This is a genomic window from Nocardia sp. 149-1B (genome assembly GCF_057747975.1).
The window spans coordinates 1,354,197-1,578,671 of sequence record NZ_CM173233.1 but is presented as its reverse complement, the minus strand read 5'-3'; the positions used below and the strand labels follow the sequence as shown (position 1 = coordinate 1,578,671).

Genomic DNA, 224,475 nt, shown 5'->3' with positions numbered 1-224,475 from the left:
CTCCAGCATCTCCGCCACGATCACCTGGATCCGGTCGGCGATCTTGCGGACGCGTGCGTTGCTCATGTTCCTACTCTCTCAAACGGCCCTCCGACGCCGAGTCGGCGCCAGTTTCTCTCCAGAACGCACCGAGTCGGCGCCAGTTTCCGCCGCAGCGGGAAACTGGCGCCGACTCGGCAGTTATCAGCTGCGCGCGATCTCGCGCATCTCGAACGCCTCGACGATGTCGCCTTCCTTGATGTCCTGGAAGTTGCGCAGGACCAAACCGCACTCGAAGCCCTCGCGGACCTCGGACGCGTCGTCCTTCTCGCGCTTGAGCGACGCGAGGTCGAGGTTGTCGGCGACGACGGAGCCGTCGCGGATGACCCGGACCTTGGCGTTGCGGCGGATCAGGCCACCGGTGACCATGCAGCCGGCGATGTTGCCGATCTTGGACGAGCGGAAGATCGCACGGATCTCCGCCTGACCGAGCACCGACTCCTCGTAGACCGGCTTGAGCATGCCCTTGAGCGCGGCCTCGATCTCCTCGATGGCCTGGTAGATCACCGTGTAGTACCGGATCTCGACGCCCTCGCGGTCGGCCAGCTCCGTCGCCTTGCCCTGCGGGCGGACGTTGAAGCCGATGATGATCGCGTCGGACGCGGCCGCCAGGTCGACGTTGGTCTCGGTGATCGCACCGACACCGCGGTCGATGACCCGCAGGCTGACCTCGTCGCCGACGTCGATCTTGGCCAGCGCGTCCTCGAGAGCCTCGACCGAACCGGACACGTCGCCCTTGAGGATGAGGTTGAGCTCCTGGCTCTCGCCCTTCTCCATGGACGCCATGAAGTCCTCGAGCGTACGACGCACGCGGCGCTTGGCCTGCATGGCCGCCCGCTCGCGGGCCTCACGCTTCTCGGCGATCTGGCGCGCCATCCGGTCGTCCTCGACCACGATGAAGTTCTGCCCGGCGCCGGGGACGGCGGACAGACCCAGCACCATCGCGGGACGCGACGGCGTGGCCTCGGACAGTTCGTTGCCGAACTCGTCGAGCATCGCGCGGACGCGGCCGTGGGCCGGTCCGGCGACGATCGAGTCGCCGACGTGGAGCGTGCCGCGCTGGACCAGGATCGTGGCCACAGGGCCGCGACCGCGGTCGAGGTGGGCCTCGATGACCAGACCCTGTGCGTCCCGGTCGGGGTTGGCACGCAGGTCCAGCGAGGCGTCGGCGGTCAGGATGACCGCCTCCAGCAGCTTGTCGAGGTTGAGCTCGGACTTGGCCGACACGTCGACGAACATCGTGTCGCCGCCGTACTCCTCGGGGATCAGGCCGTACTCGGTCAGCTGGCCACGGACCTTGGTCGGGTCGGAGTCCGGCTTGTCGATCTTGTTGACCGCGACCACGATCGGGACGCCGGCCGCCTTGGCGTGGTTGAGCGCCTCGACGGTCTGCGGCATCACGCCGTCATCGGCGGCGACCACGAGGATCGCGATGTCCGAGGACTGCGAACCACGAGCACGCATGGCGGTGAACGCCTCGTGACCCGGGGTGTCGATGAACGTGATGCGGCGGTCCTCACCGTCGACATCGGTGTGCACCTGGTAGGCGCCGATGTGCTGGGTGATGCCGCCGGCCTCGCCCGCCACCACGTTGGCGTGGCGGAGCGCGTCCAGGAGCTTGGTCTTTCCGTGGTCGACGTGACCCATGACGGTGACGACCGGCGGGCGGATCTGGAAGTGCTCCGCGTCGCCCTCGTCGTCGGCGAACTCCAGGTCGAACGACTCCAGCAGCTCGCGGTCCTCGTCCTCGGGGGAGACGACCTCGACGACGTAGTTGAGCTCCTCACCGAGCAGCTCGAGCGTCGCGTCGTTGACGGACTCGGTCGCGGTGACCATCTCACCGAGGCTGAACAGCATCTGCACGAGCTGAGCCGCGTCGACGTTGATGCGCTCGGCGAAGTCGGTCAGCGACGCGCCGCGGGGCAGCCGGACGGTCTCGCCGTTGCCCTTGCGGACGCGGATGCCGCCGATCGTCGGGGCCTCCATGGCCTCGAACTCCTGGCGACGCGCCCGCTTGGACTTGCGCCCACGCCGCGACGGACCGCCGGGACGACCGAACGCACCCTGGGTCTGACCGCGCTGACCGGGGCGACCGCCGCCGGGGCGGCCGCCGCCGCTGGGGCCGAAGCCACCGGGAGCGCCACCAGGGCGTCCGGGAGCACCGGCGCCGGCGCCACCGCGCCCGGGGGCGCCACCAGGGCGTCCGGGAGCACCGCCACGGCCGGGAGCACCGGGGCGACCCGGACCACCGGGGCCACGGCCCGCACCGAAGGCGGAGGGAGACTTGGGCATCATCGCCGGGTTGGGGCGCGGCATGCCCGGGCGTCCGGGAGCGCCACCCTCACGGGCAGCCGGCGGACGCGGCGGGCGGTTGTCGCCGGCACCGGCACCCGTGCCGGCACCAGGTGCGGCGGGGGCACCCGGCGCGGGCGCGGGCCGACGGCCCATGCCCTGGCTGGAGGCGAACGGGTTGTTGCCCGGGCGCGGCGTACCGCCGGGGCGTCCGACGGGACGGGGCGCCGGCGCCTTGGGGGCCGGAGCGGACGGGGTCGCCGAAGCGGCCGGGGCCTCTGGTGCCTCCGGCGCCTGCGGGGCCTCGGGCTCCGCTGCCGGAGCGGCAGGCTCCTCGGCCACCGGGGCCGGCTTGGGGCCGGGCTTCGGGGCGGCGGCGCGGACGGCCGGGGCCTCGACGGGGGCCTCGACCGGGGTCTCGGCGGCAGCCGGAGCCTCGGCAGCCGGAGCCTCGGCAGCGGGTGCCTCGGGCTCGGCCGCGGCGGCCTTCTTGGCCGGGGCCTTCTTGGCCGGGGACGGCTTCGCCGCGGGCGCCTCGGCGGCAGGTGCCGCGGGCGCCTCGTTCTTCAGCTTGTCGCCGTACTCCTTGCGGAAACGCATCTCCGCAGGCAGCTCGACAGTGGAGCTCGCGGACTTGACGAACTCCCCCATCTCCTTGAACTTCTCGAGAACGAACTTGCTCTCGACTCCGAACTCCTTGGCGAGTTCGTGAACTCGGGTCTTAGCCACGCTTCTCCTTCTGGCCGCAGACCCGGGTCCAGTTCTGTGCTGGGGGGTGATTGCGACCGTTAGTGGTTGTGCAAACTCATCGGAAAGTACTCATCGAGTGCTCATGAGCTGCTGCTCCAGTTTCTGTCGGTCGATCAGGTCGGTGGTGCTGTGCTGCGAGTCGCCGCGAGGTAGTCGCCCACCGGTGCGCTGGAGATCCCGGTCGAGACCCGGAGGGCCCGGCCGAACGCCTTCCGGCGTACCGCGAGGTCGTAACACTCGGCAGTGGGGTGCAGGTGCGCTCCCCGTCCGGGTGCGGTGCCCTGAGGATCGGGGGCGACGACCGTGGGGCCGTGCGTCTCCGAGCCGACGGTCACCCGTAACAACTCACTCTTCGCGGCCCGCTTGCGGCATCCCACGCAGGTCCGGACCGGACCGCTGACGGTCGAAGGCTCGGGGCATGCAGAAGGAATGTGTTCACGCGCCACTGGCGACAACCCTACCGCTACCACGCCTGGGATTCGAACCGGGGACGATCAACCCCGGATCAGGCGCCGCAGGTGCGGCCACACCCGTCGGCCCAGCTCGGCGTCGGCCTCCGGCGAGCCGCCGTGCACGAGGCGGGGCGGCGGCGGCAGCTCCTCCCCCGGCAGCAGCAGCCGGTGACCGGCCTCGGGGTGGCTGACCAGGGTGGTGGCGAGGCCGGCGGCCTCGCGGCGCCGGACGACGTCCTCGGCGAGATCGAGGCTCGGCCACAGCCGGTCGTCGCCGCCGGCGGTCAGCACCACCTCACCGGCGATCCGGTCGACCGGGATGCGCGCGGCGGGCGCCCGGTCGGCGTACACCTCGAGGCTCTGCTCGTACATCCCGACCAGCTCCAGCGGGTCGTCGCCGGGCTCGGGCCGCCAGGAGTCGTCGTAGGGCACGAACGGGAGCGGCTCACCGCCGCTCGTCCATGCCGAGCGCTGAGGTCGGTCCGAGCTGAGGCCCGCCCACACGAGCCCGCTGCCCGACACCGAGACCACCGCGTCGATCTCGGGGTGCCTGGCCCCGAGGAGCAGCGCTGCCTCGGCGCCTCGGGAGGTCCCCATGACGACCAGCCGCTCGCAGCGCTCGTGCAGCGTCGTCAGCGCCTCGTCGAACGACTCCAGCGCGACCAGGTCGATCTCGTCGCCGAACCAGCGGTACGACGCTGCCGTCGCGCCCGCCTCCGCCAGCACCCGGCAGCGGTCCTGCTCCACCCGCCCGCTGGAGCCCGAGAGCACCAGCACGCCGGTCGGGCCCGCACCGACCAGGAACATCACTCGGCGTCGGGAGCCTGCTCGTCGCTCCTGATGTCGATGCGCCAGCCGGTGAGGCGGGCGGCGAGGCGGGCGTTCTGGCCCTCCTTGCCGATCGCCAGCGAGAGCTGGAAGTCCGGCACCACGACGCGCGCGGACTTCGCCGCGGCGTCGACGATCTCGACCGAGGTGACGCGTGCCGGGGAGAGCGCGTGAGCGACCATCTCGGCGGGGTCCTCGGACCAGTCGACGATGTCGATCTTCTCGCCGTGCAGCTCCGACATCACGTTGCGCACCCGCTGGCCCATCGGCCCGATGCAGGCGCCCTTGGGGTTGACGCCGGGCACGGTGGAGCGGACCGCGATCTTGGTGCGGTGACCGGCCTCGCGGGCGATCGCCGTGATCTCGACGGTGCCGTCGGCGATCTCGGGCACCTCGAGCGCGAAGAGCTTCTTCACCAGGTTCGGGTGCGATCGCGACAGCGTGATCTGGGGCCCGCGCATGCCCTTGCGGACCGACACGACCAGGCACTTGATGCGGGTGCCGTGGCTGTAGCGCTCCCCGGGCACCCGCTCGCCGACCGGCAGCAGCGCCTCGAGCTTGCCGAGGTCGACCATCACGTCGTCGGGGTTGCGGCCCTGCTGGATGATGCCCGAGATGATGTCGCCCTCCTTGCCGGAGAACTCCCCGAACCGGACGTCGTCCTCCGCGTCGCGCAGACGCTGCAGCATGATCTGCTTGGCGGTCGTCGCGGCGATGCGGCCGAAGTCGGCCGGGGTGTCGTCGAACTCCCCGAGCGCGTTGCCCTCCTCGTCGACCTCGGAGGCGAGCACGGTGACGTGACCGGACTTGCGGTCCAGCACGACCCGCGCGCGCTCCTGGGCGCCCGGCGACTTGTGGTACGCCGTCAGCAGCGCCTGCTCGATCGCCTCGACGAGCACGTCGAAGGAGATCTCCTTCTCCCGCTCCAGCATCCGCAGGATGCTCATGTCGATGTCCATCAGGCCTCCCCCGCCTCGTCGTCTGCGCCCTCTGTACTGCCGGGATCGCCGAGATCTTCGAGATCGCCGCCGCCGTCCTTGGGACGGTTGAACTCCACCTGCACCAGCGCCTTCTTCACCTCGGCGTAGGCGACGTCCTGCCGGTTCCCGCTCACGTCGAGCGTGACGCGCTCCTCGTCGCTCCCGAGCACCCGGCCGGTGGCGGTGCGTCCGTCGGCGAAGGTGACCTTCACCAGACGTCCCGCGTTGCGGCGCCAGTGGCGCGGCAGGGTCAGCGGACGGTCGACACCGCGTGAGGTGACCTCGAGCGTGTAGGGCTGCTCGCCCATCACCTCGGACCCGTCGAGCACGCGGTTGACCTCGCGGGTCGCCTCGGCGACCTCGTCCAGGGTCACGCCGCCGTCCTTGTCGACGGCGACGCGCAGGATCCGGCGCTTGCCGGCCGGGGTGATCTCGACGGCCTCGATGTCGAGGCCCAGAGCGCGCAGGGGGTCGTCGAGCTCTGCCTCGATCTGGTCCCGGGTGGCGTCCTGGTTGGCACTGCTCACGAGTGGGCGACCTCCTTGTGCTGTTGTTGATCGTCAACGATAGCGGCTGGCCGGGGTCGGTAGGGTCGTCGCCGTGCCCGCCGGTCCCCGTCTCGCCCGTCGTACGGCGCTCGCCGTCGCCGCGGGTGTGGCAGTCCTCACCAGCTGCGACGACCGCGACGCCAGTCCCACGACCGGCCGCAGCGCCGAGCCGGACGCCGACATCGAGCTGGTCGCCGGCGTGATCGCCCAGCTGGGCCGCGCGCGCGAGCTCGCCTCGTCCACCGGAGCCACCGACCTGGTCACCCTGCACGAGGCGCACCTGAAGGCGCTGAGCCGGCCCGGCTCCACCCCGACCCCGAGCACCTCATCCACCCTCGCTCCCGGCAACCTCCGGCAGCTCGAGAGCCGCCTGCGGTCCGACCTGGTCGAGGCAGCGGTGGCGGCGCAGAGCGGTGCGCTCGCGGCGCTGCTGGCCTCGATGAGCGCGGCACAGGCGCAGCTGCTCGCGCGGTGGGGCGCTACCGCATGAGCGAGGCCGAGGCCCTGCAGACCGCGCTCGCCGCCGAGCACGCGGCGGTCTACGTCTACGGCGCGCTCGGTGGCCGGACCTCGCTCTCAGCCACTCCCGACCTGGCCGCGGCCGTGTCCACGGCCTACGACGCCCACCGCGCGCGGCGCGACCGGCTCACCGCCGCGATCCTCGACCTCGACGCGGACCCGGTCGCGGCGGAGCCGGCGTACGAGCTGCCGCCGCTGGGCAACCCCGACCAGGTGGCCCGAGCGGCGCTCGATGTCGAGCGCGCCTGCGCGCGGACCTACGACTACGTGGTGGCGAACACCGCGGGCGAGCAGCGGCGGAGCGCGATCGGGGCGCTGAACGAAGCAGCGGTCCGCGAACTCGTCTTCCGGGGAACTCCCGAGATATTCCCCGGAAGAGACGAGTACGCGGACCGCTGAGGCCTGGACATGGCCGGTGAGCGGGCCCCGCAAGGATGTGGGGGGACTGGCGGGGGAACCGCTCGTGCAAAATCATGCAATACGACCGCCCCAGGCGCGACACGACTCGAACCTCACGTTTTCGCATTGCACAAACGTGCAGAACTGCAGGTCAGAGCGCTGTTGTGGCCGCGGTCACAGCCACTTCGCGACCAGGTCGCCGACCTCGGCCAGCCGGTGCGCGACCGCGTCGGGCTCGCCCTCCGTGTGACCCACCTGCTCCGGGGGTATCGCGCTGAGCGGGATGTGGATGGCCCGCATGCCGGAGTTGTGGGCACCCCAGACGTCGTCGAACAGACGGTCACCGACGTACACGCAGCGCGCCGGGTCGGCGACACCCACGGCGTCCATGGCGGCCCGGAACGCGTGCGGGGAGGGCTTGGTCCACGCGATCTCGCTCGTGTAGACGGCGCCGTCGATGAGGTGGTCGACGCCGTCGCGCCGGAAGAACCCCTCGTGCCACTCGCGCGGCCAGATCGTGTTGGAGAGGACTCCCACCAACAGGCCGAGGTCGTGCAGCCGCTCGAACAGCGGCCCCGCCTCGGGGTCGGTGAGCGTGTGCGGCTCCCAGAACTCGTAGTAGGCGGTGAGCAGCGCGGGGTCGTGGTCGAGGCCGGCCTCGGAGAAGAGGTCCGCGACGGTCGCGCTCTGCTGGTGGTCGCGGGAGCGACCCCAGATCGTCTGGTTGGCCTCGTGGAGGCGGGCCTGGGAGATGTCGACCGGGTGGTCGACGCCGATCACGGCCTGGGCGAGCGCCAGCGACTCCGCGTGGAAGTCGACGTCGTGCCACGCGGTGAGCGTGCCGCCCCAGTCGAAGACGACCGCGTCGAGCCCGCTCACGCCCGGACGACCCCCACGACGCGGTCGACGAGGTGCTCGGCGGGCACGTCCTGGCGTTCGCCGGTACGCCGGTCCTTGACCTCGATCGTCCCGTCCGCGAGGCCCTTGCCGACCACGACGATCGTGGGCACGCCGATCAGCTCGGCGTCCTTGAACTTCACGCCGGGGCTGACCTTGGGGCGGTCGTCGTAGAGGACCTCGATGCCCTGGGCGTCGAGCTCGTGGGCGATCCGCTCGGCGGCGGCGAAGATGTGCTCGTCCTTGCCGGTCGCGACGATGTGGACGTCGGCGGGCGCCACCTCGCGCGGCCAGGCCAGCCCGAGCTCGTCGTGCGTGCCCTCGGCGATGGCCGCCACCGCCCGCGAGGGGCCGATGCCGTAGGAGCCCATGGTCACCGTGACCAGCTTGCCGTTCTCGTCGAGGACCTTGAGGTCGAGCGCCTCGGCGTACTTGCGCCCGAGCTGGAAGATGTGGCCCATCTCGATGCCGCGGGCGGTCTCGAGGACGCCGCCGTCGCCGCGGGGGCACGGGTCTCCGTCGCGCACCTCGGCGACCTCGATGACGCCGTCGGCGGAGAAGTCCCGCCCGGCGACGAGGTCGATCACGTGGCTGCCGGCCACGTCGGCGCCGGTGACCCAGCGGGTGCCCTCGACGACTCGCGGGTCGAGGAGGTAGCGCACGCCGGCAGGCTTCTTCTCCCCCAGCGCCCCGGGGCCGATGTACCCCTTGACGAGGGTCGGCCGCGACGTGAAGTCGTCGTCGCCGAAGGGCTCGAACTCGACGCCCTCACCGAGGTGCGCCTCCAGGCGCTTGGCGTCGACCTCGCGGTCGCCGGGCAGCCCGACGGCCAGAGCCTCGGTGGTGCCGTCGGGGTGGCGCAGCGAGAACACCACGTTCTTCAGCGTGTCGGCCGCCGACCAGGGACGATCCGAGCGAGGGAACCGCTCGTTGAGGTGGTCGACGAGGGTCTCGATCGTCGGGGTGTCGGGCGTCTGCTCCGCGTGTGCGGCCGGCGCATCGTCGTAGGGCACCGCAGCGATCGGCGGCGAGTGCACGGCCTCGACGTTGGCGGCGTAGTCGCACAGCGTGCAGCGGACGTAGGTGTCCTCACCGACGCTGGCCTTGGCGAGGAACTCCTCGGACTTCGAGCCACCCATCGCTCCGGACATGGCCTCGACGATCGCGTAGTCGAACCCGAGCCGGTCGAAGATCCGGATGTAGGCGTCGCGGTGCTTCTGGTAGCTCACGTCCAGGCCGGCGTCGTCGACGTCGAAGGAGTAGGAGTCCTTCATCACGAACTCGCGACCGCGCAGCACCCCGGCGCGGGGGCGCGCCTCGTCGCGGTACTTGTTCTGGATCTGGTAGATCGAGAGCGGCAGGTCCTTGTAGGAGGAGTAGAGGTCCTTCACGACGAGCGTGAACATCTCCTCGTGGGTGGGGCCGAGGAGGTAGTCGGCGCCCTTGCGGTCCTTCACGCGGAAGAGGCTGTCGCCGTACTCCGTCCACCGGTTGGTCGCCTCGTAGGGCTCGCGAGGCAGCAGCGCGGGGAACAGCATCTCCTGGGCCCCGATCGCGTTCATCTCCTCGCGGATGATGTCCTCGATCTTGCGCAGGACCTTGAGGCCGAGCGGCAGCCAGGTGTACATGCCGGGCGCGGCACGGCGGATGTAGCCGGCGCGGACGAGCAGCCGGTGCGACGGCACCTCGGCGTCCGCCGGGTCCTCTCGCAGGGTCCGCACGAACAGGCTCGACATCCGCATGATCATGGGGAGCAGGCTACTTGTTGCGTGCCACGGTCCTCGCCCGGGTTTCCGGTGTCACCAGGCCCTTGCACCGATGAGGTCTCGACACACCCGTCGCGACCTCCTTCGTCGGTCGCGGGGCTACTCGACCTGGCTGCTGGGTCCCGGCCTTCGCAAGCTCAGGCCGGGGGAGCTCAGAACATCACGGTGGCGAAGCGCGCTGTCTCGCGGAAGCCGACCTTCTCGTAGACGGCGCGGGCGGAGGTGTTCCAGTCGTTGACGTAGAGCGAGACCGTGGGCGCGATCTCGCGCCGCACCAGGTCGACGACCGCGGCCATGCCGGCGGTCGCGATGCCCTCGCCGCGGCGCTCGGCCGGGACGAAGACGCCCTGGATCTGCGCGGCGTACGGCGTCACGCAGGCGACCTCGGCCTTGAACACCAGCCGCCCCTGGTCGAACCGGGCGAAGGACCAACCGCGACTGACCAGCTGGATGACCCGCGCCCGGTAGAGCTCGGCTCCGCCGCCGTACTCGGGCGAGACCCCGACCTCCTCGGTGTACATCGCCACGCACGCGGGGTAGAGCTCGTCGAGGTCGGCGCGGACGGTCCGGCGCACGGACGGGTCCGGGGCGACCGCCGGCGAGCTCGCGATCTCCAGGTGCGGCTGCTCCCAACGGGTCTCGCGCGGGCGACCCCAGCTCGCGGCGACGCCGTTCCAGAACCCGCGGACGGCGTCTTGTGGCCCGACGATCGTGGACACGGTGCGGCTGCGGGCCAGGGCGCGCTCGGCGAAGGCCGCCGCGTCGTCGACGGTTGCCTCGACCGGGACGAGGTTGGCGCCCACGTGGCACGCGGCGACGAGGTCGCCGTCCTCGAAGCGGCCCCACATCTCGCCGCCGAGCCACCGCGGCTCGAGGTTGGTGGTCGTCGCGCGGTAGTCCACGAACGCGTTGATCACCGGCCGTCGGCGCGCCAGCGCCAAGAAGGCGTCGAGGTCCGCCGGTCCGAGCGGGCGGACGCCGTGGCGGGTCGAGAGCACGGGCGAAGCCTACGTCTTCGCCGCCGCCACGAGCGGTCAGATCCCGTCGATCACGGCGCGGCGTCGATCGTCGCGCTCGGCCTGGGTGATCAGCCCCTCCGCGAGCAGCCGGTCGAGCTCCCGGAGGCGTTCGGCCGTCGAGGTCGACGGCGGGGTGATCGGTGCCGACGGGGCCGGTGCCTGCGGCTGCCGCAGGTTGGCGGCGAGGTACGTCGCCTCGAAGCCGTCGTCGCTCATCATCGTCATCATCGCGGCGTCGCCCGGATCCATGCCCGACCGGGTGGCCATGCGCCTGGCCGCCGACACCCGCCAGACCGTGCCGGCGACGCCGAGGACGAGCACGAGCAGGAAGAGCGCGACGAACGCTCCGGGGATGCCGTCGCCAGCGCCCGAGCCGAAGCCCGGCCCCAGGTCCGAGACATGGCGACACCCTAGGACGATCGAGCGATCGACGTGCCTAGGCTGGCGACATGCGCCGACTCGCCGCGACCGTGCTGCTGCTGCCGCTGCTCGCCACCAGTGCCCCCGCCGTGGCCGGCGGGACGCCCGATCCGGACGCCCAGTGCCGCCAGGAGTGGGGCGACCTGGTGCAGCTGCACAGCGAGAACGGCAACCCCGGCGGCCCCGTCCCGGCGCTCAACGGCCGGTGGGCGGCGACGTACCACCGCGCTCACGGGAAGCTCGACACCGCGACGGCTGCTGACTGCGGCCCGGTGATCGAGGACTTCGCCGCGGGATGGGGCGCGCTCGAGCACTTCCAGTACTCCCTCCACGCCTTCGACCCGCGGTCGGACCTGCGCCGAGCCGAGCAGGACCGGAGGCACTACCTCGGCCTGGGCAACAGGCTCTCCCCCGCGCTCCAGCACGCGTTCCGGGTGGTCCGAGCCGAGACGCCGGCCGCGATCGAGGACCTCGCCCCCGCCCTGGCGGACAGCACCGATGTCGATGTCCGCGACCGGCAGGAGGTGCGCGACTTCGTGCGGCAGGCCCGTGAGGTCAAGCGCGCCAGCGAGCACGTCCAGCGGATGCGGCACCCCTACCGGTTGATCGGCGACGCCGAGCTCGACGAGGAGTGAGGCGCTACCGCTCCCAGCCGGAGTTGTAGACGTCGAGCCCGAAGGTGTCCACGCCCGGGTCGCGGGCGTAGCCGAGCTTCGCGAGCCCGAAGATCTCCTCGATCGAGCCGAGCAACGAGTAGTGGTTGTACGGCGTGGTGCTCCAGGTGCCGGGCCCGACGTACCGCGAGATGAGTAGCGCTCCGATCTTCCCGCCGCCAGGCCCGACGATGCCGGGGAGCGGGCTGTTCGCCGACGTCGTGGGGCCGCAGCACGCGGTGGCGTCCGACGTCGGACCGTCGGACTCGTCGGCGGTGATGACGAGCAGGCCGTCCTTGCGGAACGCCGGCGACCGCAGGATCCGCGGCACCCACTTCTTCATCCACGCGTCCACGCTGCGCAGCCCACCGGGGCGGCCGTCGGCGCACGGGGCGTCGTGGCCGTCGTTGCACAGGTCGGGCGTGATGTAGGCGAGGTTCGGGGTGGTGCGGGTGTGTTCGAGGTCGCGGGTGAGCCGGGGCAGCCCGACCACGTGCGACTTGCAGTACGCCGCGTGGTCGGTGATCGAGCGGAAGTACACGAACGGGTTGTGCCGGGCCGCGTAGTTGTGGTCCGCGGTCGCGTGCTGGGTCGGGTCGGGCCGGTCGCGCGTCGGGTGCTGGCAGGGCTGCTCCATGTCGTCCATGTAGCCCTTCCAGCTCAGCCCCTTGTCGGTGAGCTGGCGCGGCAGCGTCGGCACGTCAGCCGGGAAGACGCACCCGGACCCGACGGCCTGGCCGGGATCGACCGTGGTCACCCGGAGGAACGTCGAGTAGGTCTGGCAGTCGGCCTGCATGTCCGGGTTGGGTCCCTGGCCGGAGATCTGCGCGACGTAGTTGGGCTGGGAGTTGTGCGCGGCGCCGTAGTAGCTGTTGAGCAGCACCCCCTTGCCGCGCAGCGTCGTGGCGAGGTACGGCGCCTCCGAGCCGGTGCCCCAGGTCTCGTCGTAGCCCTTGTTCTCGATGTTGATCACGAACACGTGGCGGATTGGCGGCACGTACGCCGGGCGGGCCCGGACCTCGGCGCCCTCCGGGAGGGTGGCGGCAGCCGACGGGAGTGCGAGCCCGAGCAGGACGAGAGCGACCAGGGCCAGGAGGTGCTTGCGGGTCATCGGGGCATCCTCCACCCCAGGTCGCGGGCCAGGTGCTTCAGGGCCGCCCAGTCCGCGGACTTCGACTCGCTGGGTGCGCAGCCCGCCGGCGTGACGTCGGGGACGTCGTACGTCGGCGCGGTCAGGTCCGGACCGCCGGCGAAGTCGAGCACCTCGGCCATGTTGCGCGCGGCGCGGTCGCGTGGGGTCAGCGGCTGGAGACCCCAGCGCCACTCGATCATCTTGAGCACCGAGGTGTGGTCGTAGACGTTGTGGGAGACGTGCCCGCGCCGGGCCAGCGGCGAGATCATCAGCGCCGGCACCCGGAAGCCACGCAACGCCGTGGCCTTGGCGACGTCCGGGGCGCGGCGCGGCCGGACGTGGTCGTAGAACCCGCCCCACTCGTCGTAGTTGATGACCAGCACGGTCTTCTCCCAGCCCGGACCGTTGCGCACCGCGTCGTAGACCTGGTTGAGGAACGACTGCCCGGCACGGATGTCGGCGAGCGGGTGGTCGTCGTTGGAGGTGCCGCCCTCCTCGTCGAGGAACCGGGGGTCGACGAAGGACACGGCCGGGAGCGTCCCGAGCGAGGCGTCGAGCAGGAACTTCGCGAAGTGCTGGGAGATGCCGAGGTGCTTCTCGTACCAGAGCGCCGTGAACGGGATGTCGCTGTAGTAGTAGGTGCCGCTGACCCCCTTGGCGGCCAGGCGGTCCCAGATCGTCGTCAGCGTGCACTTGTCGGTGTTGTTGTGCAGGCGGTCGGTCTGCGCGGCGTGCTGGTAGAAGCGGTTCGGGTACGTCTCGGCCATCACCGCCGAGAAGTAGCGGTCGAACACCGTCCAGTCCCGGGCCGCCCGGCCGTAGAACGACAGGTCCTCGTCGGTGTAGTAGCCGATCGCGAGCAGGTCGTTGTTGCCGGACTTCAAGAAGCCGTCGAGACGCCCGCCGTTGAGCTGGATCCGCCCTCCCTCCCAGGAGTGGTCGGGATCCTCGAAGCCGCAGCCGTCGTACGCCGTGAGCCGGTGCGTCGCGTGCCGCACGCCCTTGCGGTCCACGTAGCTGAGCCCGGCCTGCTTGCCGTCGGCGCCGGGCAGCCAGCCGAGGTAGTGGTCGAAGGAGCGGTTCTCCATCATCACGACCACGATGTGCTCGATGCCGGACTCGGCCGGGACCGGCAGCGGCGTCGCCGCCGAGGCGGGCAGGAGGCGCGAGACACCGGTGGCCGCGGCGAGGCCGGAGAGGGACGCAGCACCGAGCAGCTGCCTGCGGGAGACGGTCACAGCCGAAGTGTGCGGTGCGACCGGCCCCCGCGTCATCACCCCGGCAGCGGTGTTCGCCTGACGTTCAGGAGACGCTGACCTGCGCGGAGGCGCCGTCGACGGACTCCATGCCCTCCGCGATGCGCATGGCCTCCTCTATCAGGGTCTCGACGATCTGCGACTCGGGCACGGTCTTGATGACCTCGCCCTTGACGAAGATCTGGCCCTTGCCGTTGCCGGAGGCGACCCCGAGGTCGGCCTCGCGGGCCTCGCCGGGGCCGTTGACGACGCAACCCATGACCGCGACCCGCAGCGGCACCTCCATGCCCTCCAGGCCGGCGGTCACCTGCTCGGCCAGCGTGTAGACGTCGACCTGGGCGCGGCCGCAGGAGGGGCAGGAGACGATCTCGAGCTTGCGGGGCCGCAGGTTGAGCGACTGCAGGATCGAGATGCCGACCTTGACCTCCTCGACCGGAGGCGCGGACAGCGAGACGCGGATGGTGTCGCCGATGCCCTGCGAGAGCAGCGCACCGAACGCGGTCGCGGACTTGATCGTGCCCTGGAACGCCGGGCCCGCCTCGGTGACCCCGAGGTGCAGCGGCCAGTCACCGCGCTCGGCGAGCATCTCGTAGGCGCGCACCATCACGACCGGGTCGTTGTGCTTGACCGAGATCTTGAAGTCGTGGAAGTCGTGCTCCTCGAAGAGGCTGGCCTCCCACACGGCGGACTCGACGAGCGCCTCCGGCGTGGCCTTGCCGTACTTCTCCAGCAGCCGCGGGTCGAGCGAGCCGGCGTTGACGCCGATGCGGATCGAGGTGCCGTGGTCCTTGGCGGCGCGGGCGATCTCCTTGACCTGGTCGTCGAACTTGCGGATGTTGCCGGGGTTGACGCGTACGGCGGCGCAGCCGGCGTCGATCGCGGCGAACACGTACTTGGGCTGGAAGTGGATGTCGGCGATGACCGGGATCTGCGACTTCTGCGCGATCGCCGGCAACGCCTCGGCGTCGTCCTGGCTGGGGCACGCCACCCGGACGATGTCGCAGCCGGTCGCGGTCAGCTCCGCGATCTGCTGCAGCGTGGCGTTGACGTCCGAGGTGAGCGTCGTGGTCATCGACTGCACCGAGACCGGGTGGTCGCTGCCGACGCCGACCTTGCCGACCTGGATCTGGCGGGTCTTGCGGCGCGGGGACAGCACCGGCGGGGGCGCTTCGGGCATGCCGAGGCTGATGGCAGTCATGGTGTCGATCCTAGGACTCGAGGTGCACGGGGACGACGAGGTCCCCGACGATCAGCACGACGCCCATCACCAGCAGGAAGCTGGCGACGCCGTACGCGATCGGCAGCAGCTTGGCGACGTCGACGTAGCCGGGGTCGGGGCGACCGCGGAGCCGGGCGAACCCGCGACGGACGGCCTCCCACAGGGCACCGGCGATGTGGCCGCCGTCGAGCGGCAGCAGCGGGACGAAGTTGAACATGCCGATGAAGAAGTTGAAGCTGGCGATCAGCCCGAGGAGGAAGACGGCCTTCTCCGTGACCGGGAAGCCCTGGTGGGACACGGTCTCCCCCGCGATCCGGCCGCCACCGACGATCGAGACGGGGCTGTCCTGGGAGCGGTCCTCGACGCCGACGATCGCCTTCGCCACACCCCAGACCTTCACCGGGAGCGTGCCGAGGGCCTTGACCGTCGTGACGGTCATCGTGCCCATCTGGTCGAGGGTGTAGATCGGGCCGCCCTTGGTGACGACCTCGTGGGTCGTGGGCGTGACACCCAGGAACCCGACCTGGCGCAGCGTCTGGTCGGTCTCGGACGTGGGCCGCGCCTCGACGGTGGTGCTGGTGGAGCCGGTCAGCTGCTTGCCGTCGCGCTCGTAGCCGATCACGGCCTGGCCGTCGTCGTTGCCGCGGATCAGCGTGCGCAGCTGGTCCCAGCCGGTGATGGGGGTGCCGTTGAACGAGGTGACGACATCACCGGGGCGCAGGCCGGCCTCGGCGGCCGGGCTCAGCGGGTCCGACGCGGTGCAGTCGCGCCCCTCCTCGGCGTACGGCAGCACGCACTGGGACACCCCGTCGATGACCGGGGCTCCGGCGTCGGGCTCGTTGGTGCGCACGCCGTAGAGGGCGAAGATGCCCCAGAAGATCGAGAACGCGATCAGCAGGTTGACCGTGGGGCCGCCGGCCATCACGACGACCTTCTTCCACCAGGTCATCTTGTAGAAGAGCCGGTCGCTGTCCTCGGGCTTGATCGTCTCCCACTCCGCTGCGCGAGCATCGGAGATGAGCTGGGTGAACATGCCGGTGTTGGACTTGCGGACCTTGACGACCTGGTTGCCCTCGGCGTCGACGGTGACCTCGTCGGCCAGCTGCGTCGCGCCCGGGGGCAGCATGCCGACGATCTTGACGTAGCCGCCGAGCGGGATCCCCTTGACGCCGTACTCGGTCTCGCCGACCCGCTTGCTCCACACCGTGGGGCCGAAGCCGATGAAGTACTGGGTGACCTTCCCGCCGAAGGCCTTCGCGGGGATCATGTGGCCGAGCTCGTGCAGCCCGATCGAGGTCAGGATGGCGATCACGAAGATCACCACGCCCAACACGTAGAACAGGCCGGTCATCGGGTCCCTTCGATCAGCTGGCGGGCGCAGGTTCGGGCCCAGTCGTCGGCGGCGAGGATGTCCTCGATCGTCACCTCCGAGGGTACGTCGTGACGGCTGAGAACGCCCTGAACAGTCGGCACGATGCTCGTGAACGCGAGCCCGCCGGCCCGGAAGGCCTCGACCGCGACCTCGTTGGCGGCGTTGTATACCGCCGGCGCGGTGCCCCCGCGCTCCCCCGCGGCGCGGGCCAGCGCCACTGCGGGGAACGCCTCGTCGTCGAGGGGGAAGAACTGCCACGTCTCCGGGCGGGTCCAGTCGACAGGCGGCGCGGCGTCGGGCACCCGGTCGGGCCAGGAGAGGCCGAGCGCGATCGGGATCAGCATGGTCGGCGGGCTCGCCTGCACCAGCGTCGAGCCGTCGACGAACTCCACCATCGAGTGCACGACGCTCGTGGGGTGCACCACGACCTCGATCCGGTCGAACGGGATGCCGAAGAGCAGGTGGGCCTCGATGACCTCGAGGCCCTTGTTGACCAGGGTCGCGGAGTTGATCGTGACGACCGGGCCCATGTCCCAGGTGGGGTGCGCGAGCGCCTGCTCGACCGTCACATCAGCCAGCTCCTCGCGGCTGCGGCCGCGGAATGGTCCGCCGCTCGCGGTGAGCACCAGCCGGCGTACCTCCTCGGCGGTCCCGCCCCGCAGGCACTGGGCGATCGCGCTGTGCTCGGAGTCGACCGGGACGATCTGGCCGGGCAACGCGTGCTCGAGCACGAGCGGGCCGCCCATGATCAGCGACTCCTTGTTGGCCAGCGCGAGGGTGTTGCCGGCGTCGAGCGCCGCGAGCGTCGGGCGCAGGCCGACCGCGCCCGTGATGCCGTTGAGCACCACGTCGCACGACCGCGAGGCGGCCTCGACACTCGCGTCCTCACCCAGACCGGAGTACGTCGGGGCGAACTCGGCCACCTGCCGCGCGAACAGCTCGGGGTGGGAGCCGCCCGCGGTCAGCGCCACGACCCGGAACCGGTCCGGGTTGGCGCGGACGATCTCCAGGGCCTGGGTGCCGATGGAGCCGGTGCTGCCGAGGATGGCGACGTCTCTCACCCGGTCAGTCTCCCGCAGCGCCGGGCCGGTGACGGAATCCGGAGGACACGCCTCCGAGCCGACCCACGAAATCGATGCCCAGACCCCCTCCCGGGAACGGATCCCGTCGGACTAGCCTCTTCCTCATGACCGAATCTGCTGTCGGCGGCCCCTCGCTCCCCCAGGAGCGCCGGCTCGTCACCGAGATCCCCGGCCCGCGCTCGCTCGAGCGGCTGGAGCGCAAGCGCGCGCACGTCGCCGACGGCGTCGGGACGATGCTGCCGGTGTTCGTGACGGCGGCCGGCGGCGGCGTGCTCGTGGACGTCGACGGCAACTCGTTGATCGACCTCGGGTCCGGCATCGCGGTGACGACCGTCGGCAACGCGGCACCGGCCGTGGCCCGCAACGTGCACGCCCAGGTCGACGCGTTCACGCACACCTGCTTCATGATCACGCCGTACGACGGCTACGTGGACGTGTGTGCCGAGCTGGCCGAGCTCACGCCGGGGACGCACGCCAAGAAGAGCGCGCTGTTCAACTCCGGGGCCGAGGCGGTCGAGAACGCGGTCAAGATCGCCCGCGTGGCGACCGGCAAGGACGCGGTCGTCGTGTTCGACCACGCCTACCACGGGCGCACGAACCTCACGATGGCGATGACGGCCAAGAACATGCCGTACAAGCACGGGTTCGGCCCGTTCGCCGGCGAGGTCTACCGCGCGCCGATGTCCTACCCGCTGCGCGACGGGCTGAGTGGCGAGCAGGCCGCGGCCCGGGCCATCGACGTCATCGACAAGCAGGTCGGCGCGGCGAACCTGGCGTGCATCGTGATCGAGCCGATCCAGGGCGAGGGCGGCTTCGTGGTGCCCGCACCGGGCTTCCTCCCGGCGCTCGCGGCCTGGGCGCAGGCCAACGACGTGGTGTTCGTCGCCGATGAGATCCAGTCGGGCTTCTGCCGCACCGGCGACTGGTTCGCCTGCGACGACGAGGGCGTCGTGCCCGACCTCGTGACCACCGCCAAGGGCATCGCGGGCGGCCTCCCGCTCGCCGCGGTCACCGGCCGCGCCGAGCTGATGGACGCCGTGCACGCGGGTGGCCTCGGCGGCACGTACGGCGGCAACCCGATCGCCTGCGCGGCCGCGCTCGGGTCGATCGAGGAGATGCGCGAGGGCAAGCTCGACGCCCGCGCCCGCGAGATCGGTGCCCGGATGCGCTCCCGGCTCGAGGCGCTGGCCGCCGAGCACGAGGTGATCGCCGAGGTCCGTGGCCGCGGCGCGATGATGGCGATCGAGCTGTGCCACCCCGGCACCACCGACCCCGACCCGGCGCGCACCGCCGCGGTGTCGGCGTACTGCCACCAGCACGGCGTCGTCACGCTGACCTGCGGCACCTGGGGCAACGTGTTCCGCTTCCTGCCGCCCCTCTCGATCGGCGACGCGCTGCTCGACGAGGGCTTCGACGTGGTCGCGGAGGCGTTCGCCGCGACGAGTTGACTGCGTTGAGGAGACGTCGAAGCGGGAAGCTGAAGTCCCCTAACCTCGAGACTTCATCTCGAGGCTAGGTCGCGACGAAATGGTTGGCCCATTTGTAACTATGGCCTGCGTCGACGTACACGGGACAGATCACCGGGCTACTTGCGTTGTCGCGCGTATTGCTTGGGGAGTATCCGCTGTTCCAGGTGGCCAGCGTTGGGCGGCCCGACTCATGGTTCACCAGATTGATGTTGCGCTGGTGCTCAATCTGCTGCGCCTGGTAGCCGGCAAGGAGGACTGACTCGTACTCGGCGTACGTCCAATCACAGCCATTCGGGTGCGTTCCGTTCGCAACGAACCCCTCCAGCGACCAGAATGTGTGGCCAGGCGACGAGGCGACATAACCCTGCACCGCCGCGTTGAGGCTGGCGAGTTGCGAGACAGAGAATCCGTAGCCGTCTTCTTCATCGAGCATGATGCCGGCAAACCACTTGCCCTCGTCAGTATCAGAGGTGTGGCTCTCGATGTGAGTAAGCATCGCGCTGATCTCGCTCTCGTACGTGGCGATTGAGGCGCAGTAGCTCTGAGGTGTGATCTCGAGCCAGACCGGCTCGCCGTTGTTGACGTAGTACTCGACGTCATCTCGGGCCGATGTCCTTCGAGAATCGCAGCCGTCCATTCCAAGCGCCTCGACGGTGACGCCCCCGTGGGCGAGGGTCCGCGCTCCTGGCGCGACGGCCGTGTAGTCGTGACCCGGCGGTGGCGACTGGGCGTGAGCGCAGCCGGGCACGAGAATGGCCGAGGCGAGTAGAACTGCACCGGCGAGGCAGCGTCTCATCACCCGTGCTCGCCCTCAGGGGTGAACTTGCCGGTCGAAGGGTTGTAGGCGAGTTCGCCGGCCCCTCCAACGAAGATGAGCGTGCCGTCCTTGTTGATGCCAGCGAACCTGCTGTAGGTGCCCTTCGTGTCCGATGGCTGATAGAAAGTCCAGTCGTCGATCGCCTGAGGGAGGTCAGAGGCGCAGTCACCGGCACAGCGATGGATTCCGATGTGGCCGACGCCGTCCGAGCCTTGGTCGGTGGTCATGAGCCAGACACCGCCGACGCTCGTACAGTCGTCGATCTCACCGTATTTCGAGGAGACTGCGGCTTCGAGGGAGGAATCCGACGCCGCCCAAGCTCCGCATGGCTTGGTGGGATCGGGATCGCCGGAGGGGTCATCCGTGGCCGACGCACTCACAGATGCTGGCGGAATCGCAGTGCCGGATGGGCTGGCGGTGTCCGAGGAACTGGGAGAGGTAGATGCCGACGTATCAGCACTCGTATCAATCGCAGTGTTGCTTCCACACGCGCTGGCGGCCGCGACGACCACCGCCGCTGCAAAGAGAGTTCGCGAAGACCGAAGGACCATAGCTAGCCGCCTGTCACGACGTCCGCCCCCGGCCGAGGTGCGCGGGCGGTCGAAACGACAATGTTCGTTGCTGGATGGTTCGTCAATGATCGAACGACGCCATCGCCGACTCGACGCATCTCGACCGCCGAGGCGCTGCTCGACGAGGGCTTCGACGGGTGGCGGAGGCGTTCGCCGCGACCGCCTGACCGGTCGGCTCCGGCCAGCCAACGGGTCAGTCGGCGGCGGCGGCGCGCAGTTGCGCGAACGAGTCGGCGAGGATCGCACCGAAGTCCTGGTGCAGGGCGTCGGCGATCCAGGTCTCGAAGGCCACGCGGAACACCGCCACGCCGGTCTGGGCGACCAGCTCGGCGACCCGCGGCTCGACGCCGCGCGCACGCAGGGCGCCGGCGAGCGCGGAGCCCCAGGCCGCCAGCTTGCCCAGCTCGCGCTCGCGCAGCTCGGGATGCGACTCGATGACCGCCTGACGTCGCGGGGCGATTTCGGCACGCTCGCGCAGGACCCCGGCGATCTGGTCGAGCGCCGCCTCGACGAGGGCGTACGCCGAGGTGCCTTCGGGCGCCTCCTCGATCGCGTGGACGAGCAGCTCCTCGAGGGCCGTTCCGCCGGCGAACAGCACCTCGCGCTTGTCGGCGAAGTGGCGGTAGAAGGTGCGCTCGGTGAGCCCGGCCCGCTGCGCGATCTCGGCGACCGTCGTCTGGTCGTAGCCGCGCTCGGCGTACAGCTCGAGGGCCGCCTCCTCGAGGCGGCCGCGCGCGTTCGGCTCCCAACGTCCCACGGGGCGATCCTAGTTGATGACAGTCGCTGACATGCCCGTGCTACGTTGATGACAGTCTCTGACATCAATCCAGGAGGTCCTTCCATGCGTGTCTTCGTCACCGGCGCGTCCGGCTTCATCGGCTCCGCGCTCGTCGCCGAGCTCTACTCCGCCGGCCACCAGGTCGTCGGCCTGGCCCGCTCCGATGAGGCGGCGGCGACCGTCGCCGGCCTCGGTGCCGAGGTGCTCTGCGGCACCGTCGACGACCTCGACGTCCTGCGCCGGGGCGCCGAGGAATCCGACGGCGTCGCCCACCTCGCGTTCCGCCACGACATCGCGTTCACCGGCGACTTCCCCGGCGCCGCGGCAAGTGACCGCGCGGCGATCGAGACCATGGGCGGCGCGCTCGCCGGCTCGGGACGCCCGCTCGCGATCGCGTCGGGCACCGGGCTGCTCGCACCGGGCCGGGTCGCAACCGAGGAGGACGTCCCCACGGGCGAGGGCCACACGGGCGCCCGCGGTGCCAACGGCACGTTCACGCTGTCCCTCGCCGAGCAGGGGGTCCGCTCCTCGGTGGTCCGCCTGACCCCGACGGTCCACGGTCCCGGGGACCACGGCTTCATCCCCATGGTCGTCGACATCGCCCGAACCAAGGGCATGGCGGCGTACGTCGGCGACGGCTCCCAGCGCTGGCCGGCCGTCAGCCGGCTCGACGCGGCGCGGGTCTTCCGCCTCGCGCTCGAGCAGGCCCCCGCCGGAAGCGTGCTCCACGCCGTCGCCGAGGAGGGGGTCACGCAGCGCGCCATCGCCGAGCTCATCGGCGAGCGCCTCGGCCTCCCCGCCACCTCGATCCCCCTCGAGCAGGCCGACGAGCACTTCGGGTTCCTGGGCATGTTCCTGGCCCAGGACATGCCCGCGTCGAGCGCTCGCACGCAGGAGCTGCTCGGCTGGACGCCCAGTGGGCCCGGCCTGCTCGAGGAGATGAGCGCGTCGTACCTGGATTAACGGACGGCATGTGACCATTGACACACGTCAACTGGAACCTGTTCCATGCCGGCATGACCTTCGACGCGATCATCCGGAACGGGCGCTGGTTCGACGGGACCGGCGCCCGCTCCGCCATCCGTGACCTCGGCATCCGCGAGGGCCGCGTGGTCGCGGTCAGCGAGGAGCCGCTCGACGCCACCGGCTGCCCCGAGGTCGTCGACGCGACCGGGAAGTGGGTGGTCCCGGGCCTCGTCGACATCCACACCCACTACGACGTCGAGGTGCTGGACGGCCCCGGGCTCCCGGAGTCGGTGCGTCACGGGGTGACGACCATCCTGCTGGGCTCGTGCTCGCTCTCGACCATCCACGTCGGCGGTGTCGACGCCGGGGACCTGTTCGGCCGGGTCGAGGCGATCCCGCGCCAGCACGTGATCCGCGCCGTCGAGGAGCACAAGACCTGGTCGTCGGCGCAGGAGTACGTCGCCGCGCTCGAGTCGCTGCCGCTGGGGCCTAACCTGGCCGCGTTCATCGGCCACTCCGACATGCGCACCGCCACGATGGGGCTGGACCGAGCGACCCGCAAGGAGGTCCGCCCGAGCCGGCGCGAGCAGGCCCGGATGGAGCGGATGCTCGACGAGGCGCTCGACGCGGGGTTCGTCGGGATGTCGGCCCAGCAGCTGCTCTTCGACAAGCTCGACGGCGATCTCTGTCGCTCCCGCACCCTGCCCTCGACGTACGCGAAGGGGCGCGAGATGCGTGCCCTGCGCTCGATCCTGCGCCGTCGGCGCCGCGCGTTGCAGGCCGGCCCGGACGCGAGCCACCCGCACACGATCCTGGTGCAGGCGCTGCACTCCCTCGGCCTGTTCGGCAAGGCGCCGCTGCGCACCAGCCTGCTCTCGGCCGCGGACCTCAAGGCGCTGCCGTTCATCATCCACCTGATGCGCCCACTGGCCTGGGTGGTCAACAAGCTCGGGGCCGACTTCCGCTGGCAGCACCTGCCCGTCCCGTTCGAGGTCTACGCCGACGGCATCGACCTGGTGATCTTCGAGGAGTTCGGCTCGGGCGCCGCGGCACTGCACCTGCAGGAGAAGATCGCCCGCGACGAGCTGATGCGCGACCCGGCGTACCGCGAGCAGTTCCGCAAGGACTACGCGCGCAAGTACGACCCTCGCGTGTGGCAGCGGGACTTCTTCGACGCCGAGATCGTGGCCTGCCCCGACCCGAGCGTCGTCGGCAAGTCGTTCGGGCAGGTCGGCGTCGAGCGGGGCGGGAAGCACCCGGTCGATGCGTTCCTCGACCTGGTGCTCGAGCACGGCACCGACATCCGGTGGCGCACGACGATCTCCAACCACCGGCCCGAGGTGCTGCGCAAGCTCGCGGCCGACCCGGGCATCCAGATGGGGTTCTCCGACGCCGGCGCCCACCTGCGCAACATGGCGTTCTACAACTTCGGCCTGCGCCTGCTCAAGCACGTGCGCGACGCCGAGCGCGCGGGTCATGCGTTCATGACCGTCGAGCACGTCGTGCACCGGCTGACCGGCGAGCTCGCCGACTGGTACCGCATCGACGCCGGCCACCTGCGCGTCGGCGACCGGGCCGATGTCGTCGTGATCGATCCCGAGCGGCTCGATGCTTCGCTGGAGGAGTACTGCGAGTCCCCGGTCGAGCAGTACGGCGGACTCTCGCGGATGGTCAACCGCAACGACGCCGCCGTACCCGCGGTGTTCATCGCCGGCCGACGGGTCGTCACCGACGGCGAGCCCACTCCCCTGCTCGGACGTGAGCGGACGGGCAGCTTCCTGCGTGCGGAGCAGGCGGCTACCGTCCCGGCGGTCACCGCGGCCCCGGTCGCTTCGGAGGCCGAGGCCGCGTCGTGACCCGGACCCTCGAGGAGGCCGTGCGCGGCCTGTGGCGCACGCTGTCCGACCGCGACTACGACGGCATCGCCGACTGGGTGACCGACGACTGCATCTACCTCGACGTGCCCGTCGGCCCGACGCTCGCCGCCCGTGGCCCAGCGGACATCGCCAAGCGGTTGCGCGTCGGCTGGGGTGAGCTCGCGGCGTACGAGAACCACGACGGCCTCCTCGTCGCCGACGGCGAGCACGTGATGTACGAGCACTCCGAGACCTGGACGTTCTCGTCCGGCGAGGTGGTAGTGCTCCCGTTCGCCACCGTGCACCGGGTGCGCGAGGGCAAGGTCTGTCTCTGGAAGGACTACTGGGACTACGGCGCGATCATGAACGCCGCACCCGCGTCGTGGGTCGAGTCGCTCGCCACCGCCGACACCAGTTGGGTGTACGACGCGAGTGGGGACCTGTAGCCGGACGCAGGCACCGGCCGGTGAGGTAACTACGATCTCCGGGTGAGCGCGAACCTCGTCACCAAGAACCTTGCCGGTGGCCACGCTCACCGCATCCTCTTCGAGTCCCTTGACCTGACCGTCGCGCCCCGGGACGTGGTGGGCGTGGTCGGAGCCAATGGGGCTGGCAAGACGACCTTGCTGCGCATCCTCGCCGGAGACCTGGAGCCGCTCGACGGGGTCGTCTCCACTGCTCCCGTCGACGCGTTCGTCGGCTGGCTTCCTCAGGAACACGAGCGTGTCGCCGGCGAGACCGTCGGTCAGTACGTCGCCCGGCGTACGGGAGTTGCGGCCGCGACCGACGCGATGGAGCGGACCGCTTCCGCGCTCGGCGCCGGCGACACCTCCCGAGGAGCTGAGGACGCTTACGCGCACGCTCTCGACCACTGGCTGGCCAGTGGCGCGCCGGACCTCGACGAACGGCTCGCGCCGATGCTCGCCGACCTCGGTCTCGAGGTCGGCGCCGACGCCCTGATGACGTCGCTGTCCGGCGGGCAGGCCGCCCGAGCGGCCCTCGCCGCGTTGATGCTGAGCCGCTTCGACGTCGTGCTGCTCGACGAGCCGACCAACGACCTCGACCACGCCGGCCTGGAACGGCTGGAGACGTTCGTCCGTGGGCTCCGCGCCGGAGTCGTGCTGGTCTCCCACGACCGCGAGTTCCTCTCCCGGGTGGTGACCCGGATCGTCGAGCTCGACCTCGCCCAGCAACAGGTGGCGGTCTACGACGGCGGATACGACGCGTTCCTCGAGGAGCGCGCCGTTGCCCGCAGGCACGCGCGCGAGGCTTACGAGGAGTTCGCCGACAAGAAGGCCGACCTGGTCAAGCGAGCTCGCACTCAGCGCGAGTGGAGCTCCCAGGGCGTCCGCAACGCCATCAAGAAGGCCCCCGACAACGACAAGATCCGCCGCAAGGCGAGCGTGGAGTCCTCCGAGAAGCAGGCCCAGAAGGTCCGACAGATGGAGTCCCGGATCGCACGCCTCGAGGAGGTCGAGGAACCTCGTAAGGAGTGGTCGCTGCGCTTCACGATCGGCAGCGCTCCGCGCTCCAGCTCCGTCGTGGCGACGCTCGACGAAGCCGCCGTGAGCCGAGGCAGCTTCACCTTCGGCCCGGCCTCGGTCCAGGTCAGCGCGGGCGATCGGATCGGCGTCACCGGCCCCAACGGCGCCGGCAAGACGACGCTGCTGCGTCTCCTTCTCGGCCGGCTCGCTCCTGCGACCGGCAGAGCAAGCATGGGCGCCTCGGTCGCGGTCGGTGAGATCGACCAGTCCCGCACCGGGCTGGTCGAGGACCTGCCGCTGGGGGATGCGTTCGAGATGGCCGTGCCACAGATGGCTCCGGCCGACGTACGGACGCTGCTGGCGAAGTTCGGCGTCAAGGCTGACCAGGTCACCAGCCTGGTCAGCCGGCTCTCGCCCGGCGAGCGCACGCGCGCCGCGATGGCCCTGCTGCAGGCCCGCGGGGTCAACCTCCTCGTCCTCGACGAGCCCACCAACCACCTGGACCTGCCGGCGATCGAGCAGCTCGAGGAAGCCCTCGAGTCCTACGACGGGGCTCTGCTGCTGGTCTCGCACGACCGCCGACTCTTGGACAACGTCCGGCTGGACCAGCGCTGGCAGGTCCACGACGGCCGGGTCACCGTCACCCACACGGACTGACCTCGGGTCGGCAGCGGTCAGGCCACGTCGGGGTAGTCGTGGTCGATGTCGATGCCGGTGGGTGGGTGCCAGAGCTCGAGGATCATCGGCTGTGCCGGGTTCTCAAGGTGTTGGGCGGCCTGGGGGGTGCGGGTGGTCCGGCGGGTGCCGGTGTGGTCGACGAGGTAGTGGGTGCCGTGGGGGTCGCGCCAGACGAAGATCCCGGGGAAGGGCTGTTGGACCTGCCATCGTCCGTGGGTCTTGATCCGGTGATGTCGTTTGGTCATGGGGCCGTAGTTGCCGATGCCGCTGATGCCGCCTTGGGCGTGCGGGGTGGTGTGGTCGATCTCCATGGACCGGTTGGTGCAGGAGGCGAACGGGAAGACATCGGCGGGCGTGATCAGGTGCACGGCGCTGCGATGTCGGTCGGGGATCTCCCAGGCATCCACCGGTGCCTGACCGGCCAGGTCGAGCACCGGTCGGATCGTGAACCGAGCCCGTGGGCCCAGCACGTCACGGACCCAGTCCTCGGTGACCGGGCCGTGGCCCTCCACGCGCACGATCTCCTCGGCGTCGGGGCCGGCGTAGGTGTGGACATAGAGCTGCACCCGCGGCAGCAGGTCGGCGAGGTCGGTGTCGTCCGCGGCGCCGGTGGCCATCAGCAGGAACGCGTGCACACGGCGCTGGTCCTCGCTCGGCTGCTCGCTCCCCGGGACCTCGGTGACCCGCGCGGCACGCGCCGTCACGGCCGCGTCGATCGCCTCGATCGTGGCCAGGTCGGCGCGGACCAGGAACGACGCCATCCCGTTGGCCTGGGTGCGCAGCTTCTTCGCGAACGTGGCCCGCGCGGCTCGCTCCTCGGCCTCGCGTGCCAACGCAGGGGCGGCTTGGGCGACCTTGGCCTCGACCAGCGCCTCGAACCGGCTCCAGGGGATCCGCCCGTCGGCCGACTCCGCGACGCCCGCGTCGACGTAGGCGGCCTCGTCGGGCTGCAGGTCGCGGGTCTTCGAGGTCACGTGCAGGGCGTAGGAGGCGCGGACCTCGCCGGCCTGCACCCGGCCCCACAGCTGCGGGTGGCGGTGGTAGAGGTCTTGGGCGTCGCCGATCAGGCGGGCCGCGGCGTACGGCGATCGCCCGATCCGCGCGCCGAGCTCTGCGGCCGCGAACTCCGTCACCTCCGCGACACCCGGCCCACCCAGCAACCGCGCCCGCTCGCGCCCCGGCAACCCGGCCTCGGCCGGGTCGAGCCGGTCAGCTGCGTGCAGCACCGACCACTGGTAGGCCGCGCGCAGCAGGTCGACCTCGGCCCGCCACGCGGTGTCGGCGCAGGCGCCGGCGAAGTCAAGGACCTCGTCCTGCGACATCTCCACCAACGCCTTGGGCTGCTGCATGAGATGACTCAAACAGGGCCCACCGACACTCGAAGGGCTCAGAACCCTGTATCCACAGGGTTCTGGAGAATCCGGAAAGTAAAATCTCTGATGCCGTGTGGGGATTGAGACGGGCAGGAGGTATCCCGGGTCTGCAACGACGACCACAGCACAGCAAGCCACCACGCACCTGATGCCCGAGCACGGACGGTGACCGCGCTCGGGTGACCACAGCGAACAACGACCACGCTCCCCGTCTTTCAGCAACGACGACCCGGGCGTACCCACAGGCCGACATACGTCTCGATGGGCCTGCGCAGCCTGCGACGCAGCGCGCTGCGCAGGCTGTGGGGGTCTCGACAAGCTCGACCAACGGCACGCCCTCGACGACCGCGATCGGGCCCCAGCAACCGGTCGCATGGAGGGTTCGGCGTCGCTACGTTGTCCCCGTGACCACGACCCATCGCGAGTCCCTGCCCACCTCCTCGGGCACCTCCCGCGCCGGTCTCGGCCAGGTCGTCGCCGTACACGCCGCCCTCCTCCTCGGCGGCGCGGTCGCACTCTCACTCGATCGGCCGGCCCAGGGCTGGGGCGTCTTCGCGTGCGTCGTGGCGTACGTCGCAGCGCTGCTGTGGGTCTGCCGCTCGACGGGCCAGACCGACCTCCTCACCCTGGCCGGCTTCGTCGCGTTGGTCTCTGTCTTCCAGGTGCTGCCGGACTGGGTCCTGGCCGACCTCGTGGGGACGCTGCGGTTCCCCGACCGAGGCGGCCCGCGCGTGGACGACGTGATCCCGCTCGCCATGGCCGCGATGTGGGTCGCCCCGTTGTTCGTCTCGGTCGCTCTGAGTGGTGGCCGGCCCGGCCGCGCGGCCCTGCTCGCGGCCCTGGTCTTCCTCGGCGCCGAGCTCCTCGCTCCCACGCTGGGTCTCTGGGAGCCCACCGGCGACACGCACCGCCTGCTGGGCGTGGCGGTCTACGTCGTCCCCGCCGAGGCCGCCCTCGGCTGGGCCACGGCCACGGCGTTCACCCGCGTCCGGCACAGCTCGCTGCCAGCCCGCGTCGGTGCGGCGCTCGCGGTGTCGACGTTCTACCTCGGCGCGCTCGTCCTCGCGTACTTCCTGATCGACGTCGCAGGCTGGCGGATCACGGCCTGAGCCGTCCCCCCTTCTACCAGCCAGCAGATCGCCATGATTCCTCAAGTTGCCGCGTGACGAACGCCCTACGGAGGGGCTTTGAGCGCTGCCATGATTCGTCCTCGCGAACAGGTCCACTGAGCGAGGATCGGCTCCATGACCCACCAGGACGGCTCCCACGATGGCGAGACCGCACCCATAGCGGCCAACTACCCAATGACAGCGTCTCCGAATGACGCTGTTGCACCGACTCCCCGAGCCGTGCCGCCAGCCGTGCCCATGGTCACAGCTCCTGCTGGGTGGTATCCGCTCCACGGCGAGCAGCGCTACTGGGACGGCCTCCAATGGACCGAGCACCGGGCGCCTGCCGCTGTCTCCGCCTACCGGCCGGAGTTCCAAGCACCCATGGTCATGACTGACGCTCGGACCAACGGCGCCGAAGTGGCAATCGCCTGGATTCTGACGGTGCTCTCGGTCGGATACATGCTGCCTTGGGCTATCGCGGCAACGCGAGGCAAGTCGAACAGCTGGGCGGTGGGACTGGTGAACTTCTTGCTTGGCTGGACATTCATCGGATGGATCGTCGCGCTCGTGATGGCTTGCACGGCGCACCAAGTCGTCTACCTCCAACAACGCACCTGAGTTCCTCATCGTCTCGTCGTTTCGCCGCCTGTCGACATCTGGATCTGGCCGGCTGGGACGCCGAGGCATCGGCTTGCCTGCCAACACCTGGGCGAGCCAGCGCGGGCAGGGCGCGAGCCCCCGATAGCGTCGCGGGATGTCCGTTCGACGCCCACGCCGCCGGAACACCCGGAAGGGAACGGCGCAGCGGCCGTTGCCCATCGCCGGGCCCGGCGAGCGGCTGTGGGTGCTCGACGTGCCCTACGGGACCCAGGTCGACGGCGCCGCCTGGCACCCGGCGGTCAAGACCCACCTGTACGTCGGGCGCGCCGTGCCCGCCCACCTGGCGCCGTACGTTCCCGGACCGCACACCCTCGGCCGGTTCATCGAGAACACGCTCAACCCCGACAGTCCGGCGCCCTCCCCCGAGCCGACCGACGAGCTCGAGCCGCGGCGGATCCAGTTCGAAGCCGCCGACGCGATCGCGGCGCGCGCCGCGGCGGGCGGACGGCAGTTCCTGCTGGCCGACGAGCCCGGCGTGGGCAAGACGATCTCAGCCGTGCTCGGCGCGAGCGCGGTGGGTGACCTGCGCGGCGCGCAGCGGGTGCTCGTCGTGGCCGACCGGCCCGCCGCGATCACGATCGGCCACTGGTGCCGCACGATCACAGCGCTCGGCGACGGCGGCCTGGAGTGGGTCGTGATCACGTGGGACCGGCTGGAGAAGGTCAAGGACCACACCTGGGACGTGATCATCGCCGACGAGGCGCACGCACTACGACGTACGACGACGAAGCGGTGGAAGCACTGGGCGCGGATCTCGGGACACGGCAAGCCGCACGACCAGGCCCCCTTCGTCATCGCGACGACCGCGACACCCGGGCACACGCCGCTGGAGCTGCCGTACCTCGCGCCCGCCTACGCGCAGGTGCTCGGCGAGTCGATGCGGGAGTGGACGTCGGCGACACAGCCCGGGGCGACGTTCGCCGCGGCCCTCGAGCGCCACGGCGTCGCGGTGGAGCAAGGTCGGTACGGCGCGACCTGGACCACCGACCCGGCGCGGCGCGCCGCCGACCTGAAGCTGGTGCGTGGCTGGCTCGCCGACGAGCGTCCCCCGGCGATGCTGCACCGCGCGGCGCCCTGGGGGCCGGTGCCGATCTCCGGCATGCCGGTCGCCCTCACACCGGCCGAGCGGACGGCGTACGAGGCCGAGTGGGGCGAGTTCTGCCGCGAGATGGACATCGCGCGACGCGGCCGCAACGTCGCCAAGGGCCGGGCCGCGCTGCTGCGGTTCCGGCAGAAGGCTGGGCTGATCCGGGTCGACTCGACGGTCGCCTGGATCACCCAGCAGGTCGAGTCCGAGCGACAGGTGGCGTGCTCGGTCGAGTTCGTCGCGACCGCGGCCGACCCCATCACCGACCGACTGCGGGACGCGGGGCTCGACGTCGCCACGATCTATGGTCGCGACCGGTTCGACGCCGAGGCCGAACGGCTCCGGTTCCAGACCGGACAGGCGAAGGTCTGCGTCTTCACCACGGTCGCCTCGATCAGCCTCCACGCCGGCGAGACCCTCGCCGACGGCCGTCAGGCGAGCACCGAGCCGCGGGTCGGCGTCTTCCACCAGGCGCGCTTCTCGGGCATCGCCGGGCGGCAGGTCACCGGGCGCACCCACCGCGACCACCAGGTCTCGCCGTGGCACATCGCGTACGCCGAAGGCACGGTCGAGGAACAGGTCGGCAGGGTCATGGTCGAACGGATCGCCGCAGCCTCCGACACGGTCGGCAGTGACACCACCGGACTCGCGGACCTCGCCCAGCTCCTCGGCGCCGACTGGCTGCCCCCGACCACCCTGACCGACGACGGCAGCTGAGCGCGGCGACCGACACTCACCCCAAGTGGTAGACGTCGAGCGCGGTCTCCCGGACCGTGTTGCCGTGGCGGTCGCGGCCGCTCACCCGCAGGCTCATCGTGCCATCGGCGCCGGCCGCGGGGTTGAGGTAGCGGACGTCGAAGGCGGCCGGCCCGGTGCGCACCACCCGCGCAGGCCGCCAGGTCCGGCCACCGTCGGTCGACAGCTCCACGCCGGCGCGAGCGATCCGGGGGTCTCGGGGCGGGGTCCGGAAGGACAGCTCGAAGTGGGTCGGCCCGGGCCGCAACCGACCCGACAGCGAGATCGGCGGGACGTACGACGGCACCAGGATCGCCGGGGTCGCCGCGCCGCGCGCGGAGTGGAACCGCCACAGGTCCTCGACCCGCGTCGAGAGCTGCCAGTTGGCCGCCGCGGGCTGCGACACGGCGTCCAGCTCATAGGTACGCCGTCCTCGCGGGACCGCGGCGTCGAAGGAGACCTCGTGACGCCCGCCGGCGATCCTGTGCCCGTCGCGGCGCAGCTCCCACGAGCCGTCGGCGCGATCGACGTAGGAGAACGTCTTCGACCCGGCGCCCGAGAACAGCGGCATCGAGCCGCGCAGGTGGTCGCCGTCCCTGCTCACGCCACGGGACGGTCCGTTGCCCTCCCAGCCGGGGCCGACCGGCCCGTGGGCGAAGGCCACGCCGTAGGTGCGCCCCGCCGCCGGGTAGCGGCCCACCACGATCAGCTGGGTGAGGTCGTTGCTGCCCGGCGCCGCCTGAGGGAACAGCGTCTGCTGGTAGGACGTGTCGGGCGAGGCCTGGAGGAGCAGGGTCCGGCGGCCAGGGACGCTGACGTCGTACTCGCTCCCGGTCCAGAAGTCGACGTCGTCGGCCGCAGCGTCGACGTAGGTCTGTCGCTGCCCAGCTGGCCCGTTGGCATAGAACCGGTCGACGACCCGGGCGAAGTCGGCCCGGTGGTGGGTGAAGGTCAGGTCGGCCGGAACGCCCTCGGACACGTCCGCGGTCACCGCCAGCTCGTGGTCCGACGCCCGGCCGGTGGGTGCGAGCTTGGTGGAGACGCCCGTGTGCAGCGCCCCGTGCGCGACGTCGCCGTCGGCCGGTCGCACCCGCATGAAGAACCGCGGCCCGGAGAACTGCACCGGGAAGCTGAACCCGGCGTCGGCGCTCCGGCCCACGCTGAGCACGGCCTCGCGGACGCGGTGCCCCGGCATGCTGACGTGGGGTCGGACGGTCGCCTCGGAGAGGTCCAGGTCGACGGTGCTGTCCTGCGTCACCGCGATCTCCGGCACCACCACCAGCCGGGAGAACGTCCACGCCATCACCGCGTAGTTGCCCTCGGGCACGTCGGCGGTGATGTTGCCGTCGACGTGCGGTGTCTCGAGGTAGCGGTCGGCGTCGTCGACGTTCTCGATGAACACGACCGCACTCGCGGGATGGCCGTTGCCGTGATGCACGTTGACGGTCAGCGCGTGCTGCGGACCAGGAAGGTTGGGCTCCGACGGCGCCGGACCGGCGAGACGGATCGAGCGGATCGCCGCGAGGTCCCGGTCGCGCAGACCGCCGAACCCGGCGCCGTAGCTGCCCCGGACGGTGCTCGACGACGTCGCGTCGGCCGCCAGACGGTGCGCCACCGTCCTCCACGCCGCCGTCCCGGCGTCGGGCCGCATCGTGATGACGACCGGTACCCGGCTGCCCGACAGCTGCGCGAGCCGGGACACGTCGAAGAGGGAGGAGTCCACCTTGGCACTCACCCCGGCGGGCGTCGCCGGCATCAGATAGCTCGCTCCGTCCGCGGTCCGCCATCTCGCCACCGGTCCGCGGCTGTGCGGGCCGGCAACGATCCGCGCCGCGCTGGTGCCGTCGGCGCGGGTCAGGATGCGTACGACGTCGCCGGTGATCAGGCGCACCGTGCGAACACTCGTGACCGCGAGCGGCGCGGCCGGCGGCCCGCTGGCGTGCCCGACCGAGTCGGCCGGATGGCCCGACGCGACCGGCGACGCCGGTGCCGAGGTGATGGCGATGACGATGGCGATGACGACGCTGACTGCAACGAGGCCGATGCGGCGCACGGGCACTCCCTCCGAGAGAAGTTGGGGCGAAGCTAGCCCGCTGATCCGGTCGCGGGCTCGAGCGTGACCTTGCGGGCCCAGCGGACGTCACCGTCGCCGTCGGTGTGCACCATCGCGAGGACCAGGTCGTCCTCGGGGTGGGAGGTCGCGACGTCGGCCTTCGGCAGGTAGAAGGAGAGGACGCCACCGCCCGTCTCGGCCGGAGCCAGCGAGAGCGCGTCGTAGTCCATGGAGTAGGACCCGTCGGCGTTCCGCACGGACGCCGTTCCGGCCAGCCAGGGATAGTGCTCGGAGAGCGCCTCGTACGAGCCGCTCCAGTGGGGGCCGCCCCCGCTCCCGGACTCCCCCCACGACCCGCTGGCGCCCAGCGGCTGGGGCGGCGAGAGGCGGCCGTCGAGCAGCACGAAGGCGTCCTCGCCGCCGGTCGGCGCGCCACTCCACGACACCTTCACGACGTACATCTGGCTGACGCGCGGGTACGCCGGCTCCGGCCGCACACCGACGGCCTCCAGGGCGTCCGGGTAGTCGTGGGGCGTCGTCGCCTGGACCTGCGCCGTGATGTCGATGCCGTCACCGCCGTGCGCCCACTCGTCGTCACGCTGTCGGTCACGCAGCCAGACGACGACGGCCACCACCGCGACCACCACGACCAGACCGGCCAGGCCCACCAGCAGCAGGCGTCGACGACCGTCCCGAGAAACCCCCGTTGTCTCGCTCACGTCGCCACCCTAGGCGCGAGACCGGACAACCCGCACGCCACCCGCGGCGTCCCACGGGCAGGAGGTGCTCAGGATGCGAGGACGCGGACGCGCGACGCCGGCGGTGCTGGCGGTGCTGGCGGTGCTGGCGACGCTGGCGGTGCTGCTCGTCGGGGCTCCCCGGGCCGACGCCGCGCCCGGCGGTGGCCCGCCGGCCCGGCCGTGCTCGCGGGGGCTGGTCGCCCTCACCTTCGACGACGGACCGTCGACGGCGGTGACGGCGCGGATGGTGCACCTGCTGAGGCATCTCCAGGTGCCCGCCACGTTCTTCATGGTGGGCACCAACGTGGCAGCCCACCCCGAGCTGGCGCGGCTGGTCTCCCGGGCCGGCTTCGCGATCGGCAACCACACCTGGGCGCACACCGACCTCACCACGCAGTCCGACAAGGAGATCCGGACCGCGCTACACCGCACGCGGCACGCACTGGTCGCGGCCGGGGTGCCGGCCCCGACGTTCGTGCGCCCGCCGTACGGCGCCGTCGACGACCGGGTCCGCGGCGTGCTCGCGGCCGAGGGCTACACCTCCGTGCTGTGGACCATCGACCCGCGCGACTGGGAGGACGGCACGCCCCGGCAGATCGCGGACCGGGTCGTCGCGGCCGTGCACCCGCACCGGACCAACGTGGTGATCCAGCATGACGGCGTGACCCGCTCCCCGCTGACGCTGCGGGCACTGCCGCGCGAGATCGCGACGCTGCGCGCGCGGGGCTACTGCTTCGCCGACCTCGGACCCGACGGGCAGCCGACCCCGCCGGTGCCGGTGGCGACGGTCGCCGCCGCCCGGCACCGGGTGGTCGAGGGCGGTCGGGTGCGCCTCACCGTGCACCTGGATCGGCCGACCACGCGCGCCACGGTGGTCCGCACCACCGCCGGGACCGTGCACGTTCCCGCGGGCCGGACGACCGCCACCCTCTGGCTCCGGGCGCCGCAGGACCGCACGGACGAGGTCGTCGAGGAGGTCACCACCAAGGTGTACGGCGGGCACGGCGTCCAGCCGGCGCTGGTCGCGCAGGCGCTGGTGCGCGTCGTCGACGACGATCCGCCCCCGGTGGCCACGCTGACCTCGACCCGGGTGACCGCCTCGCCGCTGCTGACGACGGTGGCGCGGATCGGCGTCCGGCTCGACCGGTCCTCCGACCGCCCGGTGCGGGCACAGGTGCGCTCCCCGCTGGGCCGGGCGCTCATCGTGGTCCCGGCCGGGTCTCGCACCGGGACGGTGACCCTCACCATCCCGACCGGCGCCCCGCGCGACGGTGACCGCGCGGTGCCGGTCCGGTTGGCACAGGTCGTCCACGCGACCCCCGGCCCGGACGCGACGTTGAGCGTGGACGCGCCCGACCAGACCGCCGCCCAGGCCCGTCACGACGCGCTGGTGGCGGTTCGCTGGCCGGTGGCCGGCGTACCCGACCTGTTCTAGTCGGCGCTCAGCTGCTGGGCAGCGGGAGCGGTTCGGGCTCCGAGAGGTCCATGGCGTGCAGCACCGGCAGGCGTACGCCGAGGACCAGCACGGTGGCCGCGAGGGCGATGCTGCCGGCCATCGCGGTCGCCATCGCGTGGCTGTCGTTGCCGAGGACGCCGACCAGGGGCGCGGTGAGGGCACCGAGCCCGAAGTTGAGCGAGCCGAACAGCGCGGCGGCCGTGCCGGCGGACTCGCCGTGCAGCGAGAGCCCGAGCGCCGAGGCGTTCGGGCCGCTCTGCCCGATCGCTCCGAGCAGGATGAAGAGCGGCACCATGAGCCCGAGCACCCCGCCGAACCCGGTCAGCGCGACGACCAGGAGCGCGGTCGAGGCGACCACCGCGGTCGAGAGCGAGGCGACCAGGATCCGGGCCGGCGGGAACCACGAGAGCAGCACGACGTTGACCTGGCTGGCCCCGATGTTGGCCACCGAGTTGACCGCGAAGATCAGGCTGAACGTGTGCTCGCTGAGCCCGAACTGGTCCTGGAACACGAACGAGGAGCCCGCGACGTACGCGAAGAGGGCCGACGCGTTGAGGCCCGAGACGAGGACCAGCGCGACGAAGGTGCGGTCGGTGAGCAGGCCGCGGTAGGTGCGGAGGGTCGCAGGCACCCCGCCCGTGCGCCGGCGGGCCGGCGGCAACGTCTCCGGCAGGGCGATCGCGGCCATCACCGTGACCCCCAGGCCGAGCACCGCCAGCGCGGCGAACACGCCGCGCCAGTCGGTCCAGCGCAGCATCTCGCCGCCGATGGTCGGCGCCAGCACCGGGGAGGCGCCGATCACGAGGACGAGCCGGGAGATCATCCGCGCGGCCCGGACCCCGGCGAACAGGTCGCGGACGACGGCGATCGCGACCACCGACGCCGCGGCGGCGCCGAGACCCTCCAGCACCCGCAGCACGCCCAGCACCGCGACGTTCGGCGCCACGACGCACAGCAGGGAGGCGAGGACGTGCACCGTGACGCCGGCCAGCAGCGGCCGCCGACGGCCGAACGTGTCCGACAGGGGGCCCAGCACCAGCTGCCCGAAGCCGAGGCCCGCCAGCGTGCCGGTGAGCGTGAGCTGGACGGCCGTCGAGGTGGTGTTCAGCTCGTGGGAGATGGTCGGCAGGGCCGGCAGGTACATGTCGATCGTGAACGGGCCCAGCGCGACCAGCGCGCCGAGCATCAGCACGAGGCGCAGCGACTCGCGCGGGGGCGCGGGTACGACGAGAGCGGGCATCGCGCCGGTGCCGGCACCGCAACCGTCCGCGGTCGTTCTCATCGCCTGGTCCCTCGCCTGGTTCCGCTTCTGTCGCGGTAAAGAATGCCAGCCGCAGGTCGTCCCGGACGAATCGGGTCCGCGGTCAGGCGGTCTCGAGCTCCTTGATCCCCCAGGGACTGCCGTACTCGGTCAGCAGGTCGAGGAAGGGCGCCGCGTCGAACGCCTCGGGGCCCAGGACACCGGCGCCCGACCAGGTGCCGCGGGCGAGCAGCTCGAGGGCGACGACCGGGTTGATCGCGGTCTGCCAGACCACGCACTGGTGGCCGTACTCCCGCATCGTCCACTCGTTGTCGACGACGTGGTAGAGGTACGTCGACCGAGCCCCCGTCGGATTCCCTTGGCCGTCCTTGCCCGTGCCGGTGACCCACAGCCCCGCGCACGTCTTGCCGCGCATCCGCGGACCGACGGTGGCCGGGTCGGGCAGCACGGCCGCAACGACGTCCCGCGGACTCACCTCGACACCCTTGACCCGGACCTTCTCGGTGCTGTCGAGGCCGAGCGTGTGCAGCACCTTGAGGATGTTGATGAACTCATCGCCCAGGCCGTACTTGAACGTCGCGCGCTTGCAGTCGACCCAGCGCGGCATGAGGAGGACCTCCTCGTGCTCGACGTTCACGCACTCGACTGGCCCGATGCCCTCCGGGAAGTCGAAGACCTCCGGCTCGGAGAACGGCGGGGTCGTGTGCCACTCGCCGTCCTGCCACACCACCGGTGGGTTGAGGCACTCCTCGATCGTGGTCCACATCGAGAACGACGGCGCGAAGATCTCGTTGCCCTCGTCGTCGGTGACCACGAGGTTGGCGCCGTCGCGGGTGCCGAGCTCGTCGATCTCGCTGAACAGGTGGTCGGCGGCGTACCTCGCGAACACGTCGGAGAGCCCGGGCTCGACGCCGATGCCGACCAGCGCCAGGCGCCCGGCGGCCTCCCAGTCCGAGGCCACCGCGAACTGCTCGTCGCCGAGCTTGACGCCGCATCGTTCGTACGGCGCCTCCGGATGCGGCTTGGACAGCGACATCGCCATGTCGAGGTAGTCCGCGCCCGCGGCGAACGCACCCTCGAACACCGGCATGTCGAACACCGGGTCGACCGCGTTCATCACGTGGGTGATCCCGTGCTCGCGGCACAGGGCCGCCACGTCCTCGGCCGAGGAGGCATCGATCCGCGCGGCGACGTACCGCCCGTCCGTGGCCGCGGCCCGCTCGGCCTTGGCCAGGTCGTAGTCGGCCACCACGATCGTCTCGAAGAAGTCACGCCGCGCCGCGATCGCGGCGAATGCTGCCCCGACTCCCCCAGCCCCAACAAGCAGAATCCTCATTGCTTCTCTATTCGTCGATGGTGGTTTCGAGGCTCGGGCCTAGCGGCCCTCGCACCTCAACCACCGGATGTCGATGGTCGGTGGTTGAGGCGCGAGCGAAGCGAGCCTCGAAACCACCCGAGGGCTGGTCAGTCCCCGATGTAGCTCATCACGTGCTTGATGCGGGTGTAGTCCTCGAGCCCGTACATGGAGAGGTCCTTGCCGTAGCCGGAGTGCTTGAACCCGCCGTGCGGCATCTCGGAGATGAACGGGATGTGGGTGTTGATCCACACCACGCCGAAGTCGAGGCCGCGCGACATCCGCATCGCCCGGGCGTGGTCCTTGGTCCAGACGCTCGAGGACAGGCCGTACTCGACGCCGTTGGCCCAGCGCAGCGCCTCGGCCTCGTCGGTGAATCGCTGCACGGTCATGACGGGGCCGAAGATCTCCGACTGGATCTGCTCGTCGTCCTGGCGCAGTCCCGAGACGACGGTGGGCTCGTAGAAGTAGCCACGGTCGCCCTTGCGAGCGCCGCCGGTCTGGAGGTTCGCGTGGTCGGGCAGCCGGTCGACCATGCCCGAGACGCGCTCGAGCTGGGACTGGTTGTTGAGCGGGCCGTAGTACGTCGCCTCGTCGTCGGGCATGCCGGTCGGCATCCCCTTCGCCGCCTCGGTCAGGGCGGCGACGAACTCGTCGTGGATGCCCGGCCCGGCGAGCACGCGGGTCGCGGCCGTGCAGTCCTGGCCGCCGTTGAACAGGCCGGCGCCGGCGATGCCCTCGGCGGCCTTCTCGATGTCGGCGTCGTCGAACACGATCACCGGCGCCTTGCCGCCGAGCTCGAGGTGGACGCGCTTGAGGTCGTGCGATGCCGACTCCGCGACCTCCATGCCGGCACGGACCGAACCGGTGATCGCGACCATCTGCGGGGTCTTGTGGGCGACGAGCGCGCGGCCGGTGTCACGGTCGCCGGTGACGACGTTGAGCACGCCCGGCGGCAGGAACTCCTGGGCGATCTCGGCGAGCAGCGTCGAGCTCGCGGGGGTGGTGTCGCTGGGCTTGAGCACGATCGTGTTGCCGCCCGCCAGGGCCGGGGCGATCTTCCAGATCATCATCAGCAGCGGGTAGTTCCACGGCGTCACCTGGCCGACGACGCCGACCGGCTCGCGGCGGATCCACGAGGTGTGGTCGGCCATGTACTCCCCGGCCGAGCGGCCCTCGAGCACCCGGGCGGCGCCGGCGAAGAACCGGAAGTGGTCCGCGGCGTACGGCATCTCCTCGTCCATGGTGATCTGGAGGGGCTTGCCGGTGTCCTTGCACTCGACGGCGTTGATCTCCTCGACCCGCGCCTCGATGGCGTCGGCGATCTTGAGCAGCGCCTCGGAGCGCTCCTTGGGCGTGGTGCTCCCCCACGACTCGAAGGCGGTGGCGGCCGCGGCGTACGCACGGTCGACGTCCTCGGCGCCCGATCGGGGCGCCTGGGCGTAGACCTCGCCGGTCGTCGGGTCGACGATGTCGTAGGTCTCGCCCGACGCGCTGTCGACGAGCTCTGCGTTGATGACGTTCTTGAACTGGTCGGCCATGCGGGGAGCCTAGTGACCCGACAACGGAATCGGTAGGGCGAGACCGGGACGTAACACGGAATTAGTCGTCACCGGGGGGTCAGGCGGTGTGGACGGGCTCTCCGTCGATCCAGGTGGACACGACCTGGGCGTCCCCGATCTGCTCGGCCGGTCCGGCGAACGGGTTCCGGTCGAGCACCACCAGGTCAGCGATCGCGCCGGGCCGCAGCACCCCCGCGTCGTCGCGCTGGTTGGCCCACGCCGAGCCCGAGGTGTACGCCGCGAAGGCGGCCTCGAGCGGCAGTGCCTGCTCCAGGAGGAACGGTGCCCGGTCGCTGCCGGGCTCGACCCGGGTGACCGCGACCTGGATCGCTTGCAGCGGATCGGGCGTGCTGACCGGCCAGTCGCTGCCCGCGACCAGGCGAGCACCGGATCGCAACAGCTCGCCGAACGGGTACTGCCAGCCGGCCCGCTCCGGGCCCAGGAACGGCACGGTCAGGTCGACCATCTGGTCGTCGAGACAGGCCCACAGCATCTGCAGGTTGGCGGCCACGCCGAGGCCGGCGAAGCGGCGTACGTCGTCGGGGTGCACGACCTGCAGGTGCGCGACGTGGTGGCGCCGCGCGGGGTCGGTGCCCTCGAACGCGTCGAGCGCCTCGCGGACGCCACGGTCGCCGATCGCGTGCACATGGACCTGGAAGCCGGCGGCGTCCAGCGCGACCACCGCCGCGCGCAGCGCGGCCGCGTCGAGGAAGGAGTGCCCGCGGTTGGTGGTCGCGTGGCCGCACCGGTCCAGGTAGGGCTCGAGCATCGCCGCCGTGCTGTTCTCCGCGACGCCGTCCTGCATGATCTTGACCGTGGTCGCACGGAACCGGCCGCCGGTCATCGCCTCACGCCTGCCGACCAGGTCGGCGACCTGCTCGGTCCCGAGCCGCCGCTCCCACCAGAGCGCGCCGACGACGTGGGAGCGGAGGTCGCCGCTCGCCGCGGCGGCGGTGTACGTCGAGGCCGGGTCGTCGATGCCGGAGTAGGCGCCCACGATCGCGTCCTGCCAGGACGTCACGCCGACCGAGTGCAGGTAGGCCTGACCGGCCATCAGCGCGGCGTGGAGGTCGGCCGCGGTCGGTCGCGGCACGTGACGGGACACCAGCGAGGTGGCGCCCTCGTGGAGGGTGCCGGTCGGCCGGCCGTCGGCGTCGCGCTCGATGCGGCCGTCAGGCGGGTCCGGGGTGCGATCGTCGACGCCGGCCAGCTCGAGCGCGCGGGTGTTGACCCAGGCCCCGTGGTGGTCGCGGTTGGGCAGGAACACGGGCCGGTCGGGCACGACCCGGTCGAGGTCGACGGCGGTCGGGGTACCGCCGGGGAACGCCGGCATCGCCCAGCCGCCCCCGAGGATCCACTCCGCGTCCGGGTGCGCGGCGGCGTACGTCGCGATCGCGTCGAGGTAGTCCTCTCGCGTGTCGAGCCCGGACAGGTCGCAGCGCAGCCGCTCCAGGCCGCCCTGGATGGGGTGCACGTGCGCGTCGGTGAAGCCGGGCGCCAACAGCCCGCCCGCCAGATCCACGACGTCCGCGCCGTCGCGGTCGACGCCGCGTCCAATGGCAGCGATCCGGCCGTCGCGGACCAGCACCTCCCCCGCACCGGCGTGCCGGAACCCGTCGAACAGTGTGCCGCCGGTGAAGAGCGTCGTCGTCATGCCGGAGTTCTACCACGGCGCGTGACAACGAAATCCGACGAATTCACCCCTTCGTGCGACGGATTCGCTTGCAATCGCCGGGCCTGGCCACGCATCATGGGCCGCATGCACCCGGACTACGACCACCTGCAGCAGGCCGCCAAGGACCACCTGTGGATGCACTTCACCCGGCACTCGACGTACGACACCTCCGACGTGCCGATCATCGTGCGCGGCGAGGGTGCCTACATCTACGACGCCCAGGGCAAGCGCTACCTCGACGGCCTGGCGGGGCTCTTCGTGAGCCAGCTCGGGCACGGTCGCACCGAGCTCGCCGAGGCGGCCGCGGCGCAGGCGAAGGAGCTCGCGTTCCACCCGCTGTGGTCCTACGCGCACCCCAACGCGATCCTGCTCGCGGAGCGGGTCGCCGGCTACGCACCCGGTGACCTCAACCGGGTGTTCTTCACCACCGGCGGCGGCGAGGCCGTCGAGTCCGCCTGGAAGCTCGCCAAGAACTTCTTCAAGCTCACCGGCAAGCCGATGAAGCACAAGGTGATCAGCCGGTCGATCGCCTACCACGGCACGACCCAGGGCGCGCTGTCGATCACCGGGCTGCCGCCGCTCAAGCAGCAGTTCGAACCGCTGGTGCCCTCGACGTTCCGGGTGCCGAACACCAACGTCTACCGCGCCTCCGAGGCGACCGGCGGGCTCCTCGACGGCAGCGACCCCGAGGCGTTCGGTCGCTGGGCCGCCGACCAGATCGCCGTCGCCATCGAGAACGAGGGTCCCGACACCGTGGCGGCCGTCTTCCTCGAGCCGGTGCAGAACGCCGGCGGCTGCTTCCCGCCGCCTCCGGGCTACTTCCAGCGGGTGCGCGAGATCTGCGACGAGTACGACGTCCTGCTGGTCTCCGACGAGGTCATCTGCGCGTTCGGCCGGCTCGGCCACATGTTCGGCGCGGATCGCTACGGCTACCAGCCCGACATCATCACCTGCGCCAAGGGCATCACCTCCGGCTACTCCCCTCTCGGCGCGATGATCGCCTCGGACCGACTGATGGAGCCGTTCCTGGCCGGGCCGGAGATGTTCGCCCACGGCTTCACCTTCGGTGGCCACCCGGTCTCGACCGCGGTCGCGATGGCCAACCTCGACATCTTCGAGAACGAGCACGTCCTCGAGCACGTGCGTGACAACGAGGGCGCCTTCCGCTCGACCTTGGAGCGTCTGCTCGACCTGCCGATCGTCGGCGACGTGCGCGGCGACGGCTACTTCTACGGGATCGAGCTGGTCAAGGACAAGGACACCAAGACCACCTTCGACGAGGCCGAGTCGGAGAAGCTGCTGCGCGGCTTCCTGTCCAAGGCGCTCTACGACGAAGGCCTCTACTGCCGCGCCGACGACCGCGGCGACCCGGTCATCCAGCTCTCTCCCCCGCTGATCTGCGACCAGTCGCACTTCGACGAGATGGAGCAGATCCTGCGCACCGTCCTCGACAAGGCCGCCACCCTGATCTGACCGCGTCTCGCGCGTCGCCTCCGGCGCCGCGCGCGGCCGCGGATGCGACTTGGGGACATCCTCCGACGGTGTGGTTGCGGTCGGCGCGTTGCCTTCGGCGCCGCGGGGCGTCAGGCGAGCTTGGCGTTGCGGCGCCGGCTGGCCACCTCGCCACCGATCACGATGACCATCGAGATCAGCAGCATCACGGTGCCGACGACGTTGACCTGCATCGGGACGCCACGCTGGGCGGCACCCCAGACGTACATCGGGAACGTCGTGGTGGTGCCGGCGTTCAGGCTGGTGATGATGAAGTCGTCGAAGGACAGCGAGAAGCTGAGCAGCGCGGCCCCGAGGATGCCCGGGAACACCAGGGGGAACGTCACCCGCCAGAACGTCTGCGCCGGCGTGGCGTAGAGGTCCATCGCCGCCTGTTCGAGGTTGTCGTCGAACCCGGCCAGCCGGGATCTGACCGTGACCACCACGAACGAGAGACAGAACATGATGTGGGCGATCAGGATCGTCCAGAAGCCGAGCTGGCCCGCGAACCCCGACGCGACGAACAGCGCCAGCAGCGAGGAGCCCATCACGATCTCGGGTGAGGCCATCGGCAGGAAGATCAGCAGGTTCGTCGAGGAGCGGCCCGCGAAGTCGTAGCGCACCAGCGCGAACGCCGCGAGCGTGCCGAGGATCGTCGCGCCGAGCGTGGCCAGCAGCCCGATCTCGACGCTCTTCCCGAGTGCCGCGCACATGCCCTCGGCCGCGCACGGGTCCTTCCAGTTGTCGAGCGTGAACGCGTCGAAGCGGTAGACGTTCCGGCTCGCCGGGTGGTTGAAGCTCATCAGCACCACGACGGCGATCGGCACGAACGTGTAGGCGAGCACGAGGAGGCCCAGGAAGAGGACCAGGTGCTCGCGGATCCAGCGTCCGATCACAGCAGCTCCTCCGTCCCCGCCCGGCGGACGTAGACCAACACCATCGCCACGATCCCGAGCATCAGGATCATCGAGAGCGCCGCGGCCGCCGGGTAGTTGCCGGCGTCGGTGAACAGGCTCTGGATCACGCCACCGACCATCCGCTGGTTGGGGCTGCCGAGCAGCTGGGCGTTGATGAAGTCACCAGCGGCCGGGATGAAGGTCAACAGCGTCCCGGACACCACGCCGGGCAGCGAGAGCGGCCAGGTCACCTTGAAGAAGCCGACGACCGGGTTGGCGTAGAGGTCGTTCGCGGCCTCGATCAACCGGTGGTCGATCTTGTCGATGCTCGCGAACAGCGGCAGCACCATGAACGGCAGGAAGTTGTAGGTCAGGCCCGCGATCACGGCGACCGGCGTCGCCAGCAGCCGGCCGTCCTGGCCCAGGAGGTGGACGGCCTGGAGGGAGTTCACCACCAGGCCGTCGTCGGCGAGGATCAGCTTCCACGACAGCGTGCGGATCAGGAAGCTGGTGAAGAACGGCGCGATCACCAGCACCAGCATGAGGTTCTTCCACCGGCCCGCCTTGAACGCGATCGCGTAGGCGAGCACGTAGCCCAGCACCAGGCAGAACACCGTCGCGAGCCCGCCGTACCAGAGCGCTCGCAGCATCGGCTGCCAGTAGTCCTTGACCACGTCGGCGTAGTTGCCCCAGGCGTAGGTCATCTCGTAGCCGCGGAAGTCCGAGCCGGACGAGTCGAACAGGCTCGTCGCCAGCAGGGAGTAGAACGGCACGGCGAAGAACACGATCAGCCACAGCGCCGCCGGGAGGAGCAAGAGGTAGCCGACGGCACCCTTGCGCCGGGTCATTCGTCGTCGCCCTTCTGGGCTCCGGCCAGTGCGTCCTGGGAGAAGTCGAGGAGGAACGCGTACTCCGGTCTCCAGGAGAGCTCGACGGGCTCGCCGACGTGGAAGATGCGGTGGCGGCCGGTGTTCTGCTGGAACACCTGCAGCTCCTGCCCCCACGGCATCCGGACGAGGTACTGCGTGCTCACCCCGACGAAGCTGACGTCGGTGACGACGCCACCGGGGATGGTGTTGCCCGGGGCGTCGAGCTCCTCGCCGGGCGCGCCGATCAGCACCTTCTCGGGGCGGATGCCCACCCAACCCCGGTCACCGTCGGTGTGGGTGCGCGAGGGCTGGACCGAGACCCCGATGCCCTGCATGTCGACGCTGACGACGTCGGCCGTGCGCTGCGTGATCGTGCCCGCGATCAGGTTCGACTGGCCGAGGAAGTTCGCGACGAACGTGCTGTGCGGGTTCTCGTAGAGGTCCGCGGGCGCGCCCATCTGCTCGATCACGCCGGCGTTCATCACCGCGACGGTGTCGGCCATCGTCATGGCCTCCTCCTGGTCGTGGGTGACGTGGATGAAGGTCCGACCCACCTCGGTCTGGATCCGCTTGAGCTCGATCTGCATCGACCGGCGCAGCTTGAGGTCGAGGGCGCCCAGCGGCTCGTCGAGCAGCAGGACCTCCGGGTGGTTGATCAGCGCACGTGCCAGCGCGACGCGCTGCTGCTGACCGCCGGAGAGCTGGGCCGGCTTCTTGCGCACCTGGGTGGTGAGCTCGACCAGCTCGAGCATGTCGCGCACCTGGGCGTCGATGTCGGAGGCCTTGCGCCGCTTGAGCCCGAACGCGACGTTCTCGTAGATGTCGAGGTGCGGGAACAGCGCGTAGCTCTGGAACACCGTGTTGACCGGGCGCTTGTACGGCTTGGCATAGGTGATGTCCTGGCCCGCCAGCGTGATCGTGCCCGACGTCGGGGTCTCGAGGCCGGCGACCATGCGCAGCGTCGTCGTCTTGCCGCACCCCGACGGGCCGAGCAGCGCGAAGAACGACCCCTTCGGCACGTCGAGGTCGAGCTCGCGGACCGCGGTGAAGCCGCCGAAGGACTTCGTGACGGTGCGCAGCCGCAGACCGTCGTACGCCGCGCCGTCCTGCGCGGCCGTCACCGACTCAGCCACCTGTGACATCGGACCAGTCTCCTTCGTACTCGGATTGCTGCTGATCGGTGAGCGGCATGAAGTCGAACGTGTCCGCCAGCATCGTGTCGTCGGGGAAGATCAGCGGGTTGTCGACCAGCGAAGGATCGATCTTCCCCATCTCCTCCTTCGCCCCCTGCACGGGACAGATGTAGTTGACGTAGGAGGCGAGCTTCGCGGCGACCGCGGGCTCGTAGTAGTAGTCGATCCACTTCTCGGCGTTGGCCTCGTGGGTCGCGAGGTTGGGGACGATCATGTTGTCGCTCCAGAGCGACAGGCCCTCCTCGGGTGCCACGAACTTGATGTCCGGGTTGTCGAGCTGCAGCTGGATCACGTCGCCCGACCACGCCTCGCAGGCGAGGATGTTCCCGGCCGCGAGGTCCTGGGTGTAGTCGTTGCCGGTGAACGCGCGGACCTGGCCGTCGGCGACGACCTTGCGGAGCCGGTCGATCGCGTTCTTCCACTCGTTGTCGGTGAACTTGTCCGGGTTGGCGCCCACGATCTTGAGCATGAAGGCCATCGTGTCGCGCATCTCGGAGAGCAGGGTGACGCGGCCCTTGAGGTCGGATCGGGTGAGCAGCTCCTCGAAGCTCTTCACCTCGCCGGTCTTGGAGGCGTTGTAGGCGATGCCGGTCAGACCGGTCTGCCAGGGCGCGTGGTAGGTCAGGTCCGGGTCCCACTGCCGGCCGCGGAGCGGCTCGATCAGGTTGGCGTGCAGGTTGGGGACCTTGGCGGCGTCCAGCGGCTGGATCCAGCCCAGCCCGATCATCCGGGCGGCCATCCAGTCGGTCAGCATCATCAGGTCGCGGCCGATGGGCTTGCAGGAGCCGAGCTGGTTGCGGACCTTGGCGTAGAACTCGGCGTTGTCGTTGACGTCGTCGTTGTAGGTGACGCTGATGCCGGTGCGCTCCTGGAACTTCTGGAACGTGCCGAGCTTGTAGCCCTTGGGGTCGATGTACTGCGGCCAGTTCGACACGACCAGCTTCATGTCCTGCTCGGACACGTCCCGGGCCCGGCACAGGGCCGGGTCCTGCGCGGCACCGTCGACGCCGAAGAACGGCAGCTTGAGGCCGGCCAGGCTCAGCCCGGTGAACGCGAGCGCGCCCCCGCCCTTGAGCACGGTCCGGCGCGACACTCCCCTCCGCGGGACAGGTGACTCCGGCGTCATGCGACTCCCTTCGGGCTGGATGGCTCGGATCGTGCCACGCAACCGGGGGTACGACAAGCGATCCCGTCGACAAGAAACATCCTCGCAACGAAATCGCTTGTTTCAACACTCCCCGAAACCTTTGACCCTGCTCCCGAGCTGCGCAAGCATGCGGCCATGACCAGGAAGTCCGGGCGTCCCGCGTTCCACCTCGACGAGGTGTCCAAGGCGATCATCGAGCAGCTGCAGCAGGACGGCAGGCGCTCGTACGCCGCGATCGGCAAGGTGGTCGGCCTGTCCGAGGCCGCCGTGCGCCAGCGCGTGCAGCGGCTGATCGAGGGCGGCGTGATGCAGGTCGTCGCGGTCACCGATCCGCTCGAGCTCGGGTTCGCCCGCCAGGCCATGGTCGGCGTGCAGGTGTCGGGGCCGCTCGAGCCGGTGGCCGACGCGATCGCCGCGCTGGAGGAGGTCGACTACGTCGTGGTCACCGCCGGCTCCTACGACCTGCTGGTGGAGGTCGTCTGCGAGAGCGACGAGCACCTCTACGAGCTGCTCTCCGGGCGCATCCGGACCATCCCGGGCGTCGCCCGGACCGAGACGTTCATGTACCTCCAGCTGCGCAAGCAGACCTACTCGTGGGGTGTGCGCTGAACAACCACACCGACCCCCACTGGGAGCGCCTCTCGCTCTGGCACGACACCGTCGACACCGACTGGACGCCCCGCCCCGGCCTGGCCGGAGACCTCGACGCCGACGTGGCGATCGTCGGCGCCGGCTTCACCGGCCTCTGGACGGCGTACTACCTCGCCGAGGCCGACCCGACGCTGCGGATCGTGGTGCTCGAGGCGGAGACCGTCGGGTTCGGCGCGTCCGGACGCAACGGCGGGTGGTGCTCGGCCCTGTTCCCGGCGTCGCTCGGCACGCTCGCCGGCCTCGCGGACCGCGAGGGCGCCCTGGCTCAGCACCGCGCGATGCGGGCCACCGTCGACGAGGTCGTCCGGGTCGCGGCGGCGGAGGGCATCGACGCTCACATCGCCAAGGGCGGCACGATCTCCCTCGCGCGCAGCCGCGCCCAATGGCGGCGCGCCCGGGCGGAGGTCGCCGAGGCGCGGCGCTGGGACCGCGGCGAGGACGACGTACGCCTCCTCGACCGGGACGAGGCGACCGCGGTGCTGCGGGGCAGCCGGACCGTGGGCGCGACGTACACCCCCGACTGCGCGGCCATCCACCCCGCACGACTGGTCCGCGGTCTGGCCGAGGCCGTCGAACGGCGGGGGGTGACCATCCACGAGCAGACCCGGGTGCGCTCCATCGGCTCCGGGCGGGCCCACACCGCCGACGGCGACGTGCGAGCCCCCACCGTGGTGCGCGCGACCGAGGGCTACACGCCGAGCCTGCGGGGCGAGGAGCGCACGCTCGTGCCGGTCTACTCCCTGATCATCGCCACCGAGCCGCTGCCCGCGGCGACCTGGGAGGAGATCGGGCTCGCCCGGCGCGAGACGTTCACCGACCACCGGCACCTGATCGTCTACGGGCAGCGCACCGCGGACGACCGGCTGGTCTTCGGCGGCCGCGGCGCGCCGTACCACCTGGGATCACGGATCCGGCCGGAGTACGACCGCGACGACGCGGTCTTCGCCCGCCTCTACGCGACACTGGTCGACCTGTTCCCGGTGGTCGCGGGCACCCGCGTGACCCACGCGTGGGGCGGAGCGCTCGGCATCCCTCGCGACTGGTGCGCGTCCGTCGGACTGGATCGCGAGACCGGGCTCGCCTGGGCCGGTGGGTACGTCGGCGACGGGGTGAGCACCACCAACCTCGCCGGCCGTACCCTGCGCGACCTGGTGCTCGGCCACGACACCGACCTCACCCGACTGCCCTGGGTGGGTCACCGCTCCCCCACCTGGGAGCGGGAGCCGCTGCGCTGGCTCGGCATCAACGCCGGCCTGCGCGCGATGACGATCGCCGACGCCGAGGAATCGGTGACCAGACTGCCCAGCGTGGTGGCCAAGGCGGTCTCCCCGCTGCTGGGCTGAGAGCTACCCCAGGCCGTTGTCGGCGGTGTCGGCGGGCTTGGTCGTCGAGTGGAGCCAGGCGTCGAAGAACGAGCCGAGGTCCGCGCCGCTGACCTGCTCGGCCAGTGCCTCGAACTGCGCGGTGTCGCCGTTGCCGTCGGCGCGGCTGGTCACCCAGCGGCGCATGAGCTCGGCGAAGTCGGTGTCGCCGATCCGGTTGCGCAGCGCGGCCAGGGCCATGCCACCGCGTTCGTAGACGAACGGCGCGAAGATCGAGTCCACGCAGCTCTCGTGGCTCGGGCACGGGTCGGCGACCTCGTGCTCCCAGAAGGCGTCGTCGGCGGGCACGTCGGCGTACTCCGCGCGCATCAAGGCGTCGGTCGAGCGCCCGCCGTGGGTCTCCTGGTAGTAGTTCTCGAAGTACGTCGCCCACCCCTCGTTGAGCCAGATGTCCGTCCAGCCCTCGACGGCCACGGAGTCGCCGAACCACTGGTGGGCCAGCTCGTGGACCACCGTCCGCACGGCGCCCGGGGACTCGCCCATGTAGGGGTACGTCGGCCGCGTCTGGTTCTCCAGCGCGAACCCGACGGGCAGGCTGGTCGTGAGTCCTCCGGTGTCGCGGAACGGGTACGTGCCGATCACGCCCTCCAGCCAGTGCAGGAGCGTCGGCGTCTGCTTCATCAGCCGCATCGCGACCTGCTGGGAGGCGGTGCCGAGCCCCTTCGAGACCGCGACGTACCAGGGGTGCCCGCCGGAGGTCCCCTGTGCGATGTCGTAGGAGCCGGCGGCGAAGAACGCGAGGTACGGCACCATCGGCTCGGCGGCCGCCCAGGTGGTGGTCGCGAGCCTGCCGTGGACGGTGCGCTCGACCCGGTGGCCGTTCCCGACGACCTGCTTGTCCCGGGGCACGGTGATCGAGATCCGCACGGTGGACTTGTCGAGCGGGTGGTCGTTGGCAGGGAACCACCACGGCGCCATGTGCGGCTGGTTCATCGCGACGACCTCGTGCTCGTCGGCCAGCCAGTTGCTCTCTCCTGCGTAGGAGTAGTGCGCCGGCAGGCCGGAGTACCAGACCTCCACCCGCGCCGACTCGTGCTCGGCCAGGGGCGCGTCGATCGAGAGCTCGTGCCGGTCGTGGTCGAAGTGGACCGGCCGGTGGTCGACCTCGACGCGTGAGACCGGCAGCAGAAGGTCGAGGTTGAACCCCGACAGACGCTCGGTGGCGGTCAACCGCAGCACGGTCCGGCCCGACAGGCGGCCGGTGTGGAACTGGTACCGGTCGTGGATGTCGTAGGACTGCACGTCGATGCCGCCGTTGCCGTCGAGCGGGAAGTACGGGTCGCCGATGCCGTCCGCGCCGTGCGGCGCCTCGGCGCTGCCGAGCGCCGGCTGCGAGGAGGCGACCGGGAGGACGAGGGCGGCCGCGGCGGCCAGCGCGGCGAGACGACGGAGCACGCCTGCAACCTACCGACCGCCGGGACCCGCCGCGCCCGGTGGTCGCCCGGCGATCACCGCAGTGCTATAACTCTAGTAATTCAATGCACTTTAGATAGGACGGAAGCCATGCAGGTCGTCACGCTGGACATCCCCGAGCTCGGCAACCGGTGCCACCTCGTCCACGACGGCTCCCAGGCGCTGGTCGTGGACCCACCGCGCGACGTCGCGCTGGTCGAGCGGGCGGCGGAGGCGGCCGGGGTCGAGATCAGCCACGTGGCCGACACCCACGTCCACAACGACTACGTCTCCGGTGCGCTCGGCCTCGCCCGTCGACACGGCGCCGACTACCTCCTCGCGGCTGGAGAGCCGGTCGAGTTCGAGCGCGTCGGCGTCCGCGACGGGGACGTCGTCTCCGTGGGCCGGCTCGAGGTCACCGTGCTCGCCACCCCCGGGCACACCCGTCACCACCAGTCGTTCCTCGCCCGTGAGCCCGGCCGGCCCGGCGTGCCCGACGCCCTCTTCAGCGGCGGCAGCCTGCTGCACGGCACGGTCGGGCGCACCGACCTCGTCGACGAGCGGCTCGCCCACGACCTGGCCCGCCACCAGTGGGCCAGCGCGCGCCGCCTCGGCGCCCTGGACCCCACCACGCTCCTGCACCCGACCCACGGGTTCGGCAGCTTCTGTGCCGGCACCTCGACGGCAGGGCCGACGGGCGCGAGCACGATCGGCGACCAGCTGCACAGCAACCCGGCCCTGATCACGAACCGGGAGCGGTTCGTCGCCGACCTGGTCGCCGGGTTCGGCCCGATCCCCCGCTACTACGGCCACATGGCGCCCCTGAACCGAGCCGGGGCCGGCCGTGCGGTGCCCCGTCCCGGCCGGCCGGTCACCGCCGAGGAGGTCACCGACGCCGTGCTCGCCGGCGCCTGGGTCGTCGACCTGCGCCGTCGCGACGCGTTCGCCGAGGGCCATCTGCCGGGCACGATCAGCGTCGAGTACGGCACCCAGTTCGCGACGTACGTCGGGTGGCTCGTGCCGTGGGACGACGACCTCGTGCTGCTCTGCGACGCACCGCAGCCGATCGCCTCCGCGCTGCGCGACCTCGCCGCGATCGGCATCGACGGGCCGGCCACCCACGTCCTCGCCGACGCCGACCGGCTGACCGCGACGTTCCGGCGGGCGGACTGGACCGAGTTCCGCGAGCACCGCGAGCCGCGGGTGATCGTCGACGTGCGCCAGCGCGACGAGTACGACGCCGGCCACCTGCCCGGGGCCGTGCACCTCCCCGTCCAGGACGTCGACCTCGCCGCCGCGACCCTGCCCCCGGGCGAGCTCTGGGTGCACTGCCGCTCCGGCTACCGCGCCGGCATCGCCGCCAGCGTGCTGCAGCGCCACGGCCGCGACGTCGTGCACGTCGACGACAGCTGGGACCGGGTCGCCGAGCTGGGGATCTCGACCACCGCGGACGGCGGGGTCGCCGCCTGAGCAGGTGACGCGGCCTCGATCCGGAAAACCGGTTGCCGTCTCCACCCGGGTGCCCCGAGACTCGACCCAGCCGTCCGGCGCGTGTGCCCGGGTGCTCGAGCGAGAGGAGCGTGACATGTCCACGACTGTCCTTGGCCTGTCCGCAGACCATGTCCTCTCGATCATCTGGAGCACCCACCGCGATGTCTCACGACTTCACGCACCTCTCGCACCACCTGCCTGACCCCGATCTCGACCCCGCCTTCGTCTTCGACTTCACCGCGTACGACGATCTCGACGACGACACCCAGCGCTGGTCCACCTGGCTCAGCGTCGAGCCGCTCTGCCGCGGCCCGGAGCCCCGGCCCGCCTGGGTGGTGACGTCCCAGGCCGCGGTCGACACCGAGCTCGGCATCCTCAAGACCGGCAAGGAGGCCGACGCGTTCCTGCTGGAGCGCGCGGTCCCCGGCAGCGACGAGCTCGACGACCCGGTCGGGCAGTCCGTCGTGATGGTGGCCAAGCGCTACCGCGGCGAGGACCACCGCACGTTCCACCGGTCGACGTCGTACACGGAGGGCCGCAAGACCCGCAACACCCGCGACGCCCGCGCGATGGCCAAGAAGTCCGCGCACGGCCGGGCCGTCGCCGCCGGTCAGTGGGCCTGGGCCGAGTGGGAGGCCCTGGTGCGCTGCCACGGCCTCGGGTTGCCGGTCCCCTACCCCGTCCAGCTCGACGGCACCGAGCTGCTGATGGAGTGGATCACCGTGGAGGGCGAGGACGGGGTCGAGACCGCACCCCGGCTCGCCCAGACGCGGCCGGACCGCCCGCTGCTCGAGTCCTACTACGAGCAGCTGCGCGCGGCGATGGCCGAGCTCGCCCGGCACGGCGTGGTGCATGGCGACCTCTCGCCGTACAACATCCTCGCCGCCGGCGAGCGCCTGGTGATCATCGACCTTCCGCAGGTGGTCGACCTGGTCGGCAACCCTGCCGGCATGGACTTCCTGATGCGCGACTGCACGAACGTCGTCGGGTGGTTCAAGGCGAGGGGGCTCGAGGTCGACGAGCACGACCTGTTCGGCGAGCTGCTGGCCCACGCCTTCTAGCGCTCTTCTACAGTCGCCGTGTGAAGCGCTCCCGCGGCCGCGTCGTCCACGTCGAGACCCTCGCGGAGCTCGACCGACGGCTGGCCGCGGGGGCGACCACGCTGCGCGGCTGGCGGGTCCGTGGCGTCGACCTGACCGCTCGGCACGACGTCCTGGCGGGTGCCCGGCTGGCGGGGGCGACGTTCCTGGGCTGCACGTTCGCGCCCGGCGACGAGGCGATGGCGCGCGCCGCGGGGGCACTGGTCCTGCCGGCGACCCCGCACGCGCCGGTGGACACGGCCCGGACCATGCTCTACACGCCCGAGGAGCTGTACGACGAGCCCGGCTACGCCGACACGCTCGACGCCCGCGCCTACGCGTGGTCGCAGCGACCCTCGACCCGCGACAAGGCCCTGGCCCGGGCGTTGCACGACCACGCGATCGACGAGGCGCTCGAGTCATGGCTCGTGGGACGCCGGCTCGTGGGCGTGATGGGCCGCCACACCGCGGACCGCCGCGATCCCGGGTACGCCGACGCTGCCCGCCTCGGCGCCGCACTCGGCCGCTCGCTCGTCGTCGCCACCGGCGGCGGCCCCGGAGCGATGGAGGCCGCGAACCTCGGGGCGTGGCTGGCGGGCCGCCCCGATGCCGCCACCGCGCTCGACGAGGCCCTGGCGCTCCTGGCCGCGGTGCCGTCGTACCGTCCCTCGGTGGGGGCGTGGGTCGACCGGGCCTTCGAGGTCCTGACCCGGTTCCCCGGTGGCGCCGAGTCGCTCGGCATCCCCACCTGGCACTACGGGCACGAACCGCCCAACGTGTTCGCGTCCGCGATCGCGAAGTACTTCCGCAACTCCACCCGCGAGGCCACGTTGCTGGAGATCTGCGATGCCGGGATCGTGTTCCTGCCCGGGTTCGGCGGGACGGTCCAGGAGATCTTCCAGGACGCGTGCGAGAACTTCTACGCGGACGAGTCCTCGGTCGCCCCGATGGTCCTGGTGGGCGTGCGCTACTGGACCGAGGAGCTGCCCGCCTGGCCGTTGCTGCGAGCCCTCGCGCGCGGCCGACCCATGGAGGACCACGTGCACCTGGTCGACTCGTGGCCGGACGCCGCGAACCTGCTTGTTTCGGGGACGTGAACGCGACCCGGAGCCTAGATTGACGCGATGCAGATCTCCCGTCGCGACCTCTTCCGTTCCGCCGCCGCTGTGGGTGGCGCCGCCGCACTCGGAGGCCTGGGTGGGCTCTCCGCCGAGGCAGTCGCCGGCACCGGTCCCGCCGCGCGCGCAGCCCGGGCGACGACCACCCGCGCCAACGTCCTGGTCCGCGGCACGGCCGGGGCCGGTGGCTACCGCCCCGTCGTCACCGCCGCCGGAGAGTCTTGGCTCGTGCGCACCGACCTCGGCACCAAGCCGAAGAGCGGCCGGGCCGGCCGCCGCCGTCCGCTGGTCGCGTTCGCCCAGGTGAGCGACGTCCACATCGTCGACACCGAGTCGCCGATGCGGGTGGAGAACGCCGAGTCGTTCAGCAGCTCGGCGTACCGGCCCCAGGAGTTCCTCACGCTGCACGTCGCGGAGGCGATGGTGCAGGGCATCAACGCCGTGAAGACCGGACCAGCGACCGGGCGACCCATCGCCTTCACGTTGCAGACCGGCGACAACGCCGACAACGCGCAGTACAACGAGGTGCGCTGGAACATCGACGTCCTCGACGGCGGGACGATCCAGCCCGACTCGGGAGACCACACCAAGACCGAGAGCGTCACCGACTCCGACCCGTCGCTGTACGACGTGATGTTCTGGCACCCCGAAGGCACGCCCGCCGGCAAGACCGACGACGACGCCCGCGCGAAGTACGGCTTCCCCGCGATCGCCGGGCTGCTCGCCAAGGCGCGAGCGCCGTTCGACGCGACGGGTCTCGACATCCCGTGGTTCAGCGTGATGGGCAACCACGACAAGCTCGTGCAGGGCAACAACCACCCCGATGCCTCCAGCCAGGCCCGGGCGACCTCATCCACCAAGACGGTCGGCGTGAAGTCACGAGCCGTCACGCCCGACCCGAACCGGCGCGAGCTCAGCACCGCCGAGATCGTGACCGAGCACTTCACCACGACCGGTCTGCCGGTCGGCCACGGCTACACCCAGCAGAACCTCGACGAGGGCACGGCGTACTACACCTTCGACCGGGGTCGGGTCCGGTTCGTGGTGATGGACACCGTCAACGCCAACGGCGGCGACGAGGGCTCGCTCAGCCAGACCCAGTTCGCCTGGATCAAGGACCTCCTCGCGACCTCGAAGCGCAAGCTGCTGGTGTTCTCCAGCCACCACCCGTCGTGGAGCATGGTCAACGACCTGACCGGCACGGTCGACCCCGGCAAGCGCGTCCTGGGCACGGCGCTGGTCAAGGAGCTGCTCAAGCACGACAACGTGATCGCCTGGGTCAACGGCCACACCCACACCAACAACATCAAGGCGCACGTCCGCAAGCAGGGCGGCGAGATCCTCAACGGCTTCTGGGAGGTCAACACCGCCTCCCACATCGACTGGCCGCAGCAGGGCCGGATCGTCGAGATCGCCAACAACCAGGACGGCACCCTCTCGATCTTCACCACGATGCTCGACCACGCGGCACCCGCCACGTGGGAGGAGAGCCAGCTCGACCAGCCGCTGCAGCTGGCCGCCCTCTCCCGCGAGCTGGCCGCCAACGACTGGCAGGAGCGCGACCACGACCGTCGCGGCGCGCGCAACGCCCGCAACGTCGAGCTGGTTGTCCGGGCGCCGCGCTTCCTGCGGTAGGTCTCAGCCCGGGTCCGGGCTCAGGCCGCCTGACGGTGGCCCGCCCGGGCCGCGATCACGTCCCGGTAGTGCGCCACGAGCGCCTCGTTGACCCCGTTCCACGAGCGGGTCGCGACGCTGCGGCGCGCCGCCAGGCCCGTACGCCGACGGAACAGCCGGTCGGAGGCGAGCGCGTCGACGTACGCCATCAGCTCGGCCCGGCTGCCCGGCTCGTAGAGGAACCCGGCCACGCCGTCTGCCACCACGTCGACCGGGCCGCCGGCCCGCGGTGCGACCACCGGCACGCCGGAGGCCAGCGCCTCCTGGGCGGACTGGCAGTAGGTCTCGTGGCGGCCGGTGTGCACGAACACGTCGAGCGACGCGTACAACCGGCCCAGCTCCTCGCCATGGAGCACGCCGAGGAACGAGGCCCCGGGCAGGAGGGTCCGCAGCCGCCGCTCCTCGGGGCCGCCGCCGACGAGCACCAGCGCGTAGCGCGGATCGTCGGCGAGACAGGTGAGGAGGTCCAGCTCCTTCTCGGGAGCCAGGCGCCCGACGTACCCGATCAGCAGTCGACCGTCGGGAGCGATCCGCTGCCGCAGCTCCGGGGACCGGTGCACCGGGTGGAACTGCTGGAGGTCGACGCCGCGCGGCCACAGCGCCGTCCCCCGGATGCCGAGGTCGGCGAGCTGGGCCATGCTCGTCGAGGACGGCGCGAGCGTCCGGTCCACCCCGTGGTGGATGCGACGGGTGAGGTAGGCCATCGCCCGCGGCCCGCCGGCGATGTCGTAGCGCTCGGCGAAGCCGACGAGGTCGGTCTGGTAGATCGCCACGGTCGGGATGCCCAGCTCCTCGGCGGCGCGGACCGCCTGGTGGCCGAGTGTCGCCGGTGAGGCGACGTGCACGACGTCGGGACGGAACCGCTGCATCACCGCCCGCAGCCGCGCCTTCGACTCCAGGCCGATCCGGAAGTCGCGGTAGAACGGCAGGCTGGCCCCGCGAGCACGGACGACGGGAAAGCCCGCGTACGCCGGCGGCCCGGTGGGCGCCACGAGCTCGGCGTGATGACCCTCGGCGGCCAGGTGCTCGAGCACCCGGCGCACGGAGTTGGTGACGCCGTTGACCTGCGGGAGGAACGACTCCGAGACGACCAGGACACGGAGCCGGTCGGTCGGGGGCTGGGGAAGCCGGGCGAGCTCGGAGTGGTGCTGACGGAGTCGCATGGCGCAACCTTTCCGAGGCGATGTCTGCCACCTCAGACGTTGCCGATCACCCCGGAACAGGTGTCGATACCGACACGAACGTCACGTGAATGCCTCGTGGCGGTCGTCACGCGCTCCGTCAGCCGGAGCGCCCCGCCAGCGGCACGCGGTAGGAGTGCTCCGCGCCGTACGACCAGAACCCCGCCCGGCGCAGGATCGGGGCCGAGGTGTCGGCCCGGCCCTTCACCAGGGCCAGCTGCGCGCCGTGCTCCCGGCTCCAGGCCAGGCGAGCGTCCAGCATCGAGCGGTAGACGCCGCGCCGGCGGTACGGCTCGCGCACGCCGCCACCCCACAGCCGGGCCACGCTCTCGGCCACCGACACTCCCGCCGCCCCGACCGGGACGTCGCCCAGGTAGGCCACGACCCGGGCCACGGCACCCGTGGCGAAGGACAGGGCCGCCCTCGCCGCCTCGTGCTCGCGGAGCTCCTCCGGGGGCGGCGATCCCCCGAAGACCTCGGCGCCGATCGCCTCGAAGTCGCGCAGGGTCGCGACGTCGGTCACCCAGCGGAGCCGGGCGGCCGGGGCGGGCAGATCGGGTACGTCGGCGGCCGGCACGCCACGGGCGAGCACGTCCACGGTCTCCGCGAGCCTGCCGCGCCCCGCCAGCGCGTGCTCGAGCCCGGGGTGGGCGTCGGGACGCACCCAGCACAGGACCTCCGGCAGCCCGAACCCGGCCGCGCGGTCGAGCGCCTCGTCGAGGACGACCTCGGACGGGCGGCGGGGCCGCAGCCGGTTGAGCACCAGCGGCTCCTCGAACCAGTCGGGGTAGCGCACGAGGAGGTACTCGTGGGTCTCGATCACTGTCGAGCTCTCCGGGATCCAGACCCAGTCGTCGCTCGCGGCGGCCACCTCCGCGGGCGACGGCCTCATGCCTCGGTGGCCGCCAGCTGACCGCAGGCGCCGTCGATCTCGCGGCCGCGGGTGTCACGCACCGTGGTCGGGATGCCCTTGGCCTCGAGGCGGCGGACGAACTCGCGCTCGTCGGCCGGGTCGGAGGCCGTCCACTTCGATCCCGGGGTGGGGTTGAGCGGGATCAGGTTGACGTGCACCCAGCCCCAGTCGCCGTAGCCCCGGAGGACGTCGCCGAGCAGGTCGGCGCGCCAGGCCTGGTCGTTGATGCCGCGCATCATGGCGTACTCGATCGAGACCCGGCGCTTGGTCGTGTGGGCGTAGTTCCAAGCGGCCTCGACGGTCTCGGCGACCGAGAACCGGGTGTTGATCGGCACCAGCTCGTTGCGCAGCTCGTCGTCGGGAGCGTGGAGCGACAACGCCAGCGTGACCGGGATGCCCTCCTCGGCGAGCTGGCGCATCCGCGGCACCAGACCGACGGTGGACACGGTGATGCCGCGGGCACTCATCCCGAGCCCGTCGGGCGTCGGCTCGGTGAGCCGGCGTACGGCGCCGATCACGGCCTTGTAGTTGGCCAGCGGCTCCCCCATGCCCATGAACACGACGTTGGACACGCGTCCGGGACCACCGGGCACCTCGTCGCGGGCCAGGGCCCGCGCACCTGCGACGACCTGCTCCACGATCTCGGCGGTCGACATGTTGCGCTGCAACCCGCCCTGGCCGGTCGCGCAGAAGGGGCACGCCATGCCGCAGCCGGCCTGGCTCGAGACGCACATCGTGGCGCGGTCGGGGTAGCGCATCAGCACCGACTCGACCAGGGCCCCGTCGAAGAGCCGCCACAGCGTCTTGCGGGTGGTGCCGCGGTCGGCCTCCATCGTCCGCAGCGGGGTCATCAGCTCGGGCAGGAGAGCCTCGACGAGCTCGGCGCGCTGGCCGGCCGGCAGGTCCGTCATCTCGGCGGGGTCGTCGACCAGCCGGGCGAAGTAGTGGGTCGAGAGCTGCTTGGCGCGGAAGCCGGGCAGCCCGAGCTCCTTCGCGTACGCCGTCCGCTCGTCCGGTGCGAGGTCGGCGAGGTGGCGCGGCGGCTTCTTGCGGCCGCGCGGCTCGTCGAAGACCAGGGGCAGGGAGGTGCGCTCGGAGTCGGACATCAGACCTCGATCATCCCATTCGGGTGGGTGGGCGGACGATTCGCCGGCTGCGCGATCAGGTCCGGAGGTCAGCTCTGGTAGGTGACGAGGTACCAGAGCACGACCGCGCTGACACCGCCGACCACCAGCGCGGTGACCGCCATGCCGACCAGCATGTACCGGCCGAAGCGCCGGGTGCGGGGGGCGATCACCAGCCCGATCGGGACCACCAGCGTCACCAGGACCAGCGGGAAGAGGTCCTCGGCCCGGTGGTACTCGAAGATCCAGCCCAGGATGGCCGCGAACAGGCCGGGCACCACGATCACGAACGCCAGCCCCGTGAAGAACCCGACGAGCGAGGTGAACGTGGGGTGGTCACGGTGCCACCAGTCGGGCTGGCGCGCGGGGGCGGGCGCCGGCTGTGGGCTGGTGTTCTCGGTGGTGTCCGGATCGGTCGACATCAAGGCGACTCTACGGCCGGATCGACCACGATCCCGTCCGGCATGCCGAGGGCGGCCCAGGGTCGAGATCGGGCCCGGTCAGTACACGAGGTAGTGCAGCAGCAGCCAGATCGGTGCGATCGTGGCGAGCAGCGAGTCGAGCCGGTCCATCAGGCCACCGTGGCCCGGGATGACCTGGCTCATGTCCTTGATGCCGAGGTCGCGCTTGATGACGGACTCGCACAGGTCACCGAGGGTTGCCATCACCACGGCGATCAGGCCCAGGAGGACGCCGACCCACCAGTCGCCGTCGAGCATGTAGACCACGAGCGCCCACCCGGCGGCCAGGCAGAACACCAACGAGCCCGCGAACCCCTCCCACGACTTCTTCGGGGAGATCACCGGCGCCATCGGGTGCCGCCCGAAGAGCACTCCGGCGACGTACCCACCGATGTCGGAGGCGATGGTGACGCCGACGAACGTGACGATCCCCTGCACGCCCGCGTCGTGGAACCCCGACGCGTTGGCGCCGCCGCCCTCGGAGAGCAGCAGCGTCACGAACGACCCGAGGAACGGGACGTAGACCAGGATGAACACCGCCGCGGTGGCGTTCTGGACGTAGCCCTCCACGCCGCGCCGCAACAGCCACAGCATGATGACCAGCGCGGTCACTGCGGTCGCGGTCACCAGCGCGGGCGCACCCCAGAAGTAGGCGACCACGACCATGACGACGCCGCCGGCCATCAACGGCTGCTCGGGCAGGTCGATGCCCTTCGCGCGGAAGCCTCGGTGCAGCTCCCAGATGGCGACGACGACCGCCGTCGCGACGATGACCATGAACGCGGTCTTCCAGAACAGCAACGAGAGTGCGATCGCGGCCAGGAGCACGACGGCAGACGCCACGGCAGCGCGGAGGTCGCGGCCGGCGCGACCGTGGTCCTTGGCAGCCGGCGGGACGGGCGAGGGGCTGGCGTGCGGCATCGCGGACGGAGCGTCGGGCATGGGGGTTCCGACTGCTCAGACCTCGAGCAGCTCGGCCTCCTTGTGCTTGAGCAGCTCGTCGATCACGTCGGTGTGCTTCTTGGTCATGCCGTCGAGCCGCTTCTCGGCTCCGGTGAGGTCGTCCTTGCCGACCTCCCCGTCCTTCTCGAGCTTCTCGAGGTGCTGCTTGGCGGTGCGGCGCACGTTGCGGACCGCGACGCGCCCGTCCTCGGCCTTGGTACGGGCGATCTTGATGTACTCCTTGCGCCGCTCCTCGGTGAGCTCAGGGAACACGCAGCGGATCACCTTGCCGTCGTCGGCCGGGTTGACACCCAGGTCGGAGTCACGGATGGCCTTGAGGACGTTCTGCATCGCGCTCTGGTCGTAGGGCGCGATCAGGATGATCCGGGCCTCGGGTGCGGTGAACGTCGCGAGCTGCTGCAGCGGGGTCGGCGAGCCGTAGTAGTCGACGACGATCTTGTTGAACATGCTCGGGCTGACCCGGCCGGCGCGGATCGCCGCGAACTCCTCGCGTGTCGCCTCGACCGACTTGTTCATCTTGCCGTCGGCTTCGTGGAGGATGTCGTTGATCACGGGTGCTCCTAGCGTTGCTGGTCGGTGCTCGTCGTCGTGCTGTGAGTGGGAGTCGCCGCGGGCTGTCAGCCTGCGCTCACGAGCGTCCCAATCCTCTCACCATGGACGACCCGCAGGATGTTGCCCTCCGGCTCCATGCCGAAAACGACCATCGGGAGCTTGTTCTCCCCGCACAGCGCGAACGCCGTCTGGTCCATGATCCGCAGCCCCCGGGCGATCGCCTCGTCGTAGGTCAGGTCGTCGAACTTGGTCGCCGTGGGATCGAGGTGGGGATCGGCGGTGTAGACGCCGTCGACGCCGTTCTTGGCGACGAGCACGACGTCGCACTTGCTCTCGAGCGCACGTTGGACCGCGACGGTGTCGGTGGAGAAGAACGGCATGCCCATGCCGGCGCCGAAGATCACCACGCGCCCCTTCTCCATGTGCCGGATGGCGCGCCGCGGGATGTAGGGCTCGGCCACCTGCCCCATCGTGATCGCGGTCTGGACGCGGGTCTCGACGCCCAGCTTCTCCAGGAAGTCCTGGAGCGCCAGGCAGTTCATCACGATGCCGAGCATGCCCATGTAGTCGGCGCGGACGCGGTCCATGCCGCGCTGCTGCAGCTCGGCGCCGCGGAAGAAGTTGCCGCCACCGGTGACGATGGCGATCTGGACCCCGGCGGTGACGACACCGGCGATCTCGCGCGCGACGGTCTGCACGACGTCGGGGTCGACGCCGACCTCACCGCCGCCGAACATCTCGCCCGACAGCTTCAGCAGGACGCGCTTGTATCCGGTCACAGGCTGCTCCTCGAGTGGGCGGGACGCGAGAAGGCCGGTCCGATGATCAGGGTCGCTGTCATCGAACCGGCCTCCTCGCTCGTTACGTCTGGCTAGAACCTATCGGGTCAGGCGCCGACCTCGAAGCGGGCAAATCGCTTGAGGGTGGTGCCGGCCTCGTCGAGCACGGCCTTGACGGTCTTCTTGTTCTCGGTGACCGACGGCTGCTCGAGGAGCACGACGTCCTTGAAGAAGCCGTTGAGCCGACCCTCGGTGATCTTGGCGATGGCCTGCTCGGGCTTGCCCTCCTCGCGAGAGGTCGCCTCGGCGATCTCTCGCTCCTTGGCGACGATGCCGGCGGGCACCTCCTCGCGGGTGAGGTACTGCGGGCGCATGGCCGCGATCTGCATCGCGGCGCCCCGGGCGCCGGCCTCGGCACCGTCGTACTCCACGAGGACGCCGACAGCGGGCGGCAGGTCGGCGGCGCGCTTGTGCATGTACGCGACGACGGCCCCCTCGAAGTAGGCCACCCGGCCGAGCTCGATCTTCTCGCCGATGGTGATCGCGAGGTTCTCGACGACCTCCCCGACGGTCTTGTCACCGAGCTTGACCGCCTTGAGCGTCTCGGCGTCGCCGGCCTTCGCCTCGTTGGCGGCGTCGGCGATCTGCTGCGCGGCGGCCACGAAGTCATCACCCTTGGCGACGAAGTCCGTCTCGCAGTTCAGCTCGACGAGCGCGCCACCGGAGGTGACGACCAGGCCGGCCGACGCCTCACGCTCGGCGCCCCGCTCGGCCATCTTCTTGCCCAGCTTGATGCGGATCAGCTCGGCGGCCTTCTCGAAGTCGCCGTCGGCCTCGTCCAGGGCCTTCTTGCAGTCCATCATGCCGGCGCCGGTGAGCTCGCGGAGCTTCTTGACGTCGGCGGCGGAGATGTTCGCCATGGTCCTTCTTCCTCGAAGTTGTGGGTACGAGCCGGTGGGCTCGGGTCAGGCCTCGACGTCGGCGGCCGGCTCCGCGGGAGCCTCGACGGCCTCAGCGGCCGGCTCGTCGGTCGCGGCCTCGGCTGCCGGCTCGTCGGTCGCGGCCTCGGCTGCCTCGACAGCCTCGCCGGCCTCGCTGGCAGCTCCGGTCGCCTCAGCGGCCGGGGTCGCCTCGGCGGCGTCGCCGCCCGTGGCCTCGACGGCGGCCTGCTCGGCCTCGCCGCCCAGGAGCTCGCGCTCCCACTCGGCCAGCGGCTCCTCGGCACCCACGGCCTCGGTGCCCTCGCCGGCCTTCACACCGGAACGGGCGATGAGGCCCTCGGCGACGGCATCGGCGACCACGCGGGTCAGCAGGCCCACGGCGCGGATTGCGTCGTCGTTGCCGGGGATCGGGAAGTCGACCAGGTCGGGGTCGCAGTTGGAGTCGAGGATCCCGATGATCGGGATGCGCAGCTTGCGCGCCTCCTCGACGGCCAGGTGCTCCTTGTTGGTGTCGACGATCCAGACGGCGGCCGGGGTCCGCGTCATCTCGCGGATACCACCGAGCGACTTGTTGAGCTTGTCGCGCTCGCGGCGCATCTGCAGCAGCTCCTTCTTGGTGCGGCTGCTGCCGGCCACGTCGTCGAAGTCGATCTCGTCGAGCTCCTTGAGACGGTTGATCCGCTGGTGCACGGTCTGGAAGTTCGTGAGCATGCCGCCGAGCCAGCGCTGGTTGACGTAGGGCATCCCGACGCGGGTCGCCTGCTCGGCGATCGCCTCCTGGGCCTGCTTCTTCGTCCCGACGAACATGATCGTGCCGCCCTTGGCGACGGTCTCCTTGACGAAGGCGTACGACCGGTCAATGTAGGCCAGCGACTGCTGCAGGTCGATGATGTAGATGCCGTTGCGCTCGGTCATGATGAAGCGCTTCATCTTCGGGTTCCAGCGACGGGTCTGGTGTCCGAAGTGCACGCCGCTCTCGAGCAGCTGGCGCATGGTGACGACTGCCATGTGGATCTCCTGTTGTGTCGGGCCCCGCCTCGTTGCCGCCCGGCCTTGAGCAGGCCGGACCGGGGCGGACCCAGTCGTTGTTTACAGTTCTGCACCCGACGGGTGTCGGCTGCCCTGACGCTCGCGCGCGACCCCACCGTCCGGTTGCCCGGACAGACTGAGGATCGTCGCCCACGGGTGGTCGGGACCTCGGAGTTCCAGGGCCCGTCGCGGTCTGCAAGCGTGCGAAGTCAATCCGCAAGGATTGCTTCGGTCAGGGTAGTCGACATCGGTGCGGACCGGCCAATCGCCAGCCCGGTCACCATCCACAGAGCAGCGGGCGACGCGGCCGTCCCCAGTCTGCCCCGCACGCGGGGACGACCGCGGAGGCCTCGCGGCAGGGTCGACGCATGGCCCACCGCTTCGCGTCACTCCTAGGTTCGCTGCTGACCCCAGTGCTGGTCCTGGTGCTGGCGGGCGCTCCAGCAGGCGCTGATGGGACCGACCCGGTCGGCGTCTGGCCACTGGCGCCCGTGCCCGAGGTCGTGGCGCGGTTCGATCCCCCCAGCGACCCGTGGGGCGCCGGCCACCGTGGGGTGGACCTGCTGGGTTCGCCGGGCCAGACCGTGCGCGCCGCGCTGCCCGGCCGCGTCTCGTGGGCCGGCATGCTCGCCGGGCGTGGGGTGGTGGTGGTCGACCACGGCTCGACCCGCACCACCTACGAGCCGGTCGACGCCTCGGTCGAGATCGGCACCACCGTCGCGGCGGGCGACCAGATCGGCCGCCTCTCGCCGATCGGGTCCCACTGCCCGCCCCGGACATGCCTGCACTGGGGCTGGATCCAGGGTGAGACGTACCTCGATCCGCTGCGCCTGGTGGGTGCTGGACCGGTGCGGTTGCTGCCGCTCTGGCGTGACTCGCCCGTCGAGGGTCCGTACGTCGCGCCGTCTCGACCCGCACCCGCGCTGCCCTACGCCGGGTGGGTCCCGGCGATCGCTGTCGTGCTGCGGCTGATGCTCGAGTGATCGACCGGGGTCTCGAGACGTCGGCCTCGACCACCGTCAGGCGCGCGGGTGCGCCTGCTGGTAGGCCCGGCGGAGCCGGTCGGTGCTGACGTGGGTGTAGATCTGGGTGGTCGCGAGCGAGGCGTGGCCCAGCAGCTCCTGCACCGAACGAAGGTCAGCACCGCCCTCCAGGAGGTGGGTCGCGGCGGTGTGCCGCAGCCCGTGTGGTCCGATGTCGGGCGCCCCGGGCACGTCGGCGATGCGTCGGTGGACGACGGTGCGGACCGCCCGTTGGTCGATCCGAGCGCCCCGAGCCCCGAGGAACAGCGCGGCTCCGCTGCCGGGGACCGCGAGCAGCGGCCGCGCCTGCTTGAGCCAGAAGTCCAGGGCCCGGGCGGCCGGGCGGCCGAAGGGCACGGACCGCTCCTTGCGGCCCTTGCCGAACACGCGGACGACGTTGCGCTCGCGGTCGAGGTCGTCGATGTCGAGACCGACCAGCTCCCCGACCCGGATGCCAGTGGCGTAGAGCAGCTCGAGCATGGCGACGTCGCGCAGCCCGACCGGGCTGCCGTCGTCGGCGTGCTCCGCGGCGATCCGCACCAGGTCGGCCGCCTCGTCGGCGCGCAGCACCGGAGGCAGTGACCGATGTGCCTTCGGGGACCCGAGGCTCGCGCCCGCGTCGACCGTCGATCGACCCGTGCGCACGAGCCACGCCGTGAACACCCGCGCGGCGGTCGCGCGCCGGGCGAGGGTGGTCCGAGAGCGGCCCATGCTCTGCTGCTTGGCCAGCCAGCTGCGCAGGGTGCGGAGGTCGAGCTCAGCCACCTGGGTCTGACCGAGGCGGGCCGCGTGCTCGAGCAGCCCGGCCACGTCCCCGATGTAGGCCCGGACGGTGTGCTCGGTGAGGTCGCGCTCGGCGGCCAGGTGCCGCTCGTACTCGCCGAGCACGCGGGCCATCGCCTCCGGCAGCCCGGCCGGCACGTCCTCGTCGCTCACGTGCTCGAGTCTAGGAACGGACCGCCCGAGTCCTCGCGAGCCAGCGCGGCGAGCCGCCAACCTCCGGCGACCCGTTCGGCCAGACCGTGGCGAGCCAGCACGGCCAGCACCTGGTGCGTCTCGGCGGCCAGGAGCCCGGCGGTGCGGGCGACCGAGGCCTCGGGTGCGGGCTGGACAGCCGGGACGGCGTCGAGCACCTGGCGCTCCCGGGTCGTCAGCCGGTCGCGCGGGCGGGCCGGGCCGCGCGGCACCTCCACGAGGTGCTCCCCCGCCGCGCTCACCGACTCGAGCACCTCGGCGCCGGACGTGACGAGGGTGGCAGCCTGCGACCGGATCAGCTGGTGCACCCCCTGTGACGACGCACTGGTCACCGGGCCTGGCACGCCCATGGCCGTCCGGTTGAGCCGGGCGGCCCAGTTGGCGGTGTTGAGCGCCCCACTCCGGATGGCCGCCTCGACGACGACCGTGCCCGTGGTGAGCGCGGCGATCAGGCGGTTGCGGGCCAGGAAACGGATCTGGGTCGGCGCCCAGCCGGGCAGCGCCTCCGACACGACGGCCCCGTGGGCGCCGATGTGCTCGATGAGCTGGCGGTGCGCGACGGGGTAGACCCGATCGGCTCCGCACGCCAGCACCGCGACGGTGGTCCCACCGCCGCTGAGTGCGCCGCGATGGGCCGCCTGGTCGATCCCGAAGGCGGCCCCGGAGACGACCGCCCGGCCGGCGCCCGCCAGGTCGGCGGCGAGGTCGGCGGCCACGTCGGCCCCGTAGGTCGTCGCGGACCGGGACCCGACGATCGCGACCGACCCGGCGAGCTCGTCGAGTCGCGCGGGTCCGCGCACCCACAGGCCCACCGGGACGCCACCGCGCCGGAACAACGGCGGCGCGGTGGCGAGGTCGTCGAGCTGGACGGGCCACTCGTCGTCGCCGGGCACGACGAAGCGCAGGCCGAGCCGGGTGGCGTCCGCGAGCGTCTGCTCGGGGTCGAGCGCCGAGCGCCGGGCGTCGGGATCGGTCTGCAGGTCGTCGATGCGGTGCCCGCTGAGCAGGAGATCGAGGACGGCCGGTGCGCCGAGCTGGGTCACCTGGTCGAGCAGCCGCGGGTCCCCGGGCTCACCGATCGCGCACAGCGCGACGCGAGCCAGGCGGTCGGCGGTGGTCATCCCACGCGCTCCAGCATCCTGACCAGCAGCGGGTCGCCGGTGCGCAGCCGCAGCGCGGTGTCCACCTCGTCGGGCCCGGGCTGGTCGACCCTCCGCAGGTCGGCGACCGTCCAGGCGAGCCGATGGACGCGGGTGGCGCCGCGGCGGCTGAGGCGTCCGGCGTAGAGCTGGTCGTCGACGGCCTTCTGCGCGAGCTTGCTCAGCGGCCAGCGATCGCGGAGCACCGGACCCGGCGCGTGGGCGTTGAGCCGCCAGCTCTCGCCGTCGTAGCGCTGCGCCTGGCGCGCGCGAGCCTCCTCGACCCGACGCCGCACGGTGGCCGAGGGCTCGCTCGGGCCGAGGTCGACGACGGCGTCGCGCCGGCGCAGAGCGGGCAGGTGCCGGGTGATGTCGACCCGGTCGGCGACCGGGCCGGTGACCTTGCTGCGGTAGGACCGGCGCTGCGCCTCGCGGCAGATGCAGTGGTTGAGCCGTGCGTCGCCGCTGTAGTCGCCACAGGGACACGGGTTGGCCGCCAGGACGACCATGCCGCGGGCGGGCAGCGTGACGGACTCGTCGCGACGGGCGACGGTGATGTCGCCGTTCTCGAGCGGCTGGCGAAGTGCCTCGATCACGTCGGCGTGGAAGAGCGGGAACTCGTCCAGGAAGAGCACCCCTGTGTGGGCCTTGCTGACCTCACCCGGACGCACGACCCCGAGGCCGCCACCGATCAGGCTGGTCTTGCTGGCGTCGTGGTGCGGCGCGGAGAACGGGGGCCGGGTGGGGAAGCCCGACTCCGGGTCGAGGATCCCGGCGAGGGAGTGGATGGCGCTGAGCTCGACCGACTCCGCCGGGCTGAGGTCGGGCAGGATCCCCGGGATCCGTTCGGCCAGGCTCGTCTTGCCACAGCCCTTGGGACCCGAGAGCAGCAGGTGGTGACCACCGGCGGCGGCGACCTCGACGGCGTAGCGGGCGTCGTCGACGCCCACGAGATCGGCCAGGTCCAGCTCGTCGAGGCGCTCCTGGCCGCGCCAGGCCAGCAGCCGGGTGCCCGACGCGGGCGACACCGGCGGAGCCTCGGGCACCTCGTCGTCGCCGCGCAGGACGGCCACGACCTGGCTCAGCGACCGGACGCCGATCACGCTCATGTCGGGCACCATCGAAGCCTCGGCCGCCTGGGGTTCGGGAACGAAGACCGCGCGGATCCCCCGGTCGGCGGCAGCCATCACCATCGGCAGCACCCCGGCTGCCGAGCGCAGGTTGCCGTCGAGCGTGAGCTCGCCGATGAACGCCGTGCCCTCGAGCCCGGTGGCCGGAACGCTGCCGGCCGCTGCCAGCACCGAGACCGCGATGGCCAGGTCGAGATGGGTGCCGCTCTTGGCGAGGTCGGCCGGTGACAGCAGGATCGTGATCCGACGGGTGGCCGGCCAGTCGAGCTCGCTGTTGATGATCGCCATCCGGCATCGGTCGCGGGACTCGTTGATCATCGTGTCTGCGCGGCCGACCATCGTGACGCCCACCTGTCCGGGCGAGACGTCGGTCTGCACGTCGATGAGGTGCCCCACGGCGCCGTGGAGCGAGACGGTGTGCGCGGTCGCGAAGGGCATCAGCCGATCCCCCTGACGTGGTCGAGGGAAGAGGACCCACGACGCGGCCGCACCACGGCCACCACGTCGATGCGGATGTCGCGCACCGCCACCCCTCGCTCCTCGACCCACCGGGTCGCGAGCCGACGCAGCCGGGCGAGCTTGATGTCGGTCACCGCCTCGTGGGGAGTGCCGTAGCGCAGGCTGCTGCGCGTCTTCACCTCGCAGACGACGAGGACGTCCCCGTCACGCAGGACCAGATCGATCTCGCCCGCCTCGCACCGCCAGTTGCGATCGAGCAGCACCATCCCCTGCTCCACCAGGTGCCGCATCGCCAGGGTCTCGCCGTAGGCGCCCAGGGCCTGCTTGATCGCCGCCGTTGCCGAACTCGTCATCTCTCGACCTCCTGCGGCAGAGCCTGGCCGGAGGGAGGGACGGTGCGAGGCGGTCGTACGCCGACCTGTGGACGGCCCGGTCGAAGGCGCGTGCTGTGGACGGCAGGCGGGCCGGAGACCGGCTCAGCGGGTGCTCGAGCGGGCGACCACCGACCACGGCGCGGTCGACGAGCGCGTCCGCCGGCCGAGCGCCGCCCGGGCGCAGGCGGCCCCCTGCTCACGCATGGACTGGTGCACGGTGGTGAGTCCGGCCGGTTCGGCGGCGGGCAGGTCGTCCCACCCGGTGACGGCGAGGTCGCGCGGAACACGCACGCCCAGAGCCGCGGCGGCGCGCAGGACGCCGAGCGCCATCTGGTCGCTCATGGCGGCGATGGCGTCCGGCGGGTCGTGCGACGTCAGCAACGCGGTGGCCGCGCGCTCGGCCTCGACCGGGTCGTTGCGGGCGCACACCGCGACGACCACATCGGTCCAGGCCGTGCCGGCGGCCTCGGCCGCCTCGCGATAGCCGGCCAGCCGGTCCCGTGTCACCGGGAACGCCACCTCGCCGAGCTCGGCGCCGCGCGAGACCGACGCCACCCGCTCGCGGGAGAGCGGGTGGCTCACGATCGCCGGACGCCGCGCGCCGGAGAACGCAAGGGCCCCGACCGCCTGCGCCGCAGCACGGTTGTCGATGCTGACCTCCACCAGGCCGCGCACCCGGGAGCCGTTGTGGATCACCGCCGGACGCCGCGTCGCCAGCACCGCTGCCAGCGTGGGGTCGTCGTCCGCGGTCGTCCACACCACGAAGCCGTCGACGGCTGCATCAGCGATGCGATCGGCGTCCTGCGCGGTGCCGGTGATCGGCAGGATCGTCATGCCGAAGCCGCGCTCCGCGCAGACCTCGGCGACTCCGGCCATGAACGCCACCGCGGCGGGGTCGTCGAACGCGTAGGTGAGGTGCTCGCCGAGCACGACGCCGAGCGCGAGCGTGCTGCCGCGACGCAGCGACCGGGCGCTGGGGTGCGGCCCGGCGTACCCGAGCTCGGCGGCCGCCGCGGCCACCTTGGCCCGGGCCTGCTCCGACACCCGCTCGGGCTGGTTGTAGGTGTACGAGGCGGTCATCACCGACACGCCCGCCCGCTCGGCGACCTGGGCGAGGGTCGCCCGCTTCGATCGACCGGGTTCCTGCATGGCCCGACCCTAGCCTGTGTATCGTTACACGCATGGCGCAGGGATTCGTTCGCGACCGGCTGACCTGGGTCATGTACCTGGTGCTCGGCTGGTTCGCCTACCTCCAGGCGACGCCCGGGCTGGTGGTGCCGCACCTGAGGGACGAGCTCGACCTGAGCTACTCGGTCGGCGGTCTGCACGTCGCTGCCTTCGCCGCGGGCAGCATGCTCGGCGGGCTGGCCTCGGCGCACCTCGAGAGGCTGCTCGGGCGGGGCGAGCTGCTGTGGACCTCTGCCGCCGTCATGAGCGCGGGCGCCATCGGACTGACCGCAGGCCAGACGGCCGCGATGACGATCGGCTCGGTGTTCGTCATGGGGTCCGGCGGCGGGTTGCTGCTGGTGACCCTGCAGGCGGTCCTCTCCGACCAGCACGGCGATCACCGCAGCATCGCGCTGACCGAGGCCAACCTGTCCGCGAGCGCCGCCTACCTCGTGCTCATCGGGGTGCTGTCGCTGGCGACCGCCCTGCACCTGGGATGGCGTTCGGCGGTGCTCCTCTCGTTGCTCGCGCCGCTCCTCCTGTGGTGGAACAACCGGGCGCTCCCGATGGCCGCTCCCCCGGTGACGTCCGTGGCCAAGGAGCCGCTGCCGCGACCCTTCTGGATCGCGGTCGGCATCCTGGTCTGCACGACGGCGGCTGAGTGGTGCGCCACCGGGTGGGGAGCGAGCTTCGCCGAGGAGGCGGCCGACGTGTCGGCAGGGCGCGCCGTCTCGATGATGGCCGGGTTCTTCATCGGCGTTCTCGCCGCGCGCACCTACGGCAGCCGGCTGGCCCGCCGGATCGAGCCGACCACTCTGCTGGGCTCCGCCCTGGTGCTGAGCGCCCTCGGATTCGCGGTGCTCTGGACATCGTCCGCACCACTCCAGACCGTCCTCGGCCTCACCGCCCTCGGTCTCGGGATCGGCAACCTGTTCCCGATGGGCATGTCCATCGCGGTGGCGCTGGCCCCGGGCCGCGCGGTTCTCGCCACCGGTCGCGCGGTCACCGTGACCTCCCTTGCCGTGCTGGTCGCCCCGCTGACCGTCGGCGCGCTCGCCGATGCGACCTCACTGAAGGCCGCCCTGCTGGTGATCCCACTGATGCTCGGCCTCGCCGGTGTCGGACTGGCCGCGGTCCTGCGCGCGACGGCGCCGGTGGGCAGCCCGGTCTGACGGGCCCGCTCAGCCGCGCAGCACCGGCTGGTTGCACGTGGCGCTCGGCAGCGCCTGCACGTCCGCGCCGCCCAGCTCCAGCCCGCTGATGTCGGCCAGCTGACCGACCACCGTGTTGAGACTGGTGATGGCAGGGTTGACGGTGTCAGCGATGATGCCGGCCACGGTGGTCGTGATGAGACCGGTCGCACCCAACAGGCCGTTGACGGTCGCGTTGACGGTGTCCATCACCGCGGTCTGCAGCACGGCTCCGATCGGCAGGCCCAGGAGAGTGACGTTCGCGAGCGGCACGCCGGCCACCCGCACGTCGGTGACCTGCAGCGCGGTCGTCGTCGAGGCCGACGCCGTTCCCAACGTGTGCGCACCCGAGCCCGTGTGCTTGATCGACGAGTACGCGTCGGGCGGCACCGTCCAGGTCAAGGTCGAGCCCAGCGCGTCCGAGGGCCGGCTCAGCGGTGCCGCGGCGACCGTCTGCACCAGCGAGATGTCGGCCGTCACGAGGCCTGGGAGGCCGGCGACGGACCCGATGCCGATGTCGTTGCCGGTGATCGCGAGCGGGACGTACGCCGAGATCGCCGTGAGTGCGGTCGTCACCTTGACGGGGACCACGTCGGGACCGCAGGTCACCGCGCCGAGGGTCCCCGTCGCCTGTCCGACCTCGGCGTGCAGCGTCAGCGCCCCGCTGATGTTGATCGATCCGCCCAGGGGCAGCGGGACGGCAGGTGGCGCGATTGTGCCGCCACCGTCGACGCTCACCTGGGCGGTCTCGGCCCGGGCGCCCGCCTGACCGCACGCGACGTGCGGCGCCTCGATGATGGAGACCGACTGCGTCGTGGACGTCAGGCCGGGCACGGCCAGGTCCAGCGCGGGAGCCCCGACGAAGTGAGCTCCGTTCGCGATCGTGGCGGCACCTGCCACCAGGTCGAGCACGTTGACCGAGGCGTCCAGCGCCCCCTCCCCCGCGTTGGTGAGGCCCAGGACATCTCCGACCGCGACGTTGACGCCGGCCTTCACCGCCGTGGTGGCCAGATGCTCCAGCAGCGTGGCCTGGGCGATGTTCGCCGCGCCGCCCTCGTCGCGCAGCACGTACGCCGAGGCGAGCATGAGGTCGCCGACGCTGATGTCGTTCGCGGCCAGCAGCTGGCTGATGCTCCCGACGTTGATGGTCGGGGCCTTGATCAGGTCCAGCAGCGTGACGTCCGCGTTCGCGAGTCCCTGGTAGCCGACGGCGGTCAGGGTCGTGTCGCCCAGGATGGGATTGAGCAACGCCGTCAACGCGGACGGGTTGCGGCCCAGACCGACCGCGAAGGACCCGACGGAGAAGCACGCGTTGCTGACCGCGGAGCTCGAGGCGGTCCGAGTCGCCCCGCCACTGCCGGGAGCGAACGCGAAGTCGACCGAGGCGGACGCCGTCACGCGCACCGCCGTAGGCGGGTCGATCGCGGTGGAGAACGTGCCGGTCGCCGTGAACCCGCCCGTCTCGAAGGTCACGACGGGGGTGCTGCCGAGCGTGGACCCGTTCGCCGCCACCGTCGCGTTCTTCTGCGCCGTCAGCTCGGCCGCCAGGGCGGACGCGCTCCGCCCGTCGAGGTGCCGTGCGAGGTCGAGCGCGACCACGTCCGCAAGCGCCTGCATGTCGCGCCGCACCACGCGCTGCATGCCGAGGTCGACGGCGAAGGCGGCGATCGCGATGAGCATCGTCAGTGCCACTGCGACGAGGACGACCACGGCGCCCTGCTCGTCCTTCGAGCGCCGCACCTCAGCTGACCTCGGCCACAGCCGCGTACCTCAGCGAGCTCGGCAGGACGAGGCCGAGCCCTGGAACCGACGGGATCAACGGATGATCCTGATAGGCATGGTCGAGCGTCACCGTGGCGCACTTGTACGACGTGGCCGTGGGGCACTGCGCGATCGCGACGGAGCAGGTGCCGACGGTGGCCGAGCCCTTCACCAGGTTGCCGCTCGCCGAGGTCGCCGCCGAGCTCGCCGGCGCGGCGGAGCACGTGACGCCGTACGAGCTCAGCGCGTCGTTGACCGCATCGACGGCGTCCGTGATCTTGGTGCCGCTCGCCGTGCTCGACAGCGACACGGCAGCATTGCGGGCACCTTCGGCCGCACCCTGGCTCAGCGCCTGCCGGTAGCTGAGCATGTAGCCGTAGCTGATGATCCCGAACACGAGCAGGAGCAGGACCGGCACCACGAGCGCGAACTCCACCGCCGCGGCACCGCGCTCGCGGTCGCGCGAACGCAGCTGACGCGCCACCCCACCGGCCATCGGCCCACCTCGACGTCGTGCGGCCGGTCGCCACGGCCGCCAGGGCGACAGGTTAAGTGGCGTGGACCACGCGTGGAGCCGAATCGACCGAACTGGTCTGGTCCGCCGGGGCCAGGCCGGACCCGGGCGGGTCAGGCCTTGGGCGGGTCGATCTCGGCGGGGCTGAGCTCCTCGACGTTGACGTCCTTGAACGTCAGGACCTTCACGTTCTTGGCGAACCTCGCGGGGCGGTACATGTCCCACACCCAGGCGTCACTCATCGAGACCTCGAAGAACACGTCGCCGGCCTCGGTCCGGGCCTTCACGTCGACCTGGTTGCAGAGGTAGAAGCGGCGGTCGGTCTCGACGACGTACTTGAAGATCCCGACGACGTCGCGGTACTCCCGGTAGAGCGTCAGCTCCATCTCGGTCTCGTACTTCTCGAGGTCCTCCGCGCTCACGAGAGGGACTCTATCCCGGCGGCCCGACGGACGTTGACGAAGCGCATCCGGTGGATCGGCGAGGGACCGTGAGCGGTCAGCGCGGCGGTGTGCACGTCGGTGATGTAGCCCTTGTGGGTCTTGAAGTCGTACGCCGGCCACTGCGCGTCCAGCTCGGTCATGATCCGGTCGCGGGTGACCTTCGCGAGCACCGAGGCCGCGGCGATGCAGGCCGCGACCCGGTCGCCCTTCCACATCGCCAGGCCCGGGACGCCCAGACCGTCGACCGGGAACCCATCGGTCAGCACGTACGACGGCAGCAGCTCCAGCAGCGCCACCGCACGCCGCAGGGCCTCGACGTTCGCCACGTGCATGCCGAGCCGGTCGCACTCCTCGTGCGAGACCACGACCACCGACCAGGCCAGCGCGCGCTTCACGACCTGGTCGTAGCAGCGTTCGCGGGCCTTCTCGGTCAGCAGCTTCGAGTCGGCCAGGCCCGGGATGATCCCGGCCTTGCCCGCCGGCAGGATCGCCGCCCCGGCGACGAGCGGTCCGGCACAGGCTCCGCGGCCCGCCTCATCGACACCCGCGATCGGCTCGATGCCGTGCCGGCGCAGGGCACGCTCGTAGCCGTAGATCCCGGCGTCCTTGCGGATCGTGGCTCCGCGTGGCAGCTCGCTCACGGCGTCCCTAGGAGGGGTCGGGCACGTCCGCGAAGGTGTCGGGACGATGCAGGAACTTGAAGTGGTCGCTGGGCCACAGCAGCACGAACACCTTCCCGACCACGTCTCCGACGTCGACGTAGGGATTGAGGGTGCAGTCCCGGTCGGTCTTGACGCACATGTGGTACGACGAGTCCGCGGAGTTGTTGCGGTTGTCGCCCATCACGAAGATGTGGCCCTTCGGGATCGGGCCGACCTCCCAGTCGCAGTTGCCCTTCATCGGGCCATAGCACGCACCACCACCGAGGCGCGCATAGGACTTCTCGTTCAACGGCTGGCCGTTGACCGAGATCCTGCCCTGCGTGTCGCAGCACTTGATGGTGTCTCCGGCGACCCCGATCACCCGCTTCACCAGGTGCCCGCCCGTGGGGTAGAGGCCGATCTTGGAGAGCACCTTCGCGACCCCGTTGGTCGGGCCGGCGGACTCCTCGGCGGACAGCCAGCCGCCGGGGTCCTTGAAGACCACGACGTCGCCGCGCTGAGGGCTGCCGCCGAACCAGTACGACACCTTCTGCACCAGGATCCGGTCGTTCTTGACGAGTCCGGGCTCCATCGACTGCGAGGGGATGTAGAACGCCTGGACGAACAGCGCCTTGATCACGATCGCGAGCACCACCGCGATGCCGAGCAGCAGGGCGGTCTCCTGCCAGACCGGCAGGTGCTTCTTCTTCGGCTTCGCCGGGTCGGGGTCCACCTGGACGTGCGAAGACCGCGACCCCGTCTCGTCTGGTTCAGCGACGGACGCGGGGTCGCGGTCTTCGGAAGTCACGCGCAGAGGCTAACGGGGATGCCTGAGAAAACCCTCAGGCCTCGCGGCGCTCCTTGATCTTCGCCTTCTTGCCGCGCAGGTTGCGCAGGTAGTAGAGCTTGGCGCGGCGGACGTCACCGCGGGTCACGACCTCGATCTGCTCGAAGATCGGGGAGTGCAGCGGGAAGGTGCGCTCGACACCGACGCCGAAGGAGACCTTGCGGACGGTGAAGCTGCGGCCCACGCCGGAGCCCTGCACGCGGATGACCACGCCCTGGAAGACCTGGACGCGGGACCGGTTGCCCTCGACGACCTTCACGTGCACCTTGACGGTGTCGCCGGCGCGGAAGTCGGGGAGGTCGGTGCGCTTGCTCGCATTGCCGAGCTCGGTGATGACGTTGCTCATGTCTCTCCTCACGAGTGCCACAGGTCAGCCGCGGTATCGGAACCGTTGAGTTGTGGGCCCCGTCTGTGCTGGCCGGCGGCACCATGTCCCCCCTGTGGCAGGAACCGGTGCGGACCCCCGCCGGACGAGTCCTCCGGGCGGTCCTTGTTTGGCCGACTGGGCCGAGGAGCAAGTCTGCCACAGCGGGGCCGCCCGCCGAAAATCACCTGCGGACAGGTTTGGTCATCCGTACGACGCCAGGCTCGATCTCGCCGCGCAGCCGGTAGCCGGCCTTCTTGTACATCCGTTGGTTGCGCGCGCTCCCGGCTCCTGTGAACAGCGCGTACGTCGTGGCCTCCGCCGGGGCGACCGCCTCGATCCGGGCCAGCAGTGCGCGCCCCAGCCCCCGCCCGGCCACGTCGGGGGCGACCATGAGCCGGCCGACCTCCCACGCCTCGCCGTCCAGCGAGGCGCGCACGGCACCCACCAGCCGGCCGGCCGAGCGGGCCACCACCACGGTGTCGCGGACCAACCACGCGCGCAGGTCGTCGAGCGACTCGTGCAGGGCCGGGATGCGGACGCCGGGGTTGTCGTGCATCTCCTGGACCCAGCAGGCGAGCTGGAGGACGTACAGCTCCCCGGCGTCGGCCGGCTGGGCCGGACCCAGCTCGACGTCCGCGAGGGCCACCGAGGGGTGCAGCAGGTCCGGCCGGCGCTGCGTCGTACGACGCTCCGCCTGCTCGCGGCGCCATCCGGCGATCGCGGCGTGGTCCCCCGACAGCAGCACGGGCGGCACGTCGCGCCCGCGCCACGACGGCGGCTTGGTGTAGACGGGGTACTCCAGGAGGCTCGCCCCCGAATCGGACGGAGCGTGGGACTCCTCCACCAGCGACTCGGCGTTGCCCATGAACCCGGGCACCAGCCGGACGACGGCCTCGGTCACCGCGAGGGCGGCCACCTCGCCCCCGTTGAGCACGTAGTCACCGAGCGAGATCTCGCGCAGCTCGGCCCGGTCGGCCACCTCGTCGAGCACCCGCTGGTCGATGCCCTCGTAGCGGCCGCACGCGAACACCAGCCGCTCGCGGCCGGCCAGATCGCGCGCGAGCGCCTGGGTGAACGGCTGCCCCGACGGCGTGGGGACCACGACCGTCACGCCCCCGGGCGGGCCCTCCCCCAGCAGCTCGTCGAGGGCCTCGCCCCAGGGCTCCGGCTTCATCACCATGCCGGCGCCGCCACCGTACGGCGTGTCGTCGACCGTGCGGTGCCGGTCGTGGGTCCACTGCCGCAGGTCGTGGACCCGGACGTCGATCAGGCCCTTCTCGCGGGCCTTCCCGGCCAGCGACAGCTCCAGGGGCGCGAGGTAGTCGGGGAAGATCGTGATGACGTCGATGCGCATCGCGCTAGTCGTCCTCGGGCAGCGGAGTGACCAGGCCCGGGCGGTCCGCGATCACCACGCGGCGCGCGGCGAGGTCGACCTCGGGCACCAGCGCCTTGACGAACGGCACGAGCGCGTCGCGGCCATCGGGCGTGCGGATGGTCAGCAGGTCCTGGGCACCGCCGTGCACGAGCCCGCTGACCTCACCGAGCGCGGCACCGGAGACGTCGTACGCCGCGAGCCCGATCAGCTGGTGGTCGTAGAACTCGTCGGGGTCCTCGGGCGACGCGTCCGCCGGGATCGTCGCGTGCAGCAGGATCCCGCGGGCGGCCTCGGCAGCGGTGCGGTCCGGGATCTCCTCGAATCGCGCGAGCAGCACCGAGGAGTGCCAGCGCGCACTGGCGAGGGTGAGGGTTCGCAGCGGGGTCGCCGAACCGCGGGGCGCCTCCACTCCGAGGACCGTCCCGGGCGCGAATCGCCGATCGGGCTCGTCCGTGCGCACGTCGATGGTCACGTCGCCGCGCAGGCCGTGGGCCTTGCCGATCCGGCCCACGACGACATCGATGGTCTCCACGCGGTCAGGGTAGGGGGTGCGCCGCGTCGAGCCCGACGAGGCGTCGGAACGCGGGCAGTCCCTCGACCTCCAGCGGTACCCCGCGGACGAGGTCCGCGGGGGTGAGGACGAGCTTCTGGTTGACGGCGAGCTCGCCCGGCCGGCGCTCGAGACGCTGCCGGCCGTTGTCCCGGTAACCGACCTTGCGCGAGACCGCAAGCGAGGCCGGGTTGTCCACGAACGCCCCGGAGGTCACCTCAGCGCCGTCGAGGTGGTCGAAGACGAACGCGCAGATGGCGCGCCGCATGAGGGTGCCGATCCCGCGCCCCTGGTGCGCGATCCCCAGCCAGGATCCGGTCTCCCCGGTCCGGGTGACGAGGTAGTCGCGGGTGCGGAAGCCTTGCGAGCCGACCAGCACGCCGTCGTACCAGACGCCGAGCTCGAGCGCCCAAGCCGACACTGCGTAGTCGGCGCGGTTGCGCCAGTGGTACGCCGCCGTGCTGCGCGCGAGCTCGGCGGGCTCGGCGTCGGTCCACGGCACGTAGAACGGCATCTGCTCCGGCGGATGGACCCCTGCCTGCGCCAGCGCACACAGGACGACGAGGTCCTCGTCGGTGATGCCGCGCAGCTCCACAGGGCCCGCTGAGATGCGCAGCCCGAGCACGGGGTGCAGGTCGGCCTGGGTCAGCGTCATCCCCCGACCCAACCGGCCGCGACCACCTCGCGCAACCGCATTGGGGGTGGGTGCCGCAGACGCGACACGGGCGCCGCCCCGAAGGACGGCGCCCGTGTGCGCGTTCGTGCTGACCGATCTGGCGGAATCAGCGCCGCCGGTCCACGTCGACGAAGTCGATGCGCGCACCGCCGCGACCCGCCAGGGCGGAGATCACGGTGCGGAACGCCGTGGCGGTCCGGCCGCTGCGGCCGATCACCTTGCCGAGGTCGTCGGGGTGGACCCGGACCTCGAGGATCGAGCCGCGACGCAGCTGCTTGTCCCGCACGCTCACGTCGTCAGGGTGTTCGACGACGCCGCGCACCAGGTGCTCGAGCGCCTCGGCGAGCATGGCGCTCAGGACTCCGCCTTGTCGCCGGTGCCCTCAGCAGCCTCGGCCGTCTCGGCAGCGACCTCGGGCGTCTCGTCGGCCGGCACCGGGGCCGGAGCCTCGGCGGGCGCCTCGGCGGCGGCCTCGGCCGGAGCCTCGGTCTCGGCCTCAGCGGGCTTGGCGTCGGCCTTCTTCTTCGAGGCGGCCTTCTTGGTCACGGCGTCGCCCTTGGGCTCGCTCGCGGCCTCCTTGAGGGCCTCGTTGAAGATCTCCAGCTTGTCGCGCTTGGGCTCCTTGACCTTGAGGGTGCCCTCCTGGCCCGACGTGCCCTTGAACTTCTGGAGGTCGCCGGTGATCTTGAGGATCTTGGCGACGGCCTCGGTCGGCTGCGCGCCGACGCCGAGCCAGTACTGCGCCCGGTCGGAGACGACGTCGATGTACGACGGGTCCTCCTTGGGGTGGTACTTGCCGATCTCCTCGATCACTCGACCGTCGCGCTTCTTGCGCGAGTCGACGACGACGATGCGGTACTGCGGCACCCGGACCTTGCCCAGGCGCTTCAAACGGATCTTGACGGCCACGTTTGTGGTGTCTCCTCGGAAGTTGTGTGTGGGTGAAGGGCACCGTGACCAGGTGGGGAAAGCACCGGACGGGACCTTCGATGGGCTCTGCGGCGTCCGGGTGAGAGGGTCCGGGCGCGCAGGACTCAGCGGCCTATCCTGCCAGACGGTCTCCGCGCCGGAAAATCGAGCCGAGAGGAAATCGGGCAGAGTCTTCCCATGACCCAGCTGCCACCACCCTACGGGCCGCCGCCGGTCCCACCGCGACCCGCCAAGGCCCGGCCCAGCGCGTGGTGGTTCGGGATCGGCATCGCCCTGGTCCTGAGCGCCGTCGCCGCGGCGGTCGGCCTGTTCCTGTGGACCCTCAACGGCTTCCTGGAGACGGACGCGACGATCAGCTCCGACGGGGACCCCCACCGGGTGCGCATCGACGGTGGCGGCGAGCGCATGCTCTGGCTCGAGGACGGGTTCGGCCAGGTGTGCCGAGTCGTCGACCGGGCGAGCGGCGAGCCCGTCCCGCTCGAGCCGGTCACCGGGAGCTTCCATCGCTCGGACGGCTCCGGCGACTGGAGCGGGTCCGCCCGGTTCGACCCCGGGTCGGGAGACCTCGAGGTCACCTGCGCCGAGGCCGAGGGATCCGTGCTGATCGGGCCGGCCCCGGGGATCCGGAGCTTCGTCGTGGGCATCATCGCCACGATCGCGGTGCCGCTCGTGCTCTTCCTGGCCGGCCTGGCGGTCCTGCTGGTCACCGGGATCCTCTGGTCCGTGCGCCCCGCCCACCCCACGCACCCCTCGCACCCCACCGCGGGTCGCTGACAACCCGAGCGTCCCCCGGGGCGTCTCAGGGGCATGACGCCCTCGCAGCGGCACCCCTGGCTGCGGCCGGCTGCGGTGCTCGTGCACCGCACCCGCCGCCGGGCGCGGTGGCTCGCGAGCCGGGCGGACTGGGCGTCGTACCGCTCCCCCGCCGACCTCCCCGTGCGCCTCCACCGGCACGGCTCGCCGCTGCTGCGCGAGCTCGCGGGTGCCGACATGGTGCTGCAGCACGGCAAGGTCGTGAACCTGCGGCTCGCGACCGCCCGGGTCGACCGGCTGCTGATCCGGCCGGGCGAGACGTTCTCGTTCAACAAGGTGGTCGGCAACTGCACCCGTCGCAAGGGGTACGTCGAGGGCATGCGCCTCTCCGACGGCGCGCCCGCGCCGGGTGTCGGCGGCGGGCTCTGCCAGCTGGCGAACCTGCTGCACTGGATGTTCCTGCACTCGCCGCTCACCGTCCTCGAGCGCAGCGAGCACAGCTTCGACCCGTTCCCCGACAGCGGACGGGTGCTGCCGTGGGGCGTGGGGTGCACGATCGTCTACAACTACGTCGACCTCGTGGTCCGCAACGACACCGCCACGACGTTCCAGCTGCGGACCTGGGTGGGGCCGCGGCACCTGCACGGGGAGCTGCGCGCCGACCGGGAGCCGGCGTACACCTACGCCATCGAGGCCCGTGACGAGCGATTCGAGACGGACGCGTGCGGCGTCGTACGTCGCAGCAACGAGATCTGGCGGACCGTGGTCGACCGGCGCACCGGCGTACCCGTCGCCGAGGAGCTGGTCCGGCGCAACCGCGCCGTGGTGAAGTACGCGCTCCCGACACCTGTTCCCCGGCCCGAGACACCATCGCCTGGGATACTCCGTGTGTGTCCGGAGTCTCGGTAGGGCCCACGCCCGTCGCCCTCGTCATCGATGACGACGCCGACACCGTGGGCCTGCTCGAGACCGTGCTGGCCCGCGCGGGCTTCCAGGTCGTCACCGCCACCAACGGCCCCGACGGGCTCGCCCTGGCGCTCCGGCACCACCCGGTGCTGGCGACGATCGACGTCACCATGCCTCAGATGGACGGCCTCGAGGTGACCCGGCGGGTGCGCGAGGCGACCGACACCTACATCGTCATCATCAGCACCCGGACCGAGGAGTCCGACATCCTGGCGGGGTTCGATGCGGGCGCCGACGACTACATCCCCAAGCCCATCCGCCCCCGCGAGCTGCAGGCGCGCCTGGCGGCGGTGGCCAGGCGGCCGATCGCGTCGGTCACGGGCGAACCCACCGCGGCCTCGTGGGCACCGGCCGCCGCCAACCAGGCGCGGGGGGCGTACCTGCGTCTCGTCGTGGCCGGGGAGCCGATGGGCTACGCCGAGGACGACCAGGTCGACGAGGAGGGACGCGACGGCCGGGACGGGATGCTCGAGCTGGGGATGCGGTTCGTGGGGAGCTGGATCGAGTTCAGGGGCCTGCGCATCAACCCGTCGCGCGACCTGCTGGTCATCGACGACCGCCTGGCGAACACGCTCCCGGAGCAGGTCAAGCTCATCGAGACCATGCTGTACGCCGGCACGCTGCCCCTGACCGCGCGGCAGCTGGCGCTCCGCTTCCGCGGCGAGACCGAGGCCACCGCGACCCGGACGGCCGAGGAGGACCGCGAGTGGTTCGACGCGGAGGTGCCCGAGCTGCTGACCAGCATCGGCGACAACCCGCACTGGCCGCGCTGGTTCCGGGTCGGCGACGGCGTGCTCCAGCTGGTCGGCTCCCGCAGCTGAGCCCTGTCGGGCCCCTCGGTCAGGCGACGACCCGGCCGCGCAGCACGACGGCCGAGGGCCGCAGCAGCACCGAGAGGTCCTCGAGCGGATCACTGTCGTAGACGACGAAGTCGGCCGGCGCGCCCTCGTCGAGACCGGCGTTCCACCCGAGCCACTCCCGCGCCCGCCATGACGCGGCGCCCAGCGCGTAGTCGGCCGGCAGGCCGATCGCGGTCATCGCGATCACCTCGCCCGCGAGGTTGCCGTGCCGGCTGATGCCACCGCCGTCGGAGCCGGCATAGAGCGCGACGCCCGCCTCGTAGGCCGCCATCACGGTGTCGCGGCGGCGGATGTAGAGGTCGGTGATCGTCGAGGTGTAGGCGGGGAACTTCGCGCGGCCGGCGGCGGCGTACTGCGGGAACTTGTCCAGCTGCATGACCGTCGGCACCAGTGCGACCCCGCGGGCCGCCATCGCCTCGACCTGGTCGGGGTGCAGGCCGGTGCCGTGCTCGATGCAGTCGATGCCCGCCTCCAGCAGCCCACCGAGCACCTCGTGACCGAAGCAGTGCGCCGTGACCCGGGCGCCGTGCTCGTGGGCGACGCGGATCGCCTCGGCGAACGCCTCCGCCGGGAACGACGGCGCCAGGTCCCCGGCGTCGCGCGAGATCCAGTCCCCCACGAGCTTGACCCACCCGTCACCCCGCTCGGCCTCGCGGGCGACCACGGCCGCCAGGTCCTCCGGCTCGACCTCGTGGGCGTAGTTGCGGATGTAGCGCTTGGTGCGGGCGATGTGGCGCCCGGCGCGGATCAGCCGGGGCAGGTCCTCACGCTCGTGGACCCAGCGGGTGTCGGCCGCGGAGCCGCAGTCGCGGATCAGCAGGGCCCCCGCGTCGCGGTCCGCCACCGCCTGCTCCTCGGTGGCCTGCTCCGAGATCGCCCCGTCGTCGTCGAGGCCCAGGTGGCAGTGCGCGTCCACCAGCCCGGGCACGATCCAGCCGTCGACCGCGTGCTCGGCACCTGCCACCGGCTCGTAGGTCACCGATCCGTCGAGGACGTAGAGCGTGCGGGCCTCACCGTCGGGCAGGACAGGGCCGGAGAACCGGAGCGCAGGCACAGCCATGCCCCGGACGGTACCGGTCGAGGACGGCACCGCCGGGGCATGACCCCCGCCGATCCGTGGTCAGCGGGTGCGCAGGCCGAAGCCGAAGCGGTAGAGCGGGTCGTAGCCCGGGTCGCCGACGTTGATCGGCTCCTGGTCGAGCGACCGGGGCCAGCTCACGGGCAGCTTGCCGGTGAACGGACGCTTCCCGAACAGCACGTCGCTGACACCCGCGCCCTCGCTGCCGGGCAGCCACGACGCGACCAGCGAGTCGATCTGACGCAGCAGCGACCGCGGGATCACCATCGGGCGACCCGAGACGACGACCACCGTGCACGACTTCGCCCGCGCACACACGGTCTCGATCGCGTGGGTGTCGGCCTCGGACAGCCGCATGGTCTGCTTCTGCCGCGGGACACCGTTGTCCCCGGGGTCGTAGGCCCACTGCGGGCCGCCGACGTCACCGAAGCCCTCGGCGTACGGCGTCTCGCCGACGACCACGATGCCGGCCGCCCGGCGCGGGACCGGCGCCGTCGCGGTCTCGCTGTAGGTGACGTCGCCGCGCGCGGCCTGCTCGATGCCGTCGAGGATCGTGGTGCCCGGGATGACGTTGGTCGAGCCGCCCTGCCAGGTCAGCGTCCACCCACCGGCCTGGTTGCCGATGTTGTCGGCGTTGCTGCCGGCGACGTAGACGTCGTGCTTGCCCCGCAGGGGCAGCGTGTGGTGCTCGTTGCGCAGCAGCACCTGGCTCTCCGCGGCGGCACGCCGGGCGACGGCGTGGTGAGCGGCGCTGCCGACCTCGGCCAGGTGGGTCCGGTCGGTCAACGGGTGCTCGAACAGGCCGAGCTCGAACTTCGCGGTGAGGATCCGCGACACCGCGTCGTCGATGCGCGCCATCGAGACGTCGCCGTGGTCGACCAGCTGGGTCAGGGTCGGGATGAACTCGTCCCAGCCGGTGGGGTTGTTGGGCGCCTGGATCGGCTCCATGAACATGTCGACGCCGGCGTTGACCGAGGCCTTCACCTGCTCGGCGTAGGTCCCCGGCAGCTGGCGGATGGCCCGCCAGTCGGAGATCACGAACCCGTCGAAGCCCTGCTGCTCCTTGAGCCAGCCGGTGAGCAGGTCCCCGTTGGCGTGCATCTTCACGGCGTCGTCGGTGCTGCCGCCGTTGAAGTCGGTGCTGGAGAACGACGGCATCACGGAGCCGACGTGGTGCTGCTTGATCGCCGGGATGTACGGCGCGAGCGCGAGCCGGTCGAACTCCGCGCGGGTGACCCGGTCGATGCCCTGGTCGATCGGGTAGGCGCCGGTGCCGGCGGCCGCGTCGTCGTACGTCGTGAGGCCGTCGCCGGCGAAGTGCTTCGCGGTCGCGAGCACCCGGTCGGCGTCATCGAGGTGGCCAGGTGCGCCCTGGAAGCCGTCGATCGCGGTCTCCATGGACTCCACGAGCGCCGGGGTCTCCCCGAAGCTCTCGTAGGTGCGGCCCCAGCGGTCGTCGCGCGCCACGCACAGGCAGGGCGCGAACGCCCACTGCGGTCCGCTGGCCCGGGTCTCCTCCGCGGTGATGTGGGCGACCTTCTCGACCAGCGCGGGGTCGCGGGTGGCACCGAGGCCGATGTTGTGCGGGAATACGGTCGCGCCGAGCAGGTTGCCGTGCCCGTGGACCGAGTCGACGCCGTACAGCAGCGGGATGCCGAGCGGGGTGGCCAGAGCGGCCTGCTGGTAGCGGTCGACCATGTCGGCCCAGGCCGCAGGCGTGTTGGGGCTCGGCACCGAGCCGCCGCCCGACAGCACGCTGCCGAGGCGGTTGGTGGTGATCAGGGAGGTGTCGGCGTCGATGTCGACGCGCTCGGCCTGGGTCATCTGACCGATCTTCTCCGCCAGGGACATCCGGCCGAGCAGGTCGGCGACCCGCTGAGGCACCGGCAGGCTGGGGTCCTGGTACGGCAGCGTGGCGTCGGCCGCGGTGCCGCCCGCGGTGCCGCCGGGCGTGCCGCCATCGGCCGCGGTCTGGGTCTGGAGGAGCACGGCCGCGAGCGCCGTGGCGGCGAAGGCCGCGAGGAGTACCGGCCGACGGCGTCCGCGTCGACCGGAGGTGCGAGAGGAACGTGGAGCGGGGTCGCTGAACATGGGGGATCTCCTTGCCCGAGCAAGTTGTGGTGTGCGTCACCCAACGTAGGAACGCGAATAATCCGAGTCAATGCGGAAAGATCGCGCCAGACGCCCTTGTTTGTTCTTCTTCCGGACGAATCGTAGGCTCGGCGCTCGTGGCGACCACCAGCTCCCTGGAGCGACTGCGGGACACCAACCGGCGCTCGATCACCACTCTCCTCGCGGCCGAGGGCCCGATGAGCCGGGCCGACCTCGTGCGCGGCACCGGGCTCTCGCGCACCACGGTCTCGAGCCTCGTCGGTGACCTGATCGCGAGCGGGCACGTCGTGGAGACTTCCGACCGCGGGCGTCCCCACAAGGGCGGCAGCGGCCGGCCGCCGCTGCTGGTCGCTCTCAGCACTCCCGGCGGAGGCGTCGCCGGCGTCGACATCGGCCACGGCCACGTGCGGGTGGCCGTCGCCGACCGCATCGGCACGGTCCTCGCCGAGGAGTCTGCGGACATCGACGTCGACGAGGACGGCGCGGTCGCGCTCGACCGTACGGCGCGGATGCTGCGCCAGGCGCTGGACGCGTCCGGCCTCGCGATCGGCGACCTGCACGCCGTCGGCATGTGCGTGCCGGCTCCCCTGGACCGCCGCTCGGCCAGCATCCAGACCGGCATCATGCGGGGCTGGCGTCGGCTCTCCCCCGCCGAGGAGCTGCACCGGCGCCTCGGTGTCCCGGTGTTCGCCGACAACGACGCCAACCTGGGTGCGCTCGCCGAGCTGGGGCAGGGCGCCGCCCGCGGTGCCGGCGACCTGGTCTACGTCAAGGTCGCCAGTGGGCTCGGCGCCGGCATCGTGCTCGGCGGCCGGCTCCACCGGGGCGCCAGCGGCATCGCCGGCGAGCTCGGCCACGTCCAGGTCGACGAGGACGGTCAGGTGTGCCGGTGCGGCAACCGCGGCTGCCTCGAGACGCTCGTGTCGGCGCCCCGGCTGTTGGCGCTGCTGCAACCGGCGTACGACGTGCCCCTCTCGATCGACCGGATCCTGGCGCTCGACGAGGCCGGGGACGCCGGGGTCCGCCGGGTGCTCAGCGACGCCGGCCGGGCGATCGGCCGCGCCCTGGCCGACCTGTGCAACAACCTCAACCCCGAGCTGGTCGTGGTCGGTGGCTCCCTGGGTGCGTCGGCCTCGCTCGGCGAGGGCATCCGCGCGGCCGTCGACCGGTTCGCCCAGCCGGAGACCGCGGCCGCCCTCACGGTCGTCTCCGGCGACCTCGGCGACCGGGCCGAGGTGGTCGGCGCGGTGTCGCTGGCGATCGCCCGCGTGTCGGTCTGAGCCGGAGCCGGGTCAGAGCTGGTCGAGCAGCCAGGACGGGCTGAGCGCGACCGCGCCGACGCCCTGCACCCGGGCCTGCAGCATCCGGTCGGCGGTCACGACCGCGACCCGGCCGCCGCGTTCGACCGCGGCGCGCGCCTGCTCGAGGATCATGTCGTCGCCGTGGCCCTTCGCGTGCACGGTGCGGACATGGCCGTCCTTGCCCGCCTTCACACCGCTCTTGGCGCCGCCCTCGAGCACGAGCACCGCGTCGTCGTACCCCGTGTCGGCGAGCATGAGCTGCTCGTGGAGCCGGCGGGCCGCGCCGGCCCGGTCCTTCCACCAGCCGTCGGGCCTGCTGCCCACCACGTTGGCGGCGTCGATGACGAGCGTGGAGGTCACTTCAGGAACTTGGAGAAGTCCTGGGGCAGGTTGAGGGCGGCGGCGGCCTTCTCGTAGTCGAGCTCCTCCTCGCCGGCGGGCGTGCCGAACGGGTTGGACTGGGCGGCCGCGGCCTTCTGCTTGTCGGCGGCCGCCTGCTGGGCGGCCTTGGCCGGGTTGCCGGAGACCCGCTTGCCCTTGCCCTTCTTGGGCGCCTGCTTGGCCTTGGCGCGCTTGCCACCCATGCCGGGGAGACCGGGCATGCCCGGCATGCCGGGGATCGAGCCGCCCTTGGCCAGCGACATCATCATCTTGCGGGCCTCGAAGAACCGGTCGACGAGCTGGTTGACGTCGGAGACCTGGCGTCCCGAGCCCTTGGCGATCCGGGCGCGGCGCGATCCGTCGATGATCTTGGGGTTGGCCCGCTCGGCCGGCGTCATCGACTGGATGATCGCCTGGATCCGGTCGATCTCGCGCTCGTCGAAGTTCTCGAGCTGCTCGCGGAACTGGCCCATCCCGGGCAGCATGCCCATGATCTTCGACATCGAGCCGAGCTTGCGGACCTGCTGCATCTGCTCGAGGAAGTCGTCGAGGGTGAACTCCCCGCCCTGCCCGCTGAGCTTGGCCGCCGCCTTGGCCGCCTGCTCGGCGTCGAAGGTCTTCTCGGCCTGCTCGATCAGGGTCATCACGTCACCCATGTCGAGGATGCGCGAGGCCATGCGGTCGGGGTGGAAGAGGTCGAAGTCGGTGAGCTTCTCACCGTTGGAGGCGAACATCACCGGCTTGCCGGTGATCGAGGCGATCGACAGCGCGGCACCACCGCGGGCGTCACCGTCGAGCTTGGTGAGCACCACGCCGTCGTACCCGACACCGTCGAGGAAGGCCTGGGCGGTGACGACGGCGTCCTGACCGATCATCGCGTCGACGACGAACAGCACCTCGTCGGGCTGGACCGCGTCGCGGATGTCCGCGGCCTGCTGCATCATCTCGGCGTCGACGCCGAGACGGCCGGCGGTGTCGACGATCACGACGTCGTGGAGCTTGCGGGTGGCCTCTTCCATGGAGGCTCGGGCGACCCCGACCGGGTCACCGACGCCGTTGCCCGGCTCGGGGGCGAAGACGGGTACGCCGGCGCGCTCGCCGTTGACCTGGAGCTGGTTGACCGCGTTGGGGCGCTGCAGGTCGGCCGCGACGAGCAGCGGCGACTTGCCCTGCTCCTTGAGCCACAGTGCGAGCTTGGCCGCGAGGGTCGTCTTGCCGGCACCCTGGAGGCCGGCGAGCATGATCACGGTCGGGCCGGTCTTGGCGTAGCGCAGCCGCCGGGTCTCGCCGCCGAGGATCGCGACGAGCTCCTCGTTGACGATCTTCACGACCTGCTGGGCGGGGTTCAGCGCGCCGCTGACCTCCTCGCCGCGGGCCCGCTCCTTGACCGCGCCGACGAACTCCTTGACGACCGGCAGGGCCACGTCGGCCTCGAGCAGGGCGATGCGGATCTCGCGCGCGGTCGCGTCGATGTCGGCCTCGGAGAGCCGGCCCTTCCCCCGGAGGTTCTTGAAGGTGTCGGCGAGCCGGTCGGAGAGTGTGGCGAACAAGGGTGCGTCCTACGGGCTTGGCGGCGAGTCTGGCGGGGTTCAGCCTAGTCGGCGGGTCCGCGAGCGGGCGCATCGTGCCTGACGGGGCCCGCCTCACGAGTCCCACCGGTGACACCTGGCAGCCGGAAGCCGCACGACACGCCGGTCCCGGTCGGCGTGTCGTGCGGGGTTCGGCCAGCCGAACCCCGCAGCTACGGCCCAGCCACCGTGAGCGCGGCCCGGACCGCGTGGGCGGCCTCGGCGGCCCGTTGGTCGGAGAGGACGCCTGCGGAGGACTCCTGGAGGTAGAACACGTCCACGGCCTGGGGGCCGAGCGTGTCGACGTGGGCGGAGCGTACGGCGACGTCGAGGGCGGCGAGGGCCGCGCAGACGAGGTGGATCACCCCGAGCCGGTCGGCCGCGCGCACCTCGAGCACCGTCGACTGGTCGGACGCCTCGGGGCGCACCACCACCGAGGGGTCCAGCGCGTCGGCGCCGGTCGGCCGCAGCCGCCGGGCGACGTCGACCTGGCCCTCCACCACGGCCGCGAACCGCTGCCGCAGCACCGCGGGGTCGACGTCGGGCTCGGCGACCTCCCAGACGGAGACGGCGTACTGGTCCTGCGACCAGGCGCGGGCGGCACGCACGGGCACCCGTTGGAGCGCCAACGTCGCAGCCACGTCGGCGAGCAGCCCGACCCGGTCGGGAGCCAGCACCATGATCCGCGAGCCGTCCCCGGCGGGCTCGACCGTGATCGACGCGGCGCCCTTGCGGACCGCCCGCGGGATCTCGACGTCGTCGGCGACGATCGCGGGCAGTGAGCTGCCCGGGTCCAGCGAGGCCCGCGACCGGCGGGCCAGGTCGCGGATCAGGCCGGACCGCCAGGACGACCACGCCTTGGGGGCGGTCGCGCGGGCGTCGGCCTCGGTGAGCGCGACCAGCAGGTCCAGCGCCTCGGCGGACCCGATCCGCGACGCCACGAGCTCGACGGTGGCGGGGTCGTCGGGGTCGCGGGTGGTCGCGGTCTCCGCGAGCAGCAGGTGCCACCGGACCAGGCGCGCGATCAGGTCGACGGCGTCGGGCGCGAAGCCCATGCGCTCGGCGGCGGACCGCGCGATCGGCTCGCCGGCCACGCTGTGCTCGGTCAGGCCGCCCTTGCCGATGTCGTGCAGCAGCGCGGCGACCATCAGCACGTCGGGACGGGCGACGGAGCGGATCAGCGCCGAGGCCTCCACACAGGTCTCCACGACGTGCCGGTCGACGGTGAACCGGTGGATCGCCGAGGCGTGCGGCAGCAGCCGGATCCGCTCCCACTCGGGCAGGAAACCGCCCAGGGCGCCGGTCTCCTCGAGGGTCTCCCACACCCCGCGCAGGCCGCGCCCGGACGCGAGCAGCCGGACCAGCAGCTGGCGTGCCTCGACCGGCCACGGCGCCGCGAGCGGCCCGCACTCGCGCACCAGCCGGGCCGCGGTGGCGGGCGCCAGCACGGCGTCGTGCTCGGCAGCCAGCGCGGCGGCCCGCAGCAGCAGCGCCGGGTCGTCGGCCGGCCGCGCCCGGGCATCCAGCACGACCTCACCGGCGGAGAGCGCCACCCCGGACGCGAGCGGCGTGAGCGAGGGCCGGCGAGCGCCGCCGTACGACGCCGGGCGGGCCAGCACGGCCTCGACGCGTCGCCAGGTCAGGTGGGACAGGTGGGTGATGCGCCGGCCGAGCTCCCGCACGTGCACCTGGGCGGCCCGCGCGTCGTCGAGCTGCAGCCGGTGTGCCACGTCGCTCCACATCTCGGGCGCGATCCGGTCGCTGGCCCGGCCGGCGGTCTCGTGCACGGTGTCGCGGACGTCGAGCAGCGCCAGCCGGGTCCGCTCGAGCTCGACGTGCGGGACGTCGACCAGCCAGGTCGCCACGAGCGCCTTGAGCACGGTCGCGTCGCGCAGCCCGCCCTCCGCCTCCTTGATGTCGGGCACCGAGAGGTGCGCGAGCTCGCCGATCAGGTCGTGGCGGGACCGCACCAGGTCGCGCAGCGCCGGCAGGCGGTCGCGGGCACTGCGTCGCCAGTGCGCGAGCATCGTGGTCCGCAGTCTCATCGTGAGGCCGGGGTCGCCGGCGAGGTGGCGGACGTCGAGCAGCCCGAGGGCGACCTTGAGGTCGGCCTCCGCGGCCGCGAGCATCTCCGGCAGCGTGCGCACCGAGTGGTCGAGCTTGGCCCCGGAGTCCCAGATCGGGTACCAGACCTGCTCGGCGACCGCCCGGACGTCGACGCCCTCCTCGGAGACGAGCACGACGTCGAGGTCGGAGTACGGCGCGAGCTCGGACCGGCCGTAGCCGCCGACCGCGACCAGCGCGGCTCCGGCGTCGTGGCCGCCGCACTTCTCGTAGGCCTCCGCGCACAGCACGTCGGCGGCCGCGGTCCGCTCGGCCCGCTCCGCGGCGGTCATGCGGGGTCCCTGCGCGAGGTGTTCAGAGCGCGCCCTCGTCGCGCTCGCCGGTGCGCACCCGCACCACGGTCTCGACCGGGGACACCCAGACCTTGCCGTCGCCGATCTTCCCGGTCGCCCCGGACGCCACGATCACGTCGACGATCGCAGCCGCGTCGTCGTCGGCCACCACGATCTCCACGCGGAGCTTCGGCACCAGCGTCACGTCGTACTCGGCACCGCGGTAGACCTCCTTGTGGCCCTTCTGGCGGCCGTAGCCGCTGACCTCGCTGACGGTCATCCCACTGACGCCTGCGGTCTCGAGGGCGACCCGGACGGCCTCCCACTTGTGCGGCTTGATGACCGCGGTCACGAGCTTCACGACTTCTCCCTCGACGAGGCCGGGCGGGGTGCGGCGGCGGATGGTGCGGTCGATCATGCCGGACCGCGCGGCCCGGCGGACGCAGCGCGGCCCGGCCCCCCAGCCAGGGAGCCGGGCCGCAGCGTCACCGGTCCCTACAGGGCAGCGGCGTCCCGGTCGCCGGTGCGGACCCGCACGACGGTGTCGACCGGGCTCACCCACACCTTGCCGTCGCCGATCCGTCCCGTCTGCGCGGTCTTGACCACGATGCCCACGACATCGTCGGCGTCGTCGTCACCGACCACGATCTCGATGCGGATCTTGGGCACCAGCGCGATGTCGTACTCCGCGCCCCGGTAGACCTCGGTGTGGCCCTTCTGGCGGCCGTAGCCGCTGACCTCGCTGACGGTCATGCCCGTCACACCGAAGGTCTCGAGAGCCTCGCGGACGTCCTCCCACTTGTGCGGCTTGATCACCGCGGTCACGAGCTTCATGCGTTGACTCCTTCGGAGACGGTGCTCTTGGCGAGCACAGAGGTGGAGGAGCCGGCGCCGAGCCCGGTGTGCAGGTCGTACGCCGTCTCACCGTGCTGGGCGAAGTCGATGCCCTCGACCTCGGCTTCGTCGGTGATCCGCCAGCCGATGGTGAACTTGATCGCGTAGGCGATCACGGTGGTCAGGACGCCGGTCCACACGATCGTGAACAGCGCGGCCAGCACCTGGTCGCCCAGGGAGGACCAGCCACCGCCGTAGAACAGGCCGTCGACGCCGCCCGGGGCACCCGAGGTCGACACCAGGCCGATCAGCAGGGTGCCGACCAGGCCACCCACCAGGTGGACGCCCACCACGTCGAGCGAGTCGTCCATGCCGATCTTGAACTTCAGGCCGACCGCAGCGGCGCAAGCGGCACCGGCCACCGCGCCCACGATGATCGCGCCGACCAGGGAGACCGCACCACAGGCCGGGGTGATCGCCACCAGACCCGCGACGATGCCGGAGGCCGCGCCGAGCGAGGTGGCCTTGCCGTGCAGGACCCGCTCCATCACCAGCCAGGCGAGCATGGCCGCGCAGGTGGCGATCGTCGTGTTCATGAACGTCACGCCGGTCTCACCCTGGAACTGCGCGGAGAAGGCCGCCGGGTCGCTGAGCGAGTCCGAGCTGAAGACGATCGAACCGACGTTGAAGCCGTACCAGCCGAACCACAGGAGGCCGGCGCCGATCATCGTCAGGGTCAGGTTGTGCGGGCGCATCGGCTCCTTGCCGAAGCCGACCCGCTTGCCGATCACCAGTGCCAGGACCAGGCCGGCGACACCGGCGTTGATGTGCACGACCGTTCCACCGGCGTAGTCCTGCGGGCCGGTCGCGCCCTTGACGAGCTGCTCGTAGAGCCAGCCGCCGCCCCATACGTTGTGCGCGATCGGGAAGTAGCACAGCGTCAGCCAGAACGGCACGAACACCAACCAGGACGACAGCTTCACGCGGTCCGCGATCGCTCCCGAGATGAGCGCAGCGGTGATCGTCGCGAAGGTCAGCTGGAACAGCACGTAGATGAAGTTGGCGTGGGAGACGCCGTCGAGTCCGAACATGTCGAACGGGTTGGCGATCAGCTTGCCGTTGCCGTTGCCGGCGCCGTCGCCGCCCCAGCCCTCCGACCAGCCCCACAGCACGAAGACGATGGCGGCGACCGCGAAGCCGGCGTACGACATCATCATCATGTTCAGGACCGACTTCGACCGCGTCATGCCGCCGTAGAACAGCGCCAGGGCCGGAACAGTCATCATCAGGACGAGGGCTGTCGCCACCAGCATGAAGGCGTAATAGCCGTCCACGGAACCTCCAGGGATCACATCTCGGGAGGGCGGCTACGGCCACGACCGCACTGTCGCTCCGGGGTCCGCCCCATTGGCAGACACCTTGTTGGCCGGAGGTTTCGAGGTGCACCACCACATGTTGCGGCAGTGCAACGAGTTCCAGGCGGGTGTTACTTCCGTGTTACGGCTCCGCGGGAGGGACCCGCTCAGCCGAGCAGTGCGTCGACGAACGCGCCCGCGTCGAACGGCGCCAGGTCGTCGGCGCCCTCCCCCAGGCCCACGAGCTTTACGGGTACGCCGAGCTCGCGCTGGACCTGCACGACGATGCCGCCCTTGGCGGACCCGTCGAGCTTGGTGAGCACGATGCCGGTCACGTTGACGACCTCGCTGAACACGCGTGCCTGGATCAGCCCGTTCTGGCCCGTGGTGGCGTCCAGGACCAGCAGCACCTCGGTGACCGGCGCCTGCTTCTCGATGACCCGCTTGACCTTGCCGAGCTCGTCCATCAGCCCGGCCTTGTTCTGCAGCCGGCCGGCGGTGTCGACGATCACCGTGTCGGCCTGGGTGTCGACGCCCTCCTTGACCGCCTCGAAGGCGACGCTGGCGGGGTCGGTGCCCTCGGGCCCGCGCACGACGTCGACGCCGACCCGCTCACCCCAGGTGGCCAGCTGCTCGACGGCCGCGGCGCGGAACGTGTCGGCCGCGCCGAGCACGACCTTGCGATCGTCGGCCACCAGGATGCGGGAGATCTTGCCGACGGTCGTGGTCTTGCCGGAGCCGTTGACGCCGACGACCAGCACCACGCCCGGCATGCCGTCGAGGCCGCTCACGTGCAACCGCCGGTCCATGGTCGGGTCGACGAGCGTGAGCAGCTCCTCGCGCAGCACCGCGCGGATGTCGTCGTGGGCGCCCTCGACCCGCAGCCGGGTGCGCAGCCGCTCGACCAGCTCCTGCGTCGGGGCGACCCCGACGTCGGCGGTGAGCAGGGTGTCCTCGATCGACTCCCAGGTGTCCTCGTCGAGCCGGTCACGAGACAGCAGCGCGAGCAAGCCACGGCCGAGGCCACCCTGGGACCCGGCCAGCCGCTGGCGCAGCCGCACCAGCCGCGAGGCGGTGCCTTCCGGCTTCTCGACGGTCGGGGCGGCGGGCGTCTCGGGCTCGAGGGTGGCGGGCGGCGCGCTCACCTCGACCGGGGGCAGCCCGGCCTCGGCCTCCTCGGGCGGCCGGACGATCACCCCGGTGTGGGTGTTGGGCAGCGGCGCCGGCTTGCGCCGCCGGGTGATCAGCAGCCCCGCGACGGTGGCGACGAGGCCGAGCCCGACGACAGCGATGGCGAGGATCAGGAGGAGCACAGCAGACATGACGTCAATCCAACCAGAGCGGGGGTGCTAGGACGCGCGGTGCTGCCGGGCGTCGGCGCTCGGCACGGTCGCCTCCTGCTCGGCGTCGTGCAGGCGGGAGCCCTCGGCGCCGCGCTCGTCCGCGACGATCACGGGCGCCGCCTCGACCGCGCGGGTCATCGCCTCGCCCAGCCAGGGCGCGGCCGGCACCTGCTCGCCGCGGTGCGGGTAGGCGACGTAGAGGACCACCATCCCCGCGAGCACGAGGATCAGGACCATCACGACGACGACGGGCAACACCGGGGCACACCTCCGAGACGGGACACAGGGGCGCGGTACCCCGGGCTCCACGGTGCCACACGCCCGGTTGCGCGGCGCCTCAGGCGCGCACGAGCGGCTCGACCGCGGCGCGGATCACATCGGGCACGGGCGTGACCGGACGGGCCGGGTCGGTGTTGTCGACGTACACGTGCACGAACCGGCCCTCGGCGGCCGCCGCGTCGTCGTCGCCCTGGAACAGGCCGACGCGGTAGACGACCGAGGAGGTCCCGACCCGCTCGACGACCAGTCCGAGGTCGACCGGGTCGGGGTAGCCGACCTCGGCGAAGTAGCGGCAGGAGACCTCGGCGACGACGCCGATCGCGGGGAGCCGGCGGATGTCGGTGCCGGTGGCCGCGGCCAGGTGGTTGTTGACCACGGTGTCGATCAGCTCGAAGTAGCGGGCGTTGTTCATGTGCCCGTAGACGTCGATGTCGGCCCAGCGGGTCGTGGCCTGTTCCCAGTGGACGTACGCCGAGCGGGTCGGCCGCTCCTGCGGCACTACGCGGACTCCGCGTCGCGCAGCCGCTGGCTGATCACCGCCGACACCCCGTCGCCGCGCATCGTGACGCCGTAGAGCGCGTCGCCGACCTCCATCGTGCGCTTCTGGTGGGTGATCACGAGGAGCTGGGAGTTCTCGCGCAGCTCCTCGTAGATCTCCAGCAGGCGGCCCAGGTTGGTGTCGTCGAGCGCGGCCTCGACCTCGTCGAGGATGTAGAACGGCGACGGCCTGGCCTTGAACAGCGCGACGAGGAACGCGACGGCGACCAGGGAGCGCTCGCCACCGGAGAGCAGCGAGAGCCGCTTGACCTTCTTGCCCGGCGGGCGGGCCTCGACCTCGACGCCGGTGCCGAGCATGTCGTCGGGGGTGGTGAGCACCAGGCGGCCCTCGCCGCCGGGGAACAGCCGCGCGAACGTGGCGTCGAAGGCCTTGCTCACGTCGGCGTACGCCTCGGTGAAGACCTGCTCGACGCGCTGGTCGACCTCGCGGACGATGTCGAGCAGGTCCTTGCGGGTGCGCTTGAGGTCCTCGAGCTGCTCGGTGAGGAACTTGTGACGCTCCTCCATCGCGGAGTACTCCTCCAGCGCCAGCGGGTTGACGCGACCGAGCATCGACAGGGACCGCTCCGCGGCGCGCAGCCGCTTCTGCTGCTCCTCGCGCACGAACGGCACGGGTTCGGGCGGCTCCTGGCCCTCCTCCACCTCGCTCGGCCCCAGCTGCTGCGGCACGAGCTGGTCGGGGCCGTAGTCGGCGACCAGGGCGTCGGGGTCGAGGCCGAGCTCCTCGAGCGCGCGCTCCTCGAGCTGCTCGATGCGCATGCGCTGCTGGGTGCGGGCCATCTCGTCGCGGTGGACGGAGTTGACCAGCTCGTCGTGTTCCTTGTCGAGGGAGCGCAGCTGGGCGCGGACGGTCAGCAGCTGCTGCTCGCGGCCGCTGCGCGCCTGCTCGACGGCGGTGCGGGCCTCGGTGGCGCGGTGCACGGAGACCTCGAGCCGGGCCAGCACATAGGCGACGGCCACGCCGACCGCCTCCGCGGCCTGGCCCTCGCGGATCAGGCGTTCGCGCCGCTCGGCGGCCTTGGCGCGGGCCTCGCGCTCGGCCCGGGCGGCACGGATCATGCCGTCGGCGCGGCCGTGGATGGCGCGGGAGCGCTCCTCGGACGTGCGCAGCGCGAGCCGGCTGTCCATCTCGGCCTGGCGGGCGGTGCGGGCCCCCTCGGCCAGCTGCTCGCGCGCCGTGGTGTTGGGCTCCTCGTCGGGAGCGTCCTCGGCCGTGGCGAGTCGCGACTCCAGGTCGGCGAGCCCGGCCATCGCCTGGGTGCGGGCCTCCTCGGCCTTCTCGATCGCCTGGGTGAGCCGGTCGGCCTCGCCGTGCGCGGCTCGCGCCTGGGAGCCGTACTGGCCCAGCTCCTCGGCGACCGCAGCGAGCGTGGCGTCGGACTCGTGCAGCTTGGCGAGCGCGACGTCGACCCGCTTCTGCGCCTCGAGCCGCTCGCTCTCCAGGCGGGACATGTCGAAGCCGAGCCGCTCGGAGGCGGCCACCGCCTCGGCGAGCTGCTCGGTGGCCTCGTCGACGGCTGCCTGGACCTCGATCAGCGTCGGCTGGCTCGAGGAGCCGCCCGAGGCGAAGTGGGCACCGAGGACGTCGCCCTCGCGGGTGACCGCGGTGATGTCGGGGAGGTCCGCGACCAGCCCCCGGGCCGCGTCGAGGTCCTCGACGACCGCGACCTTGAACAGCAGCCGGGTCAGCGCGGACCGCAGCGGGTCGGGGCACTCGACGACGTCGATGGCGTACGACGCGTGCGCCGGCAGGCCGGGCCAGTCGCGGTCGGCGACCGGGCCGCCGCCGAGCAGCATGCCGGCGCGACCGAGGTCGTCGCCCTTGAGGTGGGCGATGGCGCGGACCGCGGCGTCGGCGTCGGCGACGGCCACCGCGTCGGCGGCGGAGCCGAGCGCCTGGGCGACGGCGGTCTCGAACCCGCTGCGCACCGAGAGCAGCGCGGCCACCGAGCCGAGGAGCCCGGACACCGAGTCGGACGCGGCGAGCAGCGCGCCCGCGCCGTCCTTGCGGTTGAGCCCCATCTCGAGGGCGTCCTTGCGGGCCGCGAGCGCGGTGCGGTCACGGTCGGCCTGCCGGGCCTCGTCGCGGGCCTTGGCGAGCCGCTCCTCGATGTCGTCGAGCGCGGCGACGGCGGCCTCGTGCTCCGCGTCGAGCCCCTCCTCTCCGGCGTCGAGACCGGCGACCTTGGTCTCCAGCGACGTGAAGTCGCGTTGCGCGCGCTCGGCGCGGGCCACGGCCTCCTCGCGGGCCAGCCGCAGCCGGCCGACCTCCTCGTCGGCGGCGGCGGCGCGGGACTTCAGCGCGTTGACCTGGCCGTGCAGCCGGGCCAGACCTTCGCGCCGGTCGGCGGCGGCGCGCTGGAGGCCGGCGATGCGCCGGTCCTCCTCAGCCGCGGCATCCTCGGCGGCCCGTCGAGCGGTGACGGCCTGCTCGAGCGCGGCGCGGTGCTCGTCGACCTCCGCGGCGATGCGGCGCTCCTGCTCGCGGACCTGCTCGGCCTCGGCCTCGAGCTGGTCGGGGTCGCGGCCCGACCGCGACGCCTCGACGTCGGCGGTGCCGGCCGCGTTGCGGACCCGCTCGGCGGCCAGCGACTGGGTGCCGCGCAGCCGCTCACGCAGCCCGGACAGCGCGAACCAGGTCTCCTGCGCGCGGGACAGGGCGGGCAGGTCCTCACGCAGCGCCTCCTCGAGCGCCGCCTCGGCCTCACGGGCGCGGGCGATGTCGGCCTCGACCTGCTCGCGACGCTCGACGAGGATCGACTCGTCGGCGAGGTCCTGGTGCAGTGCGGTCCGGGCGGAGACCAGGTCGTCGGCGAGCAGGCGGGCCCGGGCGTCGCGGACGTCGGCCTGCACGCCCGCGGCCCGGCGGGCCACCTCGGCCTGGCGGCCCAGCGGCTTGAGCTGGCGGCGGATCTCGGTCAGCAGGTCGCCGAGCCGGGTGAGGTTGCCCTCGGTGGAGTCGAGCTTGCGGAGCGCCTTCTCCTTGCGCTTGCGGTGCTTGAGGACCCCGGCGGCCTCCTCGATGAAGCCACGCCGGTCCTCGGGGGTCGCGTGCAGGATCGAGTCGAGCTGGCCCTGCCCGACGATCACGTGCATCTCGCGGCCGATGCCGCTGTCGGAGAGCAGCTCCTGGACGTCGAGCAGACGGCAGGAGTTGCCGTTGATGGCGTACTCCGACCCCCCGCTGCGGAACATCGTGCGACTGATCGTCACCTCGGCGTACTCGATGGGGAGCGCACCGTCGGAGTTGTCGATCGTGAGCAGCACCTCGGCGCGGCCCAGCGGCGGGCGGCCGGAGGTGCCGGCGAAGATGACGTCCTCCATCTTGCCGCCGCGCAGCGACTTGGCGCCCTGCTCCCCCATCACCCAGGCGAGGGCGTCGACGACGTTGGACTTGCCGGAGCCGTTGGGGCCCACGATGCAGGTGATGCCCGGCTCGAGCTGCAGCGTCGTCGAGGAGGCGAAGGACTTGAACCCCTTGAGGGTCAGGCTCTTCAGGTACAACGCGGGCTCCCAGCTCGTTCGGTACGTCGTCTCGTCGGTCTGGCTGAGGACGAAGGTGGCCCATGATGGCAGCCGCGGCTTGGGGGAAGCTCAGCGCGGCTCACGATACCGGCCCTCGTTCCCGATCCGCGGCACCGCCGCCTCAGGCGCGATCGAGCGCGTCGCGGAGCGCGGCGAGCACGAGCAGCACCCGGTCGGGGCTCGCGTTGGGCCCCATCAGCCCGATCCGCCACACGGTGGCGGCGAAGGCGCCCGCGCCGGCCCCGATCTCCAGGTCGTGGGTCTGGAGCAGGTAGCGGCGCACGGCGGCGGAGTCGACGCCGTCGGGGACCTTGACGGTGGTCAGCTCCGGCAGCCGGTGGCCCTCGGCCGCGAACAGCTCCAGGCCCATCTCCTCCAGGCCGTCCTGCAGCTGCCGCCCGGCCGTCTCATGGCGTGCCCACACCGCGTCGAGACCCTCGTCGAGGATCCGGGTCAGGCCGGCGTGCAGGCTCGCGACCATCGCGACCGGGGCCGTGTGGTGGTAGGTCCGGCCGCCCGAGCCGCTCGCCTCCCCGACGTACCCGCCGAGGAGGCCGAGGTCGAGGTACCAGGAGCGCGGCTTCTCCACCCGGCGGGCGAACGCGCGGTCGTTGATCGTGAACGGTGCGAGACCGGGTGCGACGCCGAGGCACTTCTGGGTGCCGGCATAGCCGACGTCCACGCCCCAGTCGTCGGCACGCAGCTCGATGCCGCCGATGCTGGTCACCGCGTCGACGAGCAGGAGCGCGTCGCCCTTCCCGGCGCCCAGCGCGGCGATGTCCGAGCGCACGCCCGTCGACGTCTCGGCGTGCACCGCCGCGATGATCGCCGGGTCCGGGTGAGCCGCCAGCACCCGTTCGATGTCGACCGGCTGGCCCCACTCGTGCTCGACCGGCACGACCTCGGCGCCGCAGCGGGCCGCCACGTCGCACATGCGCTGGCCGAAGAGCCCGTTGACCGCGACCACCACGACGTCGCCGGGGTGCACGGTGTTGACGAACGCCGCCTCCATGCCCGCCGAGCCGGTCGCCGAGATCGGCAGCGTGCGGGCGCTGCCGGTCCCCCACACCTGGCGCAGCATCGCGCAGGTCTCGTCCATCAGCTCGAGGAACGCCGGGTCGAGATGCCCGAGGATCGGCGCGCCGAGCGCGAGGGTCGCCTCCGGGTAGGGGTTCGTGGGGCCCGGGCCGAACAGGTGACGGTCGTGGATCATGCGCCCGACGCTAGACGACCTGTCTAGAGGATCGCGCCGGGGTTGAGGATGCCCAGCGGGTCCAGGGCGTCCTTGACCCGGCGGGTCAGCGCCATCACCTCGGGGCCCAGCTGGTCGGGAAGGGCCGCCTTCTTGGCGCGACCGACGCCGTGCTCGCCGGTGATGGTCCCGCCCAGGCCGATCGCGGCCCGCATCACGTCGTGGAACGCCGCGCGGGCCCGGCGCTCGGAGTCGGGGTCGCCGGCGTCGTACACGATGATCGGGTGGGTGTTGCCGTCGCCCGCGTGGGCGACGACCGGGATCTCGACCCGGTGCTCGGCGGCGACCGCCGCGATCGCCGCCAACAGCGCCGGCAGCTGCGGCACCGGGACTCCGACGTCCTCGAGCAGCAGCGCGCCGCGGGCCTCGATCGCCGGGAACGCCGCTCGGCGGGCCGCGACGAACAGCTCGCCCTCGTCCGCGTCGTCGGTGACGAAGACCTCCGTGGCGCCGGCACTCTCGCAGGCCGCCCGCATCGCCTCCACCTCGACGGCCCGTGCCGCGGCCGGAGCGTCGGACTGGGCCACGAGCAGCGCGCCCGCCGCGCGGTCCAGGCCCATCGGCCGGTGGTCCTCGACGGCGTTGACCGCCGCCTGGTCCATCAGCTCCATCATCGACGGCCGGATCCGTCGTCCGGTGGCCACGACCGCGCGCGCTGCCGCACCGGCGTCGGGGAACGTCGCGACGATCGTCGATCTGGCGTCCTGCGCGGGCACCAGCCGCAGCATGGCCCGGGTGACGATGCCCAGCGTCCCCTCGCTGCCGACGAACAGCTTGAGCAGGCTCAGCCCGGCGACGTCCTTGATGCGCTTGCCCCCGAGCGTCACCAGAGTGCCGTCGGCCAGGACGACGTCCAGCCCGAGCACGTAGTCAGTGGTGACGCCGTACTTCACGCAGCACAGGCCGCCGGCGTTGGTCGCGACGTTGCCGCCGATCGAGCAGATCTCGTACGACGAGGGGTCGGGCGGGTACCAGAGCCCGTGCTCCGCGGCCGCGGCCTTGACCTCGACGTTGAGCGCGCCCGGCTCGACGACCGCGACCCGGCAGTCGACGTCGATCTCGATCGCGCGCATCCGCTCCAGGCTGAGCACCAGGCCGCCCTCCACGGCGGTGGAGCCGCCGGAGAGCCCGCTCCCGGCGCCGCGCGGGACCACCGGCACCCGGTGCTCGGCCGCCCAGCGGACAGCCGTCTGCACCTGGGCGGCGTCGTGCGCACGGATCACCGCGAGCGGATGGCCGGCACTCTGGTCGCGCGACCAGTCGAACCGGTACTTCTCGACCGCGTCCGGCTCGGTCAGCACGACGCCGGCGGGCAGGGCGTCGATCAGCTCGATCAGCTCGGCCAGTTCGGCCGGCTCGGTCACCGGGTGCATGGGCCCATGCAACCACTCTCAGAGGGGCTGGCGCGCGGGTCGGCGGTGCGCCATCCACCTCCCACCACGCAATCCACGTGGACCACCCACCGCCCGCCCGGGTCAGCCCCGCGGGTCAGGCCTCGACGACCCGCTCGTCGGCGTGGGCGATGTGGGAGAGCTGGCCCCAGATCAGCACCACGAACACCGCCGACCCGGCGAACGCGAACCAGAACGGCGCGGTGACGCCCCAGTGCTGGGCGAGCCCGCCGCCGATCCCCGAGCCGATGACGAGCCCGCCGAAGACGCCGACCAGGTTGACGGAGCCCACCCGCCCCTGCAGCTCGGACGGCACCGCCCGCTGCCGGACGGTGGTCGACGTCGTGCCCCAGATGAACGCGTGCGCGCCGAAGAAGAAGAAGATCACCATCGCCACGCCCGCCCGGGTCGTCAGCGCCAGCGCCAGGTGGGTGAACGTCTCGAAGACCAGCCCGATCCGCATCAGGTTCGCCAGGCTCACCCGCCGGGTGATCCACCCGTAGCAGAGGGTCGCGACCAGGCCGCCGACCGCCGAGACCGTGGTGAGCAGCCCGAAGCCGACCTCCCCCATCCCGAGCCGCTGGGTGGCGTAGAGCACGAGGATCGACCAGGCCGCCCCGAAGGTGATGTTGAAGACGAAGATCGTCAGCACCAGCGTGCGTACGGCGGGGTGGTGGAGCACCCAGCGGAACGCCTCGCCCACGTCCTCGCGCAGGTGGGTGCGCTCGTCGCGGGCCCGGCCGTGGAGCGGCAGCACGATCCGCGCGGCCAGGAGTGCTCCGAGTGCGACCAGAACGGCCTGGGTCACGAACGGCACGGCGTGCCCGGCCGCGAACAGCGCGGCCCCGATCGGTGGCCCGGCGAGCTGGTTGACGGTGATGAACCCGGTGGTGAGCCGGGCGTTCGCGACCCCCAGGTCGTCGCGGTGCACGAGCATCGGCAGGAGCGTCGAGGAGGTGGTGTCCGCGAACACCTCAGCCGTGCCGAGCAGGAACATCGCCACCAGGACCAGGGCGATCGACACCACGTCGGTGGCGATCGCGAGCGTCAGCAGCACCAGGACGACGGCCCGGAGGAGGTCGACGGTCACCACGATCAGGCGCCGGTCGAGCCTGTCCGCGAGCGCGCCGGCGTACAGCCCGAACACCAGCGGCGGCAGCCACTGCAGCAGCGCCGCCAGGGCCACGAGGAAGGGGTCGCGGGTCAGCGAGGCGACCAGGAGCGGCCCGGCCGCGATCGCGATGCCGTCCCCGAGGTTGCTGATCCACGAGGACGCCAGCAACCAGCGGAACCCGCTGCCGAGCCGACGCGGTGCGACGATGTCGACCAGGGTGCTCACAAGGGAGTGAGGCTAGTCGCGGATGCCCCCGACGGGCATCCGCTTATCGAGCCGGGCGATCAGGCCGGCTGCATCTCCTGCAGGGACTCGTGCTCGAGGTCGAGCAGCGCGACCGCCTCGGCGGCGGCCAGCTTGTCGTTCTCCTCGCTGAGCCGGAGGACGAGTGCCTCCAGCTCGCGCACGCGCGCGCGAAGCCGGTGATTCTCGGCTACGAGGGCGGCGGGTGTCCGCAGGTCGCTGTTCATGTATCCGATCAGCGCCTTGGCCATGGACAAAGCCTTCCGGGTTCGTGGGAAACCCGCGGCAGCGGGCCGTCTTCAAGAGTCCCACCAGCGGCGCCGCGGGTCAATTGGGGACCTGCAGGGTTCGCGGGGTCGTCGGGCGGCGTTTGCGCGGCGGCGGCTGGCAGACCGGGCAGAAGTAGCTGGAGCGGTTCATGAACGCGATCCGACGCACCGGCGTGCCGCACCGCTCGCACGGCTCACCCTCGCGCCCGTAGGCGTGCAGCGAGCGGTCGAAGTAGCCGGACTCGCCGTTGACGTTGACGTAGAGCGCGTCGAACGAGGTGCCGCCCTCCCCCAGTGCCGCGACCATCACCTCGCGCGCATGGCGGAGCAGCTCGCGCACCTGGGCGGCGCTCAGCCGGTCGCCCGGCCGGTCGCCGTGGAGGCGGGCACGCCACAGGGCCTCGTCGGCGTAGATGTTGCCCACACCGGAGATCAGGTTCTGGTCGAGCAGCTGGCGCTTGACCCCGGAGGTACGCCGGCGCACCCGGCGCACGAACTCGTCCTCGTCGAACTCCGGGTCGAGCGGGTCGCGGGCGATGTGCGCGATCTCGGGCGGCAGGTCGGCCCCACCCTCGGAGACCGACAGCCCGCCGAACATCCGCTGGTCGACGAATCGCAGCTCACGCCCCTCGTCGGCCCCCTCGAGCACGAGGCGCACCCTCAGGTGCCGCTCGGGCGGGGAGTCGGGTGGCTGCACCAGCAGCTGACCGCTCATGCCGAGGTGTCCCAGCAGGGCGTCACCGTTGTCGAGGGGCAGCCACAGGTACTTGCCGCGCCGGCGCGCGGCCTCGATCCGGCGCCCGGTCAGCGCCGCGGCGAACCCGGCCGGCCCGCGCAGGTCGCGGCGGACGGGTCGCGGGTGCAGGACGTCGACGCGGCTGATCGTGGCGCCCAGGACGTGCCGCTCGAGGCCGGCCCGGACCACCTCGACCTCGGGGAGCTCGGGCAAGGGCTCAGTCGGCCGAGCGGGACACGGTGTGCGCGGCGGCCTCGATGGTCGTGCCGATCGCGGGGTCCTCGATGCCGAGGTCGGTGGCGATCTCGCCGTACGCCGTCTCCGCGGCGGCCTGCTCGGCCTCCTTCTTGGAGCGGCCGACGCCGTTGCCGTAGAGCCCGTCGCCCACACGGACCTGGGCGGTGAACGTCTTCATGTGGTCGGGGCCGTCGTCCTCGATGACGTACTCGGGGACGCCGAGACCGTGCTCGGCCGACAGCTCCTGCAGGGAGGTCTTCCAGTCGAGGCCGGCGCCCAGCGCGGACGCGGCCTCGATCAGCGGGTCGAAGAGCCGGTGCACGACCTCCGCGGAGGTGACGAACCCCCCGCTGAGGTGCACCGCGCCGATCACGGCCTCCACGGTGTCGGAGAGGATCGAGGCCTTGTGGCGGCCCCCGGTCGACTCCTCACCGCGGCCGAGCTTGACGTGCTCGCCGACACCGATCCGGCGCCCGACCACCGCGAGCGCGCGAGCGTTGACGACCGCCGCGCGCAGCTTGGCCAGCCGGCCCTCGGAGAGGTCCGGATGGGTGCGGTAGAGCGTCTCGGTGACCACCACCCCGAGCACGGAGTCCCCGAGGAACTCCAAGCGCTCGTTGGTGGGCAGGCCACCGTTCTCGTACGCGAACGAGCGGTGGGTGAGGGCGCGCTCGAGGAGCTCGGGATCCAGCGTGGGATCGCCGAGCGCGGCTCGGAGCTCTGCGTAGTTGGTCAGTGGACCGGGTCGGGTCAGAGGACCTGACGACGGTCGGCGCGCGCGCCGTACTGGCCGCACTCGCCACACGCACGGTGCGGCAGGTGCTTGGCACCGCAGGCGGGGTTCGCGCAGGTCACCAGCGTCGGGGCGACGGCCTTCCAGGCCGAACGACGGTGGCGCGTGTTGCTGCGCGACATCTTCCGCTTCGGGACAGCCACTGTTCTCTCCTACTGCTCGGTTCTCGTGCTCGGTCTACTGCTGGGGTCTACTGCTCAGGGTCCTGCTGGAGCTGCTGCAAGGCTCCCCACCGCGGGTCGATCGCCGCCTCGTGCGTGTGGTCGGGGTCCTCGGCCAGGCGTGCCCCACACTCGGTGCACAGGCCAGGACAGTCGTCCTCACACAACGGCTGGAACGGCAGTGCGAGCACCACCGCATCCCGCAGCAGGGGCTCGAGGTCGAGCAGGTCGCCCTCGAGCATGCTGACACCATCGTCCTCCTCGGAGGAGTAGTCCTGGTCGTCGTACACGAACAGCTCCTGGAACCGGACGTCGATCTCGTCGTCGATCGGTTCCAGGCACCGCGCGCACTCACCGGTGAGCTCGGCCGAGGCCGAACCGGTGACCAGCACACCCTCCATGACCGCTTCCAGCCGCAGGTCGAGTTCGACCGGCGAGCCTTCCGGGACATGGAGGACTTCGATGCCCAGATCTGCGGGTGCCGGAACCGTCCGCTTCTCCTCGCGCTGGGACCCCGGGCGGCGGCCGAGCTCGCGGGTATCGAGCACGAGCGGCGCTCTCGGGTCCAGGCTGCTCAGGGGTCTACTTCCAGGTCCGGGCACAAACAGATCGTCGGCAAGCGTACCGGCGGGCCCGGGCAGGGACAAAACGGCTGGTCAGGCGGGGTCCTGCGCGGCGCGCTCGGCGCGCTCGGCGAGCCGGGCGACCAGCCGGCCGTGCACGGCGGGCGGCACCAGCGACGAGACGTCGCCGCCGAGGCCCGCCACCTCCTTGACCAGGCTCGAGGAGACGTAGCCCCAGGACGCGTGGGTCGGCAGGAACACGGTCTCGACACCGGTGAGGTGGCGGTTCATCTGCGCCATCGGCAACTCGTACTCGTAGTCGTTGCCTCCGCGCAGCCCCTTCACGATGGCCGGCGCCCCGAGCTCGCGGCAGAAGTCCACGATCAGGCCGCTGAAGCCCATCACCGTGACGTTCGGGAGGTCGGCGCACACCTCGCGCAGCATCTCCAGCCGCTCGTCGGGATCGAACAGCCGGGACTTCGACGGGTTCGTCCCGGTCGCCACGACGAGCTCATCGAAGATCGCGGCGGCCCTCCGCACGATGTCGAGATGGCCGTTGGTCACCGGGTCGAACGAACCGGGGCACACCGCGCGGGTCATGCCGGGAGGCTATCGCCTCGCTCGTGCTCCGGCTCCCCGGACTCGGCGTACCAGACCGTGGTCTCGCCGTAGCGTTTGCTGCGGATCTCGGTGAACCCGCGCGGCCAGGTCGGCTCGGGGCTCCGCGAGGCACGCTCGACCACGACCAGGGCTCCCGGGACCAGCCAGCCCTCGGTCGCCAGCGCCGCGAGGTCCTCGGCGAGCGCCTGCTCGGAGAGCGGGTACGGCGGGTCGAGGAACGCGGCGTCGTAGGGCGCGGTCGGCGGACGGCGGAGGACGGCGGCGACGGACCCCGCGACCACGTGGGGCCGGGCGAAGCCGATCGTGCGGGCGTTGTCGGCGATCAGTGTGGCGGTGCGCCGGTCGTGCTCGACCAGCGTCACCACGCCGGCGCCCCGCGACCACGCCTCCAGGCCCACCGCACCGGATCCGGCGTAGAGGTCCAGGAAGCGCAGCCCGTGGAGGGAGCCGCACCACGACTCGATCGCGGAGAACAGCGCCTCGCGCACCCGGTCGCTGGTCGGCCGCGTCGCCGCCCCTCGGGGCGTGTTGATCCGGCGGCCGCCCGCGGATCCTCCGATGATGCGGGTCATGCGGGGTCCCCTCGGAACCGTGCGCCGGAGGACCGCAGCGGAGGAGGCACGCGGTTGCGTGGGGTGCTCATCCCTTCTCCAGGAAGTCTGCCTGGACCGACGCCTCGAGCCGGTGGACGGCCTCCGCGAGCTCGGGTGCGTGAGCCAGGGCATCGTCGGCGTCGAGCAGCTGAAGGGCGACTTCGCGCGCCTCGAGGATGGTCTTCTCGTCGCGGAGCACGCGCAGGTTCTGCAGGCCGGAGCTGAACCCCGACTGCGACTTGCCGAGGACGTCGCCCTCACGGCGCTGCTCGAGGTCGACCCGGCTGAGCTCGAAGCCGTCGGTGCTGCCGGCCACCGCGTCCAACCGGTCACGGGCCGGCGAGTCGGGATCGGACCGCGAGACCAGCAGGCAGATCGCCGGATGGCTGCCCCGGCCGACCCGGCCGCGCAGCTGGTGGAGCTGGGAGACACCGAACCGGTCGGCGTCCAGGAGCACCATCGCGGTCGCGTTCGGGACGTCCACGCCGACCTCGATGACCGTGGTGGCGACCAGGACGTCGACGTCGCCGGCGGCGTAGGCACGCATCACCCGGTCCTTGTCCTCGGGCGCCATCTTGCCGTGCAGCGCCTCGACCCGGAGCCCGGAGAGAGGACCGTCGGCGAGCAGTGGCGCCACCTCCTCGACGGCGGCGATCCCCTCGGCCGGTGCCGCCCGGTCCACGGGGTTGCCGTCCTCGTCGAGGTCGAGCTGGTCGGACTCGCCCTGCTCCTGCTCGTCGCCGGTGATCCGCGGACAGACGACGAAGGCCTGATGCCCCTTCTCGACCTCTTCGCGCACCCGCTGCCAGACGCGCTCGATCCAGCCCGGGTGCTCGGCGAGGGGCACGACGTTGGTCTGGATCGGTGCCCGCCCGGCGGGCAGCTCGGTCAGCGTGGAGATCTCGAGGTCGCCGAACACCGTCATGGCGACGGTGCGCGGGATGGGGGTCGCGGTCATCACCAGCACGTGCGGAGGGGTGCCCGCCTTGTCGGTGAGGGCGGCGCGTTGCTCCACCCCGAAGCGGTGCTGCTCGTCGACCACCACGAGGCCCAGGTCGGCGAAGATCACCTTGTCCTCCAGCAGCGCGTGGGTGCCGATCACGATGCCCGCCTCGCCGGTCGCGATGCGCGACATCGGCGCGGTGCGCTGGGCCTTGGTCATCGAACCCGTGAGCAGCTCGACGTTGGTCGCCTCGGCCGCACCGCCGAGCATCCCGCCCGCCGCGAGGTCGCCCAGCATGGCCGTGATCGAACGGTGGTGCTGCTGAGCGAGCACCTCGGTCGGGGCGAGCAGCGCCGCCTGCCCGCCGGAGTCGACGACGCGCAGCATCGCGCGCAGCGCGACCAGGGTCTTGCCGGAGCCGACCTCACCTTGCAGGAGGCGGTTCATGGGGTGGGGCTGGGCGAGGTCGCGCTCGATCTCGGCCCCGACCTCCTGCTGCCCGGCGGTCAGCTCGAAGGGCAGGCGCGCGTCGAACGCCGCGAGGAGGTCGCTCTGCCCCCCGGTGCGTGCGCGGGCGCCGAGCTCGCGCAGGGCCCGGCGGCGCCGGGCGAGCACGAGCTGGGTCACCAGCGCCTCCTCGAACCGGAACCGTCGCTGGGCGCTGGTGACCTGGCCCCAGTCGTCGGGGTTGTGGATCCGCCGCAGCGCCGTACCCACGTCGAGGAGGCCGTGCTGCTCACGGACCTCGGGCGGCACGATGTCGGGCACGTCCTCGATCACGGTGAGCGCGAACGCGACCGCACGCTGGAGGTCCCAGGAGTCGACGCCCTTGGTGAGCGGGTAGATCGGGTAGAGCTCGCCGATCGCGTCGAGGGAGAGCTGGGCCGCGTCCTCGTCGGCCGAGCCGAAGAGCACGACCTGCGGGTGGGTGAGCTGCCACTCGTCGCGGAACCGGCTCACCTGGCCGACGAAGATGCCGCGGCGGCCCGCAGGCACCCGGTGCTGCTGCTGCCACTGCGCCATGTGCTGGTTCTTGGCGAACATCGAGACGCGGAACGACGGACCATCGGTGCGGACGACGACGTCGACGCGGTACGCCGGGCGCCCCGACCTGCGGTCGGTGTAGGTCGCGATCTTGCTGGAGGCGATCTGCCCGACGACCGTGAGCAGGTCGCCGACGTTGGGCTCCTCGACTCGGGTGAGCTCGCCGGTCTTCACGTAACGCCGCGGGAAGTGGAGGACCAGGTCGCCGACCGTGTGCAGCCCGAGCTTCTCCTCGATCGCCGCACGCTTCTTCTTGTGGTCACCGAGCACGGCGACCACGGGCGAGTCGAGGCTGATCACCGCTGTCCTACCTCGTTCCTACTCGACGGACATCAGGAGCGGATAGCGCCCCTGACCACCGTCGTACACCACGACGTCGACAGCGGGATGGTGCTCCTCGACGTACCCGGCGCAGCGCGTCGCGAGCGACCCCTCCGCGTCCTCGGCGCCGGCCACGAGCGTGACCAGCTCGCCGCCACCACCCAGGAGGCGGTCGAGCACCTCGGTAGCCACGGCGTACAGGTCCTCCCCCACGACCGCGAAGTCGCCGGCGATGACGCCGAGCGCGTCACCGGGCTCGCACGGGCCGGCCATCGTCATCGCCTGCTTGGCCGCGATCGTGACCGCACCCTGGCGGGCGTGGCGGGCGGTGGCGGTCATCTCGAGCACGTCCTGGTCGAAGGACCGGCCCGGCTCGTGGACGGCGATCGCCGCCAGGCCGGTGACCTGCGCCTGGGTCGGGATCACCGCGACCCGGAGTGCGCCGTCGGAGTCGGCCTCGGCGGTGCTCGCCGCGATCTGGGCGACCCGCACGGAGTCGTGGTCGTTGGGCAGCACGATCACCTCGGACGCGCCACAGGACGTGATGGCCTCGAGCAGCTGGCCGGTGGAGGGCCGGTGCCCGGGCCCGCCGGGTACGACGACCGCACCCGCCTCCTCGAACAGCGCGGCCAGACCGGGACCGGCCGCCACGGCGACCACGGCGCGGCCGTCACGGGCGGCGGTGCGCCCGCGGGCAGCGGCGATCTGCTCGGCGAAGTGAGTGACCCGCACCCGGTGGGGACGGCCCGCGGCGATGCCCGCCTCGATCGCCGCGCCGACGTCGTCGACGTGCACGTGCACGTTCCACAGCCGCTCCCCGCCCACGACGACCAGGGAGTCGCCGAGGGGCGCCAGCCTGGTCCGCAGGGCCGGTATCGCGGCGTCGTCGGCCTCCAGGAGGTACATCACCTCGTAGGAGGGTCCGCTCGGGTCGAGGCGGTCGACGACTGTGGTTGCGCCGGGAGGGTGGTCACCGTGTGACGCGGGCGCCGCCGGGACCGGGATGTGGTGACTGCCGAACGGCGTGGTCACCGGGGTCGGCCGGCGTCCGGTCAGGACCGTCTCGGCCGCGTCGAGGATCACGCTCACCCCCCGGCCGCCGGCGTCGACCACCCCGGCGGCCCGCAGCGCGGGCAGCTGCTCCGGGGTGTGCGCCAGGGACTCCCGGGCCGCCGCCGCTGCCGCCGTGAAGACGTCTCGTGCCCGGGCCGCGGAGTCCTTGGCCACCTCGGCCGCTGCCTCGCTGGCCGCCCGCGTCACCGTGAGCATGGTGCCCTCGACCGGGGTGCCGACCGCCGCGTAGCTGGCGTCGGTGGCCCGGCGCAGCGCGTCGGCCATCACCTGGGCGTTGCGCTCGGTCGGCTCGGCGTGCGCGATCCGGCGCACGATCGCGCCGAGCATCTCGCTGAGGATCACCCCGGAGTTGCCCCGGGCGCCGAGGAGCGCGCCGCGGCTGAACGCGGCGAGCGCCGTACCGAGGTCGGAGTCCGGGTCGCCGCCGGTGGCCTCGCGAACGGCGTCGCGCGCCGCCGAGACCGTGAGGTACATGTTCGTGCCGGTGTCGCCGTCGGGCACGGGGTAGACGTTGAGCGCGTCGATCTCCTCGCGGGCGTCGGCCAGCGCGTCGGTGGCGATGTCGACGAACCGCAGCACCACCGACAGCGTGATGGCGCCGCTGCGGGGAGTTTCCATCGCCGTCCTCGATCGTGGAGACTGCTCGCCTTCGAGATGTCGAGTCAGACAGGCTAGTGCGTCCGGTCGATTTCCGCGTGTCCGGGCCCATCGGATACTCTTGCTCGGTTGCCCGCTGCGCGCGGGTCCCACATACGTTCCAAGATCCACAACCCTCGATCGTTTAAGGAGCACGCGGTGGCTGCCGTCTGCGACATCTGCGCCAAGAAGCCGGGCTTCGGCAACAACCGTCCGTGGTCGCGCAAGATCACCAAGCGCCGGTTCGACCCCAACATCCAGCGCGTCCGGGCCACCGTCAACGGCACCCCGAAGCGCCTCAACGTCTGCACCGGCTGCCTCAAGGCCGGCAAGGTCACGCGCTAGCGGTTGCGGCGAAGCCGCAAGCGCGTCAGCGCGGGAGATCGAGCAAGGCGTCGCACCGCGGAGCGGGGCGAACCGCCGGGTCGAGATCCAGCAAGACGAGAGCAGACCGTCACCTCGAGGGGTGGCGGTCTTTTCGTTTGCTCAGTAGTGGATCCAGCCGGTGGGGCCGTCGTACTCCGCGCCATCGACGGTGACGCCCTCCCCCTCGGTGACGGCGCCGATGACCGACCAGCCGGCCGGCACAGACGCGACGTCGGGGAACGTGGCGAGCAGCGCGTGGTCGTCGCCGCCGCCGAGGATGAACTGCATCGGGTCGGAGCCCAGTGCCGCACTGACGGCCTGCAGCGGCTCCGGGATCTCGAACGCCGCGGTGTGCACGTCGATCGCGACACCCGAGTCGGCGGCGACGTGGCCGGCCTCGGCGAGCAGGCCGTCGGAGATGTCGATCATCGCGGTGGCACCCGCCTCGGCGGCCTCCCGGCCCGCGTCGTACGGCGGCTCCGGGCGGCGGTAGGCCTCCACGAGGGTGCGCGGGGAGCGGAAGCCCCGGCCGAGCACGGCCAGACCGCCCGCCGCCCAGCCCTGCCGCCCGCGCAGCGCGAGCACGTCACCGGGGCGCGCCCCGGAGCGGAGCACCGGCGCCTGGGTGCACTCGCCGAGGACCGTCACCGCGATCACGATCTCCTCGGCCCGGGTCAGGTCGCCTCCGACGACGCTGGCCCCCACCAGCTCGCACTCCTCCGCGAACCCGCGGGCGAAGTCGAGCGCCCACTGCACCGGCAGGTCGGCCGGCGCGGCCAGTCCGATGGTCAGCGAGGTGGCTCGCCCGCCCATCGCGTTGATGTCGGAGAGGTTCTGCGCGGCCGCGCGGTGACCGACGTCCGCCGCCTCGGCCCACTCGCGGCGGAAGTGGCGCCCTTCGACCATCAGGTCGGAGGACACCAGCACGTGCCCGTGCCGCACGCGCAGCACGGCGGCGTCGTCGCCGGGCCCCACGAGCACCTGTTCCCCCTGGGGGAACAGGTCGACCAGCGCCCGGATCAGGCCGAACTCACCGGCGTCGGACAGTGTCGCGTCTGGGGGGAACGGCATGGACCCATCCCACCAGATGCGGCAGGGGGAACCGCACGGTAGGTTGGCGTGGCACAAGCCCGCAGAACCCAGATCACCCCCAGACCGCCCCAAACAACAGGGAGAGCTCGATGGTCGTCCAGGCGTACATCCTGATCCAGACCGATGTCGGCAAGGCCGCCGAGGTCGCCTCCGCCATTGCGCAGGTCAAGGGCGTGACCCTCGCCGAGGACGTCACCGGCCCCTACGACGTGATCGTGCGCGCCGAGGCCCGCAACGTCGACGAGCTCGGCAAGCTGGTCGTCTCGAAGGTCCAGAACCTCGAGGGCATCACCCGCACGCTGACCTGCCCGGTCGTGCACATCTGAGGGTGACCCCCGCCGTACGTCGCCGGCGCCCCGGGTCCCCGCGGACCCGGGGCGTCGTCGCGTGTGCGGCCACGCTATTGACGGCGCTGGTGGCCGGCTCCTGCTCGGCCGGCCCCGTCGAGATCGACGCGCCCGACCTCTCGGCGCAGGACCGCGCCGCGTGCGAGCGTCTCGTCGCCGACCTGCCGCGCACCCTTGCCGGCCTGGGGCTCCGCGAGACCAGCGGTGACAGCGCGTACGGCGCCGCCTGGGGCGACCCGGCGATCGTGCTGACGTGCGGGGTCGGCGTACCCGACGGCTTCGACCAGTTCTCCGCCTGCACCGACGTCTCGGGGGTCGGCTGGTTCGTGCCCCCGGAGCAGGAGCAGGATCAGAGCTCCGCTGCCGTGCTGACCGCGATGAGCTACCTGCCCCGGGTCGAGCTGCGGGTGCCCGCCAACCGGCGCGGTGCACCGTCGGCGGACGCTCTGGCGACGATCTCCGCCCTGGTCAAGAAGGACCTGACCCTCGAGGACAGGTGCTCCTGAGCGGGGGCCTGCGCCGCTAGCGCAGGCCGGTGTCGCGCCGCAACGCCAGCTGGATCAGCCGGTCGACGAGGGCCGGGTAGTCGATCCCCGAGGCCGCCCACATCCGTGGGTACATCGAGGTCGGGGTGAAGCCGGGCATGGTGTTGATCTCGTTGACGACCAACCGCTCACCGGGCAGCACGAAGAAGTCGACCCGCGCCAGGCCCTCGCACCCGACGGCCTCGAAGGCCCGGACCGACAGCTCCTGGATCTGCCGGACCACCGCGTCGGGCAGGTCCGCCGGGACGTCGAGATCGGTGTGCTCCTCGGGGAGGTACTTGGCGGCGAAGTCGTAGAACTCATGGTCCCCGGAGATCCGGATCTCCGCCGGGACGCTGGTCTCGGGCGTGCCGTCGAACGCCTCCAGCACCCCGCACTCGACCTCGCGAGCGTCGATCGCCGCGGCCTCGACCAGGACCTTGGGGTCGTGGCGCAGCGCCTCCTCGATCGCCTCGTCGAGCTCGGAGCGGTCGTGCACCTTCGAGATGCCCATGCTCGAGCCACCGCGCGCGGGCTTGGTGAACAGGGGGTAGCCGAGCGCGTCGGCGCGGACCCGGCAGCGCTCCGGGTCGCGGCGCCACTCCCGCGCGCTCACCGTGGTCGAGGGCAGCACCGGCAGGCCGGCCGCGGCGAGGACCACCTTCATGTACGCCTTGTCCATGCTCACCGCCGAGGCGAGCACGCCGGCACCGACGTAGCGGACCCCGGCCATCTCGAGCAGGCCCTGGATCGTGCCGTCCTCGCCCCACGGACCGTGAAGCAGCGGGAAGACCACGTCGACGTCGCCGAGGGTGCGCGGGGGTTGCGAGGCCTCGGTCACGACCAGTCCGGTCGACGCGCTCTCGGGCGCCAGCGCCACCGTCGCCCGCTCGCCGTCCACCTGCGGGAGCCGATCGGGGCCCTCGATCCGCAGCCGCTCGGGGTCACCGGACTCCAGCACCCAGCGGCCGTCGGTCGCGATGCCGATCGGCACGACGTCGTACGCCTCGCGGTCGATGGCGGCCAGCACGCTGCCGGCCGTCACGCACGAGATGGCGTGTTCGCTGGACTTGCCGCCGAACACGACGGCGACGCGGGGCCTGCGGCGAGACTCGTTCATCGGGCCCGACCCTATCCGTCTAGCGTGGGCCCATGAGCAGCGCCTCGCGGGAGCACCAGCCAGCCACGATCGCCGTCACCGCCGGACGGCCGGAGCGAGGACCGGACCAGCCGCTGAACGTGCCCATCACGATGGCCTCGGCGTACGGCGCCACCGGCGACCTGGAGTACTCCCGCTACGGCAACCCGAGCTGGGCGGCGTTCGAGGACGCCCTGGGCGCGCTGGAGGGTGGCCGGGCGCTCGCGTTCGCGTCCGGCATGGGCGCCGTGACCACCGTGCTCGACCTGGTCGGCCACGACGGGCTCGTCGTCGCGCCGGCCCACTCCTACACCGGGACGCTGCTGCAGCTCGCCGACCTCGAGAGCCGCGGCCGGATCCGCTCCACGCTGGTCGACATCACCGACACCGAGGCCGTCGTCGCCGCGAGCGCGGACGCCGCGCTGGTGTGGCTGGAGTCCCCCACCAACCCCGCACTCGAGGTCGCCGACATCCCCACCATCGCTGCCGCCGCACGGGAGGCAGGCGCCTATGTCGTGGTCGACAACACGTTCGCGACGCCGATCCTGCAGCAGCCGCTGAGCCTGGGTGCGGACATCGTCGTGCACTCGGTCACCAAGTACCTCGCCGGGCACAGCGACGTGCTCATGGGCGCGCTCGTCACCGGCGACGACGAGCTGTACGCCGTCCTCAAGGGCCGGCGCGAGCTGATGGGCGCCACGCCCGGCACGCTGGAGGCCTGGCTCGCCCTGCGCGGCCTGCGCACCCTGCACCTGCGCGTCGAGCGCGCCCAGGCCAACGCCACCGAGCTCGTGCGGCGACTCCGGGAGCACCCAGCGCTCTCGGAGGTCCGCTACCCCGGCTTCGGCGGGATCGTCTCGATCGTCGTCGCCGCGGGCGCCGACGCCGCGGACCTGCTCACCCGCTCGACGAGCCTGTGGGTGCACGCCACGTCCCTCGGCGGGGTCGAGTCGACGTTCGAGCGGCGCCGTCGCTGGAAGGCCGAGCCCGCCACGATCCCGGCCGGCCTGGTCCGCCTCTCGGTGGGCATCGAGGACGTCGACGACCTCTGGGAGGACCTGCGGACGGCGCTCGACGCGCTCGGGTGACTCGGCACGCGATACCTGGTCCTACGGTCTCGACACGCTCCCCGCGGCTTCGTACCTCAGCCGCGTCGCTTGCTCGACCACGATCAGACGGCCTGACCTCGTCCCTCGGTCAGTCCGTCTCGGCCTTGGTGTCGCGGGCGATGAAGGAGTCCATCATCTCCTGCGCGGTCATCCGGCCGTCGACGACCGCGGTGACGTGGTGCGCGATCGGAGCGTCGATGCCGGTGCGGTCCGCGAGCGCCAGCAAGGACGCGCAGGACTTGGCACCCTCGGCGACCTGACGGGTCGTCGCGTAGATCTCGGCGGCGGTCATGCCCTGGCCGAGCTTCTCCCCGAACGTGCGGTTGCGCGAGAGCGGTGAGGAGCAGGTGGCGACCAGGTCGCCCAGGCCGGCCAGCCCCATCAGCGTCAGCGGGTTGGCGCCCAGCGCCATCGCGAGCCGGGCAGTCTCGGCGAGCCCGCGGGTGATCACGGACGCGGTGGTGTTGTCACCGAAGCCCAGACCGACGGCCATCCCGACCGAGAGCGCGACGACGTTCTTGTAGGCGCCGCCGAGCTCGCACCCGAGCACGTCGACGCTGGTGTAGGGACGGAAGGCCGGCGCGTGGATGCGTGCCTGCAGCTGCCTGGCGACCTCCTCGTCCTCGCACGCCACCACCGAGGCGGCCGGCTCCCGACGCGCGATCTCCTTGGCGAGGTTGGGGCCGCTGATCACCGCGATCCGCTCCGGTCCCGCGCCGGTGACCTCGGCGATCACCTGGCTCATCCGCTCCAGCGTGCCGAGCTCGACGCCCTTCATCAGCGAGACGAGCACCGCGTCCTTCTCGACGTACGGCGCCCACTCGGTGAGGTTGCCGCGCAGCGTCTGGGAGGGGGTGGCGAGCACGACGACGTCGGCGCCGTGCAACGCCTTCTCGACGTCGTGGGTGGCGGAGACACGCGGCGGGAGCTCGACGCCGGGGAGGTACTCGGGGTTCTCGCGCTGCTCGTTGATCGCCGAGGCGACCTCCTCGCGCCGCGCCCACAGCATCACGTCGTTGCCGGCGTCGGCGAGCACGAGGGAGAACGCGGTGCCCCACGACCCGGCGCTGAACACCGCCACCTTGCCCGCGCTCATCCGCGCTCGCGCTTGTTCGGGTTGCCGATCTGGCGCACGCCGGCCTTCTTCATGTCGAACCGCTCGGGCGGCGCGGCCTCGCCGCGCACCTCCTCGACGAGGGCCGTGATCGCCGCCATGATCCGGTCGGTCGCCTGCTGGACGACCGCGCCGGTGCGCGGCTGGTCGAGCAGGTCGGAGAGGTCGACGGGGGTGCCGACGACCATCTTGATCGTCTTGCGCGGGAACAGGTCCGGCCTCTTGGCGTACGGCGCAAGCAGCTGCTGGGCACCCCACTGACCGACGGGGATCACCGGGCAGCCGGTCGCCAGCGCGATCCGCGCGGCCCCCGACTTGCCGGTCATCGGCCAGCCGTCCGGGTCGCGGGTGATCGTGCCCTCGGGGTAGACCACGACGCACTCGCCGCGACGCACGGCCTCGACGGCAGCGTCGTAGGCGCCCACGGCGTTCTTGGTGAGCCGTTCGACCGGGATCTGGCCGGCGGCGGTGAAGAACCACGCGCCGGCGCGGCTCTTGAAGAGGCTCGACTTCGCGAGGTAGCGCGGCAGCCGGCCGTGGTCGTAGACGATGTGCGCGGCCGTCAGCGGGTCGACGTGCGAGACGTGGTTGAGCGCGAGGATGAACCCGCCCGACTCGGGGATGTTCTCGCCACCGACCCAGTCGCGCTTGGTCGTGGCCAGCAGCAGCGGCTTGATGATGGGAACCGCGAGGTTCCACGCCCATCCGCGCCTCTGCTGGAGCTTGCGTACCGTCACGGACGCAGGTTACTCGGTCACCTCACGCCGATCCGTCCCATCGCGAGGACGCCGCGCCGCGTCGGCGAGAGGCACCTGACAGGATCTTCGCGATGTCCGTTCAGAGGTCCGCTCAGAGCTTCCCGCAGCAGTACGCCGTGCTCGTCCCGGTCAAGCCACCCGCGGTCGGCAAGTCCCGGCTCGCCGGTCTCGGCCAGGACGCCCGGCGCGCCCTGGCGCAGGCGTTCGCCCTGGACACGGTCGTGGCGTGCGTGGCAGCCCGGACGGTCGCGCAGGTGCTGGTCGTCACCGACGACGTACACCTGTCCGACGCGGTCACCGCCCTCGGAGCCGCGTCGCTGCCCGACGGGGTCAGCGGGGACCTCAACGGCACCCTGCGCCAGGCGGCCGCCGAGGCGGTCCGACGATGGCCCACGCTCCGCCCCGTCGCGCTCTGCGCCGACCTGCCCGCGCTGCGCCCCGACGACCTCGACGCGACGCTGGCTCGCATCCTCAGCCCGCACCCCTGCTTCGTCCCCGACGCGGCCGGGGTGGGCACCACGATGTACGTCGCCTCCGACGCGGAGTTCGATCCTCGCTTCGGTCCGGGATCGCGCGCGGAGCACCTCCTCGCCGGAGCTCTCGAGCTCACCGACGTGCCGGCGTCGGTGCGCAGCGACGTCGACGACCTCGACGACCTGGCCGCGGCCCTCGCGCTCGGGGTGGGCGCGCACACTGCCGCCGTCGCACCGGCGCCTGAACCCGGCGCCTGAACCCGCTGCCTGAACCCGCTGCCTGAACCCGGTCAGTGCCAAGCACGTCGGCGGGCCGCCACCCCGAGGGGTGACGGCCCGCCGACGGTGTGGTTCAGGCCTTCTTCGCGGTCTTCTTCGCGGGTGCCTTCTTGGCCGGGGCCTTCTTGGCGGCCGGAGCCTTCTTGGCCGGAGCCGCCTTCTTGGCCGGGGCCGCCTTGGCGGTCGTGGTCTTCTTCGCAGGAGCCTTCTTGGCCGGCGCCGCCTTCGTTGCCGGAGCCTTCTTGGCGGGAGCCTTCTTGGCCGGGGCCGCCTTCGTGGCCGGAGCCTTCTTGGCCGGCGTCGACTTCGCCGCCGTCTTCTTGGCCGGAGCAGCCTTCTTGGCCGGAGCGGCCTTCTTGGCGGGCGCCGCAGCCTTGACCGGAGCCGCCTTCTTGGCGACGGCGGTTGCCTTCTTGGCGGCAGCCGGGCCGGCGGCCAACGTCAGCTTCGGCAGCTTCTTCGCACCGGAGACGACGTTCTTGAGGTCCGCGCCCGCAGTGAACTTCGGAACGGCGGTCTTCTTGGCCTTGATGCGAGCGCCGGTCTGCGGGTTGCGCACCCAACGGGCCTCGCGCACCCGCTTCTCGAACGACCCGAAGCCCGTGATCGCGACCTTCTCGCCCTTCGCGACCTCTCGCGTGATCGTGTCCAGCACGGACTCGAGAGCGTGCGCCGCTTGCTTGCGGTTCCCCTCGTAACGCGCAGCCAGCGCGTCGATGAACTGTGACTTGTTCACTGTCTTCCCTTCAATGAACGACAGGTGGTCGAGCCCGTGCTCGACTTTCTCCAACGCACGCTAGGTAAACGCGTGCCCACTCACAATCACCACGGCGTGTTTTCCGGCGTGTTTTTCAGTTCCTCACCGAGGACGAAACCTCTCAGCAGAGCGGGATTCGGCAATGCAAGAGGGCGAATCCCCAAGCCTGCTTGGGAATTCGCCCTCTCATCGGGTCTCTTCGGGCGGTCAGCCCGCGTGGATCGTCGCGGGCTTCCAGCTCGGGCGTGTTGCCTCGTACGACGCGATGTCCTCGACGTGTCCGAGCGTGATGCCGATGTCGTCGAGGCCCTCGAGCAGCCGCCACCGGGTGTAGTCGTCGATGTCGAAGGAGTCCTCGATCGCGTCGACTCCTTCGCCCGCGCGAACGGTGCGCGACTCCAGGTCGACGGTCACCGTGGTGCCGGGGTGCTCCTCGAGGAGGTCCCAGAGCTTCTGCACGACCTTCTCGTCGACCTGGGCCGCGAGCAGGCCGGCCTTGCCGGAGTTGCCGCGGAAGATGTCGGCGAAGCGGGGGGAGATCACGGCCTTGAAGCCGTAGTTCTGCAGGGCCCAGACCGCGTGCTCGCGCGACGATCCGGTGCCGAAGTCGGGGCCGGCGACCAGGACCGAGCCACCGGCGTACGCCTCGTTGTTCAGCACGAACGTCGGGTCGTTTCGCCAGGCCGCGAACAGCCCGTCCTCGAAGCCGGTGCGGGTGACGCGCTTGAGGTAGACCGCGGGGATGATCTGGTCGGTGTCGACGTTGCTGCGACGCAGCGGGACCCCGACGCCGGTGTGGGTCGTGAACTTGTCCATGTCAGTTGCTCCCAACGGGCTGCAGGTCGGCGGGCGAGGAGAGGGTGCCGCGGATCGCCGTGGCTGCCGCCACGGGCACCGACACCAGGTGGGTGCGGCCGCCCTTGCCCTGACGCCCCTCGAAGTTGCGGTTGGAGGTCGACGCGCTGCGCTCACCGGGCGAGAGGGTGTCGGGGTTCATGCCCAGGCACATCGAGCAGCCCGCGCCGCGCCACTCGGCTCCGGCCTCCTTGAAGATCACGTCGAGGCCCTCCTCCTCGGCCTGCAGGCGCACCCGCACCGAACCGGGGACCACCAGGAGGCGCGTGTCCTTGTCGACCTGGCGGCCCTCGATGATCGCGGCGGCGGTCCGCAGGTCCTCGATGCGGCCGTTGGTGCAGGAGCCGATGAAGACCGTGTCGACCTCGATCTCGCGCATCGGCGTGCCGGGCACCAGACCCATGTACTCGCAGGCCTTCTCGGCGGCGATGCGGTCGGACTCGTCGTCGTACTGCTCCGGGAACGGCACGGCCGCACCCAGCGGGACGCCCTGGCCGGGGTTGGTGCCCCAGGTCACGAACGGCGTCATCGTGCTCGCGTCGAGCACGATCTCCTTGTCGAACTCCGCGTCGGGGTCGGTGACCAGGGTCTTCCAGTGCGCGACCGCGGCGTCCCACTCGGCGCCCTTCGGCGCCTCGGAACGGCCCTCGATGTAGTCGAACGTCGTCTGGTCCGGGGCGATCAGGCCGGCTTTGGCGCCCCACTCGATCGACATGTTGCAGACGGTCATCCGGGCCTCCATCGAGAGCTCCTCGATGGCCTGGCCGCGGTACTCCACGATGTAGCCCTGCCCACCCCCGGTGCCGGTGTGGGCGATCAGCGTCAGCACCAGGTCCTTGGCGGTGACACCGTCGGGCAAGCTGCCCTCGATCGTCACGGCCATGGTCTTGGGCTTGGCCTGCATCAGCGTCTGGGTGGCGAGCACGTGCTCGACCTCGGAGGTGCCGATGCCGAACGCGATCGCGCCGAACGCGCCGTGGGTGCTGGTGTGGCTGTCGCCGCACACGATCGTCATGCCGGGCTGGGTCAGGCCGAGCTGGGGACCGACGACGTGCACGATGCCCTGTTCGATGTCACCGAGCGGGTGCAGCCGCACGCCGAACTCCGCGGCGTTGCGCCGCAGCGTGTCGACCTGGGTCTTGGACACCGGGTCGGCGATCGGCTTGTCCCAGTCGAGCGTGGGGACGTTGTGGTCCTCGGTGGCGAGGGTGAGATCGGGGCGGCGTACGCCGCGGCCTGCGAGACGCAGGCCGTCGAACGCCTGCGGCGAGGTGACCTCGTGAATGAGGTGGAGGTCGATGTAGAGGAGGTCCGGCTCCCCCGGTGTCGATCGGACGACGTGCTCGTCCCAGACCTTCTCGGCCAAGGTCTTGCCCATGACTGTCTCCCTCGTGACCTCTCGTGGACCCGACTCATCGGGCCCCCTGCTTCGACTACGTCACAGATCGTAACGCTTGCATCCCATGATCTGAGACGCCAGTATTGCCATATGGACAACTCTAGCGGAGTCGGCGTCCTCGACAAGGCCGCCCTGGTGCTCACCGCCCTCGAGTCGGGCCCGGCCACCCTGGCGGGCCTGGTCGCCGGCACCGGTCTCGCCCGACCGACCGCCCACCGGCTGGCCGTCGCCCTCGAGCACCACCGGCTCGTGGCCCGCGACATGCAGGGTCGCTTCGTGCTCGGCCCGCGCCTGGCCGAGCTCTCGGCCGCCGCCGGCGAGGACCGGCTCCTGGCCACCGCGGGGCCGGTGCTCGCCCGGCTGCGCGACATCACCGGGGAGTCCGCCCAGCTCTGGCGACGACAGGGCGAGCACCGCGTGTGCGTCGCCGCGGCCGAGCGCCCCAGCGGCCTGCGTGACACGATCCCCGTCGGCTCCCAGCTGACCATGCGCGCCGGTTCTGCGGCCCAGATCCTGTTGGCCTGGGAGGACCCCGAGCGCATGCACCGCGGCCTGCAGAACGCCGCGTTCTCCGCCGCCGCCCTCTCCGGCATCCGCCGCCGGGGCTGGGCGCAGTCCGTGGGCGAGCGCGAGCAGGGAGTCGCCTCGGTCTCCGCGCCGGTCCGCTCTCCGGGCGGCAAGGTGATCGCCGCCGTCTCCGTCTCCGGCCCGCTCGAGCGGCTCTCCCGCCAGCCCGGCCGCATGCACGCGCCCGCCGTCCTCGCCGCCGCCGAGCGGCTGTCCGAGTCGCTGCGTCGGGCTGCCGCCGAGTAGGTCGATCAGAAGAGCGCATCCTGCTCGAGCTCGAGGAGCAGCTGCTTGCGGGGCAGGCCGCCGGCGTAGCCGGTGAGGGTGCCGTTCGCGCCGATGATGCGGTGGCACGGGATCACGATCGGGATGGGGTTGCGGCCGTTGGCCAGGCCGACGGCACGCGAGGCGGCGTTGGTCATGCCGAGGCGGTGCGCGATCTCGCCGTACGACGCGGTCTCGCCCCACGCCACGCCGAGCAGCGCCTCCCAGACGCGTTGCTGGAACGCGCTGCCGACCGGCGCCAGCGGCAGGTCGAACTCCTTGAGGTCGCGCGCGAAGTAGGCCCCCAGCTGGCGGGCCGCCTCGACCAGCAGCGGGTGGTCGTCGTCGCGGTCTCCCCGCGGCCGCCCGTCAGCGTCGCGGAACGGCGAGAACTCGATCGCGGTGATCGCGCCGTTGTGCTCGACGAGCCGGAGCTCGCCGACGGGTGAGTCGATCACGGTCCACATCTTCAGTTCTCCTTCACGAGGGTCTGCCAGAGGTACAGCTGGGCATAGGAGCGCCAGGGCGACCAGCCCGTGGCCAGCTCCGCGGCTCGCGACGGGTCCTGGCCGAGACCGGCCAGTGCGTCGCGGATGCCGATGTCGGTCGGCAGGAACACGTCCGGGTGCCCGAGCGCCCGGAGTGCGATGTAGTCGGCGGTCCACGGCCCGATGCCGGGGATCGCGAGCAGCGCCCGGCGTACGTCGTCGCGGTCGGGGCCCCGGTCGAGAGCGAGCTCTCCGCTCGCGAGTGCCTCGCACAGCGCGATCAGCGCGCGTCCACGCGCCCGCGGCATCGGGAGGTCCTCGGGTGAGAGCCCCGCGATCGTGGCGGCATCGGGGAAGAGGTGGGTCAGCTCGCCGTCGGGATGGGCCACCGGGCGACCGTGCCGCTCCACGAGCCGGGCGGCCACGGTGCGAGCCCCCGCGACGCTGACCTGCTGGCCGAGCACCGCACGCACCGCGATCTCGTGACCGTCGACGTGGCCAGGCACCCGCAACCCGGGCCAGGCCCGCACCAGCGGACCGATCACCGGGTCACCGGCGAACGCGTCGGCCACCGCCAGCGGGTCGCAGTCGGCGTCGAGCATCCGGCGCACCCGCTCGGAGGCCGCGGCGGTGTCGCGCAGGTCGTCGAGCGCGAACGTCGCACTCGCGAACGCGGTCTGGCCCGGCTCGACGACGTCGGGCACCTCGAGCCGGACGATGCCCGACCCGTGCGGCAGCGCGAGCGTCCGGGCATACCAACCCTCCCCCGCGGCCTCGACGCCCGGGACGGCGCGGGTCGCGAGGAACCCGAGCAGCGCGGAGCCGGGGTACGGCGTGCGCAGCGCCAGCCGCATCGTGACCGTGCCGGTCGTCGCGCCCCGGCCACCACGACGGCCGCGCAGGTCGGTCGGTGACGCGGCGTAGACCTCGCGGATCGTGTCGTTGAACTGGCGCACGCTGGAGAACCCCGACGCGAACGCCACGTCGGCGTAGGTCAGCTCGGTCGTCTCGATCAGCACCCGCGCGGTCTGCGCCCGCTTGGCCCGGGCCAGCGCCAGGGGGCCGGCGCCCAGCTCGGCGGTGAGGATGCGGGTGAGGTGCCGGGGGGTGTAGCCGACCCGGCGGGCCAGCCCGTCGACGCCCTCACGGTCCACGACGCCGTCGGCGATCAGTCGCATCGCGCGACCGGCGGCAGTCGCCGCGACGTCCCAGTCCGGGCTGCCGGGCGTCGCGTCGGGGAGGCAGCGCTTGCAGGCGCGGAAGCCGGCAGCCTGGGCCGAAGCGGCGCTCGGGTGGAACGTGACGTTGTGGAACGCCGGGGTGCGCGCCGGGCACGACGGCCGGCAGTAGATGCCCGTGGTGCTGACCGCGGTGTAGAAGACGCCGTCGAAGCGCCGGTCGCGCGACTTCACGGCGCGGTAGCAGGACTCGCGGTCGAGCCGCGCGTCGTGCTTCTCGGTGCTGGTCATGCGCCCATCCTGACCCAGAGCACCGACATCCTCTGGCGGGAATCGGACACGGCCGTCACACTAGTCCGGGCCGCCGGTTCCGGGGTCCCCGTACTCTGAAGACCCCACGGCTCTCGGCCGTCCCCGGAAGGATCCCGACGTGCCCGACCACTCTCGTCACCATCGACGCACCGCGCTGCGGGTGATCGTAGTGGCCGAGCTCGTGATCGCCCTGCTTACGGGCGCGACGGTCGTCTTCGCCTACAACCGCATCGACTCCGGGATCACCGCGGGCGCGCCCATCGACCACGAGGTGAAGCGCCCGAAGCCGGTGCTGGACACCTCCGAGCTCAACATCCTGGTGATGGGCAACGACACCCGCGACTGTGCCGGCTGCGGGATCGACAAGGAGTCAGGCGAGGGCGGCTCGGACACCACGATCCTCATCCACATCGCGGATGGCCGGAAGTCGGCCTACGGCATCTCGATCGCGCGCGACATCCTCGTCGACCGTCCCGACTGCACCGAGGGGTCGACGACCGTGCCCGGAGCGCAGGACGCCGAGTGGAACGACGCGTTCGCACTCGGGGGCCCGGAGTGCACCGTGGAGCAGGTCGAGGCCGTGACCGGGATCTACATCGACTCCTACATCACCGTGAACTTCGGCGGCTTCAAGGGCATGGTCGACGCCGTGCACGGGGTGGAGGTCTGCATCCCCGAGCCGATCGACGACTCGGTGGCGCACATCCACTTCGACGCCGGCACGCAGACGCTCGACGGCGACCGCGCGCTGCAGTACGTGCGTGAGCGCCACTCGACCGCCAACTCCGACCTCGGCCGGATGAAGCGCCAGCAGGCGTTCATCGCCTCGATGATCGGCAAGGTGAAGTCGGCCGGCACGCTGACCCGTCCCGAGCGGCTCTACAACTTCGCCCGGGCGCTGACGGGGTCGATCGAGACGAGCCCCGACCTGGCGAGCGCCGGCAAGCTCGTCAAGCTCGCCCTGTCGGTCAACGGCGCCGACCTCCAGCACATCAAGTTCGTCACGGCACCGACGCTCGACTTCCCCGTCGGGGACCCCAACTGGGGACGGTTGCGGTTCGCACCCGAGGCCAAAGAGCTGTGGCAGCGGGTCATCGACGACGAGTCGCTCGGCAAGTTCGCCAAGGGCGCGGTCACCGGCAAGAACCCGAACGGCTCCAAGGACGACGCGGCCGCCAACGGCCTGTGCGCCTGAGCCGAACCCATCGACCAAACGACGCGAGGAGCAGGATGCACGGGCAGGTGGTGAGGACCGAGCGGCTGACCCCGGGCCTGGTGCGGGTGGTGCTCGGCGGCCCAGGACTCAACGGCTTCGAGATGCCGGACGCGACCGACGCCTACGTCAACCTCGCGATCCCGCCCGCGGGAGCGCCGTACGGCGACGTCTTCGACCCCGCGCAGGTCCGCGAGGAGCAGCCCCCTGAGCTCTGGCCGGCGCGCCGTCGCTACACGGTGCGCCACTGGGACGCGACCGCCGGCGAGCTGACCTTGGACTTCGTGGTGCACGGCGACTCAGGGGTCGCTGGCCCGTGGGCGGCCACGGCCCGCCCCGGCGACGTCCTGGTGTTCCAGGGACCTGGTGGCGGCTACCGGCCCGACCCGGGCGCCGACTGGCACCTGCTGGTCGGCGACGAGTCCGCACTCCCGGCGATCGCGGCATCGCTCGAGGTGCTGCCGAGCGGCGCTCGCGCGGTGGTGCGCCTGGTGTGCGACGGCGCCGACCACGAGATCGCGCTCCCCTCGCCGGCCTCGGTCGACCTCGTCTGGTTGCACCGGACCGGCGACACCACCGACACCGCGCTGCTGCTCGAGAGCCTGCGTGACCTCGACTTCCCCGCAGGGCGGGTGCAGGCGTTCGTGCACGGCGAGGCCGACGAGGTCCGCGGGATCCGCCGGCACCTGCTCGCGGAGCGCGGCCTGACGCGTGCGGACATGTCGTGCTCGCCGTACTGGCGGCGCGAGATGGCCGACGAGGAGTGGCGCCGCGTCAAGCGCGAGTACGTCGCGGCCATGGAGGCCGACGTCGCCTGATCCGCACCGCGGCCTAGCGCATCGACTTCCAGGTGATCAGGGCTCGTCCGCCGCCCGGCGCGAACTGGATCGAGTCCACCATCTGTCCCCTCGGGACGGTGATCAGCCACCACCCCGTCACGCAGTCACCGGGCGACAGGACCCGGTGGGAGGGATAGACCGGGGTGCGCAACGGCTGGGGTCCCGTGGCGTCCGCCGGGTAGAGCCGACCGTCGAGGCCACGGGCCCGCCAGTCGTCCCAGCCCACGACGTGGCGGCGGTGGCTGGACGGCTTCACGCAGGTGCGGACCTCCTCGCCCCAGTACTCGGGGCCGGTCCGCCTCGCCGCCCGTCGGGGATGTCCGTCGTCCTCCGGCGCGGAGCGGGTGAGCGCGAGAACCTTGACCACGAAGTCCCCGGCCCGGCGCGGTGGCGGGTTCACGTCGGAGTATGGGCGGTGGTGCTCGAGTGTGCCCGGGGTGGTCGGCGTGCTCGCGGGCGCCGAGGCCGAGCCGGTCACCGAGGGTGACGCCGCTGTGGGGGGCGCGGAGTCGCCCTCCGAGCCACCCTGGGCGCATCCGCCCAGGAACACACCGGCCGCCGCCAGCCCCACCGCGATTCTCAGACGTGCCGAGTCAGTCATCGAGCTTCCTTCCGTCGCTCCTACGACGCCCGCCGACCGGCAGGAGTTGCGACGGGCTCGACGAGGGGCAACCGGTGATCGGCAGGTGCTCAGGCGGCGGCGCGCGCGTCGTCGGGCGCCGGGTGCTCCTCGCGGCGACGGCGTACCGGCCGGGACAGGGCGTAGGCACCCATGCTCAGGCTGCCGAGCAGCATCAGGTGGATGCCCGCGGCGTCCGCGACACCCACGGACGCGAACGCTCCCGGCGCCGCGATGGCCCAGCCGCGGATCTGGCGGCTGGTCGCCGCGCCCGTCGAAGCCCAGGTCGCGAAGTGCTCGCAGTTGTTCCTGACCAGGTGGTAGCCGCCCGATCCCAGACGCGACTCGGCGTTCGCGATGATCTCCTCGACCGGGAGCCGCTCGCGGTAGATCCGGACGAGCACCTCGGACCCCGCGGCGAAGTCGGTCAGCGAGGTCCGCTCGATCTGTCGGCCGGTCCGGCGTACACCGCCGTAGTGGATCACGGTCCCGTCACCACAGTCGATGCCGTGATGGGTGTAGCGCCGTCCGCGACGGACGAAGAGATGGTCACCACGAGCCATGTGCGGGTCCTCCAGACACGGAGGCCAGCGACGGGGACGGGTCGCCGGAGGGAAGCTGGTCGAACACGAACCTGCGGAAGACCCAGAACCGCGCGGCGGCGCTGATCGCCAGCCCGACGACGTTGGCGGCGAGGTTGTCGGCCAGTGGGCTGCTCAGCCCGAGCACGTACCTGCTCACCCCCAGGCACACCACCGGGATCGCCATCGTGAGGGCGCCCAGCGCGAAGAACCTGACCAGCCCCGTGTCACCCACGCCGCGGTCCCGGAAGGCATAGACCCGCAGACCGGCGTACGCCACGAACCCGGCCAGCACGTTGACCAGGACGAAGGCCAGGATCGGCTGGTCGGCGAGCGGCTCGGCGCCGAGGAAGAGCCCGTGCACGAGCGCGTTGAACCCCACGAACGACACCACCGTCGCGAGCCCGCCCACCATCACGAAGCGGACTGCCTCCCCGAGGAGTCGGCGAGCATCGCGCTGCCACGACTCCCGCATCCTCACCAGGACAAGGCTAGCAACCGGTCGGGCCGATCCGACCGGCGGGAAGCCGGACCGTGCACGGACCAGCCTGACGAAAGACAAGAGGCTCAGGGCGGCCACCTCTGACCATCCTGAGCCTCTTGCTGTGGTACCCCGTACGGGATTCGAACCCGTGCTTCCGGCGTGAGAGGCCAGCGTCCTGGGCCGCTAGACGAACGGGGCATGGTGCTCTGCGAGCAACTCGAGAACCTTATCGGACCCGGATGCTCGCACAAAATCGCAGGCCCGCACGCGGCGGGGAACTGCGATCTCGCTGGGATACTAGGACTCGAACCTAGACTAACTGGACCAGAACCAGTCGTGCTGCCAATTACACCATATCCCACTGACCAACTGAACTTAATCGGTCCGTGTTGCGCCCTCGCGCGAGGCGGTGGGCACGGTGGAGAACACTACACGCGACCGCTCGGAGCAACCAATTCGCCCACCCCCACAGGGATGTCGGTGGTGGTCCGCAGGCCGGTACGTCGCGCCACGACGAGCACCAGGCCGAGGTAGACCACCGACTGGGTGAGCGTGACCGGGATCGACCACCAGCTCCCGCCGGAGGGGTTCAACGAGGACGCCATGTCGCCGTACGCGAGCGCCAGCCCGAAGGCGAGCCAGTTGTTGAGCACGTGCATGGCGATGCCGGCCTCGAGGCCGCCGGTGAGCACCACGAGCAGGCCCGCCACGAGGCCGAACGCGAACCGGTCGAAGAACACCGGGGCGCTCTGCGCACCGTGGGCGAGCGCGAACAACAGCGCCGGGAACAGTACGGCGGCCCAGGGCCGCCCGAAGAGCCCGCCGAACGCCTGGGTGAGGTAGCCACGGAACGCGTACTCCTCCCCCGCGGCCTGCAACGGCGTGAGCAGCACCACGACCAGCACGAAGTCGCGGGTGGTCGAGGTGAAGTCGTTGAGATGTCCGCTCAGCTCGGTGCCCTCGCCCTGTGAGGGCACCAGGGCCGACACGACGAGCGTCGCGAGCAGCGCGACCATCGCGAGTCCGAAGCAGACCAGGAACCAGCGCCAGCGCAGCCGCGGTCGCACCGAGGCGACCCAGCCGGGCCGGAGCCCGTGGAGCACCCGGGTGAGCAGCCACACCACCGGGATCGCGCAGGCCAGCACCACATTGAGGTAGGCCAGGCCCAGCGGGGTCGGGTGGTCGAGGTCGAGCAACCTGTCGATGCCGTCGATCACGTCTCGACCGGCCAGCGCGAGGCCGAGCGCGAACGGCAGCTGCACCAGCACCGGGATGACGACGAGGAACGCCACGCCCAGCGTCAGGACTCCGAGGATCGGGCGCCAGGTCCCGGACCGGCCGCCCCGGTGGACGAGTGGGTACGAGCGGCCGTCCGGCTCCACGTCAGGCAAGAGCGCTCTGCAGCCGGTGCAGCGAGCGGTCGCGACCGAGCAGCTCCATGGACTCGAACAGCGGCGGGGAGATCCGGCGGCCCGTCACGGCCACCCGCACCGGCCCGAACGCGTTGCGTGGCTTGAGACCCATCCCCTCCACGAGCGCGGCCTGCAGGGCGTCCTGGATCGCGCCGGCCGACCACTCGGTCAAGCCCTCGAGCGCTTCCAGCGAGCGGCGTACGGCGGCCTGACCGTCCTCGCCCAGGAGCTTCTCCACGTCGGCCTCGTCGCGGGTGAAGGCCTCCTCGTCGACGAACAGGAAGCCGAGCATGTCCACGGACTCGGTGAGCTTGTTGATGCGCTCGGCCACGAGCGGCATCGCCAGCTCGAGCAGCTGGGTGTCGGCCGGGTTGACCGGGTCGGAGAGCACGCCGGCGTCCTTGAGGAACGGCAGCACCCGCTCGGTGATCTCGTCGAGCGAGAGCAGCCGCATGTGCGCGGAGTTGATCGCCTCGGCCTTCTTCAGGTCGAAGCGGGCCGGGTTGGGGTTGACGTCCTTGATGTCGAACGCCCCCACCATCTCCTCGAGGTCGAACACGTCACGGTCGGCGGCGATCGCCCAGCCCAGCAGCGCGAGGTAGTTCAGCAGGCCCTCGGGGAGGAAGCCCTGGTCGCGGTAGAGGAACAGGTGCGACTCCGGGTCGCGCTTGGAGAGCTTCTTGTTGCCCTCCCCCATCACGAACGGCAGGTGGCCGAACTCCGGCATCACCTTGCCGATGCCGAGCTCGATGAGCGCCTGGTGCAAGGGGATCTGGCGCGGGGTGCTCGAGAGCAGGTCCTCGCCGCGCAGCACGTGGGTGATCTCCATGAGCGCGTCGTCGACCGGGTTGACCAGTGTGTAGAGCGGGTCGCCGTTGGCACGGCACAGCGCGAAGTCGGGCACGAACTGGGTCTCGAACGTGATGTCCCCGCGCACCAGGTCGTGCCAGGTGATCGAGCCGTCGGGCATCCGGAACCGGACGACGGGCTCGCGACCGAGTGTGCGGAACGCCGCCACCTGCTCGTCGGTGAGGTCGCGGCAGAAGCCGTCGTACCCCATCACCTTGGAGCCGGAGGCCTTGCGGCGCGCGTCGACCTCCTCGGTGGTGCAGAAGCAGTCGTAGGTGTACGACGACTCCTCGAGCTTCGCGAGCACGTCGCGGTAGATGTCGCCGCGCTCGGACTGGAGGTAGGGCCCGTGCGGGCCGCCGACCTCGGGCCCCTCGTCCCAGTCGAGGCCGAGCCAGCGCATCGCGCCCAGCATTGCGTCGTAGGACTCCTGGGTGCTGCGCTCGCGGTCGGTGTCCTCGATGCGGAACACGAACGTCCCCTGGTGGTGGCGCGCGAACGCCCAGTTGTAGAGCGCCGTGCGCGCGAAGCCGACGTGCGGCGAGCCCGTCGGGGACGGGCAGAAGCGGACGCGGACCGCCCGGGAGGTCAGGGGGGTGCTCATCGCTGTGCCACCTTGTTCGTGAGGGTGCCGAGGCCGGCGATCGAGATCTCGACCTCGTCACCGACGTTCATGGGTCCGACACCCTCGGGGGTGCCGGTGAGGATCACGTCGCCGGGCAGCAACGTCATCACGCTGGAGACGTACGCGACCAGCGCCGGGATGTCGAAGACCAGGTCCGCGGTGGACCCGTCCTGCATGAGCTCGCCGTTGAGGTGGGTCTGCAGACGCCGGCCCTCGGCGAAGTCGTGCGGGTCCAGGTCGGTCTCGATCCACGGTCCGAGCGGGCAGAACGAGTCGAAGCCCTTGGCCCGGGTGAACTGGCCGTCGCGCTTCTGCAGGTCGCGAGCGGTCACGTCGTTGGCGATCGTGTAGCCGTGGATGACGTCTGTCGCCTGCTCGGGAGGTACGTCGCGGCAGATCCGGCCGATCACGACCGCGAGCTCGCCCTCGTAGTGGAGGTTCTGCGTCTGCGGCGGGTAGAAGATCGGGTCACCCGGGCCGACCACGCTGGTGTTCGGCTTGAGGAACATCAACGGCTCGGTCGGGACGTCGTTGCCCATCTCGGCCGCGTGGGCGGCGTAGTTGCGGCCGATCCCGACGACCTTGCTGCGCGGCAACACCGGCGCGAGCAGGCGCACGTCCTCGAGCCGGTGCTCCTGGTCGAGCAGCTTGATCCCGACGTACAGCGGGTCGCCGGCCAGCGCCACGACCACGCTGTCCGGGTCCGGCTGTCCGAACTCGTCCAGCTCGCCCGTGACCACGCCGTAGAGCGGGTCCTCGCCTGTGGTGAACCTTGCGATGCGCATTACCGGGGTCCCCGCGAAATCGTGGACGGAGGAGCGTAGCGGGGGAGGCCGCGATTTCGGGGGGTGGTCACCTGGCGAGCCTACCGAGCGCCCGGGGTCCCTCAGCCGCCGGTGAGGTGCAGCGTCGACACGAGCTGGGCCTTGATCTGTGCCGCGGTCCACGGGAACCGCACCCACCGCTCCTGGGAGAACAGCTTCGTCTGGTCGTCCGACCAGGGCGAGGCCGGGTCCTCGTACTGGCTGTAGGTGAGGATCGTGCGCGCCACCAGGTCCTTCTGGCCGCGGAACGCGATCGCCTGGATGTACGACGAGCCGCGGGTGACCGGGTCCAGGACGGGGTCGCCCAGCGTGCTGCTCACGGCGTTCGCGTCGCCGGACAGGTCGCCGAGGCCACCGCCGAGGGGCCAGCCGGCGGACCCGCGGTCGCCCGAGCGGTGGAGCTCGCCGTACGTCTTGTCCAGGCCGGGGTCCTTGTCGGTCACCCGCGTGATCGCGTCCTTCATGGCGTCGACGACGGGTTGCGCGGTCGACAGGCCGCGCGGCGTCGTGAGCGGCTGGTCGGCGTCGAACGGGACCGTCCAGAGGGCCAGCTTGCGCGCACCGGCGATCGCGACGAACTCCTCGAAGATCGCCGCGCCCGCCGACGACGTCGCGTCCGAGTGGCCGTCCCAGTCGTGCAGGACCTGGCACGCCGCGGTCAGGCCGGTGGCGGCGCAGACCTGGTCGAGCCGGCCGCCCGCGCGCGCCACCTCGGCGGCGTACACCCGGTTGGCGTGCTCGTGGGAGGCCAGCGTCGCCGGCGTCTCCTTGCCCACCTTCAGCCGGTCGCGCACGTAGGACATCACGACCTTGGTGCGCATGGTGCGCTCGCAGTCCTCGCAGCCGATGATGCGCGGGTAGCCGGTCAGGCGGACGTGGTCGTTGGGCGTCCAGTAGGAGTCGTTGGCGTTCATCACCCAGTCGCGGCGCACCACCTCGGGCAGGTGCGAGGGGCCGAGGATGCCCGGACGCTCGGCGTCCTTGTCGGTCCCCCACGCGCACGAGGTGCTCGCGCGGGTGCCGTCGAGCCCGGGCAGGCCGGACGCGGAGAAGATCAGGCCACCGGCGGAGGTCATGCAGCGGGAGGCCATGTCGTTCGTGACGTTCGGGGTGACCGCGTGGTCGGCGTACAGGACGTCGCCACTGCGGTCGGCGGCGATCGTGTTGACCCAGGGCATGCCTCCGCCCCGGTCCTGGCGGCGCAGCAGGTCACGCACCGAGTGCGCCATGTCCATCGAGAGGAACGTGTCGAACGTGCGCAGGTGCTCGGCGTTGGCGTCGCGGAACGCCCAGAAGCTGTCCTTGGTCCAGCCCATGAACAGGCTCGGCGCGTTCAGCACGTAGCCCTCGGGGGTGCGCCACAGGGTGCGGGTCACGGTGTCGACACCGCTGTCGGTGGCGACCTGGACCTCGACGTCGCGGCGTTCGAGCTGGGCGACCTGGCCACCGGCGGTGTGATAGCTGGTCGGGGTGCCGGCGGTCGTGTACTGGTACGGCGTGAACCGGTAGCCGGTCGACACGGTGTGGCTCCAGGCGACGTCCTTGTTGAACCCGATGTTGACGGCCGGGAACCCGGTCAGCGCCCCGCCGGCGACGTCCATCTTGCCGGGCACGGTCAGGTGCATCTGGGTGAAGCGGTAGCGACCCAGCCACGGGAAGTGCGGATTGCCGAGGATCATCCCGCGGCGCGTCGAGGTGTCGTCGCCGCCGACCGCGGTGGCGTTCGACCCGAACTCGTGGTCCGGCGCGAGTGCCTCACGCAGCGCGGCGCGGGTCGGCCTCGGGGCGGGCTTGGCGCCGGCGGCCGGAGGAGCGGCGCTGGTGATCTGGGGCAGCAGCCGGCTCGTGGAGGAGATCAGCTGGGCGAGGTAGAAGGCGTACCAGACGTCGGTGGTGGTGACATCGGGCTTGATCCACGCCGCGTCCGCGCACGCGGGGTCGGTGATCGGGTGGTGCCGCAGCCAGTCGTTGATGCCGGCGGTCTCGGCGACGACCATCGCCTTCGCCCGGGCGCTGGGGCCGGCCACCGGGTCGGTGAGGAGCTTCTCGACGACGCCCCGGTCGTGCAGGTCGGTGACGAGCGTGTCCCACTCGAGGTTGGTGGCGGAGCCACCGACGTTGTCCTGGTAGGTCGCGTCCGGGCCGTAGTACAGCGATCGCTGCCCGCGCGCGGTGAGCAGCGTGTCCATCAGGTTGCACGTCGCCTCGGCGGTGGTGATCCACCCCGCGCCGTACGCCACGCCCGCGAACGTGGTCGAGCGGATGTGCGGGATGCCGTGGTCGGTGATCTGGATCGTGACGTCGTACGCCGAGGTCCGGGCCGGCGGCGGCGCGGCCGCGTCGGCCGTGGTGACGACCGAGCTGACGACAGCCGTCGCCGGGGTCAGCAGGAGCAGGGACGCGAGGGCGACGACCACGCGGGGCGTGTGACGTGGGCCATACCGAAGTTGCACCCACGCAACCTAATGGTCACCTGCGGTTCCTGCGGGGTAATCGCCTCCCGAAACCCCGAAGAACTCCTCGAGCGTGCTGACGCCCGTCCGGTGCAGCTCGGCGGCCAGGGCGCGCCCCACGAACCGCAGGTGCCAGGGCTCGGGCGAGTAGCCGGTGATCGCGGTGGTGCCCGGCTGGTAGCGCACGATGAACCCGTAGTGCCACGACTCGCTCGCCAGCCACCGGCCCCCCGGGGTGTCGGCGAAGCACGCGTCGAAGTCGCACGAGGGGTCCGCCGGTGTCACGAGGTCGACCGCCAGCCCGGTCTGGTGCTCGCTGTAGCCGGCGCGGGCGGAGACCCGATCGGCCTCGGCGTCCCCGCGGCTGGCCGCCAGGTCCGCGTGCACGCCGAGCTGGTAGTCGTAGGAACGGAACGCACTGGCGATCTTGAAGCCCAGCCCCTCGGCGTCGGCGGTGGCGAGCAGCTGCTCCAGCGGTGCCGCAGCAGTGGTCGCCACCTGGTAGCCGCGCACGATCGAGACCTGCGGGCGGAAGTCGGTCGGGTCGATCGGGTGGGTCTTGTTCACGATCACCCAGATGCTGCTGGGGTCCGTGGTCGAGTGGGCATCGCGGACGAACTCCTGCCCCGGACCGGCCCGATGCCGTGGCGCCGCGGCACTCGTGGCGGTCGGTCCGACCGGTGGCACGGCCGCCCCGTCCGACAGGCTCTGCAGCAGCACACCGCCACCGAGGGCGACCACGGTCGAGACGGCGAGGACGGCGATCACGTTTCTTCCCACGCTCCGTTGACCGGTGCCGCCGATCGCCAGGTTGCACGGAGCCTCGTGCAACCGTTGTCGACGCCGCATCCGTCAGGTCAGTGAGAGGAGGTTCGCTTGCAGCCCACAGATCGCAACACCCGACGTGCCGACGAGTTCGTCGCCTTCACCCGCGACCACCGCCGCGACCTCATGCGGACCGCGACGCTGCTGTGTGCCGGTGACGACGCCCACGCCGAGGACCTGGTGCAGACCACGCTGACGCGTCTCTACCTGTCCTGGGGGCGGGTGCGCCGGGCCGACAGCCCGTTGGCCTACGCGCGCCGCAGCCTGACCCACGTGTTCATCGACGAGACCCGGCGCGCCCACCGGCGCCGCGAGACCACGATGGCCGACCCGTCCGGCGAGCTCACCGCCGAGCCCGCCGCACCCGGCGCCGACCCGGACCTCAGGGCTCTCGTCCTGGCCGCCCTGACCACGCTCGGGCCGCGCCAGCGAGCCGTCGTGGTGCTGCGGCACTGGCACGACCTCGACGTCACCGAGACCGCCCGGGTCCTCGGCTGCTCCCCCGGGACCGTGAAGTCCCAGAACGCACGAGCCCTCGCCCACCTGCGCGCCGTCCTGGGCGCCGCAGACCACCTGTTGCTGGAGGTATCCCCATGAGCCCGACCCACGACATCAAGCAGGCACTCGGAATGGTCGCCGAGACCGACCGCCCGGCGCCGACACTCGCCGAGGACCTGGCGCGCGCCCAGGGCGCGGCCCGTTCCCGCAACCGCCGGCGGTTCCGCGCCGGCCTCGCCGGCCTCGCGGTCACCACCGTGCTCGGCGTCGGCGTCGCGACCGTGCTGAACGACACCGACCAGCACACGACCCAGGTGTCGCCCGGTGGCGTGCAGCTCGTCGCGAAGCAGTTCGACGCCACGCCGTACACCTTCGACCTCACCCCGCGCGGCTGGTCGGTGCAGGGCCAGCGGCCGCAGACGGTCACCATCGCCCCCGACGACGGGTCGACCTCGGACAACCCCGACGACTTCGTGGGCAAGCTCGTGATCATGTTCGACGCCAACGAGCCCGACGGGCGCGAGGTCAACCGCGACGGCCGTGACTTCTGGGTCTACGACTCCGGTGAGGGCTACACGACGATGGCGACGCGCAGCCGGGCAGGCGAGCCCGCGGGCGTCGTGCGGATCCAGTACCCCGACGACGCCGGCTGGGACGAGGCATCGATGCTCGCGTTCCTGGGGAGCGTGCACGTCGGCGACTCCGCCGAGCTCGGCGTGGGCTGAACGACCTACCCTGATGCGGTGCAGGTGCAGGTGTTGGAGCGGGCTGAGTGGGCTGCGCGCGCCGCGGCCCACGAGGCCCGGGTCGACGCGTTCGTCGCACCGCACCTCGCCCGGCGCCGCGACCGGGTCAAGCACCCGGTGCACGACTTCCTGTTCACCTACTACGCCCAGCGCCCCGCGCAGCTGCGGCGCTGGCACCCGGGGTACGGCGTCCGGCTCGAGGACGCGCCGGAGTACGCCGGGCTCAAGGGGTACGCCGACGGCTCGGTCACCGCGGACCACGTCACGGCGCAGCGGCCGCTGATCGAGTCGCTGCGCCGGCTGCTCGGCGCGACCGCCGAACGGCCGGCGAACTTCGGCTGCTTCGGCATGCACGAGTGGGCGATGGTCTACCGGCTCTCCGAGGACGAGACCCGGCACTCCGCCTGGCCGCTCCGGCTCGGGGCCGCCGGCACGGACACGGTCGTCGAGACGCACCGCATCGCCTGCTCGCACTTCGACGCCTACCGGTTCTTCACCCCGGCGGCGGCCCCGCTGAACACCCTGAGCCCCACGTCGGCCGACCGTCCGGCGTACGAGCAGCCGGCCTGCCTGCACGCCGGCATGGACCTCTACAAGCACGCGTTCCGGCTGACCCCGATGATCAGCTCCGACCTCGTCGCGGACGCCTTCGAGCTGGCGCGGGACATCCGGGTCCTCGACATGCGGGCGGCGCCGTACGACCTCTCGGGCCTGGAGGACGGCGCGTTCGAGCCGGTCCGGGTCGAGACCCCCGCCGGCAAGGCGGAGTACGTCGAGGCGCAGCGCAGCTTCGCCGAGCGCGGTGCACCGCTGCGGGCCCGGCTGGTCGCGGAGTGCGAGCGCCTCCTCGCCGTCAGTTGAGCCTCAGATCTTCTTGGGCACGTTGCCGGTCAGGCCGAACATCCAGCGCATCGCCTTGTGACCTCCGTCGGCGGTGGCGCCGAACATGCACGGGCAGCCGCCGGGGATCACGGTCACGCCGTGCTCGCGGCCGTACGCCGCGGCCTTCTCCGAGACGCTCCCCTTGCCCGGGCCGCGGTGCATCCAGACCCGGGTGATGCCGAGGTCGACGCACTCGTGCATGGTCGCCTCGGCGGTCTCCGGACGGGTGCCGATCACGACCGCCTCGACGCCGCCTGGCACGGACTTGAGGTCCGGGTAGCACACGTCGCCCTCGGCACGCTCGGCGTTGGGGTTGATCGCCACGACGTCGTACCCGCGCTCGCGCAGGCGCTGGTAGACCGCGTTCGCGCCATGACCCTTCGCGGCGTGGGACACGCCGGTGACGGCGATCCGCTTGTGCGACAGGAACTCCTCTGCCGCCTCCTTCATCGGAATCACGAGACACCTCCGGACCGGGCGAGCGGGGCACTCGCCCACTGGCTTCCGATGCTGGTCGGCAGGAGCAGGCATGGCCAGAGGACAACGTCCCAGGTGACCTTAGGCCCTGCAAAGACCAAAGTGGCGGGCGTAGCGTCGCAGACATGGGAGCTCCCGAACCGCAGTGCCTGCTCCGCCCCGGTGACGCGTGCCGCCTGTGCCAGCCGGGGGCGCACGGACCCGAGGACTGCCAGCTCGTCGGGCTCGTGATGGACGACCCCGAGCTGCGGGCCCAGCTCGCCGAGATCCGCCGCGAGATGCTCGTCGGCTGAGCCGCGCGGTACCCGAGGCATCCTGGTCGGCACCTCAGGAGGATGGCTCACGACGGTGAGCCGACGAGGCTCGATGCATGACCACGCTGCAAGCCCCGGGCCTGTCCACTCCTGCCGCCACCACCGCCGTCGCTGCGGCCTCCCCGTGGCCCCGAGCGGCGGCTGCAGTGCCGATCGCGATCGGCTCCGGCGTCGTGCTCGGCGTCGGGGACCTGTGGTGGAACATCGATGCCCCCGGCCCGTGGGCCACCGTCGCGAACTCCAGCGCGGGGTGGGCGATCGCCGCCTTCGCGCTCGGCGCGTTCCTGACACTCGCGCTGCGCACCGGAGCCGTCGTCGCGGCCGCGGCCGGCGTCGCCATGCTCGCGGTCGCCGTCGAGGCCTACTACATCGCGGGCGTGGCCTGGCTCGGTGACGACCCGAGCATCGTCACCTCGCCCGTCGCGCACTACTGGCTGGTGCTCGCGGTCCTTGTCGGGTCGTCCCTGGGGGCGGCCGGTGCGTGGTCCGCGGGACCGTCCGCCCTCCTGGCCGTCGTGGGCACCGCCGTGGGTGCCGCGCTCCTGCTCGGCGACGCACTCCAGCTCTCCCAGCTGTCGTACGGCGAGGTGCCGCCCGAGGCCCGCATCCTCGGCGTCCTCGGCCTCCTCGTGCTCGTCGCGTCGCTGCGACGGCCGCTGGTCGCGATCGCGGCCGCCGTCCTGTCCGCTCCTCTCGCGGTCGCTGCCGCCGCCTGCTTCGTGGCGTCGGGCGTCTGGATGTGACGGGTCAGCTCGGCCGCCGCACACCGCTGTCCGCGACGAGTCCGAAGAGGGCACCGTCGGGATCGACGAGCGCGTCGAGCACATCCGGCGCGACCGTGGCGCCGAGCTCGATGGCGTGTCGCGTGGCACGAGCGACGTCGGCGACGTGGAAGCTCACGATCCAGGGCGACGGATACCGGCCGGGCACAGCGGCGGACGCTCGCTCGGCCGGTTGCCAGCCGAAGACCCGCGTCAGGAACTCGACGTGGAGGTCGGCGCACGAGGAGTGCAGCTCGGCGGTTGCCAAGGTGCCGTGCTCGCCGGACCGCACGGTCCCCGCGTGACCCAGAGGCTGCCACAGCGACAGCGGGGCGCCTGCCGGATCGCGCAGCACGGCCGCGACGCCCGCGTCGCCTGCCTGCGCTGGTGGCACAAGCACGGTCGCGCCCGCGGCCACTGCCGCCGTGGCGGCCGCGTCGATGTCCGGCGTGTGGAGGTAGACGCTCCAGTACGGCGCGCCGGGATCCTCGGCGGGGCCGAGCGCGGCGACGAGCTCGTCGTCGAGCCCGGCAAGGCGATAGCCGTCGCTGTCGGGCGGTCGCACCGTCCAGCCGAGCAGCGAGGCGTAGAACGCAGCGCTGCGTTCGACGTGGGGCGTGCCGAGGTCGACCCAGCAAGGATCGCCCTCGGCGAACCCAGCGGGAGAGTGGGGCTCGCCCGGTGGCATCGCCTCACTCCGCCGCGTCGTGGTGGCGCGCGGTCTCGTCGGTCGCGGCCTCGATGGTCGCGGCCATCAGCTGGTCACCGGTCCATGCGCGGCCCCCGATCCCCCATGCCCCGTCGAGGGCGTTGAGGATGTTCACCCAGACGTCGTCCGGCGAGTGCCCCGGCTCTGACAGCTCCAGGACGATGTCGGTGGCGGCCGCGATGAAGGAGGCGCGCGCCTCGAGCGTGGGCAGGCCGATGTTCGGCAGCTTGAGCTCGACCATGACGATCGGCCGGTTGACGCCGCCCCCATAGATGTCCGCCGGGTCCAGGACGTGCACGGTCCCACCGACCAATGGCGTGAAGAACGGGTTGCCGGTCGCACCGCTCTCGTCGATCAGGGCTGCAGTCAGACGAGGAAGGACCTCCCGTTGACCCATCGGCGTGAGGACCCCCCTCGGGGCGGTGACAGTGATGGGCATGGGAGGCTCCTTCGCTCGCACTAGGACGGTCGTACTAGTGCCGGGCTCACCATGGAATAGGATGAGCGTCCTAGTCAAGAGGGGAGCCACGAGAGATGAACCCTGCAGCCGACACACGCTCCCGGATGGTCACGGCCGCCATCGAGGCGCTCCAACGTCGTGGGGTGGCGGGCATGTCGTTCAGCGAGGTGCTCGCCTCGAGCTCGGCAGCCCGCGGCGCGATCTACCACCACTTCCCGGGTGGCAAGGCGGAGCTGGTGACCGAGGCCGCCACCGTCAACGGGCAGCAGGCGCGCGACGCCTTCGCGGCGTTGCCCGCGGAGAGCCCAGCCGGCGTCGTGCGCGCGTTCCTCTCAGCGGTGCGTCCCGTGGTCGCCGCGAGTGCCGCCGGCGGCGGTTGCGCCGTAGCCGCGGTCACGGTCGACACCGACCCGCACACCGATGCGCTCCGCGCGGTCGCGGCAACGGCGTTCGACTCCTGGACGGCCGCGATCGCCGGCCGGCTCGTCGAGTCGGGCATGGCCCGCAGGAGAGCCAAGGACCTCGCGACGACGCTCGTCGTCCTCTTGGAGGGGGCCCACATCCTCTGCCGGGCCGCCCAGTCCCTGGAGCCGTTCGAACGCACCGCACGCACGGCCCTCCGGCTGGTCGCCTAGTTTGAGCGGGTGTTTCCTGGTCACTCCGTGCTGCAGGTGCCGGTGCCGCAACTGGAGGGCTTCGTGCGGGCGCGCACGATCCACTACGACCGGAGCTACCTGTCGGCGGACTCGGCGTATGTGCACGCGCACGTGACCGCCCTCGGACCGTTCGCCCCCGAGCTCACCGACGACCTCCAGCGGCGGGTGGCGGCGATCGCGGCGGAGACCCCGGCGTTCGACTTCGTACTCGGACAGATCGCGACGTTCCAGGACGGGATCATCCACCTCGTGCCCGAGCCCGACGAGCCGTTCCGCAAGCTCACGGCCCGGCTCAGCGCGGAGTTCCCCGAGCACCCGCCGTACGAAGGCCGGTACGGCGACGTCGCACCGCACCTCACCCTCGACCTGCGATCCGCTGACGTCACCGAGGCCTCGACAAGCGCGCTGCTCGAGGGCGTCCTGCCCGCTCGCTGCCGAGCGACCCGGCTCGACCTCGCGTGGTACGAGCCGAGAGCGACGGGACTGCGTCTGTCGTGGCCCTTGGGTCCCTGAGCACCAGCACGCCGCCGGGCCGTGCGACGGGAGCCCAACCGGCGTGGCAAGGCTCGATGCTCGACATGGTCGTTTAGGGCGCGGCGTGCGGGCGATCCGCGGTACGTTGCGCGGTGCCGGTTCGCGGCCCATGCCCTCACAGGAGATCCCATGCCCCACGACCCGAGCCAGTCGAGCATCGCCCGGCCCTTCACCCGTCAATCCACCGTGCTCGAGCTGGCGACGACACTGCCCGGGCGCGCGTTCAAGGCGATGATCGTGCGCCAGCTCCCTCCGGTCGCCACCGAGAAGGAGCGTCAGGAGCTGGAGGACCTCACCGTCGGTCTTCCGATGGAGACCTTGGTCGAGCTGTCCGAGGGCAAGCTCACCTGGGGGATCGCCGACTCCGTCATCGATCTGGCGAATCGCAGGCCACACCGTCTGATCCCTCGTGTCGCCGGCGCGGGCGCCGGCGCCGTGAAGAAGGCCACGCGCGCAGTTCGCCGCTGACGGCGCGCACGATCGCAGGTCACCACCTCGAACGGCGGCGCGCCTTCCGCTGCGCTCGTGCCGCGATCAGCAGAGAGGACCATGCCGGGAGCCAGCCTCAGGTCAGCCGACGAGTGCCCAGTGGCCTTCCCAGAGTTGTTGGTAGGCGCCGCGGCGCAGTCCGAGGACGGGTGGGGCGGTGGAGGGGTAGGTGTGTCCGGTCGGGGTGGTGGTCTCGACGGTGTGCCCGGGGCCGGGGCCGGGGCTGGGTCTGGCTCGCCAGCCGACCGCCTGTTTGGCGTGGTTGCAGGCCTCGCAGAGACCTTGGGCGTCCTCGGAGTCGGTGGTCCCGGTCAGGGCGTGGTCGGTGACGTGGTCACCGTGGCGGATCGGGGCCCCGCACCAGGGGGTGCGGCACCACTGGTCGCGGTAGCGGATGTAGCGGGCGAGGTTGTCGCGCAGCAGCCGCTGGCGGGAGTCCATCGCGACCAGTTCACCGGTGGCCGGGCTGGTGAACAACCGGCGCAACCACACCCGGGTCTCCGCATCCCCCGCGGCGAGCACCAGGTCACGCGCCAAGCCGGCCGGGATGGGGCCGTGGTCGAGGATCGCGGCGTCGTCATGCGCGCCGGCCAGCAGCGCCCGATCGGTCATCACCAGGCCGATCGACACCGGCACCACGGGCTGCCCCGACTCATCGACGGAGCCGGTGACCCGGGCGACCAGGGTGTCGGCCATGACCTGGCCCCGTGACCGCGGGTCACCGGTCGCGACCCCGGTGTCGGCCTCGGCCTTCAACGACGCGTAGCAGGCCACGGCCTGGGCGACCGGGAGCAGCACGGTCAGGTAGGCCATCGTGTCCGGCGCCGGCCGCACGGTGACACACCGCTCGGCCTCCGCGCGACGACGCCGCTCGGCCACCGACGCGGGGTCGAGGCGGGCAGCGAGCTTGCGCAGCTCGGCCAGCACGACCCGGTCGGAGTAGCCCTCCAAGGCCTCCGGGTCCCCCGCGATGGCCCGGTCCACGCTCCGGCGGTCCTCCAGCGACAGGCACGCGGTCTCCCGGGCGATGATCATCACTCGCCATTCGGTGATCCGGCCCGCCGCGAACGCCGCACGGGTGCAGGGCAGCTCACGGTCGAGCACCGTGGCCAACGCCAGGTGCTGACGCCCTCGGTGCGGCGACTCCCGCCGCGCCAACGCCACCTGCTCCGCGATCCCCCGCCCCTGCCGCGCCGCCGGCTCACCATGCTCGGCCGCCCGCGCCCGCTGGGAGGCGTCCAGCGCAGCGGCCAACCGGGCCTGCCGCGCCTCGGCCGCGCACTTGAGGACCTCGAGCTCACGGATCTGGTCGATCTTCTCGGCGTCGTCTTCGGTCACCTCGGCGCACACGAGCCCCGCGACCAACCCCGCAACGGCGGCGTCCGGAGCACCCGAGAGATCGAACATGTGTTTGATTCTATGTCCGGAGGTTTCCGGAGTCAATGCTGCAGGTCGGTTGTGGACAGAGGTTTCGAGGCGAGCCTCGCTCGCACCTCAGCACGATGGGGGTGAGCACCGTTAGCGTGAGGCCATGCGCCTCGGACGCCTCGCCGCAACCCTTCTCGCTCTCGCGATGGTCGTCACGCTGGCCGGTTCGGCCGGCGCCCGCGACCCGCGCTGGGTCTTCTACACCAAGGACAAGACCTACTACACGTCCCCGTGGTTCGGCGGCGCCCACCGGATCATGGTGCCGTTCGGCTGCACGAGCGCGCCCTACTACTCCCCCGACCCGCGCTGCCGCGACGGCCACGGCTTCCACCACGGCCTCGACATCGCGATGCCGTGCGGCACCCCGCTGTACGCCGCGGTCCGGCTGCGGGTGATGCCGCACGAGGCCCTCGGCCCGGCGTACGGCGACAACCCGGTGCTGCTGCGCAACCGCAAGCGCGGGTTCGACCTCGTCATCGGCCACACCCGCAAGGTCTACGTCGAGCCCGGCGACATGGTGGCCAAGGGCACGATGTTCGCGCGCGCCAACGACCGGGGCGCCCCCGACGGCTGCCACCTGCACTTCGAGAAGCGCGCCGTCGGCGGCGGTCTCTCCACCGCGGTCAAGCCACGCGAGCTGCTCGCGTTGACTCCACGAGTGGAGCCGCAGTGACCGACGACCGCGTGCTCGGAGCGTTCCTCACCGACGACGGCCGGCTGCACACGATCCCGTCCAGGCGCGCCAAGCTGCTGGTCGTGCTCGACCACCTCGCCCAGACCTTCGAGCCCGGCGAGCGCTACCCCGAGACCGAGGTCAACGAGATCCTGCAGCGCTTCCACCCCGACCACGCCGCCCTGCGTCGCTACCTGGTGGAGAACCTCTTCCTCACCCGCGAGGACGGCGTCTACTGGCGCAGCGGCGGGACGGTGGCGGTGTGAGCGAGCAGCACCTGCGCGACCTCGACTGGTACGGCGAGGACCTCGGCGCGGTGTCGTACACCGACGTCACGTTCACCGAGGTCGACCTGACCGAGGTCGTCACAAAGGGCGCGACGTTCGAGCGCTGCACGTTCCACAACTGCCGCTTCAACTCCTCCACCCACGTGACGACGGCGTTCGTGGCGTGCGACTTCCGGCGCACCAGCTTCTTCGACGCGATGCTCGACGGCTGCAAGCTCACCGGCTCGACGTTCTCCGAGTGCACGATGCGACCGCTGGCTGTGCGCGGCGGCCAGTGGTTCGGGGTCAGCCTGCGCGGCACCAACCTGGCCGGTCTCGACCTCGCCGACCTCGACCTGCGCGAGGCGGACCTGTCCATGTGCGACCTCACCGGCAGCTCCCTGCGCGGCGCCCGGCTGGCAGGGGTGACCCTGCGCGAGACCAACCTCGCGAGTGCCGACCTGCGCGGCGCCGACCTCAGCGGCGTCGACCTGACCGTCGCCCGCCTCAAGGACACCCGGCTCGACCTCGCCGGGGCCGTCCAGCTCGCGGAGCTGCACGGCGCGATCGTGGAGCCCTAGCTAGCCGACGCGCTGGCGCAGCCGGATCCCGTCGAGCACGAGCCCGAGGCCGACGCCGAAGTCCGAGGACTCGCGCGGCTGGTCGTCGATCGCGCCCGCCGACCCCGCCTGCAGGTGGGTCTGCTCGTCGACCACGTGGCCGAACACGAAGTGCAGCAGCGTGCGCGCGGCCGTCGGCACCAGGTCGGGGTCGAGTCCTCCGTCGGTCAGGGACGCGACCAGCTCGTCGTACGGACCGGTGGCGCCGAGCCCGAAGGAGTACGCCGTGGCCACCAGCTCGGCGCCGTCGCGGTAGGCCAGCATCGCGTCGCGCAGCTCACCGCACACGGTGGCGACCCGGTCGTCCCAGGCGGCGAGGCGGGCCCCGTGCGCACCGCGGGCGAGGATCTCGTCGGCCACCGCGGCCAACAGGAGCTGCTTGTTGGCGAAGTGGTGGTAGAGCGCGCTGGGCTGGACCCCGAGCTCGGAGCCGAGCCGCCGCATGGTCAGGTCGGCCAGTCCGTAGGCGTCCAGCACCCCGACCGCCCGGTCGACCACATCCGCGCGGTGGTAGCGCATGTCACACCTCTCCTGGTCCACTGGGGGCCGATGGTCCGTTGACCGGCCCGCAGGCTGCAGCCTAACCTGAACGCCGTTCACCTGACCACCGTTCAGGTACGTGACCGAAGGATCAGAGCATGACCATGGCCGAGACCGCCGACAACCCGACACTCGACGAGGCTCCCGCGCGCCGCCGCTCCTCGACCACCGACATCGCGCTGATCGCGGCCTTCGCCGCGCTCATCTCGGCCTGCGCCTACATCGGCGGCATCCCCGTCGGCGGCGGCCAGGTCGCGATCACCCTGCAGACCTTCGGCGTGATGCTCGCCGGTGCCTTGCTCGGCCCCTGGCGCGGATTCCTCGCCGTGAGCCTCTACCTCGGCCTCGGCGCGGCCGGACTGCCGGTGTTCTCCGACCACAGCTCGGGCCTGGGCAGCTTCAGCAGCATCAGCGCGGGCTACCTCTGGTCGTTCCCGGTCGCCGCACTGCTGACCGGGTTCCTGGTGCAGTACGTCGCCCGGTCCTACCGGACCATCGCACTCTGGGTGTTCCTGTGCGCGGTGCCCGGGATGGTCGTCAACCACCTCGCCGGCGTCTACGGCATGAAGGTCTTCTCCGACATCTCCTGGCAGACGGCCTTCACCTGGGATGCGCCGTTCTGGCTCGGCGACGTGGTGAAGATCCTCGTCGTCGCACTCGTGGCCGCCGAGGTGCACAAGGCGTTCCCACAGCTGCTGAAGCGCAGCTGACGGCGTCGTGCCGATCGTCTTCGATGCCGCCGGCCTGACCGTCGAAGCTCCGGACGGCTCCCGGGTCGTCCTCGAGCCGACGACGGTCGAGCTCGTCGAACGGCGGATCGGCGTGATCGGGGCGAACGGCTCCGGCAAGTCCACGCTCGCCCGGATGATCAACGGCCTGGTCGCCCCGTCGACGGGCCGGGTGCTCGTCGACGGGTACGACGCCACCCGCCAGGGCCGAGAGGTCCGGCGCCGGGTCGGGTTCTGCTTCACCGACCCAGCAGCCCAGCTGGTGATGCCCACCTGCGTCGAGGATGTCGAGCTGTCGCTGCGGCGTACCGTCAAGGACGCCCGGCAGCGTCGAGAGCGCGCCCTCGAGGTGCTCGCCCGCAACGGGCTCGCGGAGCACGCCGACGTCAGCGTGCACGCACTCTCCGGCGGCCAGAAGCAGCTGCTGGCCCTCGCGGGCGTGCTCGCGGTCGAGCCGGCGGTGCTCGTCGCCGACGAACCGACGACGCTGCTCGACCTGGCCAACACGAGGCGGGTGGCCGACCTGCTCTTCGGGCTCGACCAGCAGCTGGTGCTCGTCACCCACGACCTCGACCTGGCCCGGCGCTGCGACCGGGTGCTGGTGGTCGCCGGCGCCGCCGTGACGTACGACGGCCCTGCCGACGCGGCCGTCGACCACTACCTCGCGAGCGTGCCGGCGTGAGCAACCCGCTGCTGGTCGGCGTCTACCAGCCGGGGACCTCCCTGCTGCATCGGCTGCCGGTCGGCGCGAAGCTCGGCGGCCTCGCTGCACTCTCCATGGCGATCGTGATCGTGCGCGACGCCCGAGCGGCCGTCGCGTTCCTGGCCGTCGCGCTGGCACTCGCGATGGTCGGCCGCATCGGCCTCCGCATGCTGGTGCGGACGACACGCAGCGTGCTCCTCATCGCCGTGATCGCCGGGGCCCTGCAGTGGTGGGTCAGCGGGCCGGCGAAGGCCGTCGAGACCCTGCTCGACCTCATCTCCCTCGCGCTCGCCGCGATCGCGGTCTCGGCGACGACGCCGGTCAACGCCATCCTCGACGCTCTCGTGCGCTGGATCTCCCCGCTGCGCCGGCTCGGCGTCGACCCCGACCGGGTGGCGCTGACCATCGGCCTGGCCGTCCAGGCCCTGCCGGGCACGGTCGCCCTCGCGCTCGAGACCCGCGACGCGGCCCGTGCTCGCGGGCTGGGCCGGCACCCGCGCGCCTACCTCACGCCGTTCGTGATCCGCGTGGTCGCCCGGGCCCACGAGACCGGCGACGCGCTGCACGCTCGCGGCGTCGGCGACGACTAGCTCGACCGGTCAGCGGCTGCGCACCTTCACGCAGCACAGCCCCTCCTCGGGCTCGAGCACCGCGCCCAGCGAGTCGCAGCCCAGGCCCTCGAGCACGCCACCGACCAGCCCGAGGTTCATCCCGCACACGAGCTCGACGTGGTCGCGCGCGAGCCGGTCGAACGGGCAGTTGGACAAGCAGAGGGTGTCGTCGCGGCGATGCGGCTCGTAGCCCTGCTCGGCGAGCACCTCCGCGGTCCGGTCGAGCTCGCCCTCGGCGCGCGGCGCGGCCGCCTCGGCCATCACCCGGCCACGCTCTCCCGCGACGGTCACCACCGCGCGTTGCACCGGGACGCCGGCGCGGGTCGACTCCTCGATCGCGGCGGCCAGTACGTCGCCCACGAGGTCGTAGTGGCGCGAGGGCAGCGACACCGAGACCTCACGGTCCGAGCGCCGGTAGAGCTTGGCCGGCCGGCCCGCCCCCGGCCCGCTGCGCCCCGACAGCCGTCGGTACTCCACCTCGAGCAGGCCCTCCTCGACCAGGCGGTCGAGGTGGAACTTCGCGGAGTGCAGCGGCAGCTCGCACGCGGCCGCGGCCTGCTCGCGGCTCACCGGCTCGGGCTGCTGGGCGGCGTACAGGTAGAGGGCACGCCGTGCGGGCTCGACCAGCGCACCGACCCCGCTCACCGCGGCTTCGAAGTCCTCGCTCACGAGCCGACCCTATCTCTAAAGGATTGATTCATTGACAAAAGAAGGGTCGCATCTCTAACGTCAAAACAACAGTCCTTTAGAGATGGAGCCTCCGATGACGACCACCCACACCCCCTCCGCCACCACACCGACCACGACCGACCGCGGGGCGGAGCGCGCGTACCTCCTGCTGCGCACGGTCTTCACGATCGCCCCGATCGCGTTCGGCCTCGACAAGTTCGCCGGGCTGCTGACCGACTGGGACCACTACCTCGCTCCCTGGATCAACGACCTGGTGCCCGGCTCGGCGCACGACGCGATGCTGCTCGTCGGTGTCATCGAGGTCGTCGCCGGCGTCCTGGTGGCCCTCGCACCGCGCATCGGCGGGTACGTCGTGGCCCTGTGGCTCGCCGGGATCATCGTCGACCTCGTGTCGATGCACGACTACTACGACATCGCGCTGCGCGACTTCGGGCTCCTCGTCGGCGCCCTCGCGCTCGCCCAGCTCGCCACCACCCACGCCCGCCGCGGCGGGATCCTGCGATGAGCAGCGCCGCCCACGAGGCGCGCGCCCGGTGGCGGCCGCGGGTCGCCCACGCGGCGGGCGCGGTCGACCTGGTCGCCGCCGAAGCCGCGGCCGCCGACCTGCTGCGCGCGCTCGGCCTCGACATCGAGACCGACGAGATGGTCGAGACCCCGCGCCGGCTGGCCGCGGCGTACCACGAGCTGGTCACCGGCCCCGACGTGGACCTCACGACGTTCCCCAACACCGAGGGGTACGACGAGCTCGTGCTCGTGGCCAACATCCCGGTGCGCTCGATCTGCGAGCACCACATGCTGCCGTTCGTGGGCGTCGCACACGTCGGCTACCTGCCCGACGAGCGCATCCTGGGCCTCTCGAAGTTCGCGCGGTTGGTGGACCTCGTGGCCCGCCGGCCCCAGACCCAGGAGCGCCTGACCACGCAGGTCGCCGAGCAGCTGACCACCCACCTGCAGCCGCGCGGCGTCGGCGTCGTGATCGAGGCCGAGCACACCTGCATGAGCCTGCGCGGCGCCCGCGCCCAGGGCACCCGCACGGTCACGTCAGCGCTGCGCGGGACGCTCCGCGACCCTGCCGCGCGCGCGGAGTTCCTCTCGCTCACCCGCGAGCAGGGCGGCCGGCCGTGAGCGCCCCGGTCGTCATCGTCGGCGGCGGCCTGACGGCGGCCACCGCCGCGGCCACGCTGCGCGATTCGGCGTACGACGGCGAGCTGGTCGTCTATGCCGCCGAGCCACACCTGCCCTACGAGCGGCCGGCCCTGTCGAAGGGCTACCTCGCCGGCGACAACGACGAGGACAGCCTGCTCGTGCACCCACCGTCGTGGTACGCCGAGCACGACGTCGAGGTGCGCACGGGCTGCCGCGTCGACTCGATCGACCCCGGGGAGCACACGGTCACGGCCGACGGCTCGACCCAGCCCTTCAGCAAGCTCCTGCTCGCCACCGGTGCCACCCCTCGGCACCTCCGGGCGGCCGACGAGAGCGGCGCCCCGGTGGCCTACCTGCGCACCCGGGAGGACAGCGACCGGATCCGCTCGGCTCTGGCGCCCGGGCGCCGGATCGCGGTTCTCGGCGGCGGGTTCCTCGGACTCGAGGTCGCTGCCGCCGCACGCACTGCCGGGGCGGAGGTCACCGTGCTCGAGTCGCTGGACCTTCCGCTGCTGCGGGTCCTCGGGCCCGAGGTGGGTGCGGTCTTCGCCGACCTGCACCGCCAGCACGGCGTCGACCTCCGTCTCGGCGCGCACGTCAGCGCGATCGAGCCGGACGGCCGACGGGCCAGGCTGCGCGTCGCCGGCTCGCCCGAGGTGGTCGCCGACCTGCTGGTCGTCGGGATCGGCGCCGCCCCGGACGTGGCGCTCGCCGAGGCGGCCGGGCTCACGGTCGACGACGGCATCGTGGTCGACGAGCGGATGCGCACCTCGCACCCCGACGTCCTCGCCGCCGGCGACGTGGCCCGGGCCCACCACCCGGTGCTTGGCCGGTCGATCCGGGTCGAGCACTGGGACAACGCGATCCGGCAGGGCCGGGTCGCCGGCCACACGATGGCCGGGGTCGACGACGAGGCGCGGGACCTGCCGTACTTCTTCACCGACCAGTACGACCTCGGCATGGAGTACGTCGGCAACGTCGGCTCGGACGGCTACGACGAGGTGGTGCTGCGCGGCGACGTCCCCGGGCGGGTCTTCCGGGCCTTCTGGGTCGCCGGCGGGACCGTCGTGGCCGCCATGCACGTCAACGACTGGTCGGCGAGCGAGTCGTTGCGTGCCGCGGTCGGCGCGCCGGTGCCCGACCTGGTGTGACGACCAGGCGGCCCGCGTCAGCGCGGGAAGAGCGGATGCGCGGGTTGGCAGACCGTGCCCTCGGCGGGCAGCTGACCGTCCACCAGGTAGGCCGCATAGGCGCGGCCGATGCAGGACCCCGAGCCAAGAGCCCCGTGACCGTACTCGTCGAGCTCGAGCAGCCGGGACCCGCCGAGGAGCTGGTGGACCGCCCTGGCGCCGGCGATCGGCGTCGCCGGGTCGTAGGTGTTGCCGACCACGAGCACCGGCGCGGAGGGAGTGACGGCGTAGGAGCCGGTGAAGCGGTCCGCCTTGGCCTGCTCCGGCCACCCGGCGCACACGCTCGACATCCAGGTCCAGACCGAGCCGAACCCGGGGGCCTCCCGGTCGGCCCACCGGGCCGCCGCGGCCCACCGGCTCGGGTCGGACGGGTTGTCGGTGTCGGCGCAGGCCACCCCGGCGAACGAGTTCATCGTCGTCCCGTAGCCGGCGTACGGACCGGGCAAGGACCCCCGTGAGCCGGCGCTGCGCGCCGCGCGACGCCACGATTCGGCCCGCACGGTCGGGCCGCCGTGGCGCATGGCGTCGTGGAGCTTCCCGAGGTGACGCATCAGCGACCGGACACCCTGGCGGGAGTAGAGGTCGCCGGTCGTGGCGCCCATCAGGTCGGGGTAGCGGATGCCCTGGAAGGGGCCGCGTTGGAGGCGATCGACGATCTGGCGCCAGACGCCGAGGGCGTGGCCGGCGATGGCACAGCGGCGCGGTCCCGCCGCGTCGCAGGCCCTGAACGCGGCGCGCAGCTCCGTCCACGAGCCGCGGTGGCTCCCCACCCGTTCCGAGAACGGCAGGCCGGTCTCACCGGGTCGACCCGTCGACCAGGAGACCGGGTCGAGGACGCCGTCGAGGATCATCGCGCGGAGGTGGTCGGGGAACATCGCGGCGTAGGTGCTGCCGAGCTGGGTGCCGTAGGAGATGCCGTAGTAGGTGAGCAGGTCGTCGCCGAGCGCCGCTCGGACCAGGTCCATGTCGCGCGCGGTGTCGGCGGTGGTCATGTGGTCGACGACCGGGTCGGGGTGCTCGCTGCAGGCGGTGCGCTCCCACCGGTCGCTCGCGAGCTGGGCACGCACCTCGCGTGGCGAGGTCGGGAACGCCGAGCGCGGCGCCCGGGGCCGGGGGGCGGGGTTGTGGCAGCGCGCCGGCGCGCTCCGTCCCACACCGCGCGGGTCGATGCCGACGATGTCGAAGCGCTGCGCGACGACCGGGGGCACGAGGTGGCCGAACTCGACGGCGAACGACGTCGACTGGCCGCCGGGGCCGCCGGGGTTGACGAAGAGCGTCCCGATCCGCTGGGCGGGGTCGGTGGCCGGCACCCGCACGAGGTCGAGCTGGAGGGTCGGTCCGGTCGGGTCGTCGTAGTCGAGCGGGACCGCGGCGGTGCCGCACTGAGCGACCACCCCGTCGGGCACGGAGTCGGAGGGGCACGCCTGCCAGCTGATGACGGGCACCGGGACGGCCGGGTCGGCGAGCGCCGGGGCTCCGGCAGGGACGAGGCCCAGCCCGAGGGCGAGGCCGGCGGCGAGGAGAGCGGGGACACCCGAGAGCGACGGCACGACAGCACCCTACGGCGGCCCGGGGACGACCGCAGGAGCTGCGGCGTCAGCCGGCGTAGGGCACTTCCGAGCGCCAGTCGGCCTCGTCCTGGCGGGCGGCGCCGAGGATCGCCTCGGCGACGCGGTCGGGGGTGAACGCCCCCTCTCTCGCGAGCGTGCCGCGCACGGTGACCGAGACGGCGCGGATGCCGGCGGGGGCCAGCGTCGCGTCGAGGCTGTGCACGAGGTTGCGCAGACCGGCCTTCTGCACCCCCAGCGACGCCGCACGGTGGGACGGCTGGTCGGCAGCCATGCTGCCGGTGGCGGTCACCCTCCCGCCGGCGGACATGAACGGTCGGGCCGCTTGAACGGCCACGAGCAGCGCACCGACGCCGAGGGTCACGTCCTCGAGCAGCTCGGGCACGGACAGCTCCAACGGGTCCTTCTCGCGGTAGGCGCTGGGGTTGAAGTGCAGGACGTCGATCCGTCCGGTGTGCTCGCCGAACCTCCGGATCGCCGCGGTCGCGGCCTCGGCGTCGGTGAGGTCGGCCACCGCGTGGCCGACGGTGGCGCCCAGCTGCTCGAGCTGGCCGGCCAGCGCGAGGAGCTGCTCCTCGTCGATGCCGAGCAGCGCGACGTCGTACCCCTCCCGCGCGAATGCGCGTGCCACCGAGCCGCTCACACCCGGGCCCGCACCCACGACGACGATCACCGGCCGGCTCATGGGCTCAGCGTACGGCGGTCACCAGACGTCGCCGTCGCGCCAGTCACAGGCGATCGGCGCGTCGAGGTCCAGCGGCGCGGAGCCGGGCAGCACGTAGATCGAGCCGTCGTCCTCGGGCGTCGCGACCAGCCCGTCGACCGTCACCACGTGCGAGGGCCCGCGCCACAGCTGCCACCCGCGGGCGACATAGACCGGGACCCCGAGCTGCGAGGCACTGAGGGCGAGCAGGTCGTACGCCGGCGCGAGCTCTTCCAACGAGGCCATCACCGCCGAGGCGAGTCCGCGGCGCCGCGCGTCGGGGTGCACGGCGACGGCCTCGACGTAGCCGCAGCGCAGCGACCGATCACCCAGGAGCAGCCGCCGCATGATGAGGGCGGCGTGGGCCAGCACGCGGCCGTCGTCGACCACCAGCGCGTGCATCCCGCCGAGCGCGTGCGACCAGTCGTGGTCGCTGAAGTCGTCGCCGAACGCGACATCCACGAGCGCCCGGACGCCGACGCGCTCGGTCTCGCTCAGCTCGGCGGTGTGGCAGCGGCGCAGCACGACCTGACCCTCCCACAGCGCCGCGCTCCGGACGGGTAGCGGGCCGGCCTCGGACCCCGGCCCGACACCCGGTCCACCCGCCAGCGTCTCGCTGGGCGGAGTGGCCGCGCAGAGGACAAGGGCCCGTCCCTCAGGACTCGCGACCTGGAGGCGATCACCAGCCCGGTGGCCGCCGGTCGGCCCACGGCGCGGCCGCCTCCACCTGCGCGGCCAGCGCGAGCAGCAGCTCCTCCTCCGCCGGCCGGGCGGCGAGCATCACGCCGACCGGCAGCCCCTCGGGCGTCCAGTGCAGCGGGAGGGAGACGGCCGGCATCCCGGTCACGTTCCACGCGGAGGTCCAGGGGGTGAACGCCTTCTGGGCCGAGAAGTCCGTGGCCGGGTCCTCGTCGTCGCGCATCGCGCCGACCGGCACGGGCGGAGTCGCGAGGGTCGGGGTGAGCACGGCGTCGTACGCCGCGAGCGCGGTGAGCGCGTCGGCCGCGTGCCGGCGCATCGCGCCGATCGCGAGGCCGAACTCCGGGCCGTTGACCTCACGGCCGGCGGCGGCGAGCCAGCGGGTCAGCGGCCGCAGCAGGTGCTCGCGCTCCGGGGGCACGACCGACATGGCGGTGAGCACCGCCCAACAGACCTCGAAGACGGGCACCGCCTCGCGTGGGAGCGGCACGGGCACGTCGACGACCTCGTGGCCGAGCGACTCCAGCAGTCGCGAGGCGTCCTCCCAGGCGCGCACGCACTCGGGATCGACGACGGTGTCGGTGATCACTGGTGTGATGAAGCGAGCGATCCGGAGTGGCCCCGGGTCGCGGTCGCAGGAGGCCAGGAAGCTCATCGTCGGAGGTGGTGCCCAGGACGGATCTCCCACCCGACGACCGGCGAGCACGTCGAGCATCGCCGCCGCGTCGCGCACGGTCCGGGCGATCGGCCCGGCCGTCGCGAGACCCACCGCGTCGCCGTACATGGGGCGACCACTGATCCGGCCCCGGGTCGGCTTGAGGCCGACCAGCCCACAGCAGGACGCCGGGATCCGGATCGACCCACCGCCGTCAGAGCCCTGGGCGAGTGGGACCAGACCCGCGGCAACAGCGGCGGCCGCGCCACCCGACGAGCCGCCGGCCGTGCGGGTGCGGTCCCAGGGGGTGACCGCCGGCGGTGCCACGTCGGGCTCGGTGTAGCAGGGCGAGCCGAACTCCGGGGTGTTGGTCTTCCCGAGGCTGACCATGCCGGCCCCCTCGATCGACAGGGTGACCCCGTCGGAGACCTCCGGGACGAAGTCGGCGAACGCCGCCGACCCGAACGTGGTGCGCACCCCCGCCGTCAGGTTCAGGTCCTTGATGGCGGTCGGCACCCCGAACAGCGGCGATGCGTCGTCGGGCAGGTCACCCAGGGCGCTCGCCCGCTCCCGGGCCAGCTCGGGGGTGAGCGTGACGAACGCGCCGACCGTGTCGAGACGGTCGGCGCGTTCGAGGTAGTGGTCGACGAGCTCGAGCGGCGACACCTCGCGGCGCCGGACGAGCTCGCCCTGCTCGAGGGCGGTCAGGTCATGGAGTTCGGCCACACCCCGACGCTAGCGGCCGACCAGGCGCACGTCAGCGGGCGCCGTCGACATCCACCCGCCGCCCACCGGCGGTCTGCCTCCAAGGTCGGTTAAACCTCAGAATCTCGGGTTCGTGCCGATGGGCATCTCGTAACCGCCGCCGGGCGGCGCGCCCGACATCTCGAGGAGAGCCATGCAGGACAAGTCCATCACCTCCAGCCACCGCACCCGCGGGCTCGCTCGATGGTGGTCCGGTCGCCGAATCAGGACCAAGGTGCTGACGCCCGCCGTGTTCGGGGTGACGGCCGCTCTCGTCGTCGGTGTGGTCGGCATGGTGCAGCTCTCCCGGGCCGCCCAGACAAGTCAGGACATCTACAACGACAACCTGAGTGCGGTGAAGGTGCTCGGCGAGCTCGCCGTCACCCGCAAGAGCCTGTCGCTGAGCGCGCGGGACATCCTGCTCGTGGGCGACGGCGCCGACCGTCAGGACGTCCTCGACGAGTACAACGAGCTGCAGAAGACGTTCATGGACCAACTCGACGCCTACGTCGCAACCGGCGTCACCCCGGCCAACAAGACACGCGCGGACAAGGTCCGCACGCTGCTGCCGCAGTACATCGATGCCGTCGACACCCTGCTCGGCCCGCTTGCCGCGCAGCAGAACCTCAGCGAGTGGCTGAAGGTCAACGACGCCAAGGTCTCCCCGATCGCGGTGGAGATCAGCGACGCCCTGGGCGAGATCAGTGACTCCGAGGCCACGCAGGCCGCTGACGCGGCCGCCGATGCGAAGTCCGCCTACAGCCGCGCTCGACTGGTCGCCATCCTCGTGCTCGCACTGGGGTCGGCCGCCGTCCTCGCCGCCGGACTGCTCATCTCTCGTGGCATTGCCGGTGCCGTCGCCCGGGTGCGCGGGGTGGCCGACGCGCTTGCGAAGGGCGACCTCACCCGCGTGAGCGGCGTCGACAGCAGTGACGAGATCGGCCGGATGGGCGCCAGCCTCGACACCGCGACCACCAACCTGCACGGACTGCTCACCACGATGACCGAGTCCTCCGATGCCCTGGCCGCGGCGTCGGAGGAGCTCTCGGCCTCCTCGCAGCAGATCGCCGCTGGAGCCGAGGAGACCTCCGTGCAGGCCGGGGTGGTCTCGGGAGCCGCAGACGAGGTCTCCCGCAACGTCCAGACGGTCGCCGCCGGATCCGAGCAGATGGGCGCGTCCATCCGCGAGATCGCCACCTCGGCGAACGATGCGGCCCGCGTGGCGTCGCAGGCGGTGACGATGGCCAGCACGACCAACGAGGCGGTGACCGAGCTCGGCGTCTCCAGCCAGGAGATCGGCAACGTCGTGAAGACGATCACCTCGATCGCCGAGCAGACCAATCTGCTCGCGCTCAACGCGACCATCGAGGCCGCTCGAGCCGGCGAAGCCGGCAAGGGCTTCGCGGTCGTGGCCAACGAGGTCAAAGAGTTGGCCCAAGAGACCGCCCGCGCCACCGAGGACATCGCTCGCCGGGTCGAGAAGATCCAGTCGGACACGACCGGCGCCGTCGAGGCGATCGGCCAGATCTCCGAGATCATCACCTCGATCAACGACTACCAGCTGACCATCGCCTCGGCAGTGGAGGAGCAGACCGCGACCACCAACGAGATGTCGCGCAACGTCAGCGAAGCGGCCACCGGGTCCGGCGAGATCGCCCTGAACATCACCGGAGTCTCCACGGCCGCCCACACCACGACCGAGGCCCTGGCCCAGACACGCACGGCAGTCGACGACGTGTCGCGCATGGCGGCGGAGCTGCGCAGCTCCGTCGCGTTCTTCACGGTCTGACGCCCGACGGCAACCCGGACCCGCCCCGTCCCGACACTCGCGCCGGGACGGGGCGGCTCCATTCAGGCAGCGGCCGCGGCGTCGTACTCCGCGAGGGTGCGCACGGCGCGGTGGAGCTTCTCCAGCACGTGGGCGTCAGTGAGCGGGTCGACCTCGACGGTGGGCTGCGAGACGGTGACGTCTTCGACGACGACCGCGCCGGCGATGCCAGCGGAGCGCGCGGCGTCGGCGTGCGCCCACTTCCCGCCGTACGGCGTGGGGGTGGCGCCCACGACGCCGAACGGCTTGCCGACCATCGCGCCGGCGCCGTAGGGGCGGGAGAGCCAGTCGATGGCGTTGTTGAGGACGGCCGGCATCGTGCCGTTGTACTCCGGGGTCACCGCGAGGATGCGGTCGGCGGCGGCGACCCGCTCGCGCAACCGGGCGGCCGAGGCCGGGATGCTGCTCGGGTTGTCGATGTCCTCGTTGTAGAACGGGACCTCGCCGAGCCCGTCGACGATGTCGACGGTGACGCCCTCGGGCGCCTGGTCCCGGAGGACCTGCGCGATGCGGCGGTTGACGGAGTCGGTGCGGAGGCTGCCGACGAGGACAGCGATGGTGGTCGTCATGGTGATCAAAACGGACCGCGGTCCGATTTCTATTCCCGCGCGGGCGTGTGACCTGGCTCCCTAGGCTTGCGCCGTCATGTCCGAGCCGCAGCTCCTCCCCCTGCTGACCGCCCCGCCCGCGGAGCGGCGCGACGCTGCCCGCAACCGCGAGGCGCTCCTCGTCGCCGCCCGGGAGCTCGTCGAGCGAGACGGCGTCCAGGCCGTGACGATGGACGCGGTGGCCGCGGCCGCCGGGGTCGGCAAGGGCACGGTGTTCCGTCGCTTCGGCTCCAAGGAGGGGCTGATGGCGGCGGTGCTGAACCACTCCGAGACCGAGTGGCAGACGCAGGTGATGTCGGGTCCGCCTCCGTTGGGGCCGGGGGCGCCGCCGTGGGAGCGGCTGGTCGCCTTCGGGCGCTCACGCCTGGAGACCACCGTCCTGCACGCCGAGCTGATCGACGCCGCAGGGCACGCCGGGCTGCGATCGTTCGCGGCGTACTCCTTCGTCGCGATGCACGTGCGCTACCTGCTCTCCGAGCTCGGCGTCACCGGCGACCTGCCGCTGCTCGCCACCGCGCTCCTGGCACCGATGGAGATGCCGATCCTCGACCAGCAGCTCCGCGTCGACCGGTTCCCCGTGGATCGGGTCCATGCGGGCTGGGTCGACCTGGCCAGGCGGATCGTCGGGCCCGCCGCCGGCGAGTAGGCGGGACCGCTCACGAGCTCCGAGCGAGCCGCCGCGCGAGGTACGGCGCGGTCGCGCTCTCCTCGGCCTGCGCGACGTCGGCCGGCGTGCCGGTGGCGACCACCCGGCCGCCCTCGTCTCCCCCGCCTGGCCCGAGATCGATGACCCAGTCGGCCGTGGCGATCGCGTCGAGGTCGTGCTCCACGAGGACGACCGTGTTGCCGGCCTCCACGAGGCGGTGCAGCTGGCGCAGCAGGAGCGCCGTGTCCGCGGGGTGCAGCCCCGACGTCGGCTCATCGAGCAGGTAGAGCGCATGCCCGCGGTGCGCCCGCTGCAGCTCGGTGGCGAGCTTGATGCGCTGCGCCTCTCCCCCGCTGAGCTCGGTCGCCGGTTGCCCGAGGCGCAGGTAACCCAGCCCGACCTCGCGCAGGGTCTCGAGGCTGCGCGCGGCGGCCGGTACGTCGGCGAGGAACTCCGCGGCCTCGTCCACCGCCAGCTCCAGCACCTCCGCGACGTTGCGACCCCGATAGGTGACCTCGAGCGTCTCGTCGTTGTAGCGGGCTCCGTGGCAGGCCGGGCAGGGCGCGTACGTGCCGGGCAGGAACATCAGCTCGACGGCGACGAAGCCCTCGCCCTGGCACGTCTCGCAGCGACCCTCGGGGACGTTGAAGGAGAACCGGCCGGCGCCGTAGCCCCGGCGCCGCGCCTCGTCGGTCGCGGCGAAGACCTTGCGCACCGCGTCGAAGAGCCCGGTGTACGTCGCGAGGTTGGACCGCGGGGTCCGCCCGATCGGCCGCTGGTCGACGAGCACCAGCCGGTCGAAGGTCTCCGCCGCGGCCGGGTCGTCGGCCAGCACCTGGCTGACCAGCGTCGACTTGCCCGACCCCGAGACACCGGTGACCGCTGTCAGCACGCACAGCGGGATGTCCACCGACACCTCGCGCAGGTTGTGACGTGAGACCCCGGTCAGCTTCAGCCACCCCTGGGGGTCGCGCACCTCGTGCTCGAGCCGCTCGGCGCGACCGAACAGGTGGGCGCTGGTGGCCGACTCCTCGACGTGCTCGAGACCGGCGACCGGTCCGCTGTAGAGCACTCGTCCCCCGCCCTCACCGGCCCCCGGACCGATGTCGACGACCCAGTCGGCGCGGCGTACGACGTCGAGGTCGTGCTCCACGACGAACAGCGAGTTGCCCGAGGCCTTGAGCCGATCCAGCACGTCGAGCAACGGCTCGGCATCGGCGGGGTGGAGCCCGGCCGACGGCTCGTCGAGGACGTACACGACCCCGAACAACCCGGAGCGCAGCTGGGTGGCGATCCGCAGGCGCTGCGCCTCCCCCGGCGACAGGGTCGTCGAGCTGCGGCCCAGGCTCAGGTAGCCCAGCCCCAGGTCGAGCAGCACCTCGATCCGGGCGACCAGGTCGGCGCAGATCCGCACCGCGACCTCGTTGGTCTCCGCCGGGAGGTCGGCGACGGGACGCAGCAGCGCGACCACGTCGGTGAACGAGAGGCTGTTGACCTCGGCGATCGAGTGTCCGGCGAAGGTGACCGCGAGCGCCTCGGGTCGCAGCCCGCTGCCGTGGCAGTCGGGGCAGGGCGCGTCCTCGACGAAGCGCAGCGCCCGCTCGCGCATCCGGTCGCTCTTGGAGTCGGCGAGCACGTGCATCACGTGCTTGCGAGCGCTCCAGAACTTGCCGTAGTAGCCGTAGTCGATGCGGTCGCGCTCGGGCTTGATCAGCACCGACGGCTGCTCGTCGGTGAACAGCAGCCAGTCGCGGTCCCTCTTGCGCAGCTTGCTCCACGGCCTGTCGATGTCGATGCCGAGGCCGGTCACGATGCTGCGCAGGTTGGCGCCCTGCCAGGCACCGGGCCAGGCCGCGATCGCGCCGTCGCGGATGCTCAGCGACGGGTCCGGGACGAGCAGCTCCTCGGTGACGTCGTGGACGACACCCAGCCCGTGGCAGCGCGGGCACGCGCCGGCGACCGTGTTGGGTGAGAACGCCTCGGCGGCGAGGTGGTCGACCCCGGCCGGGTAGTCACCGGCCCGCGAGTAGAGCATCCGCAGCAGGTTGGACAGCGTGGTGATCGTGCCGACGGACGACCGCGAGGTGGCCGCGCCCCGGCGCTGCTGGAGGGCGACCGCCGGCGGCAGACCGGTGATCTCCTGCACGTGCGGGGCGCCCACCTGCTGCAACAGCCGGCAGGCGTACGGCGCGACCGACTCGAAGTAGCGTCGCTGCGCCTCGGCGTACAACGTGCCGAAGGCGAGCGAGGACTTGCCCGAGCCCGAGACCCCGGTGAACGCGACCATCGCGTCCCGGGGGATGTCGACGTCGACGTTGCGCAGGTTGTGCTCGCTGGCGCCGCGGACGCGGACCATCTGGTCGGGGTGCACGGTGGTCACCGGTCCGACGTACCCACACCGGGCATCGCCCACCGCGGCCAGCACGCTCAGGCGGGCGTGACCAGGAACTCGTTGCCGTCGGGATCGGCCAGCTCGACCCCGCCCCGCAGGGGGCCGAGCTCGGTCGCGCCGAACGACCGCAGCCGGACCAACTCGGCCCCGACGTCGGTCGCGGCCAGGTGCAGGCGCTGCCGGTTGCGTCCGACCTTCGGCGCCACGGGCGGGCCGCCCCACGAGACCTTCGTCCCACCGTGCGGCGACTGGACCGAGGTCTCGCCGTCCTGGTCCCAGACCAGTGGCCAGCCGAGGACCTCGTGCCAGAACAGACCGACCTCCCGGGTGCCGTCGCCGCTGACCTCGCCGAGCAGCCCGCACCCGGCGAGGAACCGGTTGCCGGCCTCGATGACGCAGAACTCGTTGCCTTCGGGGTCACCGAGCACCACGTGGTCCTCCTCGGGCAGCTGCCCGACGTCGAGGTGGGTCGCGCCGAGCCCGATGGCGCGCGCGACGGTCCGCGGCTGGTCGCCCTCCACCGAGCTGGTCACGTGGAGGTGACAACGGCCAGGACCCACCTTCGGCGAGTCGGAGGTCACCAGCTCGAGCCCCACCTGACCGTCCTCGCCGGCCAGCAGGAAGCCACCCGGCACCTCGCGCACCTCTCGGCCGAGCAGCGCAGCCCAGAACGCCGCCAGCCCGGCCGCGTCGCGAGCGTCGAAGGTCACCGCCACGAGATCGATGGACATGCGGGCACCGTAGGCTCGCGCGACGCCGGGCGCACCCGGTTTCCGGTGCACCCCGTCAGCGCGAGGACGAGTGCCGACGGGGCGCGACGAGTAGCGTGCGGGGCACCTCACTCGGAAGGACCAGCAAGATGGCGCAGTACGACCAGCTCGTGGCCGGCGACCCCGATCAGCTCCTCGCCCACCTCGACGAGGCGATCGTGACCGGCAGCATGACGGCGCAGCTCGAGCACGCCACCGACCACCGGATCGGCGACGCCCGCATGTCGGTGCGGGTCTACGAGCGCTACAGCGCGTCCGGGGGCAACCGGTTGAGCCTGTGCGTCAGCGTCCTCGCGGTCGGCACCGAGCTCGCCGTCTCCCTCGCGACCGCCGGCGGCAGCAACGCCCTGCTCTGGAAGCTCAACACGATCGGCGAGGAGACGTTCCTGGACCTCGCCGTCCGCGCGCTCGAGGACTTCCCGTCCCGCCCCGCCCGCGGTGCGGGTGCGGACCGCGGCTACATGGACGAGGACGGCCGCTGACGCACCGGGTCGAGCACCCAGGCGGCGTCGATGCTCACGTACGGGTCGGGCCGGGTGAGTCCGCCAACCCGCGGACCCACGCGTCCGTCTCGGACCTGTCAGGCCTCGTGCTTGCGCAGCCCGAACGTGAGCCCGTCGACGAGCGCCCCCCAGGACGCCTCGATGACGTTCGCTCCGACGCCGACGGTGACCCACGAGGACTCCCCGTCGCTGGTCTCGATCAGCACCCGGGTGATCGCGTCGGTGCCGTGCCCCTGGTCGAGGATGCGCACCTTGTAGTCGATCAGCTCGAACTTCGCGACCGCCGGGTAGGCCTGCACGATCGCCTCGCGCAGCGCGTGGTCGAGGGCGTTGACCGGGCCGTTGCCCTCACCGGTGACGACGTAGCGGACCCCGCCGGCATTGAGCTTCACCGTGGCCTCGGAGACCGCCTCCTCGTCCGCGCTGCGCTTGGCGAGGGTCTCGGTGATCACCCGCCACGACTCCACGTCGAAGTACGACGGCCGCGCGCCCTCGACCTCCTCGGCCAGCAGCAGCTCGAAGGACGCGTCGGCGGCCTCGAACGTGTAGCCGCGGTTCTCGAGGCGCTTGACCCGGTCGGTGATGCGCGTGACCAGCTCACGATCGCCCGAGAGGTCGAAGCCGAGCTCGCGACCCTTGAGCTCGATGGAGGCGCGGCCGGCCATGTCGGAGACCAGCAGCCGCATGTCGTTGCCGACGCCCGCGGGGTCCATGTGCTGGTAGAGGTTGGGGTCGACCTTGATCGCGCTGGCGTGGAGACCGGCCTTGTGCGTGAACGCCGAGCTGCCGACGTACGGCTGACGCGAGGCCGGCGGGAAGTTGGTCACCTCGGCCACGGCGTGCGCGATCCGGGTCGCCTCGCTGAGCAGGCCCGGCGGCAGCACCTGCCGGTCGAGCTTGAGCTCGAGGTTGGCGACGACCGAGACCAGGTCGGCGTTGCCGGTGCGTTCGCCGTAGCCGTTGATCGTGCCCTGCACGTGGGTGGCCCCGGCGTCGACCGCCGCGAGCGTGTTGGCGACCGCGCAGCCGGTGTCGTTGTGGCAGTGGATGCCGACCCGCACCTCGGCGTTCTCGCGCACGTCGTGGACCACGTCGGCGACCCAGGCCGGCAGCATCCCGCCGTTGGTGTCGCACAGCGCGATCACCTCGGCACCCGCGTCGTACGCCGTGCGCAGCACCTCGAGCGCGTAGTCGCGGTTGGCCCGGTAGCCGTCGAAGAAGTGCTCGGCGTCGAGGAAGACCGTCTGCCCCTCGGCGCGCAGGTGGCTCACGGTGTCGCGGACCATCGCGAGGTTCTCCTCGAGCGTGGTGCGCAGGGCGAGCTCGACGTGGCGGTCGTGCGACTTGGCGACCAGCGTCACCACGGAGGCGCCGCTGTCGCGCAGCGCGGCCACCAGCGGGTCGTCGGCTGCCTTCACCCCTGCGCGACGGGTGGCGCCGAACGCCGCGAGCCGGGCGTGCTGGAGGTCGAGCTCCTGCGCCGCGCGCCGGAAGAACTCGGTGTCCTTGGGGTTGGCGCCGGGCCAGCCGCCCTCGATGTAGCCCACCCCGAGCCCGTCGAGCTGCCGGGCGATCGAGAGCTTGTCGGCGACGGAGAGGTTGAGCCCCTCCTGCTGTGCACCGTCGCGCAGGGTCGTGTCGTAGACGTGGAAGGCGCCGTGCAGGTCCATCGCGGTTCTTCTCTCGGGTTTCTACTCTGGGTCCGGGCACAAAAAAACCTCTCGGGGGACGAGAGGTCGGCGCGTCGGGCGGGGGCTCGACGCGCTAGCAAATGATGATCTGCTGGTGGTGCACGGACTCATCGTGCCACGCGGACCACATCACGGGCGAGCGATCTCGGCATGCGGGCGACCGTCGGCCGGCGTCCACGTGGTGCCGGTGACGTCCGCTCGCAGCCCCAGCCCGAGGGCAACGGCTAGCACCACGAGCAGCGCGACCACCCAGCGCCGGAGGTCGACGGCCAGCGGGTTCACCACCCGCGAGACCGGTCCGCGCACCCGCGAGCCGCCCGGTCCCAGCCAGAGCGAGACGGTCAGCGCGGTCCCGCACACGAACAGCGCGGAGGTGAGACCGGCTGCCACGGCGTAGCAGACCAGCGCGGCGGCCAGCGCGAGCCCGACGCTCCAGAGGGCGAGCAGCAGGGTGCCCGGCACCGACTGCACCAGGTGCCAGGGCGCGGCCACGAGCAGCTGGATCCCGTCGTACCACTTGCGGCCGCGGACGTCGCGGCGCTGGTCGCGCGCGGAGCCGGCCAGCGACCCGCTGCGCAGCAGCCAGACCAGGACGAGCAGCAGCGTCAGCGTGACCCAGGGGTACGCCGCGCTCCCGGCGCCGGCCGCCAACGCCAACCCGACGAGCACGGTGCCGCGGCGCATCCGCTCCGCGAGCGGGATCCGCGCCGGCGCCGCGTCGAGCTCACCGGGTTGGTACGACGTCAGGGCGAGCGTGTGCGGCTCGGCGGTGCCGTGCCCGGGCCACACGTCCGTCGCGTCGTCGGCAGCTGCCTGCGAGGCCAGCGCGAGCGGCACGGTGTAGGGGTCGTGTGGCGCGGCGGTCGGGGGTGCCGTGCGGCGCTCGCCGGGCCGGGTGGTGAGCGGGCGGAGCCAGGCGAGCAGCTGCTCGAGGCTGGGCCGCCCGAGAGGGTCCGGGTCGAGTGCCGCGGCCACGACCTGGCGCAGCTCACCGGGCAGCCCGTCGAGGTCGAACTGCCCGCGCCGGACCCGGTCCATGATGGCCATCGACGGCCCCCGGCCGAACGGCGGATGGCCCGTCCCGGCGTACGCCACCGTCGCCGCCCACGAGTGCACGTCGGTGGCGGGCGTCGCGTCGTCGCCGTAGAGGATCTCGGGCGCGAGGTAGCCGGGCGTGCCGAGCAGCCAGCCGGTGTGGGTGAGCTTCGGGTCGTCGGCGACCCGCGCCAGCCCGAAGTCGATGAGGATCGGGGTGCGCCCCTCCATCAACACGTTGGAGGGCTTCACGTCGCGGTGCAGGACCCCGACCGAGTGCACCGACGCGATGCCCTCGGCCAGGCAGGAGGCCAGCCAGAGCAGGTCGGAGCCGGTGATCGGGCCCTCCTCGACCACCAGGTCGTGCAGGGACAACCCCGGGACGTAGCGGGTGGCGACGTACGGCACCTCGGCCCAGGGGTCGGCGTCGACGATCTCGGCGACCCACTGGCTGCGCACCCGGGTCAGCGAGCCGACCTCGCGAGCCAGCCGCTGGCGAGCCTCCTCGTCACCGACGATGTGCGGGCGCAGCACCTTGAGCGCGACGCGCTGACCGGCCGGGCCCCGCCGGGCCAGGTGCACGACTCCCATCCCGCCCTCGCCGAGCCGGGTGAGCAGCGTGTAGCCGCCGACGGTGGCCACGGCGTCGTCACGGGGCGAGGTGGTCACGTCCTGAGGTTACAAGCGCGGCGTCCCTCCGACCGGCAGGCACCGGCCGGAGGGTCGCCCGTTCGTCACTGCTGCGGCACGGCCTTCGCCAGCGCGTCGACGAACGTGTCGAGGCTGTAGGTCAGCGACAGCGCCGTCGGCGGTGACACCGAGGACACGATGGCCTCGCCGGTGACGTTGGCGACGTGCCCGTCGGCGAACTGCTCCATGTTCTTGTACGTCGGGTCCGCCGCGATCTCGTCGGCGCGCGCCTGGTCGGGCGCGTAGGAGAGCAGCACGTCGGAGGTCAGCTTGTCGACGTTCTCGGTGCTGATCGTGTAGTAGAACGTGGACTCCTCGGTATCGAGCTCGTCGACGCTGGGTGCGAGGGTGAAGCCGAGGTCCTCGAGGAACTGCACCCGCGGGTCGGCGCCTCGGTAGACGTAGAACGCGCTCGGGTCGATGGCGACCGCTGCGATCGTCGTGCCCTTGAACTCGGGGTGCTCGGCGGCCGCCTCGGCCACCTCGGCGTCGATGTCGGCGAGCACGTGGGCGGCCTCGTCCGGCTCGCCGAGCACCTGGCCGACCGTGGTGATCACGTCACGCCACGGCGTCGACCACGGCTGGTCGGGGTAGGCGACCGTGGGAGCGATCTGCGAGAGCTTCTCGTAGTCGGCCTTCGTGATGCCGGAGTAGTTGGCCAGGATCACGTCGGGGGCCGCCGCGGCGATCTCCTCGAACGGCGGTGCCTCCCCCGGGGTCAGCGTGATCGGCTTGTCGCCGCCCATCTCGGCGAACGCCTCGGTCTGCCAGGGCATGAAGCCCTCGTCGTCGGCGCCGTACGTCAGACCCTCCATGGCGACCGGCACCACGCCGAGCGCGATCGCGGCGTCGGGTGATCCCCACCCCCAGGTGACGACCCGCTCGGGCTTCTCGGTGATCTCGGTGCTGCCGAAGGCGTGCTCGATGGTGACCGGCTCGTAGGTGTCCGTGGCGGTGGTGGCGTCGGAGTCCGCGCCGTCGGATGCTCCGTCGGACCCGCAGGCCGCGAGCGGGAGGGCGAGCAGCGCGGCGGCCAAGGGCAGGGCCAGTCGGGACAGGGGCAATCGGGACAGGGGCAATCGGGACAGGGGGCGAAGGGACGTCACGTCCGCTCCTCGGTGTTCAGGACCGTCTCGGTCGTGGTTAGGTAAGCCTAACCTTACTCGACGTTCACTGCCGCCGGCACCCGGGTCCGCCCCACCGGCACGACCAGCGGGCACCCCGCCACGGGGTCCGCGATCACGCGGGCCTCCAGGCCGAAGGCCTCGCGCACGCAGTCGGCGTCGAGCACCGACGCCGGGGCTCCCTCGCGGATCACGCGACCCTGCGCCATCACGACCAGGCGGTGGGCGTACCTGGCCGCGAGGTTGAGGTCGTGCAGGACCATCACCACCGTGGTCCCCCGGCGCTGGTTGAGCTCCGCGAGCAGGTCGAGGAGGTCGACCTGGTGGGCGATGTCGAGGTACGTCGTGGGCTCGTCGAGCAGCATGATCTCCGGGTCCTGGGCGAGCATCATCGCCACCCAGACGCGCTGGCGTTGCCCGCCCGAGAGCTCCTCGACCCGCCTCGCCGCCAGGCCCTGGGTGTCGGTGAGAGCCAGGGCCCGAGCCACGGCGTCGGCGTCCCCGGCCCTCGACCTGCCGAAGGCACCCTGATGGGGGTGCCGGCCGCGAGCGACCAGATCGGCGACCGTGATCCCCTCGGGGGCGACGGGCTGCTGGGGCAGCAGCCCGAGCACATTGGCAACCTCGCGGGGTCGCAGGCCCTGCAGGTCCTGACCGCCGAGCTCGACGCGCCCGCCGACCGGACGAAGGATCCGCCCCAGGCCACGCAGCAGCGTCGACTTGCCACAGCCGTTGGCCCCGACGATCACGGTCACCTGACCGACCGCGATCTCGAGGTCGACGCCGTGCACCACCCGACGCCGTTCGTAGGCCAGGTGCACTCCTCGAGCCACGAGCGACGTCGCCGCCCCGCTCTCGCGATCCTTCATGCGGTCCTTCTCCCTCCGGTGGCCATCAGCCAGATCAGGTACGGCCCACCCACGGCACCGGTGACGACACCGACCGGCACCGAGAGATCCGCCGGCAGCAGGTGCTGGGCGACGATGTCGGCGCCGACGACCACCACCGCACCCACGAGCGCCGACTCGGCCAGCGCCAAGGTGCCGTCACCGAGCAGCCGGCGGGCGACCGGTGCCGCGACGAACGCCACGAACGCGACCGGGCCGGCGGCCGCGGTGGCGGCGCACGCCAGGGCGACACCGGTCGCGACGACACCGGCGCGCACCAGCTCTGGGCGCAGCCCGAGGCTCGCCGCCAGGTCGTCACCGAGCAGGAGCACGTCGAGCCGCCGCGCGAGCAGGCCGGCGACCGGCACCAGCAGCGCAACGGCGATCGCGAGCACCCGCACCGAGGCCCAGTCCGCCTGGGCCAGGCTGCCGGTCATCCACCGCAGCGCGACCTGGGCCTGCTTCACCTCGCTGCGGGTCAGCAGGTAGCCCACCACGGCGGCGCACACGTACGCCACACCGATGCCGGAGAGCACGAAGCGATGGCCGGTCATGCCGCCGCGCCACGCCACGGCATACAGGAGCAGGCTCACGCCCAACCCGCCCGCCAGGGCGGCGGCCGAGACGACCGCCCCGCTCATCCCGCCGAGCAGCAACGCAGCGACGGCGCCGGCGCTGGCGCCCTGGGAGATCCCGATGACGTCGGGGCTCGCGAGGGGGTTGCGCAGGACGGACTGGAACAGCGCCCCCGCCAGGCCGAGCGCGGCCCCGACGAGCAGGCCGAGCACGAGCCGCGGCAGGCGCAGCTCGACGACGATGAAGTGCGCCGACCGGTCGTCCGAGCCGAGCAGGGCGCCGAGCACCTGGCCCATCGACAGGCTGAACTCACCCAGCATCAGCGCCGTCACCGACAGGGCTACGGCCAGACCGGCGAGCACCCCCAGCACCGCCGTACGCCGAGCCCGGCGGCGTCGCCGGGAGCTGCGCAGCCCGAGAGCGGCCGCGGCTTGCCGGGACTCGAGCGTGCTCGCGCTCATGCCGCGATCCCCCGCGAGCGGCGGACGATCGCGAGCAGCACCGGGGCACCGATCACCGCGACCACCAGCCCGGCCTCGAGCTCGCCGGGCCGGGCGACCAGCCGGCCGGCCACGTCGGCGGTGAGCAGCAGCACCGGGCCCAGGAGCATCGAGAGCAGCACGATCCAGCGGTAGTCAGGTCCGACGACGGCGCGGGCCAGGTGCGGGACCGCCAGCCCGACGAACGCGATCGGGCCGACCATGGAGACGGCCGAGCCGCACAGCAGCACCACCGCGACCACGACCATCAGCCGGCCTCGCGTGACGTCCTGGCCGAGGCCGCGGGCGACGTCGTCGCCCAGCGCGAGCGCGTTGAGGACCCGGCCGGACACCAGGGCCAGGAGCAGGCCGGCGACCACGAACGGCAGCACCGTGGTCAGCACGCCCAGCGGGCGGTTGGCCAGCGACCCGACCTGCCAGAACCGGTAGTCCTCGAGCGTGCGCTGGTCGGTCAGCAGCACGACGGTGATCGCCGAGGTCGCGGTGGCGGTGAACGCGGCTCCCACCAGGGCGAGCTTGACCGGCGTGACGCCCTCCCAGCCGAGGGAGGCGGCGCCGTACACGACGACCGCGGCGATCGCCGCGCCGGCGAAGGCGAACCACACGTAGCCCGACACCGACGTCACGCCGAAGGCGGAGATCGCCGTCAGCACGGCCAGCGAGGCCCCGGAGTTGATGCCGAGCAGCCCCGGGTCCGCGATCGGGTTGCGAGTGACGCCCTGCATGAGTGCCCCTGCGGCGCCGAGCGCCGCGCCGCCGACGAGCCCGATGAGCGTGCGCGGCACCCGCAGGTCACGGACGACCTGGTGGTCGTGGTTGCCGGAGACCGGGTCGACCAGCGCGGCCCAGACCTGGCCCGGCGCGATGTCGCGCGCGCCCCACATCAGGCTCGCCAGCACCGCCAGGGCCAGGATCCCGAGAACAGCCACCGCGGCGCTCGCTCCCCGGCCGGCCGAGGCGGTCGCCGCGATGACCCGCGTCGCGGGAGTCGGCGCCGGCGGGCGCAGGGTCGAAGCCACCTACTTAGGTTAGCCTCACCTACTCTTCCTTCTCTCCCGGCCCCCCACTCGACGCGTAGGGTCGATCCAGGACCTCTCGGGAAGGACGGGCCGTGAGCTCCAGGACAGGACGACGGCTGCTGGCGAGCACGGTGGGCATCGCGGCCGTGATCGCGCCTGTCGGATTGACCACAGGCGCGGCCCACGTCGCCGAGATGTGCTTCGGCCTCCCGGCCACGATCACCGCAGGAGCCGGCCAGACCGACGTGCGCGGGACCGAGAGCAATGACGTCATCCTCGGCTCGGGGTCCGACCTGTTCGAGGGCTCCGAGGCAGACGACGAGGTCTACGCCGAGCAGACCTACCTCGACGACGAGAACGGTCTGCTGACGGTGCCCGGCACCGGCACCGAGAACACCGACACCATCCGCACCTACGGCGGCGACGACGTGGCCGTCACCGGCGCCGTGGGCGACACGGCACCGAATGACGACGAAGTCGATCTCGGCGCCGGCGACGACGTGGTCTCGTTGATCGCCTGGCTGGGCGGAGACGCTCAGGCAGCCGGGGGCCCGGGCACCGACTGGTTCCAGACACGCCAGAGCCCCCGGGACGCCACCGCGGTCTCGATCGACCTCACGGCCGGCACGGCCACCGCCGACGGGGTGCGGTACTCGACGGCCGAGGGCTTCGAGAACGTCAAGACCATCCTCTACTCCGCATCCCCGGACGGCACGCTCGACGTGACGGGCACCGAGACCGCAAACGGGATCTCCGCCTTCGCGGACGGTGGCTCGCTCGACGTCGAGACGGGAGGCGGCGATGACAGCATCTACGCCACCGGCACCGGGTTCGGCGGTCGTGCAGCCCAGGTCCTCGTCGACGCCGGAGCGGGCGATGACGAGATCACCGCCAACTCATCCCGGTTCCACCAGATCACCGAGCCGCCAGCCACGTCAGCGTCCAGGCCGGACCTGGCGACGACCTCGTCCGCGCCGGATCCCCGGGCGCTTCGGACCGGGTCAGCGTCGAGGCCGGGGACGGCAATGACAGCCTCGTGCTGCATGGCGTCCTGGAGCTGGTCGCGGGCGGGCCGGGTCGCGACACCGTCGAGACGCGCGACTACGGCGACAACGAGAGCCTGCCGGTCGTGTTCGACCTCGCGCGTGAGCTGTTCACCCGAGGTGACGTGACGGCCCCGTTCGCCGCCGAGCGGCTCACGGCGAAGTCCTCGGGCGCCCGCTCGGCCGACGTCCGCATCCTCGGAACGAGTCGTCGGGACGTGATCACCACCGGCGAGTGCGGGACCGTCGTCCGCGGCGCCGGCGGAGCCGACCTGCTGCGCTCGACGACCACGAGGTGCACGGGCGTGGCCACCACGTTCTACGGCGCCGGCGGCGGCGACACGCTGCGGGGCGGCCCCGACCGCGACGTCCTCCTCGGCGGCGCCGGGCGCGACCGTACCCTCGGCGGCGCCGGGCGCGACCGCTGCCGAGCCGAGATCAGGCGCGACTGCGAGCGCAGCTGATCGCGCTCAGCCGCGCTCGCACTTCCGGGTGTCTTCGGCCCGGCACCGGTCGCGTCCGGCCCGCCCGTCGGCGGTGTCCCGGCCCGGTCCACCGATCAGGACGTCGTCGTACCAACCGCCGCGGAGACGGTCGTCACCGCCGTCGCCGTACGCGTGGCTCCGGTCGCCGCTCGCACACCGCAGCATGACCCCACGAAACCAGCTGATCGTGTCGTCTCCCTCGCCTCCACGGACCGTGCCTGGGCACGCGTGCCAAGCGAGAGTGTTCGGGCCCGCGTCGCCCGTCAGCCTGGTTCGGCGCGAGGCCACGGAGGCATCCTCGAAGCCGAGGAGGTCGTCGTCGGGAGCACCCGCGTTGGCGAAGCGGAAGTCGAGACGGTGTCCCACCAGGCTGAGGCGGACGTCGTCCCGGTTCGAGCGCACCACGATGCGATCGATGCCGGGCCCGCCCACGAACGGGCGCCCCGCCGACGGGCCTCCGGAGTCGGAGTACCCGTTCGACAGCTCGAGGACGTCGTTACCGCCCCCGAGGTCGGCGCCGTCGGCGACACTCGCGGGGGCCATCGACACGCGCTCGTCGCCGTCGGTCCCGACGAAGCGGAACCCGCTCGTCGCGGCCGTCTGGGCGTAGAGGGTGTACGACTCCATCTCCGCGAAACCGAAGGCAGCCGCCCCTCGGTAGGTCGCCTCACGACGCGGGGCATCGAGGACCCAGTCCCCGCCGTCCTTGGCACTGACCCAGAGGACGTCCTCACCGGGGCCACCGGTGACGGTGAGCCCCGGTGAGACGTTGCTGTCCGTCGCGGACACGTCGAATTGGTCCGCACCCTCCCCGAGATCGACGACGTCGGCGCCTGTGGGGCCCCATCCGCCCAGGTAGCCGGTCACGACGGTGTCGTTCCCGGCGCCGGTGGCGATGGTGTCAGCGCCGGCATCGGTCGAGTTCACGGTATCCGCGCCGGGCCCGCCCACGTAGGTGTCCTCACCTTCGTCGAGGTCAGTCAGGGAGCTCGCGGCGGGGTCGGGGTCGCCGCTGCGGTCGACCACATCGTTGCCAGGCCCGGCCCCGACCTCGACCGCGTCGGTGTACCCGCGATCCGGCGGGGTGTTGGTCGTGCAGATGACGTCATCACCCGCGCCGGCCTCGACCTCGGCCGCACCGTTGGTCACGATCACGTCGGCTTCCGGCGTCCCCTGAACGGTCCCGCCCGGGGTTCCGACGATGGTCGCCGGCAACCCCCGGCAGGCGGCCGGCTCCTCGCCGGCTGCTGAGGAGGGGACAACGAGACCGGTCGGCCCGATGGAGAGGCCGGCCAGCATCACAGCTGCCACGATCGACGAAGGCTTCATGGACGTTCCCCCGAGAGGTTGATAGTCGAGCTTCAGACGATGCGGTGCATCCAGCCGAAGGTGTCCTCGGCTCGGCCGTACTGGATGTCGACCAGGGCCTGGCGGATCCGCGTGGTGAGGTCGGTGCCCGCGGGCGCGGGGACCTCGCCGCCGTCCCACTTCAGGGCCCCCACCGGGGTGACGACGGCGGCGGTGCCGCACGCGAAGACCTCGGTGATCCGGCCGCTGGTGACGCCCTCGCGCCACTCGTCGATGGAGAACTTGCGCTCCACGACCTGGTGGCCGAGCTTGCCGGCGAGCTCGATGATGCTCGAGCGGGTGATGCCCTCGAGGATCGTGCCGATCTCGGGGGTGACGATCGTGCCGTCGTCGTGGACGAAGTACATGTTCATGCCGCCGAGCTCCTCGACGTACCTGCCCTCCTGGGCGTCGAGGAACACGACCTGGTCGCAGCCGTTGGCGGTCGCCTCCTGCTGGGCGATCAGCGAGCTGGCGTAATTGCCGCCGGTCTTGGCCGCGCCCATGCCGCCGCGGCCGGCACGGGTGTACTCCTCGGTCAGCCACAGCGTGACCGGCTTGACGCCGCCCTTGAAGTAGGCGCCCGCCGGGCTCGCGATGACCATGAACGTGACGTGCTGGGCCGGCCGCACCCCGAGGAACGCCTCGGAGGCGAACATGAACGGGCGCAGGTAGAGGCTCTTCTCGCCGGCCTGGTCGGGGACCCACCGCTGGTCGACGGCGACGAGGGCGTCGACGGCCTGCACGAAGTCGGCGACGTCGAGCTCCGGCAGCGCGAGGCGCTTGCTGGAGCGCATCATCCGCGCGGCGTTCTCCTCGGGACGGAACGACCAGATCGACCCGTCCTCGTGGCGGTAGGCCTTCATGCCCTCGAAGATCTCCTGCGCGTAGTGCAGGACGGCCGTCGCGGGGTCGAGCGTCAGCGGCCCGTACGGCTCGACGCGCGCGTCGTGCCAGCCCGCGTCCGGCGTCCACTCGACCGTGAGCATGTGGTCGGTGAAGTGCACGCCGAAGCCCGGGTTGGCGAGGATCTCGGCGAGGCGCTCGTCGGACACGGCGACGGTGGACGGGGTGGTGCTGATCTCCATGGGTGACAACTTAGTAGGCCTTCCTGGCGAATGCCGACGGCCGGGCACACGAAGCGTGGCCCGGCCGTCGGTCTGAATGGACGAGGGGCGCGACTAGCCCGCTACTCGCGCGGCGATCGCGTCGCCGACCTCGGAGGTACGGCGGATCGCGCCCGGCTCGCGCGCGGCCAGGTCGGCGATCACGGCAGACTCGATGGTCGCGGCGGCGTCCGGGTGGCCGAGGTGGTCGAGCAGCAGGGACGCGGAGAGGATCGCGGCGGTGGGGTCGGCCTTCTGCTGGCCCGCGATGTCGGGCGCGGAGCCGTGCACGGGCTCGAACATCGACGGCGCCGTCCGGTCGGGGTTGACGTTGCCGGAGGCCGCCAGGCCGATGCCGCCGGTGATCGCGGCGGCGAGGTCGGTGATGATGTCGCCGAAGAGGTTGTCGGTGACGATCACGTCGAAGCGCGCGGGGTCGGTGGTCATGAAGATCATCGCGGCGTCGATGTGCATGTAGTCGGTCGTGACCTCGGGGTACTCACGGGCCACGTCCTGGAACAGCCGCCACCACACGGAGCCGGCGTTGACGAGCACGTTGGTCTTGTGGACCAGCGTCAGCTTCTTGCGCGGACGGCGCTGGGCCCGGGCGAAGGCGTCGCGCACGACGCGCTCCACACCGAACGCGGTGTTGACCGACACCTCGGTGGCGACCTCGTGCGGCGTGCCGACACGCAGGGCACCACCGTTGCCCGTGTAGGGGCCCTCGGTGCCCTCGCGGACCACGACGAAGTCGACCTCACCTGGGTTGGCCAGGGGGGACGCCGCGCCCGGGAAGATCCGGGACGGGCGGAGGTTGACGTAGTGGTCGAGCTCGAAGCGCAGCCGCAGCAGCAGCCCGCGCTCGAGGATGCCCGGCGGGAGGTTCGGGTCGTTGGGCTTGCCACCGACGGCACCGAGCAGGATCGCGTCGTGCTCGCGGATCTCGGCGAGCACGGAGTCGGGCAGCACCTCGCCGGTGGCGAGGTAGCGCTCGGCACCGAGGTCGTAGCGCGTCTGCTCGAACTTCACCCCGTCCGGGGAGGCGACCTCGAGGACCTTGAGGGCCTCGGCCGTCACCTCGGGTCCGATCCCGTCGCCGGGGATGACGGCGAGTCGCAGGGAGCCGGACGAGACAGGAGTGCTTGCGGTGGTCATGCGTCGAGGCTAGTTGTCGTCGGGGCGCTGGCCGCCGTTGTCCCGCAGGTCGAGCGAGGCCTGCAGCGCAGCGCTGACGTTCTCGTAGCTGCGCGGGTTCTCGGGGTGATGGCTGGCGGGTCCCCAGTCGGGATACATGTCGTACATGGCGGTGTTCTCTCTCGGGTGTCGTGTCGGGTGCGGTGAGCCGTGCGGCCCCGATACACCTGAGACGAAGATGGCCCGGCGCGGGATACGCGCATCGCTCGTGGATCGCACGAGCGAGGGAGAAACCATCAGGATGCGGATCGCGCCATGCTGTCGGCGGCGGGTCTCGCGCGGAGACATCTTCGACTCAGATGTACCGAGAGACCGTCAACGCCGAACACCGCGGCGAGGTGGCCTCTCTTAAGAAGCCTCGCCGCGGCAGTCAATAAGTACGAAGACGTTCCGCATGGTGCGAACACCGTACGACAGCCCTCGGGATCGCGCGACGAGATTCCACAGACTGTTCGCGATGCGAGACAGGAGTCCCGCGATGAGAGACTCGCCCCATGAGCGCCCCGCCCGACCTGCCCGACGTGGTCTCCCGCGCGTTCGCCGTCTCCCGCAAGGCCGGGTACGTGTCGTTCTGCCGCAACGAGACCGGCCGCCTGCTGGCCGCGCTGGCCGCCACCCGCGACGGGGTGATGGCGGAGTTCGGCACCGGCTGCGGCGTCGGCACCGCCTGGCTGCGCTCCGGGGTCCGCGGCGACGCGCGGATCATCACCGCAGAGCTGAACGCCAAGCTCGCCGACGCCGCTGCTGAGATCTTCGTCGACGACCCGCAGGTCGAGGTGCTCTCCGCGGACTGGTCGACGCTGCTCGACAAGGGGCCGTTCTCGCTGCTGTTCCTCGACTCGGGAGAGCCCACCGAGGTCGGCGTGGACTCGATCGCCGACCTGGTCGAGGCCGGCGGCATCGTCGTGCTCGACGACTTCACGCCGTGCGAGGTGTGGCCGCCGATCGCCTACGGCCGGGTCGACACCCTGCGCGAGCAGTGGCTGACCGACGAGCGCTTCACCTCGGTCGAGGTGATGGTGGCCCCCGACGCCTCCGCCCTGATCGCCACGAAGCGCTGACTCAGGACACCGCTCGGCGTACGAGCTCGGCCACGCGCTTCTCCACCGCGGGGGTCCAGGCGGTCAGCGCGTAGACGGTCGGCCACATGTCGCCGTCATCGAGCGCGGCCGCGCCCTCGAAGCCGAGGGTGGAGTAGCGCTCGCCGAACTTCGCGGCGTTCTTGAAGAAGCACACGATCTTGCCGTCTGCGTTGGCGTACGCCGGCATGCCGTACCAGGTCTTGGGGGCGAGGTCGGGCGCGTGCTCGGTCACCGTGACGTGCACCCGCTCGGCGAGCATCCGGTCCTCCGGCGTCATCTTCTCGATGGCGTCGAGCACCTGCTGCAGGCCCTCGGCCAACTTCTGACCCTTCTTGCCCTCGGCGCGCAGCTCCTCGGCACGCGCCTTCATGGCGGCGCGCTCCGCTTCGCTGAATCCGTGGGTCTGCGTGGCGGTCATGGTGGTCTCCCTCGTCCGGGCCGGTCCGGGATGCCGGCCACCTCCGGAAACCTAGTTCGGCGCGATCGCCGTCGCTTCTCGATTCCTGACCGATGACGCCGGGGCGCCCACATCGATGGTGAACGCCGGCAACCAGAGCTGGGTCAGCGGCCCCATCGCGAGCGCGTAGATCACGGTGCCGACGCCCAGCGTGCCGCCGAGCAGCAGTCCGATCACCACCACGGCCAGCTCGAGGCCGGTGCGCACCAGGCGCAGCGAGCGGCCGGTACGCCGGGCGAGGCCGGTCATCAACCCGTCGCGCGGACCGCGGCCGAGCTGAGCGCCGATGTAGAGCGCGGTCGCCAGCCCGCACAGCAGCACACCGCCCAGCATCAGGGCGATCCGCAGCACGATCCCGTCCGCGCGGTCGAGCACCGACAACGTGGCGTCGGCGGAGAACCCGACGACCAGCGCGTTGGAGATCGTGCCGACGCCGGGGGTCTCGCGCAGCGGGATCCACCCGAGGAGCACCACGAAGCTCATCACCACCACCGCCTGGCCGAGCGTGATCGGCACGTGGCGGATCAGGCCGGAGTGGAGGACGTCCCACGGGGCCAGGCCCAGGTGGCCGCGGACCATCATCGCCAGCGAGACGCCGTACAACACCAGGCCGAGGAAGAGCTGGGGCAGCCGGCGACCGAGGCGGCCGGCGCGCAGCTGGGCGATCGGGCCGAGGTCGGTGAGGCCGGGGCGGGCGGTGGCGAGGGAGGTCACCGGACCATGGTGGCGGGCGATTGGCCTTCTCATAAATAGCCACTCGTGGAAGAGTGGCCTGCATGGCCCGCACCGTGAGCCCAGCGCGCATAGCCACCCTCGTCGGCGACTTCGACCGCTCCCCCGCCTACGCCGGGCTTGCGGAGGCGCTGGTGCTCGTCATCGGCGACGGCCGGATCCCCTGGGACACCCAGCTGCCCAGCGAGCGCGAGCTCACCGAGGCGCTCGGCGTCTCGCGGACGACGGTGACGCGGGCCTACGCCGAGCTGCGCGAGGCGGGCTACGCCGTGGCCCGGCGCGGCGCCGGCACGTTCACGCGGGTGCCCGGCGGACGGGCACGTGCCCACGACCGGGCCCTGCTCCCCCGCACCGGCGGGGACGACGTGGTCGACCTCAACTGCGCGGCCCCCGCCGCGCCGGTCGGTCTCGCCAGGGCGTACGCCGAGGCCGCGGCCGAGCTGCCGGCGTACCTCGGCGGCCACGGGTACTTCCCCGTCGGGCTGCCCGACCTCCAGCGCGCGATCGCGGCGACGTACGAGGTCCGGGGACTGCCCACGGATCCCGACCAGATCATGGTGACCTCCGGCGCGCTGGCGGCGGCGTCCATCGTGGCGCAGGCCTTCACCCGCCCCGGCGACCGGCTGCTGGTGGAGTCACCGGTCTACCCCAACGCCACCGACGCGCTGCGGCACGCCGGCGCCCGGCTCACGCCGGTGCCGGTCGACCCCGAGGGCTGGGACCTCGACGCCGTGTCCGCGACGATCCGCCAGACCGCGCCCCGGCTGGCCTACCTGATCCCGGACTTCCAGAACCCCACCGGGCACCTGATGACCGGTGCGCAGCGCGAGGAGTACGCCGGACACCTGCGCCGGGCGCACACGACCCCGATCGTCGACGAGGCCCACCAGTCGCTCGCGCTGGACGGGCAGGAGATGCCCCGGCCGTTCGCGGCGTACGCCCCGGAGACCATCACGCTCGGCAGTGCCAGCAAGGCGTTCTGGGGTGGTCTGCGGCTGGGCTGGATCCGCGCGCCGCACGCACAGATGGAGCGGCTCACCCAGGCCCGGGTCTCCCTCGACCTCGGTGCCCCGGTCATGGAGCAGCTGGTGCTCGTGCGGCTGCTCGACATGGCCCACGAGATCCTGCCCGCCAACCGCGAGGTGCTGCGCGCCCAGCGCGACGTGCTCGTCGCCGCGGTGCGCGAGCACCTCCCCGAGTGGACCTTCCGGGTGCCGACCGGCGGCCTCGCGCTCTGGTGCCGCCTGCCCGCGCCCTTGGGCTCCGCACTCGCCGCCGAGGCCGAGCGGCACGGCGTCGCGATCGTGCCCGGCCCGGTGTTCGCCGCCGAGGGCGGCCTCGACTCGTTCGTCCGCATTCCCTGGGGCCGGCGGCCCGAGGAGCTCGTCGAGGGCGTGCGGCGCATCGCTGCCGCCTGGGAGGTCGTGCGGGAGCAGCCGGCTTCTGCCGTCAGGTCTTCAGGGCGGGTGATGGTGGCGTAGGCGGGGCCCGTCCACGTCATTCCGGCTCCCTTCTGTTGTCAACCGGTTCGGCGTAGCGTCTTTTCCGCGGGTCCGGGAAGTGGCTGATCCGAAGTGTCGATGTGCGGGGGTAGGTCGACCGCGCTGGATTGAAGAGTCGCCCCGCAGTGCCCTCCCGGGCCCGTGCCAAGGTCCTCGACTGCGGCGCGTTGTGCGTCTTCGACCAGCTGGCGGTAGATCGCATCCGAGATCCTGCGCTTGAGACAGCGGATCGCCTCGAGAGGCTTCTTGCCCTCGGCTCGCTTGCGTCGGTAGTAGGCGCGGCCGTCGGTGTTGAGTCGGATCTGGCTGATCGCGGCGATGTGGATCATGTGGTTGATCCGCCTGTTGCCGGCGCGTGAGAGTCGGTGGCGGTTCTGCTCGCCGGAGGACGCATCGAGTGGTGCGGTGCCGGTCCAGGACGCGAACCGGTTGCGGTCGGCGAAGCGGGTCACGTCCCCGACGTCGGCGAGGACTCGTGCGGCCACGACGGGGCCGACGCCGTGGAGGTCCATCAGGCGGGAGCCGCGTGCCAGGACGATTGCCTTCAGCTCGGCGGTGGACTTCTTGATCTTCGCCTCGACCGCGACCAGCTCGGCGAGCTCTTCAGCGGCGATGCGACGGCGGGTCTTCCCGGCGATGTCGCGCGGTCGGACTGACGCGAGCATGGCTTTGGCCTGGCCGGTGGTGATGTCGCGTTTCGCCTGTCCTGGGAGGAGTTCTGCGAGAAGAGCCTGGAGCCGGTCGACGGTCTGAACACGGCGCCTGGTGAGTGCCTCGCGGCGGTCGGTGAGCATCCGCAGTGCCTCGAGCTCACCGTCAAGCTGCAGCACCCGCAGGTTCGTCGTGCGGACTGCAACGGCAGCGACCGCGTGCGCGTCGTGGGCGTCGGTCTTGCGGTTGTGACCGGTGTCGAACAGTCGGACTCGGGCGGCGAGCTTCGCTGGCACGTCCACCACCTGCTCACCGTCCTCGAGCAGTCGTTGTGCGAGCGGGCGGCCGGCGCCGTTGCTGCCCTCGACCGCCCAGACCCGCTCTGGCCAAGCCGCGGCGTAGTTGCGCATCGCGGCGTAGCCGGTCCGGCTGGTGGTGAATCGACCCGAACCGAGCATCAGCTCGTGCTGGTCGACGACCTCGATCGTGGCCGACAGCTTGTGGGGATCGACCCCGATGATGACGTGCTCCATGTGCTGCTCCCGCCTGTGCTCGATCCGATGTGGACGGCGAGGCGGGCGTTGCTACTACGAGCAGGGCAGTCCCTTCTTGAGCCACGCCTCGTCACGGTGACCGGCGGGCCGCAGACCGGAAGTGAGCCACACCAGATCAGCCGGTGGGCAGCCGCAAAGAGAGCTGCCCGCCGATCACCTGAACCGAGTCTGGCCAGACACCGGTCCTACGGGAATCCTCTAGTAGCCGCAACGGACGCGGGTAGGTGAGGCGTTCGGCGACTAGCGTGAAGGGCGCAGTGCCCGGTCGTGTTGGCGCGGGCAGGCCGGCGAGGTCGTGACGCCGCGCGTGAGGGTTCTTCATGTCTGACCACACGGTCCCGCTGCCGTACCAGCCCGCCACGATGTCGACGGCTCAGCTCGCCGCGTTCTCCGACCTTGCCCAATACTCCGGGCACGCCCACGAGCTGTACACGTATGAGCTCAGGCGCTGGTTCGCCTGGTGCGAACGGCCTGGACCCGCTCGTCGGGATCCAGCGCGCGCACGTCGAGCCCTAGATCTACCAACTCGGCGACGTGAACTGATGGACTCGATTCTCACCGCGATGATGCATGGCGTCCGCGGCTTCTTAGGTTCGCCCTGATGGATGGACTCATCCCGTCCGACCCGCCCGTCTCGCTCGGGTCCCCAACGTCCACCGCGACGAGTCACGGACCCATGGACCGGCGGACAACTCGTGCTGCACCTATCCACCAGCTGGCCCTGGATCGACTGCAGGCAACGCCTTCGGACGTTCCTCCAGACAGCGGCCGTTCCGGGTCATCGCTTGACAGCGACTCCCCCGAGCGCGAACACATGTTCGGTCAACAGGACTTCTAACACGGATCTAGTCCGTGATAGATGATAAGGAGACTCGGAGCCGTAATTTTGGAACTATGAACTTCGAGTCGCTTGCGCGCCACGCGTCAATGGTCGCGTTCATGACGTGCCTGGGGCTCTGCCTGCTCGTCGTCATCTGCGGCGGCGTCGTCGTGTTTGTCGCCCGCATGACGAAGAGCGAGGTGAAGGACGCCGCGCAGGCCCTCTCCATCGTTGTGGGGACTGCCCACGGGCGGCGGCCGCCGTTGGCCGGCACCCCTGATCGGCTTAGCCCGACTACTTCATTGCCGTCCCGACTCAGCGACGCTCGACGGAGGGTGTCTTCCGAGGTGCGCGAGGCGGCCCGCAGTGCAAGCGGCTCTCCTGGTTTCACCTCACTCCAGGATGCGGAGCCAGGTCAGGAGTCGTCGCTATGACGTACGCGCAGGTCGGCGGCCGCGTGCGCCTGCGTGTGCGTGAGATCTATGTGCGAGACGCCGTCTGCCCACTTCTTTCACGCGGAGCATCTGGCGCGATAAAGATGGACCTATTGCTTCGGAGTCTGGCCGTGCACGGGGAGGCGGACGGGACCGGTGCAGGTACCGTCCCACTGGCGGTCAGGTGGGAGGTGTTGCATGACCTCGTCCGACCGCCAGGACAGTTCACCGAGTCCGACACCGTCCTGAAACGCAACTGGGTGGGTGACAAGATCGAGCAGTTGGAGGGCCACAAGCTGTTGCGACGGGACCTCCGCCCTGGTGGCAGGTCTGGGATCACGGTCCTGCGTGACGACGGATCTGGGAACCCCTACGACGACCCCGGTGCTCGTGGGGCCAGTTACGTGACCGTGCTCGGATCGTTGTTCGCGTCACGTCGGATCGGACGGTGGGGAAATCCCGAGCTCGCCGCCTACTTCGCAGCAATGATCGCCGAGAGGTACGCCCGAGCCGATCCCGCAATGAATGGGCTGCAGGCTGGTAGGGACCTTGGCGACGGAGTCTGGTTTCGACCGCTCGACTGGTTCGCTGACGAAGATGGTCGGCGCCCGGACCACCACATTCGGGTCCCGTTCAACGACAGGACCCTCCGCCGAGGTATCAAAGCGCTATGCGAAGACGGCCTAATGCGACGCCAGAGAGTCCGGGAGGATCCGCGGACCGGGATGCCCCTTCGGGCGCAGGGCGGTCGATACCTCTACACGAACGCATTCGCTCGTCCCGCACCACTGCAGGTGCCCCAAAGTCCAAGCCTCAGGCCGGGGCTCAACGTTTCGCGGTTGAGTGTGTAGGGGCGTCGACCGGTGAAGCGTGGTGACCCATTTTGGACAATGGTGCGTTTGACACGCACGTGATCGAAGGCCCGCACGGGAATACTGTTGCTATGTCCGAAACGTCATGGCTACAGCGGTGATAACGCAGGCGCCGACTGCGCCGATGTTGGTCGAGTTCGACGCCGAGGCGGTCCTGAACAGCAGCACTCCGCACTTGTTCAGGCTCGAGTTGGGTTGAACGATCGGACGAGCGCCACCAGCGTTCGTGCTCGGGAACGCTGCCACTAGCGTCAATCCGCCGCCTGTCGGGTTAGCTCAATGCAGCCTGGCCAGGTCGGTCCGGACGAGTTGGTAGCAGAATCAGTGCATGCCCGTGACTCCTCTTCATCGCATCCTTGGGGACAGAACGCCGGATCTAACGCTTCAGATGATCCACACAGCCATCTCCGAGAGAGTCGAGGAGACCGACGACCTGGATTGGAAGCAGTCCCTTCCCCTGACAGCGGAGAAGGGTCCGAGTCGTGATGCACAGCAATACGAGCTCGCGAAGGACGTTGCGGCGATGGCCAATACGAATGGCGGGCTCATCGTCTACGGGGTAAGCGAGACCCGAGGGCAAGCCAGTAGCCACGCCGAGCGCTTGGTCACAGTTGGGGCTGTAGATGAAGCGTTGATGACAACGATCCGTCGCGTGGCAAGCAACGACATCTACCCCCCAGTCATTGGCCTTCGGTTCACAGTTCTCCGGTCGGCCGACGAGGCCGAGGTCGTACTCGCGATGAACGTCCCCGTCAGTGTGGACGCCCCCCATCTAATCCGCCCGAAGAACCAGAGAGACTGGTTCGGAGTTCCCTGGCGTAACGGCTCCCACACGGAGTGGATGATCGAACGCCAGGTCGAGGCCGCCTACGCGGCACGCGCCCACCGCAGTCGCCGCCGCGAACAGGAACTGCGCGACCTCTACGACCAGTTCGCGTCGAACCTGACAAGTGGTGCGTGGATTGCGGCCGTCGCCCGCCCAGCGCAGCCACAGGTCTACGTCACCGAACGGTTGCACATGATGCGGGCGACCCGGGCGTTCGAGGATGCGTGGAACCTTAGTAGCCGTGCAGGTCAAGCATCGGGACAGGCTTCCACGCTGCGGCCCGGCGAGTTGCTCATTGGTGCCGATGTACGACGTGGCCTTCGCCTTTATCGCCAAACAGCGCGACGACAGATTGGCAGCGGTGAGTACATCGCATTGGCCGAGATTCATCAAGACGGGTCGGTCGCGGTCGCGCTATCGCGGGGCGGCGTCTTCAACCCGAGGGATCCCATAGACGACAGGTTCATTGCCGCCATCGACTTCGATGCCTTATGCGTCGATCTGATGAGCCTCGCCAGAAGCACAGCCCGAGTCCGAGGTGTAGTCGGCGACTATGAGGTGAGATTGTCGATCGAACCATCGACGACTGCCTTTCGCCACCTGGATTTCGGAGGCGCCGGTTTCCGCCCATTTCGAGTGGACGACCGAGTACCGCCATTCATCCCGGTCGAGGGGACGCTCCCGTTCTCTGAGGGGTTAGACGAGACGGTAGGCGCACTAATCGAGCTCTCTCGCGATGCCATCAACCAATCCGGACGAGAGACCGGCCTCACCCCAGGAGACCTAATCGACGTCTTCGTTGCCAACTAGCCGCACCAGGAGTCGCCGCGATTCGCGGGGTGACGTTGTGAGTCTTTCCGCAAGTGATCCCACCTGCACACAGGTGAGACGCGTTAGGTCAGGCGGCCCAGTCGATGAGCATGTCGACGAAGTGCGCTTCGAGTCGTGACCTCGGGGTGGCGGGGGGTCGCAGTCGGGATGGTGTGGGGGCGGCGGGGGCTCGGGATCGGTAGCGGTGGCCGGTAGGGGTGGTGATCTCGACCGTGTGGGTCTGCTCGACCACGGCCGTAGTCCAGTCGGGGTCGGTCTTGGCGAGGTTGCAGTGTTCGCAGGTGCCTTGGCCGTTGACCTCGGTGGTGGGGCCGCCGTGGGCGTGGTCGGTGATGTGGTCGTGGTGGCGGATCGGGGCGTCGCAGTAGGGGCCACGACAGGTCCGGTCGCGCAGGTCGAGGAACAGCGCCAGGCCCTGCGGGAAGCAGCGGGCCTGGGACTCCATCGCGACCAGCCGGCCGGTGCTGGGGGTGGCGTAGAGCTGGCGCAGCGTGGCGATCGCGTCGTCGACGGCCGTCTGGGTGAGGCCGCGGGCGGTGTCGGCGGGGACCGGTCCGTAGTCCATCAGCCAGGCGGGTTCGTGGCCGCCGGCGAGCAGAGCCTCGTCGGAGATCAGCAGGTTGACCGCGACGGGGACCGCGTCGGCGCGGGCTTGTCCGGTGATCCGCTCGACCAGGAGGTCGGCCATCAGCTGGCCGCGGGAGCGCGGGTCGCCCAGGGCGCGGGCCTGGTCGGCCGCCCGGGTCAGCGTGGCCCACGCGGCGACGCCCTGCTCGGCAGGCAGGACGGTGGTGAGCACGGCCATGGTGTCCGGCGCGGGGCGCAGGCTGACGCGTCGGTCCCCGACCGCCTGGGCACGGCGGTTGACCACCGCAGCCGGGTCGGCCTTCGCGGCCAGGCGCTGGGCCTCGGCGACCAGGCGGCGATCACCCCAGCCCTCGAACCGGTAGGTCCCATCGGGCAGCGGGGCGCAGAGCTGGTGGTCGACGTAGGTGCGCAGGTCGGGCTCGAGGCAGGCGGTCTCGCGGGCGATCAGGGTGGCCCGCCACTCCGAGAGCACGCCGGCCTCCATCGCGGCCAGGGTGTGCGGCAGCTCGGTGGTCAACGCGGTCGCCAGGCCGACCATCCGGACGCCACGGGCCGGGGACTCCCGCCGCGCGAGCGCCACCTCGGAAGCCACCGTGCGCCGCCGATCCCGACCGGCGCCCGCGGCCAGCTCGGCGGTCAACCGCGCTTGGGCCGCACTGGCCCGCGCCTTGAGGTCCTCCAGAGCACGGATCGCCTCGACCAGGTCGGCGGTGTCGCCGACCCGGATCGCGTCGTGCTCGAAGACCGTGGCCATGCCACATGATATAGAACGTACGTTCGGAAAGTCAAGAGCACTTTCACAGGCGCAGGCCCGAGCCGAACCGGCGGTCAGCTCCCCACGACGAGTCCGTGCTCGGCCGGCGTGGAGCCGGCCAGCATCGGGATCGCCTGGCCCAGGGAGTAGCTGGCGATCGCGCCGGTTGCGATGCGGTTCGCGGCGCCGGGGTCGAGGAGCAGGCGCGTGAGGAGATGGGCGGCCGCGATGACCGAGGGCGGGTCCGAGCGCAGCGGTGTGAGCCCTTCGACGCTGTTCGCATAGATCCCGCGCCGGGCGATGATGGTCGCCGTCGTCGCGACCACGCCACGACGCCCGGTGCCGTGCGCTGCGGCGCCGAGCATGCCGTGGATGAGCCCGTGGCTCTTGGCGCCGCGGGTGAGGTGCGGCTCCGCGGGCAGGTGCTCCCCCATCGACAGCCGCACCTGGAGCTCCGGGAGGTTGGCGCCGTTGACGAAGGCATTGACGGGCTCGGTCAGCCGGGGGTTGACGTCGATGTAGCCGGCCCGCGCCGCCTGCTCGTCCCAGAAGTAGTCGGCGGAGAACCCGCCGTGCCACCCCAGCGCAGAGCCCACGAGCTCGAGATCCGCGATCACCCCGGGCCGGTGGACCCCGACCTTGAGCGCGGGCCCGCCGTTGGTGCCCTCCGCCAGCCGTCGGTCGGTGCGTACGGCGACCAGGCGGCCGTGGTCGAACACCGCGTGCGACTGCTCGAAGTGGCCCCGGGCTGCCGCTTGCAAGACGAGCCCGCGGGCCCAGGCGCCATCGAGCTCCGGCGAGACCAGCACGCGCTCGAGGCCGGCGGCGTCCGCGATCGGCCACACCCCGACGCTGGCGGTGCCTTCGGGGGTCTTGAGGTAGCACGGCCACCCCAGCTCCGCGGTCGCGGCGCGGGCGGCGTCCGGCGTCCGCACCACCCGGGTCTCGGGATGGTGCAGGCCGAGCTCGTCGAGCAGGTCGAGCTGCGCGGTCTTCGTCTGGACCCGGGCGAAGGCGGGGAAGCCCGACACCGCGAGTCCGGTCAGCGGTCGCAGGAGGTCCGCGGCCCAGGCGAACAGGTAGGCCTGCTCGTTGACCGGCAGCAGCACGTCGTACCGATGCTCCTCGAGGAGCTCCCGGACCGTGCGCAGGTAGCCGATGGGGTCCAGCCCCGAGACCGGGCACCGGTGCACGTGGCGGACGAAGCGGGAGAACCGAGCCAGGCAGAGGGGGTCGGGATCGCAGACGTCGACCCGGTAGCCGGCCGCCCCGAGGACCGTGATGGTCTCGCGGGCGTTGGTGCTCGAGCCCTCCGACAGCAGAACGCGCGGTCGCTTCATCCTCGGCTCCCCGCCTGCCCCCGCTCCAGCACGTCGCCGATCGCCCGCCGGACACTGTCGGCGTCGGGCCCCATGCCCGGGACCAGGGCGTAGAGCATCAACCCGTCGGCGAGCGCCATCGCCGCGTCCGCGGCATCGTCTGCCCCGAGCCCGACGTCCACGCCGTCCGCGGCGTGCGCTGATCGGAACGCGGCAGCGAGCAGCTCACCGAATCGCCGGTGGTAGTGGACCTTGAGCTCCGCCAGGGCCGGCATCTCGGCGGCGAGCAGGAAGCCCTCCACCCACAGCCGCAGGAAGGGTCGTTCGGTGCGCAGGAGCGAGGCGGTGAAGTTCTGCGCGAGGGCGTCGATCGAGGCCTCGCCGCCGTCCCCATCGGCTCCCGCCAAGGCTTGGTACCGCTGCTCGAACACCTGACGGGACGCGGCGACGTACAGCTCCTCCTTGCTCGAGAAGTAGGTGTACAGCGCTCCCTTGCTCAGGCCTGCTTCCGCACAGATGGCGTCGAGGGTCGAGGTGGCATAGCCCCGGGCGGCGAACACCGCGATGGCGGCATCTACGACGCGACCTCGTTGCGACTGGGAGCGCTCTTCGGAGATCCGGGGCATGATCACAGCATAAAAACTGACCAGTCAGTTTGCAAAGCCCTGTGGGTCTCCTCCTGCACCGTCCGTGGGACCGGGTGAGGGCGCCTTCGCGGGGACTTCTCCTGGACGCCGATGCTCACGGCCGCTGAGCTCTCCGCATTGGCAGCCCTGCGGCCCCAGAACTTCCCGCGCTCCCGCGGCGACCGATCCGCGACAGATGCCGCAGGTGCCTACGAGTAGCGGTGGCTCTTCGCTGTGTGGCCCTGCTCGCGCGTGCAGCTACGTCCGTTCATCGAACGGTGCCCGCACAGTGCGTTGGTCGGCGACGCCGGAGCAGCCGCAGCGGCCGGCTTCGCCTTCGCTGTCGGGGGTCGAACCGCCGGCCTGGCCGGCGTCGAGGCAGCAGTGGAGCCGGCCGACCTCTCGCTGTACCTCGCCTCCCGCATCGCCCGCATCGCGGCTTCCTTGCTCATCGAGTACTCACCCGACGAACTCTAGGCGTGCGGACCGACAGCGTCGGTCAGGCGCGACGCAGCGACCGAGCCGCCCCCAGCCCTGGCGGACCGCCCGTCAGGTGACGATCAACGGCCACAGCACGGCGACGACGCTCTCGGGGATCTCGTCCTTGGAGTCGCCCCTGTAGAACGCACCGAAGTAGCTCCCGAAGCACATGGTGGCGATGGTGTGCTCGTCGATGTTCCGGGACACGGCCCCATCGGCCTGGAGCTGCGACAGCACGTTCTCGACGAGCGCGACACGCGGTTCGACTGCGTGCTTGCGCAGCATCTCGAGCAGTTCGGGGGTGTGCACCACCTCGCCGGCGAAGTTGCCCATCAGCACCATCGCATCCGGGTTGTAGTACGCCGGATCCAGGCGGCGGACAGCCTCGAGGAAGGCCTCCCGTGGCGGCAGGCGGCTCAGGTCCAGGTCGTACAGGTCGCGCTGCTTACGAAAGCCGTAATCCAGCGCATCGGCGACGAGCTCGAGCTTGGTGGCCCACCGCCGGTAGAGCGTGGGGCGGCTGACGCCCGCGTCGGCTGCGATGTCTCCCAGTGTCATGCGTGAGTAGCCGTCCCGGACGAGGCGAGCGCGGGTGGCCAGGATGATCGCCTCGTCGAGAGAGAGGTCCCGCGGACGTCCGCCGGCAGGCGACCCGACGGCGTCGGCGGGCCTCGTCGACCGCGCGCGCGACTGGGGCATGGGCCACCTCACATCCATAGGTGCCGACCATCCTACGCACTTCCGTTACAGGCCCTTGCCGTAACCTATTAGGTTACGTACAGTGAACGTAACGGAACTGGTCGGGTGTGCACCGACCTGCCGGGCACTGTCACCAAGAGAGGGCGTTGAGGATGAGGGCAATCGTGGCGAGGGACCGTGCTGCCGGAACAGCCGGGATGACCCTGCTGGAGCGGCCCGAGCCGCCGGCAGCGATCAACGACGTCATCGTCGAGGTACACGCGTCGGGATGGGTCCCGACCGAGCTCGAGTGGCCGTCGACCTGGACCGACCGCTCCGATCGCGACCGAACGCCGTCGATCCCCGGGCACGAGCTGGCCGGAACGGTAGCCGCACTCGGCTACGGCACGACGGGTCTGTCGGTGGGACAGCGCGTCTTCGGCTTGGCGGACTGGCACCGCGACGGCGCGCTCGCGGAGTACGTCGCGATGGAGGCGCGCAACCTCGCGCCCTTGCCGGACGAGGTCGACTTCACCGTCGGGGCCTCGCTCCCGATCTCCGGGCTGACCGCATGGCAGGGACTGTTCGTCCACGGTCGGCTGCAGCCGGGACAGCGGGTCCTCGCACATGGTGCGATCGGCGCGGTAGGAGCGATGGTGACCCAGTTGGCGCGCGAGGCCGGCGCCCACGTCATCGGCACCGGACGGTCCGCCGATCGCGAGAGAGCGCTCGACCTCGGCGCGCACGAGTTCGTCGACCTCGCGCACGACACCCTCGAAGACATCGGCGACGTCGACCTCGTCTTCGACGTCATCGGCGGCGCGATCCAGCAGAGGTCCGCGGCCCTGCTCGGGGCCGGCGGCACCTTGGTGTCGGTGGTCGGCCCGGTCGTGGTCCCCCCGGCGAACGGCCGGGCCGTCGACTTCGTCGTCGAGGCCGACCGCGATCAGCTCGGTGAGATCGTCGCGCGCATGGTCGACGGGCGCTTGCGCGCGAACATCGGCACCATCGCGTCCCTCGACGACGCCATCGCAGCATTCAGCTCCCGTGAGCGAGCCAAGGGGAAGACGATCATCCGAGTGCGCCCCTGAGCGGTCGCCTCCACGGGCTGGGAGACCAGCTGAGTACGCGGGCCCATCCCCTCACGGTCGTCGGCGACCACAGTGGGGACCATGACCACCGACAGCAGTCGCCCCTCCCCTGCTCGGCTCGCGTTCATCGCGCTCGCGGGCTCCGCCCTCCTCACCGCCAGCGGTGCCGTGGCCCCGGCCATTGCGAAGCCCGCAACCGCAGCACCATCCCCGTCGGCGACGTCGACCCTCCGTGTCCCGCACGGTGACCAGCGGATCGTCCACCACGACCCTCGACGTGACGTCCTCCGCTTCGACCTGAGATCGGATACCAGTCGGCCCGTCCCCCGCGATCGTGCCACCGACATCACCAGGACTGTCGTCGACCATCAGGCCGACGAGATCGTGTTGCAGGCGCGGGTCCGGCAGCTCAGCCGGTCGGGCTACCGCCTGATGATGGCCGAGATCCTCGCCTCTGACGGCAGGCGCTACCTGCTTACGGTCGACTACTCGACCACCCCGGTCGGCGAGCGTCTCAGCCTCGAGCGGTTCGGGTCGGGCGCGGAGGTCAGCTGTCCCGGTGCGACCTGGTCGATCAGCCGGAAGACCGACGAGATCAAGGCCTTCCTCCCCGGCTCCTGCGTCGATGGGCCGAGGTGGATCCGTGCCGGAGTCGCCCTCGTCGCGGCACCGCACAGCCTGAAGACGTCACTCGCCGACGACTCCCGGTCCCGGGGTCACGTCGCCGACCGGCACCTGGTGCTCGGACCCCGCCAGCCCCGGGCCTGACCCGCGGGGGCGGCGGCCGCGAGGGCGGGAGAGCCAGGATCGCGGCCGCAGCCCCGGCACCAGCGCCGGCACCCGCGCGGCGTAGGCGTCGTACGCCGCACCGAACGTGCGCCGCAGGTCGCGCTCCTCGAACCTCATCCCCACGGCGATGTAGAGGGTCGTCGCGCCGGCGAACAGCAGGTGCGAGGCGTCCATCTGCGGCGTCGCCCAGAACGCCAGCAGCAGCCCGGTCATCAACGGGTGCCGCACGACGGCGTGCAGCCCGCGGACCTCCAGCTCCCCGCGTGCGACGGGCCCACGCGGTGCCGCCCAGCCCGCCTGGCGCAGGCCGGTGAGCTCGAAGTGGTCGACGGCGTACGTCGCCGCGGTCGCGAGCAGCCAGCCCGCACCGAACGCCACCCAGAGCACCACCGCCACCACGCCGTGGGCGCGCCACACCTGTCCCCCGAACGGTTGCCACAGCACGAGCAGCAGCACCAAGCAGACGACGGTGGCCAGGACGTACGTCGTGCGCTCGAGCCCGGCCGGGACCCGGCGGCGCAGCACCGCCTTGACCCCGGCCCGCGCCATCACCGAGTGCTGGACCCCGAACAGGAGCAGCAGCGCCAGGTCCGTGGCCACGGCGAGCGCGGTGCCCACTCGTGCGGGACCGTCCACGGTCCGCGGGACCAGGACCCCGGCCAGGAACGCGACCGCCCACACCATCACCACGTTGAAGCCCACCCAGGCGAGGGCGGAGAGGAACAGGAACGAACGCTGTCGGGTCATGCCCACGATGCTCGGGTGCCGGGCGGGTCCGGCGCAGCCGTGGAACTACCCCACTTCCCGGCTCAGCTGTCGGACGCGCGCGCCACGTACCAGGCGGCCACCTGCGCGCGCGACCGGAACCCGAGGCGCAGCCGGATCCGCTCCAGGTGCGACTCTGCCGACCGCTCGGAGATCCCCAGCCGCTCGGCGAGCTCGCGGTTCGTGAGGCCCTCCGCGACCAACGCCGCCACCTCGGCCTGGCGGGCGGTGAGGCGCGTCGGGACAGACCGCCGCAGCACCGGGAGGCCGAGGAACCGGCGTACCTGCTCGACCACCGACTGCGCGTCGCCCATCGCGGGGAGATGCGAGCGACCCTCGAGCTCGACCAGCTCGGCGTGCGGGATCGCGGCCGCCAGCGCGGCACCCTGGGCCGGCGGGGCCGCCCGGTCGCCACTGCGGTGCAGCACCAGCGTCGGCGCGGAGACCCGTCCGAGCGACTGCCGCACGTCGAGGTCGTAGGCGAGGCCCAGCAGCGCGACCGCGGTCTCGGCCGAGGACGCGGCACGCTGGTACTGCGCGACCGATCGGCGGGTGCCGGCATCCGCGTCGGGAGCGAACAGGTCGGTCAGCAGGTCCGAGCCCAGACCCCAGTGGGTCGCGAGCAGTCCGAGCACGTGCTGACGACTGTCCTCGTCGCCGATCGCCTCGCCCGTGGACCAGCCGCCGTACAGGACGAGCCTCGACACCGACTCGGGCCGCTCGGCGGCCCACTGCGCCGCCACCGCGGCGCCCAGCGACCAGCCGAACAGGTCGAACCGCGTCAACCCCACGGCCTGCGTCACGGTTCGGATCGTGGCCAGCTCGAGCTGCATGGTCCGTGGTCCCTCGTAGGGGTCGGAGAGCCCACAGCCCGGCCGGTCGTAGCGCACCAGCGTGCGGCCGGAGGCCAGCGCCTCGTAGAACGACCGCTCCGCCGGGAGCGACCAGTCGAGCTCGAGGTGGCTCAGCCAGCCGGGCACCACGACGAGCGGCGGCCCGCTGCCGTCCAGCGCGTAGGCGACCCGACCGCCGTCCTCCAGTTGCGCCGTCCCCCAGCGCTGCTCGCTAGATCCCACAGCACCAGTGAACAGGACTCAGGACAGCCCGATGATCGTCCCGTCGTCGGCGAGGTCGATGCGCTGCGCGGCGGGGCGGCTGGGCAGGCCGGGCATCGTCATCATGTCGCCGCACACCACGACCACGAACCCGGCGCCGGCCGAGAGCCGGACCTCGCGCACCCGCAGCTCGTGGCCCGTGGGGGCGCCGAGGAGGGTGGGGTCGGTGGAGAAGGAGTACTGCGTCTTCGCCACGCACACCGGCAGCGCGCCGTATCCGTCGCGCTCGATGCGCGCCAGCCGCTTGCGGGCCTTGCCGTCCCAGGTGACCTGGCCGGCGCCGTAGATGCGCGTGGCCACGGCCTCGACCTTCTCGGTGAGGGAGAGGTCGTCGGGGTAGGTGAACGAGAACGACGACGCCGCGGGCTCCTCGAGGGACTGCAGCACGCCCTTGGCCAGGTCCTGCGCGCCCATCCCGCCGTCGGCGAAGTGCGTCGCCGGGAAGGCCGTGACGCCGCAGGCCTCGCAGAGCTCGACGACCTTGTCGACCTCAAGGTCGGTGTCGGTCGGGAAGCGATTCACCGCGACCACGCACGGGATGCCGTGCACCTCGCGGAGGTTGTGCAGGTGCCGGCTCAGGTTGGCCATGCCGGCCTCCACGGCGCCGAGGTCCTCGCGGTCGAGGTCGGCCAGTGCCACGCCACCGTGGTACTTCAGCGCGCGGACGGTCGCGACGACGACGGCGACGTCGGGCCGCAGGCCCGACATGCGGCACTTGATGTCGACGAACTTCTCCGCGCCCAGGTCGGCGCCGAAGCCCGCCTCGGTGACGACGTAGTCGGCCAGCCGCAGACCGGCGCGGGTGGCCATCACCGAACTGCAGCCGTGGGCGATGTTCGCGAACGGGCCGCCGTGGACGAACGCCGGCGCACCCTCGAGGGTCTGCACGAGGTTGGGCGCGATCGCGTCGCGAAGCAGCACGGCCATCGCGCCCGTGGCGCCGAGGTCGCGGGCGGTGACCGGTGTGCCGGCGCGGGAGTAGCCGATGACGATGTCGCCCAGCCGGCGCTTGAGGTCCGCCCACGACTCGGTCAGGCAGAAGATCGCCATCAGCTCGGAGGCGACCACGATGTCGAAGCCGTCCTCGCGGGGGAACCCGTTGGCGGGGCCACCGAGCCCGACGACGACCTCGCGCAGGGCGCGGTCGTTGGTGTCGAGGACGCGCTTCCAGCTCACGCTCCGGACGTCGATGTCGAGCTCGTTGCCGTGGTGCACGTGGTTGTCGATCAACGCGGCCAGCAGGTTGTTGGCGGCCGCGATCGCGGCGAAGTCGCCGGTGAAGTGCAGGTTGATGTCGGTCATCGGCACGACCTGGCTGTAGCCGCCGCCGGCCGCGCCGCCCTTCATCCCGAACACGGGGCCCATCGACGGCTCGCGCAGGCACGCGACCGCCCGGTGTCCCATGCCGTGCAGGGCGTCGGTGAGGCCGACGGACGTCGTGGTCTTGCCCTCACCGGGCGGGGTCGGCGACAGCGCGGTCACCAAGATCAGCTTGCCGAGCGGCCGGTCGGCCAGCGAGGTGAGGTAGACCGGGTCGACCTTCGCCTTGGTATGCCCGTACGGCACCAGGTGCTCCGCGGCGATGCCGAGGGACTCGGCCACCTCCGTGATCGGTCGAAGCTCCGCGGCGTTGGCGATCTCGATGTCCGACAACATTGTCGGCCTCCCTCCGTGCTCTTGCACGTTAACCCGTTCCCGGGCGTCTCGGCGGGAGAATCTGCCGTCAACCGGCCTACCAGCAGACCGCCTGACCGAGGGATCGGTCAGTAGCCCAACCCGTGCCCGAGCTCGAACAGCTCCCCGGTGCCACCGGGGCCGGGGATCGAGACGGGCAGCCGCCCGGTCGGGCGCACCTCGCCGTACAGCACGCGCACCAGCGACTCGAGCTGGCTCGCGGTGTAGCCGTAGGTGTCGAGCACCGTCGGCGCCTCGGGGAACGAGGCCACGTCGTAGGGGTTGCGCACGACGGCGACGACCACCGGCGTCCCGGTCGCGAGCAGGGCGCGCACCAGCGTGGCCTGGGCCGTCGCGGCCGCGGTGGGCTGTCCGGTGGTGGCGTCGACGGCGTACGCGTTGTTGGTCGTCACCACGACCAGGTCGGCCTCCCGCGCGGCCGCGACCGCAGCGTCGACGGCATCCGCCGACGGCGTGGTGCCGGACTCGAGCACCTGCGTCGTGGCGCCGCGGGCGGCCAGCGCGGTCGCCAGCGTCGTTGTCGTGGTGGCGCCCCAGCCGGTGACCAGGACGTCGCGCGGCCCGGGCGCCAACGGCAGCAGACCCGCGTCGTTGGCCACCAGCGTGGTGGTGCGGTCGGAGATCGCCTGCGCGGCGGCGAGGTGGTCCGGGGCCCCCAGGACCCGCGGCGCCGCGCCGGCGTCGACGTACCTGTCGGCGAACAGCCCGTGGCGGAGCTTGTGCAGCAGGATGCGGTAGACCGAGGCGTCGAGGCGCTTCCTGCTGATCTCACCGTCGCGGACCGCCCGGAGCACGGCTCGGTACGCCGTGTCCATCTGCGGCGGGATCAGCAGCTGGTCGGCCCCCGCGAGCACCGCGCGCACCGGGGCCACGTCGGGCGGGAACGTCGCGGTCGCTCCGCCCATGTCCAGGGCGTCGGTGACGATCAGCCCGTCGAACCCGAGCTCCCTGCGCAGCAGGCCGGTGAGGATCTTGTGCGACATCGTCGCCGGGACGCCCGGGTCGACTGCCGGGAGCACGACGTGCGCGGTCATGATCGTGTCCACCCCGGCGGCGATCGCCGCGCGGAACGGTGGCAGGTCGATCGCCTCCAGCTGAGCGCGGGTGTGGGTGACCTCGGGCAGCCCGAAGTGGCTGTCCACACCGGTGTCGCCATGCCCGGGGAAGTGCTTGGCCACCGCCGACACCCCGCCGCGGTGGAGGCCGCGGACCTCGGACGCCACGAGGTCGGACACGAGCTCCGGATCAGCACCGACGGACCGGATGCCGATCACGGGGTTGTTCGGGTTGACGTTGACGTCGGCGACCGGGGCGTAGTCCTGCGTGACGCCGACGGCGGCGAGCTCGGCGCCGATCACCGACGCCGAGGTCAGCGCATCGGCGGTCGACCGGGTGGCCCCGAGCGCCATGTTGCCCGGCATCTGCGTGGCACCGCTGGCGGCACCGAAGCGGGCCACGAGCGACCCACCCTCCTGGTCGACCGAGATCTGGAGCGGGATGTGCCCCGGCAGCGCTCGCGCCGCCCGCTGCAGTCCGTTGGAGAGCCTGGCGACCTGCGCCGGGTCGCCGATGTTGTCGTCACCGTTGCGGACGGTGAAGTAGATGACGCCGCCCGGCTGGTACTTCGCGATCGCCTCGGCGGGGGTGTCCACGCCGTACAGCCGCTGGTTGACAGTCTTCGCCTCGTCGCTGACCACGGTGGCGTTGCGGCCGGCGACCTCGATCACGAACAGCTGGCCGACCTTCTGCTTCGTCGACATGTGCTGCAGCAGCGCCTGCGCCCGTTCCTCGTAGGACGGCTTGGCCGGTCGTGTCCGCTCGGCGGTCGCGGCTGGTGGAGCGACCATGGCACTCAGCACCAGGCAGGGGCCGATCACCGACACCAGGAGCGTCCGCGCGCGGCGGGTGGACGTCGATCGAGCCAACATGGGCACCTCCGAGCTCGGGTGTCAGCTGGCCGCGCCGGAGCCCGGACGTCGTACGGACAGTGTCACCGTTTGCTCTGACCGTATGACGCCCTGCGGTCAGACGAGGTTCACCGCGCGGGCGGAGACGGCGTCGATCGCGTGCTGCATGTCGGCGAGCACGTCGGCGGCGATCGAGGTGTCGACCGAGAGGGCGACCAGCGCCCGGCCGCCCTTGGCGTCGCGGGAGACCTGCATGCCGGCGATGTTGATGCCGGCGTCGCCGAGGATCACCCCGACCGTGCCGACCACGCCCGGGCGGTCGCCGTACGTCAGGAACGCGAGGTGCTCGGTGGGCTCGAGGTCGACGTCGAAGCCGTTGACCTCGACCAGCCGCTCCTTCTGGTTGATCCCGATCAGCGTGCCGCTGACCGAGACCTGCGAGCCGTCGGCGAGCGTGCCGCGGATCGTGATCAGGTTGCGGTGGTCGGGGCTCTCGGGGTCCGAGACGAGGCGTACGGCGATGCCGCGCTCGGACGCGAGCAGCGGCGCGTTCACGTAGGAGACCTGGTCCTCGACGATGTCGGTGAAGATGCCCTTGAGGGCGGCCAGCTCGAGCACCTTGACGTCGTAGTCGGTGATCTCGCCGCGGACCTCGACGTCGACGGACAGCGCGACCTCGCCAGCCAGCGCGGTGAAGACCCGGCCGAGCTTCTCGGTGAGCGGGATGCCGGGGCGCAGGTCCTCGGCGATCAGCCCACCCTGGACGTTGACCGCGTCGGGCACCAGCTCACCCGACAGCGCCAGGCGCACCGACTTCGCGACCGCGATGCCGGCCTTCTCCTGAGCCTCCTCGGTGGAGGCGCCGAGGTGCGGCGTGGCCACGACGTTCTCGAGCTCGAACAGCGGGCTGTCGGTGCACGGCTCCTGCGCGAAGACGTCGAGCCCGGCGGCGGCGACGCGGCCCTCCTTGAGGGCGGCGTACAGCGCGGGCTCGTCGACGATGCCACCGCGGGCGGCGTTGACCAGCACCAGCGACGGCTTGACCTTCGCGAGCTGCTCGGTGCTGATCAGGCCCACGGTCTCGGGGGTCTTGGGCAGGTGCACGGACATGAAGTCCGCCTCGACGAGCAGCGTGTCGAGGTCGACCAGCCGCACTCCCATCTGGGCGGCGCGGCCGGCCTGGACGTAGGGGTCGTAGGCGATGACCCGCATGCCGAACGCCGTGAGCCGCTGCGCGACCAGCACGCCGATGCGGCCCAGGCCCACGATGCCGACGGTCTTCTCGTAGAGCTCGGTGCCGGTGTAGCGGGCGCGCTTCCACTCGCCGTGCTTGAGCGCGGCGTGGGCCGGCGAGACGTGACGAGCGGCGGCCAGCATCAGCGCGACGGCGAGCTCGGCGGCCGAGACGATGTTGGACGTCGGCGCGTTGACGACCATCACCCCGCACTGGGTGGCGGCGCGCACGTCGACGTTGTCGAGGCCGACGCCGGCCCGGGCGACCACCTTGAGCCGCCGCGCGACCGCGAGGGCCTCGGCGTCGACCTTGGTCGCCGAGCGGACCAGGATCGCGTCGGCGTCGGCGATCGCGGGGAGCAGCTCGCCGCGGTCGGCGCCGTCGCAGTGCCGGATGTCGAAGTCCGGACCGAGCGCCTCGACGGTGGCCGGGCTGAGCTCCTCGGCGATGAGTACGACGGGCCGGGTGACGGGGTTGGTCACAGCGTGGTGTCCTCGCGGGATGTGCGGGCGGGATGTGCGGTGTGTCGGTGGGCGCACGACGCTGTGCTGCGCTCGAACTGTACCCGACCTCGATGAACTATTCGGTCGCGTCCGTGAGCCCGCTCGGCCTACCCTGGAGACGTCCCACTCCCGCGCGCAGGCAGGTCCATTTGAAGCTCTGAGGTCGCCGCCCCACCCACGCCACCTCGTACGGAGCTCTGCCATGCCTGCACCCACCCCTGTCATCAGCACGTCCGGCCTCGGTTTCGCCTGGCCCGACGGCACCCCGGTCCTCGACGGCCTGGACCTCCTGGTCGGCCCCGGACGGTCCGCCCTGGTCGGCGTCAACGGCGCCGGGAAGTCCACGCTCCTGCGGATCGTCGCCGGCGACCTGCGCCCGACCGCCGGGCACGTCCAGGTCGCCGGCGAGGTCGGCTACCTGCCCCAGGACCTCACCCTCGACGTCGACCAGCCGGTCGAGGACTTCCTCGGGGTCGGGCCGGTGCGCCGGGCGATCCGGGCCGTCGAGGGCGGCGCGGTCGACCAGGCGCTGTTCGACACCATCGGCGATGCCTGGGACGTCGAGGACCGGGCCGTCGCCGAGCTCGCCCGCCTCGGCCTGCCCGGCGACGTGCTCGACCGGCGGCTCGGGGAGCTCTCCGGGGGCGAGGTCACCCAGCTCGGTCTGGCGCGGCTACTGCTGGCCCGCCCCGACGTCCTGCTGCTGGACGAGCCGACCAACAACCTCGACGCCCGCGCCCGCGAGCGCCTCTATGACGTCGTCTCGGGGTGGACCCGTTCGCTGCTGGTGGTCAGCCACGACCGTGAGCTCCTGGAGCTGATGGACCGGATCGGCGACCTGCGCGGCGGCACCGTGCGCTGGTACGGCGGCGGCTACTCCGCCTACACCGCCCAGGTCCAGGCCGAGCAGGAGGCCGCCCAGCGAGCGGTGACCAGTGCGCGCTCCGACGTACGCCGGCAGCGCGCCGACCGCGTCGAGGCCGAGCGGGTGCTGGCCCAGCGGCGCCAGCAGGCCAAGAAGGCGGAGGCGACCGCAGGGCTCGGGAAGGCCCAGATCAACTACAAGAAGAACCGGGCGGAGAAGTCCGCGGCCGGCCTTCGCGGCGTGCACGAGGCCCGCCTCACCGACGCGCGCGAGCGCCTCGACGCGGCCGAGGCGCTGCTCCGCGAGGACCGCGAGATCCGCATCGACCTGCCGGGGACCGAGGTGCCGCGCGGGCGCGTGGTCCTCGACGGTCCCGACCTGGAGGTCAATGGACCCGACCGGATCGGCCTGATCGGACCCAACGGCTCGGGCAAGACCACGCTGCTGCACGGGCTCGTCGGGCAGGCGCGGGTGCCGGTCGCACTGCTCCCCCAGCGCCTCGACGTGCTCGACGACGACGCCACCGTCTACGAGAACGTGAAACGCCGGGCGCCGCGTGCGGACGCCAACGCCGTGCGAGCACGGCTGGCGCGCTTCCTGTTCCGGGGCGGAGCCGCTGACCGACGCGCCGGAGACCTGTCCGGCGGCGAGCGGTTCCGGGCGACGCTGGCGGCGCTGCTGCTGGCCGACCCGGCCCCGCAGCTGCTGCTGCTCGACGAGCCGACCAACAACCTCGACTTCGCGTCGTACGACGCGCTGGTGTCCGCGCTCGCGGCCTACCGCGGCGCACTCGTCGTGGCCAGCCACGACCTGGCGTTCCTCGACGACATCGGGGTGGAGCGGGTCCTCGACCTGGCAAACCCCGATGCGGACGCCCCGATCGACTGACAGGGTGGCGCTCGTGCACGTCGCGACCGAACGCCTGATGATCCGCCCCTGGCGCCACGAGGAGGCGCCACGCCTGCTCGACCTGCTGAGCCGGCTCGAGGTGGTGAAGTGGCTCGACGACGGGGAGCCACGGCTCATGAAGGATCTCGACGAGGCGCACGAGCGGGTCGACCGGTACGCCGAGCGCGACGCGCCGCCCCTGGGCACGTGGGCGGTCGAGCGGGTCGAGGACGGCGTCGTCGTCGGCACGGTGCTGCTGTTGACGCTGCCGAACGCCGAGGACGGCGAGGTCGAGATCGGTTGGCACCTGCACCCCGACTCGTGGGGCCGGGGCTATGCCACCGAGGCCGCGCGGGCGGTCCTGGGCCACGCGTTCGCCGCGGGCCTGCCCGAGGTGATCGCGGTCAGCCACACCGACAACTGGGCCTCCCAGGCGGTGATGCGCCGGCTCGGCATGGAGGACCGCGGCATCACCGGGCGGTGGTACGAGGAGGAGTCGGCGCTGTTCGTGATGACGGCCGAGCGCTGGCGGGATCTCCGGCCAGCTTGAGAGCAGCCCACGCCAGCACGGCACCGATGACCGCGCCGATGCTGTTGGACAGCCAGTCGTCGGTGGAGCAGGAGCGCCCGATCGCGGGCACCAGCGCCTGCACGGTCTCGATGGCGACCGAGAGCCCGCTGCCCGCGGCCAGCGCCAGCAGCGGTCGCCGCCAGGCCACGCCCGCCAGCAGCACCGGCGCCACCAGCAGCACGACGTTCGCCGCGAGCTCGACACGCCCCACGGTCGGCATCGACCAGGCCACCTCGCAGCGACCGAAGAGCTCTCGGTCGACGGGCATCAGGGTCAGCACCGCGACGGGAAGCAGCGCGGCGCCGGTCAGCCACCAGGCGACGCGCGGGTGCTGCGCCAGCCGGCTGCCCACGAGCGGGCCGAGGACGACGAGCACGGCGAGGGCGGCCGGGGACATCCAGGGGTGCTCGACGAGGACGGTGCTGGTCACGGGTGGACCGTATCGAGAGCGCCGAGGCCACGGCCTCGGCCTGAGGTGCCGATCGGCTGTCCCCTGGTGCTAGGCGAAGAGCGCCTGACCGACGTACTCGCCCTCACCGATGCCCGGGGGTACGGCGAACAGCGCGGAGCCGGTGACCTTGAGGTACTCCATCATCGCGTCGTTCTTCGCCATCTTGTTCTGGATCGGGATGAAGTGGGTGTCGGGGTCGCGGACGAACGCGATGAAGAACAGGCCGGCGTTCAGGCCGCCCAGGGTGTCGGTGCCGTCGACGAAGTTGTAGCCGCGGCGGAGCATCCGCGCGCCGTCGTTGAAGTCGGGGTGCACGACCCGGACGTGCGAGTCCTTCGGGATGACGGGCCCGTCGCTACCGGGCATCGAGAAGTCCGGCTCGGTGAACTCCCCGCCGCCCGAGAGCGGCGCGCCCGTGCCCTTGGTGCGGCCGACGAACGACTCCTGGTCGCCGAGCGGCTGGCGGTCCCAGACCTCGATGGTCATGTTGATCCGCCGGGTCACCAGGTAGGAGCCACCGGTGAGCCAGCTCGAGGCAGCGTCACCGTCCCCGGCGCCGACCCAGATGTGCTCGTCGAGGGCATCGGGCTCCTCGGCCTTGACGTTGGCCGTGCCGTCCTTGAACCCGAACAGGTTGCGCGGCGTGGACTGCGAGGTCGAGGTGGTCGACGTACGCCCGAAGCCGAGCTGCGACCAGCGCACCGCGACCGTGCCGAACCCGATGCGGGCCAGGTTGCGGATCGCGTGCACGGCGACCTGCGGGTCGTCGGCGCAGGCCTGCACGCACAGGTCGCCGTAGGAGCGTTCGGGGTCGAGCAGGTCGCCCGGGAAGTGCGGCAGGGTCTGCAGCGCCTGCGGCTGGCGAGACGCCAGCCCGAAGCGGTCACGTCCGTGCTCGTCGCGGAACAGCGTCGGCCCGAACCCGAACGTGATGGTCAGCCCGCTGGAGGAGAGGCCGATCGCCTCACCGGTGTCGTCCGGCGGCAGCATGCTCGGCCCGTCGGTCGGCCCGACCTCCCCGGCCGGGAGTCCCCGGGTCATCCGGTCGGCGGCCTCGGTCCACGCCTTGAGCAGCGCGATCAGCTGGGCGCGGCTGCCGGTGGTGACGTCGAACGCCGCGAAGTGCAGCCGGTCCTGGGCCGGGGTGACGATGCCGGCCTGGTGCGGGCCACGGAACGCGAACGCGTCGCGCTCCGAGGTGGCCGCCTCGCCGTCCGCGGCCGTCGCGCGGCCGGCCGCGAAGGCGCCGGCCGCCAGCCCGGCGGCGGCGACACCGCCGCCGACCAGGCCCCGTCGGGAGATCGCGTGCTCGGTCAGGACAGCACCGCCGCGGTGAGGCGGGACAGCGGCTCGGCAAGCGCATTGACGGCGTTCGCCAGGGCCTGGATGTCGTCGTGGGCGACGTCGTCGTACAGCGTGAAGCCGGTGGCCGTCTTCTGCTTGTCCAGGAGCTCCTGGAGGTCGGCGAACCGGGCGTCCAGGGTCTTGGCGAGGTCGGGGTCGTTGGCGGCGACGATCGGCTCCACGCCCTCGAACGCCACCCGGGCGCCGTCGACGTTGGCCTGGAAGTCCCACAGGTCGGTGTGCGACCAGAACTCCTCCTCGCCGGTGACCTTGCCGTTCGCGACCTCCTCGAGCAGGCCGCGCGAGCCGTTGGCGATCTGGTCGACGGTGAAGCTGAGCTTCCCGATGCGACCCTCGAGCGTGTTCGTGTTGGCCATCAGGTCATCGGCGTAGAACGCGCGCTGCTTGGTGGTCAGGGGCGTGTAGCCGGTGGCGTCCTGCGGCCACAGGTCCTTCTCGATGCGGTGCCAGCCGGTCCACTTCTGACCGGGCTCGAGGTCGGCCTCGCGGGCGTCCATCTTGGGGTCGAGGTCACCGAAGGACTCCGCGACCGTCTCGATCCGCTCCCAGTGCGTCCGCGCCTCCGGGTAGAGCGCGCGTGCCTGGTCGTCCTGGCCGGCCTTGTAGAGGTCCACGAACTGCTGGGTCTTGTCGACCAGCTGCTCGGTCTGCTCGCGCACGTAGGCCTGGTAGCCCGCCAGCGCCTGCTTCACCGCGGCGTCGTCAGTCGAGACGGTGGGCTCCTCGTCCGACTTGGTGACGGTGAAGTCGCCGCGGACGCCCTCGCCCTTCATGCCGGGCTTGCACGCGGTGACGTAGGAGCCGGCCGGGGCGCTGACCACCAGCTCCCGCGAGAGCTGCGGACCGATGTTCTCGACCTCACCGACGATGCGCTGCCCGTCCTCGCCGAGCAGGTAGAACTCGGTGACCTGGGAGCCGTCGTTGGTGACCTTGAAGGTCAGCGTCCCGGACGGCGCCTCGGCGGTCGAGAGGTCGCAGCCGTCGTCGGTCGAGGTGACCGCGATCGTGCGATCGCTGCCGGAGTCGGTCGTGTCGGGGCTGTCGGCGTTCTGCGTGCAGGCGGCGAACAGTGGGGTGGCGGCCAGAAGCGCCACGAGCAAGGGCTTGCGCATGGTGGGTCGGTGGTCCTTCGGGAGAGTCAGTGGCTGACGGGAGTCGGCTGCTGCGGCTGTGGCCGCACGGGCGCGGCGTTGCGCCGGCGGATGCCGCGGACGAACAGGGCCATCGTGGGGACGACGTACAGCACCCACACGAGGGCCTCGAGCACGGTGGTGACCGGGGAGAAGTTGAAGACGCCCTTGAGGAGGGTCGCGTACCAGGTCGAGGGGTCGATCGTGCCGGAGACGTCCCACGCGACGGTGTTGAGGCCGGGAAGGATGCCGGCCTCCTGCAGGTCGTGCACGCCGTAGGCCAGCACGCCGGCAGCGACCACGATCAGGAAGCCGCCGGTCCAGGCGAAGAACTTGCTCAGGTTGATCGTGATCGCGCCGCGGTAGAGCAGGTAGCCGAGCGCGACCGCGGTCGCGATGCCGAGACCCGCGCCGAGCAGCGGTTGCCAGGTCGCGTTGCTGTCGCGGGTGACGGCCTCGGTCGCCGACCAGAGGAACAGCGCTGTCTCCAGGCCCTCGCGACCGACCGCGAGCACCGCGACCAGCACGAGGGCGAACCAGCCCCCCTCGGCTGCCTTGTCGATCTGGCCACGCAGCTCGCCGCTGAGCGTGCGCGCCGCCCGGGCCATCCAGAAGATCATCCAGGTGACGAGCGCGACCGCGACGATCGACAGCGAGCCGCCGATGGCCTCCTGCGCCTCGAACGTCAGGCCGCGGGGGCCGTAGAACAGCGCGAAACCGAAGCCGAGGGAGACGGCGACCGCCAGCGCGACCCCCGCCCAGATCCGGGGCAGGAGCTCGCTGCGCTGGGACTTGACCAGGTAGGCGACGAGGATGCTGACGACCAGCGCCGCCTCGAGGCCCTCACGCAGGCCGATCAGGTAGTTCGCGAACACGAGACCGACCATAGCGGCCGCGAGTTAGGTTTGCCTAACCATGGTTGCCAGATTTCACCTGGCGGACCGCCTTCCGGTCGCTCAGATGGGGCAGCCGTCCGGCCCGCAGGCCTCGGCGTCCCCGCCGACCGTCTGCAGCACCGGGTGCGCCTCGGCCCAGGCCTGGTCGAGCAGCTGGGAGAAGACGGCCGCCGGCTGGGCGCCGGACAGGCCGTACTTGCGGTCCACGACGAAGAACGGCACGCCGGTCGCGCCGTACGCCCGAGCCTGCGCGACGTCGGCCTCGACGGCCTCGGTGAACTCCTCACCCGCCAGGACCTCGCGCACGCGCGCCTCGTCGAGCCCGGTCGCGGCCGCGACCTCGGTCAGCACGTCGTGGTCGCCGACGTTGCGGGCGTGGGTGAAGTACGCCGCAAGCAGCGCCTCCTTGAGCTCGCGCTGGAGCTCCGCTCCCCCGGTCTCGAGCGCCAGGTGGAGCACCCGGTGGGCGTCGACGGTGTTGGTGTGCACGGTCTCGAACAGCTTGAAGTCCAGCCCGTCCTGGGCGGCGAGCTCGATCAGCTGCTGCTGCATGTCGCGCATCTCGTCCTCGCTGCGACCGTACTTGCGGGCGATGACGCCGGTCGACAGCTCGTGGCCGTGCCTGGGGGCGGTCGGGTCGAGCTCGAAGGACCGGTAGACGATCTCCACGTCGTCGGCGTGCTCGAAGCCCGTCAGGGCCGTCTCCAACCGACGCTTCCCGACGTAGCACCACGGGCAGACGACGTCGCTCCAGATCTCGATGCGCATGTCCGGTTGAACCCGCAACCACGCCGCCCCATTCCCGGCATGTCGACAAATGACGTTGACCCGCCCGAAAGCTTCGGGCGGGTCAACGTGGAGTGGATCAGCGGGCGGCCTCGCCGGCGACGTCGGGCAGCTGCGAGGGCAGCAGTTCCTCGATGGGGACACCCAGGACCTGGCTGAGCGCGACCAGGGTCGTGAGGCGCGGGTTCATCGGCATCCCCGGCCTCGACTCGCCCTTCTCGAACTTCTGGTACGTGTACGACGCGATCCCGGCCGCGTGCGCGACGCGCTCCTGACTGAGGCCGGTCGCCTCTCGGGCGCGCAGCAGGTTGTGCCCGAGCTCGCGGGCGAACGACTCCCAGGTGACCTCAGTGGATCGACGACGCGTCACGAGGACAAGCCTCGCGGGTCGACAGAGCAGAGATGGTCATACCAGTATGGGAATCGTCCGACACTTCTGCTGTGGAGAACGAGCGCCGGACAGCCCGGAATGTCGGTTGCCACGTCTAGCGTCACCGACCGACGCACCCAGACTCGGCGCGGGGAGCACACATGGACAGCAGCGACCACGGGACACCGGGCTGGATGACGTCACCCTGCCCTTCCTGGTGCACCCGGGCCCACCACGAACAGGACCACCCCGAGGACCGGCGACACCAGGACGACGGCGTGGTGATCCCGATCGTCGCCGGCCGCCTCGATCCTGGTCGCCTGACCTACGTCGCACGCTCGACCGAGATCGTGGTCCAGCGGTTTCGCGAGCTCCCGGACGGCGCACCGACCTGGTTGATGATCTCCGAGACGGAGAGCGCGCCCCACCGACTGGTCCTGACCGGCGAGAGCGCAGCTCGACTGCGATCAGCACTGCCCGACGACCTCTGAGCAACGAGCGTCAACCCTGCTCGGGATCCACCGCACTGCGCATCCGTACGCCGAACACCGTCGCCCCGCGCGGCAACCCGACGACGTACCGCCCGAACGCACCCTCGACCGTGGCAACCAAGGGGACGGCGAGCCCCGGCACGGCGGCAGCGATCTCCACCCGCGAGACCGCACTCTTCTCGATCACGACCACCTCGGCGCCACCAGCGTCCGAGGACCACGCCAGCAGGATCGAGGCGGGCATGACGACGACGAGGCAGGCGCGTCGCGCGCCGGGACGCAGCACCATGCTCGGGAACGCGAGGATCACGCCCTCCGAGGCGCGCACCACGTCGTCGACCGGGTCTCGGACGAGCCCGTACAGCCGCAGGCCCGACTCGATGAGCCGGGCGTCGCGGGCCGCCACCGCGGCGTCGACCAGACCCCCACCAACCGCGTCGGCAGGGTCGAGGAGTCGATCCCCCGAGGGCGCCACACCGCGACGGTACCATCTATAGATGGCCATACGCGAGTGAGGCACAGAGCAGACCTGCGATGAGAGCGGGTGCCCCGAGTTCCCTGCCGAAATGCCGAGTCGGCGCATCTGCAGGTGCAGATGCGCCGACTCGCCTGGAGCGGGCGGGGATCAGCGGGTGGCGGTGCCCTCGGTGTAGTCGGAGTCGTGCGACTTCACCCAGGCCATGAGCTTGCGCAGCTCGCGGCCGGTCTGCTCGATCGGGTGCTGCTCGCCCTTCTTGCGCAGCTCGTTGAACTCCGGCGACCCGGCGTCCATGTCGTCGATGAACCGCTTGGCGAACGAGCCGTTCTTGATGTCGGCGAGGACGGCCTCCATGTTCTTCTTCACGTCGGGGGTGATCACCCGGGGGCCGGAGACGTAGTCGCCGTACTCGGCGGTGTCGGAGACCGACCAGCGCTGCTTGGCGATGCCGCCCTCGTACATGAGGTCGACGATCAGCTTGAGCTCGTGGAGGCACTCGAAGTAGGCGACCTCGGGCTGGTAGCCGGCCTCGGTCAGGACCTCGAAGCCGTACATGACCAGCTGCGAGGCGCCACCGCACAGCACGGCCTGCTCACCGAACAGGTCGGTCTCGGTCTCCTCGGTGAACGTGGTCTTGATGCCGCCGGCACGCAGGCCGCCGATCGCCTTGGCGTAGGAGAGCGCGAGGTCCCAGGTGTCGCCCGAGGGATCCTTCTCGACCGCGACGAGGACCGGGACGCCCCGGCCGTCGACGTACTCGCGGCGGACCAGGTGGCCCGGGCCCTTGGGGGCGACCATGAAGACGTTCACGCCCTCGGGCGGGGTGATGTAGCCGAAGCGGATGTTGAAGCCGTGGCCGAAGACGAGGGTGTCGCCCTCGGTGATGTTCGGCTCGATCTCCTCGGCGTACAGCTTCCGCTGGTGCTGGTCGGGCGCGAGGATCACGATGACGTCGGCCTCCTCGGCCGCCTCCGCCGGGGTGAGGACGCGCAGGCCCTCGGCCTCGGCCTTCGCGCGGCTCTTGGAGTCGGGCTGCAGGCCGACGCGGACGTCGACGCCCGAGTCACGCAGCGACAGCGCGTGGGCGTGGCCCTGGCTGCCGTAGCCGATGACCGCCACGTTCTTGCCCTGGATCAGGGACAGGTCGGCGTCGTCGTCGTAGAACATCTCAGCCACGGGGGCTTCTCCTTCTTGTTGGGTTCCTCAGTCACGGTGGTTTCGAGGCTCGGCGCTGGCGCGCCTCACACCTCAACCACCGACGGCGGGCGGGGCGGGGATGGTGACCGGGCGCAGGTTGCGCTCGGAGATGGAGCGGGAGCCACGACCGATCGCGACCATGCCGGACTGGACGAGCTCGCGGATGCCGAACGGCTCGAGCACCCGCAGCAGGTCGGAGAGCTTGTCGGCGTTGCCCACCGCCTGGATGGTCACCGCGTCGGGCGCGATGTCGACCACCTTGGCACGGAACAGCTGCACGGTGTCGAGCACCTGCCCCCGGGTCTCGACGTCGGCCTTGACCTTGACCAGCAGCAGCTCGCGGTTGACCGACGCCGCGGTGTCGAGCTCGACGATCTTGATCACCTCGACCAGCTTGTTGAGCTGCTTGGTGACCTGCTCGAGCGGCGACTCCTCGACGTTGACCACGATCGTCATCCGCGAGACCTCGGGGTGCTCGGTGGGGCCCACGGCGAGCGAGTCGATGTTGTAGCCGCGACGGCTGAAGAGGCCGGCGATCCGGGCCAGCACACCGGGCTTGTTCTCGACCAGGACGGACAGGGTGTGCCGGCTGTGGGAGGAAACGCTCATGCTCGGAGGTCCACTTCCGTGTCGTCGTCGAACCGGGGCGCCATGTCCCGGGCGTACTTGATGTCGTCGTTGCTGGTGCCGGCCGCGACCATCGGCCAGACCATCGCGTCGCGGTGGACGCGGAAGTCGACCACGACCGGGACGTCGTTGATCTCCATCGCCTTCTGGATCGTGGCGTCGACGTCACCCGGACTCTCGCACGCCAGCCCCACGCAGCCATAGGCGTCGGCGAGCTTGACGAAGTCGGGGATCCGCTTGGAGTGCAGGTCGGTGTTGGAGTAGCGCTCATTGTAGAACAGCGTCTGCCACTGCCGGACCATGCCGAGCGACTCGTTGTTGATGATCGCGACCTTGATCGGGATGTCGTTGATCGCGCAGGTCGCGAGCTCCTGGTTGGTCATCTGGAAGCAGCCGTCGCCGTCGATCGACCACACGGTCGAGTCGGGCATGCCGACCTTCGCACCCATGGCGGCGGGGACCGAGAAGCCCATGGTCCCCAGGCCACCGGAGTTGATCCAGGTGTTGGGGTGCTCGTAGCCGATGAACTGCGCGGCCCACATCTGATGCTGGCCGACCCCGGAGGTGTAGATCGCCTCCGGCCCGGCGATGGCCCCGAGGCGCTCGATGACGTACTGCGGCGACAGGCCGCCGTCGGCCGGCTTCTCGTAGCCGAGCGCGTACTTCTTCTTCACCCCGGCCAGGAACTCCACCCAGGACTCGTAGTCACCGGTGTGACCGGCGTCGGCCTCGGCCTTGAGCGCGACGATCAGGTCGCTGATCACCTCGCGGCAGTCGCCGACGATCGGGACGTCGACCGCGCGGTTCTTGCCGATCTCGGCCGGGTCGATGTCGGCGTGGATGACCCGCGCGCCCGGGGCGAAGGAGTCGAGGTTGCCGGTGACCCGGTCGTCGAACCGGGCGCCGAGGCTGATGATCAGGTCGCTGCGCTGCAGCCCGGCGACCGCGGCGACGGTGCCGTGCATGCCGGGCATGCCGAGGTGCTGCGGGTGGCTGTCGGGGAACGCCCCGCGGGCCATCAGCGTGGTGAGGACCGGCATGCCGGTGAGCTCGGCCAGCACCCGCAGCTCGCGGGAGGCACGGGCGCGGATCACGCCGCCGCCGACGTACAGCACCGGGCGGCGCGCCTCGAGGATCAGCTTGGCGGCCTCACGGATCTGCTTGGAGTGCGGCCGGGTGACCGGACGGTAGCCGGGCAGGTTGAGCTCGGTGGGCCAGGCGTAGGTCGTCATCGCCTGCAGCGCGGACTTCGCGACGTCGACGAGCACCGGGCCGGGGCGGCCGGTCGAGGCGATGTGGAAGGCCTCGGCGACCGTGCGGGGGATGTCGGCCGGGTCGGTGACCAGGAAGTTGTGCTTGGTGATCGGCATCGTGATGCCGCGGATGTCGGCCTCCTGGAAGGCGTCGGTGCCGATCTGGGCGGCTCCGACCTGTCCGGTGACGGCGACGATCGGCACGGAGTCCATGTGCGCGTCGGCCAGAGGCGTGACGAGGTTGGTCGCGCCGGGCCCGGAGGTGGCCATGCACACGCCGACCCGGCCGGTGGCGGCGGCGTACCCCTGCGCGGCGTGCCCCGCGCCCTGCTCGTGGCGCACCAGGATGTGCCGGATCGAGGAGTCCATGAGGGGGTCGTACGCCGGGAGGATCGCACCGCCCGGGATGCCGAAGATGTGCTCGGTGCCCGCGGCCTCCAGCGACCTGATCAGGCTCTGGGCGCCTGTCATCTGCTCGCTCATCGATGTCTGTCCTGTCTCGCTACCTGGTGCCGTGCCCTGCCCAACAAAAAACCCCTCGGCCCGGGTGGGCGGCGAGGGGTGACGTGCGCGCTGTGGTCGGTGTCGACTCAGCTCACACGTCGCGTGCGTACAAGGATGTCCATGCGCATGGGCCAACCGTAGCCGCACGGGCCTCCCGCCCGCATCCGAGTGTGACACGCGTCCCAGCATCCGGGACGAGGGTCCCGGCATCCGGTCAGGCGCCCTGGTCGGGCCGGTCCCCGGGCTCCCGCCCGTCGGCCGTGCACACGCAGACCTTGTTGCCGTGGGCGTCGGCCAGCACCCAGAACGCCGGGGCGTAGTGGTCTGTGACGAGCGTGCCGCCCGCCGCGAGCGCCGCCTCCACGCGCTCCTCCGCCACTTCGCGGGGGACGACGATGTCGAGGTGGAAGCGCTGCTGCACCTCCCCGGTCGCTCCCGGGGCCTCCTGGAACCACAGCGTGTTGTTGCGCCGTCCGGCATCCATGATCTCGGAGTCGTACTGGGTGTCGCCGTAGGCGAGCACCACCGCCCAGAACGGCTTCACGGCGGCGTGGTCGGGGACGTCGAGCGCGAGCTCGAGCGTCGAGACCTCGCGCGGGGTGGACTCGACGCCCAGGTCGCGGGCGATCTCGGAGATGCGGCGCGCCAGCGCGATGTCGCGGCTGGTGACGCCGTGGACGTCGTGGCTGTAGAGGTCGACGTCGACCTGCGGGTAGGTCAGCACCACGTCGGGGTGGTGGCCGGCCTGCTCGGCGGCCTCGGTGATGCGGGTGACCAGTTCGAGGCCGGCCACGAAGCTCCCCGTGCGGAAGCGGGCGTGGAGACAGTCGAGGAAGAAGCGCCAGTCGTCGAGTCGCTCGGCCTGCACCTGCGGGAAGCGCAGCTTCTGCTTCGGGTCGGTCATGGGAGCACCACCTGTCCGATCGGTCCGGGATTGAAGGCGATCTCCCAGCGGTAGCCGTCGGGGTCGCCGAAGTAGCCGGTGTAGCCGCCCCAGTCGCGCTCGACGGCGTCGTGAACAGGGTCGGCACCGGCGGCGCGGGCGGTCGCGAGCACGGCGTCGACCTCCTCGCGGGTGGGGACGTTGTGGGCCAGGGTGATCGGCGCGACGCCGGCGCCGCGGGCGATCGGGCCGACCTCCGCCTCGAACGCGGAGTCGACCCACAGCGAGAGCACAACGTGCTCGCCCACCTGGAGCATCAGCACCTCCTCGGGCACGTCGAGCGACGCCGTCCACCCGAGGCCGTCGACGTAGAACCGCCGGCTCGCGTCGAGGTCGCGCACGGCGAGCGTCACGAAGCTGATCCTCTGGTCCATCTCACCCACCCTGGCACACCGCGCGGACAGTGCGCGCGGGTCCGCCCGCATCCCGGGGCCTGTCCCGCACGCGGCGCGTCACTTGTCGCCACGTGGACCGGCCCGCGATCATGGCGCCGTGAGCGGCGCGACCAGGACGTGCAGCGTGTGCGTGGTGTCCCGGCAACCGATCGTGGTCGCCGGCATCAGGACCCTCCTCGCGGAGTCGGCCGACGCCGACCACTGCTACCTCAGCGTCACCGACCACACCGAGGCCGACGTCGTGATCTACGACGTCTTCAACCTCGTGGTCGGTGACCATCAGGCTGGTGAGCAGGAGCTCCGCCGGCTCGCGGCCGAACATCCCGGGGGCGTGCTGGCCCTGTCGCGGCTCCTCCAGCCCGGCCTGACGGCTCGAGCGCTCTCGCTGGGCGCTGCCGCCCCCGTCTCGGTGAGCGCGGCCGGTGACGAGCTCACCGCCCTCGTCGACGCGGCCGCCAACGGAGACCTGGCCACCGACCCCCAGCTCGTCCGCCGCTACGACGCCGACCTCGCCCGGGCGCTGCAGTCTGCCGTCGAGCTCACCCCGAGACAGAAGACCGTCATCTCCCGGATCGCCGCCGGCTACAGCAACGAGCAGATCGCCGCCGAGCTGTACATCAGCATCAACACGCTCAAGAGCGCCATCCGCGGCACCTATGCCCGCATCGGCGTCGCCAACCGTGCCAGCGCCGTCGCCTGGGCCATCGCGCACGGGTACCACGCCTCCGGGGGCTCCACCTCGGCCCCCTAGTCGCGCGGGCCGTCCCGGCCCCGGTCCCTGGCCTAGTCTCGGTCCATGAGCGAGCGCGCGGGGATCGATCCGTCGGTGGCACCCAGCGGGACCGGGTGCGTGGAGTGCGACGCCGCGGGCGGGTGGTGGGTGCACCTGCGCCGCTGCGCGCAGTGCGGGCACGTCGGCTGCTGCGACACCTCGCCCGCCCAGCACGCCACCGCGCACTTCCGCGAGACCGAGCACCCGGTGATCCAGAGCTTCGAGCCCGGTGAGGCGTGGTTCTGGGACTACACCTCCGAGGAGGGCTTCGAGGGGCCCGTCCTAGCCGATCCTCAGGGACACCCCGAGGACCAGCCGGTCCCCGGTCCTGCCGGCCGGGTGCCGGCCGACTGGCGGGCCCACCTCCACAGCTAGGAGTCTGTCGACCGCGACGTTTGGTGGTCGCGCCCATCGGGCACGTCAGATGAGCACCAACCAACCGAACGGAGTGACACCATGCTGTGGACCATCCTCATCGTGCTGGCCATCATCGCGCTCGTGCTGTTCATCCTCGGACGCGTTCGCGGGGGCCGCGGCGTCTGAGTCACAGCCGATGTCTCCCCGAGGCACCGTCTCCCTTCCCGGGGGCGGTGCCTCGGCGTCTCTCAGGGCCCGGACCACTCCCGCAGCAGCAACCCGTAGACCCACGAGTCCGACACGACGCCACTCACGACGCAGTCCTCGCGCAGCGTCCCCTCACGCCGGAAGCCGAGCTTCTCGAGGGGCGCCGTGACGCCGATGGTGTCACCGGGGCGGAGGGGGAACTGCATGCCTCTCAGGCTGTCATCTGCTCGAGGGTCTCGCGAACGAGTTCGAGACCGCGGCGCACCTCCGCGAACGACGTCGACAGCGGCGAGAGCCCGATCCGCAGACCGTGCGGGTCGCGGTAGTCGGGGATCACGTCGCGCTCCCAGAGCGCCGCGGTCACCTCGCGCATCAGTGGGTGGTTGAGCGTGACGTGGCCGCCGCGCAGCGCCGGGTCGCGCGGCGAGGCGAGCACCACGCCGAGCGGGGCGAGGAGCTCGTCGGCGACGTCGACGGCGTACGACGTGAGCGCCACCGACTTGGCGCGCACCGCCTCGATGCCGGCCTCCTCGACCAGCGCGAGCATGTCCTGCATCGCCAGCATCCCCACGATCGGCGGGGTGCCGGACAGGAAGCGGCGGATCCCCGCCGCGGGGGCGTACGACGGCCCCATCAGGAACGTGTCGACCGCGCCCATCCACCCCTGGATCGGCTGCGCCAGCTCCGCGAGGTGCCGCGAGGCGACGTAGGCGAACGCCGGGGCGCCGGGGCCGCCGTTGAGGTACTTGTAGGTGCAGCCGACCGCCAGGTCGACGCCCGCGTCGTCCAGGCCCATCGGCGCGGAGCCGGCGGAGTGGCACAGGTCCCAGAGCACCAGGGCGCCTGCGTCCTGGGCGATCCGGGTGAGCTCGGGCAGGTCGGCCAGCCACGCCGAGCGGTAGGCGACGTGCGAGAGCACGACCAGGGCGGTGTCGGGACCGACGGCGGGTTCGAGCAGTTCGGCTGTCACGCCCGCGTCGAGGTCGACGTCGATCCAGCGCAGGGTCAACCCGCACTCGCGGGCCACGCCGTCCGCGACGTACCTGTCGGTCGGGAAGTTGTCGCGGTCGATCACGATCTCGGTGCGACCCGGACGGGCTGCCACCGCAGCCCGCATCAGCTTGTAGATCAGCACGGTCGTCGAGTCGCCGACCACGGTCTGGCCGGGCGCGGCGCCGAGCACGACGCGGCCGAGGTCATCGCCCAGCGTGAGCGGCAGCTCGAGCCAGCCCTCGTCCCACCCGCGGATCAGCCGTCCGCCCCACTCCTGCTCCACGAACCGCGCCAGGCGCGGGCCGGTCACAGCGAGCGGCCGGCCGAGCGAGTTGCCGTCGAAGTAGACGAGCGGCTGGTCGGCGCCGACGAAACGGTCGCGGTACGGCGCCAGCGGGTCGGCGTGGTCGAGCTGAGCGGGATCCATCATCACCTGCTGGTGTCTATCAGACCGGTTCGCAGCGCGCTGGTGGCGGCTCAGCACCGGCGCTGTGCACCCGGGTCGACCCGGGCTCGCGACGGCGGCGGGGGTGGCGGCGGCAGTGCTGGGACGACGGTCACGGACACCGGAGCCTGGGAGAACAGTCCGCCGGCGTCGGTGGCCTGCATCGTCACCGAGTAGGAGCCGGCCGCCAGCGCGTCGGTGTTGGCGATCAACGTCGGCAGCCCGCAGGTGGTGGTGATGATGAACAGCCCTGCATTGACCACGGCACCGTGCGCGTCTTTGGCGTCCACGACCGAGAAGAAGAGGACGCCGTCCCGGTCGTCGTCGGAGGCCGACAACACACCGACGAGCTGGACGCCGGTGTCCGCCTCGACCGGGCGGCTGCCCGTCAGCTCCACACCCCACGGGGCGTCGTTGCCGTCGTCGACGTAGATGGTGACGGAGACCTGGGCGAAGCCGTTGGCGGCCGTCGCCCGCACCGTGATCACGTAGTTGCTCGTGCCCTCGTGGTCCAACGAGCTCGTGGTCGTGATGGTCCCGTCCGCGGCGACCGCGAACGGCGCCACGAAGTTCGCAGCCAGCGAGTAGACCAAGGGGTCGCCCTCGGGATCGATGGCCGACACCGTGGCGACGACCGTCCCACTCGGCTGGTTCTCCTCGACCGACAGGATCGTCGGCCCGATGAAGTAGGGCAGTTGGTTCGGGACGACGACCGGTGGGAGGGACTCGTCCACGTCGGCCACCGAGACGCTGAAGTCGCCGATGGTCGAGTGGCCCTCGGAGTCGGTCGACCGGACCCGCACGCTCTCGGTCGCGCGCGTCTCGTGATCGAACGAGGCAGCGGTCACGAGCTGGTCGCCCACGGTCTGGAACGAGCCGCTCACGACGGTGTAGTCGACGCTGTCTCCCGCGCTCACGCCGGTGGTGGACAGGGTGCCGATCACGGTGCCGGCCGGCCGGTTCTCCTCGACAGCGGAGCCGGAGAGGGTGACCACCCGGGCCTCGGCCCGGTCGAGCACGCGGAGGGCGATCGGCGTGGCCCGCCGCGCACCGCGACCATCCGTCACCCGGACTCGGACGGTGAGGGTCGGCTCGCTCTCGAAGTCCAGGATGCCGCTCAGGACGAGGGCATTCCCCCGGATCCGGAACAGGCCGTTGTCCTGCGAGCCCGTGCCGTCGACCAGCGCGAAGCGCTGCCGTGCGTGCGGGTCCTGGTCAGTCGCGCTCAGCCGCCCGACGACCGTGCCGGGCGAGGCGGTCTCGGGTACGGCGGCGGCGCTGATCTGCACCCGCCCAGGTCGGTGATTCCCTGCCGTGGCGGAGGCGGGACCGACCGCGGCGACGACGAGGCCCGCGCTGACTGCCGCGGTGAGTGCGACACGGCAGAAGGAACCCATCGGGTCATCATCGGCCACCAGGACGAGTTCCGTGGCCGTTCGGCATCACGGCCTGGGAGCGGTCATCTCCCGCACCGAGGCGTAGCGCTCGCGCACCAGCGGGGTCGGCTCGACCTGGGTGTCCACGACGTCGGCGAGCGGCCAGTCCGGGGCCTCGGCGGAGCCGGACAGCACCCAGGCGGCCTGGCGGGCGGCGCCGCGGGCGACGTACTCCCCCGGCTGCGGGACGCTCACCGGCAGCCCGAGCACGGCGGAGGCGATCTCGCGCACCGCGCGCGAGCGGGCCGCGCCGCCGACCAGGATGATCCGCTCGACGGGGGTGCCGAGGGCGCGGACGGCGTCGACCGCGTCGGCCAGACCGCAGAGCATGCCCTCGACGCTGGCGCGGGCGAGGTACGCCGGGTTGGTGGTCTCCAGGCGCATGCCGTGGAGCGCCCCGGTGGCGTCGGGCCGGTTGGGGGTGCGCTCGCCCTCGAGGTAGGGCACCAGCACCATGCCGCCACAACCCGCCGGGGCGGAGAGCGCGAGGTCGGAGAACTCGTCGTGGTCGACGCTGAGCATCCGCTCGGCCGACGCGAGCACGCGGGCCGCGTTCATGGTCGCGACCAGCGGCAGGAACCGGCCGGTGGCGTCCGCGAACCCGGCGACCGCGCCCGTGATGTCGCCCACCGGCTTCTCGGCGACCGCGCAGGCCACGCCCGAGGTGCCGATCGAGACGATCACGTCGCCGGGGACGGCACCGAGGCCGAGGGCGCTGGCGGCGTTGTCACCGGTGCCGGGGCCGATCAGCTGGCCGGCGGGGGTGCGGCCGGCACTCTCGGACGGGCCGAGCACGCGCGGCAGGATCGCGTCGTGGCCGAGGCCGAGCTCGAGCAGGTCGCGGCGGTACTCACCTGTGGTGGGCGACCAGTAGCCGGTGCCGCTGGCATCGCCCCGGTCGGTCACCAGGGTGTCGAGCGACGCCGCACCGGACAGCTTCCAGGTCAGCCAGTCGTGCGGCAGGCACACCGCCGCCGTGCGCGCCGCGTTGTCGGGCTCGTGCTGCGCCAGCCAGCGCAGCTTGGTGACGGTGAACGACGGGACCAGCACCAGGCCGGTCGCCTCGACCCAGGCGGCGGGTCCGCCGAGCTCGTCGATCAGGTCGCGGGCGGCCTGCGCGGAGCGGGTGTCGTTCCACAGCAGCGCCGGGCGCGCGACCTCGCCGGCCTCGTCGAGGCAGACCATGCCGTGCTGCTGACCGCCGACGGCGATCGCCTCGACATCGTCGAGACCACCGGCAGCGGCGCTCGCCTGACCGAAGGCCTCCCACCACGCGTCGGGATGGACCTCCGTCCCGTCGGGGTGGGCGGCGGAGCCGGAGCGGACGAGCTCACCGGTCTCCGCGTCACAGACGACGACCTTGCAGGACTGGGTGGAGGTGTCGACCCCCGCTACGAGTGGCACGAGCAGAGGTTAGTCCCCGGTCCGGTGGGAGCGTGACCAAAGGGGGTCCTAGGCTGCGGTTGTGCGCGATCCGTCCGGCCAGAACCTCGTCCTGTCCTGCGGCCCCTACCGGGCCGAGGTGGTCACCGTCGGAGCCGGGCTCCGGTCGCTGTCGTACGACGGCCGCGCGATGCTCGCCGGCTGGCCGGTCGGTGACGTCTGCCCGGACTACCGCGGCTGGGTGCTGATGCCGTGGCCCAACCGGGTCGGCGACGGGGCCTACGAGTTCGGGGGCGTGCACCATCAGCTGCCGCTCAACGAGCCCGCCAAGGGCAACGCCCTGCACGGCCTGTCCGGCTGGACCGAGTGGACCGTCGAGCACCACGACGAGACCCGCGCCTCGCTGAGGCTGCCGCTGGTGCCGACGACCGGCTACCCGTTCGTGCTCGACCTCGCGGTCGACTACGAGCTGACCGACGCCGGGCTCCGGGTCACGATGGCGGCCACCAACGCGGGCGCCGTGGCGGCGCCGTACGGCACCGGGCACCACCCCTACTTCACGTTCGGCGACGGCCCCGTCGAGGACCTCACGTTGACCCTCCCGGCGACCACCTGGTGCCCGATGGACGAGCGCGGGCTCGCCGGGCCGGCGGAGCCCGTGGACGGCACGGCGTGGGACTTCCGGGCGGGCCGGGTCATCGGCGACGCGGTGATCGACCACCCCTTCGGCGGCCTGGTCGGGCCGTCCGCCACGGTCCTCGCCCCCGACGGCGCGACCACCACGCTGACGCTGCACGAGGGCTTCGACTGGCTGCACGTCTTCACCTCCGACACCCACGACCCGCCGCGGCGCTCGCTGGCCGTCGAGCCGACGACCTGCCCGCCCGACGCGTTCCGCACCGGCGTCGACCTGGTGGTGCTCGAGCCGGGTCAGACCCACAGCGCGGCGTTCACGATCGCGGGTAGCGCACCCGCGTGACGTAGCCGACCGCGAGCCCGACCAGGACTCCGATCAGGGTCTCGAGGCCGCGGTCGACGATCAGCGTCCGGGCCGGCACGGGCGCCGCGAGGTGCACCATCAGCAGGGCCAGCGGGGTGACGGCGACCAGCGCGAGCGCATAGTTGCGGCCGACCAGGAGCTCGGCGACCACCTGCAGCAGCGCCACGACCAGCACGATGACCAGCGCGGACAGGTCGAGGCCGAGCAGCACCGACGCCAGCACCAGCCCCACTGCGGTGCCGACCACGCGGTGCAGCCCGCGGACCAGCTGGTGCCCGAGGTCGCGAGCGACCAGCGGCACCACCGCCGACACCATCGCCCAGTAGGGATGCCCGATCCCGGACGCGGTCGCCACGACGCCCGCCAGCAGCACCCCGACCGAGCTCGGCAGCACGTGCCAACGGGCGCTCGCGACGTACGACGGGCGCCGGCGAGTGGTCCGCGGTGCGGCCGGGTCGCGGGCGCCGCGCCAGAACGCCCCCAGGTTGCCGACCAGCACCGCGAACGCCGCCGACGCCCCGGCGACGGCGAGCGCGACCGGCACGTCGGACGGCACCGAGGGCACCGAGGCGCACGCCGCCAGCCCGAACACCAGGAACAGCGGGCCGGGCGGGTGCCAGTCCTCCGCGTCCGACGCCAGCGAGCCGAGCGCGGCGACCGCGGCCGTCGCCGGCACCGCGATCCACGCACGGTGCGCGGAGACACCGATCAGCGTGCCGAGCCCGATCGCCGCGGTGAGGTACACCGCCAACCGCACCTGCAGCTGGGCCCGCGCGAGGTGCACCCGCTCGCGGCCGTAGAGCGAGGTGAACGCCCCGAACGTCGCATAGATCGACCACTCCGAGCGGCCCGCCGCCCAGAGCACGAGCAACGGCGCGAGCACGCAGATGCCAGCCCGGATCGCCACCCGGTGGGCGCCGGCGTGCGGACCGAACGCGACGAGCCGGCGGTGGAGGTCGGTCACTGGAAGCTGACGAACCGGACCGGCGGCCGCAGTGCGCGCACCGCGGCCGGACCCATCCGATCGACGTCCTCGTCGTAGAACAGCTTGAAGCCCATCGTGAACAGCCGAGGCCGGGCCACCGCGGCGTACGTCGCGCGCTTCTGCCGCCGGGTGCCGAAGCCGTCGACGTGCTGGACCATCGCGAGCCCGGCGCGGCGGCGCACCTGGTCGATGCCCAGGACCATGTCGGTGCGGAACTGGTGCAGCACGAACAGCTTCTGCGGGAGCCCCGCCGCGCGCGTGAGGCCGGCCAGCCACGCCGAGGTGCGGTTGACCTCCGCGGCCCGCACCTGCCCCACGGTGTGGGCGGGCACCTGGTGCCCGCTCATCCGCCACTCCGGGTCGAGCGCGAGCCCGACCCAGGGGTCGCGGAGTGCCCAGGCCCAGCGCTTCGCGACGTCGAGGAACCCGGTGCGGCCGGGCTGGAGGTCGAGCACGAGCAGGGCGCCGTTGCGGTGCGCGCCCTCGACGTACTGCTCCACGACCGAGCGCGGGATGTCGTGGCTGTAGTCACCGTCGGGCCCGGGGTGGGCGTCGGCGATCGTGACGATCAGCTCGTAGACGTGGCGCACCGGCCGGCCGGTGGCGGCGAAGGGCCTGGCGGCGCGGCGGAGCCGGGCGTCCATCGTGTCGGGGTCGCTCTCCCCGAGCACGCCCATCGAGGCGGTCTGCCCGGTGCCGTAGTAGGCCACGAGGAAGTGGTTGCCCCCGAAGATCTTCGTGCCGCCGCCCGGGAGGGCCGCCGGTTCCGTGGGCGGGTCCGACTGGTCACCGCCCTGCGTGGGTGCGGGGGTCTCGACATCGGTCGGCGCCGGGGCGCGTCCCTCCTCGACCACCGAGGATCGCGCGTCCTCCTGGTCGACTCCCCAAGCGACCACCAGCAGCGCGACGATCGCGAGCAGGACCAGGAAGACGACCGGTCCGCGCTCGTCCCGCATCAGCCAGTGATGGCGCCGTGGGCGGCGGACTGGACGATCTTGGCGTACTTGCCGAGGACCCCGCGGGTGTACTTGGGCGGGTTGGGCTCCCAGCCCACCTTGCGCTGCTCCCACTCCGTCTCGTCGGCGATCTCGACCTCGAGCAGCCGGTTGGCGACGTCGAGGGTGATCTGGTCGCCGTCGCGCACGAACGCGATCGGCCCGCCGTCGACGGCCTCGGGGGCGATGTGCCCGACGCAGAGGCCCGTCGTACCTCCCGAGAACCGGCCGTCGGTGATCAGCAGCACGTCCTTGCCGAGGCCCGCGCCCTTGATCGCACCGGTGATCGCGAGCATCTCGCGCATGCCGGGCCCGCCCTTGGGGCCCTCGTAGCGGATCACGACGACGTCGCGGGCCTGGATCTCGCCGGCCTCGAGCGCGTCCATCGCGGCGCGCTCGCCGTCGAACACGCGGGCGGTGCCGGTGAACACGGAGTCGTCGAAGCCCGCGGTCTTGACCACGGCCCCCTCCGGGGCCAGCGAGCCCTTGAGGATCGTGAGGCCGCCGGTCTTGTGGATCGGCCGGTCCAGGCTGCGGATCACCTCGTCGTCGAGGGCCGGCGGAGCGAGGTCCTCGAGGTTCTCGGCGAGCGTCTTGCCGGTGACCGTCAGGCAGTCACCGTGCATGAGCCCCGCGTCGAGCAGCGCCTTCATCACCACGGGGATGCCGCCGATCTTGTCGACGTCGTTCATGACGTACTTGCCGAACGGCTTGAGGTCGCCCAGGTGCGGCACCTTGTCGCCGATCCGGTTGAAGTCGTCGATGCTCAAGTCGACGTCGGCCTCACGGGCCATCGCCAGCAGGTGCAGCACGGCGTTGGTCGAGCCCCCGAGCGCCATCACCACGGTGATCGCGTTGTCGAACGCCTCGCGGGTCATGATCTGGCGGGCGGTGATGCCCTGGCGCAGCAGGTTGACCACGGCCTCGCCCGAGCGGTGGGCGAACCCGTCGCGGCGGCGGTCGACGGCCGGCGGGGCCGCCGAGCCGGGGAGCGACATGCCGATCGCCTCGGCGACCGAGGCCATCGTGTTCGCGGTGTACATGCCGCCGCAGGCGCCCTCGCCCGGACAGATCGCGCGCTCGATGCGGTCGACCTCGTCGCGGGTGATCTTGCCGGCCAGGCACGCGCCGACCGCCTCGAAGGCGTCGATGATCGTGACGTCGTTGCCGTCGACCTGACCGGGCATCGTGGAGCCGGCGTACAGGAAGACGCTGGCGAGGTCGAGCCGCGCGGCCGCCATCATCATGCCGGGCAGCGACTTGTCGCAGCCCGCGAGCAGCACCGAGCCGTCGAGCCGCTCGGCCATCATCACGGTCTCCACGGAGTCGGCGATGACCTCGCGTGACACCAGCGAGAAGTGCATGCCCTCGTGGCCCATCGAGATGCCGTCGGACACCGAGATCGTGCCGAACTCCAGCGGGTAGCCGCCGGCCGCGTGCACGCCGTTCTTGACCGCCTTCGCCAGCCGGTCCAGCGACAGGTTGCAGGGGGTGATCTCGTTCCAGCTCGACCCCACGCCGATCTGGGGCTTGGCGAAGTCCTCGTCGCCCATGCCGACCGCACGCAGCATCCCGCGCGCGGCGGCCTTCTCCAGGCCGTCGGTGACGTCGCGGGAGCGGGGCTTGATGTCGGGAGTGCCCTGAGGATCGGTCATGGACTCAGGCTAGGCCCTCGTCCCAGGCGGCATAGCCTGTGCTGCATGCCGACCCTCCGCTCAGCAACGTCGACCTCGGGCCGCAACATGGCCGGTGCCCGCGCCCTGTGGCGCGCGACCGGGATGACGGACTCCGACTTCGGGAAGCCGATCGTCGCCATCGCCAACTCGTTCACGGAGTTCGTGCCCGGTCACGTGCACCTGCGCGACCTCGGGAAGATCGTGGCCGAGCAGGTCGCCGCAGCCGGCGGTGTCGCGAAGGAGTTCAACACGATCGCGGTCGACGACGGCATCGCGATGGGCCACGCCGGGATGCTGTACTCCCTGCCGAGCCGGGAGCTGATCGCCGACGCGGTCGAGTACATGGTCAACGCGCACTGCGCCGACGCACTGGTCTGCATCTCCAACTGCGACAAGATCACCCCCGGCATGCTGATGGCCGCGCTGCGGCTCAACATCCCGGTCGTGTTCGTCTCCGGCGGTCCGATGGAGGCCGGCAAGACCCAGGCGATCGAGGGCGTCGTCCACTCCAAGCTCGACCTCGTCGACGCGATGGTGCTGGCCGTCAACGACGCGGTCACCGACGAGCAGCTTGACGTCATTGAGCGCTCCGCATGCCCCACCTGCGGGTCGTGCTCGGGGATGTTCACCGCCAACTCGATGAACTGCCTGACCGAGGCGATCGGCCTGTCGCTTCCCGGGAACGGCTCGACGCTCGCGACGCACAGCTCACGGCGTCGTCTCTTCGAGGAGGCCGGTCGCCTCGTCGTCGAGATCGCGAAGCGCTACTACGAGGACGACGACGAGTCGGTCCTCCCCCGCAACATCGCGACCCACGCGGCGTTCGAGAACGCGTTCGCGCTCGACGTCGCCATGGGCGGCTCCACCAACACGGTGCTGCACCTGCTCGCCGCCGCGCGTGAGGCCGGCATGACGTTCTCCGTCGACGACATCGACGAGGTCTCGCGTCGGGTGCCGTGCCTGTCGAAGGTCGCCCCGAACACGCCGAAGTACCACATGGAGGACGTCCACCGCGCCGGCGGCATCCCGGCGCTGCTCGGCGAGCTGCACCGCGGCGGGCTGCTCAACGCGGGTGTCCACGCGGTCCACAGTCCCTCGCTCCAGCAGTGGCTCGACGAGTGGGACATCCGCGGCGGCACGGCCAGCGACGCCGCGCTCGACCTGTTCCACGCGGCGCCCGGCGGCGTGCGCACCACCGAGGCGTTCTCGACGGACAACCGCTGGGGATCGCTCGACACCGATGCCGCCGACGGCTGCATCCGCGACGTCGAGCACGCCTACACCGTGGACGGGGGCCTCGCGATCCTCAAGGGCAACCTCGCCGAGGACGGCTGCGTGGTGAAGACCGCCGGCGTTCCCGAGGAGATCTGGACCTTCAGCGGCACCGCGATCGTCTTCGAGAGCCAGGACGATGCCGTCGAGGGCATCCTGTCCAAGCGGGTCCAGGCCGGTCACGTGGTCGTCATCCGCTACGAGGGCCCGAAGGGCGGGCCCGGCATGCAGGAGATGCTCTACCCCACGTCGTACCTCAAGGGCCTCGGCCTCGGGCAGCAGTGCGCGCTCCTCACCGACGGCCGCTTCTCCGGCGGTACGTCGGGGCTCTCCATCGGCCACGTCTCCCCCGAGGCGGCCGGCGGCGGCACCATCGCGCTCGTCGAGGACGGCGACACCATCACGATCGACATCCCGAACCGCTCGATCGTCCTCGACGTCGACCCGCTGATCCTCGACCAGCGGCGCGCGGCCCAGGAGAAGCGCGACAAGCCGTTCACCCCCGTCGACCGCGACCGGCCCGTGTCGGCGGCCCTGCGGGCCTACGCCCTGATGGCCACCGCCGCCTCCGACGGTGCGTACCGGCTCGTCCCGGAGTGACGCTCGGCGCCCAGGCGCGGCCACCGCGAAGATTGGTCTCAACAGGACCAAAGTCCGTGCACTTGGTGACGTCCGTGCGCCGTTTCTGGTCATGGGCGGACCAAGGAGCCCCTAACCTTTTCGGGTGAGTCCGGTGAGCTGGCAGAGGTACGACGCCGTGCTGTTCGATCTCGACGGTGTGGTGACCCCCACCGCTGAGGCCCACATGCGCGCCTGGTCGGACATGTTCAACGCGTTCCTGTCCGCCTATGCGGGCGAGGGCGACACCTCGCCGTACACCGAGGTCGACTACTTCGCCCAGGTCGACGGCAAGCCTCGCTACGACGGTGTGCGCGACTTCTTGTCCTCGCGCGGCATCGACCTGCCCGAGGGCACGCCGGCCGATGACCCGGCCGCGGACACGGTGTGCGGCCTGGGCAACCGCAAGAACGACGCGTTCAACGTCGTTCTCGAGCGCGACGGCGTCGTCGCCTACCCGGGCTCCGTGCTGCTGCTCGACCACCTCGAGGCGCTCGGCCTGCCGCTGGCGGTCGTCTCGTCGTCCGCCAACGCGCCGGCCGTGCTCGCGGCCGCCGGTCTCGCCGAGCGGTTCCGCACGGTCGTGAGCGGGACCGTCGCCCACGAGCTGGGCCTGCCGGGCAAGCCCGCACCGGACACGTTCCTGCACGCCGCTCAGGTGCTCGGGGCCACGGCCGATCGGTCAGTCGTGCTGGAGGACGCCGTGTCAGGAGTGCGGGCGGGCGCCGCCGGTGGCTTCGGTCTGGTGATCGGGGTCGACCGCGGTGCCGGTCACGCCACCCTGTCCGAGGCCGGCGCGGACGTCGTCGTCTCCGACCTGGCCGAGCTGGTCCCGGGCGAGCCGGAGCGCGCCCGATGACGCGCAGCTTCGGTGACGAGGTCGGCCCCGACCCGCTCGACCGCGGCCGGTTCCCCGCCAACCCCTGGGCGCTGGTCGAGACCGGCTACAGCCCGGTCGACCTCGGCGTGACCGAGACGCTGTTCTCGGTCGCCAACGGCTACCTCGGCATGCGCGGCAACCCCGAGGAGGGCCGCCCGGCGTACGCCCACGGGACCTTCGTCAACGGCTTCCACGAGACCTGGCCGATCCGGCACGCGGAGTCGGCGTTCGGGTTCGCGCGCACCGGCCAGACGATCGTCAACGCGCCGGACACGATGGTGCTCAAGATCTACGTCGACGACGAGCCGCTGACGTTCGGCACCGCCGACCTCGAGCACTACGAGCGCTGCCTGGACTTCCGTGACGGCATCTTGCGCCGGCACCTGATCTGGCGCACCCCGTCGGGCAAGCGGGTGCGCATCGACTCGACCCGGATGGTGTCGATGTCGCAGCGGCACCTGGCGATCATGACCCTCGAGGTCGAGATGCTCAGCGGCGACGCCCCGGTCGTGATCTCCTCGCAGATCCTCAACCGCCAAGACGGGCTCGACGAGTACCGCGTCGTCCACCCCACGGATGGCCTCACGGGCGATGTCGTCGACCCGCGTCGGGCCGCGGCGTTCGGCGAGCGGGTGCTGCTCCCCCGCCTCAGCTACGCCACCGAGGACCGGATGGGCCTGGGCTACCAGTGCGTCCACTCCGGCATGACGATCGCCGTGGCGGCCGACCACCTCCTGGAGACCCCCGACGAGCACGAGGCGCTGGCTCGCTGCGACGACGACCAGGCCAAGATGGTGTTCCGCATCGACGCGACACGCGGCACCACGATGCGCCTGCAGAAGACCGTGGCCTACCACACCTCGCGCGTGGTGCCGGTGCGCGAGCTCTCCGACCGCTGCGACCGCACGCTCGACCGGGCCCGCCGGCACGGTGCCGAGCACTACCTGGCCGACCAGCGAGCCTGGTACGCCGACTTCTGGGCGGCCGCCGATGTCGAGGTGGGCGGCGACACCCCCGAGCACCACGCCGTACAGCAGGCGATCCGCTACAACGTGTTCAGCCTCGCCCAGGCGACCGGCCGCATCGACGGCCTCGGTGTGCCGGCGAAGGGCGTCACGGGCTCGGGCTACGAGGGCCACTACTTCTGGGACACCGAGATCTACGTCGTCCCCTTCCTTACCTACACGCGCCCGGAGGTGGCCCGCAACGCGCTGCACTTCCGGTCGGTGATGCTGCCTGCCGCCCGTGAGCGCGCCCGCGAGATGGCGCAGAGCGGCGCGATGTTCCCCTGGCGCACGATCAACGGCGAGGAGGCCTCGGCCTACTACGCCGCGGGGACCGCACAGGTCCACATCGACGCCGACATCGCCTACGCACTGGCGAAGTACGTCCGGGCGACCGGTGACGACGGCTTCTTGCTGCGCGAGGGCATCGACATCCTGGTCGAGACCGCCCGGATGTGGGCCGACCTCGGCTTCTGGCGCAGCAACGGGGACCGCACGTTCCACATCCACGGCGTCACCGGGCCCGACGAGTACACGACGGTCGTCAACAACAACCTGTTCACGAACGTGATGGCCCGGTTCAACCTCGAGCAGGCCGTCGAGGCGCTGGAGTGGATCCGCACCGAGCACCCCGACGACTACGTCCGGGTGGTCGCGCGGCTGCGACTGGACCCCGACGAGGTCGCGGAGTGGCGCGCGTGCGCGGAGGGCATGACGATCCCCTACGACGAGGGGCTGCGCATCCACCCGCAGGACGACTTCTTCCTCGACCGCGAGGTGTGGGACCTCTCCCGCACGCCGGCCGAGCTGCGGCCCCTGCTACTGCACTACCACCCGCTGGTGATCTACCGGTTCCAGGTGCTCAAGCAGGCCGACGTGGTGCTGGCCCTGTTCCTCCAGGGCGACCGGTTCACGCTCGAGGAGAAGCGCGCCGACTTCGAGTACTACGACCCGATCACCACGGGCGACTCGACGCTCTCGGCGGTCGTGCAGTCGGTGATCGCGGCCGAGGTGGGCTACCACGAGGCGGCGCTGCACTACTTCCACGAGTCGCTCTACGTCGACCTGGCCAACCTGCACGGCAACACCCTCGACGGCCTGCACATCGCCTCGACGGGTGGCGTGTGGAGCGCGTTGGTGTTCGGGTTCGGCGGCATGCGCGACCACGGCGGCCGGCTGAGCTTCGAGCCGCGGCTGCCGATGACCTGGCCGGGCCTGACGTATCGCGTGTGCTGGCAGGGCTCGCGGGTCCAGGTCGAGCTCACCCAGGACCGCGTGGTGTTCACGATCGTGGAAGGTGAGGCGGACGTCCCGTTCACCGTGCGCGGCACCGAGTACGTCGTGAGCAAGGGCGCGCCCGTCGTCGTCGCGCTGCCCGACCAGGGCGACCGGATCGACGGCCTGCTGGGCGACCACCCGATCATCGGCGGCACCCGCGCCGACGGCAGCACGATCACCGCGGGCGTCCCGGACCCGATCCTGCCGCCGGCCGACGACGTCGAGACGACCGGCGAGCTGCCGGCGTACGTCGACCCCGCACCGCCGCTGGCGCCCTAGGACCCTGCTGAAGCCCCGTCCCGAGGCTCGACCTGGGACCGGACGTGCTCGGCCATCGCCTGGGCACCCGGCCCTGGATCGGCCCGCATCACGACCCGCAGTCGGCGCTCGACGCGCGCGGTCTCGTCGTCGTCAGCCTTGATCGGCACCCACCGGACCCCGGCCGGCACCAGCTCGGCGGCCAGCCCCGGGACCAGGGCGATGC

Annotated in this window: 221 protein-coding genes, 2 tRNA genes and 2 pseudogenes (2 of these 225 running past the window's edge); 70 read left to right on the top strand and 155 right to left on the bottom strand. The window is 71.7% G+C overall.

Annotated elements, in window-relative coordinates:
• The 7 genes and pseudogenes from rbfA to rimP all read right to left on the bottom strand — a co-directional run.
• Positions 1-66, bottom strand: partial view of a 30S ribosome-binding factor RbfA gene (rbfA, locus tag AC3ANS_RS07540; protein WP_488295538.1) — the beginning only. The gene continues 435 nt to the left of window position 1, outside the view; 66 of the gene's 501 nt are visible here — the first part of the coding sequence; its start codon is at positions 64-66; the stop codon falls past the left edge of the window.
• A 117-nt stretch (positions 67-183) separates the two neighbouring features.
• A complete protein-coding gene (gene infB, locus AC3ANS_RS07535; RefSeq protein ID WP_488296453.1) occupies positions 184-2,931 on the bottom strand; it encodes a translation initiation factor IF-2 in 2,748 nt (915 codons plus the stop codon).
• 24 nt (positions 2,932-2,955) lie between these two features.
• Positions 2,956-3,060: pseudogene (locus AC3ANS_RS07530) on the bottom strand (translation initiation factor IF-2 N-terminal domain-containing protein); the annotation flags it as partial.
• A gap of 134 nt (positions 3,061-3,194) precedes the next feature.
• The gene (locus AC3ANS_RS07525) at positions 3,195-3,458 is read right to left on the bottom strand and encodes a YlxR family protein (RefSeq protein ID WP_488296452.1); all 264 of its coding nucleotides are present in this window, start codon (positions 3,456-3,458) and stop codon (positions 3,195-3,197) included.
• Between the two features lie 117 nt (positions 3,459-3,575).
• Positions 3,576-4,340, bottom strand: coding sequence for an acyl-CoA thioester hydrolase/BAAT C-terminal domain-containing protein (locus AC3ANS_RS07520; RefSeq protein ID WP_488296451.1), 765 nt, complete (start codon positions 4,338-4,340; stop codon positions 3,576-3,578).
• Positions 4,340-5,320 carry a transcription termination factor NusA gene (gene nusA, locus AC3ANS_RS07515; RefSeq protein ID WP_488295537.1) on the bottom strand — a complete coding sequence of 327 codons (981 nt, stop codon included), beginning with the start codon at positions 5,318-5,320 and terminating at the stop codon, positions 4,340-4,342. Before nusA ends, AC3ANS_RS07520 begins: the two co-directional genes overlap by 1 nt.
• Complete coding sequence (gene rimP, locus AC3ANS_RS07510; RefSeq protein WP_488295536.1) at positions 5,320-5,868, bottom strand: ribosome maturation factor RimP; 549 nt, start codon at positions 5,866-5,868, stop codon at positions 5,320-5,322. The genes nusA and rimP overlap by 1 nt, the downstream gene beginning before the upstream one ends.
• A 73-nt stretch (positions 5,869-5,941) precedes the next feature.
• Between rimP and AC3ANS_RS07505 the strand changes: the two genes are divergently transcribed.
• Positions 5,942-6,379, top strand: a complete 438-nt coding sequence (locus AC3ANS_RS07505) for a hypothetical protein (RefSeq protein ID WP_488295535.1) — start codon at positions 5,942-5,944, stop codon at positions 6,377-6,379.
• The gene (locus AC3ANS_RS07500; RefSeq protein WP_488295534.1) at positions 6,376-6,807 is read left to right on the top strand and encodes a ferritin-like domain-containing protein; all 432 of its coding nucleotides are present in this window, start codon (positions 6,376-6,378) and stop codon (positions 6,805-6,807) included. The genes AC3ANS_RS07505 and AC3ANS_RS07500 overlap by 4 nt, the downstream gene beginning before the upstream one ends.
• Before the next feature lie 174 nt (positions 6,808-6,981).
• Here AC3ANS_RS07500 and AC3ANS_RS07495 read toward each other — a convergent pair whose 3' ends face one another.
• The 4 genes from AC3ANS_RS07495 to AC3ANS_RS07480 form a co-directional block, all read right to left on the bottom strand.
• A complete protein-coding gene (locus tag AC3ANS_RS07495; RefSeq protein WP_488295533.1) occupies positions 6,982-7,686 on the bottom strand; it encodes an HAD family hydrolase in 705 nt (234 codons plus the stop codon).
• A complete protein-coding gene (locus AC3ANS_RS07490) occupies positions 7,683-9,452 on the bottom strand; it encodes a proline--tRNA ligase (protein WP_488295532.1) in 1,770 nt (589 codons plus the stop codon). Before AC3ANS_RS07490 ends, AC3ANS_RS07495 begins: the two co-directional genes overlap by 4 nt.
• A gap of 170 nt (positions 9,453-9,622) precedes the next feature.
• The gene (locus AC3ANS_RS07485) at positions 9,623-10,468 is read right to left on the bottom strand and encodes a GNAT family N-acetyltransferase (RefSeq protein ID WP_488295531.1); all 846 of its coding nucleotides are present in this window, start codon (positions 10,466-10,468) and stop codon (positions 9,623-9,625) included.
• A gap of 36 nt (positions 10,469-10,504) precedes the next feature.
• Entirely contained in the window at positions 10,505-10,810 is a 306-nt protein-coding gene (locus AC3ANS_RS07480; protein ID WP_488295530.1) for a hypothetical protein, read from the bottom strand.
• 128 nt (positions 10,811-10,938) lie between these two features.
• Here AC3ANS_RS07480 and AC3ANS_RS07475 point away from each other — a divergent pair, with 128 nt between their 5' ends.
• Positions 10,939-11,544: a hypothetical protein gene (locus tag AC3ANS_RS07475; protein ID WP_488295529.1), complete on the top strand. Its 606-nt coding sequence runs from the start codon at positions 10,939-10,941 to the stop codon at positions 11,542-11,544.
• Between the two features lie 4 nt (positions 11,545-11,548).
• Here AC3ANS_RS07475 and AC3ANS_RS07470 read toward each other — a convergent pair whose 3' ends face one another.
• The 5 genes from AC3ANS_RS07470 to dxr form a co-directional block, all read right to left on the bottom strand.
• Positions 11,549-12,673: an alkaline phosphatase family protein gene (locus AC3ANS_RS07470; RefSeq protein WP_488295528.1), complete on the bottom strand. Its 1,125-nt coding sequence runs from the start codon at positions 12,671-12,673 to the stop codon at positions 11,549-11,551.
• Positions 12,670-13,932, bottom strand: a complete 1,263-nt coding sequence (locus AC3ANS_RS07465; RefSeq protein WP_488295527.1) for an alkaline phosphatase family protein — start codon at positions 13,930-13,932, stop codon at positions 12,670-12,672. The genes AC3ANS_RS07470 and AC3ANS_RS07465 overlap by 4 nt, the downstream gene beginning before the upstream one ends.
• A 64-nt stretch (positions 13,933-13,996) precedes the next feature.
• The gene (gene ispG, locus AC3ANS_RS07460) at positions 13,997-15,148 is read right to left on the bottom strand and encodes a flavodoxin-dependent (E)-4-hydroxy-3-methylbut-2-enyl-diphosphate synthase (RefSeq protein ID WP_488295526.1); all 1,152 of its coding nucleotides are present in this window, start codon (positions 15,146-15,148) and stop codon (positions 13,997-13,999) included.
• 10 nt (positions 15,149-15,158) lie between these two features.
• Positions 15,159-16,520, bottom strand: coding sequence for a M50 family metallopeptidase (locus AC3ANS_RS07455; protein ID WP_488295525.1), 1,362 nt, complete (start codon positions 16,518-16,520; stop codon positions 15,159-15,161).
• Positions 16,517-17,620, bottom strand: coding sequence for a 1-deoxy-D-xylulose-5-phosphate reductoisomerase (dxr, locus tag AC3ANS_RS07450; RefSeq protein WP_488296450.1), 1,104 nt, complete (start codon positions 17,618-17,620; stop codon positions 16,517-16,519). The genes AC3ANS_RS07455 and dxr overlap by 4 nt, the downstream gene beginning before the upstream one ends.
• 107 nt (positions 17,621-17,727) lie before the next feature.
• Between dxr and gabT the strand changes: the two genes are divergently transcribed.
• On the top strand, positions 17,728-19,071 hold the full coding sequence (gene gabT, locus AC3ANS_RS07445; RefSeq protein WP_488295524.1) for a 4-aminobutyrate--2-oxoglutarate transaminase: 1,344 nt from the start codon (positions 17,728-17,730) through the stop codon (positions 19,069-19,071).
• Positions 19,072-19,135: 64 nt separating this feature from the next.
• Here the strand turns inward: gabT and AC3ANS_RS07440 are convergent, their stop codons facing one another.
• The 3 genes from AC3ANS_RS07440 to AC3ANS_RS07430 all read right to left on the bottom strand — a co-directional run bounded on the left by AC3ANS_RS07440 (position 19,136) and on the right by AC3ANS_RS07430 (position 21,238).
• The gene (locus AC3ANS_RS07440; protein WP_488295523.1) at positions 19,136-19,729 is read right to left on the bottom strand and encodes a hypothetical protein; all 594 of its coding nucleotides are present in this window, start codon (positions 19,727-19,729) and stop codon (positions 19,136-19,138) included.
• Positions 19,730-19,887: 158 nt separating this feature from the next.
• Complete coding sequence (locus tag AC3ANS_RS07435) at positions 19,888-20,289, bottom strand: hypothetical protein (RefSeq protein ID WP_488295522.1); 402 nt, start codon at positions 20,287-20,289, stop codon at positions 19,888-19,890.
• 385 nt (positions 20,290-20,674) lie between these two features.
• Positions 20,675-21,238 (bottom strand): TetR/AcrR family transcriptional regulator, encoded by a 564-nt coding sequence (locus tag AC3ANS_RS07430; RefSeq protein WP_488295521.1) that lies wholly within the window; start codon positions 21,236-21,238, stop codon positions 20,675-20,677.
• An 84-nt stretch (positions 21,239-21,322) separates the two neighbouring features.
• Here AC3ANS_RS07430 and AC3ANS_RS07425 point away from each other — a divergent pair, with 84 nt between their 5' ends.
• From AC3ANS_RS07425 to AC3ANS_RS07410, 4 genes are read left to right on the top strand one after another with little or no spacing between them, the layout of a single operon-like run.
• Positions 21,323-22,222 carry an SDR family oxidoreductase gene (locus tag AC3ANS_RS07425; RefSeq protein WP_488295520.1) on the top strand — a complete coding sequence of 300 codons (900 nt, stop codon included), beginning with the start codon at positions 21,323-21,325 and terminating at the stop codon, positions 22,220-22,222.
• 53 nt (positions 22,223-22,275) lie between these two features.
• The gene (locus AC3ANS_RS07420) at positions 22,276-24,081 is read left to right on the top strand and encodes an N-acyl-D-amino-acid deacylase family protein (protein ID WP_488295519.1); all 1,806 of its coding nucleotides are present in this window, start codon (positions 22,276-22,278) and stop codon (positions 24,079-24,081) included.
• A complete protein-coding gene (locus AC3ANS_RS07415) occupies positions 24,078-24,527 on the top strand; it encodes a nuclear transport factor 2 family protein (RefSeq protein WP_488295518.1) in 450 nt (149 codons plus the stop codon). Before AC3ANS_RS07420 ends, AC3ANS_RS07415 begins: the two co-directional genes overlap by 4 nt.
• A 42-nt stretch (positions 24,528-24,569) precedes the next feature.
• Positions 24,570-26,222 carry an ABC-F family ATP-binding cassette domain-containing protein gene (locus AC3ANS_RS07410; RefSeq protein ID WP_488295517.1) on the top strand — a complete coding sequence of 551 codons (1,653 nt, stop codon included), beginning with the start codon at positions 24,570-24,572 and terminating at the stop codon, positions 26,220-26,222.
• Positions 26,223-26,239: 17 nt separating this feature from the next.
• Here the strand turns inward: AC3ANS_RS07410 and AC3ANS_RS07405 are convergent, their stop codons facing one another.
• A complete protein-coding gene (locus AC3ANS_RS07405; RefSeq protein WP_488295516.1) occupies positions 26,240-27,592 on the bottom strand; it encodes a hypothetical protein in 1,353 nt (450 codons plus the stop codon).
• Positions 27,593-28,020: 428 nt separating this feature from the next.
• Between AC3ANS_RS07405 and AC3ANS_RS07400 the strand changes: the two genes are divergently transcribed.
• From AC3ANS_RS07400 to AC3ANS_RS07390, 3 genes are all read left to right on the top strand, one after another.
• Positions 28,021-28,725 carry a DUF6989 domain-containing protein gene (locus AC3ANS_RS07400; protein WP_488295515.1) on the top strand — a complete coding sequence of 235 codons (705 nt, stop codon included), beginning with the start codon at positions 28,021-28,023 and terminating at the stop codon, positions 28,723-28,725.
• A gap of 135 nt (positions 28,726-28,860) precedes the next feature.
• Positions 28,861-29,346 (top strand): superinfection immunity protein, encoded by a 486-nt coding sequence (locus AC3ANS_RS07395; protein ID WP_488295514.1) that lies wholly within the window; start codon positions 28,861-28,863, stop codon positions 29,344-29,346.
• A gap of 136 nt (positions 29,347-29,482) precedes the next feature.
• The gene (locus AC3ANS_RS07390; RefSeq protein WP_488295513.1) at positions 29,483-31,192 is read left to right on the top strand and encodes a DEAD/DEAH box helicase; all 1,710 of its coding nucleotides are present in this window, start codon (positions 29,483-29,485) and stop codon (positions 31,190-31,192) included.
• A 16-nt stretch (positions 31,193-31,208) separates the two neighbouring features.
• On the opposite strand, the gene AC3ANS_RS07385 is transcribed toward AC3ANS_RS07390, so the two are convergent.
• Positions 31,209-33,263 carry a hypothetical protein gene (locus tag AC3ANS_RS07385; RefSeq protein ID WP_488295512.1) on the bottom strand — a complete coding sequence of 685 codons (2,055 nt, stop codon included), beginning with the start codon at positions 33,261-33,263 and terminating at the stop codon, positions 31,209-31,211.
• 32 nt (positions 33,264-33,295) lie between these two features.
• Positions 33,296-33,982 carry a hypothetical protein gene (locus tag AC3ANS_RS07380; protein WP_488295511.1) on the bottom strand — a complete coding sequence of 229 codons (687 nt, stop codon included), beginning with the start codon at positions 33,980-33,982 and terminating at the stop codon, positions 33,296-33,298.
• Positions 33,983-34,055: 73 nt separating this feature from the next.
• Between AC3ANS_RS07380 and AC3ANS_RS07375 the strand changes: the two genes are divergently transcribed.
• Entirely contained in the window at positions 34,056-35,438 is a 1,383-nt protein-coding gene (locus AC3ANS_RS07375; protein WP_488295510.1) for a polysaccharide deacetylase family protein, read from the top strand.
• A gap of 7 nt (positions 35,439-35,445) precedes the next feature.
• Here AC3ANS_RS07375 and AC3ANS_RS07370 read toward each other — a convergent pair whose 3' ends face one another.
• The 4 genes from AC3ANS_RS07370 to AC3ANS_RS07355 all read right to left on the bottom strand — a co-directional run bounded on the left by AC3ANS_RS07370 (position 35,446) and on the right by AC3ANS_RS07355 (position 41,290).
• The gene (locus AC3ANS_RS07370) at positions 35,446-36,741 is read right to left on the bottom strand and encodes a multidrug effflux MFS transporter (RefSeq protein ID WP_488295509.1); all 1,296 of its coding nucleotides are present in this window, start codon (positions 36,739-36,741) and stop codon (positions 35,446-35,448) included.
• Between the two features lie 82 nt (positions 36,742-36,823).
• A complete protein-coding gene (locus tag AC3ANS_RS07365) occupies positions 36,824-38,056 on the bottom strand; it encodes a saccharopine dehydrogenase family protein (protein ID WP_488295508.1) in 1,233 nt (410 codons plus the stop codon).
• Between the two features lie 128 nt (positions 38,057-38,184).
• Positions 38,185-39,615, bottom strand: a complete 1,431-nt coding sequence (locus AC3ANS_RS07360; protein ID WP_488295507.1) for a gamma-aminobutyraldehyde dehydrogenase — start codon at positions 39,613-39,615, stop codon at positions 38,185-38,187.
• A 79-nt stretch (positions 39,616-39,694) separates the two neighbouring features.
• A complete protein-coding gene (locus AC3ANS_RS07355; protein WP_488295506.1) occupies positions 39,695-41,290 on the bottom strand; it encodes an amidohydrolase in 1,596 nt (531 codons plus the stop codon).
• Positions 41,291-41,395: 105 nt separating this feature from the next.
• Here AC3ANS_RS07355 and AC3ANS_RS07350 point away from each other — a divergent pair, with 105 nt between their 5' ends.
• Positions 41,396-42,784, top strand: a complete 1,389-nt coding sequence (locus tag AC3ANS_RS07350; RefSeq protein WP_488295505.1) for an aspartate aminotransferase family protein — start codon at positions 41,396-41,398, stop codon at positions 42,782-42,784.
• Positions 42,785-42,894: 110 nt separating this feature from the next.
• Here AC3ANS_RS07350 and AC3ANS_RS07345 read toward each other — a convergent pair whose 3' ends face one another.
• Genes AC3ANS_RS07345 through AC3ANS_RS07330 form a run of 4 tightly spaced genes read right to left on the bottom strand, consistent with a single transcriptional unit; the run spans position 42,895 to position 46,853 of the window.
• On the bottom strand, positions 42,895-43,698 hold the full coding sequence (locus AC3ANS_RS07345) for an ABC transporter permease (protein ID WP_488295504.1): 804 nt from the start codon (positions 43,696-43,698) through the stop codon (positions 42,895-42,897).
• Positions 43,695-44,546 (bottom strand): ABC transporter permease, encoded by an 852-nt coding sequence (locus AC3ANS_RS07340; protein ID WP_488295503.1) that lies wholly within the window; start codon positions 44,544-44,546, stop codon positions 43,695-43,697. Before AC3ANS_RS07340 ends, AC3ANS_RS07345 begins: the two co-directional genes overlap by 4 nt.
• Entirely contained in the window at positions 44,543-45,709 is a 1,167-nt protein-coding gene (locus tag AC3ANS_RS07335) for an ABC transporter ATP-binding protein (RefSeq protein ID WP_488295502.1), read from the bottom strand. The genes AC3ANS_RS07340 and AC3ANS_RS07335 overlap by 4 nt, the downstream gene beginning before the upstream one ends.
• Complete coding sequence (locus AC3ANS_RS07330; protein ID WP_488295501.1) at positions 45,693-46,853, bottom strand: polyamine ABC transporter substrate-binding protein; 1,161 nt, start codon at positions 46,851-46,853, stop codon at positions 45,693-45,695. Before AC3ANS_RS07330 ends, AC3ANS_RS07335 begins: the two co-directional genes overlap by 17 nt.
• Before the next feature lie 189 nt (positions 46,854-47,042).
• On the opposite strand from AC3ANS_RS07330, the gene AC3ANS_RS07325 reads away from it, so the two are divergent.
• Both AC3ANS_RS07325 and AC3ANS_RS07320 read left to right on the top strand, forming a co-directional pair.
• Positions 47,043-47,516 (top strand): Lrp/AsnC family transcriptional regulator, encoded by a 474-nt coding sequence (locus AC3ANS_RS07325; RefSeq protein WP_488295500.1) that lies wholly within the window; start codon positions 47,043-47,045, stop codon positions 47,514-47,516.
• A complete protein-coding gene (locus AC3ANS_RS07320; RefSeq protein WP_488295499.1) occupies positions 47,501-48,901 on the top strand; it encodes an NAD(P)/FAD-dependent oxidoreductase in 1,401 nt (466 codons plus the stop codon). Before AC3ANS_RS07325 ends, AC3ANS_RS07320 begins: the two co-directional genes overlap by 16 nt.
• Before the next feature lie 3 nt (positions 48,902-48,904).
• Here AC3ANS_RS07320 and AC3ANS_RS07315 read toward each other — a convergent pair whose 3' ends face one another.
• On the bottom strand, positions 48,905-50,335 hold the full coding sequence (locus AC3ANS_RS07315; RefSeq protein WP_488295498.1) for a M1 family metallopeptidase: 1,431 nt from the start codon (positions 50,333-50,335) through the stop codon (positions 48,905-48,907).
• A 108-nt stretch (positions 50,336-50,443) separates the two neighbouring features.
• On the opposite strand from AC3ANS_RS07315, the gene AC3ANS_RS07310 reads away from it, so the two are divergent.
• The 4 genes from AC3ANS_RS07310 to AC3ANS_RS07295 all read left to right on the top strand — a co-directional run bounded on the left by AC3ANS_RS07310 (position 50,444) and on the right by AC3ANS_RS07295 (position 55,655).
• Positions 50,444-51,802 (top strand): MBL fold metallo-hydrolase, encoded by a 1,359-nt coding sequence (locus AC3ANS_RS07310; RefSeq protein WP_488295497.1) that lies wholly within the window; start codon positions 50,444-50,446, stop codon positions 51,800-51,802.
• Positions 51,803-51,984: 182 nt separating this feature from the next.
• Positions 51,985-52,884: a serine protein kinase RIO gene (locus tag AC3ANS_RS07305; RefSeq protein ID WP_488295496.1), complete on the top strand. Its 900-nt coding sequence runs from the start codon at positions 51,985-51,987 to the stop codon at positions 52,882-52,884.
• A 20-nt stretch (positions 52,885-52,904) separates the two neighbouring features.
• Positions 52,905-53,999: an LOG family protein gene (locus AC3ANS_RS07300; protein WP_488295495.1), complete on the top strand. Its 1,095-nt coding sequence runs from the start codon at positions 52,905-52,907 to the stop codon at positions 53,997-53,999.
• Positions 54,000-54,026: 27 nt separating this feature from the next.
• Positions 54,027-55,655, top strand: a complete 1,629-nt coding sequence (locus AC3ANS_RS07295; RefSeq protein ID WP_488295494.1) for a TIGR03767 family metallophosphoesterase — start codon at positions 54,027-54,029, stop codon at positions 55,653-55,655.
• A gap of 20 nt (positions 55,656-55,675) precedes the next feature.
• On the opposite strand, the gene AC3ANS_RS07290 is transcribed toward AC3ANS_RS07295, so the two are convergent.
• The 9 genes from AC3ANS_RS07290 to rpsB all read right to left on the bottom strand — a co-directional run bounded on the left by AC3ANS_RS07290 (position 55,676) and on the right by rpsB (position 63,616).
• A complete protein-coding gene (locus AC3ANS_RS07290) occupies positions 55,676-56,857 on the bottom strand; it encodes a glycosyltransferase family 4 protein (protein WP_488295493.1) in 1,182 nt (393 codons plus the stop codon).
• Positions 56,858-56,975: 118 nt separating this feature from the next.
• Positions 56,976-57,767 (bottom strand): GNAT family N-acetyltransferase, encoded by a 792-nt coding sequence (locus AC3ANS_RS07285; RefSeq protein WP_488295492.1) that lies wholly within the window; start codon positions 57,765-57,767, stop codon positions 56,976-56,978.
• Entirely contained in the window at positions 57,764-58,894 is a 1,131-nt protein-coding gene (gene rlmN, locus AC3ANS_RS07280) for a dual-specificity RNA methyltransferase RlmN (protein WP_488295491.1), read from the bottom strand. The genes AC3ANS_RS07285 and rlmN overlap by 4 nt, the downstream gene beginning before the upstream one ends.
• A 68-nt stretch (positions 58,895-58,962) precedes the next feature.
• Entirely contained in the window at positions 58,963-59,334 is a 372-nt protein-coding gene (locus AC3ANS_RS07275) for a hypothetical protein (RefSeq protein ID WP_488295490.1), read from the bottom strand.
• A gap of 78 nt (positions 59,335-59,412) precedes the next feature.
• Positions 59,413-60,315, bottom strand: coding sequence for a phosphatidate cytidylyltransferase (locus tag AC3ANS_RS07270; RefSeq protein ID WP_488295489.1), 903 nt, complete (start codon positions 60,313-60,315; stop codon positions 59,413-59,415).
• A gap of 15 nt (positions 60,316-60,330) precedes the next feature.
• Positions 60,331-60,888, bottom strand: a complete 558-nt coding sequence (frr, locus tag AC3ANS_RS07265; RefSeq protein ID WP_488295488.1) for a ribosome recycling factor — start codon at positions 60,886-60,888, stop codon at positions 60,331-60,333.
• A 65-nt stretch (positions 60,889-60,953) separates the two neighbouring features.
• Positions 60,954-61,667 (bottom strand): UMP kinase, encoded by a 714-nt coding sequence (gene pyrH / locus AC3ANS_RS07260; RefSeq protein WP_488295487.1) that lies wholly within the window; start codon positions 61,665-61,667, stop codon positions 60,954-60,956.
• Positions 61,668-61,774: 107 nt separating this feature from the next.
• Entirely contained in the window at positions 61,775-62,587 is an 813-nt protein-coding gene (gene tsf, locus AC3ANS_RS07255) for a translation elongation factor Ts (RefSeq protein WP_488295486.1), read from the bottom strand.
• A gap of 45 nt (positions 62,588-62,632) precedes the next feature.
• Positions 62,633-63,616: a 30S ribosomal protein S2 gene (gene rpsB / locus AC3ANS_RS07250; RefSeq protein ID WP_488295485.1), complete on the bottom strand. Its 984-nt coding sequence runs from the start codon at positions 63,614-63,616 to the stop codon at positions 62,633-62,635.
• A gap of 389 nt (positions 63,617-64,005) precedes the next feature.
• On the opposite strand from rpsB, the gene AC3ANS_RS07245 reads away from it, so the two are divergent.
• Positions 64,006-64,620 carry a murein hydrolase activator EnvC family protein gene (locus AC3ANS_RS07245; RefSeq protein WP_488295484.1) on the top strand — a complete coding sequence of 205 codons (615 nt, stop codon included), beginning with the start codon at positions 64,006-64,008 and terminating at the stop codon, positions 64,618-64,620.
• A gap of 36 nt (positions 64,621-64,656) precedes the next feature.
• Here AC3ANS_RS07245 and AC3ANS_RS07240 read toward each other — a convergent pair whose 3' ends face one another.
• From AC3ANS_RS07240 to AC3ANS_RS07220, 5 genes are all read right to left on the bottom strand, one after another.
• The gene (locus AC3ANS_RS07240; RefSeq protein WP_488296449.1) at positions 64,657-65,556 is read right to left on the bottom strand and encodes a tyrosine recombinase XerC; all 900 of its coding nucleotides are present in this window, start codon (positions 65,554-65,556) and stop codon (positions 64,657-64,659) included.
• 35 nt (positions 65,557-65,591) lie between these two features.
• Positions 65,592-66,755 carry a DNA-processing protein DprA gene (dprA, locus tag AC3ANS_RS07235; protein WP_488295483.1) on the bottom strand — a complete coding sequence of 388 codons (1,164 nt, stop codon included), beginning with the start codon at positions 66,753-66,755 and terminating at the stop codon, positions 65,592-65,594.
• Positions 66,752-68,341 carry a YifB family Mg chelatase-like AAA ATPase gene (locus tag AC3ANS_RS07230; RefSeq protein ID WP_488295482.1) on the bottom strand — a complete coding sequence of 530 codons (1,590 nt, stop codon included), beginning with the start codon at positions 68,339-68,341 and terminating at the stop codon, positions 66,752-66,754. The genes dprA and AC3ANS_RS07230 overlap by 4 nt, the downstream gene beginning before the upstream one ends.
• Positions 68,341-68,715: a YraN family protein gene (locus tag AC3ANS_RS07225; RefSeq protein WP_488295481.1), complete on the bottom strand. Its 375-nt coding sequence runs from the start codon at positions 68,713-68,715 to the stop codon at positions 68,341-68,343. Before AC3ANS_RS07225 ends, AC3ANS_RS07230 begins: the two co-directional genes overlap by 1 nt.
• Before the next feature lie 123 nt (positions 68,716-68,838).
• On the bottom strand, positions 68,839-69,885 hold the full coding sequence (locus AC3ANS_RS07220) for a LacI family DNA-binding transcriptional regulator (RefSeq protein WP_488295480.1): 1,047 nt from the start codon (positions 69,883-69,885) through the stop codon (positions 68,839-68,841).
• 32 nt (positions 69,886-69,917) lie between these two features.
• On the opposite strand from AC3ANS_RS07220, the gene AC3ANS_RS07215 reads away from it, so the two are divergent.
• Positions 69,918-71,075, top strand: coding sequence for an MFS transporter (locus AC3ANS_RS07215; protein ID WP_488295479.1), 1,158 nt, complete (start codon positions 69,918-69,920; stop codon positions 71,073-71,075).
• Positions 71,076-71,084: 9 nt separating this feature from the next.
• Here AC3ANS_RS07215 and AC3ANS_RS07210 read toward each other — a convergent pair whose 3' ends face one another.
• The 12 genes and pseudogenes from AC3ANS_RS07210 to rpsP all read right to left on the bottom strand — a co-directional run bounded on the left by AC3ANS_RS07210 (position 71,085) and on the right by rpsP (position 79,176).
• A complete protein-coding gene (locus tag AC3ANS_RS07210; protein ID WP_488295478.1) occupies positions 71,085-72,833 on the bottom strand; it encodes a TadG family pilus assembly protein in 1,749 nt (582 codons plus the stop codon).
• A 1-nt stretch (position 72,834) separates the two neighbouring features.
• Positions 72,835-73,350 carry a TadE/TadG family type IV pilus assembly protein gene (locus AC3ANS_RS07205; RefSeq protein ID WP_488295477.1) on the bottom strand — a complete coding sequence of 172 codons (516 nt, stop codon included), beginning with the start codon at positions 73,348-73,350 and terminating at the stop codon, positions 72,835-72,837.
• 131 nt (positions 73,351-73,481) lie between these two features.
• Positions 73,482-73,790 carry a DUF2469 domain-containing protein gene (locus tag AC3ANS_RS07200; protein WP_488295476.1) on the bottom strand — a complete coding sequence of 103 codons (309 nt, stop codon included), beginning with the start codon at positions 73,788-73,790 and terminating at the stop codon, positions 73,482-73,484.
• Positions 73,787-74,452: a ribonuclease HII gene (locus AC3ANS_RS07195; protein WP_488295475.1), complete on the bottom strand. Its 666-nt coding sequence runs from the start codon at positions 74,450-74,452 to the stop codon at positions 73,787-73,789. The genes AC3ANS_RS07200 and AC3ANS_RS07195 overlap by 4 nt, the downstream gene beginning before the upstream one ends.
• Positions 74,453-74,459: 7 nt before the next feature.
• On the bottom strand, positions 74,460-75,260 hold the full coding sequence (gene lepB, locus AC3ANS_RS07190) for a signal peptidase I (protein WP_488295474.1): 801 nt from the start codon (positions 75,258-75,260) through the stop codon (positions 74,460-74,462).
• A gap of 34 nt (positions 75,261-75,294) precedes the next feature.
• Positions 75,295-75,645, bottom strand: coding sequence for a 50S ribosomal protein L19 (rplS, locus tag AC3ANS_RS07185; protein ID WP_488295473.1), 351 nt, complete (start codon positions 75,643-75,645; stop codon positions 75,295-75,297).
• Positions 75,646-75,847: 202 nt separating this feature from the next.
• Positions 75,848-76,222, bottom strand: a complete 375-nt coding sequence (locus AC3ANS_RS07180) for a GNAT family N-acetyltransferase (RefSeq protein WP_488296448.1) — start codon at positions 76,220-76,222, stop codon at positions 75,848-75,850.
• Between the two features lie 99 nt (positions 76,223-76,321).
• A pseudogene (trmD, locus tag AC3ANS_RS07175) lies at positions 76,322-77,020 on the bottom strand (tRNA (guanosine(37)-N1)-methyltransferase TrmD); the annotation flags it as partial.
• A gap of 4 nt (positions 77,021-77,024) precedes the next feature.
• Positions 77,025-77,573, bottom strand: a complete 549-nt coding sequence (gene rimM / locus AC3ANS_RS07170) for a ribosome maturation factor RimM (RefSeq protein ID WP_488295472.1) — start codon at positions 77,571-77,573, stop codon at positions 77,025-77,027.
• 4 nt (positions 77,574-77,577) lie between these two features.
• Entirely contained in the window at positions 77,578-78,246 is a 669-nt protein-coding gene (locus tag AC3ANS_RS07165; RefSeq protein ID WP_488295471.1) for a GNAT family N-acetyltransferase, read from the bottom strand.
• 127 nt (positions 78,247-78,373) lie between these two features.
• On the bottom strand, positions 78,374-78,625 hold the full coding sequence (locus AC3ANS_RS07160; protein ID WP_488296447.1) for an RNA-binding protein: 252 nt from the start codon (positions 78,623-78,625) through the stop codon (positions 78,374-78,376).
• Complete coding sequence (rpsP, locus tag AC3ANS_RS07155) at positions 78,622-79,176, bottom strand: 30S ribosomal protein S16 (protein WP_488295470.1); 555 nt, start codon at positions 79,174-79,176, stop codon at positions 78,622-78,624. The genes AC3ANS_RS07160 and rpsP overlap by 4 nt, the downstream gene beginning before the upstream one ends.
• 198 nt (positions 79,177-79,374) lie before the next feature.
• Here rpsP and AC3ANS_RS07150 point away from each other — a divergent pair, with 198 nt between their 5' ends.
• The 3 genes from AC3ANS_RS07150 to AC3ANS_RS07140 are packed head-to-tail and all read left to right on the top strand — an operon-like array spanning position 79,375 to position 81,737.
• Entirely contained in the window at positions 79,375-79,971 is a 597-nt protein-coding gene (locus AC3ANS_RS07150; RefSeq protein WP_488295469.1) for a hypothetical protein, read from the top strand.
• 33 nt (positions 79,972-80,004) lie between these two features.
• Positions 80,005-80,859 carry a VanW family protein gene (locus tag AC3ANS_RS07145; protein ID WP_488295468.1) on the top strand — a complete coding sequence of 285 codons (855 nt, stop codon included), beginning with the start codon at positions 80,005-80,007 and terminating at the stop codon, positions 80,857-80,859.
• A complete protein-coding gene (locus AC3ANS_RS07140) occupies positions 80,841-81,737 on the top strand; it encodes a response regulator transcription factor (RefSeq protein ID WP_488295467.1) in 897 nt (298 codons plus the stop codon). Before AC3ANS_RS07145 ends, AC3ANS_RS07140 begins: the two co-directional genes overlap by 19 nt.
• Before the next feature lie 19 nt (positions 81,738-81,756).
• Here AC3ANS_RS07140 and AC3ANS_RS07135 read toward each other — a convergent pair whose 3' ends face one another.
• Together AC3ANS_RS07135 and AC3ANS_RS07130 are read right to left on the bottom strand one after the other, a co-directional pair.
• Entirely contained in the window at positions 81,757-82,836 is a 1,080-nt protein-coding gene (locus AC3ANS_RS07135; RefSeq protein ID WP_488295466.1) for an amidohydrolase family protein, read from the bottom strand.
• A gap of 60 nt (positions 82,837-82,896) precedes the next feature.
• Positions 82,897-84,945: a glycoside hydrolase family 3 protein gene (locus AC3ANS_RS07130; protein WP_488295465.1), complete on the bottom strand. Its 2,049-nt coding sequence runs from the start codon at positions 84,943-84,945 to the stop codon at positions 82,897-82,899.
• Positions 84,946-85,082: 137 nt separating this feature from the next.
• Between AC3ANS_RS07130 and AC3ANS_RS07125 the strand changes: the two genes are divergently transcribed.
• On the top strand, positions 85,083-86,246 hold the full coding sequence (locus AC3ANS_RS07125) for an ROK family transcriptional regulator (protein ID WP_488295464.1): 1,164 nt from the start codon (positions 85,083-85,085) through the stop codon (positions 86,244-86,246).
• Between the two features lie 12 nt (positions 86,247-86,258).
• Here AC3ANS_RS07125 and AC3ANS_RS07120 read toward each other — a convergent pair whose 3' ends face one another.
• The 22 genes from AC3ANS_RS07120 to AC3ANS_RS07015 form a co-directional block, all read right to left on the bottom strand.
• A complete protein-coding gene (locus AC3ANS_RS07120; RefSeq protein ID WP_488295463.1) occupies positions 86,259-86,627 on the bottom strand; it encodes a PIN domain-containing protein in 369 nt (122 codons plus the stop codon).
• Complete coding sequence (ffh, locus tag AC3ANS_RS07115; protein ID WP_488295462.1) at positions 86,624-88,198, bottom strand: signal recognition particle protein; 1,575 nt, start codon at positions 88,196-88,198, stop codon at positions 86,624-86,626. The genes AC3ANS_RS07120 and ffh overlap by 4 nt, the downstream gene beginning before the upstream one ends.
• Before the next feature lie 191 nt (positions 88,199-88,389).
• Positions 88,390-90,612, bottom strand: a complete 2,223-nt coding sequence (locus AC3ANS_RS07110; RefSeq protein WP_488295461.1) for a [protein-PII] uridylyltransferase — start codon at positions 90,610-90,612, stop codon at positions 88,390-88,392.
• A 22-nt stretch (positions 90,613-90,634) separates the two neighbouring features.
• Entirely contained in the window at positions 90,635-90,973 is a 339-nt protein-coding gene (locus AC3ANS_RS07105) for a P-II family nitrogen regulator (protein WP_488296446.1), read from the bottom strand.
• Between the two features lie 134 nt (positions 90,974-91,107).
• On the bottom strand, positions 91,108-91,446 hold the full coding sequence (locus AC3ANS_RS07100; RefSeq protein ID WP_488295460.1) for a P-II family nitrogen regulator: 339 nt from the start codon (positions 91,444-91,446) through the stop codon (positions 91,108-91,110).
• Positions 91,443-92,759 (bottom strand): ammonium transporter, encoded by a 1,317-nt coding sequence (locus AC3ANS_RS07095; protein ID WP_488296445.1) that lies wholly within the window; start codon positions 92,757-92,759, stop codon positions 91,443-91,445. Before AC3ANS_RS07095 ends, AC3ANS_RS07100 begins: the two co-directional genes overlap by 4 nt.
• A gap of 209 nt (positions 92,760-92,968) precedes the next feature.
• Positions 92,969-94,123 carry a signal recognition particle-docking protein FtsY gene (ftsY, locus tag AC3ANS_RS07090; RefSeq protein ID WP_488295459.1) on the bottom strand — a complete coding sequence of 385 codons (1,155 nt, stop codon included), beginning with the start codon at positions 94,121-94,123 and terminating at the stop codon, positions 92,969-92,971.
• Positions 94,124-94,150: 27 nt separating this feature from the next.
• Positions 94,151-94,402 (bottom strand): hypothetical protein, encoded by a 252-nt coding sequence (locus AC3ANS_RS07085; protein ID WP_488295458.1) that lies wholly within the window; start codon positions 94,400-94,402, stop codon positions 94,151-94,153.
• A gap of 79 nt (positions 94,403-94,481) precedes the next feature.
• Positions 94,482-94,922: an acyl-CoA thioesterase gene (locus tag AC3ANS_RS07080; RefSeq protein ID WP_488295457.1), complete on the bottom strand. Its 441-nt coding sequence runs from the start codon at positions 94,920-94,922 to the stop codon at positions 94,482-94,484.
• Positions 94,922-98,485 (bottom strand): chromosome segregation protein SMC, encoded by a 3,564-nt coding sequence (gene smc, locus AC3ANS_RS07075; RefSeq protein WP_488295456.1) that lies wholly within the window; start codon positions 98,483-98,485, stop codon positions 94,922-94,924. Before smc ends, AC3ANS_RS07080 begins: the two co-directional genes overlap by 1 nt.
• A 142-nt stretch (positions 98,486-98,627) precedes the next feature.
• Positions 98,628-99,719 carry a pyridoxal-phosphate-dependent aminotransferase family protein gene (locus AC3ANS_RS07070; RefSeq protein ID WP_488295455.1) on the bottom strand — a complete coding sequence of 364 codons (1,092 nt, stop codon included), beginning with the start codon at positions 99,717-99,719 and terminating at the stop codon, positions 98,628-98,630.
• Between the two features lie 23 nt (positions 99,720-99,742).
• Positions 99,743-101,131, bottom strand: coding sequence for an FAD-binding oxidoreductase (locus AC3ANS_RS07065; protein ID WP_488295454.1), 1,389 nt, complete (start codon positions 101,129-101,131; stop codon positions 99,743-99,745).
• Between the two features lie 115 nt (positions 101,132-101,246).
• Complete coding sequence (locus AC3ANS_RS07060) at positions 101,247-102,488, bottom strand: MFS transporter (RefSeq protein ID WP_488295453.1); 1,242 nt, start codon at positions 102,486-102,488, stop codon at positions 101,247-101,249.
• Between the two features lie 59 nt (positions 102,489-102,547).
• The gene (locus tag AC3ANS_RS07055; protein ID WP_488295452.1) at positions 102,548-102,757 is read right to left on the bottom strand and encodes a hypothetical protein; all 210 of its coding nucleotides are present in this window, start codon (positions 102,755-102,757) and stop codon (positions 102,548-102,550) included.
• Positions 102,758-102,833: 76 nt separating this feature from the next.
• A complete protein-coding gene (mutM, locus tag AC3ANS_RS07050; protein WP_488295451.1) occupies positions 102,834-103,724 on the bottom strand; it encodes a bifunctional DNA-formamidopyrimidine glycosylase/DNA-(apurinic or apyrimidinic site) lyase in 891 nt (296 codons plus the stop codon).
• Between the two features lie 4 nt (positions 103,725-103,728).
• On the bottom strand, positions 103,729-104,502 hold the full coding sequence (gene rnc / locus AC3ANS_RS07045) for a ribonuclease III (RefSeq protein ID WP_488296444.1): 774 nt from the start codon (positions 104,500-104,502) through the stop codon (positions 103,729-103,731).
• Entirely contained in the window at positions 104,499-104,684 is a 186-nt protein-coding gene (gene rpmF / locus AC3ANS_RS07040; RefSeq protein WP_081790257.1) for a 50S ribosomal protein L32, read from the bottom strand. Before rpmF ends, rnc begins: the two co-directional genes overlap by 4 nt.
• Before the next feature lie 47 nt (positions 104,685-104,731).
• Positions 104,732-105,250 carry a YceD family protein gene (locus AC3ANS_RS07035; RefSeq protein ID WP_488295450.1) on the bottom strand — a complete coding sequence of 173 codons (519 nt, stop codon included), beginning with the start codon at positions 105,248-105,250 and terminating at the stop codon, positions 104,732-104,734.
• A gap of 108 nt (positions 105,251-105,358) precedes the next feature.
• A complete protein-coding gene (coaD, locus tag AC3ANS_RS07030) occupies positions 105,359-105,865 on the bottom strand; it encodes a pantetheine-phosphate adenylyltransferase (RefSeq protein ID WP_488295449.1) in 507 nt (168 codons plus the stop codon).
• Positions 105,862-106,611, bottom strand: coding sequence for a 16S rRNA (guanine(966)-N(2))-methyltransferase RsmD (rsmD, locus tag AC3ANS_RS07025; RefSeq protein WP_488295448.1), 750 nt, complete (start codon positions 106,609-106,611; stop codon positions 105,862-105,864). Before rsmD ends, coaD begins: the two co-directional genes overlap by 4 nt.
• Positions 106,526-108,766: an ATP-dependent DNA helicase RecG gene (locus AC3ANS_RS07020; protein WP_488295447.1), complete on the bottom strand. Its 2,241-nt coding sequence runs from the start codon at positions 108,764-108,766 to the stop codon at positions 106,526-106,528. Before AC3ANS_RS07020 ends, rsmD begins: the two co-directional genes overlap by 86 nt.
• Before the next feature lie 18 nt (positions 108,767-108,784).
• Complete coding sequence (locus tag AC3ANS_RS07015; RefSeq protein ID WP_488295446.1) at positions 108,785-110,479, bottom strand: DAK2 domain-containing protein; 1,695 nt, start codon at positions 110,477-110,479, stop codon at positions 108,785-108,787.
• 177 nt (positions 110,480-110,656) lie between these two features.
• Between AC3ANS_RS07015 and rpmB the strand changes: the two genes are divergently transcribed.
• Entirely contained in the window at positions 110,657-110,842 is a 186-nt protein-coding gene (rpmB, locus tag AC3ANS_RS07010) for a 50S ribosomal protein L28 (RefSeq protein WP_011756723.1), read from the top strand.
• Positions 110,843-110,983: 141 nt separating this feature from the next.
• Here the strand turns inward: rpmB and AC3ANS_RS07005 are convergent, their stop codons facing one another.
• The gene (locus AC3ANS_RS07005) at positions 110,984-111,934 is read right to left on the bottom strand and encodes a thiamine-phosphate kinase (RefSeq protein WP_488295445.1); all 951 of its coding nucleotides are present in this window, start codon (positions 111,932-111,934) and stop codon (positions 110,984-110,986) included.
• Positions 111,935-112,044: 110 nt separating this feature from the next.
• On the opposite strand from AC3ANS_RS07005, the gene AC3ANS_RS07000 reads away from it, so the two are divergent.
• Together AC3ANS_RS07000 and AC3ANS_RS06995 are read left to right on the top strand one after the other, a co-directional pair.
• Complete coding sequence (locus AC3ANS_RS07000; RefSeq protein ID WP_284536751.1) at positions 112,045-112,281, top strand: Lrp/AsnC family transcriptional regulator; 237 nt, start codon at positions 112,045-112,047, stop codon at positions 112,279-112,281.
• Between the two features lie 2 nt (positions 112,282-112,283).
• Entirely contained in the window at positions 112,284-112,808 is a 525-nt protein-coding gene (locus tag AC3ANS_RS06995) for a DUF3515 domain-containing protein (RefSeq protein WP_488295444.1), read from the top strand.
• Positions 112,809-112,824: 16 nt separating this feature from the next.
• On the opposite strand, the gene AC3ANS_RS06990 is transcribed toward AC3ANS_RS06995, so the two are convergent.
• Complete coding sequence (locus AC3ANS_RS06990; protein WP_488295443.1) at positions 112,825-113,946, bottom strand: D-alanine--D-alanine ligase family protein; 1,122 nt, start codon at positions 113,944-113,946, stop codon at positions 112,825-112,827.
• 32 nt (positions 113,947-113,978) lie between these two features.
• Here AC3ANS_RS06990 and AC3ANS_RS06985 point away from each other — a divergent pair, with 32 nt between their 5' ends.
• A complete protein-coding gene (locus tag AC3ANS_RS06985) occupies positions 113,979-115,052 on the top strand; it encodes a trans-sulfuration enzyme family protein (RefSeq protein WP_488295442.1) in 1,074 nt (357 codons plus the stop codon).
• 109 nt (positions 115,053-115,161) lie between these two features.
• Here the strand turns inward: AC3ANS_RS06985 and AC3ANS_RS06980 are convergent, their stop codons facing one another.
• Complete coding sequence (locus AC3ANS_RS06980; RefSeq protein ID WP_488295441.1) at positions 115,162-116,169, bottom strand: NAD(P)H-dependent glycerol-3-phosphate dehydrogenase; 1,008 nt, start codon at positions 116,167-116,169, stop codon at positions 115,162-115,164.
• On the bottom strand, positions 116,166-116,924 hold the full coding sequence (locus AC3ANS_RS06975; protein WP_488295440.1) for a lysophospholipid acyltransferase family protein: 759 nt from the start codon (positions 116,922-116,924) through the stop codon (positions 116,166-116,168). The genes AC3ANS_RS06980 and AC3ANS_RS06975 overlap by 4 nt, the downstream gene beginning before the upstream one ends.
• A 92-nt stretch (positions 116,925-117,016) precedes the next feature.
• On the opposite strand from AC3ANS_RS06975, the gene cofC reads away from it, so the two are divergent.
• The gene (gene cofC, locus AC3ANS_RS06970) at positions 117,017-117,676 is read left to right on the top strand and encodes a 2-phospho-L-lactate guanylyltransferase (RefSeq protein ID WP_488295439.1); all 660 of its coding nucleotides are present in this window, start codon (positions 117,017-117,019) and stop codon (positions 117,674-117,676) included.
• Positions 117,677-117,770: 94 nt separating this feature from the next.
• Here cofC and AC3ANS_RS06965 read toward each other — a convergent pair whose 3' ends face one another.
• The 3 genes from AC3ANS_RS06965 to leuC all read right to left on the bottom strand — a co-directional run bounded on the left by AC3ANS_RS06965 (position 117,771) and on the right by leuC (position 120,687).
• Complete coding sequence (locus AC3ANS_RS06965; protein ID WP_488295438.1) at positions 117,771-118,433, bottom strand: HU family DNA-binding protein; 663 nt, start codon at positions 118,431-118,433, stop codon at positions 117,771-117,773.
• Between the two features lie 228 nt (positions 118,434-118,661).
• Positions 118,662-119,270, bottom strand: coding sequence for a 3-isopropylmalate dehydratase small subunit (leuD, locus tag AC3ANS_RS06960; RefSeq protein WP_488295437.1), 609 nt, complete (start codon positions 119,268-119,270; stop codon positions 118,662-118,664).
• A 1-nt stretch (position 119,271) separates the two neighbouring features.
• A complete protein-coding gene (leuC, locus tag AC3ANS_RS06955; RefSeq protein ID WP_488295436.1) occupies positions 119,272-120,687 on the bottom strand; it encodes a 3-isopropylmalate dehydratase large subunit in 1,416 nt (471 codons plus the stop codon).
• A gap of 111 nt (positions 120,688-120,798) precedes the next feature.
• On the opposite strand from leuC, the gene AC3ANS_RS06950 reads away from it, so the two are divergent.
• Positions 120,799-121,521: an IclR family transcriptional regulator gene (locus tag AC3ANS_RS06950; protein ID WP_488295435.1), complete on the top strand. Its 723-nt coding sequence runs from the start codon at positions 120,799-120,801 to the stop codon at positions 121,519-121,521.
• Between the two features lie 5 nt (positions 121,522-121,526).
• On the opposite strand, the gene AC3ANS_RS06945 is transcribed toward AC3ANS_RS06950, so the two are convergent.
• Complete coding sequence (locus AC3ANS_RS06945; protein WP_488295434.1) at positions 121,527-122,006, bottom strand: methylated-DNA--[protein]-cysteine S-methyltransferase; 480 nt, start codon at positions 122,004-122,006, stop codon at positions 121,527-121,529.
• Between the two features lie 2 nt (positions 122,007-122,008).
• Entirely contained in the window at positions 122,009-123,496 is a 1,488-nt protein-coding gene (locus tag AC3ANS_RS06940; protein WP_488295433.1) for an AlkA N-terminal domain-containing protein, read from the bottom strand.
• Positions 123,497-123,635: 139 nt separating this feature from the next.
• On the opposite strand from AC3ANS_RS06940, the gene AC3ANS_RS06935 reads away from it, so the two are divergent.
• Positions 123,636-124,712 carry an LCP family protein gene (locus AC3ANS_RS06935; RefSeq protein WP_488295432.1) on the top strand — a complete coding sequence of 359 codons (1,077 nt, stop codon included), beginning with the start codon at positions 123,636-123,638 and terminating at the stop codon, positions 124,710-124,712.
• A gap of 35 nt (positions 124,713-124,747) precedes the next feature.
• A complete protein-coding gene (locus tag AC3ANS_RS06930) occupies positions 124,748-125,548 on the top strand; it encodes a siderophore-interacting protein (RefSeq protein WP_488295431.1) in 801 nt (266 codons plus the stop codon).
• A 13-nt stretch (positions 125,549-125,561) separates the two neighbouring features.
• Here AC3ANS_RS06930 and AC3ANS_RS06925 read toward each other — a convergent pair whose 3' ends face one another.
• The 10 genes from AC3ANS_RS06925 to AC3ANS_RS06880 form a co-directional block, all read right to left on the bottom strand.
• Complete coding sequence (locus AC3ANS_RS06925; protein WP_488295430.1) at positions 125,562-126,170, bottom strand: hypothetical protein; 609 nt, start codon at positions 126,168-126,170, stop codon at positions 125,562-125,564.
• Positions 126,171-126,259: 89 nt separating this feature from the next.
• On the bottom strand, positions 126,260-126,751 hold the full coding sequence (locus AC3ANS_RS06920) for a lecithin retinol acyltransferase family protein (protein WP_488295429.1): 492 nt from the start codon (positions 126,749-126,751) through the stop codon (positions 126,260-126,262).
• On the bottom strand, positions 126,738-127,244 hold the full coding sequence (locus AC3ANS_RS06915) for a GtrA family protein (RefSeq protein WP_488296443.1): 507 nt from the start codon (positions 127,242-127,244) through the stop codon (positions 126,738-126,740). Before AC3ANS_RS06915 ends, AC3ANS_RS06920 begins: the two co-directional genes overlap by 14 nt.
• Before the next feature lie 131 nt (positions 127,245-127,375).
• Positions 127,376-127,451, bottom strand: a tRNA-Glu gene (locus tag AC3ANS_RS06910).
• 91 nt (positions 127,452-127,542) lie between these two features.
• Positions 127,543-127,614, bottom strand: a tRNA-Gln gene (locus AC3ANS_RS06905).
• Positions 127,615-127,681: 67 nt separating this feature from the next.
• The gene (locus AC3ANS_RS06900) at positions 127,682-128,635 is read right to left on the bottom strand and encodes a CPBP family intramembrane glutamic endopeptidase (RefSeq protein WP_488296442.1); all 954 of its coding nucleotides are present in this window, start codon (positions 128,633-128,635) and stop codon (positions 127,682-127,684) included.
• Position 128,636: 1 nt separating this feature from the next.
• Positions 128,637-130,118 (bottom strand): glutamate--tRNA ligase, encoded by a 1,482-nt coding sequence (gene gltX / locus AC3ANS_RS06895; protein WP_488295428.1) that lies wholly within the window; start codon positions 130,116-130,118, stop codon positions 128,637-128,639.
• Entirely contained in the window at positions 130,115-130,924 is an 810-nt protein-coding gene (locus AC3ANS_RS06890; RefSeq protein WP_488295427.1) for a fumarylacetoacetate hydrolase family protein, read from the bottom strand. Before AC3ANS_RS06890 ends, gltX begins: the two co-directional genes overlap by 4 nt.
• 101 nt (positions 130,925-131,025) lie before the next feature.
• Positions 131,026-133,416: a penicillin acylase family protein gene (locus AC3ANS_RS06885; RefSeq protein ID WP_488295426.1), complete on the bottom strand. Its 2,391-nt coding sequence runs from the start codon at positions 133,414-133,416 to the stop codon at positions 131,026-131,028.
• A 9-nt stretch (positions 133,417-133,425) separates the two neighbouring features.
• Entirely contained in the window at positions 133,426-134,184 is a 759-nt protein-coding gene (locus AC3ANS_RS06880; protein WP_488295425.1) for a M15 family metallopeptidase, read from the bottom strand.
• 108 nt (positions 134,185-134,292) lie between these two features.
• Between AC3ANS_RS06880 and AC3ANS_RS06875 the strand changes: the two genes are divergently transcribed.
• Genes AC3ANS_RS06875 through AC3ANS_RS06865 form a run of 3 tightly spaced genes read left to right on the top strand, consistent with a single transcriptional unit; the run spans position 134,293 to position 136,346 of the window.
• Positions 134,293-134,838: a SigE family RNA polymerase sigma factor gene (locus AC3ANS_RS06875; RefSeq protein WP_488295424.1), complete on the top strand. Its 546-nt coding sequence runs from the start codon at positions 134,293-134,295 to the stop codon at positions 134,836-134,838.
• Positions 134,835-135,464 carry a hypothetical protein gene (locus tag AC3ANS_RS06870; RefSeq protein WP_488295423.1) on the top strand — a complete coding sequence of 210 codons (630 nt, stop codon included), beginning with the start codon at positions 134,835-134,837 and terminating at the stop codon, positions 135,462-135,464. Before AC3ANS_RS06875 ends, AC3ANS_RS06870 begins: the two co-directional genes overlap by 4 nt.
• 18 nt (positions 135,465-135,482) lie before the next feature.
• Positions 135,483-136,346: a 3-methyladenine DNA glycosylase gene (locus tag AC3ANS_RS06865; protein ID WP_488295422.1), complete on the top strand. Its 864-nt coding sequence runs from the start codon at positions 135,483-135,485 to the stop codon at positions 136,344-136,346.
• 3 nt (positions 136,347-136,349) lie between these two features.
• On the opposite strand, the gene AC3ANS_RS06860 is transcribed toward AC3ANS_RS06865, so the two are convergent.
• Positions 136,350-136,817 (bottom strand): CoA-binding protein, encoded by a 468-nt coding sequence (locus AC3ANS_RS06860; RefSeq protein WP_488295421.1) that lies wholly within the window; start codon positions 136,815-136,817, stop codon positions 136,350-136,352.
• Between the two features lie 152 nt (positions 136,818-136,969).
• Here AC3ANS_RS06860 and AC3ANS_RS06855 point away from each other — a divergent pair, with 152 nt between their 5' ends.
• Both AC3ANS_RS06855 and AC3ANS_RS06850 read left to right on the top strand, forming a co-directional pair.
• Complete coding sequence (locus AC3ANS_RS06855) at positions 136,970-137,137, top strand: DUF6767 domain-containing protein (protein ID WP_488295420.1); 168 nt, start codon at positions 136,970-136,972, stop codon at positions 137,135-137,137.
• A 77-nt stretch (positions 137,138-137,214) separates the two neighbouring features.
• On the top strand, positions 137,215-137,901 hold the full coding sequence (locus AC3ANS_RS06850; protein WP_488295419.1) for a DUF6518 family protein: 687 nt from the start codon (positions 137,215-137,217) through the stop codon (positions 137,899-137,901).
• Between the two features lie 4 nt (positions 137,902-137,905).
• Here the strand turns inward: AC3ANS_RS06850 and AC3ANS_RS06845 are convergent, their stop codons facing one another.
• A complete protein-coding gene (locus AC3ANS_RS06845; protein ID WP_488295418.1) occupies positions 137,906-138,607 on the bottom strand; it encodes a VOC family protein in 702 nt (233 codons plus the stop codon).
• A gap of 4 nt (positions 138,608-138,611) precedes the next feature.
• Complete coding sequence (locus AC3ANS_RS06840; protein WP_488295417.1) at positions 138,612-139,067, bottom strand: hypothetical protein; 456 nt, start codon at positions 139,065-139,067, stop codon at positions 138,612-138,614.
• A 95-nt stretch (positions 139,068-139,162) separates the two neighbouring features.
• Between AC3ANS_RS06840 and AC3ANS_RS06835 the strand changes: the two genes are divergently transcribed.
• The 3 genes from AC3ANS_RS06835 (at position 139,163) to AC3ANS_RS06825 (ending at position 140,746) form a co-directional block, all read left to right on the top strand.
• Positions 139,163-139,723 carry a TetR/AcrR family transcriptional regulator gene (locus AC3ANS_RS06835; RefSeq protein WP_488295416.1) on the top strand — a complete coding sequence of 187 codons (561 nt, stop codon included), beginning with the start codon at positions 139,163-139,165 and terminating at the stop codon, positions 139,721-139,723.
• Between the two features lie 9 nt (positions 139,724-139,732).
• Positions 139,733-140,257, top strand: coding sequence for a 2'-5' RNA ligase family protein (locus AC3ANS_RS06830; protein ID WP_488295415.1), 525 nt, complete (start codon positions 139,733-139,735; stop codon positions 140,255-140,257).
• 150 nt (positions 140,258-140,407) lie between these two features.
• A complete protein-coding gene (locus AC3ANS_RS06825) occupies positions 140,408-140,746 on the top strand; it encodes a hypothetical protein (protein WP_488295414.1) in 339 nt (112 codons plus the stop codon).
• Positions 140,747-140,848: 102 nt separating this feature from the next.
• Here the strand turns inward: AC3ANS_RS06825 and AC3ANS_RS06820 are convergent, their stop codons facing one another.
• Positions 140,849-142,174 (bottom strand): HNH endonuclease, encoded by a 1,326-nt coding sequence (locus AC3ANS_RS06820; RefSeq protein WP_488295413.1) that lies wholly within the window; start codon positions 142,172-142,174, stop codon positions 140,849-140,851.
• A gap of 124 nt (positions 142,175-142,298) precedes the next feature.
• Between AC3ANS_RS06820 and AC3ANS_RS06815 the strand changes: the two genes are divergently transcribed.
• From AC3ANS_RS06815 to AC3ANS_RS06805, 3 genes are read left to right on the top strand one after another with little or no spacing between them, the layout of a single operon-like run.
• A complete protein-coding gene (locus tag AC3ANS_RS06815; RefSeq protein WP_488295412.1) occupies positions 142,299-142,868 on the top strand; it encodes a M23 family metallopeptidase in 570 nt (189 codons plus the stop codon).
• Complete coding sequence (locus AC3ANS_RS06810) at positions 142,865-143,134, top strand: DUF2087 domain-containing protein (RefSeq protein WP_488295411.1); 270 nt, start codon at positions 142,865-142,867, stop codon at positions 143,132-143,134. Before AC3ANS_RS06815 ends, AC3ANS_RS06810 begins: the two co-directional genes overlap by 4 nt.
• Positions 143,131-143,715 carry a pentapeptide repeat-containing protein gene (locus AC3ANS_RS06805; RefSeq protein WP_488295410.1) on the top strand — a complete coding sequence of 195 codons (585 nt, stop codon included), beginning with the start codon at positions 143,131-143,133 and terminating at the stop codon, positions 143,713-143,715. The genes AC3ANS_RS06810 and AC3ANS_RS06805 overlap by 4 nt, the downstream gene beginning before the upstream one ends.
• Here AC3ANS_RS06805 and AC3ANS_RS06800 read toward each other — a convergent pair whose 3' ends face one another.
• Positions 143,716-144,273 (bottom strand): TetR/AcrR family transcriptional regulator C-terminal domain-containing protein, encoded by a 558-nt coding sequence (locus AC3ANS_RS06800; RefSeq protein WP_488295409.1) that lies wholly within the window; start codon positions 144,271-144,273, stop codon positions 143,716-143,718.
• 119 nt (positions 144,274-144,392) lie between these two features.
• Here AC3ANS_RS06800 and AC3ANS_RS06795 point away from each other — a divergent pair, with 119 nt between their 5' ends.
• Genes AC3ANS_RS06795 through AC3ANS_RS06785 form a run of 3 tightly spaced genes read left to right on the top strand, consistent with a single transcriptional unit; the run spans position 144,393 to position 146,315 of the window.
• Positions 144,393-145,004 carry a biotin transporter BioY gene (locus tag AC3ANS_RS06795; protein WP_488295408.1) on the top strand — a complete coding sequence of 204 codons (612 nt, stop codon included), beginning with the start codon at positions 144,393-144,395 and terminating at the stop codon, positions 145,002-145,004.
• 7 nt (positions 145,005-145,011) lie between these two features.
• Entirely contained in the window at positions 145,012-145,704 is a 693-nt protein-coding gene (locus AC3ANS_RS06790) for an energy-coupling factor ABC transporter ATP-binding protein (RefSeq protein WP_488295407.1), read from the top strand.
• Positions 145,701-146,315, top strand: a complete 615-nt coding sequence (locus AC3ANS_RS06785) for an energy-coupling factor transporter transmembrane component T family protein (RefSeq protein ID WP_488295406.1) — start codon at positions 145,701-145,703, stop codon at positions 146,313-146,315. The genes AC3ANS_RS06790 and AC3ANS_RS06785 overlap by 4 nt, the downstream gene beginning before the upstream one ends.
• Before the next feature lie 9 nt (positions 146,316-146,324).
• Here AC3ANS_RS06785 and AC3ANS_RS06780 read toward each other — a convergent pair whose 3' ends face one another.
• A complete protein-coding gene (locus AC3ANS_RS06780; RefSeq protein WP_488295405.1) occupies positions 146,325-147,005 on the bottom strand; it encodes a helix-turn-helix transcriptional regulator in 681 nt (226 codons plus the stop codon).
• A 94-nt stretch (positions 147,006-147,099) separates the two neighbouring features.
• Here AC3ANS_RS06780 and AC3ANS_RS06775 point away from each other — a divergent pair, with 94 nt between their 5' ends.
• From AC3ANS_RS06775 to AC3ANS_RS06765, 3 genes are read left to right on the top strand one after another with little or no spacing between them, the layout of a single operon-like run.
• Complete coding sequence (locus AC3ANS_RS06775) at positions 147,100-147,531, top strand: hypothetical protein (RefSeq protein WP_488295404.1); 432 nt, start codon at positions 147,100-147,102, stop codon at positions 147,529-147,531.
• Positions 147,528-148,151, top strand: a complete 624-nt coding sequence (folE, locus tag AC3ANS_RS06770; protein WP_488295403.1) for a GTP cyclohydrolase I FolE — start codon at positions 147,528-147,530, stop codon at positions 148,149-148,151. Before AC3ANS_RS06775 ends, folE begins: the two co-directional genes overlap by 4 nt.
• Positions 148,148-149,323 (top strand): NAD(P)/FAD-dependent oxidoreductase, encoded by a 1,176-nt coding sequence (locus AC3ANS_RS06765; RefSeq protein ID WP_488295402.1) that lies wholly within the window; start codon positions 148,148-148,150, stop codon positions 149,321-149,323. Before folE ends, AC3ANS_RS06765 begins: the two co-directional genes overlap by 4 nt.
• 17 nt (positions 149,324-149,340) lie before the next feature.
• On the opposite strand, the gene AC3ANS_RS06760 is transcribed toward AC3ANS_RS06765, so the two are convergent.
• From AC3ANS_RS06760 to AC3ANS_RS06745, 4 genes are all read right to left on the bottom strand, one after another.
• On the bottom strand, positions 149,341-150,912 hold the full coding sequence (locus AC3ANS_RS06760; protein WP_488295401.1) for an alpha/beta hydrolase: 1,572 nt from the start codon (positions 150,910-150,912) through the stop codon (positions 149,341-149,343).
• Positions 150,913-150,958: 46 nt separating this feature from the next.
• Positions 150,959-151,615, bottom strand: coding sequence for an SDR family oxidoreductase (locus AC3ANS_RS06755; protein WP_488295400.1), 657 nt, complete (start codon positions 151,613-151,615; stop codon positions 150,959-150,961).
• An 18-nt stretch (positions 151,616-151,633) separates the two neighbouring features.
• Complete coding sequence (locus tag AC3ANS_RS06750) at positions 151,634-152,176, bottom strand: GNAT family N-acetyltransferase (protein WP_488296441.1); 543 nt, start codon at positions 152,174-152,176, stop codon at positions 151,634-151,636.
• A gap of 136 nt (positions 152,177-152,312) precedes the next feature.
• On the bottom strand, positions 152,313-153,713 hold the full coding sequence (locus tag AC3ANS_RS06745; RefSeq protein ID WP_488295399.1) for an amidase: 1,401 nt from the start codon (positions 153,711-153,713) through the stop codon (positions 152,313-152,315).
• Between the two features lie 172 nt (positions 153,714-153,885).
• Between AC3ANS_RS06745 and AC3ANS_RS06740 the strand changes: the two genes are divergently transcribed.
• Positions 153,886-155,520, top strand: coding sequence for a methyl-accepting chemotaxis protein (locus AC3ANS_RS06740; RefSeq protein ID WP_488295398.1), 1,635 nt, complete (start codon positions 153,886-153,888; stop codon positions 155,518-155,520).
• Positions 155,521-155,582: 62 nt separating this feature from the next.
• Here AC3ANS_RS06740 and AC3ANS_RS06735 read toward each other — a convergent pair whose 3' ends face one another.
• Positions 155,583-156,128, bottom strand: coding sequence for an NAD(P)H-dependent oxidoreductase (locus AC3ANS_RS06735; protein WP_488295397.1), 546 nt, complete (start codon positions 156,126-156,128; stop codon positions 155,583-155,585).
• A gap of 76 nt (positions 156,129-156,204) precedes the next feature.
• On the opposite strand from AC3ANS_RS06735, the gene AC3ANS_RS06730 reads away from it, so the two are divergent.
• Positions 156,205-156,813 (top strand): TetR/AcrR family transcriptional regulator, encoded by a 609-nt coding sequence (locus tag AC3ANS_RS06730; protein WP_488295396.1) that lies wholly within the window; start codon positions 156,205-156,207, stop codon positions 156,811-156,813.
• 10 nt (positions 156,814-156,823) lie between these two features.
• On the opposite strand, the gene uvrA is transcribed toward AC3ANS_RS06730, so the two are convergent.
• Together uvrA and AC3ANS_RS06720 are read right to left on the bottom strand one after the other, a co-directional pair.
• A complete protein-coding gene (gene uvrA / locus AC3ANS_RS06725; protein ID WP_488296440.1) occupies positions 156,824-159,169 on the bottom strand; it encodes an excinuclease ABC subunit UvrA in 2,346 nt (781 codons plus the stop codon).
• Between the two features lie 71 nt (positions 159,170-159,240).
• Positions 159,241-159,936 (bottom strand): VOC family protein, encoded by a 696-nt coding sequence (locus AC3ANS_RS06720; protein WP_488295395.1) that lies wholly within the window; start codon positions 159,934-159,936, stop codon positions 159,241-159,243.
• A gap of 128 nt (positions 159,937-160,064) precedes the next feature.
• Here AC3ANS_RS06720 and AC3ANS_RS06715 point away from each other — a divergent pair, with 128 nt between their 5' ends.
• On the top strand, positions 160,065-160,457 hold the full coding sequence (locus tag AC3ANS_RS06715; protein WP_488295394.1) for a DUF6054 family protein: 393 nt from the start codon (positions 160,065-160,067) through the stop codon (positions 160,455-160,457).
• Positions 160,458-160,555: 98 nt separating this feature from the next.
• Here the strand turns inward: AC3ANS_RS06715 and cimA are convergent, their stop codons facing one another.
• The 6 genes from cimA to AC3ANS_RS06685 all read right to left on the bottom strand — a co-directional run bounded on the left by cimA (position 160,556) and on the right by AC3ANS_RS06685 (position 168,000).
• Positions 160,556-162,148: a citramalate synthase gene (gene cimA / locus AC3ANS_RS06710; protein WP_488295393.1), complete on the bottom strand. Its 1,593-nt coding sequence runs from the start codon at positions 162,146-162,148 to the stop codon at positions 160,556-160,558.
• Positions 162,149-162,298: 150 nt separating this feature from the next.
• Complete coding sequence (locus AC3ANS_RS06705; RefSeq protein ID WP_488295392.1) at positions 162,299-163,873, bottom strand: serine/threonine-protein kinase; 1,575 nt, start codon at positions 163,871-163,873, stop codon at positions 162,299-162,301.
• A gap of 65 nt (positions 163,874-163,938) precedes the next feature.
• Positions 163,939-164,958, bottom strand: coding sequence for an iron-siderophore ABC transporter substrate-binding protein (locus AC3ANS_RS06700; RefSeq protein ID WP_488295391.1), 1,020 nt, complete (start codon positions 164,956-164,958; stop codon positions 163,939-163,941).
• 95 nt (positions 164,959-165,053) lie between these two features.
• A complete protein-coding gene (locus AC3ANS_RS06695) occupies positions 165,054-165,887 on the bottom strand; it encodes an ABC transporter ATP-binding protein (protein WP_488295390.1) in 834 nt (277 codons plus the stop codon).
• A complete protein-coding gene (locus tag AC3ANS_RS06690; protein WP_488295389.1) occupies positions 165,884-166,942 on the bottom strand; it encodes a FecCD family ABC transporter permease in 1,059 nt (352 codons plus the stop codon). Before AC3ANS_RS06690 ends, AC3ANS_RS06695 begins: the two co-directional genes overlap by 4 nt.
• Entirely contained in the window at positions 166,939-168,000 is a 1,062-nt protein-coding gene (locus AC3ANS_RS06685; RefSeq protein WP_488295388.1) for a FecCD family ABC transporter permease, read from the bottom strand. Before AC3ANS_RS06685 ends, AC3ANS_RS06690 begins: the two co-directional genes overlap by 4 nt.
• Positions 168,001-168,092: 92 nt before the next feature.
• On the opposite strand from AC3ANS_RS06685, the gene AC3ANS_RS06680 reads away from it, so the two are divergent.
• A complete protein-coding gene (locus AC3ANS_RS06680) occupies positions 168,093-169,172 on the top strand; it encodes a hypothetical protein (RefSeq protein WP_488295387.1) in 1,080 nt (359 codons plus the stop codon).
• Positions 169,130-169,507, top strand: a complete 378-nt coding sequence (locus AC3ANS_RS06675; protein ID WP_488295386.1) for a hypothetical protein — start codon at positions 169,130-169,132, stop codon at positions 169,505-169,507. Before AC3ANS_RS06680 ends, AC3ANS_RS06675 begins: the two co-directional genes overlap by 43 nt.
• Before the next feature lie 6 nt (positions 169,508-169,513).
• Here the strand turns inward: AC3ANS_RS06675 and AC3ANS_RS06670 are convergent, their stop codons facing one another.
• From AC3ANS_RS06670 to AC3ANS_RS06655, 4 genes are all read right to left on the bottom strand, one after another.
• A complete protein-coding gene (locus tag AC3ANS_RS06670; protein ID WP_488295385.1) occupies positions 169,514-170,857 on the bottom strand; it encodes a hypothetical protein in 1,344 nt (447 codons plus the stop codon).
• A gap of 32 nt (positions 170,858-170,889) precedes the next feature.
• Positions 170,890-171,963, bottom strand: coding sequence for a branched-chain amino acid aminotransferase (locus AC3ANS_RS06665; protein WP_488295384.1), 1,074 nt, complete (start codon positions 171,961-171,963; stop codon positions 170,890-170,892).
• Positions 171,964-172,056: 93 nt separating this feature from the next.
• Positions 172,057-173,100, bottom strand: a complete 1,044-nt coding sequence (locus AC3ANS_RS06660; RefSeq protein ID WP_488296439.1) for a 3-isopropylmalate dehydrogenase — start codon at positions 173,098-173,100, stop codon at positions 172,057-172,059.
• Positions 173,101-173,145: 45 nt separating this feature from the next.
• Positions 173,146-173,283: a hypothetical protein gene (locus tag AC3ANS_RS06655; protein WP_488295383.1), complete on the bottom strand. Its 138-nt coding sequence runs from the start codon at positions 173,281-173,283 to the stop codon at positions 173,146-173,148.
• 386 nt (positions 173,284-173,669) lie between these two features.
• Between AC3ANS_RS06655 and AC3ANS_RS06650 the strand changes: the two genes are divergently transcribed.
• A complete protein-coding gene (locus AC3ANS_RS06650) occupies positions 173,670-174,236 on the top strand; it encodes an O-methyltransferase (RefSeq protein ID WP_488295382.1) in 567 nt (188 codons plus the stop codon).
• A 1-nt stretch (position 174,237) separates the two neighbouring features.
• On the opposite strand, the gene AC3ANS_RS06645 is transcribed toward AC3ANS_RS06650, so the two are convergent.
• Positions 174,238-174,675: an iron chaperone gene (locus AC3ANS_RS06645; protein WP_488295381.1), complete on the bottom strand. Its 438-nt coding sequence runs from the start codon at positions 174,673-174,675 to the stop codon at positions 174,238-174,240.
• 51 nt (positions 174,676-174,726) lie between these two features.
• The gene (gene yczE, locus AC3ANS_RS06640) at positions 174,727-175,428 is read right to left on the bottom strand and encodes a membrane protein YczE (RefSeq protein WP_488295380.1); all 702 of its coding nucleotides are present in this window, start codon (positions 175,426-175,428) and stop codon (positions 174,727-174,729) included.
• A gap of 62 nt (positions 175,429-175,490) precedes the next feature.
• On the opposite strand from yczE, the gene yczR reads away from it, so the two are divergent.
• Entirely contained in the window at positions 175,491-176,927 is a 1,437-nt protein-coding gene (gene yczR / locus AC3ANS_RS06635; RefSeq protein WP_488295379.1) for a MocR-like transcription factor YczR, read from the top strand.
• A gap of 38 nt (positions 176,928-176,965) precedes the next feature.
• Here the strand turns inward: yczR and AC3ANS_RS06630 are convergent, their stop codons facing one another.
• Positions 176,966-178,132: an IS110 family RNA-guided transposase gene (locus AC3ANS_RS06630; RefSeq protein ID WP_488295378.1), complete on the bottom strand. Its 1,167-nt coding sequence runs from the start codon at positions 178,130-178,132 to the stop codon at positions 176,966-176,968.
• Positions 178,133-180,607: 2,475 nt separating this feature from the next.
• On the opposite strand from AC3ANS_RS06630, the gene AC3ANS_RS06625 reads away from it, so the two are divergent.
• Positions 180,608-181,915: an AlbA family DNA-binding domain-containing protein gene (locus tag AC3ANS_RS06625; RefSeq protein WP_488295377.1), complete on the top strand. Its 1,308-nt coding sequence runs from the start codon at positions 180,608-180,610 to the stop codon at positions 181,913-181,915.
• Between the two features lie 88 nt (positions 181,916-182,003).
• Here AC3ANS_RS06625 and AC3ANS_RS06620 read toward each other — a convergent pair whose 3' ends face one another.
• The 3 genes from AC3ANS_RS06620 to AC3ANS_RS06610 all read right to left on the bottom strand — a co-directional run bounded on the left by AC3ANS_RS06620 (position 182,004) and on the right by AC3ANS_RS06610 (position 185,223).
• Positions 182,004-183,278: an HNH endonuclease gene (locus AC3ANS_RS06620; RefSeq protein WP_488295376.1), complete on the bottom strand. Its 1,275-nt coding sequence runs from the start codon at positions 183,276-183,278 to the stop codon at positions 182,004-182,006.
• Positions 183,279-183,352: 74 nt separating this feature from the next.
• Positions 183,353-184,618, bottom strand: a complete 1,266-nt coding sequence (locus AC3ANS_RS06615) for a hypothetical protein (protein WP_488295375.1) — start codon at positions 184,616-184,618, stop codon at positions 183,353-183,355.
• On the bottom strand, positions 184,615-185,223 hold the full coding sequence (locus AC3ANS_RS06610) for a TetR/AcrR family transcriptional regulator (protein ID WP_488295374.1): 609 nt from the start codon (positions 185,221-185,223) through the stop codon (positions 184,615-184,617). Before AC3ANS_RS06610 ends, AC3ANS_RS06615 begins: the two co-directional genes overlap by 4 nt.
• A 252-nt stretch (positions 185,224-185,475) precedes the next feature.
• Between AC3ANS_RS06610 and AC3ANS_RS06605 the strand changes: the two genes are divergently transcribed.
• A complete protein-coding gene (locus AC3ANS_RS06605) occupies positions 185,476-185,700 on the top strand; it encodes a hypothetical protein (protein ID WP_488295373.1) in 225 nt (74 codons plus the stop codon).
• 72 nt (positions 185,701-185,772) lie between these two features.
• On the opposite strand, the gene AC3ANS_RS06600 is transcribed toward AC3ANS_RS06605, so the two are convergent.
• Positions 185,773-186,402 carry a TetR/AcrR family transcriptional regulator gene (locus AC3ANS_RS06600; RefSeq protein ID WP_488295372.1) on the bottom strand — a complete coding sequence of 210 codons (630 nt, stop codon included), beginning with the start codon at positions 186,400-186,402 and terminating at the stop codon, positions 185,773-185,775.
• Positions 186,403-186,554: 152 nt separating this feature from the next.
• Between AC3ANS_RS06600 and AC3ANS_RS06595 the strand changes: the two genes are divergently transcribed.
• A complete protein-coding gene (locus AC3ANS_RS06595; protein WP_488295371.1) occupies positions 186,555-187,472 on the top strand; it encodes an NADP-dependent oxidoreductase in 918 nt (305 codons plus the stop codon).
• Between the two features lie 81 nt (positions 187,473-187,553).
• Positions 187,554-188,240: a hypothetical protein gene (locus tag AC3ANS_RS06590; RefSeq protein WP_488295370.1), complete on the top strand. Its 687-nt coding sequence runs from the start codon at positions 187,554-187,556 to the stop codon at positions 188,238-188,240.
• Here AC3ANS_RS06590 and AC3ANS_RS06585 read toward each other — a convergent pair.
• From AC3ANS_RS06585 to serA, 5 genes are all read right to left on the bottom strand, one after another.
• The gene (locus AC3ANS_RS06585) at positions 188,160-189,008 is read right to left on the bottom strand and encodes a methyltransferase family protein (RefSeq protein WP_488295369.1); all 849 of its coding nucleotides are present in this window, start codon (positions 189,006-189,008) and stop codon (positions 188,160-188,162) included. The two genes, AC3ANS_RS06590 and AC3ANS_RS06585, sit on opposite strands and share 81 nt — an antisense overlap.
• 62 nt (positions 189,009-189,070) lie before the next feature.
• Positions 189,071-190,102, bottom strand: a complete 1,032-nt coding sequence (locus AC3ANS_RS06580) for an alpha/beta fold hydrolase (protein ID WP_488295368.1) — start codon at positions 190,100-190,102, stop codon at positions 189,071-189,073.
• A gap of 18 nt (positions 190,103-190,120) precedes the next feature.
• A complete protein-coding gene (locus tag AC3ANS_RS06575) occupies positions 190,121-191,797 on the bottom strand; it encodes a formate--tetrahydrofolate ligase (RefSeq protein ID WP_488295367.1) in 1,677 nt (558 codons plus the stop codon).
• Between the two features lie 107 nt (positions 191,798-191,904).
• The gene (locus AC3ANS_RS06570) at positions 191,905-193,764 is read right to left on the bottom strand and encodes a glycoside hydrolase family 3 protein (RefSeq protein ID WP_488295366.1); all 1,860 of its coding nucleotides are present in this window, start codon (positions 193,762-193,764) and stop codon (positions 191,905-191,907) included.
• 96 nt (positions 193,765-193,860) lie between these two features.
• Positions 193,861-195,459 (bottom strand): phosphoglycerate dehydrogenase, encoded by a 1,599-nt coding sequence (gene serA / locus AC3ANS_RS06565; RefSeq protein WP_488295365.1) that lies wholly within the window; start codon positions 195,457-195,459, stop codon positions 193,861-193,863.
• A 223-nt stretch (positions 195,460-195,682) separates the two neighbouring features.
• On the opposite strand from serA, the gene AC3ANS_RS06560 reads away from it, so the two are divergent.
• Together AC3ANS_RS06560 and AC3ANS_RS06555 are read left to right on the top strand one after the other, a co-directional pair.
• Positions 195,683-197,233: an ABC-F family ATP-binding cassette domain-containing protein gene (locus AC3ANS_RS06560; RefSeq protein ID WP_488295364.1), complete on the top strand. Its 1,551-nt coding sequence runs from the start codon at positions 195,683-195,685 to the stop codon at positions 197,231-197,233.
• 4 nt (positions 197,234-197,237) lie between these two features.
• Positions 197,238-197,783 (top strand): GNAT family N-acetyltransferase, encoded by a 546-nt coding sequence (locus AC3ANS_RS06555; RefSeq protein ID WP_488295363.1) that lies wholly within the window; start codon positions 197,238-197,240, stop codon positions 197,781-197,783.
• On the opposite strand, the gene AC3ANS_RS06550 is transcribed toward AC3ANS_RS06555, so the two are convergent.
• From AC3ANS_RS06550 to AC3ANS_RS06525, 6 genes are all read right to left on the bottom strand, one after another.
• Positions 197,704-198,234, bottom strand: coding sequence for a VanZ family protein (locus tag AC3ANS_RS06550; RefSeq protein WP_488295362.1), 531 nt, complete (start codon positions 198,232-198,234; stop codon positions 197,704-197,706). The genes AC3ANS_RS06555 and AC3ANS_RS06550 overlap by 80 nt on opposite strands.
• 69 nt (positions 198,235-198,303) lie before the next feature.
• A complete protein-coding gene (gene efeB / locus AC3ANS_RS06545; protein WP_488296438.1) occupies positions 198,304-199,512 on the bottom strand; it encodes an iron uptake transporter deferrochelatase/peroxidase subunit in 1,209 nt (402 codons plus the stop codon).
• Between the two features lie 56 nt (positions 199,513-199,568).
• The gene (gene efeO / locus AC3ANS_RS06540; RefSeq protein WP_488295361.1) at positions 199,569-200,732 is read right to left on the bottom strand and encodes an iron uptake system protein EfeO; all 1,164 of its coding nucleotides are present in this window, start codon (positions 200,730-200,732) and stop codon (positions 199,569-199,571) included.
• Positions 200,733-200,758: 26 nt separating this feature from the next.
• Positions 200,759-201,625, bottom strand: a complete 867-nt coding sequence (gene efeU, locus AC3ANS_RS06535; RefSeq protein WP_488295360.1) for an iron uptake transporter permease EfeU — start codon at positions 201,623-201,625, stop codon at positions 200,759-200,761.
• Between the two features lie 81 nt (positions 201,626-201,706).
• Positions 201,707-202,414: a DsbA family oxidoreductase gene (locus tag AC3ANS_RS06530; protein ID WP_488295359.1), complete on the bottom strand. Its 708-nt coding sequence runs from the start codon at positions 202,412-202,414 to the stop codon at positions 201,707-201,709.
• A 97-nt stretch (positions 202,415-202,511) separates the two neighbouring features.
• Positions 202,512-202,802, bottom strand: coding sequence for a helix-turn-helix domain-containing protein (locus AC3ANS_RS06525; RefSeq protein WP_488295358.1), 291 nt, complete (start codon positions 202,800-202,802; stop codon positions 202,512-202,514).
• 161 nt (positions 202,803-202,963) lie between these two features.
• Between AC3ANS_RS06525 and AC3ANS_RS06520 the strand changes: the two genes are divergently transcribed.
• Entirely contained in the window at positions 202,964-203,293 is a 330-nt protein-coding gene (locus AC3ANS_RS06520) for a DUF6907 domain-containing protein (RefSeq protein ID WP_488295357.1), read from the top strand.
• Positions 203,294-203,303: 10 nt separating this feature from the next.
• On the opposite strand, the gene AC3ANS_RS06515 is transcribed toward AC3ANS_RS06520, so the two are convergent.
• The 6 genes from AC3ANS_RS06515 to AC3ANS_RS06490 all read right to left on the bottom strand — a co-directional run bounded on the left by AC3ANS_RS06515 (position 203,304) and on the right by AC3ANS_RS06490 (position 208,669).
• Entirely contained in the window at positions 203,304-203,768 is a 465-nt protein-coding gene (locus AC3ANS_RS06515) for a hypothetical protein (protein ID WP_488295356.1), read from the bottom strand.
• 150 nt (positions 203,769-203,918) lie between these two features.
• Positions 203,919-204,938 carry a ketol-acid reductoisomerase gene (ilvC, locus tag AC3ANS_RS06510; RefSeq protein ID WP_488296437.1) on the bottom strand — a complete coding sequence of 340 codons (1,020 nt, stop codon included), beginning with the start codon at positions 204,936-204,938 and terminating at the stop codon, positions 203,919-203,921.
• Positions 204,939-205,019: 81 nt separating this feature from the next.
• Entirely contained in the window at positions 205,020-205,577 is a 558-nt protein-coding gene (ilvN, locus tag AC3ANS_RS06505; RefSeq protein WP_488295355.1) for an acetolactate synthase small subunit, read from the bottom strand.
• Positions 205,574-207,331, bottom strand: coding sequence for an acetolactate synthase large subunit (locus AC3ANS_RS06500; RefSeq protein ID WP_488295354.1), 1,758 nt, complete (start codon positions 207,329-207,331; stop codon positions 205,574-205,576). The genes ilvN and AC3ANS_RS06500 overlap by 4 nt, the downstream gene beginning before the upstream one ends.
• 235 nt (positions 207,332-207,566) lie before the next feature.
• Complete coding sequence (locus AC3ANS_RS06495) at positions 207,567-208,256, bottom strand: 4a-hydroxytetrahydrobiopterin dehydratase (RefSeq protein WP_488295353.1); 690 nt, start codon at positions 208,254-208,256, stop codon at positions 207,567-207,569.
• A complete protein-coding gene (locus tag AC3ANS_RS06490; RefSeq protein ID WP_488295352.1) occupies positions 208,253-208,669 on the bottom strand; it encodes a VOC family protein in 417 nt (138 codons plus the stop codon). Before AC3ANS_RS06490 ends, AC3ANS_RS06495 begins: the two co-directional genes overlap by 4 nt.
• 118 nt (positions 208,670-208,787) lie before the next feature.
• Between AC3ANS_RS06490 and AC3ANS_RS06485 the strand changes: the two genes are divergently transcribed.
• Positions 208,788-209,441 (top strand): helix-turn-helix transcriptional regulator, encoded by a 654-nt coding sequence (locus AC3ANS_RS06485; RefSeq protein WP_488295351.1) that lies wholly within the window; start codon positions 208,788-208,790, stop codon positions 209,439-209,441.
• A 45-nt stretch (positions 209,442-209,486) separates the two neighbouring features.
• Positions 209,487-209,837: a UBP-type zinc finger domain-containing protein gene (locus tag AC3ANS_RS06480; RefSeq protein ID WP_488295350.1), complete on the top strand. Its 351-nt coding sequence runs from the start codon at positions 209,487-209,489 to the stop codon at positions 209,835-209,837.
• 230 nt (positions 209,838-210,067) lie between these two features.
• Here AC3ANS_RS06480 and AC3ANS_RS06475 read toward each other — a convergent pair whose 3' ends face one another.
• The 4 genes from AC3ANS_RS06475 to xylB are packed head-to-tail and all read right to left on the bottom strand — an operon-like array spanning position 210,068 to position 214,304.
• The gene (locus tag AC3ANS_RS06475) at positions 210,068-210,232 is read right to left on the bottom strand and encodes a GNAT family N-acetyltransferase (protein ID WP_488295349.1); all 165 of its coding nucleotides are present in this window, start codon (positions 210,230-210,232) and stop codon (positions 210,068-210,070) included.
• A 5-nt stretch (positions 210,233-210,237) separates the two neighbouring features.
• On the bottom strand, positions 210,238-211,446 hold the full coding sequence (locus AC3ANS_RS06470; protein ID WP_488295348.1) for a kynureninase: 1,209 nt from the start codon (positions 211,444-211,446) through the stop codon (positions 210,238-210,240).
• Positions 211,447-211,496: 50 nt separating this feature from the next.
• Complete coding sequence (locus AC3ANS_RS06465; protein ID WP_488295347.1) at positions 211,497-212,861, bottom strand: cadherin repeat domain-containing protein; 1,365 nt, start codon at positions 212,859-212,861, stop codon at positions 211,497-211,499.
• Positions 212,862-212,906: 45 nt separating this feature from the next.
• Positions 212,907-214,304: a xylulokinase gene (gene xylB / locus AC3ANS_RS06460; RefSeq protein ID WP_488295346.1), complete on the bottom strand. Its 1,398-nt coding sequence runs from the start codon at positions 214,302-214,304 to the stop codon at positions 212,907-212,909.
• Positions 214,305-214,365: 61 nt separating this feature from the next.
• Between xylB and AC3ANS_RS06455 the strand changes: the two genes are divergently transcribed.
• The gene (locus AC3ANS_RS06455; RefSeq protein ID WP_488295345.1) at positions 214,366-215,262 is read left to right on the top strand and encodes an aldose 1-epimerase family protein; all 897 of its coding nucleotides are present in this window, start codon (positions 214,366-214,368) and stop codon (positions 215,260-215,262) included.
• Here the strand turns inward: AC3ANS_RS06455 and AC3ANS_RS06450 are convergent.
• The 3 genes from AC3ANS_RS06450 to ilvD (AC3ANS_RS06440) are packed head-to-tail and all read right to left on the bottom strand — an operon-like array spanning position 215,234 to position 218,918.
• A complete protein-coding gene (locus tag AC3ANS_RS06450; protein WP_488295344.1) occupies positions 215,234-216,247 on the bottom strand; it encodes an FUSC family protein in 1,014 nt (337 codons plus the stop codon). The two genes, AC3ANS_RS06455 and AC3ANS_RS06450, sit on opposite strands and share 29 nt — an antisense overlap.
• The gene (locus AC3ANS_RS06445) at positions 216,244-217,224 is read right to left on the bottom strand and encodes a hypothetical protein (RefSeq protein WP_488295343.1); all 981 of its coding nucleotides are present in this window, start codon (positions 217,222-217,224) and stop codon (positions 216,244-216,246) included. Before AC3ANS_RS06445 ends, AC3ANS_RS06450 begins: the two co-directional genes overlap by 4 nt.
• Positions 217,224-218,918, bottom strand: coding sequence for a dihydroxy-acid dehydratase (gene ilvD, locus AC3ANS_RS06440; RefSeq protein ID WP_488295342.1), 1,695 nt, complete (start codon positions 218,916-218,918; stop codon positions 217,224-217,226). Before ilvD (AC3ANS_RS06440) ends, AC3ANS_RS06445 begins: the two co-directional genes overlap by 1 nt.
• A 45-nt stretch (positions 218,919-218,963) precedes the next feature.
• On the opposite strand from ilvD (AC3ANS_RS06440), the gene ilvD (AC3ANS_RS06435) reads away from it, so the two are divergent.
• The 3 genes from ilvD (AC3ANS_RS06435) (at position 218,964) to AC3ANS_RS06425 (ending at position 224,270) form a co-directional block, all read left to right on the top strand.
• Positions 218,964-220,811: a dihydroxy-acid dehydratase gene (gene ilvD / locus AC3ANS_RS06435; protein WP_488295341.1), complete on the top strand. Its 1,848-nt coding sequence runs from the start codon at positions 218,964-218,966 to the stop codon at positions 220,809-220,811.
• 124 nt (positions 220,812-220,935) lie between these two features.
• Positions 220,936-221,688, top strand: a complete 753-nt coding sequence (locus AC3ANS_RS06430) for an HAD family hydrolase (RefSeq protein WP_488295340.1) — start codon at positions 220,936-220,938, stop codon at positions 221,686-221,688.
• On the top strand, positions 221,685-224,270 hold the full coding sequence (locus tag AC3ANS_RS06425; RefSeq protein ID WP_488295339.1) for a glycoside hydrolase family 65 protein: 2,586 nt from the start codon (positions 221,685-221,687) through the stop codon (positions 224,268-224,270). The genes AC3ANS_RS06430 and AC3ANS_RS06425 overlap by 4 nt, the downstream gene beginning before the upstream one ends.
• On the opposite strand, the gene AC3ANS_RS06420 is transcribed toward AC3ANS_RS06425, so the two are convergent.
• Positions 224,267-224,475: the end of a LysR family transcriptional regulator gene (locus tag AC3ANS_RS06420; protein ID WP_488295338.1), read on the bottom strand. It continues 724 nt past the right edge of the window; the window shows 209 of its 933 coding nt (coding positions 725-933); its start codon lies beyond the right edge, outside the window — the gene reads right to left on this strand; the stop codon is at positions 224,267-224,269. The two genes, AC3ANS_RS06425 and AC3ANS_RS06420, sit on opposite strands and share 4 nt — an antisense overlap.

Excerpts from the sequence above, each read along its gene's own strand:
- infB (WP_488296453.1), bottom strand. The coding sequence starts at position 2,931 with ATGCGTTTCCGCAAGGAGTACGGCGACAAGCTGAAGAACGAGGCGCCC.
- AC3ANS_RS07520 (WP_488296451.1), bottom strand. The coding sequence starts at position 4,340 with ATGTTCCTGGTCGGTGCGGGCCCGACCGGCGTGCTGGTGCTCTCGGGC.
- nusA (WP_488295537.1), bottom strand. The coding sequence starts at position 5,320 with ATGGACATCGACATGAGCATCCTGCGGATGCTGGAGCGGGAGAAGGAG.
- AC3ANS_RS07500 (WP_488295534.1), top strand. The coding sequence starts at position 6,376 with ATGAGCGAGGCCGAGGCCCTGCAGACCGCGCTCGCCGCCGAGCACGCG.
- AC3ANS_RS07490 (WP_488295532.1), bottom strand. The coding sequence starts at position 9,452 with ATGATCATGCGGATGTCGAGCCTGTTCGTGCGGACCCTGCGAGAGGAC.
- AC3ANS_RS07475 (WP_488295529.1), top strand. The coding sequence starts at position 10,939 with ATGCGCCGACTCGCCGCGACCGTGCTGCTGCTGCCGCTGCTCGCCACC.
- AC3ANS_RS07470 (WP_488295528.1), bottom strand. The coding sequence starts at position 12,673 with ATGACCCGCAAGCACCTCCTGGCCCTGGTCGCTCTCGTCCTGCTCGGG.
- ispG (WP_488295526.1), bottom strand. The coding sequence starts at position 15,148 with ATGACTGCCATCAGCCTCGGCATGCCCGAAGCGCCCCCGCCGGTGCTG.
- AC3ANS_RS07455 (WP_488295525.1), bottom strand. The coding sequence starts at position 16,520 with ATGACCGGCCTGTTCTACGTGTTGGGCGTGGTGATCTTCGTGATCGCC.
- gabT (WP_488295524.1), top strand. The coding sequence starts at position 17,728 with ATGACCGAATCTGCTGTCGGCGGCCCCTCGCTCCCCCAGGAGCGCCGG.
- AC3ANS_RS07440 (WP_488295523.1), bottom strand. The coding sequence starts at position 19,729 with ATGGACGGCTGCGATTCTCGAAGGACATCGGCCCGAGATGACGTCGAG.
- AC3ANS_RS07425 (WP_488295520.1), top strand. The coding sequence starts at position 21,323 with ATGCGTGTCTTCGTCACCGGCGCGTCCGGCTTCATCGGCTCCGCGCTC.
- AC3ANS_RS07420 (WP_488295519.1), top strand. The coding sequence starts at position 22,276 with ATGACCTTCGACGCGATCATCCGGAACGGGCGCTGGTTCGACGGGACC.
- AC3ANS_RS07405 (WP_488295516.1), bottom strand. The coding sequence starts at position 27,592 with ATGCAGCAGCCCAAGGCGTTGGTGGAGATGTCGCAGGACGAGGTCCTT.
- AC3ANS_RS07395 (WP_488295514.1), top strand. The coding sequence starts at position 28,861 with ATGACCCACCAGGACGGCTCCCACGATGGCGAGACCGCACCCATAGCG.
- AC3ANS_RS07390 (WP_488295513.1), top strand. The coding sequence starts at position 29,483 with ATGTCCGTTCGACGCCCACGCCGCCGGAACACCCGGAAGGGAACGGCG.
- AC3ANS_RS07375 (WP_488295510.1), top strand. The coding sequence starts at position 34,056 with ATGCGAGGACGCGGACGCGCGACGCCGGCGGTGCTGGCGGTGCTGGCG.
- AC3ANS_RS07370 (WP_488295509.1), bottom strand. The coding sequence starts at position 36,741 with ATGAGAACGACCGCGGACGGTTGCGGTGCCGGCACCGGCGCGATGCCC.
- AC3ANS_RS07365 (WP_488295508.1), bottom strand. The coding sequence starts at position 38,056 with ATGAGGATTCTGCTTGTTGGGGCTGGGGGAGTCGGGGCAGCATTCGCC.
- AC3ANS_RS07360 (WP_488295507.1), bottom strand. The coding sequence starts at position 39,615 with ATGGCCGACCAGTTCAAGAACGTCATCAACGCAGAGCTCGTCGACAGC.
- AC3ANS_RS07355 (WP_488295506.1), bottom strand. The coding sequence starts at position 41,290 with ATGACGACGACGCTCTTCACCGGCGGCACACTGTTCGACGGGTTCCGG.
- AC3ANS_RS07350 (WP_488295505.1), top strand. The coding sequence starts at position 41,396 with ATGCACCCGGACTACGACCACCTGCAGCAGGCCGCCAAGGACCACCTG.
- AC3ANS_RS07340 (WP_488295503.1), bottom strand. The coding sequence starts at position 44,546 with ATGACCCGGCGCAAGGGTGCCGTCGGCTACCTCTTGCTCCTCCCGGCG.
- AC3ANS_RS07335 (WP_488295502.1), bottom strand. The coding sequence starts at position 45,709 with ATGTCACAGGTGGCTGAGTCGGTGACGGCCGCGCAGGACGGCGCGGCG.
- AC3ANS_RS07325 (WP_488295500.1), top strand. The coding sequence starts at position 47,043 with ATGACCAGGAAGTCCGGGCGTCCCGCGTTCCACCTCGACGAGGTGTCC.
- AC3ANS_RS07310 (WP_488295497.1), top strand. The coding sequence starts at position 50,444 with ATGCAGGTCGTCACGCTGGACATCCCCGAGCTCGGCAACCGGTGCCAC.
- AC3ANS_RS07305 (WP_488295496.1), top strand. The coding sequence starts at position 51,985 with ATGTCTCACGACTTCACGCACCTCTCGCACCACCTGCCTGACCCCGAT.
- AC3ANS_RS07295 (WP_488295494.1), top strand. The coding sequence starts at position 54,027 with ATGCAGATCTCCCGTCGCGACCTCTTCCGTTCCGCCGCCGCTGTGGGT.
- AC3ANS_RS07290 (WP_488295493.1), bottom strand. The coding sequence starts at position 56,857 with ATGCGACTCCGTCAGCACCACTCCGAGCTCGCCCGGCTTCCCCAGCCC.
- AC3ANS_RS07285 (WP_488295492.1), bottom strand. The coding sequence starts at position 57,767 with ATGAGGCCGTCGCCCGCGGAGGTGGCCGCCGCGAGCGACGACTGGGTC.
- rlmN (WP_488295491.1), bottom strand. The coding sequence starts at position 58,894 with ATGTCCGACTCCGAGCGCACCTCCCTGCCCCTGGTCTTCGACGAGCCG.
- AC3ANS_RS07275 (WP_488295490.1), bottom strand. The coding sequence starts at position 59,334 with ATGTCGACCGATCCGGACACCACCGAGAACACCAGCCCACAGCCGGCG.
- AC3ANS_RS07270 (WP_488295489.1), bottom strand. The coding sequence starts at position 60,315 with ATGCCCGACGCTCCGTCCGCGATGCCGCACGCCAGCCCCTCGCCCGTC.
- tsf (WP_488295486.1), bottom strand. The coding sequence starts at position 62,587 with ATGGCGAACATCTCCGCCGCCGACGTCAAGAAGCTCCGCGAGCTCACC.
- rpsB (WP_488295485.1), bottom strand. The coding sequence starts at position 63,616 with ATGGCAGTCGTCACCATGCGCCAGCTGCTCGAGAGCGGCGTGCACTTC.
- AC3ANS_RS07245 (WP_488295484.1), top strand. The coding sequence starts at position 64,006 with ATGGCCCACCGCTTCGCGTCACTCCTAGGTTCGCTGCTGACCCCAGTG.
- AC3ANS_RS07240 (WP_488296449.1), bottom strand. The coding sequence starts at position 65,556 with ATGGCCCGCGTGCTCGGCGAGTACGAGCGGCACCTGGCCGCCGAGCGC.
- dprA (WP_488295483.1), bottom strand. The coding sequence starts at position 66,755 with ATGACCACCGCCGACCGCCTGGCTCGCGTCGCGCTGTGCGCGATCGGT.
- AC3ANS_RS07230 (WP_488295482.1), bottom strand. The coding sequence starts at position 68,341 with ATGCCCTTCGCGACCGCGCACACCGTCTCGCTCCACGGCGCCGTGGGG.
- AC3ANS_RS07225 (WP_488295481.1), bottom strand. The coding sequence starts at position 68,715 with ATGACGAGTTCGGCAACGGCGGCGATCAAGCAGGCCCTGGGCGCCTAC.
- AC3ANS_RS07220 (WP_488295480.1), bottom strand. The coding sequence starts at position 69,885 with ATGCAGGAACCCGGTCGATCGAAGCGGGCGACCCTCGCCCAGGTCGCC.
- AC3ANS_RS07215 (WP_488295479.1), top strand. The coding sequence starts at position 69,918 with ATGGCGCAGGGATTCGTTCGCGACCGGCTGACCTGGGTCATGTACCTG.
- AC3ANS_RS07205 (WP_488295477.1), bottom strand. The coding sequence starts at position 73,350 with ATGGCCGGTGGGGTGGCGCGTCAGCTGCGTTCGCGCGACCGCGAGCGC.
- rplS (WP_488295473.1), bottom strand. The coding sequence starts at position 75,645 with ATGAGCAACGTCATCACCGAGCTCGGCAATGCGAGCAAGCGCACCGAC.
- AC3ANS_RS07180 (WP_488296448.1), bottom strand. The coding sequence starts at position 76,222 with ATGCACGACAACCCCGGCGTCCGCATCCCGGCCCTGCACGAGTCGCTC.
- AC3ANS_RS07165 (WP_488295471.1), bottom strand. The coding sequence starts at position 78,246 with ATGACGCTGACCCAGGCCGACCTGCACCCCGTGCTCGGGCTGCGCATC.
- AC3ANS_RS07150 (WP_488295469.1), top strand. The coding sequence starts at position 79,375 with ATGACCCAGCTGCCACCACCCTACGGGCCGCCGCCGGTCCCACCGCGA.
- AC3ANS_RS07145 (WP_488295468.1), top strand. The coding sequence starts at position 80,005 with ATGACGCCCTCGCAGCGGCACCCCTGGCTGCGGCCGGCTGCGGTGCTC.
- AC3ANS_RS07135 (WP_488295466.1), bottom strand. The coding sequence starts at position 82,836 with ATGGCTGTGCCTGCGCTCCGGTTCTCCGGCCCTGTCCTGCCCGACGGT.
- AC3ANS_RS07130 (WP_488295465.1), bottom strand. The coding sequence starts at position 84,945 with ATGTTCAGCGACCCCGCTCCACGTTCCTCTCGCACCTCCGGTCGACGC.
- AC3ANS_RS07110 (WP_488295461.1), bottom strand. The coding sequence starts at position 90,612 with ATGACCGCCGCGGAGCGGGCCGAGCGGACCGCGGCCGCCGACGTGCTG.
- AC3ANS_RS07100 (WP_488295460.1), bottom strand. The coding sequence starts at position 91,446 with ATGAAGCTCGTGACCGCGGTGATCAAGCCGCACAAGTGGGAGGACGTC.
- AC3ANS_RS07095 (WP_488296445.1), bottom strand. The coding sequence starts at position 92,759 with ATGCTGGTGGCGACAGCCCTCGTCCTGATGATGACTGTTCCGGCCCTG.
- ftsY (WP_488295459.1), bottom strand. The coding sequence starts at position 94,123 with ATGTCTGCTGTGCTCCTCCTGATCCTCGCCATCGCTGTCGTCGGGCTC.
- AC3ANS_RS07070 (WP_488295455.1), bottom strand. The coding sequence starts at position 99,719 with ATGATCCACGACCGTCACCTGTTCGGCCCGGGCCCCACGAACCCCTAC.
- AC3ANS_RS07065 (WP_488295454.1), bottom strand. The coding sequence starts at position 101,131 with ATGCACCCGGTGACCGAGCCGGCCGAACTGGCCGAGCTGATCGAGCTG.
- AC3ANS_RS07055 (WP_488295452.1), bottom strand. The coding sequence starts at position 102,757 with ATGGCCAAGGCGCTGATCGGATACATGAACAGCGACCTGCGGACACCC.
- coaD (WP_488295449.1), bottom strand. The coding sequence starts at position 105,865 with ATGACCCGCGCGGTGTGCCCCGGTTCGTTCGACCCGGTGACCAACGGC.
- rsmD (WP_488295448.1), bottom strand. The coding sequence starts at position 106,611 with ATGCCCTGGCTCACGCACCCGAGCTCGCGGAGGCCGTCCACCGGCTCG.
- AC3ANS_RS07015 (WP_488295446.1), bottom strand. The coding sequence starts at position 110,479 with ATGGAAACTCCCCGCAGCGGCGCCATCACGCTGTCGGTGGTGCTGCGG.
- AC3ANS_RS07005 (WP_488295445.1), bottom strand. The coding sequence starts at position 111,934 with ATGCCGTTCCCCCCAGACGCGACACTGTCCGACGCCGGTGAGTTCGGC.
- AC3ANS_RS07000 (WP_284536751.1), top strand. The coding sequence starts at position 112,045 with ATGGTCGTCCAGGCGTACATCCTGATCCAGACCGATGTCGGCAAGGCC.
- AC3ANS_RS06990 (WP_488295443.1), bottom strand. The coding sequence starts at position 113,946 with ATGAACGAGTCTCGCCGCAGGCCCCGCGTCGCCGTCGTGTTCGGCGGC.
- AC3ANS_RS06985 (WP_488295442.1), top strand. The coding sequence starts at position 113,979 with ATGAGCAGCGCCTCGCGGGAGCACCAGCCAGCCACGATCGCCGTCACC.
- AC3ANS_RS06980 (WP_488295441.1), bottom strand. The coding sequence starts at position 116,169 with ATGAGCGCGGGCAAGGTGGCGGTGTTCAGCGCCGGGTCGTGGGGCACC.
- cofC (WP_488295439.1), top strand. The coding sequence starts at position 117,017 with ATGTCCGTTCAGAGGTCCGCTCAGAGCTTCCCGCAGCAGTACGCCGTG.
- leuD (WP_488295437.1), bottom strand. The coding sequence starts at position 119,270 with ATGGACAAGTTCACGACCCACACCGGCGTCGGGGTCCCGCTGCGTCGC.
- leuC (WP_488295436.1), bottom strand. The coding sequence starts at position 120,687 with ATGGGCAAGACCTTGGCCGAGAAGGTCTGGGACGAGCACGTCGTCCGA.
- AC3ANS_RS06950 (WP_488295435.1), top strand. The coding sequence starts at position 120,799 with ATGGACAACTCTAGCGGAGTCGGCGTCCTCGACAAGGCCGCCCTGGTG.
- AC3ANS_RS06945 (WP_488295434.1), bottom strand. The coding sequence starts at position 122,006 with ATGTGGACCGTGATCGACTCACCCGTCGGCGAGCTCCGGCTCGTCGAG.
- AC3ANS_RS06940 (WP_488295433.1), bottom strand. The coding sequence starts at position 123,496 with ATGACCAGCACCGAGAAGCACGACGCGCGGCTCGACCGCGAGTCCTGC.
- AC3ANS_RS06930 (WP_488295431.1), top strand. The coding sequence starts at position 124,748 with ATGCACGGGCAGGTGGTGAGGACCGAGCGGCTGACCCCGGGCCTGGTG.
- AC3ANS_RS06925 (WP_488295430.1), bottom strand. The coding sequence starts at position 126,170 with ATGACTGACTCGGCACGTCTGAGAATCGCGGTGGGGCTGGCGGCGGCC.
- AC3ANS_RS06920 (WP_488295429.1), bottom strand. The coding sequence starts at position 126,751 with ATGGCTCGTGGTGACCATCTCTTCGTCCGTCGCGGACGGCGCTACACC.
- AC3ANS_RS06915 (WP_488296443.1), bottom strand. The coding sequence starts at position 127,244 with ATGCGGGAGTCGTGGCAGCGCGATGCTCGCCGACTCCTCGGGGAGGCA.
- gltX (WP_488295428.1), bottom strand. The coding sequence starts at position 130,118 with ATGAGCACCCCCCTGACCTCCCGGGCGGTCCGCGTCCGCTTCTGCCCG.
- AC3ANS_RS06890 (WP_488295427.1), bottom strand. The coding sequence starts at position 130,924 with ATGCGCATCGCAAGGTTCACCACAGGCGAGGACCCGCTCTACGGCGTG.
- AC3ANS_RS06870 (WP_488295423.1), top strand. The coding sequence starts at position 134,835 with ATGAGCCCGACCCACGACATCAAGCAGGCACTCGGAATGGTCGCCGAG.
- AC3ANS_RS06860 (WP_488295421.1), bottom strand. The coding sequence starts at position 136,817 with ATGAAGGAGGCGGCAGAGGAGTTCCTGTCGCACAAGCGGATCGCCGTC.
- AC3ANS_RS06855 (WP_488295420.1), top strand. The coding sequence starts at position 136,970 with ATGGGAGCTCCCGAACCGCAGTGCCTGCTCCGCCCCGGTGACGCGTGC.
- AC3ANS_RS06850 (WP_488295419.1), top strand. The coding sequence starts at position 137,215 with ATGACCACGCTGCAAGCCCCGGGCCTGTCCACTCCTGCCGCCACCACC.
- AC3ANS_RS06845 (WP_488295418.1), bottom strand. The coding sequence starts at position 138,607 with ATGCCACCGGGCGAGCCCCACTCTCCCGCTGGGTTCGCCGAGGGCGAT.
- AC3ANS_RS06840 (WP_488295417.1), bottom strand. The coding sequence starts at position 139,067 with ATGCCCATCACTGTCACCGCCCCGAGGGGGGTCCTCACGCCGATGGGT.
- AC3ANS_RS06835 (WP_488295416.1), top strand. The coding sequence starts at position 139,163 with ATGAACCCTGCAGCCGACACACGCTCCCGGATGGTCACGGCCGCCATC.
- AC3ANS_RS06825 (WP_488295414.1), top strand. The coding sequence starts at position 140,408 with ATGCCCCACGACCCGAGCCAGTCGAGCATCGCCCGGCCCTTCACCCGT.
- AC3ANS_RS06820 (WP_488295413.1), bottom strand. The coding sequence starts at position 142,174 with ATGTTCGATCTCTCGGGTGCTCCGGACGCCGCCGTTGCGGGGTTGGTC.
- AC3ANS_RS06815 (WP_488295412.1), top strand. The coding sequence starts at position 142,299 with ATGCGCCTCGGACGCCTCGCCGCAACCCTTCTCGCTCTCGCGATGGTC.
- AC3ANS_RS06800 (WP_488295409.1), bottom strand. The coding sequence starts at position 144,273 with ATGCGCTACCACCGCGCGGATGTGGTCGACCGGGCGGTCGGGGTGCTG.
- AC3ANS_RS06795 (WP_488295408.1), top strand. The coding sequence starts at position 144,393 with ATGACCATGGCCGAGACCGCCGACAACCCGACACTCGACGAGGCTCCC.
- AC3ANS_RS06775 (WP_488295404.1), top strand. The coding sequence starts at position 147,100 with ATGACGACCACCCACACCCCCTCCGCCACCACACCGACCACGACCGAC.
- folE (WP_488295403.1), top strand. The coding sequence starts at position 147,528 with ATGAGCAGCGCCGCCCACGAGGCGCGCGCCCGGTGGCGGCCGCGGGTC.
- AC3ANS_RS06755 (WP_488295400.1), bottom strand. The coding sequence starts at position 151,615 with ATGAGCCGGCCGGTGATCGTCGTCGTGGGTGCGGGCCCGGGTGTGAGC.
- AC3ANS_RS06740 (WP_488295398.1), top strand. The coding sequence starts at position 153,886 with ATGCAGGACAAGTCCATCACCTCCAGCCACCGCACCCGCGGGCTCGCT.
- AC3ANS_RS06735 (WP_488295397.1), bottom strand. The coding sequence starts at position 156,128 with ATGACGACCACCATCGCTGTCCTCGTCGGCAGCCTCCGCACCGACTCC.
- AC3ANS_RS06730 (WP_488295396.1), top strand. The coding sequence starts at position 156,205 with ATGTCCGAGCCGCAGCTCCTCCCCCTGCTGACCGCCCCGCCCGCGGAG.
- uvrA (WP_488296440.1), bottom strand. The coding sequence starts at position 159,169 with ATGGTCCGCGTCCGCGGCGCCAGCGAGCACAACCTGCGCAACGTCGAC.
- AC3ANS_RS06720 (WP_488295395.1), bottom strand. The coding sequence starts at position 159,936 with ATGTCCATCGATCTCGTGGCGGTGACCTTCGACGCTCGCGACGCGGCC.
- AC3ANS_RS06715 (WP_488295394.1), top strand. The coding sequence starts at position 160,065 with ATGGCGCAGTACGACCAGCTCGTGGCCGGCGACCCCGATCAGCTCCTC.
- cimA (WP_488295393.1), bottom strand. The coding sequence starts at position 162,148 with ATGGACCTGCACGGCGCCTTCCACGTCTACGACACGACCCTGCGCGAC.
- AC3ANS_RS06695 (WP_488295390.1), bottom strand. The coding sequence starts at position 165,887 with ATGAAGGATCGCGAGAGCGGGGCGGCGACGTCGCTCGTGGCTCGAGGA.
- AC3ANS_RS06690 (WP_488295389.1), bottom strand. The coding sequence starts at position 166,942 with ATGAGCGCGAGCACGCTCGAGTCCCGGCAAGCCGCGGCCGCTCTCGGG.
- AC3ANS_RS06670 (WP_488295385.1), bottom strand. The coding sequence starts at position 170,857 with ATGAAGCCTTCGTCGATCGTGGCAGCTGTGATGCTGGCCGGCCTCTCC.
- AC3ANS_RS06665 (WP_488295384.1), bottom strand. The coding sequence starts at position 171,963 with ATGGAGATCAGCACCACCCCGTCCACCGTCGCCGTGTCCGACGAGCGC.
- AC3ANS_RS06655 (WP_488295383.1), bottom strand. The coding sequence starts at position 173,283 with ATGTACGACATGTATCCCGACTGGGGACCCGCCAGCCATCACCCCGAG.
- AC3ANS_RS06650 (WP_488295382.1), top strand. The coding sequence starts at position 173,670 with ATGAGCGCCCCGCCCGACCTGCCCGACGTGGTCTCCCGCGCGTTCGCC.
- AC3ANS_RS06645 (WP_488295381.1), bottom strand. The coding sequence starts at position 174,675 with ATGACCGCCACGCAGACCCACGGATTCAGCGAAGCGGAGCGCGCCGCC.
- yczR (WP_488295379.1), top strand. The coding sequence starts at position 175,491 with ATGGCCCGCACCGTGAGCCCAGCGCGCATAGCCACCCTCGTCGGCGAC.
- AC3ANS_RS06630 (WP_488295378.1), bottom strand. The coding sequence starts at position 178,132 with ATGGAGCACGTCATCATCGGGGTCGATCCCCACAAGCTGTCGGCCACG.
- AC3ANS_RS06625 (WP_488295377.1), top strand. The coding sequence starts at position 180,608 with ATGCCCGTGACTCCTCTTCATCGCATCCTTGGGGACAGAACGCCGGAT.
- AC3ANS_RS06620 (WP_488295376.1), bottom strand. The coding sequence starts at position 183,278 with ATGGCCACGGTCTTCGAGCACGACGCGATCCGGGTCGGCGACACCGCC.
- AC3ANS_RS06615 (WP_488295375.1), bottom strand. The coding sequence starts at position 184,618 with ATGAAGCGACCGCGCGTTCTGCTGTCGGAGGGCTCGAGCACCAACGCC.
- AC3ANS_RS06610 (WP_488295374.1), bottom strand. The coding sequence starts at position 185,223 with ATGCCCCGGATCTCCGAAGAGCGCTCCCAGTCGCAACGAGGTCGCGTC.
- AC3ANS_RS06600 (WP_488295372.1), bottom strand. The coding sequence starts at position 186,402 with ATGCCCCAGTCGCGCGCGCGGTCGACGAGGCCCGCCGACGCCGTCGGG.
- AC3ANS_RS06595 (WP_488295371.1), top strand. The coding sequence starts at position 186,555 with ATGAGGGCAATCGTGGCGAGGGACCGTGCTGCCGGAACAGCCGGGATG.
- AC3ANS_RS06590 (WP_488295370.1), top strand. The coding sequence starts at position 187,554 with ATGACCACCGACAGCAGTCGCCCCTCCCCTGCTCGGCTCGCGTTCATC.
- AC3ANS_RS06585 (WP_488295369.1), bottom strand. The coding sequence starts at position 189,008 with ATGACCCGACAGCGTTCGTTCCTGTTCCTCTCCGCCCTCGCCTGGGTG.
- AC3ANS_RS06575 (WP_488295367.1), bottom strand. The coding sequence starts at position 191,797 with ATGTTGTCGGACATCGAGATCGCCAACGCCGCGGAGCTTCGACCGATC.
- AC3ANS_RS06570 (WP_488295366.1), bottom strand. The coding sequence starts at position 193,764 with ATGTTGGCTCGATCGACGTCCACCCGCCGCGCGCGGACGCTCCTGGTG.
- AC3ANS_RS06560 (WP_488295364.1), top strand. The coding sequence starts at position 195,683 with ATGCCTGCACCCACCCCTGTCATCAGCACGTCCGGCCTCGGTTTCGCC.
- efeO (WP_488295361.1), bottom strand. The coding sequence starts at position 200,732 with ATGCGCAAGCCCTTGCTCGTGGCGCTTCTGGCCGCCACCCCACTGTTC.
- AC3ANS_RS06530 (WP_488295359.1), bottom strand. The coding sequence starts at position 202,414 with ATGCGCATCGAGATCTGGAGCGACGTCGTCTGCCCGTGGTGCTACGTC.
- AC3ANS_RS06520 (WP_488295357.1), top strand. The coding sequence starts at position 202,964 with ATGGACAGCAGCGACCACGGGACACCGGGCTGGATGACGTCACCCTGC.
- ilvC (WP_488296437.1), bottom strand. The coding sequence starts at position 204,938 with ATGTTCTACGACGACGACGCCGACCTGTCCCTGATCCAGGGCAAGAAC.
- ilvN (WP_488295355.1), bottom strand. The coding sequence starts at position 205,577 with ATGAGCGTTTCCTCCCACAGCCGGCACACCCTGTCCGTCCTGGTCGAG.
- AC3ANS_RS06500 (WP_488295354.1), bottom strand. The coding sequence starts at position 207,331 with ATGAGCGAGCAGATGACAGGCGCCCAGAGCCTGATCAGGTCGCTGGAG.
- AC3ANS_RS06495 (WP_488295353.1), bottom strand. The coding sequence starts at position 208,256 with ATGACCGACCCGAAGCAGAAGCTGCGCTTCCCGCAGGTGCAGGCCGAG.
- AC3ANS_RS06490 (WP_488295352.1), bottom strand. The coding sequence starts at position 208,669 with ATGGACCAGAGGATCAGCTTCGTGACGCTCGCCGTGCGCGACCTCGAC.
- AC3ANS_RS06480 (WP_488295350.1), top strand. The coding sequence starts at position 209,487 with ATGAGCGAGCGCGCGGGGATCGATCCGTCGGTGGCACCCAGCGGGACC.
- AC3ANS_RS06475 (WP_488295349.1), bottom strand. The coding sequence starts at position 210,232 with ATGCAGTTCCCCCTCCGCCCCGGTGACACCATCGGCGTCACGGCGCCC.
- AC3ANS_RS06470 (WP_488295348.1), bottom strand. The coding sequence starts at position 211,446 with ATGGATCCCGCTCAGCTCGACCACGCCGACCCGCTGGCGCCGTACCGC.
- AC3ANS_RS06465 (WP_488295347.1), bottom strand. The coding sequence starts at position 212,861 with ATGGGTTCCTTCTGCCGTGTCGCACTCACCGCGGCAGTCAGCGCGGGC.
- AC3ANS_RS06445 (WP_488295343.1), bottom strand. The coding sequence starts at position 217,224 with ATGCGGGACGAGCGCGGACCGGTCGTCTTCCTGGTCCTGCTCGCGATC.
- ilvD (WP_488295342.1), bottom strand. The coding sequence starts at position 218,918 with ATGACCGATCCTCAGGGCACTCCCGACATCAAGCCCCGCTCCCGCGAC.
- ilvD (WP_488295341.1), top strand. The coding sequence starts at position 218,964 with ATGCCGACCCTCCGCTCAGCAACGTCGACCTCGGGCCGCAACATGGCC.
- AC3ANS_RS06425 (WP_488295339.1), top strand. The coding sequence starts at position 221,685 with ATGACGCGCAGCTTCGGTGACGAGGTCGGCCCCGACCCGCTCGACCGC.